The following is a 183,850-nucleotide window of genomic DNA, read 5'->3' as shown; positions in this document are numbered from 1 at the left end:
GCGGCGCTGGGCTCGGACGAGGACGAGCTCGACGAGGACGACGTGTCGGTCGACGAACCGGAGTCCATCGAGCAGGCGGCGAGGGAGAAGATCAGGGCGCCGGAGGCGGCGATGCCGAAGGCGGCTTTCGTGATGCGCTTGCGGGTGAAGGCGTTCATGGTGGAGCTCCTTGTCAGTTGGTCCCGGTGGGGATGTACTGGGTTCGCCACCGGGGGCGAGAAGGTTTGGATCTCGGTCACTTCGTTACCCGCCCGTGACCGAGGGGTACCGGCCCAAATCCTCGTTACCTCAGGCGCTCGGCTCTTATTGTTTCCGAATAGCGATCGCAGAGCGGACAGTGACAATGGGCCTGCGCGGACGAACTAGTGAACAACCGCGGTTTCGCGGAGGCTCCACCGCTCGTGGTGTCATCGAGCCTGGTTAGGCCGAGTCGTTCACGCGCTTCCAAGCCAGTTCCAGGGCCCCAACGACGATGTTGGGGATGACCACTCTCACCGTCTTGCCCGAGACCATGGCGGTGATGACGGTCTCGTTGCCGGCTGTCACACGGGAGATGACCTTGAAGTCGCTAGGAACCACCCGCTTCATCTTCAGGGGTTCACGCATACTCGCTGGCGCGGAGCCCCACAGCAGGAAACCGTGGTGGACCTCGGCCCCGTAAGAGATGCCGTGCATCGTCCACGTCGAGCTGAAAGTCACGCTCAACTGTAAGGCGGCTCTAAGCGCCACGCTGCGCGGTAGACGGTCTTCAGGCGGGCCTCTTTGGGAGAGGCACAGGGTAGGTAGGACTATCACCGCCGGCAACCCCTCTGCGCTTGTCGGGTGGGCATTGTCTTACCCGGGGCAGCATCGGGGCATGGAACGGATCACGATGCATGTGGACGGAGTCCCGCACGATCTGGCTCAGGGGCAGGACATCAGCCAGGTCAAGGAAGCCGTGGTGCAAGCGGCCCAAGATGGTGCGGGCATGGTGAGTGTCACTCTGGTCGGGAACCGGGTGCTGGACGTGCTGGTCACACCGGGCATCCCGATCGCGTTCGAGTCAGAGGCCGTTCCAGAGGATGTTCGCGACGACGATGACCTCGGTGTCCCCTTTGACTACCCAAGCTTCGACGACTTCACAAGCGAGCTTTGAGGTGCCCACTCAGTTCAGCGATCCACTCGAACTGATCGAGGCTGCCGTCAGGGCTTGCCTCGAGGGGCTCGAGGAGGACCCGGAACGGCGCGATACGTATGTGCAAGACCTTCGCGATCGGCTCCGCCAGGTCCACTCCGAGAGACTGCTCTAGTGCCCGATAGCCGATCGCCATCTGCGCCAGCGTTCGGGGCCGGTGGCTGAAAGTTTCGCCAGCTTGAGCAGGACGTGGCAAAGGAATTTGCGGGGACCATGACTGAACGCGGCCGTCGAGCTCTCGAGGTAGGGGGCGTTCGTTGCCTCAATCCGTGGGCCTGCTTTGCTGGCGTGCTCGGAGCAGGGCCGTGTGGAGGTCGTCCGCCAGGAGGTCTTGATGATTGTTGAGCAGTGTGATCGGGTCCTCCTGCTCGACGCTTAGGACGACCCATCGGCTACCACGGACGCGTTTTCGGTGATCGTTCGGCTCGATGCTGACTGTGCCCAGTCGGTCCAGAGACCATTCGGCAGGGCTAGCGCCTCGAATTCGGGCCAAGGCTCGGGGTATGTATCGCAGGCGTGTCGACGAGAGGGCGAACACCCCTGCGTAGCCCCCGCCGCCGGTCGGCAGGATTCGCTGGGCAGAGGTGCCCCACACGAGAGTTTCTCCAGGCTCAGTGACAACTAGCCGCCATGCGCCGACTGCCCGAAGGTCTCCAGCGATTTGCGCGGCACCCAGGACGGCGAACACCACAAACAGCGCGAGAAAAGCCCACGAGAGACCATCCCCGTTAGTGCGAAACACGAGCTGAGCACAAATGATGGCGCCCAGGATGGCGAAAAGGGGCAACTGTCCGAGGACCGATCTTCGCAGAGCGCGCTCAGATGCCGTGACCGGTGGATCTAGGGCTGTCGCCATACCCTTATTTTGCCGCCATCCGACTGGAAATGGCTGCCCGATAGACGATCGTCATCCGTACCAACCGTTGTGCCAAGCGGCTTCGGAGAGGCGTGCGTGCTCAGCAGGATCGGTCAAGCGCCACCCGTAGGGAGCTGACTGCACGTAGCTGGCGCCGTTGCTCTCTATGCGTGCGCGCCCGTCCATGAGCCCGCTGGTGAAGACTTCCTCGTCGATCCAGATGAGGAGCTGCTGGAGCCAATCCTCGGCTTGTTCGGGGGGAGCGTAGAGCCAGTATTGGGGTTCGCCGCTGGAGGGGAGGGCGATGAGGAGTCGCGCGGAGTGGCCGTCGCGCTGGGTGAGTTCGACATCGACGTGTCCGGGCGAGGTGCGGATGTCTCGCATCTCGTAGTCGAGGTACGACAGGTCCATCCCGGCAGACCGACTCTTGTGCTCGACTCTTCTCCTCGCGGTCACGATCTCTGCATAGGTCAGCATGCGCTCAGCATGTCATCTCGCTTCAACGATCCGACGCGCTGGTTGATGTGGCGCGGTAGGGGAGGCAAGAACGCCGAAACCGGTGCCCGTTAGCCGTTCGGTGACCGGTCAGCGGTCGTGATCTGGACGCAGTTCGTCCATCACGGTTTTCGCGTTGTCGGCTGCGAACCTTATTTCCGTCACACGGTGGCGCGGCGAACGGGGCGAGGCGCTCAGGCGCAGCGAGACCGGTGCGCTGAGGGTGATCGCGATGTTGCATCCGGCGAGAGTCGCTATGCGTCCGGTCGACCCCTCGACTGCCGGGGTCGTCGTCGTCCCGTCGTGATGCACGCGGACCGCGGCAATGTCCTCGCGGGGCACCACCGCGACGACATGGTGGCCGTTTCGGATGACGAGTGCAGTTTCAGTCAGGTAGTGAGGGTGCTGCCACCTGACCGCGACGAATCCGAGCAACAAGAGGTCGCCGTAGAGACTCAGCATCGTCAGGGCCGTGGCCAGTGCCGGATGCGGGAGAACGAGGTGGAGTACCGCGATCTCGACTCCGCTCGCGACGATGAAGGCCGCAGGAAGAGCTGCCGTTCCGTTCTTGGCAGGCACAGGTACGGCGCCGGCAGGAACCGCTGGGGGTCGTCGTCGCACGAGCCACACCAGGGCTCGTAGGGCCGCTATCTCGTGCCTGATGGCGCGTGCAACGGGCGCAGGCGGCAGCGTTCGTGCTATTTGCTGCCAGCCAGCCCGGACGGGTTCTCCCCGACGTCTGAGGATGAGCCCGGTGACGAGCAACGTCATCCACAGGAGATCGAGCTCAAGAAGGAGCAGCACGAGACTGGCCTCGCCGTGCCCTGTCGACCGCGTCGCGATGACAGACGCCGCCGTGGCTGCCATCAGGACGAGTCCGCACCTGGCGGCTCGACACCCCGTGACAGCTGCCCCTTGCATGTCATCAGACTAGGAAGCACTGCCCTGTGGCGCATCCCCAGCGCGAGCGAGATCTAACGCAAGGTGCCCGAAAGGGGATCCATCAGCGGGCGAGGCCTTGCTGCAGACTCCTAGGCTTACAGGATGACTGTTCGTGTTCGCCCGGTCGTCGCCCGCGACGAGTCGCAGTGGTCCGTGCTCTACGCCGGCTATCGCTCGTTCTACAAGTTGCCTGAGGACGGCGACGGCGTCGCCGGCACCTGGCAGTGGGTAATCACGGGCGCCCACGGGCTCGTAGGGCTCGTCGCGACCGACGCAGACGACAGGTTGCTCGGTCTCGCCAACCTCAGGCGCTTCGCCCGCCCCTCGACCGCCACTCTCGGGCTCTACCTCGACGATCTCTTCACCTCGCCAGCATCGAGAGGAACAGGCGTTGCAACAGCACTCTTGGAGGAGGCTGCAGCTGTCGCCTCCAGAGAGGGAGCGAGTGTCGTCCGGTGGATCACAGCGACCGACAACGCACCAGCCCACCGCGTATACGACGGCGTCGCAACGGCAACGCCCTGGGTGACCTACGACATGAAGCCAACGCTGCAGCCGGGCGTCCAGTAGCCCGAGTAATTGCGACCCCGCCGCGTCCCGTTAGCCGATCGGCCGCCGGTCACATCCATCAGTCTGTTGGACGACGGGCATGTCGCGGGCATCCTGGTGCGCGAACCGGCGCGCTATGGTCCAGGCATGACGCGTCGTGCTGGTCTGACTTCCCGCCTCGTTCTGGTGGCCGGCCTGGCCGCGTTGGTTGTGGGCGTCGTCGTCCTTGCCATCGCGGCGGCGCAGCCGGTGTCCTTCGGGTGGTTCGCCTATGCGCCCCTGTCGGCTACGACGTTCACAGCCGAGGGTGTGCACATGTTCTCGACCGCAAGCCTTGTGGGCGCGGCCATCGTCGTCATCAGCTTGCTCGTGCTGGCAGCATGGCTCGGCTACCGACAGGGTGTGCGCCGCAAGCCTTGACAAGGCGTCCCGTTAGGGGATACTCCAGCGGACTGAGAGGCGACCGGAACTCGTCGCGCGGTGTCCTCCGTGCAGGCCTATAGGCTCCGACCGTGCAACCAGAGACGGTGCTTCTCCATGACGCGACGAGACCGAGCTGGACGGGGTCGGGGCCGCGGCCGATCCGGGCGCGTGTCTGGCCGAGCCGGCGAGAGGGGCCGGCTGCGACGGTTTTGTTGTCCCATGGCACCGGCGGCGCCGGGGAGGACCTCGATTGGCTGGCCGCGCCTTTGAACGAAGCAGGATTCCTCGTCGCTTCCGTCGACCATCACGGCAACAGCTACAACGACGAGTACCTCGTCGAGGGCTTCACCCTGGTTTCTGAGCGGCCGACGGACGTCAGCTACCTCCTGGACCACGTGCAGGACCAGTACGACGTCGACGAGCGCCGGATCGGCAGCGCCGGCTTCTCCCTCGGGGGCTACACGGTCGCCGCTCTGCTCGGTGCTCAGATCGACACTCGGATCATGAGCGCCCTCTTCGCCGGACACGTCCCTGCCCCGCACGTGCCCGAGTTCCCGGGCCTCATGGAGGCGCTCCGCGCGAAGTACTCGACCGAGCAACTCGAGCTGCTGGCCCAGTCCGCTGCGCGTCCCGTCCGTGATCCACGCGTGCGCGCCGGGGCCCTCTTCGCACCCGGCATCGCAGAGGTCCTCACGCCTGCGTCTCTGCGGATGATCGCGGCGCCCGTGCTCGTGCGCTGGGGCGACGTCGACGACATCACGCCCCCTGCGGAGAACGCACGCCTGTACGCCGATCTCATGCCTCGAGCGGAGGCGGCCAGCATCGGCGCGACCGCAGGCCACTACGTCTTCCTCGGTGACCGAGAGGATCCTTCCCACGTCCGGGAGGCTGCCGCCTCGGACGCAGTCGACTTCTTCACCCATCACCTCTGAGCAAGACCGAAGAGAAGGCAGGGCGATGAGCGACACATCGACCCGCTTCACCGTGCCGGGACCGGCCGAACGAGGTAAGGGCGCCCGGTAGGCGAGCGCCGACCGGACCCGTCTGAGACCGAGGACTGCAGCTGGGGGGGGAGGTGATGATCGGGACGGGGTTCCGAGGTGCTCGGTCGTGAAGATGTCGGGTGTCTGTCGGGTCCGTGTCGTGGACCTCGGGGCTGGTCGTTCTTAGTGTGAGGTGCATGAACGAGACACGCATCGTCGATCTCAGGACCCAGACGGGTTGGACCCAGGAACGCCTCGCGGACGAGAGCGGCGTGACCGTCCGCACCGTCCAGAGGCTCGAGGCGGGCAACGAGGGGAGCCTGGACACGCTGTCGCGGGTGGCGAAGGCGTTCGGTGTCCCGGTTCGTGATCTCTTCGTCACGGTCGCCGAGGACGACTACGGCCGCTCGGTGACGGCGCTCGACGAACGGACGACTCGCCAGCAGGAACGCCGAGGCCGCGTGGAGGAGGGCTTCCCAGCCCTGTACTACGGGGTGGGTGTGCTCTTCACGATCGCCGTGGTCGTCGCCGTCGCCACCGACGTCGTGCCGAACGTCGTGATCTTCTCCATTCCCGCCTACTGGGTCGCCGGGTGGTTGCTGTCGAAGTTCGTGTTCCTCGTCGTCCTCAGTCCGCGTCTGGACCGCGCCTATCCTCTTTCCCGTGCCGCCAGGGACGAGGCGACGAGCAGGTAGGCACATCGTTTCGCCGGGACATGGGTGTCCTGTCGACCTGCGAAGCTCGGGTCATGTCGTGGCCCCGGGCTGAAGCCCTCCGAACGGATCGTCTCTCTCTGGAGCCGCTCGCCGTGGAGCACGCGAGCGAGATGGTGGTCGCTCTGGCGCCACAGGATCTGTACCGGTTCACGGGTGGGGAGCCTCCGACGCTCGAGGAACTCGAAGCGCGTTACCGCCGTCAGTCGACGGGTCAGTCCGAAGATGGACGTGCCGGGTGGCTCAACTGGATCATCCGATCTGCTGGCGGTGGGCCGGCCGTCGGATTCGTCCAGGCGACGCTCACCCGCGAGGGCGCTGACCTCGTCGCTGATCTCGCGTGGCTGGTCACGGCCTCGGAACAGGGCCGCGGTCTCGCTGTGGAGGCGGCGACAGCTGTCGTGACATGGCTGACCTCGATGGGTGTCGGACGTCTTCAGGCCTACGTCCACCCCGACCACGCGGCGTCAGCCCGGGTGGCCGAACGGCTCGGGCTCGTCCCCACGTCGACAGTCGTCGACGACGAGACCCTCTGGGAAGCCGTCATCGCTCCCGTGGCACAGCGGCACGAGGGCGTCCGTCAGCCGATCGTCTAGCGGGGCCTCTCGGGAGGATCAGGAGCCGGTCGCTGAATGCTTCGACGGTACGTGCGGTAGGTCGGTCGGGGATCAGCCTCGTGGTGGAGTCGGGGCTCGTCCGACCATCGCGATCGGTCGCCGGACGGCAGTGCCGTGCGTTCTCGGGCCACCCGGTGCGACGTCCCAGCCCCGCGGCGCATCATGAGGCCATGCCCGCCTTCCGCCGCCCCTCCCGTCCGTCCCACCCCGTCCGCGTCGAGCCCGGCCCCGGGCAGGAGTCCGTCTGGGACTACCCCCGCCCGCCGCGCGTCGAACCCCGCACCGAGCGCGTCGTCGTCCGTCTCGGCGGTGTCGTGGTGGCCGACACGACGGCCGCGATCCGCGTGCTCGAGACGAGCCACCCGCCCGTCTACTACCTGCCCCGCTCGGACTTCGCCGCAGGAGCCCTGTCGCGCGCCGAGGGGCGCAGCCTCTGCGAGTTCAAGGGCCAGGCCGGCTACCTCGACGTGACCGGTGGGGGAGTCGTCGCGCGCCGCGCCGGCTGGACCTACGCCGCGCCCTGGCCCGGCTACGAGTCCCTCGTCGACCACGTCGCGATCTACCCGGGCGCCATGGACTCGTGCGAGATCGACGGCGAGGTGGTCCAGGCGCAGGAGGGCGACTTCTACGGCGGCTGGATCACCGAGAACCTGGTCGGTCCGTTCAAGGGCGCACCCGGCACGATGGGCTGGTAGGGACGAGGGCCCCGACAGGAGGAGACTGGACGGATGTCCAGACGCCCCCGCCCCCGCCCCACGTCCCTCGCCCGCACCCTCGGCCGCATCGCCCTCGGTGGCGCCCTGGTCTTCGCCGGCACGAGCCACCTCACGTTCGCCCGTGAGCCGTTCCAGGCCCAGGTGCCCGAATGGTTGCCGCTCGACGACGACTTCGTCGTGCTCGCCTCGGGCGTCGTCGAGATCGGCATCGGCGCGGCCCTCGTCGTCGCCCCCAAGCACCGCGTGACGGTCGGCTGGGTCGCCGCGGCGTTCTTCACCGCGATCTTCCCCGGCAACATCTCGCAGCTCGTCACGCACACCGACGCATTCGGCCTCGACACCGACGGCAAGCGCGCCTTCCGCTTGATCTTCCAGCCGCTGCTCGTCCTGCTCTCGCTCTGGTCGACGGGTGCCTGGCGCGACCGTCGCAGCATCGGCCGTCGCGCGAAGTAGACGCGACCGCTCCCCGACCCGAGGAGGTGCGGCTCAGCTCGACAGCGCCGCCACGACCACCTCGGCGTCGGGGAACCACCGCGTGTAGTGGTCGGGGTCGGCGTTGACCTGCACGGCGTGCGCCGCCTGGGTCGGCGTCAGGTCCTTCCAGCCCGGGATCGCCACGAGCTTCGTGAAGAAGCTCGTCGCCGCCGTGTAGGGGTCCATGCGCTGCTCGTAGGTGCCCCACTGGCCGTTGTCCCGCTGCTGGAAGAGCCCTCGGCTGTCGGGCCCGACGGCGTCGCCGTAGTCGATGTTCCGCAGGCTCGACTCACCCATCGCGGTCATGACGCCGATCGCCTGCGTGTGTTCGCCGATGCCCTGAGCCCGGGCCGCCAGCATGATGTAGGCGGCGTTCACGAGACGGTCCTGGCAGTAGCCGGCGACCGGCCCGGCCGGCACCTCGATGTCACCGACCATCACCGGGTCGACCTCGGGGCACGCGGGTACGGGCGTCGACGTGATCGCCGTGACCTCCTCGTCGCGAGGTGCCGTGAGGGCCGAGACGACCATGGCGATCGCGACGACGAAGGCGACGAGCCCGACTCCGAACACGACGGAGACGGTGATCAGCACGCGGCGCACGGCGGGCCTCCTGAGGGTCGGGTGGCGTGGCGATCAGCGGGCGGCGACCGGCACGGAAGTCGTCGTCGAGGATAGGCGATCAGCTCGACAGTTCGTCCCACGTCGGCTGGGCGATCGATGGGCCTCCCTCCGAATGCCCTGGCAATCCGCCACCGACATGCCGGTAACGTTGCCGCCCGTCGACCCGACCACTCGGGCCGCGGCAGCCGGGCACCGCCCCTCCGCAGCTCGATCGCCGAGGCGCCCGTCCGACCGACCGGCGCCCGAGATCCAGAGGAACGTCGTTCATGGGAACCCCACCCACCCCTGCCCGCGAGACCCGTCCCGACCGCCCGACCCTCGCCTCCGGACGGAGGCGCCCGCGGCGTCTGCGCGTCGACGACGTCACCGTCGTCGACCCGGCGATGATGAAGCGCGCCATCGGCGGCACCGTCGTCGGCAACACCATGGAGTGGTACGACGTCGGCGTCTACGGCTACCTCGCCGTCACGATGGGCCGGGTCTTCCTGCCCGAGGCCGACCCGTCGCTGCAGATCCTCTTCAGCCTCGGCGTCTTCGCCTCGACCTACGTCGCGCGTCCGCTCGGCGGGGTCGTCTTCGGCCGCCTCGGTGACCGGGTCGGACGTCAGAAGGTGCTCGCGACCACGCTCATCCTGATGGCGGGCGCGACCTTCCTGATCGGCGTGCTGCCCGACTTCGCCGCGATCGGCGCCCTCGCCCCGGTCGCCCTCGTCGTGCTCAAGCTGCTGCAGGGCTTCTCGACCGGCGGCGAGTACGCCGGGGCGACGACGTTCGTCAGCGAGTACGCACCCGACAAGCGACGAGGGTTCTTCGCGAGCATCCTCGACCTCGGCAGCTACCTGGGCTTCGCGCTCGGTGCCGCCGTCGTGTCGGTGCTGCAGCTGCTGACCACCGAGCAGCAGATGCTCGACTGGGCCTGGCGGCTGCCCTTCCTGCTGGCCGGCGTGCTCGGCGTGGTCGCGATCTACTTCCGCCTGAAGATCGAGGAGTCGCCCGCGTTCCAGGCGACGCAGGACGCTCAAGAGAACAAGGTCGGCGAGATCGCCGACGCGCAGGGCCGTCCGCGCAACACCCTGGCCCTCGTCCGTCAGCACTGGCGTCCGATCGTCATCGCGATCGGCCTCGTCGCCGCCTCCAACACCGTCGGCTACGCGCTGACCAGCTACATGCCGACCTACCTGACCGACTCGCTCGGCTACGACCCGCTGCACGGCACGCTGCTGACCATCCCGGTGCTCGTGCTGCTCGCCCTGCTGCTGCCCGTCGCCGGGCGCCTCAGCGACCGCATCGGTCGACGTCCCGTCATGTGGCTCGGTGCCGCATCGGTGCTGCTGCTCGCCCTGCCCGCGTTCCTCCTGATCGGCGTGGGCAGCATCGCGACGACCCTCGCCGGGCTGTCGCTGCTCGCCGTCAGCGTCGCGCTCTGGGTGTCCAGCCAGGCGTCGTCACTGCCCGCGCTCTTCCCGACGGCGAGCCGCTACGGCGCGATGGGCGTGTCGTACAACGTCGCGATCGCCGTGTTCGGCGGGACGACACCCCTGATCATCCAGGCGCTGCTGCAGGCGACCGGCAACGAGCTCGTGCCGGCGTTCTTCCTGATGGCGACCTCGCTGATCGGTGCCGTCGCGGTGTGGTTCATGAAGGAGTCGTCGCAGCGCCCGCTTCCCGGCTCGATGCCGAGCGTGGCCACCGAGGCCGAGGCGCACGAGCTGGTCGAGACGCAGGACGCCAACCCGAACATCGACCTCGGCGACCTGCCCTTCCTCGACGCCGAGCCCGCCGAGCCCGCCGAGCCCGCCGCGACGACCGCACCCGCCGCGCCGCCCTCACAGGGGACCGCGAGCTAGAGCAGTTCGGCCCGATCGGCGAGGTAGGCGGCGAGGTCGCGGACCTCGCCGGTCGCCGTGCCCCACCGCACGAGGGCGTGCCCGCCGCGGACGAGGAGGCGCTGCTCGCCGCCCTGCAACGCCGCGGTCGACAAGTCCACCGGCTCGTATGCGTAGTTGACGACCTCGCCCTCGGCGAAGTGTCCGCGCACGGCCGCCCGCCGTTCGGCCTTGCGCTGTTCGACCTGGGCGGACAGGTGCTGTGAACGGGTCGGCGTCACCGCTCGCGTGATGCGACCGGTCTCGAAGACCCGGCCGTCGGTGCCGAGCAGCAGCACGCCGAGTCGCCAGGCGCGCCCGGCGGGCTCGAGGGACTCGGCGGTCTTCACCACGACGATGCGCCGGGCGGGCTTGTAGCGGGCGAGGGCCTCGGTGCGCGCCTCGCGTGCGGCCAGGTCGGCCGCCGCCTGCTCGACGAGGGCTCGGAGCGACGCGGCCGCCTGATCGTCCGATGGGGTCTCGGGGGCCGGCACCGCGCCTCCTGGGGTCGGGTCGTCCACGTGGTGCTCGGGCGGTGGGATCAGGCGTCGTAGCCGTGGTCGAGGAAGTCCTCGATCACGTCGACGACGAACGCGTGGTCGTCGGCCTGCGGCAGGCCCGAGACGCCGGCCGAGCCGACGACGCCGACGCCCGCGACCCGAACGGGGAACAGCCCGCCGTGCGCGGCGTAGAGGTCGGTGTCGAGGCGCGACTTCTCGTCGAACGTGCCACCCTGCACCCGGAAGGACTCGCCCACCCGATAGGAACTCTGCCCGTACCGCTCGACGACACGTGCCTTGCGGTCGAGCCATTCGTCGTTGTCGAGGCTGCTGCCGGGCAGGGCCGCGTGGAAGGCGCGCTGCCGACCGTGCCGCACGGTGACGGCGACGGCCAGGTCACGGCGCCGGGCCTCGGCCAGGAGGTGGGCGCCCAGGTCGAGGGCGACGTCGAGGGTGAACCGCCGGAAGACGAGACGCTCTTCTTGCTCGATGAGGGTCTGCAGCAAGGTGTCGTCGGTCATCGGTGGCCTCCTGGGGGTGGTCGGGCGATCTGGTGGGTCGGCACGGGGGCGCAGCGGCGCGCCACCGCGGGACGACCCGAGCCTAGGCCCGACCCCCGTCAACGGGCTGGTGACGGAGCGTGAGCGGCGAGGGGTCAGGCCGAGGCCGCGACGCAGGGCGACCCCTGTCGCGCCAGCGACCCGCAGTAGACGCCGACGAGGTCGGCCGCCGAACGTGACCACGGGTGGTCGAGGGCGTGGGACCGGGAGGCGCGCGAGAGCCGGTCGCGCAGCCCCGCGTCCGCGAGCACCTGCGTCATCGCCCGGGCCCAGGCCTGCGGGTCGCGCTGCGACAGCACGATGCCCGTGACGCCGTCGACGACCGATTCGCGGAGGCCGCCCGACGCCGCGGCGATCACCGGGACCCCGCTGGCCGCCGCCTCGAGCGCGATGAGCCCGTAGGTCTCGGAGTGGGAGGGCACGAGCACGAGGGCGGCGTCCCGCAGCAGGGCCGCGAGGCCGGGGCGTGATCGCGGGCCCAGGAAGTGCACGGTGAGGTCGAGGTCGTCGCTCAGGGCGCTCAGCTCGGACTCGTACCCGGCGAACTCGGTCGAGGCACCTCCGGCGATGACGAGGTCGGGACGCACCTCGGCGGGGACGGCCGCCACCGCGCGCATGGCGAGGTCGGGGGCCTTGAGCGGTTCGAGTCGCCCCGCCACGACGACGTACGGGCGGCCCGGGGCGGTCCGGCCCGCTGCCGCCGGGTGGAAGAGTTCGCCGTCGACGCCCGGCAGGACGACGTGGACGCGGTCGGGCGAGCCGCCGAGACGGGAGGTGACGGTCTCGGCCTCGGCGTGGCTGATCGCGACGACGGCGTCGGACTCGCGGGCGAGCCGTTCTTCTCCGGCGATCCTGCCCGGGGACTCGGCGCGTTCGCCGTGCGAGAGGGGGGTCGAGTCGTGGGCGGCGATCGAGTGGAAGCTCTGCAGGTGGGGCACGCCGAGGGCGCGGGCCACGGGAAGCGCGGCCATGCCCGAGAACCAGTGGTGCGAGTGGACGACGTCCCACGGGCCGAGCTCGGCGAGCCGGTCACGGAACTCGTCGACGTAGAGCTCGTTGCGGCCCTTCGTGACCGGCTCGGCCGGGCCGGCGTCGAGGAATCGCAGCGTGACGCCCGGGGCGAGGGTGAGGCTCGCGGGCTCGTCGGACGAGGACCGGCGGGTCAGGATCTCGACCTCGTGACCCGCGGCGCCGAGCGCCTCGGCCTGGTTGCGGACGACGACGTTCATGCCGCCGACGTCACCGGACCCGGGCTCGGCACCGGGGGACGTGTGCAGCGACACGAGGGCGATGCGGAGCGTGGGGGAGGCGGTGGTCACGTCCCGAGGGTACCGGCCCACCGCCCCCGCGGTCTGCGCGGCGTGGGTCAGGCGACCCCGCCCGACCAGAAGGCGCGGACGTCGTCGAGGACGGCCTCGGCCTGCCGACGACCGGCCTCGGCGGCCGGGCGCCGGGTGTTCGTGGCGAGCACGTCGGTGCCGAACGCCTGCAGGGACTCGGCGTCGGCCTCGACGACCAGCACGTCCCGACCGGCGGTGCGTCGGGCGGCGACGACCTGCGGCAGGGTCGGGCCTAGCGGCGAGACGTCGAGCTCGGGGCCGCACGACAGCACCAGCACGCGGTCGTAGTCGTCGGCCAGGTCGGCGTTGGTGCCCGAGCGGACCCCGCCGTCCATGGTCGGGCGGCCGTCGACCTCGACGGTGGGCCAGACGACGGGCACCGAACAGCTCGCGGCCACGGCGCGGTAGAGGTCGACGCCCGAGCCGGCGTCCAGCGGGCGGAACGTGCCGTCGGTGGCGTCCACGGTGCAGACGGTCAGGGCGGCGTCGGGCCAGGCGGCGCCTCCGAAGCGGTCCCGCATCGTCGTGACGAGTTCGGGTTCGTCCGCGACCACGGGCGTCTCGCGCGCCAGGGCGCCGATGCGGGCCCGCGCCTCCTGCTGGTCGGTCGCCCCCGCGAGTGCCTGCCCGAGGGTCTGCTGGAACACCTCGGGGTCGATCGAGCCCGAGGGCAGCTCGGTCACGGCCTCGAACTGTTCTCGCAGGCCCTCGTCGACCCGGCCGAGTCGCACCATCGTCCCGACGACCGATCCGGCCGAGGTGCCGACGACGAGGTCGGCCTCGTCCACCGGCACGCCCGCCTCGAGCAACCTCGACAGCACGCCGAGTTCCCAGGCGATGCCGGTGATGCCGCCACCGCCCAGGACGAGGGCGGTGCGGGTGGGGGTCGTGGTCGTGCTCATGTCTCTCCTCGGTCGTGATGGCGGTCCCGGCAGGAGGCGCGGTGCGTCCCCCGGGGCCGCGCTCGACACTAGGCCGGTCACCTCGCCACGTCCTCGGGCGGGTGTCAGGCGGCGCGCAACTCGTCGGCGCGGCCGAGGTCCTGGACGTGCCATTGAGTCTGGGCGAGCGCCGAGCCGAGCCGGTAGCCGTGCAACGAGGCGATGCCGCCGCTCCACGACATCCGCTCGGCGACCTGCCACACCGTCGGCCGGTCGAGCGCGTCCAGGGCGGCGGCCGCGTCACGGCTGCGGTCGGCGCGGTGCTCGATCAGGGCCTCGGCCCGCGCGCGGAGGCCGACGAAGCGGTACTCGTGGCCGGGGCACACCTCGAGGGCGTCGGGGCCGGCGACGTCGAGCGCCACCATGCGGTCGAGCGAGGCGAGGTAGTCGGTCAACGGGTTCGCTCCCGTGCGCCCGCCGAGGCCGATGCCGGGGTTGATCCGCGGCAGCACGTGGTCGCCCGTGAAGACGAGCCTCTGCTCGGGTTCGACGAAGCAGAGGTGGCCCGCCGTGTGACCCGGGGTGTGCACCGCCCGTAGCAGCCGTCCCGCGACGGGCAGCACGTCGCCGTCGCCGAGCAGCAGGTCGGCGGTGAGCGCGGGCAGGCGGCGACCCGACCCCCACGACGCGACCAGCGCCTCCTGGTCGTCCCGGGGTGCGCCCCACCGGGCGATGTCGGCGTCGGCGGCCGCGGCGTCGGACGCGCGCTCGCCCAGCGCGCGCTGCTCGGCGGCGTGCAGGGCGATCCGGGCGCCGGAGGCCCGACGCAGGGCCTCCGCTCCGCCCAGGTGGTCGGCGTGCAGGTGGGTGACGGCGATCAGGTCGACGTCGGCGAGCGAGTGGTCGACGTCGGCGAGGGCGCTCTCGAGACGGTCGAGGTTGGCCTCGACTCCCCACCCGGGGTCGATGACCGTCAGCGCACCGTCGGAACCCTCGACGACGTAGCCCAACGAGTGGTCGTCGATGCCGTCGCCGAACTCGAACGCGACCGACCAGACGCCGTGCCTGACCTCCTCGACGGGCGGCAGCTCGCCACGGCGGACGGCCTCGGCCTGCACCGGGCTGAGCGGGACGGGTGGGGCAGGAGGCGCGGGTCGGCGGGCGGCGTCGGTCACCCCGCGAGCCTAGCCAGCGCCGCCCGCCCCGCCCCGCGTCCGCCGAGGCGGCGCCGGTCGACTGGTCGACTACTCGGCGGAGACCTCGATCAGCACCTTGCCGACGACGTCGCCCTCGACGGCCTCGTGTGCCGCCGCGGTCTCGGCGAGCGGGAAGGTGTGCAGCGGCAGGCCGGCGGCCTCGCCGACCGGCAGGACGCCGTCACGCAGGGCTGCCGTGACGTCCTCGACGGCCGCCTGCAGCGCCTCCTCGCCCACGGTGTAGAGCAGGACGAACTGGAACCGGGTGTTGGTGATCATGTTCGCGCGGATCGGGATGGTCGTCGTGTCGCCGCCGTTGTCGGCGTAGATGGCCACGGAGGCGCGGTGTGCGACGACGTCGGCCAACAGGTCGGCGTTCTGCGAGATGGCGACCTCGACGACGACGTCGACGCCGTCGGGGGCGATCTCGCGGATGCGGGTGGCGGCATCGTCCGTGCGGTAGTTGACGACGTGGTGGGCACCGGCGGCCGTGGCGAGGGCGGCCTTCTCGTCGCTGCTGATCGTCGTGACGACGGTGGCCCCGGCCCAGCGGGCGAGCTGGATGGCGGCGTGACCGACCGCACCCGCGCCTCCGGCGACGAGGACGACGGCGCCGTCGAGGCTGCCGGGGGTCAGGCGGCTCGGGCCGTCCTCCCACACCGTGAGCGCACGGTGGGCGGTCATGGCGGGGACGCCGAGGCTCGCACCGACGTCGAGGCCGACGCCGTCGGGCAACGGGACGACGCGTGAGGCGGGCAGCACGGTGAACTCCTGCGCGGTGCCGGTGGGGCGCTGGTGGGCCGAGAGGTAGGTCCAGACGCGGTCGCCGACCGACAGGCCGGTGACGCCCTCGCCGACGGCGTCGACGACGCCCGAGCCGTCCTGGTTCGGCGTGACCTCGGAGAACGGCAGCGACTCGCCGGGTCCGCCGCCTGCGCGGGACTTCCAGTCGGTGGGGTTGACGCCCGAGAACACGACGCGCACCCGCACCTCGCCGGCGGCGGGTTCGGGCAGGTCGCGGTCGACGAGCTGCAGCACGGTGGGGGCGGATCCGGTCTCGGAGTACACGATCGACTTCATGCCCGGAGCCAACCAGACCCGGCGCCGCCGTGTTCCCGCCCGGGACGCCACCGAGGGGACACGGCACCGCTGCACGTCACGGTGTCGTGCCCACTCGACGGCGTCGTGTGGTGCGCGGGCCGGCTCAGGCCCCGGCGCCGCGGAACAGGGCGAGCGCCAGCAGGTCGTCCTCGAACCCGCCGCCCTCGTGCCCGTTGTACGGCCAGACCGTGACGTCGGCCGCCCCGGCGTACGCGTGGAACGCGCCGAACACCGTCGACGGCGGGCAGGTCGGGTCCATCAGCGCCGTCGTGAACAGGGCGGGGGCCGTGGCGCGCCTCGCGAAGTTGACGCCGTCGAAGTACGCGAGCACGTCGTGCACCGAGGAGGCGCGGTGCCGGTGGACCGCCAGGTAGCGTCCGATCTCCTTGTAGGGGTCGGCGTCGGTGATGACGGTCGCGCGCCGGAAGTCGCAGAGGAACGGCACGTACGCCGCGACGGCGGCGAGGTCCGGGACGAGTCCCGCGACGGCGAGGGCGATGCCCCCGCCCTGGCTGCCGCCGACGACGGACACCCGGGAGGCGTCGACGACGTCGAGCTCGCGCGCGGCCTCGACGGCGCGGACGGCGTCGGCGAACACCCGCCGGTAGTAGTAGGTCTCGCGCGAGTCGATGCCCCGCGTCATGACGCCGGGGTGGGCCGGGCCCGAACCGTCCGGGTCGGGGGTGGCGCCCAGGCTCCATCCCGAGCCCTGGCCGCGGGTGTCCATCTGCAGGTGGGCGAACCCGGCCGACGACCAGAAGAGGTTCTCGACGGCGGCCCCGCGTCCGCCGCCGTAGCCGACGAACTGGACGACCGCCGGCAGCGGACCCGTCGCTGCGGCGGGCACACGGAGCCAGGCCCGGACGGGTTGACCCGCCCACCCGGCGAAGGTCACGTCGTACACGTCGACCGTCGTCAGCCCCGTGTCGACCCGGTCGACCCGCAGGTCGAGCGGGTGCGCCCGCGTCTCGGCGAGCGTGGTCGCCCAGAACTCGTCGAAGTCGTCGGGGTCGGTCTGGGTGCTGCGGTACTCCCGCAGGGCGGGTTCGGGCAGGTCGGTGAACATGCCCCCTTGTCTACCGCAGCCTGCGACGACAGCCGAGGAGGCGCGGTGCAGGAGGCGCGGCTCAGCTCACGCGGGAAAGGTTCGGCACCCAGCCGAACGCCGGGGCGACGTGGTCGGCCACCGTCTGCAGCAGACGGGCGTTGTAGGCGACCCCCAACTGGTTGGGGACCGTCAGCAGGATCGTGTCGGCGTTCCGGACCGCGACGTCGGCGGCCAACTGCTCGGCGATGACGTCGGGTTCGCCCACGTAGCTCTTGCCGAAGCGTGACTGCACGCCGTCGAGCAGACCGACCTGGTCCTGCGAGTCGGCCTGGGCGCGGACGCCGAAGTAGCGACGGTCCTCGTCGGTCGTGATCGGGATCACGCTGCGGCTGACGGACACCCTCGGCTCACGGGCGTGCCCGGCGGCGCGGTAGGCCTCCCGGTACAGCGCGATCTGCTCGGCCTGCAGCTCGTCGAACGGCACCCCGGTGTCCTCGGTCAGCAGGGTGCTGCTCATCAGGTTCATGCCTTGCTCACCGGTCCAGACGGCCGTCGAGCGGCTGCCCGACCCCCACCAGATGCGCTCGCCGAGGCCGGGGGAGTGCGGCTCGACCGAGAGGCCGTGCGACCAGCCGGTCATCTTCGGGTCGGACTCGGCGACGTCGGCGCCGTCGATCGCCGCACGGAACAGCTCGGTGTGTCGGCGGGCGAGGTCGGCGTCGCTCTCACCCTCGAGGGGGACGTGGCCGAACGCCTCCCAGCCGCGCAGGGCGGGCTCGGGTGAACCACGGCTGACGCCGAGCTGCAGTCGGCCGGCGCTGATCAGGTCGGCGGCCGCGGCCTGCTCGGCCATCGAGAGCGGGTTCTCGTAGCGCATGTCGATGACTCCGGTGCCGAGTTCGATGCGGCTCGTGCGTGCGGCCATCGCCGCGAGCAGCGGGAACGGGTTGGCGGCCTGGCGCACGTAGTGGTGCACGCGCACGGCGGCCACGTCGACGCCGATCTCCTCCGCGGCCTCGGCCAGCTCGATCGACTGGACCAGCGCCTCCCGGGCGGTCGGCGTCGCCGAGCCGCGCACGTCCTGGTAGTGGCCGAACGACAAGAACCCGATGCGCTTCTTCATGACCGGACGAACGTCCGGCGTCACCAGGCCATTCCGCCGGGGGCCCGTGCTCGGTAACGTGGGGCCGTGGAGAACCGCTTTCGCATCGACGGTGACGACCTCGGCATCGACCTGCGCGCCTCCTCGGTCACGCTCGGAGACGACGGCGTCGTGGACGCCCGCATCGTCGCGGGGCGGGTGCCCGAGGTGGCGGACTGGTCCGACGAACCGCCGTCGCTGGTGTTCCGTGACGTCCCGGTGAAGTTCGACGGCGCCACCTTCGGCGCCACGGTCGACGACGACCTGCTCGACGAGCACGAGATCGTCTTCCGGCTCGGCGAGAACCTCGACGTGCACGGTGTGCTCAGCCTCGGTGCCGGCGATCGGCTGCGTTTCGTGGGCACGACCCACGTCTCGGGCGAGCCGAAGGCGTGGCGCCTCGACGTCTCGATCGGCTTCGGCGGGTCGACGCGACGCACCGCGATCTGACGCGGGTCGTCGGCGACACGATGAGGCGCGGGTCGAGTCCCGGGGACGCCTCGGACGACGGGCGGGGTGCGGGGTGCGCGCCCGACCTGACGACGTGGTGAGGGTCGGGCGGGCGCGCACCCGCGCGGTCTCCTGATGCTTCGGGTTCACCAGGCGAACACGATGGTAGCGCCTGGATACCCGCCGGTATGCGACTTCTTCGGGGGCGGCGCGGGTGACTTCTGAGGATCACCCGCACCCGTTAGGGTCGCTGCATGGCCACCACCGCCGGGGCTCCGGTTCCCCGCATCCCTCGAGCCGAGGTCAAGCAGCGGCTGCTCGACGCGGCGGCCGAGCTGTTCTCGCGGCGCGGGGTGCACGCGACCACGCTGGACGACGTGGCCCGGGCCGCCGGGTTCAGCAAGGGCGCCGTCTATTCGAACTTCTCCTCGAAGGACGACCTGGTCCGCAGCCTCATGCGTCGCGAGACCGACGGTGCGCTCGGGGCCCTCGAGGGCATGTTCTTCCCGGGCACCTCGCTCGACCAGCTGCCCGAGAAGATCGGCACGGCGTTCGCGCCCTACGGCCCCGGCCAGGTCGAGGACTTCGCACTGATGAGCGAGTTCCGGGCCCACGCCCTCACACACCCCGAGGTGATGGCCGACTTCGTCCGCCAGCGCCGGGAGGTGCTCGACGCCCTGCACGGCCTCGTCGAGGAGGTCTTCCAGGGGCAGGCCGTCCACGTGACCGGGCTCGAGCCGCGCACCCTCGCTCGCGTCCTCATCTGCATCACGCTGGGCGTGGCCTTCGACTGGCCCGCCACGGGTGAGCAGGCGGCCGGCGAGCTCATGGGCGACGTCGTCGCGGCCCTCACCCGGGGCGTGACGGCCTGACGGTCTGACGGTCTGACGCCCGCCGAACACGGGCGAGTCCGTGCCGGACGGGCGCTCGTGCACGACCGGGACCGACGAACACGCCCGCCTCGGCGACCCGGCGCGCCGTCCGTGCCTAGCGCTGCTCGATCGTGACGACGGGCACGTGCCAGCGGGTGCGCACCTGCAGCGTCAGCTGCCCCCGACGGGCGAGCACCAGTGCCGTGACGGCGGCGGCGACGGCCGGCACGCCGCCCGAGACGATCATGCCGACGTGCGTGCCGAAGGTCTCGACGATCACGCCCATCAGCGGTCCGCCGATCGCCTGCCCGCCGAGCAGCACGAGGATGTACAGCGACATGACGCGTCCCCGGATCGCGATGTTGCTCGACATCTGCACCAGCTGGTTCGCGGCCGTCAGGAACAGCAGCGACGCGAGCCCGACCCCGACGAGCACGACGGCGAACGGCACGAGCGACGGCATCGACCCGGCCACGGCCTGCAGCACACCGGTGACGAGCACGCCGAGGACGATGGTCCGCAGCCGGATCGTGGCGCGCCGCGTCGACAGCAGGGCGCCGGTCAACGCCCCGACGGCGATCATCGAGTTGAAGAGGCCGTAGCCACCCGGCCCCACGTCGTACACGTCCGCCGCGAACGACGCCAGCAGCACGGGCATCGTGAGGCCGAACACGGCGTAGACGCCGACGAGCAGCACGGGCACGACGATCGTCGGCTTCGAGCGGGCGTAGGCGAGACCCTGCCGCAGCTGACCCCGCCCTCGGGCGGACGAGGTGACACGCGTCATCTGTGCCGTCCGCAGCATCGTCAGCATCACGACGACCACGAGGCAGGCGACGCCGTTGACGACGAACGCCCAGCCCGCGCCGACCGCCAGCAGCAGCACGCCGGCGATCGCGGGGCCGACCATGCCGCCGAGCTGGAACACGCTCGAGTTGACGCTGATCGCGTTGCGGAGGTGGGTGTGGCCGACGAGTTCGGTGACGATGACCTGGCGGGCCGGGTTGTCGACGACGGTCACCAGGCCCGTGGCGAAGGCGATGGCGAAGACGTGCCAGGCCTCGACCACGCCCGCGAGCGTCAGGGCCGCGAGTCCCAGGCTGAGCACGGCGAAGACGCTCTGGGTGGCGAGCATGAGGGCGCGCTTCGAGAAGCGGTCGACGATCACCCCGCCGAGCAGGCCGAAGAAGAGCATCGGGGCGAACTGCATCGCCACCGTGATGCCCACGGCCGTGGCGCTGCCGGTCAGCTCGAGCACGAGCCAGTCCTGGGCGATGCGCTGCATCCACCCGGCGGTCATCGCCACGACGTTGCCGGCCGTCCAGAGGCGGAAGTTGGGCACGCTGAGGGCGATGAAGGTGTGCCGCCACGGCGGGCGGGCGGTGCTGATCGGAAGAGGGGCGGTCGGGGGGAAGTCGGTGCGGGGCGGGGCGGACATCACGTTCCTGCGCTGGTGGTTCGGTTCACGGTCTGCATCAACGGTAGGGCCGGCCTGGTCATTCGGACCCCGGTGGGGGATGATCAATCGCATTGGCTTCGTGAATGACGAGGCCACGAGCCGACACGTCGAAGGAGGCGCGGTGTACGACCCCACGCTGCTCGCGACGTTCCTCGTCGTGGCCGAGACCCGCAGCTTCACCCGGGCCGCGCAACGTCTCGGCATCAGCCAGCCGACGGTCAGCCAGCAGGTCGGCCGGCTCGAGAAGGCCGCGGGCCGCACGCTCGTCGCCCGCGACACCCGGGACGTCCGCCTGACCGACAACGGCGACGCCATGGCCGGCTTCGCGCGGACCATCCTCGCCGCTCACGCCGCCGCCGAGAGCTACTTCAGCGGCTCGGCCATGCGGGGCCGCCTGCGCTTCGGCGCCGCCGACGACCTCGCCATCACCCAGCTGCCGCGCATCCTGCGCCACTTCCGCCAGCTCTACCCACAGATCAACCTCGAGCTCACCGTCAACCAGTCCGCCCCGCTGCGCCGCCGACTCGCCGCAGGCCACCTCGACCTGATCTTCGTGAAGCAGACCGCGGGCGAGTCCGACGAGGGCACGCGCGTCGCGGGCGACGCCATGGTCTGGATCGGCCAGGAGAAGCTCGTCGTCGAGCCCGGCCAGCCCGTGCCGCTCATCGCGTACCAGGCGCCCAGCCTCAGCAGGCAGATGGCCATCGACGCCCTCGAGCGCGCCGGCCGCACCTGGCGCATCACCTGCAACACCCGCGACGTCAACGGCGTCCTCGCCGCGGTCCGCGCCGGCATGGGCGTCGCGGTGTTCCCGTTCTCGTTCATCCCCACCGACCTCGTCAAGGTCAGCGACCGGTTCTCGCTGCCCACCCTCGGCGACGTCGACTACGTGCTCGTCGCCAACCCGGGTGCCGCCCGCGAGCCCGTCGACGCCCTCATGTCGGCCATCACCAGTCGAGGCGTCAGCCGCGCCGTCTGACCCGGGCCGGCCGCGTCGTCCGGCCGCTCCGGCGCGCCGCCCCCGCCCCACCCCGGGAGGCGCGCGCAAGATGGTCGCATGAGTCACCGCCCCACACGCCGCCAGAAGTCCGCCGCTCGTCGGGACGCCCGCGTCCTCGCCGCGATCCTGGGTGGTTCCGGCCTGCTGCACCTCGTCAAGCCCGCGGCCTACGACGCGGTCGTCCCGAGGAGCGTCCCCGGCCCGGCCCGGTTCTGGACGATCGGCTCGGGTCTCGCCGAGGTCGGCATCGCCGCCGCCCTCCTCGTGCCGAGGACGCGTCCGGCGGGCGGGCTCGCCGCCGCCGCCCTCTTCGTGGCCGTCTTCCCGGCGAACGTCTCGATGGCGCTGCGCGCCCTGACGAGCGAGCGGGCCACGACCGTGCGCCGGGCCGTCACCCTCGTCCGGCTGCCCTTGCAGGTGCCCCTGGTGACGCGGGCGCTCGGCGTGCACCGCGCCTCCTAGCCTCCCGAGCGCCTCGGCGGTCGAGGGGAGGTGGGCGGGGTTGCATGGCGCACCCCCGGCACGCCCTATCCTGTTCTCTTCCCCCTCGACATCCGATCTCACCGGAGACGCATCGCCATGGCCACGAACGCCCCCGTCACCACGCCGCCGAGACCCGGAGTCGGGGGCACCCTCGACCGGTTCTTCGAGATCACCCACCGCGGCTCGACCTGGGCCCGCGAGATCCGGGGCGGTGTCGTCACGTTCGTCACGATGGCCTACATCGTCATCCTGAACCCGTTGATCCTCGGCGGCTTCAGCGCCGACCAGGCGGCCAAGGACGTGGCCGGCAACTGGCTGCAGAACGGCCAGGTGGGCGCGGTCACCGCCCTCACCGCCGGCGTCATGACGATCCTCTTCGGAACCGTCGCGCGCCTCCCGTTCGCGTTCGCCGCCGGGCTCGGCATCAACTCGTTCCTGGCCGTCAACGTCGTGCAGGACGTCACCTGGCCCGAGGCCATGGGCCTCGTCGTCATCAACGGGCTCGTCATCACGATCCTCGCCGTGACCGGCCTGCGCAGCATGATCTTCACCGCCGTGCCGGCCGCGCTCAAGACCGCGATCACCGTTGGCATCGGTTTGTTCATCGCGTTCATCGGCCTGGTCGACTCGGGCTTCGTCCGCACCAGCGGCACGTCGTCGCCGCCAGTCCAACTCGGCGACGCCGGCTCGGTGGCGACGCTGCCGACGATCACCTTCGTCATCGGCCTGCTCGTCATCGGCGTGCTGATGGCCCGCAAGGTGCGCGGGGCGATCTTCATCGGCATCGTCGCCACCACCGTCATCGCCATCGCCCTGCAGGCGATCTTCCAGGTGCCGCCGTCGAACGGGCAGAACCTCGACGACTGGAACCTCAACGCCCCGGTGCTGCCCACCCAGATCGTGGCCCTGCCCGACCTGTCGCTCGTCGGCCAGTTCAGCTTCGGTGCCTTCGCCCGCATCGGCGTGCTGTCGGCGGTCATGCTGGTCTTCACCCTCGTCTTCACCAACTTCTTCGACGCCATGGGCACGATGACCGGCCTGGCCAAGGCCGGCGACGTCGCCGACGCGAACGGCACCTTCCCCCGCCTCCGCTCGGCCCTGATCGTCGAGGGCGTCGGCGCGGTCGCCGGTGGTGCGACGAGCTCGTCGTCGAACACCGTGTTCGTCGAGTCGGCCTCGGGCATCGGCGAGGGTGCGCGGACGGGCTTCGCCTCGGTCGTCACCGGCGCCCTGTTCCTGCTCGCCATGTTCTTCACCCCGTTGACCCAGGTCGTGCCGCTCGAGGTCGCCGCCTCGGCGCTCGTGATCGTCGGTGCGCTCATGGTGTCGCAGATCAGCCAGATCGACTGGACCGACTTCTCGGTCGCGCTGCCGGTGTTCCTGACGATCATCACCATGCCGCTGACGTACTCGATCGCGAACGGCATCGGCGTCGGCTTCGTCAGCTGGGTCGTCGTCCGCGCGTTCGCGGGCAAGGCCCGTTCGATCAGCCCGCTGCTGTGGATCGTGGCCGCGGGCTTCCTGGTCTACTTCGTGCGCGGTCCGATCGAGGTGCTGCTGGGCTGACCCGGTCGGCCCGCCTTCCCGAGACGTCACGACGTGCCGCTCGCCCTCGTGGGTGAGCGGCATGTCGTGTCTCGTCGACCTCGACGCCCGGCCCGGCTACCCTGAGCGCCAGGCGGCGACGGTGCCGCCGGCCCACGCCGAGGAGGCGCACCATGCCCCGCATCACCCCCACGCTCTGGTTCGGTCGTGACATCGAGACCGCAGCGGACTTCTACGTCACCCTGTTCCCGTCGTCGCGCGTCACCGACGTGTCGCGCTATCCCGACGACTTCCCCGACGCAGCCATGGCCGGTCAGGCCCTCGTCGTCGACCTCGAGCTCGACGGCCAGCCCTACCGCCTGCTGAACGGCGGCGACGCAGGGCCGAGGCCGACCGAGGCCACGTCGTTCTCGATCTCGGTCGAGACCCAGGACGAGCTCGACCACTACTGGGACGCCTTCGCGGCCGACGGCGGCCAGGAGGGGCGGTGCGGCTGGGTGACGGACCGCTGGGGCTTCTCCTGGCAGGTCGTCCCGTCGGTGATGGACCGATACCTCGGCGGGCCCGACCCCGAAGGCGCCGCCCGGGCCATGACGGCGATGATGGGCATGAACCGCCTGGTCATCGCCGAGCTGGCGGCGGCCTACGAGGGGTGAGCGACGCGCTCGCCCGCGCCGCGCCTCCTCGTCACCAGTCGTGGACGGTCCCGTCCGCCAGCCGGTTGTAGGGCAGGTAGGCCTGCGCGTACGGGTACGCCGCGGCGGCCCGCTCGTCCAGCTCGACCCCGATCCCGGGCTGCTCGCCCGGGTGCAGCATGCCGCCCTCGAAGGTGAAGCTCTGCTCGAAGACCTCGTCGGTCCTCGCACCGTGCTTCATGTACTCCTGGATGCCGAAGTTGTGGATGGCGAGCCCGAGGTGCATCGCGGCGGCCATCCCGACGGGCGAGATGTCGGTCGGCCCGTGCATGCCCGACTTGATCTGGTACTGGGAGGCGTAGTCGAGGACTTTCTTGAGGTGCGTGATTCCACCCGTGTGCGTGACGGCGCTGCGGACGTAGTCGATCAGCTGCTCGCGGATGATCTGCTGGTAGTCCCAGACGGTGTTGAAGATCTCGCCGATGGCCAGGGGAGTGGTCGTGTGCTGCCTCACGAGTCGCAGCGCCTCGGGGTTCTCGGCCGGGGTGACGTCCTCGAGCCAGAACAGGTCGTAGGGTTCGAGGCTCTTGCCCAGCCTCGCCGCCTGGATCGGCGTCATGCGGTGGTGGCCGTCGTGCAGCAGGGGGATCTCGGGGCCGAACTCGTTCCGCACCGCCTCGAACACGGTGGGCACGTGCCGCAGGTACGAACGGGTGTCCCAATCCTCTTCGTTCGGCAGGGCTCCGCGTTGGGCGGGTTCGTGGTCGTAGCGCACGCCGCTGTTGGCGTCGAACGTGGCGTTCGAGGCGATCCCGTAGATCGACTTCAGGCCCGGCACCCCGGTCTGGATGCGGATCGCCTGGTAGCCCTGCTCCTGGTGGTCGCGGACGCTGTCGAACAGTTCCTCGATGTCCTTCCCCGAGGCGTGGCCGTAGGTCAGCAGCCCGGTGCGCGAGGCGCCGCCGAGCAGCTGGTAGAGGGGCAGGCCGGCGACCTTGGCCTTGATGTCCCAGAGGGCGACGTCGACGGCGGCGACGGCGGCCATCGTGACCGGGCCACGCCGCCAGTAGGCGCTGCGGTACAGGAACTGCCAGGTGTCCTCGATGCGGGCCGGGTCCCGCCCGATCAACAGGGGCACGACGTGCTCGGTCAGGTAGGCGACGACGGCGAGTTCGCGCCCGTTCAGGGTGGCGTCGCCGAGGCCGGTGACGCCGTCGGAGGTCGTGATCTTCAGCGTCACGAAGTTGCGGTCGGGGCTGGTGACGATCACGTCGGCTCTGTCGATGATCATGCGGTGTCCTCTGGAGCTCGCGTCCAGGCGACGTCGATGTCACCCGGGCTGGTCCCTCCACTCTGGCGCATGCGTGGGTGGGAGGCGAGCCCGGGAGGCGCGGGTCAACGCATCTCGAGGGGCACCGCGGTCGTCGGCGCCGGGAACGCCCGCTCGAGCTGCACGAACGCCTGGTCGTCGAGGTCGACCGCCAGGGCCGCCGCGTTCTCGAGCGTGTGCTCGGCCGTGCCCGCCTTGACGGCGACCATGAGGTCGGGCACGAGGCGCAGCACCCAGGCGAGGGCGAGCTGCGCCGACGAGACGCCGAGATCGCTCGCCACCTGCTCGAGGACGGGGTGTCCGAGCAGCTCGCCGCCGTCGACGGGGGAGTACGAGGTGAGGGGCACGCCGTGCTCGCGCGCCCAGGGCAGCAGGTCGAACTCGGGTCCGCGACGGGCCAGGTTGTACAGGACCTGGTTCGTCTGGACGTTCTCGCCACCGGGTACCGAGAGCAACTCGTGCAGGTCGTCGACGTCGAAGTTGCTGACGCCCCAGCCGCCGATCGCGCCCTCGGCGACCAGCGCCTCCAGGGCCCCGACGGTCTCCGCGAGCGGGTGCCGCCCCCGCCAGTGCAGCAGGTAGAGGTCGAGGCGGTCGGTACCCAGGCGCCGGAGGCTGGCGTGACAGGCGTCGACGGTGCCCTGCCGCGAGGCGTTGCCCGGCAGGACCTTGCCGACCAGGAACACCTCGTCGCGTCGGCCCGCGATCGCCTCGCCGACCAGCGACTCGGACCGCCCGCCGCCGTACATCTCGGCCGTGTCGATCATGGTCAGGCCGGCGTCGAGGCCGGCCCGCAGCGCGGCGACCTCGTCGGCTCGGCGGCGTGGGTCGTCGCCGATGTTCCAGGTGCCCTGGCCGAGGGCCGGGACGACGCGCCCGTCGGGCAGGGAGACGGCGGGGTTGGTCGGCGTCGCGGGGGTGGTCATGCCGGGGGATGGTAGTCGTCGGCCGGCGAGGCCGGTCCGACGGTCGGTGTCACGGCCGCCTCCCCGGTCGGCCCGGCGGCCACCTCGCGGGCCAGCAGGGTGGCCGCGGCGACGGCCGCCGGCATGACGAGCACCGCCCCGAGCGGGACGAAGAACAGCAGGTAGGTCGCGGTGCCCAGCCCCAGGGTGCGTGCCCGGTTGACGGCGAGTCCACGGCGGCGCTCGGCGAGCGAGCGGCCCCGGGCGTCGAAGGCGTACCCGGTGAGCTCGACCGCCAGGAACCATCCGCCGACCAGCGCGCCCACGACCGGCACGACGGTCTGGCCGACGACCGGCACGAATCCGCCGACGAACAAGAGGACGCCCACCCCGGCCGTGGCCAGCAGCAGTCGGAGCGAGTCGCCGGCGCTCCGGGCGAGCCCGCGCCAGAAGCCCCGATCCACGTCGGCAGGTGCGTCGCCCTCGTGCTCCTCGACGCGGCGCCAGATGCGCTCGTAGAAGGGATCGCCGACGAGCAGCGTGACGGCGGTGAACGCGACGACCGCGAGCAGCACGGCCAGGGCGGCCACGGCCAGACCACCACCGAGACGAACGAGCGTGCGGGACCATTCGGGCCACTCGTCGGCGAACGGCGTCACGGCGCGGGCGATGTCGTCTGCCGCGAGACCGACGACGACGAGCCCGGCCACCAAGACCGCGCCCACGACGAGGGCGGGCACCGCGCCCAGCAGCATCAGCCGCGGGGACGTCGCCCACAGTCGCAGCCCCCGCCCGAGCAGCGCCACCCCGCCGAAGAACTCCCCGATCACGGCCACCGGACGAGCGTATCCGGTGCAGGAGGCGCGGGTGCGGTCGCGCGCGACGTCGCGTCCGTCGGTCCCCGTCTGGTCGCCTCCTCCCCAGTTCGACGAGAAACGGCTTCCTCCACAGGCCGGGCGTTCGCAGGTCCTCACCGCGGCTCGGCCAGCCAGCCTCGGACCATGACGACGATCGACACGTACCCACCCGTACTCGCCCCCGACCCCACCGACGAGCAGCTCGAGGACTTCGTCGACGAGTTCTGCCTCGAGCCGTGCGACGAACGCGCCCTGCTCTGGATCTACCTGGGGGACGACGGCCTGCCCGTCGCGCCACCCGTCGCCCTCGCCGGCTCGCCGGTCGAGCCCACCCGCGACGGGGTCGAGGTCCTGGCCCTGCGAATCGTCGAGGTGGCGGGCTGGGTCGATGCCACATCCGTCCTGCTCGTGTGGCAGAGCACCGACGAGTCGCTCTCGGCGGCGTGTGACGACCAGCGGTGGGCCGCGGCGATCCTGGCGGTGATCGAACCCGGCGACCTCACGGTCCATCCGCCGATGCGTCGCACCCCGTCCGACGTCCGTCCCCTCCTCCCGGTGGCTTGACGCATGCGCGTCCGCGGAGGTTCCCTGCCCTTCGACCCCGATCCCGACCTCCTCCGGCTTCCCGTCCTCGGGCCCGACGCCGATGATCGGGCGTAGCTCGACCACGCGATCGAGCTGTGCGCCGAGGGCTGCGATCGCGAGGTCGTCAACTTCGCCTTCCTCGACGCCGACGGTCGGCAGGTGGCCCCCGCCGGTCGTCTGCACGACGTGCCGCGACTGCCGCGGCGACGTGACGTCGACGAACTGGTCGACCTGTTCCGGCATCAAGGACTCCGGGCAAGAGCGCGCCAGGTGGTGTGCGTCTGGCAGACGGTGGACGACGACGAGCTCGATCGGGTCGCGGTCGACGCCTGGGCCTCCGGCCTCGCCCGGTCGCTCGGAGCCGGCCCCCTCCGGTTGCGGGCGTTCTGGCATCGCACGCCGTCGGGGTTCACCGTGCCCGGACGGTTCGGCGACCGGGCGGGCGGGGCAGACGGTGACTAGCGTCGACGGGGTGCCGCATCGACGCGGCACCACCGAGAAGGGTCGTCCATGAAGTTCAGGTACCTCGGCAACAGCGGGCTCAAGGTCAGCGAGCTCACCTACGGCAACTGGCTCACCCACGGGTCCCAGGTCGAGAACGACACGGCGACGCGCTGCGTCCGCGCGGCCCTCGACGTCGGCATCAGTTCGTTCGACACGGCCGACGTCTACGCCAACACGCAGGCCGAGACGGTCCTCGGCGAGGCGCTGAAGGGTGAGCGTCGCGAGTCGCTCGAGATCTTCACCAAGGTCTACGGTCCCACCGGGCCCAAGGGCCACAACGACACCGGGCTCAGCCGGAAGCACATCACCGAGTCGATCAACGGGTCGCTCACGCGCCTGCAGACCGACTACGTCGACCTCTACCAGGCACATCGGTACGACGTCGAGACGCCCCTCGACGAGACGATGGAGACCTTCGCCGACCTCGTCCGCCAGGGCAAGGTGCTCTACATCGGCGTCTCGGAGTGGAACGCCGAGCAGCTCCGCGAGGCGCACGCCCTGGCTCGCGAGCTGAAGATCCAACTGGTCTCGAACCAGCCCGAGTACTCGCTGCTCTGGCGGGTCATCGAGGACGAGGTCGTCCCGGCGTCGGCCGAGCTCGGCATCTCGCAGATCGTCTGGTCACCCGTCGCCCAGGGCGTCCTGACCGGGAAGTACACCGTCGGCGCCGAGCTGCCGGCGGGTAGCCGGGCGACCGACCAGAAGGGCGGCGCGGGCATGATCGAGCGCTGGCTGCGCGATGACGTCCTCGACGCCGTGGCCCAGCTGGAGCCGATCGCGGCCGACCTGGGCCTCACACAGGCCCAGCTCTCGTTGGCATGGGTGCTGTCGAACGAGAACGTCGCCTCGGCGATCATCGGGGCCTCGCGTCCCGAGCAGGTCGAGTCGAACGCCAAGGCCTCGGGAGTGACCCTTGAGGCCGACGTCCTGACGCGCATCGAGTCGATCTTCGACGGCCTCGCCGAGACGGACCCGCGCAAGACGCAGATGNGTCGTGTCGACGTCGAGCGTGACGGATCAGGCCGCCGGGACCTCGAAGGTCGCCGAGATCACGGCGCGGGCCAGCGTGTGGAAGTGCAGGTTGAAGCCGAGGTACGCCGGGCTGGCGGTCTCGTCGACCCCGATCTTCTCGACGTCGAGGGCGTGCACCGCGACGAAGTAGGTGTGCGGTCCGTGACCCTCGGGCGGAGCGGCGCCGACGTAGCGGGCGAGCCCGCCGTCGTTCTGCAGCTGGATCGCACCCTCGGGCAGACCCGAGCCCTGGTCGTCACCTGCACCGGAGGGCAGCGACGTCGTGTCGGCGGGAAGGTCGGCCACGGCCCAGTGCCAGAAGCCCGAACCCGTCGGAGCGTAGGGGTCGTAGATGGTGACCGCGAAGCTCTTGGTGCCCCCGGGGGCGCCGGACCAGCTCAGCTGGGGGCTGGCGTCGTCGCCGCCGGGGCCCATGATGCCGCTCACCTGGGCTCGCTGCAGCTCGCCTCCGTCGGTGAGGTCCGTACTCGAGAGCTCGAACTCGGGCACGATGCCGATGATGTCGTAGGGGCGGGTCAGGTTGGCGTCGGCCATGGCTGTCTCCTGTTCGTTCGGGATGGTCGTGACGGTGCGCCCGCCCCGAGGGGCGGGCGCACCGGTGTTCGGTCAGGCGGCGTCGAGCCGCTGGATCTCGTCGGCCGAGAGCTTGATCGACGTCGCCGTGGCCGAGTTCATGATCGTCTGCGGTCGGGTCGATCCCGGGATCGGGATGACGAGCTCGGACTTGGCGAGCTCCCAGGCGAGCGTCAAGACCTGAGGGGTGACCCGTCGGGCGTTGGCGATCTCGGCGAACACGGCGTGCTTCGCTCCGAGCTCACCCGCGTTCGTGATCCCGCCGAGGGGGCTCCACGGCAGGAAGGCAATGCCCATCTCGTCGCACAGCACGAGCTCGGCCTCGCTCGACCGGAACGCGGGCGAGTACTGGTTCTGGACGGAGACCAGGCGTTCGTCGAGGACCGCGTTGGCCTCGCGGATCTGGTCCGGGGTGGCGTTCGAGATGCCCGCCATGCGGATGACGCCCTCGTCGAGCAGCTCCGCCAGGGCGCCGATCGAGTCGGCGTAGGGCACCGCCGGGTCCGGGCGGTGGAACTGGTACAGCCCGATGGTCTCGACGCCGAGCCGCTTCGCGGAGGCCTTGGCCGCCTCCTTGAGGTAGGCCGGGTCGCCGTTCTGCGCCCAGGAGCCCGCCTCGGGACGAAGGTGCCCGCCCTTCGTCGCGACGAGCACCTGGTCGGTGTCGGCGTGGTAGCTCTTGAGCGCCTTGGCGATGAGCAGCTCGTTGTGCCCGACCTCGTCCTTGCCGGCCTGGTGGTAGGCGTCGGCCGTGTCGATCAGGGTGATGCCCTGCTCGAGCGCGGCGTGGATGGTGGCGATGCCCTGCTTTTCGTCGGGACGGCCCTCGATCGACAAGGGCATGCCGCCCAGGCCGATCGCGCTGACCGTCACGTCTCCGATGGTCCTGGTCTTCATGTCGTCCTCCGGTTCACCACGCGTAGTCCTCGGGCGACGTCTTGTGCCCGGGGAAGATCTCGTCCAGCCGCGCCAGCGCGGCCTCGTCCAGCGTCACGTCGACGGCGGCGACCGCCGACTCCAGTTGTGCCATGGTCCGCGGCCCCGTGATGGGTCCCGTGACGCCCGGCTGGTGCAGCAGCCATGCGAGGGCGACCTCGCCCGGGGCGTGGCCCAACTCCCGGGCGAACGACTCGTAGGCTTCGAGCTGGTCGCGGTGTTCTGCGACGTACTCGGCGCTTCGCCCCTCGAGGCGTCGCGAACCCTCCTCGGTCTTCTCGATCACGCCGCCGAGCAGGCCACCGTTGAGCGGCGACCACGGGATCATGCCGAGACCGTAGTGCCGGGCGGCCGGCAGGGTCTCGCGCTCGACGTCGCGGACGATGAGGTTGTAGATCGACTGCTCGCTCACGAGACCGGTGAAGTGCCGGGTCTTCGCGGCCTCCTGGGCCTGTGCGATGTGCCAGCCCGCGAAGTTGCTGCTCCCGACGTAGAGCACCTTGCCCTGTTGGACGGCGACCTCCATCGCCTGCCAGATCTCGTCCCACGGGGTCTCACGGTCCACGTGGTGGAACTGGTAGAGGTCGATGTGGTCCGTCTGGAGTCGCGTCAGGCTCGCGTCGAGTGCACGTCGGATGTTCAGCGCACTGAGCTTGCCGTCGTTGGGCCAGTCGCCCATGTCGCCGTACAGCTTGGTGGCGAGGACGGTCTTCTCCCGTCGCCCACCCCCGCGGGCGAACCACCGACCGATGATCTGTTCGGTGATGCCTTCGCCCTTCTCCCAGCCGTACACGTTCGCCGTGTCGAAGAAGTTGACGCCGAGTTCGTGCGCCCGGTCCATGATCGCGTGGGAGTCGTCCTCCGTGGTCTGCGGCCCGAAGTTCATCGTGCCGAGCACGGCCCGGGAGACGGACAACCCTGTGCGTCCGAGGTGTGTGTAATCCATGTTCCCTGGCTACCCCCTCGTGGGGCGTGGTGCTCACAGGAACGCCCCCTAACGTCACCGTCATGGACGAGCAGCCCGAGACCCCGCACGGCGAGCTCCCGGTCGAGCACCGCGGGGCCGGCCCGCACCGCGGCCGGCGTCGCCGTGCCCTGCGCGACGGTCACGCGAAGATGCGACTCCGGCTCGACGCGCATCCGCGCCTCCGGTTGCTCTACAAGATCGGCGTCGGGGTGCTCGGGGCCCTGATCGTCGTCGTGGGCCTCATCCTCGTCCCGCTGCCCGGGCCCGGTTGGCTCATCGTCTTCGTCGGCGTCGCCGTGCTCGGCACCGAGTTCCCGGCCGCCCATCGCATCACCCAGTGGGTGCGTCGCCTCGCGCGGCGTGCTCGTCTCCGGTGGCGCGCGTGGCGGGTCGCCCGGTCGGTGCGCCGATCGTCGTCCGTGGACCCCTCGGCCGCCCCGTCGCGGTGAGCCACGGGGTCGACCGCGTCCCCGACGGCCGTCATCGGACGTCCAGCGGACGTTCGGTAAAGTCGCCGTCGTGACGCCCAGTCCCGCCTCCGCCACGCCCTACGAGGTGCTCGGCGTGCCGTCGACGGCGTCGACCGACGACCTGCGCCGCGCCTACCGACGCTTGGCTCGCCAGACCCACCCCGATCTCGGGGGCACCGCGCAGGCCTTCCGCGACCTGCAGCACGCCTGGCAACAGGTGGGCACGCCCGAGGCCCGCTCCGCCTACGACCGCGGGTCGGGCTCACCGAGCACCGCTCCCTCGGGCAGCGCGCGGTCCGCGGGGTCGACTTCCCCCGGCTGGTCACCGCCGCCCCGTGAGCCGGCTCGGACCGATTCCCAGCCCAAGGCCCGGGTCCACGGTCACCCCGGCGGTGCGAACCGCGAGCGGTACCTCGGCCTGATGCGTGAGTGGGTCGGTCGGGGCGTGCCGCTCGACGATCCGTACGACGAGCGCCTCGTCCGGAGCGCGCCCCCCGAGATCCGTCACGTGCTGGCCGACGCGATGGCCGAAGAAGCCACCGTCGCCGCCGTGACCGAACTCGGCATCGGCTTCACCATCTGGAGCGACGTCGACGCGGGTGCCGAGGGCAAGCTCGATCACGTCGTGCTCGGACCGTCGGGCCTGTTCGCCGTCCAGTCCTCCGACTGGGGCAGCGAGGTGCAGGTGTCCCGGGGCGAGCTCGTCGGTCGGGGCGTCCCCGCCGACGAAGAGCCCGTCCGCGACCTCACCCGACAGGCCCGGGCCGTCCGGCGCGAGACCCGCGTGTCGTTCACGGCCCAGCTGATCGTGGTGCCCGACGACGACTTCGCCCCGGCCCTCGAGAAGGTGGGCCGACGTGCCGGGGGCACCTGGGTCGTGCGCCGGTCCCTGCTGCCGCAGGTCCTGCGGCACGGGCCCGAACTCGGCGACCGCACGAGCATCTCGGACGTCTTCGAGGTGCGGGCGCGGTTGCAGCAGGCCATCCGGTTCGTCTGACGGGGGCTGGTGCCCGGGGCCGTCAGGGTCCACGCTGGGCAGGACGCCGACGTCCGTCGGCCGTCCCGTGCCAGAGAGGGGCCACCCGTGTTCCGTCCGTGGTCCGGCTACTCCGGGTTCAGCGTCGACGACGTGCCGGCCGCCGAGTCCTTCTACCGGGACGTCCTCGGCCTCGAGACCGAGGTACTCGTCGACGGTCAGATGTTCCGCCTGCGTCTGCCGGGAGGCGCGGCGTGGGTCTTCGTCTACGGCAAGCCCGACCACGTCCCCGCGTCGTACACCGTCCTCAACCTCGTCGTCGACGACGTCGACGCCGCCCTCGACGAACTGGCCGAGCTCGGCCTCGAACCGCAGCACCTCGGCGGCCACTCCGACGAGCGTGGTGTGATGCGCGGGCGCAGCGTGGGGCGGGGCCCGGACATCGCCTGGTTCACGGACCCGGCCGGCAACGTCTTCTCCGTGCAGCAGCCCTGACCCGCTCGACCCGACACGGGACCCGAGGAGGCGCGGTGCCGGAACCGGGGAGGGCTGGCCCGACATCGGGTCGCGGGCCAGCCCCATGCATGCCTTCGGAGCTCCCGCCTCGTCGGTTTGGTCGCCCGCCACCGGGCCGACCGGTCGACGTGACGTCCTGTGCTCGACGCGGGCACCGCCTCCTCGTCCCTGTGGCAAGCTCGACCGTGTGAACACGCAGGAGCCCGCGGACGGCTGGGTCGAGGCCCCCGACGGACGTCGGTTCTGGGGCCGCGCCGGGGCCGCGGGTCTGCTCGTCGTCGACCCCGACGACCGGGTGCTGCTGCAGCACCGGGCCGACTGGAGCCACTTCGGCGGCACCTGGGGGCTTCCCGGCGGAGCCCGCCATCACGGCGAGAGCGCGGTCGACGGCGCCCTGCGCGAGAGCGGTGAAGAGGCCGCCGTGCCGCGCGACGCGTTGCGGTTGCTGTTCGCCGCCGAGCTCGACCTCGGCTTCTGGTCGTACACGACCGTCGTCGCCCGCGCCGTGCGTCCGTTCGACCCCGTGGTCTCGGACGCCGAGAGCATCGCCCTGGGTTGGGTGCCGGCCGACGAGGTGGCCGGTCTCCCGCTTCACCCCGGGTTCGCCGCCTCGTGGCCGAGGCTCCGAGCCGAGCTCGAGAGCGAGGTGCACGTCGTCGTGGACGTCGCGAACGTCCTCGGCTCCCGGCCCGACGGCTGGTGGCGCGACCGCGTCGGTGCCACGAACCGGTTCCTCGACGCCCTCTGCCGGGGCGCCCGCGACGGCGTGGCCGAGTCGCTCGTCTCGCCTGACGGCAGAGGGGACGACACGCCGGTCGTCGCGAGCGGGCCGGACCGGAGCGCCTCCCCGACGGACGTCGCGGCGTTCGCGAGCGAGTCCGCCGCCGAGCCTCCCGGGGCGCCCACCTGGCGATGGCCGGAGGCGATCGCCGTGGTCGAAGGCGATGCTCGGGCCGTCGGCGACACGTTCCCCGGCCTGACCGTCGTCCGTGCCGAGGCCGACGGTGATTCGGCGATCGTGGCCCGTGTGCGCTCCCTGCGCGACGTGTCCGGCCCGGCGCCCCGCGTCGTCGTCGTCACGGCCGACCGAGGCCTCACCGACCGGGTCGCCGCCGTCGGGGCGACCGTCGTGCGTCCGGGCGTCTTCCGCCGGGCCGTCGGCCTCGACTGACACCGACGGACGGGTCCGCCCCACCGACCGGTGGAACGGGCCCGTCCGTCCTGGCTCTCGGTTCAGGCGGCGGGGCCGTCGCCCAGCGTGACGGTCGCGGTGTGGGACGTGCCGGCCGTGTCGGTCCAGGTGACCGAGACCTGGTCACCCGAGTCGTGCGCCTGGATTGCGGCCGTGAGTGCGGACGAGTCCGCCACGGCCGTCCCGTCGATCGCGGTGATCACGTCGCCGGCGACGAGACCGGCCGAGGCTGCCGCGCTGCCCTGGACGGTGCCGGCGATCGTGACCCCGCCCGCGGTGCCGGTCGCCGTGCTCGAGATCTGGGCGCCCAGGAAGGCAGGCAGGCCGATCTGCACGGTGGAGCTGCCCGTTCCCGACTGGATCTGCTTGGCGATCGACAGAGCGTGGTCGATCGGGATGGCATACCCGGTGATGGTCGACGAGCCCTGTGAGGCCGCCGTCACGATGCCGACGACGTCGCCGTCGCCGTCGCGGAGCGGGCCGCCGGAGTCACCCGAGACCACGTCGGCGTCGACCTCGATGAGGCCCGACAGCGACTCGGTGCCCGAGCCGGACTCGCTCTGGACCGTGATCGACTGGTCCGTGCCGAGGACCGTGCCCTGGGCGGTGACCAGGTCGCCCGTGCCCTCGGCGTTGCCCGTCGAGTGGACGACGTCCCCCGTGGCGACGTCGCCGGACGCGTCGAAGCTCACCGGGGTGAGGCCGGTCGCGTCCTGCAGCTTCAGCACCGCCACGTCGTTCGTGGCGTCCGTCCCCACGACGTCGGCCGTGTACGTCTCGCCCGTCGACTCGACGGTGACCTGGATGCTGGTGGCGCCCTGGACGACGTGGTTGTTCGTCAGGATGAGTCCGCCCGAGGTCAGGATCATGCCCGTGCCCGCGGACTTGTACGAGGCGTCGTAGTTCAGGGTCGAGACGATGGTGACGACGCCGGCCTTCTCCTCGTCGGTCGCCGCCGTCGCGCTGGTCTGGGTCGAGGTGCCCTGCTGTGACGATCCGTCCTGCGGGGTCGAGCCGCCGAACGGGGACGTCGAGCCGCTCGACCCGCTGCCCGGCTGCGTGAGCTGTGGCAGCAGCTCGAGGGCCTGGCGCTCGCTCGCGGCCTGTGCCGCCGCGGTTCCGGCCGAGCGACCGGCGGCGTAGGCGCCGCCACCCGCCGCACCCGCGACGATGACGACGGCCGCCGCCGCACCGGTGAGGGCGAGCCACTTCTTCGAGCGACGGGGCTTGGGGGCGCCACCGAAGGCCGGGGGCACCGTGCCCCGTGCGCCGTCGCCACCGGCCGCCGTCGAGGAGCCCGACGTGGCGTCGTACGACTGGTGCGAGTCGTCCTGGGCCATCCAGGTCGGTGCCGCCGACACGTAGCGCGCGTCGGACGCGCCGGTGACGTGGGGGAGGGTGCGCGCCTCGGCGGGCTGCGCGGTGGCCTTCTCGGCGTTCTCCCCGGCCTGCTGCTCGGTCGACGCGGAGGGCGTCACGGGCGTGGCGTCGTTCGCGGTGCCGGTCGTGGTGTCGCCGTCTCGGTCGTTCATGGTGTGCCTCCTGTGGCGGTGGTGGTGACGATGGGTCCATGGAACGGTGCGACCCCAAGAGATGCCTATGACCAGACCCTGAGGCGGTGGGGAGTCCCATGAGGAGGCGCGGTGAACGATGTCGAGATCGTCTCACCGCCATCGGCACCGCCATCCGCGCGGGCGGTCGCCGAAATCGGTTCCCGACGAGGGTCGGAGTTCCGATACGCTGGGACGCCAAAGGAGGTCCACGATGGCAGAGCCCGCCAACCCGGCACCCGGCGAGCAGGACCGCGCTCCCGGCGCCCCTCGCGAGGTCGACACGACCCTCAGCTTCAACGAAGAGTTCCAGGCGCAACTGGCCGCCCTCGAGGGAGGCGTGTCCACCGACGAGCGTGACGCCGTCGCCGCCCTGCCTTCGGGTTCTGCGCTGCTCGTGGTCCGCCGCGGCCCCAACATCGGCGCACGATTCCTCCTCGACTCCGACGTCACCATCGCCGGGCGTCACCCCGAGGCCGGCATCTTCCTCGACGACGTGACGGTCAGCCGCAAGCACGCCGAGTTCCGCCGCGAGGGCATCAGCTTCAGCGTGCGCGATCTCGGGTCGCTGAACGGCACCTACTTCGACGGTGTCCGCATCGACGAGGCCCGGCTCTCCGACGGGGCCGAGGTCCAGGTCGGCAAGTTCCGCCTCACGTTCTACGCATCGCGGGTCGATCTCGCGAACCTGGCGATCAAGTAGTCGTGCCCCGCACCGCCGTCGCCCGGTCGTCGCAGACCGGGCCGTCCGACCTGTTGACGATCGGGCAGGTCCTCTCACGGCTCAAGCCCGAGTTCCCCGACCTGTCGAACAGCAAGCTGCGCTTCCTCGAAGAGCGCGAGTTGGTCACCCCGGTGCGCACCCCGTCCGGCTACCGCAAGTTCTCGCCGGCAGACGTCGAGCGGCTCCGTTTCATCCTCGGGCTCCAGCGCGACCACTACCTGCCGCTCAAGGTCATCCGTCAGCATCTCGCCGACCTCGACGCCGGTCGCCCGGCAGCGCTCCCGTCCGGGGCGGCGCCCGTCTCGATCCTGACGCACGGTCGTCGGCTCGGTCGCGACGAGTTGCTCCGCGAGACCGGGGCGTCGCCCGCCCTGCTCGACGAGGCCGTCTCGGCGTCGCTCCTGCCGCCTGCGGGTCGATACGGTGACGAATCGGTCTCGGTGCTGTCGGCCCTGGTCGAACTGGGCAGGTCGGGCATCGAACCTCGACACCTGCGGACGGTCCGTGCGTCGGTCGACCGCGAACTCGGCCTCATCGAGACGGCACTCGCGCCGTTGGCGCGCAAGCACGACGCGGCGTCCCGGGCCCGGGTCGCCGAGCTCTCCCGCGAGCTCGCGGCGCAGATCGACGTCGTCCGGTCGGGGCTCGTCCGATCGGCTCTGGGGCGTCTCGACGCCTAGACGTCCTCGCTCCGGGCGAATATCCTCGACACGCCGACCCGTCGGAGCGAATGTCGCCCAGGCAGCTCCCCGTTGTGGGTACCGTGAGTCCTGTACAACCATCAACCCGATGTTGAACGTTGAGCTCCGGAAGAAGAACGTGGAAGGCAACAGCATGAGTGAGTCAGGTTCCCCCGAGGAATCCCGCTACGAGCTGGGTCTGCTCTTCACCGACGGCCTGCCCGAACACGACGCCGACAGTGGCTACCGCGGCACCGTCGCGGCCAAGGCTGCCGGCATCAGCTACCGCCAGCTCGACTACTGGGCGCGCACCGAGCTGGTCGAGCCGACCATCCGCGGCGCCGCGGGCTCCGGCTCCCAACGCCTCTACGGTTTCCGCGACATCCTCGTCCTCAAGCTCGTCAAGCGCCTCCTCGACACGGGCATCTCGCTCCAGCAGATCCGGACGGCCGTCAACCAACTCCGCGAGGCCGGGGTGAACGACCTCGCCCAGACGACCCTGATGAGCGACGGAGCCAGTGTGTATCTGTGCACGTCGGACGACGAGGTCATCGACCTCGTCAGCCGCGGTCAGGGTGTGTTCGGCATCGCCGTCGGCAAGGTCCTCCGCGAGGTGGAGTCGAGTCTCGTCGAGATCGACAGCACGCCCGCCGCCGATCCCTCCGACGAGCTCGCCGCCCGACGCGGCACCCGCGCCAGCTGATCAGCCCTCGACCGCGAGACGCGGTCGGGGACGACGAAGGCCCCGCACGATGTCGTGCGGGGCCTTCGTCGTCACGTCAGGGACGGGTGCCGGTTCAGTGGGCAGCAGGCTCGGCGTAGTCGCCGATCTTGGCCGTCCGCATGATGCGCTCGAGCAGCTGGTCGAAGTTGCGGGCCATCTCTTGTGCGCTCTCGCCGGGCCAGGCGTGGAGAGGCTTGGCCGCACCCTGGGCCTGCTGCAGCGACGTGCGCTCGGGCAGCTGGGGCGACAGGACCAGGGGGCCGAACATGTCGCGCAGCTCCTTGATGCGGAACTGGTGCTCCAGGGACTGCACGCGGGCGCGGTTGACGATGATGCCGAGGGGCTGGAGGCGCGGTGAGAGGCCCCGTCGGATCTCCTCGATGGCGCGGAGGGCCCGGTCCGCGGCGGCCACGCTGAACAGACCCGGTTCGGTGACGACCGTCACGCGATCGGAGGCCGCCCAGGCGGTACGGGTGAGGGCGTTGAGGGACGGGGCGCAGTCGATCAGGACGAGGTCGTAGTCGGCCTCGACGTTGGCCAGGGCCTCTTCGAGCTTCCAGATGTCACGGATCGACGGGTGCGGACCGTCGAAGTTGATGGCCGAGGGGCTGCCGATCATGACGTCGACCTTGCCCTGACGGCCCTTCGTCCAGCCGCTGGGAGCGATCGCCGAACGGACCGTCTTCTCTTTCGGCGACGCGAGGACGTCCGCGACGTTGAGGTGACCCGAGACGGTGATGTCGAGGCCGGTCGAGACGTCGGACTGGGGATCGAGGTCGACGACGAGGGTCCTGAGACCCTTGGCGAAGGCGGCCGACGTGAGTCCGAGCGTCACCGTCGTCTTGCCGACGCCCCCTTTGAGAGAGCTGACGCTGAGTACATGCACGACACAGACGATACCTTCACTACTGTTGAATCACCCAACAGCCACGTCGATGCGGTGTGCGTCCGCTTCCGCGAAACGTCCGCGCCAGCCCGGCCGTCGACGTCGTGGTGTCGCGACGCGTCGTCCGCACCACATCCAGACCCACCCCAGGAGGCGCGCCGTGAGCGTGAGACCCATCCGCCTGTTCGGCGATCCCGTCCTTCGATCGACGTCCGACCCCGTGACCATCGGTGACCCGCGCCTCGCGTCCCTGGTCGAAGATCTCCTCGACACCGTTCGCGAGCCGGGGCGGGCCGGGGTCGCGGCCGCCCAGATCGGGGTGTCGCTCCGGGCCTTCAGCTACAACGTCGACGGGCAGGTCGGTTACGTCCTGAACCCCGTCGTCGTCGAGGTCTCGGGCGAGAAGACCCTGGTCGACGAAGGCTGTCTCTCGGTGCCCGGGTTCTGGTTCCCGACCCCGCGCCACGAGTACGCCCGGGTCGAGGGGGTCGACCTCGAGGGCCGCAAGATCGTGCTCGAGGGCACCGGGCTCATGGCCCAGGCCCTTCAACACGAGACGGACCATCTCGACGGCACGCTCTACGTGCTCACCCTCGAGCCCGAGACGAAGCGTGAGGCCATGCGCGAGATCCGTTCCGCCGACTGGTGGCGGGCCTGATCACCGTCCTCGTGAGGTGATGGTCCGCACCGACTCGGTGTCGGGGTGGGCCGTGTAGATGCCGGCGATGTGCTGGGCGAAGTCGTCCACCACGACGGCACGCTTGACGCTCATCTTCGGGGTGAGGTGACCTCCGGCCTCGGTGAACTCGACCGGCAGGATCTCGAACTTGCGGATCGACTCGGCCCTCGAGACCGCGGCGTTCGCGTCGTCGACGGCCCGTTGGACCTCGGCGCGGACCTTCGGGTGCCGGGCGGCCTCGGCGAGGGGCATGTCGGCCGCCTCGCCGGCGTTGTTCAACCACACGGGCAGCATCTCCGTGTCGAGGGTGATCAGGGCCGCGACGAACGGGCGCTGGTCGCCCACGACGACGACCTGCCCGACCAGGGGGTTCGCCCTGATCGGGTCCTCGAGAGCCGCGGGGGAGACGTTCTTGCCTCCGGCGGTCACGATGATCTCTTTCTTCCGGCCGGTGATGGTGAGATAGCCGTCGGCGTCGAGCGTGCCGAGGTCGCCGGTGCGGAACCACCCGTCCTCCAGGACGTCGGCCGTGGCCTCGTCGTCCTTCCAGTACCCCGCGAAGACGTTGACGCCCTTGACGAGCACTTCTCCGTCGTCCGCGATCCTGATGCCGACCCCGGGCAACGCCGGCCCGACCGTGCCGATCTTGAACTTCGAGACGAGGTTGACGGCTGCGGGAGCCGTCGTCTCGGTCAACCCGTAGCCCTCGAGGATGCGGATGTCGAGACTGCGGAAGAAGTGGCCGAGCCGCGTGCCGAGTGGGGCCGAGCCCGAGACCGCATGGCGGATGTTGCCGCCCATGGCCTTCTTGAGCTTGCCGTACACGAGCCGGTCGAACAGTGCGAAGCGGAGCTTCAGGCCCAGGGGCACGGCGCCTTCGTCGAGTGCCTTGCTGTGGGCGATGGCGACGGCGACGGCCTGCCGGAAGATGCCGCCTCTGCCCCCGGCCTCGGCTTTCTGCTCGGCCGAGTTGTAGACCTTCTCGAAGACGCGGGGGACCGCGAGCAGGAAGCTCGGCTTGAACGAGGCCAGCGACGGCAGCAACTGCTTCGTGTCGGCCTGGTGGCCGACCTTGACCCCGGCGTGGACCGACATCACCGCGATGAAGCGCGCGAAGACGTGCGCGGTCGTCACGAACAAGAGGGTGGACGAGCCGGGCGCCACGACGTCGCTCATGGCGACGGCGGCGTTGCGGCTCGTCTCGACGAAGTTGGCGTGGGTCAGCACGCATCCCTTGGGGCGGCCGGTGGTGCCCGAGGTGTAGATGATGGTGGCGACGTCGTCGGCGACGGCGGCGCTGCGACGGGCTTCGAGTTCGTCGTCGGACACGTCGACACCCGATGCGGCGAGCTTGTCGAGATCGCCCAGGTCGACCTGCCAGACGCGCGTCACGGACGGCAACTCGGGGTGCACCTCGTCGAACCGCGAGAAGTGGTCCGCGGTCTCGACGATGACGGCCACGGCCTCCGAGTCGCTGAGGTTCCAGTGGACCTGTGCGGGCGAGGACGTCTCGTAGACGGGGACGAGCAGGGCACCCGCGAACCAGGTCGCGAAATCGATGAGGGTCCACTCGTAGCGCGTGCGGCACATGAGGCCGATCTTGTCGCCTGGTCCGACGCCTGCTGCGATGAGTCCCTTCGCGAGCGCTCGCACCTGCTCGAGGAACCGGGCGGCCGTGACGTCGCGCCACCCGCCCGTTCCGTCCGGCACGGAGAACAGGGGCTCGTCGGGCGTGGCGGCGGCCCGGGCGAGCAACAGGTCGGTCGCGTTGGCGGACGGGTCGGCGGGTACGGCGGATGGGACGATGTGTTCGTTCACGGCAGCTCCTTCGGTACCGAACGATGGTTCCACAACCCTAACGCGACCTCGCCGGGGGACGGTGCTGAAGGTGAACGGGCGTCGAGGATAGACTCGATCCTCGTGCAGGCAATCGGAATCGACATCGGTGGGACGAAGATCGCGGGCGGCGTGGTCACCGAATTCGGCGAGATCGTCGACGAAGAGCGCGTCGCGACGCCCGCGGGCGACGCGGGGGCGATCGTCGAGGCGGTCGTCGACATGGTCACGTCGCTGCAGGCACGTCACCCCGACGTCACCGCCGCGGGAGTGGCCGCCCCCGGCTTCATCGACGCCGCGCAGTCGACCGTCTACTACACGCCCAACATCGCGTGGCGGAACGAACCCCTCCGGGCGCGGCTGTCCGAGCGACTCGACCTGCACATCACGATCGACAACGACGCGAACGCCGCCGGCTGGGCCGAGTTCCGGTTCGGGGCGGGCCGTCTCGCCAGCGACATGACGATGCTCACCATCGGCACGGGGGTGGGCGGTGCCATCGTGGCGCAGGACCGCCTCCTGCGCGGGGGCTTCGGCACGGGTGGCGAGCTCGGCCACATGCGCATCGTGCCCGACGGTCTTCCGTGCGGCTGCGGGGCCCGTGGGTGCATCGAACAGTACGGCTCGGGTCGCGCCCTGCTGCGGATCGCGGGTGAGGTCGCCGACGAGGGTGGCGCCGGCCGCGTCCTCGCCGATCTGCGCGCCGAGAGCGGCGAGCTCTCGGGCCACGACGTCAGCCTGTTGCTCCAGTCCGGCGACGCGGGCGCCGTCGAGGCCCTGCGTCGCCTCGGCACCTGGCTCGGTCAGGCGGCCGCGTCGCTGAGCGCGATCCTCGACCCGCAGGTCTTCGTCTTCGGCGGCGGCGTGGCGCAGTCCGGCGAGCTGCTGCTCGCACCTGTCCGGGCGGCGTACCTCGAGCACCTGCCGGCTCGCGGCTACCACCCCGAGCCCGAGTTCGTGATCGCCGAGCTGGTGAACGACGCGGGGGTCGTGGGCGCCGCCGACCTCGCACGCCTCCACGCCGGCGACCGCTAGACTCCCGACGCCCCGACGAGAGGAGCACCGATGCTCTACTGGTTCCTGAAGACGATGGTCGCGAGTCCGCTCGTCCTGTCGATCTTCCGACCGTGGGTCAGTGGTCGCGAGCACGTCCCCGCGTCGGGTGCCGTCATCTTCGCGAGCAACCACCTCTCGTTCGTCGACTCGATCTTCCTGCCACTCGTCCTCGACCGGCGCATCTCCTTCCTCGCCAAGAGCGACTACTTCACCGGCAAGGGCATCAAGGGCTGGGCCAGCCGGCTGTTCTTCACGGCCACGGGGCAGCTGTCCATCGACCGGTCCGGGGGCAAGGCGTCCGAGGCATCGTTGGCGACGGGCCTGTCCGTCCTGGGCCGCGGTGAGCAACTCGGCATCTACCCCGAGGGCACCCGGAGCCCCGACGGCAAGCTCTACCGCGGCCGGACAGGGGTGGCGCGGATGATCCTCGAGGGTCACGTGCCCGTGATCCCCGTCGCCATGATCGGAACCGAGAAGGTCATGAAGACCGGGACGAAGATCCCGCGCCTGCACCGTGTCGGCATCGTCTTCGGCGAGCCGCTCGACTTCAGCCGCTTCGAGGGCATGGAGGGCGACCGGTTCATCCTGCGGTCCATCACGGACGAGATCATGTACGAGCTCAACGCCCTCAGTGGGCAGCAGTACAGCGACGTCTACGCGACCAGCGTCAAGGAGAAGCGCTCGACCCTTTCACGGTAGGCTCGCCTGTCGAGGTCGTTCGGCCTCGAGACCGTCAAGTGGCAAGGAAGACCGTGGCCCAGCTCACCGAACCGTTCGTCGTCACCGATCCCGACGTGATCGACGGTCTCGACCATTGGCGCACGCTCCCCATCAAGCAGCAACCCACCTGGCACGACGGCGCGGCCGTCGAGGCCGCCTCGGCCGAGTTGTCCACCCTTCCTCCGCTCGTCTTCGCCGGCGAGGTCGACACCCTCCGCACGCGGCTGGCGTCGGCGGCCCGGGGTGAGGCGTTCCTGCTCCAGGGCGGCGACTGCGCCGAGACCTTCGCGGGTGCGACCGCCGACCAGATCCGTGACCGGGTCAAGACCATCCTGCAGATGGCGGTCGTCCTCACCTACGGCGCGTCCGTCCCCGTCATCAAGATGGGCCGCATGGCCGGCCAGTTCGCCAAGCCGCGCTCCAGTGACACCGAGACCCGTGACGGCGTCACGCTGCCGGCCTACCGCGGTGACATCGTGAACGGCTACGACTTCACCCCGGAATCCCGACGCGCGGATGCGGCTCGTCTGGTGAAGGGGTACCACACCTCGGCCTCGACGATCAACCTGATCCGGGCGTTCACCCAAGGCGGGTTCGCCGACCTCCGTCAGGTGCACAGCTGGAACAAGGGCTTCGCCACCAACCCGGCCAATGCCCAGTACGAACACCTCGCCCGAGAGATCGACAAGGCGATCCGTTTCATGGAGGCGGCCGGCGCGGATTTCGACGAGCTCAAGCGCGTCGAGTTCTACACCAGCCACGAGGGCCTGCTCATGGACTACGAGCGCCCCCTGACCCGCATCGACTCGCGCACGGGCACTCCGTACGTTCTCTCGTCCCACTTCGTGTGGATCGGCGAGCGGACCCGCGACCTCGACGGCGCCCACGTCGACTTCCTCTCTCGGGTGCGCAACCCCATCGGAGTGAAGCTCGGCCCGACGACGACGGCCGACGACATGCTGCGTCTCATCGACAAGCTCGACCCCGAGCGTGAACCCGGGCGTCTCACCTTCATCACCCGCATGGGCGCCGGTACGATCCGGGATGCCCTGCCTCCCCTCCTCGAGGCCATCAAGAAGGCGGATGCGACGCCCCTGTGGGTGAGCGACCCGATGCACGGCAACGGTCTCACGACGCCCACGGGCTACAAGACCCGGCGCTTCGAAGAGATCATGGACGAGGTCAAGGGGTTCTTCGAGGCACACCGTGCCGCAGGCACCCACCCGGGCGGAATCCACATCGAGCTGACCGGCGACGACGTCACCGAGTGCCTGGGTGGTTCCGAGCACATCGACGAGGCGACGCTCGCCACCCGCTACGAGTCCCTCTGCGACCCCCGACTCAACCACATGCAGTCGCTAGAACTGGCCTTCCTGGTGTCCGAGGAGCTCGCGGCCGACTGAGTCCCACCGTGACGGCGACGGCCCCGGGACCTTCGGTCCCGGGGCCGTCGCACTGTCGGTGCCCTCGGCCTCAGAGGTGGCCGGGACTCACTCCACCCGGTACGTGAGGGCGATAGTCGTACCCTTGGTCGCGGTCAGGCCGGCCTCGGGATCGGTCGCGGTGACCGGCAGACGGGCCTCCCAGTCGTAGAACGCACACGTGAAAGCCGTGCAGTTCGGGTAGCTCACCCGGAAGCCGAGACCCTGCAACTGCGACGTGGCCGCGTCGATGGTCTTGCCCCGGACGTCGGGGATCGTAATGGGCGGCGGGCCCTTCGACACGACGAGGTCTACCGTGTCGCCCTGGTGGAGCGCCCCCTCGGCCTGCTGCTCGTAGCGGATGACCTCGCCGGAGGCGACCGAGTCGCTGAACTCCGTTCCGCTCTCGACGCCCGTCAACTGGACCCCGGTCAGGGCATTCTGGGCATCCGCCACGGAGAGGCCGGCCACGTCCGGAACGGGTCCGAGCGAGACGGTGAGCGTCACCGGCTGCTGTTCGCCGTACTGGGCGGCCCCGGCGAGATCGACCGGGGTGCCGGCCTCGTCCACGCCGCTGATCGCGAGGACGGTACCCGCGGCCGACGCGTCGAACTGGCTCGCCGTCGGCTGCAGGGTGAAGTCCGAGAGTGCGTCCGTGGCAGCGTCCTCGGTCTCGCCGACGACCGTGGGCACCGGCAGCTGCCGGGGTCCTTGGGAGACCACGAGGGTGATCGTGGAACCCTTCTGCACCCGGGTCGTGGCGTCGGGATCCGTGCGTGTGACCTGGCCCGTGGGTACCACCGGGGAGAAGTCCGACTGGGTGTCGGGTGCGACCACGAACCCGGCCGACGTGAGTGCGGCCGATGCCGCGGCGGGGTCCTGTCCCGACACGTCGGGGACGGAGGTCTGCGCACCGGGCCCCGAACCGAACCACCAGCCCGCCCCTCCTGCGAGCAGGGCCACCACGACGACCAGGGCCATGAGCACCCGACCCCGTCGCCGACGTCGGTCGGCGACGGCGGCGAGCGTCGTGGCGGCGTCGTCGGGTTCGGCCTGGACCGGTCCGGTCCGGTGTCGTGCCTTGGGCAGGACCTGCGTCTCACCCGTGCCACCGGCCGGCAGCACGGAGGTCGCGCCGGCGGCCGGGAGCACCATCGTCCTGTTGGCGGGCGGTCCCGACGGATCGGCGAGCACCCGCTGCACGTCGAGCAGCTGGTCGAGCAGCGCCCGGGCGTCCCGCGGTCGCTGCTCGGGGTCGCGTGCGGTGGCCCAGAGGACGAGCTCGTCCAGCTCGACCGGGACGCGGGGGTTCGCCGAGCTGGGGGTGGGGACCGTGTCGTTCGCGTGCTGGTAAGCGATCTGCATGGGCTGGTCGCCCTTGTAGGGCTGTTCGCCCGTGAGCATCTCGTACATCATGATGCCCAGCGCGTAGATGTCGCTGCGGGTGTCGGCGATGCCCCGGGTCACGAGTTCGGGGGAGAGGTAGGCGATCGTCCCCAACAGCGCGGCGCCCGTGGCCGTGTTGGCCGTCGCGGCCCGCGCCAGGCCGAAGTCGCCGATCTTGATGCGTCCGTCGTCGGCGAGGAGGACGTTCTCGGGCTTGAGGTCGCGGTGGACGATGCCGGCGCGGTGGGCGGCGGCGAGGCCGGCGAGGACCGCTTCGAGGATGTCCATCGCCTGTTCGGCCGTCAGCACCTTGTGGTCCTGCAGGAGTTCTCGCAACGTGATGCCGGGCAGGTACTCCATGACGAGGTACGCCGAGTCGTCGTCCTGGCCTTGGTCGAAGACGTTGACGACGTTGGGGTGGGCCAAGCGGGCGGCCGAGCGCGCCTCCTGGATGAAGCGCTCCTTGAACGACGCGTCGTCGGCGAGGTGGCCGTGCATGATCTTGATGGCCACGCGACGTTCGAGACGCAGGTCGGTGGCCAGGTACACGGTGGCCATGCCGCCTCGGGCGATGCGTGAACGGACCTCGTACCGGCCCTCGATGAGACGGCCGATCATCGGGTCAGTCTGGTTCACGCTCACCCTCGTGATTTTACGGACCGAGGGCCGTGCCGGTGCCTCAACTCACCGCACGGCGGCAAACCGCCCGCCCACAGGTCGTCCGTGGGTCAGCGGAGGGTCGCGAGCCAGGTCGTGGCGGGAGCCTCCCACTTGGCGTAGGCGTCCGGGAACGCCGAGTACTGAACGGCCTGCGCCGCCTTCGTCAGGGACATCGACTGCCACCCCTTGACGTCGAGCAGGCCCCGCGTCTTGCCCGTGTTCGGGTTGCTCGCGCCGCCGAAGAAGAGCTTGGTCGCGTGCACGGGGTCGCGCAGCTGGGCGGGCGTTCCCCAACCCGTGCTCGGGCGCTGCTGGAACAGGCCGAGGGAGTCCCGGTCGCCGTGGTCGAGGTTGCGCAGGCTGCTCTCCTGTGCGGCCGCAGCCAGGGCGATGACGATCGCCCGATCTCCGACCCCGAGCTGGCGGCCCACCGAGATGATGGTCCGGGCGTTTCCGGCCTGCTCCGCCGTCAGCGTGGCACTGACTCCGAGCGGCGCGGCCGACGTCGACGCGACCACGGTCGTGGCTGTCGGAGCCGCGGCACCGGGCAGGGTGAGGGTCTTGCCGGCGTAGATGGTGCTGGTGAACGAGAGCCCGTTCGCGGCGAGGAGGGCCTTGACGCTCGTGCCCGACTTCGAGGCGATGGAGGCGATGGTGTCGCCCCGCTGGATGACGTAGCTGCCCACGGCCGGTCCTGCGGCAGGGGCCGGCGTCGTGGCGGTGGACGCGGACGAGCCCGTCGGGACGGTCAGAGTCTGGCCCGGGTAGATGATGCTCGACAGTCCCAGCCCGTTCGCCTGGATGAGTGCGCTCGTCGTGACCCCGTGGGCTCGCGCGATGGAGCTCAGCGTGTCCCCACGGACGATGACGTACCGGCCGCCGGTCGCCTTGACCGGCGCGGGCGCGGACGATGGTTTGGCCGCGGCACTCGTGGCGGCGCTCAGGCTCAGGGTCTGGCCCGGGAAGATGGTGGACTTCCAGCTGAGGCCGTTGAGGGCGAGCACCGACGCGGTGCTCAGGCCGAACGATCCGGCGATGCTCGCGACCGTGTCGCCGGACTTGACGGTGTAGGTGGCCGGGGCGGCGCCGAAGACGCGGGCCGAGCTCGCGGCGGTCTCGACGGTGCCCGCGGTCTTCTGCTCGGGCGCCGAGAGTCGAGGGGGCAACACGGGACGCGGAGACGCGTCGGGCTTCTTCGTCGGGCCCTGGTCGAGGGCGAACACAGGACCGGTGACGCCCATGCTCAGGGCCATCGAGCCCGCCAGGACGATGGGGACCGTGTTGAGCATCGACCGCGCCATGCGCGAGAGCGGCTTGCGCTCGTCGTCGCCACCGAGGGGGCCGAATGCACTGGTCGCTCGAACGATCGGGGTCGTCGCGGACTCGGAGTCGGGGCGGGCGGGAGTGACGTCGTTCATGGGCTGATCCTCGGTTCGGGGGCGGGGACACGGTCGCTGGGTGATCGGTGAGCCGCGGTGCCACGTCGTCCCAAGTTGGCACACGTGGATATCCAAGTCAATCAGTGGGGCGCATGTTGCCGATGTGATTCGCATTGGGGGAGGAGGACGAGGGGGCGCGGCGATGGCTCACGAACCCGTGGCAAGGTTGTCGCGTGACCGATCTCTCTCAACGCCCCTGGTTCGCCGACACCGAATGGCTCACCGTGCCCGACCTCGTCGATCGGCTCGGCCTCGGGGTGAGCCGCGTGCGTCGGCTCCTCGAGGAGCACGTCCTCGTCGGGACCCGCGTGGACGGCGTCACGAAGGTGCCCGCCGTCTTCCTCGACGGCTCCGAGCCGAGGCACGACCTCCGAGGCACCCTCACCGTCCTCTCGGACAACGGATTCGACGACGACGAGGCGATCGACTGGATGCTGTCCCACGACGAGGCGCTCGGCACGAGTCCCGTCGCAGCCCTCCAGGCCGGGCGCAAGGCCGAGGTCCGGCGCATCGCGCAGAGCCTGCTCTAGCCTCGACGCCGTACCGGCCCTGCAGACCGTCGGACGAGAGGCGTCGAGCCGTCGGCGGGTTCAGGAGGCGCGGCGTGTGACGGTCTCGGCGAGTCGCGTCAACTGGGTCCGTGCCGACGGCGCGAGGCCGGACCTCTCGAGTGCGTGGACGGCACGCTCGACCTGATCGGTGATCGTCTGCTCGACGGCGTCGACGGCCCCGCTGTCTCGGAGCGTCGCCTGCAACATGCTGATCTGGTCGTCGTCGAGTTCGGGGTCGCCGAGGAGTTCGTCGAGAAGGCGGACGGCACCCGGGGGCAGGGCCCGACGAGCGGTCGCCACGAGGACCGTGCGCTTGCCCTCTCTCAGGTCGTCGCCCGCGGGCTTGCCCGTGACCGACGGGTCGCCGAAGACACCGAGGAGATCGTCGCGCAGTTGGTAGGCGATGCCGAGGGGCAGTCCGAAGTGCCGCAGGGACTCGAGGGCGGACCGGTCGGCGCCGGCCATCGCCGCCCCCACGGTCAGCGGGGCCTCGACGCTGTACTTCGCAGACTTGTACACGATCACGCGCTGGGCACGCGGCAGGAGCTGCAGCTCGTCGACGGTCTGCCAGGCGTTCTCCTCGAGGATGTCGAGGTACTGGCCCACCGTGACCTCGGTCCGCATGCGGTTGAGCTCGAGGCGTGCCGAGCGGGCGGCCTCGCGGGACAGGAGGGAGTCGAGGGCCTCGCTCAGCAGCTCGTCGCTCCATGCCAGCAGCAGGTCACCCATGAGAAGGGCACCCGATCGGCCGAACGCCTCGGGAGACCCGAGCCACGCCCCCTCGCGGTGCAGGGCCTCGAAGCGCCGATGCGCCGCCGGCAGCCCTCGCCGCGTATCGGAGTTGTCCATGATGTCGTCGTGCACGAGCGCCGCCGCGTGGAAGAACTCGAGCCCGGCCGAGGCGGTCATGACCGCGTCGATCTCGCGTTCGTCGCGGGACTCCCCGAGCGGGTCGAAGCCCGTGTCGAGCCCGGCGATCGACTGCCAGCCCCAGTAGCAGAAGAGGGCCCGGAAACGCTTCCCGCCGCGGAGCAGATCGCTCGAGTAGAGGGAGAAGGAGTCGAGGTCGGGAGCGATGCCCGCCAGGGCCGGTCGCTGCCGCTCGAGGAACCGGTCGATGCGCTCTTGAACGACGTCCACTAACCGCGTACTCTCAGCCACGCTGCCTAGCCTAGCGATAGCTGTCGGGCATACACTCGCAGCTACTCATCGCGTCGATCCCGAGGCTCCCGCCTCGCGCTTGAGAGCCCGTGCTCGAAGGGAACACCAAGATGCCACTTTCCGAACAGGAGCAGCGGCTCCTCGAAGAGATGGAGCGGAGTCTCTACAACAACGACTCCGACTTCGTGGCGACGGTCGGCAACCGGGGTGGTCGACCGAACTACACGCTCGTCGTGGTCGGGGTCCTCGGTGCGCTCGTCGGCATCGCCGTCATCGTCGCAGGCGTCATCTTCCGTCAGCCCTTGATCGGTGTGGCGGGGTTCGTGGTCATGCTCGCCGGCGTGCTGTTCGCCATCGCGCCCCCCAAACGGAAGGGGTCCTCGACGGCCTCGATGCCGTCGGCTCCCCGTTCCTCCACCTCCCGCCCCGCGCACCCCGCCAAGGGGGGCCTGATGGATCGGCTCAACGACCGCTGGGACCGCCGCCAGGACGGCGACGAGCGCTCCTAGGCGCCACCAGCACCACGACCTCAGGGGTCGGCCTTCGGGCCGGCCCCTTTTTTCGTGCGCCCGTCCACCCCGCGGGAGGCGCGCGACACGCAGGGCGCGCCTCCTCGTCGCGGTTCTCCTCCACCGTCCTCCACCCGTGTGCCCCCCGAACTGGAGCGGATCGCAGGCCGGACACGCGGCAGAGGACCCGCCGTTTCATTGTCTGGTGGTGGGTTGTGGAGTAAAGTGGAGGTACGTGCCACAGACGGGGTGCGGGGCGAGGGGAGACGGGCGCATGTTCCTCGGCACCTATTCGCCCAAGCTCGACGAGAAAGGGCGCATCATCCTCCCCGCGAAATTTCGTGACGAACTGGCCCCGGGCCTCGTCATGACCCGTGGGCAAGAGCGGTGCGTCTACGTCTTCAGCCAGCGCGAGTTCGAAGACATGCACTCGCGCATCCGTCAGGCGCCGGTCACGAGCAAGCAGGCCCGCGACTACATGCGCCTCTTCCTCTCGGGCGCAAGCGACGAGATCCCCGACAAGCAGCACCGGGTCACCATCCCGGCGACGCTGCGCGAGTACGCCGGCCTCGGTCGAGACCTCACCGTGATCGGCGCGGGCAACCGTGCCGAGATCTGGGCGACCGACGCGTGGAACACCTACTACGAGGCCCAAGAGCCCGAGTTCGCCAACACCACCGAGGAGGTGATCCCCGGGCTCTTCTAGCCCGTGGGCCCCGACCCTCAGCCGTCTGCCCTGGCGCACCTTCCCCGGTGCCAGGTCCCGACGGATGGGGATCAGGGCCGACGAGCAGAGCCCGTGTCGTCATGGCCGATCAGATCCACACCCCCGTCCTCCTCGAACGCACCCTCGAGCTCCTCGCCCCGGCCGTCTCGCGTCCCGGCGCCGTCGTCGTCGACTGCACCCTCGGCATGGGGGGCCACAGCGAAGCGATGCTGCAGGCCTTCCCCGAGCTCACCGTCGTCGGGCTCGACCGCGACACCGAGGCCCTCGCCCTGGCGGGTGAGCGACTCGCGCCCTTCGGCGAGCGAGCCCGCCTCGTGCACACGACGTACGACGGCATCGCCGAGGCCCTCGACGACCTCGCCCTCGACACGGTCGACGGGGTGCTCTTCGACCTCGGTGTGTCGTCGCTGCAGCTCGACCGGGTCGAGCGCGGTTTCTCGTACTCGAAGGACGCGCCGCTCGACATGCGCATGGACCCCACCTCGCCCGTCACGGCGGAGCGCGTCCTCGCCGAGTACCCCGAGAGCGAACTGCGTCGCATCTTCTACCAGTACGGCGAGGAGAAGCTGGCTCCGCGCTACGCCCGGCGCATCGTCGAGCACCGGGCCGACTCGCCTCTCACCCGCAGCGGCGAGCTCGTCGACCTCCTCATCGCGGCGACTCCCATGGCGTTGCAACGCGCCGGTCACCCGGCCAAACGCGTGTTCCAGGCCTTGCGCATCGAGGTCAACGGTGAGCTGGCCTCGCTCGAGGCCGCCGTCCCGGTGGCCCTCGACCGTCTCGCCGTCCAGGGACGGATCGTCGTGCTCGCCTACCAGTCCCTCGAGGACCGCTTCGTCAAGCGCGAGCTGGCGGCCCGCACGACGTCCACGGCACCGCAGGGACTTCCGGTCGAACTGCCCGAGCACCGCCCCGACTTCCGCCTGCTCGTCCGGGGGGCCGAACTGGCCTCCGACGCCGAACGCGACCTGAACCCTCGAGCCAAGCCCGTGAGACTGCGCGCCGCCGAACGAATCCGGAGAACAGCATGAGCAGCAACCTGGCCATCGCGACCCCGTCGACCCGTCCGCAGCCGTCGTCCGCCCCGGCAGCGCGTCCGGTCGAGATCGTGACGAGTCGATCACAGCGACGGGCCCGACCGAAGATCGCCTACGCGCTCATCGCCACGGCGGCCCTGTTCGTCCTGTTGCTGGCCCAACTGGCCATCAGCATCGCCCTCAGCGACGGCGCCTACAAGATCTCCGACCTGCAGGCCGCCAAGACCGAGCTCGTCCGGGACCAGCAGAAGTACAGCGAGCAACGCGACGTCCTGTCCTCGCCGCAGAACCTCGCCGCCAACGCCGACGAACTCGGCATGGTCCGCAACTCGAACCCCGTCTACCTCGATCTCGCCACGGGTGCGGTCCACGGGTCACCCGCCCCCGCGGCGGGTGCCGACGAGGCGACCTCCGGCAACCTGATCCCGAACACGCTCCTCGAGGGCGTGCCGCTCACGACCAAGGCCCCCGCGACCTCCTCCGCGGACGACGCCCCTGCCGGCAGCGACCCCGGCGCCACGTCCATCGGTGCTCCGACGACGGCGGGTGCCGCGGCGGTTCCGACCGAGACAGGCGCGGCGGACGGGGGATCGGCCGACGAGTCGGTAGCGTCGGGCGCGAACGAGCTGGCGGCTCCTCAGACCCGCTAGCGACGTGCCGTCACCGGTACATCGATCGACGACAGCGGGTCGGGCAGGCGCCCGGCCGCGGTGAGGAACCTCTCGTGAAAGCAGCTCCCCGAAGCCGCCGTCTCCGCGTGACGCTGGCGATGGCGCTGATCATCGCGCTCGTCGGCGTGTTCGTGGTGCGCCTGGCGGACATCCAGCTCGTCCAGGCGGCCGAGTTGAACGAGCAGTCCCAGAACAAGCGCGAGATCGTGCAGACGACCTACGGCGATCGCGGCGACATCACCGACGTGGACGGCACCGTGCTCGCCGGCAGCGTCACCCGGTACAACATCACGGCCGCTCCGGCGTTCGCCACGACGGCGAAGGTGAAGGGCGACGACGGCAAGACCACCGAACTGACCGTCGACCAGGTGGTCGAGCGCATCGCGAAGATCACCGGGGGCGACGCGGTGACGATGACGAAGGCGCTGACCACCGACCCCGAGGCGAACTTCGCCTACCTGGTCAAGGGCGTCGACGTCGACGCCTTCCGCGAGGTCCGCGAGATGAACGTGTCGTGGGTGTACTTCCAGCGCCAGGCCGCGCGCACCTACCCCAACGGCGCGGTGGCGGGCAACCTGACGGGCTTCATCGGCACCGACGGGCCGCAGGCCGGACTCGAGCTGAGCCAGGACGCGTGCCTGGCCGGCACCGACGGCTCCGAGACCTACGAGCGCGGTGCCGACGGCGTCCAGTTGCCCGGCAGCACCGTCACGACCAAGAAAGCCGTCGCCGGCGGCACGCTCCGCCTCACCGTCGACAGCGACCTCCAGTACATGACCCAGCAGGCGCTGGGCGAGCAGGCCGAGGCCATCGGAGCCGAGTCGGCCACGGCCGTCGTCATGAAGGCGAGCGACGCCTCGCTGCTCGCAGTCGCCGACTACCCGGCCGTCGACCCCAACGACGTCAACGGGACCGCCGTCGACGACCTCGGCAGCAAGGCCTTCACCTACTCGTACGAGCCGGGGTCGACCTTCAAGGCGATGACCGCGGCCATGCTGCTCGACTCGGGCAAGGCCGATCCCGCGACGCGGGCGACGGTGCCGTACTCCCGCACGTTCCCGTGGGGTGGCGAGATCCACGACGCGACCTTCCACCCGACCGAGAACCTCACTCTGACCGGCATCCTGCGCGACTCGTCGAACGTCGGCATCTCGCTGCTCGGCCAGTCGCTGTCGGCCCAGCAACGTCACGACTACATGGTGAAGTTCGGTCTGAACGACCCGACCGGCGTGGCCTTCCTCGGCGAGCCCACGACGGGCATCCGGCCGGCCTCGCAGTGGGACCAGCAGACGAGCATCAACACGATGTTCGGACAGGGTGTCTCGACGACCGCCATCCACATCGCGAGCATCTACCAGACGCTGGCCAATCACGGCACCCGTCTGCCGGTCAACCTCGTCGCCGGGTGCACCGCCCCCGACGGCACCGTCACCGAGACCCCCTCGGCCGAGGGCACGAGCGTCGTCTCGCCGTGGGCCGCCGACACGACCGTCAACATGCTCGAGAAGGTCGTCAGCGACGGCGATCTCAAGGACGTCCTGACGATCCCCGGGTACCGCGTCGCCGCCAAGACCGGCACCGCCGAGGTCGCGCGCTCCGACGGAACCGGCTACGGTTCTGACCGCATCGTCTCGGTGGCGGGCATCGCTCCGGCCGAGAACCCGCAATACGTCGTCGTCGTGACCTTCACCAAGCCCAGTACCATCAAGACGTCGGCCGCTGCGGCGCCGACCTTCAACAAGATCATGTCCCAGGTCCTCGAGATGTATCGGGTCCCTCCGTCGACGGAGCCGGCACCCAGCCTGCCCGAGACCTGGTGAGAGAAGAGGATTCTTTGAGCGCCCGGATCCCCCCGGTCCTTCGACCGGAACATCCGTCGGCGAGGTCACTCGCCCAACTGGTCAGCGAGTTCGGACTCGAGCACGAGGGTTCCCTCGACGGCATCGAGATCACCGGCATCACGCTGAGCACGGCGGACCTCCACCCCGGCGACCTGTACGTGGGCGTGCCCGGCGCGCATCGGCACGGAGCCGAGTTCGCCGACCAGGCACGTGACGGTGGTGCCGTGGCCCTGCTGACCGACGCCGCGGGTGCCGAGCTGGCCCGGTCCAGCGGTCTGCCCGTCGTCCTCGTCGACTCACCCCGAGCTGCCCTCGGCGAGCTCTCGGCCTGGATCTACCGCACGGACAGCGACGACGCGCCCCTGCTCCTCGCGGTCACCGGCACCAACGGGAAGACCAGCACGTCGTACCTGCTCGAGGGCGTCCTGCGACAGCTGGGCCTCGTCACCGGTCTCAGCAGCACGGCCGAGCGCCACATCGGCGACCTGACCGTCGTCAGCCGCCTCACGACCCCCGAAGCCAGCGAGATGCACGCCCTGCTGGCCCGCATGCGCGAGAGCGAGGTGCGTGCGGTGGCCGTCGAGGTCAGTGCTCAGGCACTCAGTCGCAACCGCGTGGACGGTCTCGTCTTCGACGTCGCCGCCTTCACCAACCTCAGCCACGACCACCTCGACGACTACGCCGACATGGAAGAGTACTTCCAGGCCAAGTTGCCGCTCTTCCAGCCCGACCGTGCCCGTCGTGCCGTGGTCTCGCTCGACTCGCCCTACGGCCAGCGCGTCGTGGACAACGCCCGCATCCCCCTGACGACGATCACGATCCTCCCCGACGTCGAGGCCGACTGGACTGTCGAGATCCTCGACGAGCAGGCCGCCTACACCGAGTTCCGCCTGTCGGGTCCCGAGCAGCGCTCGCTCGTGACGCGCGTCCCGCTGATCGGGTGGCACATGGTCGCGAACGCGGCCCTGGCGATCGTCATGCTGGTCGAGGCGGGCTTCGAGCTCGAGGCCATCGGCCAGGCCCTCGACGCCGACGGCGGCATCGTGGCCTACCTTCCCGGGCGTACCGAGCGGGTGTCGGGCGACACCGGCCCGAGCGTCTACGTCGACTTCGGCCACAGCCCCGACGCGTTCCTGACCACGCTCGCCGCGGTCCGGACCTTCACCCCCGGCAAGGTCATCATGCTGTTCGGCGCGGACGGCGACCGCGACACGACGAAGCGCGGCGAGATGGCCCGGGTGGCCGCCGCCGGTTCCGACATCCTCGTCGTGACCGACCACCACCCCCGCTTCGAGGACCCGGCCTCGATCCGCAAGACCCTCGTCGACGCCGCCCGCGCGGCCTACCCCGAGCACGAGATCCACGAGGTCAGCCCGCCCGAGGCCGCCATCCGGGCGGCCGTGGCCCTGGCCGGCGCGGGGGACTCGATCCTCTGGGCCGGCCCCGGCCACCAGGACTACCGCGACATCCGTGGCGAGCGCACCCCGTACTCCGCTCGTGACGAGGCCCGTGCCGCCCTGCGCGAGGCCGGGTGGTCCGAGTGATCGCGCTCACGCCTCGCCAGATCGCCGACATCAGCGGCGGGCGCCTGGTCCACCCCGAGGAGGCGCGAGTCGCGACCCCGGTCGACGGCACGGTCGAGACCGACTCGCGTCTGGTCACCCCGGGATCGATCTTCTTCGCCCTCCGCGGTGAGGTCACCGACGGCCACCTCTTCGTCGAGGCCGCCACCGCGAACGGCGCGGCCCTCGTGGTCGCCGAGCGCGAGGTCGAGACCACCGCACCGCTCGTCATCGTGGAGGACGGAGTCGTCGCGCTGTCGCGCCTGGCGGCCGCCGTCGTCGAGCACGTCCGTCGCCTCGGCCGGTTGAAGGTGGTCGGCGTCACGGGTTCCAACGGCAAGACGAGCACCAAGAACATGCTGCGCGCCGTCCTGAGCGACGTCGCGCCCACCGTCGCCCCGCAGGGCTCGTTCAACAACCACGTCGGCGCCCCGATCTCGATGCTGCGCATCGACGAGGACACCGAGTACCTGGTGGTCGAGATGGGTGCGAGCGGACCGGGCGAGATCGCCCGGCTCGTCGACATCGCCCGTCCCGACACCGGGGTCGTGCTGAAGGTCGGGCTCGCCCACGCGGGTGGCTTCGGCGGAATCGAGGGCACCCGTGCGGCCAAGGCCGAGATGGTGACCGACCTGCCCGCCACGGGGACGGCCGTCCTCAACGCCGACGACGACCGCGTCGCCGGCATGGCGTCCGTGACCGCCGCCCGGGTCGTGACCTTCGGTCAGGGTGCCTCGGCCGACTACCGGGCGTCCGACATCGACGTCTCGGCTGCCGGCACGTCCTTCACCTTCGAGCACGGTGACACGAGTCGTCGGGTGTCGCTGCGCATCCTGGGCGAGCACCACGTGATGAACGCCTTGGCGGCCCTCAGCGTCGTCGGCGAATGGGGCGTCGACCTCGATCGGGCCGTGACGGTCCTCGAGGGCGTGACGCGGGCCGAGCGCTGGCGCATGGAGGTCCTGGACGCCCCCGGCGGCGTGACGGTCGTGAACGACGCCTACAATGCGAGTCCCGACTCGGTCGCCGCGGCGTTGAAGACCCTCGCCCAGATCACCGGCCCCGACCACCGCTCGGTGGCCGTGCTCGGCGAGATGGCCGAGCTCGGCGAGTACGCGCGTGACGAGCACGACCGCGTCGGCCGCCTCGTCGTCCGGCTCAACGTGGGCCAACTCGTGGTCGTCGGCCACGAGGCACGACACATCCACATGGCGGCGGGCCTCGAAGGCTCGTGGGACGGAGAAAGCGTGCTGGTCGACACGATCGACGAGGCGTACGACTTCTTGCGGGGCACCCTGCGAGCCGGGGACGTCGTCCTCGTGAAGTCGTCCAAATCGGCCGGCCTGCGCCTCCTCGGTGACCGCCTGGCCGGGGTGACCGCATGATCGCGCTGCTGATCGGCGGTGGGTTCTCCCTCGCCTTCACGCTGCTGATGACGCCGGCGTTCATCAAGCTCTTCCACCGTCTCGGGTGGGGCCAGTTCATCCGTGACGACGGCCCGCAGTCGCACCACACCAAGCGCGGCACGGCGACCATGGGCGGCATCGTCCTGATCATCGGCACCGTGCTCGGCTACTTCATCGGTCACCTGGTCGGCGGGGACGAGCTCACCCTCAGCGGCATGCTCGTGCTGTTCATGATGGTCGGCCTCGGCGTGGTCGGGTTCCTCGACGACTTCCTCAAGGTGCGCAACCAGCGCAGCCTCGGGCTCGGCGGCTGGGCGAAGATCGCCGGGCAGGTCGTCGTCGGGGCGGTGTTCGCCGTCCTGGCGCTCTCGTTCACGAACGATCGCGGGCTCGCCCCCGCGTCGACGATGATCTCGGGCCTGCGCGACATCCCCTGGCTCGACTTCATGTTCTTCGGCACCATCGTCGGGGGTGGGCTGTTCCTGATCTGGGTCGTCCTGATCACCGTCAGCACCTCCAACGGCGTGAACGTCGCGGACGGCCTGGACGGTCTCGCCACGGGCGCCTCCATCCTCGCGATCGCGTCGTACATCTTCATCGGCTTCTGGCAGAACAACCAGCTCTGCACGAGCGTGCGCCTCGACGAGGCCACGCGGGCGGCCTGCTACCAGGTGGCCGACCCGCTCGACCTGGCCGTGGTCGCCGCCTGCATCTGCGGCGGTCTCATCGGGTTCCTCTGGTGGAACACCTCGCCGGCACAGATCTTCCTGGGCGACACCGGGTCGCTGGGCCTCGGCGGGGCGCTGGCCGCCCTGGCGATCCTCAGCCGCACCGAGCTGCTGCTCGTCCTGATCGGTGGCCTCTTCATCGTGGTCACGGGGTCGGTCATCCTTCAGCGTGCGTACTTCAAGATCACGAAGGGCAAGCGCATCTTCCTGATGAGTCCGTTGCACCACCACTTCGAGTTGAAGGGCTGGGCCGAGGTGACCGTCGTCGTCCGCTTCTGGATCATCGCCGGGCTCTTCGTCGCCGCCGGCGTGGGCACCTTCTACCTCGAATGGATCCTCCGCACCTCATGAGCGACGGCCGCACCACCCCCCTCGCCGAGCGACTGGCCGGGCTCGACAGCTGGCACGCCGACTGGTCGGGCCTTCGCGTGGCCGTCCTCGGGCTGGGCACGACCGGCTTCTCGGTGGCCGACACCCTGGCCGAGCTGGGTGCCGACGTCCTCGTCGTGGCCCCCACCGTCGACCCGGGCAAGGCCGAACTGCTGCAGTTGATCGGGGCCCGTCTCGACGAGGTCGAGTCCCTGGAGGCACCCTCGTCCACGCTCACGGCCTTCGACGCGCAGCTCGTCGTCGCCAGCCCGGGGTTCGCTCCTCATCACCCTCTGATCAGGTGGGCCGTCGGGTCTGAGCTGGCCGTCTGGGGCGACGTCGAGCTCGCCTGGCGCGTCCGCGACAAGGTCGAGCGCGTGGCCGACTGGGTGCTCGTCACGGGGACCAACGGGAAGACCACGACGACGCAACTGGCGGCGGCGATGGCCGCCGCGGACGGCCGCCGCGTGGCGCCCTGCGGCAACATCGGCGTCCCCGTCCTCGACGCGGTGCGTGATCCCGACGGCTTCGACCTGTTCGTCGTCGAGCTCTCGAGCCATCAACTCCACTACCTGCCGACCGAGGGGCCCGGTGCCCTCCGGCCCCGCGCCTCCGTCTGTCTCAACCTCGAGGCGGACCACCTCGAATGGCACGGCGGCGTGGACGCCTACCGCGACGCCAAGGCCAAGGTGTACGAGAACACGACAGTGGCCTGTGTCTACAACAAGGCCGACGAGGCCACCCTCCGAATGGTCGAGGACGCCGACGTCGAAGAGGGCTGCCGGGCCGTCGGCTTCGGCCTCGACGCCCCGGGGCCCAGCGAGGTCGGCATCGTGACCGGCGACGGGGTCTCCGTCCTGGCCGACCGCGCCTTCCTCGACGCGCGCCACACGCGAGCGCTCGAACTGACCACCCGGGAGGCCCTCGAGGGCGTCGGCCTCGCCGCCGACCACCTCCTCGAGGACGTGCTCGCGGCCGCCGCGCTCGTGCGTGCGGTGGGTGTCGCCCCCGTCTCGATCCGCGACGCCCTCGCCGGCTTCGCCGTGGACCACCACCGCACCGAGGTCGTGGCCGAGTCCGGTGGCGTGACGTGGGTGGACGACTCGAAGGCGACCAACCCCCACGCCGCGCGCGCCTCCTTGACGGCCTTCCCGTCGGTCGTGTGGATCGTCGGCGGGCTCTTCAAGGGCGTCGACGTCGAGCCGCTCGTCCTCGAGTCGACGGGCGCCGTCCGGGCAGCCGTGTTCGTGGGCGTCGACCGTGAGCCCCTCCGGCAGGCCTTCTCCCGACACGCGCCCGGCATCCCGGTCTTCGAGGTCGACGCCACCGACACTGGGCAGGTGATGCCGACGGCCGTGCGCCTCGCCGCGAGCGTGGCCCGACCCGGAGACACCGTGCTCCTCGCCCCGGCGGCGGCGTCCATGGACCAGTTCACCGACTACACGGCCCGCGGGAGATCCTTCTCCCAGGCCGTACACGAACACTTGAGGGGTGACGTCGATGGCCAACCCGCCGTCCAGCCTCCCGCGCCGTCGGCCGACTGAGTCGAGTCGTACGCGCCGCGGGCCCGTCCAGTCGACCGAGGACGCGTCGAGTGGCCTGGGGTCCTCGAAGCGCACGGCCGGTGCGGTCGTCCGGGTCAAGAAGCTCTTCGCCGCCGAGACCGGTTCGTACTTCGTGATCCTCGGCACGACGTTGTTCATGGTCGTGCTCGGGCTCGTCATGGTTCTCTCGTCGTCGTCGGTCGAGCAGTACATCTCGTCGCGACACACGTCGTTCTTCGGGGCGTTCATCCGACAGAGCACGTACGCGGCCGTGGGCATCCCGCTCATGCTCATCGTGTCGCGGCTGCCCGTCTCGTTCCTGAAGCGTTGGGCGTGGCACGTCCTGGGCGCGACGATCGTCCTCCAACTCCTCGTCTTCTCGCCCCTCGGCTACGAGATCGGCGGCAACCGGAACTGGATCGACCTCGGTTCGTTCACGGCGCAGCCCTCCGAGGCCGTGAAGCTCGCGTTGGCCATCTGGCTCGGCATGATCCTCTCGGTCAAGCGCGACCTGCTCGACGACTGGAAGCACCTGGCGATCCCGCTCGTTCCCGTGGCCGGCGTGGCGATCGGTCTCGTCGTGCTCGGCGGCGACCTCGGGACGACCATGATCATGCTCCTGCTCGTCTTCGCCGCCGTCTGGTTCGCCGGGGTCCGGTTGCGCTACCTGCTCGCGCCGCTCGCGTTCCTCGCGGTCGTCGTGCCCCTGATCGCCCAGGGCTCGAGCTCCCGGAACTCCCGCATCGCCGCCTGGCTGTCGGGCTGCACCGACTCGAGCCAGTACCAAGCCGAGTGCTGGCAGACCCTGCACGGCACCTGGGCGTTGGCCTCGGGCGGACTCTTCGGCGTCGGCCTCGGCAACTCGAAGTCGAAGTGGTCCTGGCTGCCCGAGGCCGACAACGACTTCATCTTCGCCATCGTCGGCGAAGAGCTCGGCTTGATCGGTGCGATGGTCGTGTTGGCGCTGTTCATCGTCCTCGCCGTGGGCTTCGTCAAGATCATCCGTCGCACCAACGACCCTTTCGTGCGCGTGACGACCGGCGCCATCACGGCGTGGATCATCGGCCAGGCGCTCGTCAACATCGCGGTCGTGCTGGGGCTGCTGCCCGTCCTGGGCGTTCCCTTGCCGCTGATCTCGGCGGGTGGGTCGGCCTTGATCGTCACCCTCGTGGCCATCGGCGTGGTGCTCTCGTTCGCCCGGGTGCCCGAGGAGACCGACGTGCCGCAGGGGCTCCCGCGACAGCGGGTAGGATCTCTGCGGTGACGACGTATCTCCTCGCCGGCGGTGGCACCGCCGGGCACGTGAACCCCCTCCTCGCCGTGGCCGATCGGCTCCGACGGCGCGAGCCCGACGCGATCGTCCTCGTGCTCGGTACGGCCGAGGGGCTCGAGGCCCGGCTCGTCCCGCAACGCGGGTACGAGCTGTTGACCGTGCCCCGGCTCCCCTTCCCCCGGAAGCCCTCCGCGGCGGCCCTGCGCTTCCCGGGGCGACTCGCGGGTGCGATCGACGGCATCCGGTCCTTGCTCGCACAGCACGACGTCGACGTCGTCGTGGGTTTCGGCGGCTACGCAGCCGCCCCCGCCTACGTCGCCGCATGGCGGTCGAAGGTGCCCGTGGTCGTCCACGAAGCCAATGCGAAGCCCGGCATGGCGAACGTCCTCGGCTCGTTCCTCTCGTCCCACGTCGGCGTCGTCTTCCGCTCCACCCGCCTGCGGGGCGGACGGCAGGTCGGCATGCCGTTGCGCGACGAGATCGAGTCCCTGGACCGCCGGGCCCACCGGGACGAGGCGGTCGCGTCGTTCGACCTCGACCCGTCGCGGCCGACGTTGCTCGTCACGGGCGGCTCGACCGGTGCCCGGCGCCTCAACGAGACCATGTCGAAGGCAGCCGTCGGCGTGCTCGGCGCCGGATGGCAGATCCTGCACATCACGGGCGAGAAGACCGACCTCACCTCGACCGATCTCGAGGGCCACCACCTGGTCCGGTACTGCGACCGCATGGACCTCGCGCTCTCGGCGGCCGACTTCGTCGTCTCCCGGGCCGGCTCGGCCACGGTGAGCGAGCTCACCGCGCTCGGCCTGCCCTCGGTGCTCGTGCCCTACCCGGTGGGCAACGGAGAGCAGCGTCACAACGCCACCGACGTCGTCGGTGCCGGGGGAGCGCTGCTCGTCGCCGACGCCGATTTCACACCCGCATGGGTCGAGCGCACGCTCGTCCCGCTGCTGCTCGACCGGGCCGTCGTGGCCGACATGGCGGTCCGTGCCGCCTCGGTCGGGGTGCGCGACGGCACCGACCGCACGGTCGACCTCGTCCTCGACGCCGTGGGCCGCGCCTCCTCGTCCTCCCAGAACTCCGACCTCAGCGAGACATCATGATCAAGCCCGACCTCGACCAGCCGATCCCCGCCGAACTCGGCGCCGTCCACTTCGTCGGCATCGGCGGCTCGGGGATGAGCGGCATCGCCCGGGTCTTCCTCGCCGCCGGCCACCGTGTTACCGGGTCGGACGCCCGCGACAGCGCGGCCGTCGAGTCGCTCCGGGCGGCCGGCGCCGAGATCGCGATCGGCCACGACGCGGCCAACGTCGGCGACGCCGACACGCTCGTGGTGACCGGCGCCCTCTGGCAGGACAACCCCGAGTACCAGCTCGCGTTGGCGAAGGGCCTGCCCGTCCTGCACCGCTCGCAGGCACTCGCCTGGCTCGTCGGGCAGCAGCGCCTCGTCTCGGTGGCCGGTGCGCACGGGAAGACCACGTCGACCGGCATGATCGTCACCGCCCTGCTCGCCGCCGGGCACGACCCGAGTTTCGTGAACGGCGGGGTCATCCAGTCGCTGGGTGTCAGCGCTCGTGGTGGCGACGACGACCTGTTCGTCGTCGAAGCCGACGAGTCCGACGGGTCGTTCCTGCTCTACGACACCTCGGTCGCCCTGATCACCAACGTCGACGCCGACCACCTCGACCACTACGGCTCCCACGAGGCGTTCGACGACGCATTCGTCCGGTTCGCGTCGGCCGCGCGCGAGTTCGTCGTGGTCTCGAGCGACGACGCCGGTGCCGTCCGTGTCACCGGGCGTCTCGACCACCCACACGTCGTGACCTTCGGCGAGGCCGCCGATGCCGACGTGCGCCTGAGCGACATCGCCTCGACCGGTCCCGTCTCGTTCACCCTGCACGCCGAGGGCCGTTCGTGGCCCGTGCAGTTGCGAGTGCCCGGGCGACACAACGCCGTCAACGCCGCGGGTGCCTTCGCCGTCCTCGTGGGTCTGGGGGTCGACCCCGAGGGCGCCATCGCGGGCCTCGAGACCTTCGGGGGCACCGAGCGACGGTTCGAGCTCCACGGTGTCGTCCGGGGTGTCAGCGTCTACGACGACTACGCCCACCACCCCACCGAGGTCGCCGCCGCCCTGCAGGCCGCGCGCTCCGTGGTGGGCGACGGGCGCCTCATCGCCGTGCACCAACCCCATCTCTACAGCCGGACGCGCATGATGGCCGGCGAGTTCGCCGAGACCTACGAGCGCCTCGCGGACCACACGATCGTGCTCGACGTCTACGGTGCGCGCGAGGACCCCGAGCCCGGAGTCACCGGCGCGCTCGTGTCCGAACGCTTCACCGACCCCGACCGCGTCGACTTCGTGTCCGACTGGCAGGCCGCGGCCGACCGCACGGCCGAGGTCGCGCGCGACGGGGACTTCGTCATCACGCTCGGCTGCGGCGACGTCTACCGCATCGTGCCGCAGCTGCTCGGCTCCCTCGACGCGGCACACGAACCCGTCGTCGCCGTCGCGGAGGACTCCGCGGAGTGACTCGTCACAGCAGGACCGTGGCGTCGGGGGCCCTCCGATGAAGCGGCCCGACGGATTCGACGAGCCGGAACCCGCCGCGACCCCGCCGGCGGCTCCGACCCGACGCCGGCGCGGCCGGGACTCGGACGCCACGGGGCCCCTCCCCGTCGTGGGTGATCCGCGCCCTCCACGCGGGGTGACGGATGGCTCGACGGTACGGGGCGACGAGGGCACCGGCTCGACTCCGTCCACGCTGAGGGGCCGTCTCGAGACGGTCGCCGGAGCCTCCGCCGCCTGGCGTGACCGCCTCACGAAGCCTGCGTCGACGGACGAGACCGGCTCTCGGGCGTCGGGCACCCTCGGCGGCTCCGAGCCGCCCCGCATCGTGGCACCCGACGGCACGGCCGCCGAGGCCAAGGCACGAGCCGCCGCGGCTCGCAAGCAGGCACGTCGGGCGTCGAGCGACCGGAGGCGCGTCGAACGTGTCGAGGTCCGTCGCTTCACACGTCGCAGTCGACACCGTCGGGCGACCCTGGTGTCGCTCGGGGCCGTCGTGCTCCTCCTCGTCGCGTCCGTCGCGGTCGCCGTGTTCTCCCCGCTCCTGTCGTTGCAGACCATCCGCGTCGAAGGGACCGAACGCGTCGACGCCTCGGCCGTCCGGGCGGCACTGGACGGACAGCTCGGGACGCCCCTCGCGATGATCGACTTCGACGAGGTCACCCGCGAGCTCGCGGCCTTCCCCCTCATCGCCAGCTACGTGACCGAGACGGCTCCGCCGCACACGCTCGTCGTCCGCATCCAGGAGCGCCAGCCCGTCGCCACGGTCGCCGCGGGGGAGGGCTTCGAACTCGTCGATCCGGCCGGCGTCGTCGTGCAAGAACTCGACGCCCGGCAAGAGGGGGTGCCCCTCGTCGACGTCGGGGAAGCGGCCCTCGACGGCCCCGCGTACCGCTCGGTCGCCGAGGTGCTGTTGGCGCTGCCGGTCACGCTGCGGTCCACCGTCGACACCGTGACCGCATCGACGGCCGACGACGTGACCCTGCAGCTCACCTCCGGTGAACGGGTCGTGTGGGGCAGTGCCGACGAGTCGGCGAAGAAAGCACAGGTGCTCGCGGGTCTGATCGCTGACCAGGCCCGCCGCGACCCGGGCGCGAGCGTCGAGTACGACGTGTCCGCTCCCGACAACGGGATCATCAGGACGAGATGAGAGGGTGTGTTCGCGACACGCTGGACGCCCTGGCGACAGCGCCTGCAGCGCACCCATACCTTGTGACTGCAGAACTTGCATACCATGTACAACTTTAACCTTCAACTGCAGAGTTAAGGTTCAAGCGGAGGCCCGGACGTGACAACGAACCATAACTACCTAGCCGTGATCAAGGTCGTCGGTGTCGGCGGCGGTGGCGTCAACGCCGTCAACCGCATGATCGAACTCGGGCTCCGCGGGGTGGAGTTCATCGCCATCAACACCGACGCCCAGGCGCTGCTGTTGAGCGATGCCGACGTCAAGCTCGACGTCGGTCGCGAGCTCACCCGGGGCCTCGGCGCCGGTGCCGACCCCGAGGTCGGACGCCGTGCGGCCGAGGACCACGCCGAAGAGATCGAAGAGGCCCTCGCGGGGGCCGACATGGTCTTCGTCACGGCCGGCGAAGGCGGTGGCACCGGCACGGGCGGCGCCCCGGTCGTCGCCCGCATCGCCAAGTCGATCGGCGCCCTGACCATCGGCGTCGTCACGAAGCCCTTCGGCTTCGAGGGCAAGCGCCGTCAGGCTCAGGCCGAGGCCGGGGTCGCCGCCCTGAAGGACGAGGTCGACACCCTCATCGTCGTGCCCAACGACCGTCTGCTCGAGATCAGCGAACGCGGCATCAGCATGGTGGAGGCCTTCGGCACGGCCGACCAGGTGCTCCTCGCCGGTGTCCAGGGCATCACCGACCTGATCACCACGCCCGGTCTGATCAACCTCGACTTCGCCGACGTCAAGTCGGTCATGCAGGGCGCGGGTTCGGCCCTCATGGGCATCGGTTCGTCGCGGGGTGCCGACCGCGCCATCAAGGCGGCAGAGCTGGCCGTGGCGTCCCCGCTGCTCGAGGCGAGCATCGACGGTGCGCATGGCGTGCTGCTGTCCATCCAGGGCGGTTCGAACCTGGGCATCTTCGAGATCAACGACGCAGCCCGTCTGGTCCAAGAGGCCGTCCACGCCGAGGCCAACATCATCTTCGGTGCCGTGATCGACGACACCCTCGGTGACGAGGTGCGCGTGACGGTCATCGCGGCCGGCTTCGACGGTGGCGAGCCCTCGACCAAGGTGAAGGACCGCCGCTCGAGCTTCGTCGACTCCGACGGCCCCACGGCGACCTCGGTCGCCGGTGTCTCGGCCATCGCCGACAGCGGTGCGACGCACGAGCCCGCGGCGTGGAAGCGGCCCGAAGAGCCCGCGACCCAGGCTGTCGACCCGGCCTTCGACGACGGTGACGACGACCTGGACGTCCCGGACTTCCTCAAGTAACGACGAGTGACCGATCCGACGAGTGTCGACGGCGACCTGGGCGAGCGTCTCGCCCGGGTCGCCGCGGCCGTCGACGATGCCTGCGCCGCCGTGGGGCGGTCCCCGGGCGAGCTCACGACGATCGTCGTCACGAAGTTCCACCCACCCGGCCTCATCCGGGCGTTGTACGCCCTGGGGGTCCGCGACGTCGGCGAGAACCGACATCAAGAGGCCCAGGCGAAAGCCGCCGAGCTGGACGACCTCGAGGGTCTCCGATGGCACTTCGTCGGTCAGTTGCAGTCGAAGAAGGCGCGGCAGGCCCGGCGCTACGCACACGCCGTGCACTCGCTCGACCGTGACTCCGTGGTCGACGCCCTGTCCGACGACTCCGGTTCCGTCGTCGACGGGTTCGTCCAGGTCAACCTGACCGACGACCCCGGCCGCGGGGGAGTCGCCGAGCGTGACGTCGAGACGCTGGCCGAGAAGGTGCTCTCGACCCCGGGGCTGCGGCTGCGGGGCGTCATGGCCGTTGCCCCCTTGGACGAGGAGGCGCGGCCCGCCTTCGCGCGCCTCCGTGCGGTCTCCGAGCGGGTGCGGTCCCTCGAGGCCACGGCCGACGCGATCTCGGCCGGCATGTCGCCCGACTTCGCCGAGGCCGTCGCCGAGGGCGCGACACACCTACGGATCGGCACGGCAATCACGGGTTCTCGCCCCGATGCTCGTTAATGTCGGACACGACGAACCACTGACTCGGAGGAACACCATGGCCAACCCGCTGCGCAAGACGATGGTCTACCTGGGCCTCGCCGACGAAGAGCTCGAGTACGACGAGCAGCCCCACGAGCGAGCGCAGCCCCAGCAGTCGTCGCGACCGCAGGCGGCCGCACAGGCTCCGACCCCCGTCGCCCCGGTCCATTCGGCTCCCACTGCCGCCCCCGCGCCCGCCCGCGCCCCCGTGACGCCCCTGCGTCGCTCCTCGCCCCCCAAGAACACGGTGCCCCACGACATGAACGAGATCCTGACGGTCCACCCCCGCGAGTACAAGGACGCTCAGGCGATCGCCGAGAGCTTCCGCGACGGCATCCCCGTGATCATCAACCTGTCCCAGATGACCGAGGCGGACGCCCGTCGTCTGGTCGACTTCGCGAGCGGACTCTCGCAGGGGCTGTACGGCAAGATCGAGCGCGTGACCAACAAGGTATTCTTGTTGTCCCCCGCGCACATCGCGGTGAGCGGCGAGCAGGCTGAGGTAGAGTCCGACATCGAAGCGTCGTTCTTCGCCCAGTCGTGACGAGTCCGTCGTCGCGGCTCCTCCGCGTCGACGTGACGACCTGCCCGTCCGCGAGTCTCCTCGCGCCGACTCGTGTGAGCTGATGACCCCCCGATGATCACTTACCTGATCGCCACGATCGCCTACTACGTACTGCTGATCTTCTTCTTGCTCATGTGGGCACGCTTCGTGCTCGACCTGGCGCAGTCGTTCAGCCGTGGCTGGCGACCCAAGGGGCCCGTCCTCGTGTTGGCCGAGGTGGCGTACACCGTGACCGACCCACCCATCCGTCGCGTACGCAAGATCCTGCCGCCCGTACGACTCGGCTCGGTCGCACTCGACTTCGGCTGGAGCATCATCATGCTGGCCGTGATCATCCTGATGAGCGTCGCCTCCGGGCTCCGCACCTTCGGCTGACCACGCCGTCGGCGAGTGACAGGGTAGGCTCACTGAAGCGCCTGAACGGCACGACCCCGGCCCGACCGGGTCCCGTTCCTCTACGGTGTAGAAGAACGACACAGACCACGATCACACGATCCAACAGATGCACGAGGTGACGGCAATGGCTTTGACGCCGGAAGACGTAGTCAACAAGCGGTTCCAGCCGACGAAGTTCCGCGAGGGATACGACCAGGACGAGGTCGACGATTTCCTCGACGAGGTCGTCGCCGAGCTGCGACGTCTCAACCAGGAGAACGACGAGTTGCGTCAGCGCCTCTCGTCGGGCGAGTCCGCCCCCGCGACGCAGGCGGCCCCCGTGTCGGCCCCGGTGGCCAGCGCACCGGCTCCCGCGTCGGCGCCGGCGCCCGCCTCGGCTCCCGAGGTCGTCGAGCCCGAGCCGGTCGTCGAGCCCGAGCCCGTCGTCGCGGCCCCCGCCGCGGTGGCGTCCGCCCCCGCCTACTCCGCCCCGGCCGTGTCCGAGGCCGACGAGACCAGCAGCACCAACAGCTTGCTGCAGCTCGCTCGCCGTCTGCACGAAGAGCACGTCCGCGAGGGTGTCGAGAAGCGTGACGCTCTTATCGCCGAAGGCCACGCCACCGCCGCACGTCTCGTGTCAGAGGCCGAGGCTCGTCAGCGCGAGGTCGTCGCCGAGGCCGAGACGAAGTCGCGTGACATCGTCGGTGCCGCCGAGACCCAGCAGCGCGAGATCCTCGACCGACTGAACACCGAGCGCTCGAGCGTCGAGCGTCGCATCGACGACCTGCGGTCGTTCGAGCGTGACTACCGCTCGAAGCTCAAGAGCTACATCGAGGGTCAGCTGCACGAGCTCGACGGCGAAGGCACCGGCGAGGCCTCGCGCCCCACTCCCGCCAGCGCCCAGGGCTTCGGCTCGAACTAAGGTCTTGTCGAGCGACAAGCCCACCACGAAGGCCAGCGTCCGCGTTCTCGCGACGCTGGCCTTCGTCGCGGTCGTGGCCTACGGCCTCGACCAGGGCACCAAACTTCTGGTCACCCGCACCCTCGTCGAAGGCGGTTCCGTCGACGTCGTCGGCGAGTTCTTCCAACTGCACTTCGTCAAGAACCCCGGTGCCGCCTTCTCGTTCGCCAGCGGCTCGACGTGGATCTTCTCGATCGCCGCTGCCGGTGTCGCCGTCGCGATCCTGATCGTGGCCCGGCGCATCCGGTCCCTGGCCTGGTCGATCATGCTGGGCATGCTGCTCGGCGGCACCCTCGGCAACCTGACCGATCGCCTGCTCCGAGAGCCCTCCTTCGGGCAGGGGCACGTGATCGACTTCATCTACTTCCCGTCCCTGCTGCCGGCCATCTTCAACGTGGCGGACGTCTTCATCGTCTCGAGCATGGGGTTGCTCCTCCTGCTCACGGTGCTGGGCATCGGACTCGACGGGACGCGCACGCCGAGCTCGACGAAGGCTCGGCGTTCGGCCGAGGACGGGCACGACTCGGGTTCGTCGGTGGCCGATCCGGCGCCGGACGGCCGGCCGGCGGCTGCCGACGGTGAGCCGAGCGCTCCTGCCGACACCGCGCCTCCTGCCGACCGCCGGGGCACCTCGTGAGCGAGTCGCGTGCCCTCCCGGTGCCCGACGGGCTCGCCGGCGAACGTGTCGACGCGGCCCTGGCGAAGTTGCTCGGATTCAGCCGCACCTTCGCGGCCGAGGTCGCGGCCTCGGGCGGGGTGACGCTCGACGGTCGCACCGTCGGCAAGTCGGACCGGCTCGAGGCCGGTGCGTGGCTCGACGTCACGTGGTCACCGCGCGAGGCCCCCGCCGTGGTCGCCGTCGACGTACCGGGCATGGCGGTCGTGCACGACGACGACGAGATCGTGGTCGTCGACAAGCCCGTCGGCGTCGCTGCTCACCCATCGGTGGGGTGGACCGGCCCGACCGTGCTCGGCGGGCTCGCCGCCGCGGGCTTCACCGTGTCGACGTCGGGTGCCTCCGAACGTGCCGGCATCGTGCACCGCCTCGACGTCGGCACCAGTGGACTCATGGTCGTGGCCAAGACCGAGCGGGCCTACACGCTGCTCAAGCAGGCGTTCCGTGAGCGGACCGTCGAGAAGATCTACAACGCGGTGGTCCAGGGCCACCCCGACCCGTTGACCGGAACGGTCGACGCGCCCATCGGGCGCCACCCGTCGTCCGATTGGAAGTTCGCGGTGGTCGTCGACGGCAAACCGTCGGTCACGCACTACGAGACGGTCGAGGCGTTCCCGTCGGCCTCCTTGCTCGAGATCCACCTCGAGACGGGGCGGACCCACCAGATCCGCGTCCACATGGCGGCCCAGCGACACCCCTGCGTCGGTGACGCGACCTACGGCGCCGACCCCACTCTCTCGGCGACCCTCGGTCTCACACGTCAGTGGCTGCATGCGGTGCAGCTCGGTTTCCGACACCCCGGGACGGGTGAGCCGGTGGTCTACCGGTCGACCTACCCCGCCGACCTGCAGCACGCTCTCGATGTCCTCCGTCGGAGTTAGGCTGTTCCCCTAGTCGCCAGTTCCACCACCAGACGAGGAGCCCCGTGGCCTCGAGCAAAGACTCATTCGTCCATCTGCACGTGCACAGCGAGTACTCGATGCTCGACGGTGCGGCTCGGGTCAAACCGCTGGTCACCGAGGCGGCGGCGCAGGGGATGCCCGCGGTGGCGGTCACCGACCACGGCAACGTGTTCGGCGCGTACGACTTCTGGAAGACCGCGACCGAGGCGGGCGTCAAGCCCATCATCGGCACCGAGGCCTACATCACACCAGGGACGCACCGGGGTGACAAGACGCGCGTGCGGTGGGGTGACGGCGGACGCGACGACGTGTCGGGCTCCGGTGCGTACACGCACATGACGCTGCTGTCCGAGAACACCACGGGCATGCACAACCTGTTCCGCCTCTCGTCCCGGGCATCGCTCGAGGGCTACTACTTCAAGCCCCGCATGGACCGCGAGCTGCTGTCGCAGTACTCCGAGGGCCTCATCGCCACGACCGGCTGCCCGAGCGGCGAGGTGCAGACCCGCCTGCGGCTCGGCCAGTACGACGAGGCGCTCAAGGCGGCTTCCGACTTCCGTGACATCTTCGGCCGCGAGAACTACTTCGCCGAGATCATGGACCACGGGCTGGGCATCGAGCGGCAGATCATGGGTGACCTGCTGCGCCTGGCGAAAGACCTCGACCTTCCGCTGGTCGCGACGAACGACCTCCACTACACGCACGAGCACGACGCCACCAGCCACGCGGCGCTCCTCTGCGTCCAGTCCGGCTCGACGCTGAACGACCCGAACCGCTTCAAGTTCGACGCCGACGAGTTCTACCTGAAGTCGGCACAGCAGATGCGACACCTGTTCCGCGACCATCCTGAGGCGTGCGACAACACCCTGCTCATCGCCGAGCGGTGCGACGTGCAGTTCAACACCTCGGCCAACTACATGCCCCGGTACCCGGTGCCCGAAGGCGAGACCGAAGAGACCTGGTTCATCAAAGAGGTCGAGAAGGGACTCGTGTACCGCTACCCGGCGGGAATCCCCGACGAGGTGCGCAAGCAGGCCGAGTACGAGATCGGCGTCATCACCGGCATGGGTTTCCCCGGCTACTTCCTCGTGGTCGCAGACTTCATCAACTGGTCGAAGGAGAACGGCATCCGGGTCGGGCCGGGCCGTGGCTCCGGTGCGGGCTCGATGGCCGCCTACGCCATGCGGATCACCGACCTCGATCCGCTGCGCCACGGTCTCATCTTCGAGCGGTTCCTCAACCCCGACCGCGTCTCCATGCCCGACTTCGACGTCGACTTCGACGACCGTCGTCGCGGCGAGGTGATCCAGTACGTCACCGAGAAGTACGGCGACGAGCGTGTCGCGCAGATCGTCACGTACGGCACCATCAAGGCGAAGCAGGCCTTGAAAGACAGCTCTCGAGTGCTCGGGTTCCCCTTCGGCATGGGTGAGAAGCTCACCAAGGCCATGCCCCCGGCCGTGATGGGCAAGGACATCCCTCTCACGGGCATCTTCGACAAGCAGCACGAGCGCTACAAAGAGGCCGGCGACATCCGGACCGTCGTCGAGTCCGACCCCGAGGCCAAGACCGTCTTCGACACGGCGCTCGGCCTCGAGGGGCTGAAGCGCCAGTGGGGTGTGCACGCCGCCGGCGTCATCATGTCGAGCGATCCGCTCATCGACATCATCCCGATCATGAAGCGCGAGCAAGACGGTCAGATCGTCACGCAGTTCGACTACCCGGCCTGCGAGTCCCTGGGCCTCATCAAGATGGACTTCCTGGGGTTGCGAAACCTCACGATCATCAACGACGCCCTCGACAACATCAAGACGAACCGAGGCTTCGACCTCGTGCTCGAAGACCTCGAGCTCGACGACCGGGGCGCGTACGAACTGCTCGGGCGCGGCGACACCCTCGGGGTGTTCCAACTCGACGGCGGGCCCATGCGTGGGCTCCTCCGGCTGATGAAGCCCGACAACTTCGAAGACATCTCCGCCGTCATCGCGCTCTACCGACCGGGCCCCATGGGCGCCAACTCGCACACGAACTACGCCTTGCGGAAGAACGGCGCGCAAGACATCACCCCGATCCATCCCGAGCTGGAAGAGCCGCTCAAAGAGATCCTGTCGACCAGCTACGGCCTGATCATCTACCAAGAGCAGGTCATGGCCATCGCGCAGAAGGTGGCCGGCTTCTCGTTGGGCCAGGCCGACATCCTCCGACGCGCCATGGGCAAGAAGAAGAAGTCCGAGCTCGACAAGCAGTACGCCGGGTTCGAGAAGGGCATGTTCGACAACGGTTTCTCGCCCGATGCCGTGAAGATGCTCTGGGACATCCTGTTGCCCTTCTCCGACTACGCCTTCAACAAGGCGCACTCGGCGGCGTACGGCGTGGTGTCGTACTGGACGGCCTACCTTAAGGCCCACTACCCGGCCGAGTACATGGCCGCCCTGCTCACCAGCACCGGGGACTCCCGCGACAAGCTGGGCCTCTACCTCAACGAGTGCCGCCGCATGGGAATCAAGGTGCTGCCGCCCGACGTCAACGAATCGATCGGGTTCTTCGCGGCCGTCGGCGACGACATCCGCTTCGGCATGGGTGCCGTGCGCAACGTCGGCTTCAACGTGGTCGATCACGTGATCGCGGCGCGCAAGAAAGAGGGTGCGTTCACCTCGTTCCACGACTTCCTGCGCAAGGTGCCGCTCCCCGTGGCGAACAAGCGGACGGTCGAGTCGCTCGTCAAGGCAGGAGCATTCGACTCGCTGGGGTCCACGCGGCGTGCTCTCGTCGAGATCCACGAGTCCGCCGTCGAGGCCGCGGTCAGCGAGAAGCGGGCCGAGGCGAACGGACAGGTCGGCTTCGACTTCGACTCCTTGTGGGACGAGCCGCAGGACGTCCAGCACGTGCCCGAACGTCCCGAGTGGTCGAAGCGAGACAAACTGGCGTTCGAGCGCGACATGCTGGGCCTCTACGTCTCCGACCACCCGCTCGCGGGCCTCGAGCTACCCCTGGCGAAGCACGCGCAGACGACGGTCACCGACATCCTGGCGAGCGACCCCGCGACGATCGACGGCGAGACGGTGACGATCGCAGGGCTCATCACCAGCGTGCAGCACCGCGTGGCTCGTAACTCGGGCAACCCCTACGGCATCATCACCGTCGAGGACTTCGGGGGCGAGATCTCGGCCATGTTCCTCGGCAAGACCTACCAAGAGTTCGGTCCGTCGCTCGTCGGTGACTCCATCATCGTGCTCAAGGGCCGGGTGAGCGTCCGCGACGACGGCATGAACATGCACGCCGCGAGCATGTTCATGCCCGACCTGGGCGTCGGCGTGAACCACGGGCCGTTGCTCCTGCAGATGCCCGAACACCGGGCCACGCACGACACGGTCACCGAGCTGGCGGCGGTGCTCGGCCGTCACTCCGGCGGCACCGAGGTCCGCCTCCGACTCGTCAAGGGCGAGGCCGCCCGCGTGTTCGAGATCCCCATGCCGGTCGACGTCACGGCCGACCTGTTCGGCGAACTGAAGAGTCTGTTGGGTCCCGGCTGCCTCGTCTGAGGTGGCCGGCACCCGGCCCGGCTGAGTCGGGTCAGGTGTTCGGCACCCGCCTGTCGACGCGAGGTGAGCCCGGTGTCAGCCCTCGAGGTGCACGGGTCTCAGGTAGCGGCGGTCGTGGTACAGCAGGGCGTCGTCGTTGTCGCCCACGCCGCCCGTCCCGATGCGCACGACCACGACGGCGTTGCCGTGGACGGGTAGCCGCTCGATGATCGTCCCGGTCATCCACGCGGTGACGCCCGTCAGCAGCGGCACCCCGTTCGGCCCGTCGGTCCAGTGGTCACCGGCGAAGCGCTCGGCGGCGGGACCCGCCATGCGGTGGGCGAGGTCCCGGTTCCGTAGGCCGAGCAGGTGCACGATCACCTGGTCCGTCTCCGTGAGTGCAGGCCATGAACTCGCCGTCCTGGCCATGTTGAAGGTCGCGAGCGGCGGCACGGCGGCCAGGGACGCCAGCGACGTGGCCGTGAACCCGACCGGGGTGCCTTCGCCGTCACGCGCCGTCACGATCGCGACGCCGGCGGCGTGGCGTCGGAAGGCGTCCTTGAACGCCTCGAGGGAGCCGTCGGGCCGCGAAGTCGTCGCGTTGTCGTCCGTCATGCTCCCGACCCTACTGACTAGGCTGGACGGGCCATGATCCAGACCACAGATCTGCGCGGTCTCGCGCCGACCCACGCCCAGCTGCTCGACCTCGTCCCGCGGTCCCACGCCGACGTCGGGGCCGCGACGGACGCCGCCCGGCGTCTCGTCGACGACGTCCGCGAGCGGGGTGCCGCTGCCCTTCGTGATCAGGCGGCACGTTTCGACGGCGTCCGCCCCGACACCCTCCGCGTCGCGACGCAGACCATCGACGACGCCGTCGCGGCCCTCGACCCCCTGGTCAAGGAGGCGCTGGTCGAGTCGATCGCGCGCGTCACGCAGGCCAGCCGCGCCCAGGTCCCGTCGCCGACCACGACCCGACCCGCGCCGGGTGCGGTCATCGAGCAGCGGTGGCAGCCCGTCACACGCGCCGGGGTCTACGTCCCCGGCGGCAAGGCCGTGTATCCCTCCAGCGTCGTCATGAACGTCGTTCCCGCACAGGTGGCGGGGGTGTCGTCGATCGCCCTCGTGTCGCCCGCGCAGCGCGAACACGGCGGGGGAGTCCACCCCGTCATCCTGGGTGCCGCCGGCCTGCTGGGAGTCGACGAGGTGTACGCCATCGGTGGTGCCGGGGCGATCGGTGCGCTCGCCTACGGCGTGCCCGAGCTCGAGCTCGAGCCGGTCCAGGTCATCACGGGCCCCGGCAACAACTTCGTCGCCGCTGCGAAGCAGCTCGTGCGCGGTCGGGTCGGCATCGATTCGGTGGCCGGTGCGACCGAGATCCTCGTCATCGCCGACGATTCGGCGGACGCCACGTTGGTCGCCGTCGACCTCATCAGCCAGGCCGAGCACGACGAGGAGGCCTCGGCCGTCCTCGTGACGGACTCGGCCGCCTTCGGCGAGGCCGTCGTCGCCGAACTGACCCGGCTCGTGCCCCGCACGCTGAGCGCCGCGCGAGTCCGGACCGCCCTCTCCGGTCGCCAGTCGGCGGTGGTCCTGGTCGACGACCTCCGGCAGGCCGCCGCGTTCAGCAACGCCTACGGGCCGGAGCACCTCGAGGTGCAGACCCGCGACGACGACGCCGTCCTGGCCGACATCACCGACGCCGGCGCGATCTTCGTGGGGCCGGACACGCCCGTCAGCCTGGGTGACTACCTCGCCGGTTCGAACCACGTCCTGCCCACCAGCGGGCAATCGCGCTTCTCGTCCGGGCTCGGCGCGTTCACGTTCCTCCGACCCCAGCAGATCGTCCGATACGACGCCGAAGCCCTCGGTGTCGTGGCCGAGCGGCTCGTGGCGCTCTCGAACGCCGAGCTGCTGCCCGCCCACGGCGAGGCCGTCGCGGCCAGGCTGTCGCGCCCCTGAACCGGGCACGGTCCCCGCGGGCGGGCACCCGGGTGGCCCGGGCGTCCGACGTCGGCCCCGGCGTCCGATAATCTGGCCGCACCATGTTCTGCCCCTTCTGCCGCCACCCCGACTCCCGAGTCGTCGACTCCCGCACCAGTGACGACGGCACGTCGATCCGTCGTCGCAGGCAGTGCCCGAACTGCGGTCGTCGGTTCAGCACGACCGAGACCGCGAGCCTCAACGTGGTGAAGCGCAACGGCGTCCTCGAACCGTTCAGTCGCGACAAGATCATCTCGGGCGTTCGCAAGGCCTGCCAGGGACGCCCGGTGACCGACGGGGACCTCGCCGTCCTGGCGCAGAAGGTCGAGGAGGCCGTCCGGGCGAGCGGTGCGTCGCAGATCGAGGCCAACGACATCGGTCTGGCCATCCTGCCTCCGCTCCGCGACCTCGACGAGGTGGCTTACCTGCGTTTCGCCAGCGTCTACCAGGCCTTCGACTCGCTCGAGGACTTCGAGGCCTCGATCGGTCAACTGCGCGAAGAGCACGCGTCCCGTCCCCTCCCCACACGGTCGGTCGACGAGTGAGGACCCCGTACCGCGTCCTCTTCGACGTCGTCTTCGCCAAGATGGACCCCGAGGACGCCCACCATCTCGCCTTCCGGGTCATCAAGGCGATCCCCAAGGTGGGCCTGGCCGGCGTCGTCGGACGCCTGACGGCCCCGGCGCCGTCCCTCGCCGTCGAGGCGCTCGGACTCCACTTCGCCTCCCCCTTCGGCGTCGCGGCAGGCTTCGACAAGGACGCCAAGGGCATCGCCGGTCTCGGCGCCCTCGGGTTCGGGCACGTCGAGGTGGGCACGGTGACGGCTCGGCCACAGCCCGGCAACGACCGCCCTCGGCTCTTCCGGCTCGTCCCCGACCTCGCCGTCGTGAACCGCATGGGGTTCAACAACTCCGGCGCCCACGCGGCGGCCCTCGAACTCAGCCGGGCACGATCGGCTCCGTCACGGCCTGTCATCGGCGTGAACATCGGGAAGAGTCGCGTCGTGGACGTCGACGACGCGATCGACGACTACCTGGCCAGCACGCGCCTCCTGGCTCCTCTCGCCGATTACCTCGCGGTGAACGTCAGTTCACCCAACACACCGGGGCTCCGGGGGCTGCAAGAGCTCGACAGGCTCGCCCCGCTCCTCGAGGCCGTCCGCGACGCCGCGGGGCACACCCCCGTGCTGGTCAAGATCGCACCCGACCTCGACGACGAGGGGGTCCGCCGGATCGGTGCCCTCGTCACCGAGCTCCGCCTGGCGGGCGTGATCGCCACCAACACGACAGTGTCGCGAGAGGGCCTCGTCACCGACGGCTCCGTCGTCGAGGCCGCGGGAGCCGGTGGCGTCTCGGGTGCGCCGCTCGCCACGCGATCCCTCGAGGTCTTGAGGCTCGTCCGGGAGTCCGTCCCGAGCGAGACGTGCGTCATCTCCGTCGGGGGCGTCTCGAGCGCCGAGGACGTCGACGAACGACTGCGCGCCGGGGCCACGTTGGTGCAGGGCTACACGGCCTTCCTCTACCGCGGGCCGCTCTGGGCGCGCCAGGTCAACCGAGGGCTCGTCGCCCTGCGGCGACGTCGACCCTCGGCCTGACGAGATCTCACGCCGACGAGGCCGAGACCGCGAAACGGCGTCACCCACCAGGGGTGACGCCGTTCGTCGTCCGGGGTGACGCGCCTAGGCGGTGGGGTAGTCGCCGCGCTTGACCTGCGGTTTGGGCAGGCGCATGGGCTTGAGCTGCATCGCGCGCATGGCGGCGTACCAGCGGTTGCCCTTGCGGACGTTCTCGGCGCCGTACTTGGCGGCGAGCTTGCGGTTGACGCTGCGACCGACGATGAGGCAGTCGACGACGGCGAGGGCGAAGAACCCCCAGAGCACGAGCAGCGTGATCGACTGGATGGCGGCCGACTGCACGAGCGTCATCGCGATGACGACGACCATGATCGGGATCATGGCCTCGCCCACACTGAAGCGCGCGTCGACGTGGTCACGGATGAAGCGACGCTGCGGGCCCTTGTCGCGGTCGGGCAGGAATCGTTCCTCGCCGTTCGCGAGGCCGACGCGGGCACGGTCACGCTGCTCGGCGAGACGGGCCCGCTGTGCCTTCTGGGCTTCTTTGCCCGAGGCGACGAGGGGCCTCTGGTTGGCGGCCTCGCGCTCGCGTCGCGTGGGCGTCGGGCGACCCTTGCCGACCGCGGTCGACTCGGGCTCGGCGACGGTGGTCGTCTCGGTCGTCTTGCTGTCTGGCTTGGCCACGGGAGATCCTCAGGGTTGTCCGAGTTCCTAAGATTACCTGCATGAGCGACTCGCAGCATCCCGTCCGACCGACCGATCCCCGTACTGTCAGCGAACTCGCGGAGGCCGTGCACGCGGGTCTGCCCGCGACGATCGCCGACCTCGGCGCCCTCGTGCGCATCCCCTCCGTCTCGTGGGACGCCTTCGACCCCGAGCAGGTGCGACGCAGCGCCGACGCGGTCGCCGCCCTGGTCGAGGGCACGGGCCTCTTCGACCAGGTGACCGTGAGCAGGGCCCCCATCGGTGACACCGGAACCCTCGGCCAGCCCGCCGTGCTCGCCCGCCGAGCGGCTCGCGACGGCAAGCCGACCATCCTTCTGTACGCGCACCACGACGTGCAGCCGCAGGGCGACGACGCCGACTGGGACACCCCTCCGTTCGAGCCGACGGTCAAGGGCGACCGGCTGTACGGGCGTGGGGCCTCCGACGACAAGGCCGGCGTGATGACGCACGTGGCGGCCCTCCGCGCGGTGCACGAGGTGCTCGGGGGCGACCTCGGCGTCGGCGTCTCGTTGTTCATCGAGGGCGAGGAGGAGTTCGGTTCCCGCTCCTTCGCCGACTTCCTCGTGCAGCACGAGGACGAGCTGCGTGCGGACGTGATCGTCGTGGCGGACTCCGACAACTGGAGCACGACGGTGCCCGCCATCACCGTCGGCCTGCGCGGCAACGTGACCTTCCGCCTCACCGTCCGCACCCTGGCCCACGCGTCCCACTCCGGCATGCTCGGCGGGGCGGTCCCCGACGCCATGCTGGCGATGGTGAAGCTGCTCGCGACCCTGCACGACGACGACGGCAGCGTGGCCGTGGCCGGTCTGACGAGTCGCGAGGCCGACCACCCCGAGCAGAGCGAGCAGAAGCTGCGGGACGAGAGCGGGCTGCTCGAGGGCGTGACCCCCATCGGCCGAGGTCCGATCCTGAGTCGGGTGTGGTCGCAGCCGTCGATCACCGTGACCGGCATCGATGCACCGTCGGTCGCCAACGCCTCCAACACGCTGAGCCCCGAGGTGTCGGTCCGCATCAGCGCCCGCATCGCTCCCGGGCAGACCGCCGAGGACGCCTACGCCGCCCTGGAGGCGCACCTGCGAGCACACGCACCGTTCGGCGCCCACGTGCAGATCGACGACGTCGACCAGGGTGATCCGTTCCTGGTGGACACCACCGGCACGGCCATCGCCGACGCCACCGTCGCGATGACCGAGGGCTGGGGCGAGGCGCCGGTCCAGACGGGCATCGGCGGATCGATCCCGTTCATCGCCGACCTCGTCCGGACCTTCCCCGAGGCGCAGATCCTCGTGACCGGCGTCGAGGACCCCGACACCCGGGCGCACAGCCCGAACGAATCGCAACACCTCGGCGTGCTGCATCGGGCCGTCCTCAGCGAGGCGATCCTGCTGGCGCGCCTCGACGCGAGGGGCTGACCGGCACGACCCGCGCCTCCTCGGCACCGTTGTCGAGCGGGGGAGGCCCGGGTCCGGAACAAAACCGGCCCACGGCTGCTTACACTGGTCGACGACGAGTGCCCCGCACTCGACCCGGCCCGAAGGAGGCACCATGACCGACATCGCAACCGCTCCCGTCGACGCGAAGGCGCACGGCGTGACCATCACGTCCACCGCCGCGGACAAGGTGAAGAGCCTGCTGACGCAAGAAGGCCGGGACGACCTGCGCCTCCGCGTGGCGGTCCAGCCCGGCGGCTGCTCGGGGCTCATCTACCAGCTGTACTTCGACGAGCGCATGCTCGACGGCGACGCGACCGTCGACTTCGACGGCGTCGAGGTCATCGTCGACAAGATGAGCGTTCCCTACCTCGACGGTGCGGCCATCGACTTCGAGGACACCATCCAGAAGCAGGGGTTCACCATCGACAACCCCAACGCGCAGGGCAGCTGCGCCTGCGGCGACAGCTTCCACTGATCGTCGCGTGACGGCTCCCGGTCGTCGGTCGAGAGGGGATCATCCGCGAGGGTGGTCCCCTCCCGCATGTCCGGGGGGCGTTCTCGCTCGACGTCGAGAGGCTTCCGGCGCGTGCCGTGCGCTGGGGGGTCGAACCTGCGAGTAAGCTAGGCAGGTCCCCGTCAACACTGGGAACACCCCCCACTGTCGTGTCATCCGAGAGGTAACAGTGCGTTCTAACCGCCGTCTTCGTTGGGCTGCCGCCCCCATGGCAGTCGTCCTGGCTCTCGTGCTAGCGGGGTGCACCACCGACCAGCTGCAGGGGTGGCTGCCCACCACCGCGGGCACGACCAACCACGTGGACCGCGTCATCGGCCTCTGGGTCACTTCGTGGATCGTGCTGTTGATCGTCGGTGTAATCGTGTGGGGCCTGATCATCTGGGTCTGCGTGGCGTACCGCCGGCGCAAGGGCCAGACGGGCCTGCCCGTACAGCTCCGCTACAACATGCCGATCGAGATCTTCTACACGGTCGTGCCCCTGATCCTCGTGCTGGGCTTCTTCGCCTTCACCGCCCGCGACCAGGCCGCCATCGAGGCGCCCACCGCGAGCCCTGACGTGAAGATCGACGTCTACGCCAAGCGCTGGGCGTGGGACTTCAACTACATCGACCAGCAGAACGAAGACGAGAGCGTCTACTACCAGGGCATCCAGGCGCAAGAACTGGGTGACGGCACGATCGACGAGAGCCAGCTCCCCGAGCTCTACCTCCCCGTCGGCAAGACCGTGCAGATCGACCTCAAGTCGCGCGACGTGGCCCACTCTTTCTGGATCATCGACTTCCTCTACAAGAAGGACACGATCCCCGGCAAGACCAACTCGATGTACTTCACGCCCGAGAAAGAAGGCACGTTCAGCGGAAAATGCGCTGAGTTGTGCGGCGAGTACCACTCGCTGATGCTCTTCAACGTCAAGGTCGTTTCGCAGTCCGAGTACGACCAGTACCTGCAGACGCTCGACGCCGAGGGAAACACCGGCCTCTTGGGCGACCAGTACAACACCAACACCAACCAGCCGGGCACCGAGGCACCTGCCAACGCCGCCGGCACCGAAGACTCCGAGAAGTAAGGCACGGTTCGATGAGCTCAGCCACCGCCACCCGCCCCACCACCGGTGGGACCTCGTCCGGTCAGAACTTCGGTGCATCGAAGGTCGGCCGCAAGGGCAACGTCGTCGTCAACTGGATCACGTCGACCGACCACAAGACCATCGGGTACATGTACCTGATCACGTCGTTCCTCTTCTTCTGCCTCGGCGGCGTCATGGCGCTGATCATCCGCGCGCAGCTCTTCGCACCCGGCCTCGAGATCGTCGCCACCAAAGAGCAGTACAACCAGCTCTTCACGATGCACGGCACGATCATGCTGCTCATGTTCGCGACCCCGCTGTTCTCCGGCTTCGCGAACGTCCTGATGCCGCTCCAGATCGGGGCGCCGGACGTCGCGTTCCCCCGTCTGAACGGCTTCGCCTTCTGGCTGTACTCCTTCGGCTCGATCATCGCCGTCGCCGGCTTCCTCACCCCGCAGGGTGCTGCCTCGTTCGGCTGGTTCGCCTACGCACCTCTGAGCGACACGACGTTCTCACCCGGGCTGGGTGGAAACCTCTGGGTGTTCGGTCTGGGCCTCACCGGCTTCAGCACGATCCTCGGTTCGGTCAACTTCATCACCACGATCGTCTCGATGCGTGCCCCGGGCATGACCATGTGGCGCATGCCCATCTTCACCTGGAACACCCTGATCACCTCGATCCTCGTGATCATGGCCTTCCCTGTGTTGGCTGCTGCTCTCTTCGGACTCGGATTCGACCGCGTCTTCGACGCCCAGGTCTTCAACCCCGCCAACGGCGGTGCCATCCTCTGGCAGCACCTGTTCTGGTTCTTCGGCCACCCCGAGGTTTACATCATCGCCCTGCCGTTCTTCGGCATCGTGTCCGAGGTGTTCCCGGTCTTCAGCCGCAAGCCGATCTTCGGGTACAAGACGCTCGTCTACGCCACCATCTCGATCGCGGCCCTGTCCGTCACGGTGTGGGCCCACCACATGTACGTCACCGGCTCCGTCCTCCTGCCGTTCTTCTCCCTGATGACGATGCTCATCGCGGTGCCCACCGGTGTGAAGATCTTCAACTGGATCGGCACGATGTGGCGTGGCTCGGTGACCTTCGAGACGCCGATGCTCTGGGCGATCGGGTTCCTGATCACCTTCACCTTCGGTGGTCTCACCGGTGTCATCCTGGCGTCGCCGCCACTCGACTTCCACGTGTCCGACACGTACTTCGTCGTGGCGCACTTCCACTACGTGGTCTTCGGCACCGTGGTCTTCGCGATGTTCTCCGGCTTCTACTTCTGGTGGCCGAAGTGGACGGGCAAGATGCTCAACGAGCGTCTCGGGAAGATCCACTTCTGGATGCTGTTCGTCGGATTCCACACGACGTTCCTCGTGCAGCACTGGCTCGGCGTCATGGGCATGCCCCGCCGCTACGCCACGTACCAGCCCGAAGACCACTTCACGTGGATGAACCAGCTCTCGACCATCGGTGCCATGTTGCTCGGCGTCTCGATCCTGCCGTTCCTCTACAACGTGTACATCACGGCTCGTCGAGCGCCCAAGGTCGAGGTCAACGACCCGTGGGGTTACTCGCGCTCGCTCGAGTGGGCGACCTCCTGCCCCCCGCCGCGACACAACTTCACGTCCATCCCTCGCATCCGTTCCGAGTCGCCGGCATTCGACCTGAACCACCCCGAAGCCGGTTTGCCCGTCGGCATCGGGCCCGTGAAGGACGCACCTGACGCCCCCACGTACGACGCGTCCAGCGAGAAAGTGAAATAGCCCCAATGAAGACCAACGCGACGCTGTTCTGGATCCTCGCGATCTTCTTCTTCCTCATGTGCGCGGTCTACGTGCTGTGGAGCCTGCTCGACACCGGTCAGGTCGAATGGGCGGGCACGCTCGGCATCGGTCTCGCCGGCATGCTGGGGGCCTTCCTGGCGTTCTACATGGGTCGCTCGCACGCTACCCAGGGAGGCGAGCTCCCTGAAGACCGTCTGGACGCCAACATCGACGACGGTGACCCCGAGATGGGCTTCTTCAGCCCGTGGTCGTGGTGGCCCATCATCCTCGCTGCTGGTTGCAGCCTCATTTTCCTGGCGCTGGCCGCGGGCATGTGGATCATCTACATCGGTGCTGCTCTGACGGCCGTGGCTCTCGTCGGCTGGGTCTACGAGTACTACCGCGGTAACTTCGCACACTAGTTCGTCTGCTCGTCCGAGCGGGAAGGGCGTCGGTCTTCGGACCGGCGCCCTTCGTCGTCTGGCGCTTGTCCTCTGGCGCCCGGCGCCCGGTGCCCGGCGCTTGGCGCCTGGCGTAGGGCTTCTGGCGCGAGTCTCACCACACCAACATCCTCGAGGGACCCTCTCCGGCCGTCGTTCATGATCCTGGCCGTTTCACGACCTCGGCCCCACGACCGATGGTAGGTCCGCGAGAACGGTGGGTGGCGCGGGTCGTGACAACCTTGCTGGCGTCAGCAGGAGGCGCTTGTTGCCGGGTCCTTGTCTCCCGACGCCCTGGATAGCGGATCAAGGAGAGCCAGACCGCCCCGCGACGGAGAGCCAGACCGCAGCACGGAGATGTGACCACTTCGATGAAGCAAGGGTCACGTCTTCCGGCATGGGCTGCATGTGGAGCTCGTCGCGACAACGCGTCCGCGCGGCTACTCGGCACAGGAAGCTCGTGGCGCGACGAGGGCCCGGCCCGAGAGCCGTTGCGGCCCACGCGTGGCCGATTACGGCAGAGTCGGCAGAGTCGGTGGGAGCGCGCAGCGCACCGTCCACCGGCAGTGGGTCACGCCCGCAGAGCAGCTCTGATCATCTGCGCGCCGCGTGCGCCCAGGAAGTAGCTCTCACCTGGCGCGAGCACGAAGCGTCTCAGCGTGATGGGGGACCGGCCGAACCATGCTCTGCGAGGCGAGGACCGCAGTCCGCTGTCCGATGGGAGCAGGAGGAGGAGCGCCGAGGAGATCGGGTCCGGGACTGCAGGCGCACCCGGAGGACGGGCGGGCACGGGGCCGAGTCACCTCGTGTCGACGACAAGAACCGGTACGGGGACCGCGGCGGGGGAGGGGCCTGTCGCACTCCTCGACTGCGGATGCCAGGGCTCCAGCCATTTGTCGGGCGGCCACAGAGGAGAGGGCGGCAGGCCGTCGAGCGGGCGAGGACCTCCTGGTGGGCACAGAGGAGGACGGCAGGCCGTCGAGCGGGTCAGGTCCTCCTGGTGGGCACGGAGTAGGACGGCAGGCCGTCGAGCAGGCGAGGACCTGCCGGTGGGGATCTTGATGTGGCGACATGACGAGGCCCTAGCCTGTCGCGGTAGCCCAGCGCTCGAAGCGGGTGTCGTGGACGCTGCCACGATCTGCCGAAGCGGTAAAGCTCGTCACGACGGGGCAGACAGGATCATCGCTGACCGTGGGGCTGCCGCTTCGGAGTGCATGCCGGAGCAGGAGTAGCTGTGCCCGAGGGGCAGCTGGTAGCTCCCCTCGAGTGCGGCCAGCGGGGCATGTCGGCTCCCCGGGAGAAGCCGAAGGCCCGGCTGCACGGAGCGTGCAACCGGGCCCAGGGGGACTACCGAAGGTCAGTGGCCTTCGTCGTGGTGCGATGCCTCGATCTCGGAGCGCTTCACCGGGGCGATGCGGTCCTCGAAGAAGAACGACGACGCCGATGCACGGGCCCGCTGCAGAGCCGTGATCTTGCCGTTGGCGTTCGGTCGGACCATGAGGGGCTCGTACTCGTTGAAGTCGAGGAGACGCCAGCGCTCGTACTCGTCGAGCTGCTCGTGCACCTCGATGTACTCACCACCGGGCAGACGGACGATGCGTCCCGACTCGTAGCCGTGCAATGCGACCTCGCGGTCTTTCTTCTGGAGGGCGAGGCAGACACGCTTCGTGACCCAGAAGGCGATGAACGGGCCGATGATCAGAGCTGCCTGGCAGGCATGGATCACGTAGTTCAACGACAGGTGGAAGTGGGTCGCCATGATGTCGGAGCTCGCCGCCGCCCAGAGGCTGGCGTAGAACACGATGCCGGCTGCACCGATGGCGGTACGTGTCGGGGCGTTGCGGGGGCGGTCGAGAATGTGGTGCTCGCGCTTGTCGCCGGTCACCCAGGCCTCGAAGAACGGGTAGAGCAGGACCACGACGATGAAGAGACCGAGCACCGTGATCGGCACGAGGATGTTCATCGAGACCGTGTAGCCGAAGGCGACGAACTCCCACCCCGGGGGCACGAGGCGCAGGGCCCCGTCGGCGAAGCCGATGTACCAGTCGGGTTGGGTACCTGCCGACACGGGGGAGGGGTCGTAGGGCCCGTAGTTCCAGATGGGGTTGATCGTGAACAGCGAAGCGATCAGGACGATCACGCCGAAGACGATAAAGAAGAATCCACCGGCCTTGGCCGCGAACACGGGCATGACAGGCACGCCGACGACGTTCTGGTTCGTCTTGCCGGGGCCGGCGAACTGCGTGTGCTTGTTGATGATCAGCAACAGCAGGTGCACGCCCAGGAGGGCGATCAACAGCGCGGGCAACAGCATGATGTGCAGCGAGTAGAACCGGCCGACCATGTCGGTACCCGGGAACTCGCCACCGAACACGAGGTAGGAGATCCAGACGCCGATCACGGGGATGCCCTTGATCATGCCGTCGATGATGCGCGCGCCGTTGCCGGAGAGGAGGTCGTCAGGAAGCGAGTACCCGGTGAAGCCCTCGGCCATCGCGAGGATCCACAGCGTGAAGCCCACGACCCAGTTGATCTCACGGGGCTTGCGGAAGGCGCCGGTGAAGTAGACGCGCAGCATGTGCAGCATGATCGCCGCGACGAAGAGCAGTGCAGCCCAGTGGTGGATCTGGCGGAACAGAAGGCCACCACGGATGTCGAACGAGATGTCGAGCGTCGACGCCATGGCGGCCGACATGTTGAGGCCCTTGAGCGGAACGTACGAACCGTTGTAGTTGACCTCAGCCATCGAGGGCTGGAAGAAGAACGTCAGGAACGTGCCCGAGAGCAAGATGACGACGAACGAGTAGAGCGCGACCTCGCCCAACATGAACGACCAGTGGTCGGGGAAGATCTTGCGACCCACCTCTTTGACCAGGCCGGACATGCTCGTGCGCTCGTCGATGTAGTTCGCCGTGGCACCGAGGAACTTGTTGGTCTTCGTCGGTGCGAAGGCAGGAGCCTTGCCGATGTTCTCGGACGTGGCCGGTTCGGCACCGTGTGCCGGTGTGGTGGTGATCACTTTTCGCGCTCCCAGAAGCTCGGGCCCACAGGTTCGTGGAAGTCGCTCTGCGCGACGAGGTACCCGTCGGCGTCGACCGTGATGGGCAGCTGCGGCAGGGGGCGCTTGGCGGGCCCGAAGATGACTTCGCAGTTGTTCGTCACGTCGAACGTGGACTGGTGGCAGGGGCAGAGCAGGTGGTGTGTCTGCTGTTCGTAGAGGGCCACGGGGCACCCGACGTGCGTGCAGATCTTGGAGTAGGCGACGATTCCGTCGTACTGCCAGTCTTCGCGTCCTTCGGCCGGATTGAGGTCTTCCGGCTTGAGGCGCATGAGAAGGACGGCCGCCTTGGCTTTCTCTTCCAGCAGGTGTTCTGATTCGTTGAGGTTCTCGGGGATGACGTGGAACACGGAACCGAGGGTGACGTCCGACGCCTTGATGCGCGTGCCGGAGGGGTCGGCGGCGAGGTGCATGCCTTCTTCCCACAGTGTGTGGCGCAGGACGGCATTGGGGTCTTCGGCCGGGGCGAGGTCGCGGAACAGCACGACGGCAGGCAGGGGAGTCGCGACGAGTGCACCGATCAGGCTGTTGCGAATGAGCGAACGGCGACCGAAGCCGCTCTCGTGGTTGCCCAGCGCGAAGACCTCGACGGCTTTCTCACGCGTCGGCTCGGAGCCGCGCGTGTCGTGGCGCATCTCGGTGATCTCTCGAGCCGGCATGAGCGTCTTGGACCAGTGCACCGCACCGATTCCGACCGACAGCAGGCCGAGGGCGATGCCGAGCCCCAGGAACAAGTTGTTCAGTCGGACCGAGCCCGAATCGCCCGACGTGATCGGGAACGCGACGTAGGCGCCGATGGCGGCGATGCTTCCGACGATCGACAGGAAGAAGAACAGGCTGACCTGACGCTCGGCACGTTTCTCGACCTTGGGGTCGATGTCGGTGACGCGATCGCGGTGAGGCGGCTCGCCCGGGTTCTGGAACACGTCGGACGTCACGACCGCCGTGCCGGCCGAGACCTGTCGAGGCTCGCGCTTCTCGACAGCCGAGCCCGCCGTGGGGGCCTCGTCGTCGTGCTCTGCCATTGATTCTGCCTTTCGTGAAGTACGGAGAGAACGCGGGTCAGTTCGACCGGGCGGTCAACCAGATGGTGATCGCGACGATCGCACCGAGCCCGAAGATCCAGATGAAGAGACCTTCGGCGACGGGGCCGAGGCTCCCGAGCTCGAATCCACCCGGCGACGGGTTGTTCTCGACGTACTTGAGGTACGTGATGATGTCGGCCTTGTCTTGGGGCGACAGGTTGAGGTCGTTGAAGACCGGCATGTTCTGCGGGCCCGTCTGCATGGCCTCGTAGATGTGGTGGGCGGTCACGCCGTCCAGTGCAGGGGCGAACTTGCCCTGGGTGAGAGCACCGCCCGCGCCGGCCACGTTGTGGCACATGGCGCAGTTGATGCGGAACAGCTCGGCACCGTTGGTCGTGTCGCCGTCGGCCTGGAGCAACGACTCGTCGGGGATCGCGGGGCCGGGGGCGAGCGACGCGACGTAGGCGGCCATGGCGGCGACCTGCTCGTCCGAGAACTGCGTCGGCTTCTGCTCGGCCTGCGGGCCGTTGACAGCCATGGGCATGCGGCCCGTTCCGACCTGGAAGTCGACCGAGGCGGCGCCGACGCCGATGAGGCTCGGCCCGCTGTCGGTACCGGCCGCGCTCAGTCCATGGCAGGTGGCACAGTTCGAGGCGAAGAGCTTCTGACCCTCGTCGATGCTCTGTTGCGAGGTCGCGGTCGCACTGCTCTCGTCCGCCGAGGCGGTCGAGGAGAAGAGCGCGTAGGCACCGCCTGTGGTGAGCAGACCGACGAGCAGCAGGGAGGCGGTGGCGACGGGGCCGCGACGGCCGGCCTTCTTGTTGCGTCGGGAGGACGAGGTTCTCGTGAACATGCTGTGCAGACGATCCAATGCCTATTTGAGGAGGTAGATGACGATGAAGAGGCCGATCCAGACCACGTCGACGAAGTGCCAGTAGTACGACACGACGATGGCCGTGGTCGCCTCTTTGTGCCCGAAGTTCTTGACCGCGTAAGCGCGACCGATGGTGAGCAGGAAGGCGATCAGACCACCGATGACGTGGGCTCCGTGGAAGCCGGTCGTCATGTAGAAGGCCGAGCCGTACGCGCTCGAGCTGAGGGTGACGTGCTCGGAGATCAGGGTCGCGTACTCGAACACCTGGCCGCAGACGAACACTGCGCCCATGGCGTAGGTGAGGAAGAACCATTCGACCATGCCCCAACGGCTGACCTGGAACAGACGGCCCGTGCGGTGCGGCTGCATGCGCTCGGCGGCGAACACACCGAACTGGCAGGCCACCGACGACAGCACCAGGGTGATGGTGTTGGTCAGCGCGAACGGCACGTTGTGCAGCGCCGTCTGATCGGCCCAGAGGCCGGGAGACGTCGAGCGAAGCGTGAAGTAGATCGCGAAGAGGCCGGCGAAGAACATGACCTCGCTGCCGAGCCACACGATGGTGCCCACGGCAACCGTGCTGGGTCGGTTGACGACAGGGCCGCCAGAAGGTCTCGAGAGAGAGGTACTTGTCACGAGGTCCATTATGCCTGGTAAGTCGCCTTGGGTTTGCGCTCGAAACCCCGGGTCGGGAATTTCCCTTGACGCCGAGACATCGGAGTGCCTTATGCTCCGCCGGTAGCCTGGGGCCATGACTTCCGAGCTCACCTGGCCCTCGATCATCGACGCGCTCCTCACCGGGCGCGACCTCTCGATCAGCGAGGCCACGTGGTCCATGGAGCAGGTCATGACGGGCGACGTCACCCCCGCTCAGCTCGGAGCCTTCCTGGTCGCCCTTCGCGCCAAGGGTGAGACCGTGGACGAGATCGTCGGCTTCCGCGACGCCGTCCTCGCCCACGCCGTGCCCCTTCCGGTCGACAGCATGGCGGTCGACATCGTCGGGACGGGTGGTGACCGCTTCGGTACGGTGAACGTCTCGACCATGGCCTCTGTCGTGGTGGCGGCGACCGGAGTTCCGGTCATCAAGCACGGCAACCGTGCGGCGAGCTCGTCGTCCGGTTCCTCCGACGTGTTGTCGGCCCTCGGCATCGACCTCACGATCGGGGCCGACCGTGTCGCGGAGGTCCTCAAGGAAGCAGGGTTGACCTTCGCCTTCGCCGCTGCTTTCCATCCGGGCTTCGGCAATGCCGCCGCCGTACGCCGCGAGATCGGCGTCCCGACGGTCTTCAACTTCCTGGGGCCTCTCGTGAACCCCGCACGACCCGAGGCGAGCGCCGTCGGTGTCGCCTCGCTCGAGAAGGTGCCGCTCATCGTCGGGGTGTTCCAGACCCGGGGCGCGACGGCACTCGTGTTCCGCGGTGACGACGGCCTGGACGAGCTGACCACGACCGGTCACAGCCACATCTGGGAGGTCACCGGTGGGTCGGTGACCGAGCACGACCTCGATCCCCTCGAGTTGGGCATCCCGCGTGCGCGCATCTCCGACCTCGTCGGCGGGAACGCGGCGCACAATGCGGGCATCGCCCGTGAGGTGCTCGCGGGGGAGCGCGGTCCGGTCCGCGACATCGTGCTGCTCAACGCCGCCGCCGGACTGGTGTCGTACGGGCTGGCGGCCGACCCGGGCCAGCGCGAACGGCCGCTCCTCGCCCGTTTCCGGGAGCAGCTGGACGTCGCGGCCCGGGCCGTCGACTCGGGGGCGGCCATTGCGAAACTGGACCAGTGGGTGGCGGCGACCCGCGCCTCCTGAGACGCACCGCGCCTCCTCGCGTCGAGGGGGCGGACGACGAAGGGCCCGTCCTGTCGGACGGGCCCTTCGCGCGGGGGATCAGTTGACGTCGTCGTCGACCCAGTCGAAGGTCTTCGTGACGGCCTTCTTCCAGAGACGCAGCGTGCGGTCACGCTCGTCGGCGTCGATGTTCGGGGTCCAACGCTTGTCCTCCTGCCAGTTGGCACGGAGGTCGTCCAGGGTCTCCCAGAAGCCGACCGCGAGACCGGCGGCGTAGGCCGCTCCGAGCGCGGTGGTCTCGGCGACCACCGGACGGACGACCGGGACGTCGAGGATGTCGGCCTGGAACTGCATGAGCGCGTCGTTGGCGGTCATGCCGCCGTCGACCTTGAGCTCGGTCAGGTCGACGCCCGAGTCGGCGTTGACCGCGTCGAGCACCTCACGGGTCTGGAACGCGGTCGCCTCGAGGGCGGCACGGGCGATGTGGCCCTTGTTGACGTACCGGGTGAGACCCACGAGAGCACCTCGCGCGTCCGAACGCCAGTAGGGCGCGAACAGGCCCGAGAACGCGGGCACGAAGTAGACCCCGCCGTTGTCCTCGACGGTCTTGGCCAGCTCTTCGACCTCAGGAGCCGAGCCGATCATGCCCAGGTTGTCGCGCAGCCACTGGATCAACGAGCCCGTGACCGCGATGGACCCCTCGAGGGCGTAGTGCGGTGCCGCGTCGCCGAGCTTGTAGCCCAGCGTCGTGAGCAGCCCGTTCTTCGAGTGGACGATCTCTTCGCCCGTGTTGAAGATCAGGAAGTTGCCGGTGCCGTACGTGTTCTTCGACTCGCCCTGGTCGAAGGCGGCCTGGCCGAACGTGGCTGCCTGCTGGTCTCCGAGGATGCCGGCGATGGGCACCTCGCGCAGCAGGCTCGAGGCCTCGACCGTGCCGTAGACCTCGGACGAGCTCTTGATCTCGGGGAGCATCGACCTCGGCACGTCGAACGCCTCGAGGATGTCGTCGCGCCACTCGAGCGTCTCGAGGTCCATGAAGAGGGTGCGCGAGGCGTTCGTGACGTCGGTGACGTGGACGCCGCCGTCGGTGCCGCCGGTGAGGTTCCAGAGGACCCAGGTGTCGGTCGTGCCGAACAGCAGGTCGCCTGCCTCGGCCTTCTCGCGGGCGCCCTCGACGTTCTCGAGGATCCAGACGACCTTCGTGCCCGAGAAGTAGGTCGCGAGCGGCAGGCCGACGATCGGCTTGAAGCGTTCGACGCCACCGTCGGCGGCCAGGCGGTCGACGATGGGCTGCGTGCGGGTGTCCTGCCAGACGATGGCGTTGTAGACGGCCTTGCCGGTGGTCTTGTCCCAGACCACGGCGGTCTCGCGCTGGTTGGTGATGCCGACGGCCTTGATGTTGTGGCGCGTGATGTCGGCACGGGAGAGGGCCTGGCCGATGACCTCGCGGGTGTTCTCCCAGATCTCGGCGGGGTCGTGCTCGACCCAACCGGCGCGGGGGAAGATCTGCTCGTGCTCTTTCTGGCCGGTGGCCACGATCGAGCCCGAGTGGTCGAAGATGATGGCGCGGGTGCTGGTCGTTCCCTGGTCGATGGCCAGGACGTAGTCGGTGTCGCTCACGGGTGGAACTCCTTCGTCGTTGATGGATGCGGCTCGCACGGAGGCCCGGGTCGGTCCATTCGAGCGGACGGGCCCGAGCCTCTGCTGGGAGCGGGTGGATCGATCGGCGTCGGCCGGCCCGGGGGGAGCCGGCCTCGACCGATCAGTGTGTCGCCGGGTCAGGCGGCGAGGGGGAGGAGCGGGAAGGACAGCAGCGCCGCGAGGGAACCGCCGACGAGAGGGCCGACGACCGGCACCCAGGCGTAGGACCAGTCGCTGCCGCCCTTGCCCTTGATGGGCAGGAACGCGTGGGCGATGCGGGGTCCGAGGTCTCGGGCGGGGTTGATGGCGTAGCCGGTCGGGCCACCGAGCGATGCACCGATCCCGACCACGAGCAGCGCGACGGCCAGGCCGCCGAGCGGGCCGAGGTTGGCGGCGTTCGGGGAGGCGCCGTTGGTGATGGCGATGATCGTGAAGACCAGGACGAAGGTGCCGATGATCTCGGTGACGAGGTTCCAGCCGTAGTTGCGGATGGCGGGGCCGGTCGAGAACACGCCCAGCTTCGTGGCCGGGTCGGGCTCCTCGTCGAAGTGCTGCTTGTAGGCCAGCCAGACGACGACCGCGCCGATGATGGCACCGACCATCTGCGCCGCGACGTACACGAGGAACGCGGCGAACGTGATGTTGCCGAGGATCAGCTGCGCGATGCTGACGGCCGGGTTGAGGTGTGCCCCGGAGGAGTACGAGGCCAGGATGCCGACGAAGACCGCGAGGCCCCAGCCGAAGTTGACCATGAGCGTGCCGCCGTTGAAGCCCTTCGTCTTCGTCAGGGCGACGTTGGCGACGACACCGCCACCGAGGGTGAGCAGCAATGCGGTGCCCACCGTTTCTGAAAGAAAAATCAATCCCAGGTTCACGTCGACCTTCCTTGTCGTACGGCGGGGCGACAGTGCACCCGCGGTGAGCGTGTGTCAACACCTTAGTGCTGTGATCACATGCGACGAGAAGGAAAGATCAGGTGTTTGCACATATGTGCAGGAGGGGGTCCTGGGAGTAGGTTGAGCGGCAGCCTGGTGCACCCGAGCACCGTCTCCGGCGCCGAGAAAGGGACTTCGATGAAGAAGCTCATCAACGATCCGTCCGACGTCGTCGACGAGGCCGTGGCCGGCTTCGGCGCAGCGCACGCCGACCTGGTGGTCGTCTCGCACGATCCGACGTTCGTCCGCCGTTCGGCGACCCCCGTGCCGGGCAAGGTCGCGCTCGTCAGTGGCGGCGGCAGTGGTCACGAGCCCCTGCACGCGGGGTTCGTCGGCTACGGCATGCTGTCGGCCGCGGTGCCGGGACCGGTCTTCACGTCGCCCACGCCCGACCCGATCGTCGCCGCCACGCAGGCGGTGGACGCCGGAGCAGGCGTCCTCTACATCGTCAAGAACTACACGGGCGACGTGCTCAACTTCGAGACGGCGGCCGACATCGCCGAGGCCGAGGGCATCACGGTCCGGACCGTGCTCGTCGACGACGACGTCGCGGTCAAGGACTCGCTGTACACCGCCGGCCGCCGTGGCGTCGCCGGCACGGTCGTCGTCGAGAAGACCGCAGGGGCTGCCGCCGAGCGGGGCGACTCGCTCGACGCCGTCGCCGAGGTGGCCCGACGCACGAACGCGGCGACCCGGTCGATGGGCGTCGCGCTCACCGCGGGAACGGTGCCACATGCCGGTGAGCCGAGCTTCACGCTCGCCGACGACGAGGTCGAGATCGGCATCGGCATCCACGGTGAACCGGGCCGTGAGCGCATTCCCCTCGAGCCCGTCGACGCCATCGTCGATCGCCTGCTCGACGCCGTCACCGACGATCTGGGGCTCGCCTCCGGGGAGCGGGTGCTGCTCTTCGTGAACGGCATGGGAGGCACGCCCCTCGTCGAGCTGTACATCGCCTACCGTCGGGCGGCCGAGGCTCTCGAGGCGCGAGGCGTCGAGGTGTACCGCAGCCTGGTCGGCTCGTACGTCACGTCGCTCGAGATGCAGGGCATGTCGATCACGCTGACCCGTCTGGACGACGAGCTGACCGAGCTCTGGGACGCCCCGGTCGAGACCGTGGCGTTGCGCCGCGGCCGATAGTCGTCTGCCCGGCCCCGGCCCCTCCACCTCGGCCCCCGACCGCGGGCACGAAGCACCGCACCACTGCACCACCGCACCACGAGAGGAACGACCACCGCATGACACTCGACGCCACCTGGACCCGGGCCTGGATCGACCGGACGGCCGACGTCGTCGCCGCCGAGCACACGGCACTCAGCGAGCTCGACCGGCAGATCGGCGACGGCGACCACGGCGAGAACCTGTCGCGGGGCTTCACCGCCGTCCGGGCCAAACTCGCCGACCTCCCCACCGACGCGACGCCCGGGGCCGCGCTCAAGCTCGTCGCCACGACCCTCATCTCGACGGTGGGCGGCGCCTCGGGCCCCCTGCTCGGCACTGCCTACCTGAAGGGGGCTGCCGCGCTGGGCGACGCCACCGAGCTGGACGCGGAGGCGCTGGTCGCCTTCCTCACGGCGGCCCGCGACGGCGTCGTGCTGAGAGGCAAGGCGGAGGTCGGAGACAAGACCATGATCGACGCGTGGACCCCGGCAGTCGACGCGGCGGCCGCCGCCGCTGCGGACGGGGCGTCGCCCGAGGCCGTCCTCCGCGCCGCAGCAGACGCCGCGGCGACCGGCGCCGCATCGACCGAACCCCTCGTCGCCCGCAAGGGTCGAGCCAGCTATCTCGGCGAGCGTGCCGTGGGTCACCGCGATCCCGGTGCGCAGTCCTCGTCCCTCATCATCGCCGCAGCGGCCGACGCCGCCGACGGCTCGAACAAGGAGTCCTGAGCATGCCCACCATCGGAATCGTCGTCGTCTCACACAGCGCCAAGATCGCCGAGGGCGTGGTCGACCTGGCACGCCAGATGGCCCCCACGACCACGATCGTGGCGGCGGGAGGAACCGACGACGGCGCCATCGGCACCAGCTTCGACAAGATCTCCGCCGCCCTCGCCGAGGCGTCACGAGGCGGGGGTGCCGTGGTGCTCTGCGACCTCGGCTCCGCCATCCTCACGAGCGAGACGGCCGTCGACTTCCTCGACGACGCCGACAAGCAGCGCGTGGTCATCGCGGACGCCCCGTTGGTCGAGGGCACGGTGGCCGCGGCTGTCTCCGCCGAGACCGGGGGAGACCTCGAGGCCGTCGCCGCTGCGGCTCGGACGGCCACCGGCGTCGCCGACGCCCACGCCGACGAGCGCGACCTCCGGGGCGGCGACGCCGTCGAACGATCCGCCGTGCTCGTCAACGCCTCAGGGCTGCACGCCCGCCCGGCCGCCGACCTCGTCACGCACGCGTCGCGGTTCCAGGCAGACGTCACGGTCAACGGCGTCGACGCCAAGAGCCTGCTGCGCATCATGGGGTTGAACGTGGGAGTCGGATCGACGGTGGCCGTGATGGCGACCGGCCCGGACGCGGCAGCCGCCGTCGACGACCTCATCGCGCTCATCGAGGGCGGCTTCGGCGAGAAGGCGAGCTGATCGCCCGCCTGCACCGCGCCTCCTGACCTCGGGGTCGCCGGCTCCCGACGTCAGCGTGTCCGCGACCACTTCGTCAGCAGCATGTCGCCCGAGAGCAGCACGTGGTCGAGGGCGAGGCCACGCAGCGCCATGGCCTCACGGGCCGCGACGATGCGCGGGCCGGCTCCACCCTCGAGGTTCGGTGACACGGTGAGGCACAGTTCGTCGACGACGTCGGCGGCGACCAGGTCGCCGAGCAACGCCGGCCCGCCCTCGGTGTGGATCTGCGGCAGCCCCCGTTCGACCAGGGCCCGGACGAGGAGGCGCGGGTCGACCCGGTCGCGACCGCACGACACGACGTCGGCGACTCGGTCGAGTCGGGCCCGAGCAGCGCGAGGTGCCGCGTCGTGGGTGAGCACCAGCGGCCGGACGGGAGCGTCCGCGAACACGCCGCCCGTCGGATCGAGCCCGAGCCGGCCGGAGACGATGGCGAAGACGGGATGATCGGGCAGGCCGACCCTGCGCCGCCAGGCGACGGCCTCGTCGCCGAGCCGCATCGGGCCGTAGCCCTCGTCGCGGACCGTGCCCGCACCGACCACGACGACGTCGCAGAGCTGACGCAACAGGTCGAAGACGAGCAGGTCGGCGGGGCCGCCCAGGTCGCGGGTCCGTCCGGCGGCCGTCGCCGAGCCGTCGACGCTCGCGACGAAGTTGGCCCGCACGCGAGGCGTCGCCCGGTCTCGCGGCCGGTGGAGATCGAGGAGGTCGTCGATCGTCAGTGCGCCACCGCGGACCGGGGATGCGGGATGCAGCTGGGAGATGCCCACGGCGGTCACGACACGTCCTCGGCGAGGTTGTGGCGTTCGACGACGGGGTCGCGCCAGCCGAGGATCGCCTCGACCATGCGGACGGCATCGACGCTGGCCCGGACGTCGTGCATCCGGACGATGCGCGCGCCCTGCAGCACGCTCATCGTGGCCGCCGCGAGCGAGCCGGCCAGGCGGTAGGGTTTGTCGCGACCGAGGGACTCGCCGACGAAGTCCTTGTTGGACACCGCGGCGAGCGTCGGGTGGCCCAGGGCGGCCACCTCGGACAGGCGCCGGGTGAGCTCGAGCGAGTGCCGCGTCGTCTTGTTCAGGTCGTGCCCCGGGTCGACGACGAGTCGGTCGTCGGGCACGCCGTGGGCGCGGGCGACGTCGACCCGCCGAGCGAGGAACTCGACGACCTCGGCCACGACGTCGTCGTAGTGGGGCCGGGGATGCGGCCGTCGGGGGGCCGCCAGGCTGTGCGTGACGACCAGCGTGGCACCGCTGTCGGCGACGACGTCGGCCAACCGCGGGTCGTGCAGCCCCGTGGTGTCGTTGACGACGTGCGCCCCGGCGGCGATGACGCGTTCGGCGACCTCGGGGCGGAAGGTGTCGACGGAGATGACGACGTCCGACCGGACCGAGAGCGCTTCGACCACGGGCAGGACCCGATCGAGTTCGTCGGAGGCGGACAGCTCGGGCCCGGGGGCGAAGGGGACGCCCCCGATGTCGACCCAGTCGGCGCCCGCCGCCGCCGCGTCCACCGCGGCCTGCACGGCGAGGTCGAGGGCGAAGGTCGCGCCCTGGTCGAAGAAGGAGTCGGGCGTGCGGTTGACGATCGCCATGACCGCGACCTGGCGGGAGAAGTCGAAGGTCCGCGACCCGATGCGTCGCCGAGGGACGAGCAGCGGGGGCAGGGCGGGTGCGGGGGAGTCGGCGTCGTGGGGCTGCCCCGCGGCCTCACGCACGGGGCGCGCCGATCAGGGCGACCGCCTCGGCCCGCGCCGACGCCTGGGACAGCACGCCCCGACTCGCGAGCGTCACCGTCGTGCTGCCGGTCTGGCGGGGGCCGCGGGTCGTGACGCAGCCGTGCGAGGCGTCGAGCACCACGAGGACGCCGTCGGGGCGAGCGCCCGCCTGCAGGGCCTCGGCGATCTCCTCGCCGAGGCGCTCCTGGAGCTGGGGACGCGAGGCCACGGCGTCGACCACCCGGGGAAGCGCGCCCAACCCGACGATCGTCTCACCCGGCACGTAGGCCACGTGTGCGACACCGACGAAGGGCAGCAGGTGGTGCTCGCACACCGACCGGAACGAGATGTCGCGGACGATCACGACCTCGCCGAGTTGATGGGCTTCGGCCGAGACCGTGGCCTGGCGGACGAGGTCGGCCGCGTCGATCGTGAGTCCCGAGAAGAACTCGACGTAGGCGTCGGCCACGCGTCGAGGGGTGGACTCGAGGCCCGGGCGGTCGACGTCCTCACCGATCGCGGCGAGCAGTTCGAGCACGGCGGCCTCGATGCGGGGCCGGTCGACGGGCGGGGGAGTCATCAGGCCATCTTCTCAGGCGACGGGGTCGACCGCGGCGTCGTTCCCGTCCGCCCCCGGCGTCGTCGATTCGCGGGGGAGCGCCTCGTGGTGCCGCCGTCCGTGGCTGCGCCGCGCCTCCTTCATCTCGGCCTCGAAGAGATGCCTCTTGCCGCCCGCGAGAGAATCACGTATGTTCTGCTCATGGTCGCGGAACGCGGCGTAGTAGCCGTCGTCGTAGTCCTCCACGATCTGGTAGGTCCATCGGCCCTCGACGACGTTGCGACCGACGAGGTCTCGATCGAGCAGGTCGGCGACCTCGACGTGTCCGGCGCGTCGGAGCGACTCGACGGCGTCGCCGAGGGCCAGGTCGGCCTTGCCGGTCAGTCGGTGGAAGCCGTAGAGGAATCCTCGTGCCTGCTCGACGATCTCGAGCGCGGCCGAGAGCTCGCCGAGCGCGGCGACGGTGTCGTCGTCGAGCCCGTCAGGTCGACGGTGCGCGTCGTCGGGCGGTGTGTGGGTCGCGTCGGTCGTCATGCGACCAGGCAACTCCGTGGAGGCGCGGCATGCGTCAGCGGGGAGCGCTTCCCACGCCCGATTCCCAATTACTTGACATAATGTGCATTATCAGTCACATGCCGACAAGGCCGGAAGGGGTTCGCGGGCGGCGTGAGCTTCCTGCTCCTCAGGCCTCGGCCGAGCTGTCCAGCACCGTGCGCAGCAAGTCGACGAGGTCGGCGGGCTCGACCGGTTCGACGATCGCCGTCAGGTCGTCGAGGCTGAACCAGCGCGACTCGAGGATGTCGGTGCGCTCGTCGTCCGTCCAGTCGTCGTCGACGACCTCGAAGTGCGGCAGGCGGACGACGAAGAACTCCGCGTGACCGTGCGTGTGGTCGGCGTCGTCCCAGGACACCTCGAAGTCGTCCACGCGCACGACGTCGCCGACCGCGGTGACCACCTGGCCGGTCTCTTCGTGCAGTTCGCGGACGGCCGCCTCGACGTGCGTCTCGCCCGGGTCGACACCGCCACCCGGGGTGATCCAACGCGCTGTCCGACTGGTGTCGGGCGCCACCGTCTTCATGAGGAGCACACGGTCGTCCCCGTCGAGGACGAGGAGGCGCGAGGTCGGTCGGACGATGCGCTCGGTCACGAGGTGCCCCGTCTCAGACGATCGGCGCGAAGTCGCTGGTGTCGCCCACCAGTCGGGTGTGGTCGGCCGGGACGGGGTCGACGGCGGCCGATGCGACCTCGGCGGCGAACTCGGCGACGTTGTACAGCTTGCCCGCGCTCTCTTTCCGCGACGAGATGGCCCCGGGATTCGACCGTTCGAGCAGGGTCGCCGTGATCGTGCCCTCGATCATGTCGCCCGAGACCACGACGAACTCGACGCCCGCGGTCTCGAGCTGCGGCAGCATCTCGCGCAGGGCGTCTTCGCCGGCACGCTTGCTCAGGGCGACGGGAAGGTACTCGGGCATCGTCTCGGTCGTGCGGATGAAGTGGGCCTGGTGACTCGTGACGAAGACGACGCGCGAGCCCGGGGCGAGCAGCGGCAGGGCCGCGGTCAGCAGCGCCACCTGGGCGTCGCGGTTCAACTTGAGCGCGTAGTCCTCGGCCATGCCCGTCTCCATGCCGCCCGAGGCGTTCATGACGAGGACGTCGAGGCCGCCCCAGGCCTCGCGCACGGTCTCGAACATCGTCGCCAGGCTGGCCTCGTCGGTCAGGTCGGCCCCGATGGCGATCGCCTCGCCGCCGGCCTCCTCGATCTTCGAGACGAGCTGCAGCGCGCGCTTCTCCTTGTTGCGGTAGTTCACGACGACCTTGGCACCGGCCTCGGCGAAGTACCGCACGGTGTCGGCGCCGATCCCCCGGGACGACCCGGTGACCAGGACTCGGGCTCCGGCGAGGGACTCTGCGGCGAGGGGGTTGGACAAGGCGTGCTCCAGACTGTGCGGGGTTCGATCGGCCCGTGGACCGGACTCGACCCTACCAATCCCCCTCGTCACCGACGGTGGTGGGTGGTAGTTTCCATAACAGGGGAACGAGAGAAGGTCGACGTGGACGTCCTGAACGATTACGCATGGGTCGCGTGGATCGCGCTCATCCTGGTGTTCGTCATCGTCGAGGTGACGACGCTCGAATTCACCTTCCTCATGCTCGCCATCGGCAGCGTCGGTGGTCTGCTCGCGGGCCTCTTCGGCGCCCCGTGGTGGTTGCAGGCGATCGTCGCGGCCGTCCTCGCGGTCTTGTTGCTGTTCACGGTGCGGCCACCGTTGCTGCGGGCGCTCCGCCGCGGGGGCGATCCGACCCCCAGCAACGTCGAGGCGCTGCTCGGGCTGCGCGGCACGGTCGTCGTGCCGATCGGCTCCGACGCCGGCCAGGTCAAGCTGTCGAACGGCGAGACCTGGACGGCCCGCGTGCTGTCCTCCCCCGCGACGTCGGCGGGCGCCGACCTCGCACTCGACACCGGGGCCCCGGTCGTCGTGACCGCCATCGAGGGGTCGACGGCGTTCGTCGCCCCCGCAGAGAGGTCCTGAAGCCATGGACACCATCAGTGCCGGCACCGTCGTCACCATCGTGGTCGTCGCGATCGTCGTCGTGCTCGTCCTCGTCATCCTGTTCCGCTCGGTCCGCATCATCCCGCAGGCGAGTGCCGGCGTGGTCGAGAGACTGGGTCGGTACCACAAGACCCTCTCCCCCGGGCTCAACCTGCTCGTACCGTTCATCGACCGGGTGCGGCCGCTGATCGACATGCGCGAGCAGGTCGTCTCGTTCCCGCCGCAGCCCGTCATCACCGAGGACAACCTGGTCGTCTCGATCGACACGGTCGTGTACTTCCAAGTGACCGACGCCCGCGCGGCGACCTACGAGATCGCCAACTACCTCGGGGCCGTCGAACAGCTCACGACGACCACGCTGCGCAACGTGGTCGGAGGGTTGAACCTCGAGCAGGCCCTCACCAGCCGCGACAACATCAACGGCCAACTGCGCATCGTGCTCGACGAAGCCACCGGCAAGTGGGGCATCAGGGTCGGCCGCGTCGAGCTCAAGGCCATCGACCCGCCCCTGTCGATCCAGGACTCCATGGAGCAGCAGATGCGTGCCGAGCGCAGTCGCCGTGCGGCCATCCTCACCGCCGAGGGCACCAAGCAGTCGCAGATCCTCGAGGCCGAGGGGTCGCGACAGTCGTCGATCCTCAAGGCCGAGGGTGATGCGAAGGCCCAGGTGCTGAGGGCCCAGGGTGAGGCCGAGGCCATCGCGACGGTCTTCAACGCCATCCACGCCGGCGACCCCGACCCGAAGCTGCTCGCGTACCAGTATCTCCAGACCCTCCCGAAGATCGCGGACGGCTCGGCCAACACCATGTGGATCATCCCCAGCGAGCTGACCGAGGCCCTCAAGGGCATCGGGCAGGGCTTCTTCGCCCCTCGCGACCCGAACGCCCCCGGGTGGACCCCGACCGAGGCTCCCAAGGTGTCCGAGATGGACGTCACGCCCGACCTGGCCTCGACCGTCGATCTCGAGGCCGAACCCGACCTGGGCTTCCCGACGGTGACCACGCCCGGTGGCTCCGCATCCGGTGCGGGTACCGGGTCCGGGTCCGGACGCGCGGGTGCTGCCGGTGCCGCCGGTCCGGTCCCCGAGACGGGCGCCCCGGGCACCGGCCCGACCGCTCCCCCGGCGACCTCGTAGTGCCGTCCGCTCCCCCGATCTCGGCCGGCTGGTTCGCGCCGGCCGGGCCCCGGGTGCTGGCGCACCGGGGCCTCGCCGTCGATGCTCCCGAGAACACCATGTCGGCGTTCGCCCTGGCCGTGTCGGCTGGTGCGACGTACGTCGAGACGGACGTGCACGCCACGCGCGACGGCATCGCGGTCATCAGCCACGATCCCGACCTGAGGCGGGTCGCGGGACGCGAGCAGCGCCTCCTCGACCTCGACCTCGCGGACGTCAAGGCGATCCGGCTCGACGGTGAGCACGAGATCCCCACCCTCGACGAGGCGCTCGACGCCTTCCCCGAGACCCGGTTCAACGTCGACCTCAAGTCCGACGAGGCCGTGGCGCCGGCCGTCAGGGCGATCGCCCGGGTCCGGGCGACGGATCGCGTCCTGGTGACCTCGTTCGACCACCGCAGGCGTCTCCGGGCGGTCCGGGCCCTGCCGGGAGTCGCGACGTCGGCCTCGTCCCGGGGCATCGTCACGGCGATGGCGGCAGGTCTCGTGCCGCTCCCCGGGCTCAGGCGGACGCTGATGCGGCGCGCCCTCGTCGGGTGCCGGGCGGTTCAGGTGCCCGAGCGCAAGGGTCCGATCCGCATCGTCACCGCCGCACGCGTCGCCGAGTGGGCGGGTCTGGGTGTCGAGACGCATGTCTGGACCGTCAACGAACCCGACGACATGGCTCGACTGCTCACCCTGGGCGTCCACGGCATCGTCACCGACCGTGCCGACCTGGCACTCGACGAGGTGCGTCGGCACGCTCCGTGACCGCCGTCGGAGACTGCCGGGCACTGTGAAGGGACTGTGAAATCGCACGGCTCGGAACGGCGGAGGTCCAGAACGGGTTACAACGGGTGATTGCAACGCGAGAGGAGACCACACAATGGCAGATCGCAGTTTGCGCGGAATGAGGCTCGGCAGCCAGAGCCTGCAGAGCGAAGAGGGCGTGGAGTTCTCGCCCCGTAAGAAGGCCGTTTACCAGACGACCGACGGCCAGACGTTCGACATGGTGTTCGCTGCGGACGCCGAGATCCCGGACATCTGGCAGTCCCCCAAGAGTGGTCAAGAGGGTCGTCTGTTGTCGGCCGACGGCAAGCCGGTCGAGATCGACGCCGGTGACGTCAAGGTTCCCCGCAGTCACTGGGACATGTTGCTCGAGCGCCGCAGCCGTGACGAGCTCGAGGAGCTCCTCCAAGAACGACTCGACTTCCTGCGGGCCCGCAAGGGTCAGCACAAGATCGGCGCCTGACGGCCCGGACGGCACCACGAAGACGAGAAGGCCCGACCACCGCATGGTGGTCGGGCCTTCTTTCGTTCCTGGCGTCGCGAGACGTCAGTCGACGACGCGCCACCGCGGCAGGATCGGATCGGGTGCCTCGTCGAGCCGGCGGCGACGAGCCGACCGGCGGGTACCGATGAACAGACGGGACAGCAGCAGCATCGCGAGACCGAAGAACGACACGAGCAGTTCGATCGCCCGACTCGCCGCCACGGCGGGCGTCGTCCCGGTGCCGAGGTCGACCACCGCCACCATGGTGCCGGGCTCGTAGTCGGGGATGCTCGCGGTCGTCCTGCCCGAGGCGTCGATGGCTCGCGTCGAGGCGACGGTCGAGACGTTGACGAGGGGCCGGGCCGTCTCGATGGCGCGCAGGCGGGCGATGGCGAGTTGCTGCTCGTTCTCGTCCGTCTGGCCGGGACGGGTGCCGAAGTCGGCGTTGTTCGTCTGGCCGATGATGACCTGCGCCCCCTCGTCCATCATGTTCGTGATGAGCTGGTCGTCGACGATGTCGAAGCAGATCGAGATGCCCGCCCGGAAGTCACCCAGGTCGAAGACCTCGTCACGCGTGCCCGGGGTGTAGTCCCGGCCGATCAGGTCGATGAGATCGGGGGCGAAGGGCCGCCAGAAATCACGGTCGGGCACGTACTCGCCGAACGGGACCGGGTGCTTCTTGTCGTACTGGTCTCGCACGCCTCCGTCGGACCAGAGGAGGGACGAGTTGTAGACGGTCTCACCGTCGTCGCTCTCGGTGATGACTCCTGACACGAGGGGCGCGTCGTAGCCACGGGAGATCGCGTCGAAGACGTACCGGCCGGTGGCGTCGCGGGTGGGATCGCGGTCGCTGCCGCCCTCGGGCCAGACGATCATGTCGAGGGAGCGCTGGTCTTCGGGCAACTGCGCGAGTTGGGCCTGCAGGTCGCTCATCGCGAGCACCTGGGCGTTGGTGAGGTCGCCGTACTGCCGGTCGGCGAAGTAGCCGGCGTCGCCGTCACCCTGGACGGCGGCGATGGTGGCCGTGCCGGAGGAGTGCGTCGGCCAGGCGGGCACGGCGAGGGCGGCGACCACGACCGTCGCACCCGCGAGCACACGGGTCGAACCCCGGACGGTCGTCTGGAGGGCGAGCTGGATCAGTGCGGCGACGATCGCCACCATGAGGAACGACAACCCCGAGATGCCCAGCCAGGCCACGAGGCCGGCGAACGGGCTCTCGGATTGGCTGAGTGCCACCCGGCCCCACGCGAAGCCGCCGTAGGGCCAGGTGCCGGCGACGAACTCACGGAGCGTCCAGAGCCCCCCGACGACGACCGGCAGGAGGACCGTGCGGCCCAGGGTGCCGGGCCAGACGCGCGGGACCCAGCGGTACGCCAGGGTGATCAGCATCGCCCCGGCGGCGAAGAAGAGCGCCTCGAGCGTCGACAGGGCGGCCCAGGGCACGACGCCGAGGAAGAGCGTCGCCCACGAGATGTGGATCAGGTAGAAGGACAGGCCCGCCACGAGGCCGACCAGGAACGAACCGCCGAGCGACCGGCCTCGGAGGGCCAACAACACGAACCCGATGCCGACGAAGGTCAGCGGCCAGACGTCACCGTCGGGGAAGCCGCCGTCGAGGACGGCGCCGGCACCGAGTGCGACGATGAGGGCCAGCCAGAGGGGCAGTCGGACGTCGATCGCTCGGGAAGACACCCCGTGATTCTAGGTGGAGGCGTCTGAGAGGCCGGTCGTCGTCGGTCGTCCCTGGCCTCTGCAGACAGAGGGGCTCAGGGGCCGACCGCGGTGTAGGCCACGATGCCGCGACGGACGGCGTCGAGAGCCTGTCGCGCCGTCGGACCGACCGGCAGGTCGCCCACGACCGACAGCTGGTCGAGCAGGTCGATCGTCTGTTTCGTCCAGCGCACGAAGTCGCCGGCGGCGAGGTCGGCGTCGTCGAGCACCGAGTCGAGTGCGGCACCTCGCGCCCAGCGGTGCATCGCCAGGGCGAGCCCGGGAGCCGGGGGCTGGCTGCCGGGAAGACGGTGTTCGTGCTCGAGGTCGTCGAGTTCGGCCCAGAGCAACTGGGTGGCGTCGAGGGCCGCACGGAACTCGCCCCGGGGCAGGAATCGCTCCGAGAGCTGGCCCTCGTCCCGCCGGGGCTCGTACACGAGCGTCGCGGCCATGGCGGCCATCGACGGCACGTCGAGCATGTTCCACAGGCCGAGGCGCAGGCTCTCGGCCACGAGGAGGTCGCGATCACCGTAGATGCGGCGCAACGTGCGACCGGTCGGGGCGACGGTGACCTCGGCGTCCCGGGCGACGCGAGCCGCGCCTCCGGCGTTCGTGCCCGTCGGGACGAGATAGCCGCGGTCGAGCAGCACGTCGGTGACGCGGTCGAAGACCTTGGCGACGGCACCGGTCCGACTGCGGATCTGCGCCGACAGCTGGTCGGTCTGCTTCTTGAGCTTGAACCAGCGCTCCGACCAGCGGGCGTGCTGCTCTCGCTCGGGGCAGGCGTGGCAGGGATGCTGCCGGACCTGCCGCCGGAGTTCGACGATGCGTCGCTGACGTTTGTCGCGTTCGGCCCGCGACTGCGACTCGGCACGAGCAGCCCCCTGCTTCTCGAGATCGCCCACCTCGCGACGCAACATCGTGTACTCGCCGAAGTCGCCCAGATGGCAGGCCATCGATGCGGCGTAGCCGTCGAGCGACTGCTGCTGCGACCGCACCTTGCGTGCCAGGTCGACGACCGAACGGTCGGCCTGGAACTGGGCGAACGAGGTCTCGAGCACCTCGCGGGTGCGGGATCGACCGAACTGCTCGATGAGGTTCACGGCCATGTTGTACGTGGGCCGGAAGCTGCTGTTCATCGGGTAGGTGCGCCGCGAAGCCAGCGAGGCGACGGCCTGCGGATCGAGGCCCTGCTGCCACTGGATCAGCGAGTGGCCCTCGACGTCGATGCCGCGACGACCGGCGCGACCGGTCAGCTGGGTGTACTCCCCGGGGGTGATGGGCACCCGGGCCTCGCCGTTGAACTTCTCGAGCTTCTCGAGCACGACGGTACGGGCCGGCATGTTGATGCCCAGCGCGAGCGTCTCGGTCGCGAACACGACCTTGACGAGCTTCTTCTGGAACAGCTCTTCGACGACCTCTTTGAACGCGGGCAACAGGCCGGCGTGGTGGGCTGCCACGCCCCGCTCGAGCCCGTCGAGCCAGCGCCAGTAGCCGAGCACCGCGAGGTCTTCGTCGCGCAGGGTACGGCAGCGGGCCTCGACGATCTCGCGGATCTCTCGACGCTGGTCGGCGGTCGTCAGGCGGATGCCCGACCTCAGCACCTGGGACACGGCCTGGTCGCAGCCCACCCGACTGAAGACGAAGAAGATGGCGGGCAGCAGGTTCTGGTCGTCGAGCATCTCGACGATCTTCCAGCGGTCGAGGCGTCCGGGGCCGCCCTGCGTGGGCGGGACGACGTGACCCCGGGGGCCCGTCCGTCCGGCGGAATGGGAGTCACGCCGTCCGCCGCTGCGACCGCCACGCCGCCCGAGCGAGGTGGCCCGGAGGAGTTCGGGGTTCACCCGGTTCGTCGCCGCCTGCCCCGAGGAGTCGAAGAGGTCGAGGAACTTGCCCCCGACGAGGACGTGCTGGTCGAGCGGCACGGGACGGTCCTCGGAGACGATGACCTCGGTGCTGCCGCGGACCGTCTGCAACCAGTCACCGAACTCTTCGGCGTTGGACACCGTCGCGCTGAGCGAGATGAGCCGGACGTCGAGGGGCAGGTGGATGATGACCTCTTCCCACACGGCACCTCGGAACCGGTCGGCGAGGAAGTGGACCTCGTCGAGGACGACGTAGCGCAGGTCGGTCAACATCTCGGAACCGGCGTAGATCATGTTGCGGAGGACCTCGGTCGTCATCACGACGATGCGCGCACGGGAGTTCACGTTCGTGTCGCCGGTCAGCAGACCGACCTCGGACGCGCCGTACTCGGCCACCAGCTCTTGAAACTTCTGGTTGCTCAGAGCCTTCATCGGGGCGGTGTAGAAGACCTTGGCCCGAGGGTCCTGCATGGCGAGATGGATGGCGTACTCGGCCACCAAGGTCTTGCCCGCGCCCGTGGGTGCGGCGACGAGGACGCTGTCGCCTTCTTCGAGGGCGGCGCAGGCGGCGATCTGGAACGGGTCGAGGGTGAAGCCCAAGCGGGACCGGAATGCCTGGAGCTTGGGGGTCTTCACGCGTGTCTTCGCCGCGGCGAAGCGCTCGGCCGGGCTGAGGTCGGGGCTCACCGGGTCAACCCGCTGCCAGCTCGGCGTCGAGGGCCGCGGCGCGCTTCGCGACCCGACGATCGTGCAACCAGGCCACCCCTGCTGCGAGGAAGAACAGGATGACCATCGGGATGGCCAGCAGGAACATCGAGAAGATGTCGGCGGACGGCGTCGCGATGGCGGTGAACAGGACGATGACGAGGATGGCGACGCGCCACCCCTTGACGATCGCGGCGGCCGAGACGACTCCGACGAAGTTCAACAGCACGAGGAACACCGGCATGACGAAGGCGATGCCCACGGCGAGGACCAGCTTGAGGACGAAGTCGTAGTAGACCTTCGACTCGATGATGGTGGCGTCCTGGGTGTCGACGAAGCCCGTCATGACCTCGACGATGTGGGGAAGGACGTACCAACCCGCCAAGCAGCCGCCCAGGAAGAGAGGGATGGCGGTACCGATGAAGCCGACCGCGTAGAGCTTCTCTTTGCGCACAAGAGCCGGGACGATGAAGGCCCACACCTGGTAGAGCCACACGGGGCTCGAGATGACGACGCCGACGGTGACCGCGATCTGCAGCTTGAGGTCGAACGCGCCGGTGATGTTCGAGTAGTTGAGGGTGGTCTCACCCGTGCGCGCTGCGGCGATGGCCTCGACCGGTGACCTCAGGGCGTCGAGGACGAACGGCGCGAGGAACCAACCGGCGACAGCGGCCAGGATGAGGGCCAGGGCGGAGATGAAGAGGCGTTTGCGCAACTCGAGCAGGTGCTGGCCGAGCGACATCTTGCCGTCGCGGCCGCGGCTGCGGCCGGTGCCCCTCCCCTGGGTGCTGTCGCCACGAGTCGTCGTCGTGGCCACGCGTCAGGACTTCGGCGGGACGTCGCGATTCGGCGACGGGTAGCCGTCGTCGGCTCGACGAGCGGTCGACCCGTCGCTGTACCGGGCGGATGCGTCGTCGGAGCGACGGACGGGACGGTCGTCGAAGTCGTCGTCGACTGCCGACTCTTTCTTGTCGCTGTTGACCTCGTTCTTGAAGATGCGCATCGACTGCGCGATGCTCTTCGCGAGGGCGGGGAGCTTCGGCGCACCGAAGAGGAGCAGGACGATCGCCAGGATGATGATCAGGTGCCAGCCTGAGAGTGCGTTTCCGAACATGATGGGGTCTCCTTGCGGGGCAGGGTGACGATCAGTCTATCGTGCGGTGTCACCCGCGACGGGCGCGGCGCAGACGATCCACAGCGCGGGTGGGGCGGAGAGCTTAGGAGGCGCGGGGTGGCTCGGCGTCGTACCGCTCGATCGCCCGACGGGCCCAGTCGGCCACCGCCGAGCGCGCCGACTCGGGCGCGACGACCTCCGGGCGACCCGGCAGTCCGGCCACGAGTCGACAGAGCGTGCCGAGACGGTTGACGCGCAGTCGGAGTCGGACGCGGTCGTCCTCGAGGGGCTCGGGTTCGTCGGGGCCGTAGTCGGCGAGGAGCGGTGCCGCGGCCGCGTCGAGGTCGAGCACCACGACGAGGTCGTCCGGAGACCCCTCGAAGAGCGTCTCGGGCAGGGCGACGTCGTCGGCCCGATGAGCGATGGGAGTCGAGGTCAGTGCCGGTGCGGCGATCCGGTCGAGTCGGAACGTGCGGGGGGCTTCGCGCAGATGGTCCCAGGCCCGGAGGTACCAATCGGCGTCGACCGACTCGACCCGCAGCGGGTCGACCCGGCGGCGTTCGGCGACCCCACGGGTACCGCGGTAGTCGAACTCGAGCTGGACGCCGGTTTCGACCGCCCGTCCGACAAGCCCCAGCACCTCGTTCGTCTCGGACTGGTCGACCGCGACCTGGCTCGGTTCGCTGGAGGCCCCTCGGGAGAGCTTGCTCATCAGGGTGGCGATGGCCGCGCGATCGGCGTTCTCGGGCAGCGAGGACAGGTACTGCAGCCCGGCGATGAGAGCGGCGGCCTCGCGAGCGGAGAACCGTGGCGAGTCGTCGATGGCGACGAGGTTGGTCAGCACGATGACGTCGTTCTGTTCGAAATCGTCCCAGGCGATGTCGAAGAGGTCGCCGTGCTGGTACTGGGTGGTCTCGCCGGGGATGCCCGAGACGGCGATCAGTTCGACCGCACGGCGGATCTCGGCCACGCTCACGCCGAAGTGCGCGGCGGCCTCGGCGACGCTGACGCGTTCGTGGTCCATGAGCCAGGGGACGAGCGAGAGCAGGAAGGCCAGCTTGTCCGCGGCGTGGAGAGAACCTCGGGATTCAGCCACGAACGCCTCCGTCGACGGCGTCCGTGTGGGTGTCGAGCACGCTCGCGAGGCGGTGCCGCACGAGGGTGCGCAGGCTCTCGGGCTCGACGACCGTCACCTCGGGTCCGAAGGAGGCGAGCTCGTCGGCGAGGAGGTGTTCGTCCGTCCAATGGACCGTGAGGGTGACGGGATCGAGACGCGTGGTGCCGCGACGTTTGCCGAGCCGGGTCTCGGCGTCGGACGTCGGCTCGACCCGGAGGGTCGCGGTGCGGTCGCGCCAGACCTGCTCGAGGTCTGCCAGCGCGCGGTCGGCGGTGGCGTCGTCGGGGCGTGCGAACGGGGTGGACGTCAGCTGGACGGGACCGACCACCCTCGACAGCAGGAACGTCTTGAGCGTTCCCGTGCCCACCTCGACCGCGGACACCAGCCACCGACCGTGGTGCTGGACCAAGGCAGCCGGAGCGACCTCACGCCGTCGGGCGGCCTCGTCTCCGGGCTTGAGGTAGTCGAACCGGACGACGACGCCGCGGTCGAGCGCAGTGCGCAACGGCTCGAACGCGGCGTCGCGGGAACGGAGTCGAGGGGCGTACTCGAGCTCGGGGACACTCGCCGCGCCACCGAGTGAACGGAGCTTGAGGAGGGCCCGACGGGACTCGTGCGAGAGCGACCCCTCGCGCCAGACCATCGCCGCCAGGGTGAGGAGGGCGGTCTCTTCCGAGGAGAACGAGATGTCCTCGGGCAGCTCGTACGCCCCGCGCGGGATGCGGTAGCGCAAGGCCTGGTTGTTGCCCGCCGACGCAGGATCGTCGATCGTCTCGAGGGGGACGCCGAGTTCGCGGATGTCGTCCTTGTCTCGTTCGAACTGCCGCTCGAGCGCGGCGTTGTCGCCGGAGCGCGAGTACTTCTGGCGGTACCCCTGGACGGTCGACAGGACCTCGGTCTTGCTCAACCCGGAATCCGTCGCGAGCAGGGCCAGCACGAGGCTGAACAGGCGCTCTTCGACGGGGACGCGGGGGGTGCGGGCAGCGGGCACGGCGACCGGCTCAGCAGGGCCGCGTCATCGGATCGCCCCGAGAACGTCGAAGACGTAGACGTAGGCGGAGCCGCCGCTCTCGGCGGACGCGGGAAGCACGATCATGACCTGCGAACCGACCTGCTGCCCCACCAGGGCCGAGCGGATGTCGTCCGGGATCTGCTCGTCGCCGAGGTCGACCGGCGTGGCCGAGCCGCCGTTCGTCCAGGTCGAACCCGCGACGGTGGCCGGCTGGCTCCAGGTGACGGCCGTGAACTGCACCACGGCCGTGTCGTCGGCGGTCAACGTCGTGCCGTGGCCCTTACGGACGAGGTGCACGACCTCGTCGGTCGGAGCGTCGCCCGCCGGGATCGTGATGCCGGGTGCTCCGTCGGGGGCGGTGACGACGGCGGGCAGACCGTTCGCGCCGAGCTGGAGGGCACCGTCGGCCTTGGCGAGGAATGCGCGTTTGACGTCGACCACCGCGACGTAGGCCGCGTCGGGGTCGTCGTTCGGGGTCGTCGCGGCACCGTTGATCGATGCGGAGAGGTCGCTCGCCTTGACGGCGACGGCGACGCGCGAGCCCACCGTCGAGCACTCGAGCGCGTCGACCAGCGGGGCGAGCGTCTGGCCGCCGACGGTCAAGGGGACGTTCGTGGAGCCGTCGTAACCGCTGTCCTCGAGCTCTTGCCCCGTGGAGCCGTCGAAGAGGGTGTAGTCGATGACGACCGGGGTGCCGTCGACGAGTCGCTGGCCGTCGCCCTGGATGAGCGTCGACACCTCGGTCTTCTTGGTCACGATGGGGGTCGGCACGTCGACGTCGGGCTTCGTGCCGAAGTCACCGGTCGCCGTGACGACCGAGGCGGCGTCGCCCGTGGCAGGGCAGCCGGTCGAGCCGGGGCCGGCCGTGGTCGAGCAGGCCGTCATCGAGGCGAGCAGGCCGACCGTCACGACGAGGGCGGGGATGGTGCGCACGGGGACTCATTTCGTGGAGGTGACCGGGGGTCGAGTGGGGCTTCCGGTCGGGTCGTTCGGATGCGGGGACAGCTTAGCGGGGGCGATCAGGGCCCTCGATGACGCTCAGGCCGGCGCGGAACCGGTCGAGGGGCCGTCGGTGGCGCCGCCGTCGACGGCTTTGGTCGCCGCGATGGCGGCCTCGGCTGCCGACCGCGCCTGGCGGGCGGTCTTGCGCAGCTTCTTGTCGCTCGCCGACCGGTCGCCGAGGGCCCCGGGGGTCCAGGCGTCGACGTCGGCGTCGCTGTAGTCGGACTTCGAGGGGCGCCGCTTGAGCTGCGGAAGCACCGCGCCGGGGGCGAGGCGGCGTGCGGTGAGGAGGAATCCGGTGTGCCCGATCATGCGATGGTCGGGGCGAACGGCGAGGCCTTCGACGTGCCAGCCGCGGACGAGGGTCTCGGACGCGTCGGGTTCGGTGAAGGACCCCGAGGCGCGCAGGGCCTCGGCGGTCCGCGAGAGCTGGGTGGCCGTGGCGACGTAGCAGATCACCAGGCCGCCCGGCTTGAGCGCGTCGGCCGTGACGTCGACGTTCTCCCACGGAGCGAGCATGTCGAGGACGACCCGGTCGACCGTCCCGTCGGGCATCGCCGCCGGGAGTTCGTCGGCCAGGTCGCCGACCGTGACCGACCAGTTCTCGGGCTCGGCGCCGAAGAAGCTCGCGACGTTGCCCTCGGCCACGTCGGCGAACTCCTGACGGCGCTCGAAGGACGCCAGGCGTCCCTCGGGGCCGACGGCACGCAGCAACCAGAGTGACAGCGCGCCCGAACCCACGCCCGCCTCGACGACGGTCGCGCCGGGGAAGATGTCGGCGAACGCCACGATCTGTGCGGCGTCCTTCGGGTAGACGATGGCGGCGCCCCGGGGCATGGACATCACGAAATCGCTCAACAAGGGACGGAGCGCGAGGTACTCGTCGCCGGTCGTGCTCGGGACGACCGACCCGTCGGGCAGACCGACGACGTCGTCGTGCGCGATCATGCCGCGGTGCGTGTGGAACACGGCACCGTGCGTCAGCACGATGGTGTTCATCTTGCCCTTGGGGCCCGTGAGCTGGACCTTGTCGCCTTCGACGAAAGGGCCGGACTGGCGGCGGAACGCGGTCATGCGGGGGTGCTGCTTTCGATCGGGTCGCACCCCGAGGGGTGCAGGAGGCGCGGCGTACGCACCGGGGTCAGGAGTCGGAGATCGCCTGGTCGCGGACGGCGCGCCCGGCACGGTGCAGCTCACGGAGGTCGCCGACCGTCGTCCCGACGAGCGTGTCGCGTCGGATGTAGGGGCCGTCGTCGGCGAGCGGCGCGTGGTGCTCGACGCCGATCGCGACGGTGCCGGCGGCCACGGCCGAGGCGAGGCCGGGCGTGCTGTCCTCGATGGCGATGCAGTCGGCGGGGTCGACGCCCAGCAGTGCGGCGCCCCGGAGGTAGGCCTCGGGGTGCGGCTTGGCGTGCTCGACGTCGTCGCCGGCGACGATCGCGTCGAAAGCTTCGAACTCGATGGCGTCGACCATGAACTGGGCCATGCGCCGGATCGACATCGTGACCAGGGCGGTCGGGACTCCCTCACGGCGGAGCTCGGCGAGGAGCTCTTTCGCGCCGGGACGCCAGGGGATCTCGACCGCGGCACGCTCGAGGACCGCGGTGGTCAGGCGGTCGATGATCTCGTCCTCGGACAGGTCGACGCCGTGGGACTGCAGGACGCGGGCGGACTGCCACAGGCCGCTGCCGATCATGGCGTCGCCGTCCTCGCGGCTCCAGGTGCCGCCGAAGGACTCGACCAGTTCGACCTGGCAGAGGAACCAGTACGGCTCGGTGTCGACGAGGGTTCCGTCCATGTCCCACAGGACGGCGGCAGGCAGGGTTTCGGTCACGGCGGACGAGTCTACCGGGCGTGACCGGCGTGGCCTCCCGGCCCGCGCCTCCTGGTGGCGGTCACGGTCTATCGTGGAGGGTCAAGCGCCGGACGCCCTTCCGGCACGGTGAGGACTCAGGTTGACGAACACGTCGGATTTCGCTGCGGGACGCCTGCTGGTGGTGGCCTTCGAGGGCTGGAACGACGCCGGCGAGGCCGCCAGCGGCGTCGCGCGCAGCCTGGTCGAGACGCTCTCGCTCGAACCGGTGGCCGAGCTCGACGGCGAGCGGTACATCGACTACCAGTTCAACCGTCCGCAGGTGGGGCTCGACGACGACGGGGTGCGCACCCTCGTGTGGCCCCGCATCCAGCTGCACGCGGCCGCCGACGCCGTGACGGTCCTCCCCCGCGACCCGGCGTCGCCGGCCACCGAGGTGCTCGTGCTGCTCGGCGCCGAACCGTCGCGCAGCTGGCGGGGCTTCGCCGCCGAGATCGTCGACCTGATCGACGTGCACGACGTCACGGGCGTGGTGTTCCTCGGGGCCATGCTCGCCGACGTCCCCCACACGCGCCCCATCTCGGTCTTCGTCAGCAGCGAGAACGAGGCCGTCCGCGACGAGTACTCCCTCGAACGCAGCACCTACGAGGGACCGGTGGGCATCCTGTCGGTCCTCGCCGACGCCGTCGAGGCCGCCGGCGTGCCGACCCTGTCGATCTGGGCCTCGGTGCCGCACTACGTCCACAACGCCCCGTCGCCCAAGGCGACGCTCGCCCTCATCGAGAAGCTCGACGAGCTCTCGGGCGTGGCGATCCCCCGAGGCGAGCTCGACGCGGAGTCGACGGCCTGGGAGTCCGGCATCGACGCCCTCGCGGCCGACGACGAGGACATGGCCGGCTACATCGAACAGCTCGAGCAGGCCCGCGACACGGTGGACAGCCCCGAGGCCAGCGGGGAGGCCATCGCGCAGGAGTTCGAACGGTACCTCCGGCGGCGCGACGGCAAGGGCGGGGACGGCCGACCGGACGACCCGAGGTATCCCCCGGTCCCCTGAGCCACCCTGCCGTGGCCCCGTCGGACGGGCCCGGCGTCCTGGCTCGACGACCCGGCTCAGGTGGTGGGTCCGCCCGGGACGGCCACGCCGTTCTCGTAGGCGAACACCACGGCCGCCGTCCGGTCACGGAGGCCGAGCTTGCCGAGCACGTTCGAGACGTGCGTCTTGACCGTCGCCTCGCCGAGGAACAACCGTCGGGCGATCTCGGCGTTCGAGGCCCCGGATGCCAGCCGGTCGAGGACCTCGCGTTCGCGTTCGGTGAGCGTCGCCAGGGCCGGACTGGGGACGACGACCCGCGCCGTCGCCGGGTCGCCCACGGCGCGTTCGACGACGGCACGGGTGAGCTGGGGCGAGAGCAGGGCGTCCCCGCGGTGCACGACGGCGATCGCCTCGATGAGGTCCTCGGGCGTGGCCGTCTTGAGCAGGAAGCCGCTCGCCCCCGCCTGGAGGGCCCGGAAGACGTAGTCGTCCCGGCCGAAGGTCGTCAGGACGAGGACCGCCGGGCCGCCCTCGGGAGATTGCGCGAGGATGCGGCGCGTGGCCTCGAGCCCGTCGAGGACGGGCATCTCGATGTCCATCACGACGACGTCGGGGCGGAGTCGCCGGACGAGGTCGACGGCCTCGAGCCCGTCGCAGGCCTCACCCACGACGCGGACGTCGGGCGCGGTGTCGAGGATGATGCGGAAACCCGTGCGGACGAGGTCCTGGTCGTCGACGAGCAGGACGGTGACGGGATCGGTCGTGTCGGTCATGGTCTCTCGGAGGGGTCGGTGGCGACGTGGTCGCGGGGGCGGGCGTCGGCGCAGGCGCCCACGGGCAGGACGGCGTGCACCCGGTAGCCCCCGCGCGGTCGGGGGCCGAGGTGCAACTCGCCCCCGTGGAGGTCGACCCGTTCGCGCATGCCCCGCTGGCCCAGTCCGGCGCCGGACGTGGCCGTGCCCTGCGGCGGGGTCGCCCCGGGGTAGGGCGTGGGGCCGGGACGGCCGTCGTCGACGACCTCGACCTCGACGGTGCGGTCGCCGTAGCGCAGGTGCACCTCGGCGAGCGAGGCGTTGCCGTGCTTGAGGGTGTTGGTGAGCGCCTCTTGGGTGATGCGGTAGAGGGTGACGCCGATGCTCTCGGGGACGTCGTGGGCGTCACCGTGCACCGAGAACCGGACCTCGAGACCGAGGGCGCGCGTGTCGGCCATGAGTTCGGGCAGGGCACCGAGGCCCGAGGGGGCGGACCCGGTCTCGCCGTCGCGCGACCGCAGCACGGACAACAGGCGGTCGAGCTCGTCGATGGTCGTGCGCGCCGTGCCCTCGACGGCCGAGAGGGCGCCTCGTGCGATCTCGGGCCGGTCGAGGGTCCGTCGGGCCGCGCCGGCCTGGATGCCGATGACCGCGACGTGGTGGGCGACCACGTCGTGCAACTCGCGGGCGAGGCGCGTGCGCTCCTCGTTGATGGCCCGGTCGGCGACGAGCTCGTGCGCCGCCCGCAGTTCGACCCCCGTGCGTTCGAGGGCGTGCAGCCTGGTGGCCGACACCCGGGCCGCTCGACCGAAGGCGATGGCCGTCACGAGGACGATGCCGTTCGAGACGAGCGTGTAGGCGATCGTGGCGAGGGTCACGGGGTCGGCGGCCTCGGCGTCGGACACGTAGACCGAGCGCAGCCACACCCCGAGCCAGACGAACATGACCGCGGTCACGACGACGCTGACGACGAGCGCGCGGGCGCGCCGGGCGGCCCAGGCGTTCGCGGTGAAGATGGCCACGAACTCGACGATCGACGGCGTCAGCGTGTCGGGATAGCCCCTCAGCTGGGCGGCCAGGAACACGCCCGACACGACGACGAGGACGGCCACGGGCCGTTGCCGGCGGAAGGCGAGCGGCGCACAGAGGCCCACGAGCCACAGCACGCTCTCGACGATCGACGGCGAGCCCGCCCCGTCGGCGTCCGCGACGATGACGGCACTGAGCCAGAGCGTGGCGAGGCCGAGAACGGCGGTGAGAGCGGCGATCCAGAGGTCGACGCGCGTGTCGCGTCGGGTGAGTGGGCGGCGGGCGTCGCTCGACGTCGCGGCCGGAGCCGGAGCGTTGATCGACGTTTCCACGCCGACCATCGTAGGGCAGACGCTCGTGCTGAATGAGGAACACTCATGCATATGCATGGAGAACGGGGCGGACGACCCGTTTCTCGTGGGCCGTCCTGGGGCCTGTCGGCGTCTGCGTCCTCCTGGCGGGCTCAGGCGCGCAGGTCGATGCCCAACAACGCCTGGACGGCGTCGACGTCGACCTCGGACGGGGCGGTTCCCCGAGACACCACGGCGTCGACGGCGTCGAGGGCCGACGGCGTGTCGAGGTCGTCCGCGAGGGAGGAGCGCAGGCCGACGACCAAGGGGGTGGGAGCCGTGACCGCCACCGCGCCTCCGTCGCTCGTGGCCGCCCAGGCGACCCAGCGGCCGAGGCGCTGCTCGGCGGCGGCGAGCTCGGCGTCGAACCACTCCCAGTCGGAGCGGTAGTGGTGCGCCAGGAGGGCGAGTCGGACCGCGCGCGGGTCGTGGCCCGCAGCGACGAGTTCGCTGACCTTGACGAGGTTGCCGAGCGACTTGCTCATCTTCTCGCCCTGGTAGCCGACCATCCCGGTGTGCGTGTGGTGGACGGCGTAGGGGCGGCCGGTGAGGGCCGTGCCGTGCGCCGTGCTCATCTCGTGGTGCGGGAACACCAGGTCGCTGCCGCCCCCGTTGACGGTGATCGGGACGTCGAGGTGCTGCTGGGCGATCACCGTGCACTCGATGTGCCAGCCCGGACGGCCGGCCCCCAGCGTGGTCGGCCAGGACGGCTCGTCGTCTCGGGCCGCTCGCCAGAGCAGCGGATCGAGCGGGTCGCGCTTTCCGGGGCGGTCGGGGTCGCCACCGCGTTCGGCGAAGAACCGAGCCATCGTGTCGGCGTCGTAGCGGCTCTCGAGGCCCAGGTGCCAGTCGGTGTCGCGTTCGGCGGCCCGGACGTCGAAGTACAGGTCGTCGCCGGCGCTCGAGGCGTCGGTCGGCACGGGGTACGCGAGACCCCGGTCGAGGAGGCGCGCCACGGCGTCGGCGACGTCGGTCACCACCTCGGTCACGGCGACGTAGTGCGTCGGCGGCACGATGGCCAGGTGCTGCATGTCGCTGCGGAACAGGTCGGTCTGGCCGTCGGCGAGTTCGCGCCAGTCGACGCCGGTAGCCGTCGCCCGCTCGAGCAGCGGGTCGTCGACGTCGGTCGTGTTCTGGGCGTAGACCACCTCGACCCCGGCGTCGCGCCAGACGCGCAGCAGGGTGTCGAACGCCAGGTAGGTCGACGCGTGGCCCAGGTGGGTGGCGTCGTAGGGCGTGATGCCGCACACGTACAGGCCGGCCGACGAACCGTCGACCTCGGTCGGGTGCACCGTGCCGGTCGACGTGTCGTGGAGTGCCGGGAGGTCGCCGAGACCGGGGAGGCGCGGGACGACGGGTTCTGCCCAGGACCTCATGCGACCACCACGCCCGTGCCGAGCAGGACGAGCAGGACGACGCCGAGCACGATGCGGTAGGCCACGAACGGGGCGAAGCTGCGGCGCGAGATGTAGTTCATGAAGAACGCGATGACGACGAAGCCGACGACGAAGGCGACGACCGTGGCGGCCAGGGTCTCGCCCAGCGAGTAGGGTCCGGGGTCGCTGAAGCTCTGCACGAGTTCGTAGAGACCGCTGCCGAAGACGGCCGGCACCGCCAGCAGGAACGAGAACCTCGCGGCGGCCGGCCGCGTGTAGCCGAGAGCGAGCGCCGTGGTCGTGGTGGCACCCGACCGCGAGACGCCGGGGAAGAGCGCCAGCACCTGGGCGACGCCGACGGCGATGCCGTGGCCGTAACGCATGTCCTCGAAGCGCTCGGTCTTCTTGCCGAGTCGGTCGGCCAGGCCGAGCAGCACGCCGAACACGATCAGGACGATCGCCACGATCCAGAGCGACCGGAACACCGTGCGGATGTACTCCTGCGCGACGTATCCGACGAGCACGATCGGGACGGTGCCGATGATCACGAGCCAGCCCATGCGGACGTCGGGGTCGGTGCGCGGGATCTTGCCGGTCATGCCGGCGAACCAGCGCGAGACGATGCGGGTGATGTCACGCCAGAAGTAGATGACGACCGCCAGTTCGGTGCCGAGCTGCGTGATGGCGGTGAAGGTGGCGCCCGGGTCGAACTCGGCCGCCGCTCCGGGATCGCTGAAGAACAGGCCGACGAGCCGCAGGTGGGCGCTCGACGAGACGGGGAGGAACTCCGTGAGGCCCTGGACGAGGCCGAGCAGGAGTGCCTGGAGGAGATGCTCCACGCGGGTGACCCTTCTGGTGCGGGGGTTGCTAGTACGTCGACAACAAGTCCCGCAGGACGCGACTGCCAAAGGATAGTGCGTCGAGCGGCACCCGTTCGTCGACGCCGTGGAACATGGCCGGGAAGTCCATGCCCTCGTCGAGCCGGAGCGGGGCGAAGCCGTAGCCGGCGATGCCGAGGAGGCTGAGGGCCTTGTTGTCGGTGCCGCCCGAGAGCAGGTACGGCAGGACGGGTGCCCCCGGGTCGTGGCGGTCGAGTGTGGCGGTGATCGCGTCGACCAGTGGGCCCGAGAAAGGCGTCTCGAGCCCGATGTCGGTGTGCATCGTCTCGATCTCGACGTCGTCGCCGATCAGCGCCTGTACCTCGGCGAGCACGGCCTGTTCCTGCCCCGGCATGCATCGGATGTCGACCAGGGCCTCGGCCGTGTCGGGCACGACGTTGTGCTTGTAGCCCGCCGTCAGCATCGTGGGGTTGGTCGTCGTCCGCAGCGACCCGCGGATGAAGCCCTTGGCCGTGCCGGTGCGCAGGACCAGTTCGTCGGGGGCGACCTCGTGCACGTCGACGTCGAGGATGCGGGCCACCTCGCCCAGGAGAGCGGTCGTCGTGTCGGTCAGCACGATCGGCCACTGCTGGCGGCCGAGGACGGCCACGGCCTCGGCCAGGCGCGTCACGGCGTTCGCCTCGATCATCTGGGAGCCGTGGCCAGCGGTGCCCCGTGCCCGGAGCTTGACCCAGATCAGGGCCTTCTCGCCCGTTTGCAGCAGGTACGAGCGGCGTCCGTCGATGAACGTCGAGTAACCGCCGACCTCGCTGATCGCCTCGGTGGCGCCGTCGAACAACCCGGGGTGCTCCTTGACGAGGAAGTGCGAGCCGAGGACTCCCCCGGCCTCCTCGTCGGCGAGGAACCCCAGCACCAGGTCGCGGGCCGGTCGTTCCCCCGCCCGCAGGATGTCGCCGACGGCCGTCAACATCATGGCGTCCATGTTCTTCATGTCGACGGCCCCGCGCCCCCAGAGCATGCCGTCCTGCACGACCCCGCCGAACGGATCGACCGACCAGTTCGCCGGGTCTGCCGGCACGACGTCGAGGTGGCCGTGCACCACCAGGCCGGGCTTCGCCGGCTCTGCTCCCTCGACCCGGGCGATCACGCTGACCCGGCCGGGTTCGGACTCGAACAGCCGCGGCTCGAGGCCGAGGTCGCGGAGGGCCGCCTCGACGTACTCGGCCGCGTCGGCTTCTCCGTTCGACCGCCCGCCGCCGTAGTTCGACGTGTCGAACCGGATGAGGTCGCGGGCGATGCGGGCCGTCTCGTCGAGCTCGGGCTCGGTCGGGCCGGTGCTCGTGGGGGTCGTCGTCATGCGTCCCACGCTACCTGCCGCGCCCCTCACGCCGACGGACGTGGCGGTGGTCACGAGGGCCCTCCGAGCCGTGCTAATCTTTCGTGTCGGCTTCGGTCGGCACCATCCAGTCCGGGTGGCGGAAATGGCAGACGCGCTAGCTTGAGGTGCTAGTGCCCGTATAGGGCGTGGGGGTTCAAGTCCCCCCTCGGACACTCGAAACATCCTCTTCCGAGAGGCGTTTCACCAGATCTGTGTTGAGACAGAGGCTTGTTCGCAAGCGACGGAAGGCCCGCACACCCCGGTGTGCGGGCCTTCCTTGGTTCTCCGGCCTTCGTCGGTCGTCAGACCGCGCTGCCGGGGTTGCCGCTGGCGACGATCGAGCCGTTGATGCCCTGCGGGAAGAACCCGCCCTTGTCGATCTGGTTCGGCGTCAGGTACACGACGTTGAGCACGCGCTCGGCGGTCCGTCCGTAGACGATGGCGTTGGCGTCGGTCGGCACGAGGTTCTGGACGCCACCGAGGGTCAGGCCCTGGTCGTCGTCCGTCGACCCGTCGAGGGAGTCGCGGGCGTCCGAGATCTTCGTCGCGGGCACCTGCAGTCCCTTGGCGTTCAGCGTGGTGCGGATGATGCCCGCGTGGTAGGCCTCGACCGCGAGGATGCCGGCGGCCGCGCCGAGGTAGGTCTTGTTGTAGATCAGGGGTGCGGCCCCCTTGTAGGCGGTCACGCCGACGTCCTCGAAGATGAACGCCCCGAGCAGGAAGTTCTCCTCCGAGGCGAACGGGTCGAAGGTCTGGCCCGGCGTGATGACACCTGCCGCGAGGGCCGCCGCCGTGAAGCTGCTCTGCAGGTCGATCGCCGGTCGCGACACCTTCGCGCCGCCGAGCGCCGACCGCAAGAAGGAGACGTGCGCCTTCTCGTCCGCCGCGATCTCCTGCGCGATGCGCTTGACGATCGTGGTCTTGAACGGCACGGGTGCGCCGCCGACGACGCCGCCCTGGGGGTCGATGCCCGTGATCTGGTCGGCGGGCAGCCCCGAGCCGGTGACGGCCCGGAGGTAGAACTCCGCCTCGAGGTACTCGAGGTTGAGTGCGAAGTTCAGGATCGTCGCATCACTGATCACCTCGTCGGAGGGCGAGACGGCGGCCGCGGACTGGGCGGGCAGCGTCGCGGCGACCGCGGCGAGCCCCGTGCCGAGGCTCGTGACGCCGGCGGCGGCGAGCAGCCGTCGTCGATCGATCGGGGACTCGGCGCTCCGGGAGATGGCACTGCTGATGAAGCGTGTGTCGAACATCGTCGTTCCTTCGGGTGTGTTCGTGCAGCGAGGTGTGCCGTCGGTGCGCGCTCCCAGATGACGGCACCGGCGACGTCGGGGTCGGGTGACCCGTTCGGGGGACAAGCTAGCCCCCTCGCATCCCGTCCGGTAGCCCCCGCCTCCCCTGGTCGTCCCCGGCGCCCGTAGGGTCGGGTCATGTCGCTCTCGATGGCCGCCACGCGGGCCCTGCTGCGCTTCCGCCCCCGCTCGACCGAGTCCGAGGACTCGCTCGTCCGCTCGGTCGCCCGTCAGGGCTCCGCCGCGCCGGTCACGCGAGCGGTGCACCGCGTCGCGACCGTCGAGGAGGCGCGGGTCGGTGATGCCCGCGTCGTCACGCTCCGTCCGCGTCGAGCCCCGAGCGGCGTCCACGTGGTCTACCTGCACGGCGGTGCCTACGTGCACCCCGTCCTGGCCACGCACTGGAACCTGCTCGCGGGTCTCGTCCGCGCCTCCGGGGCCGTCGTCACCGTGCCCCTCTACGGGCTCGCCCCGGCCCACGACGTGGACGACGCGCTGCCTCTGCTGGACGCCGTCCTCGAGGACGTGCGCCGCGCCTCCCCGTCCCGGGTCGTCGTGGCCGGCGACTCGGCGGGCGGGGCGCTCGCCCTCGTCGCGGCGATGCGGGAACGCGACGCCGGCCGGCCCGTCCCCGACGCCGTCGTGCTCTTCTCGCCGTGGGTGGACGCCCTGCTCGACTCCCCCGCGATCGACGAGGTCGCGCCGCTCGACCCGATGCTCGCCCGCGACGGTCTCGTCGCCGCGGGGCGGTGGTGGGCCGGGGACCGCGATCCGGCCGACCCCCTCGTCAGCCCGGTGCGGGGCGACCTCTCGGGTCTCCCACCCGTGTTCGCCTATGCCGGCGACCGCGACCTGCTCACGCCCGACGTGAAGCGGCTGGCCGTCGGTGTGACCGCGGCGGGTGGACGCGTCGAGCTGCGGCTCTACCGCGGTGCCTTCCACGACTTCGTCGGCGCGCCCTGGACCCCGGAGGCGCGGCGGGCGCTCCGACACACCGCCTCGGTGATCCGCGGGGACGCGTCGACCGCGGGTCGGGCCGCACCGCCCCGCGCGTAGGGTCGCAGTCGGCGCGGCCACCGGTGCCCCGCCCCACGACGAGAGGGACCACACATGGAGTACGCACGACTGGGCACGAGCGGCTTGACCGTCTCGGCGGTGACCCTCGGCTGCATGAGCTACGGCGTGCCCGACCGCGGCACGCACGAGTGGAGCCTGCCCGAGGACGAGAGCCGCCCGTTCATCGCCCGGGCGCTCGAGCTCGGCATCACGACCTTCGACACGGCCGACGTCTACTCGGACGGCACCAGCGAGGAGATCGTCGGCCGGGCCCTGCGCGACTTCGCCACCCGCGAGGAGGTCGTCCTGGCGACCAAGGTGCACGGCCGCATGCGTCCCGGGCCCAACGGCGCCGGGCTCGGCCGGGGCCACGTGATGAGTGCGATCGACGACAGCCTGCGCCGGCTCGGAACCGACTACGTCGACCTGTACCAGATCCACCGCTTCGACCCGGAGGTGCCCGTGGAGGAGACGATGGAGGCGCTGCACGACGTCGTCAAGGCCGGCAAGGCCCGCTACATCGGGGCCTCGAGCATGTGGGCCTGGCAGTTCGCCACGATGCAGCACGCGGCCGACCTCGGCGGCTGGACGCGTTTCGTCTCGATGCAGGACCAGTACAGCCTGATCCAGCGCGAGGAAGAACGTGAGATGCACCCCTATTGCCTCGACCAGGGCGTCGGTGTGCTGCCGTGGTCTCCCCTGGCCCGCGGGAAGCTGACCCGCGACTGGGACGCCACCACGGTCCGGACCGAGACCGACCGCTTCGGTCAGACGCTCTACAAGCAGCGCGAGGACGGCGACCGGGCCGTCGCGCAGGCCGTCGCCGACGTCGCGGAGGCGCGGGGCGTCTCGCGCGCACAGGTCGCGCTGGCCTGGGTGCGGCAGCAGGACGCGGTCACCTCGCCGATCGTCGGGGCCACGAAGATGCAGCACCTCGACGACGCCGTGGCCTCGGTCGACCTGTGGCTCACGGACGACGAGCTGGACGCGCTCGAGTCGCCCTACGTGACCCGCGAGAACGAGGGGTTCTGACGCCGTCGCTCCGCTCGGTCGGCCGTGGCCGCGTCGGTCTAGGGTGAGCCGCACGGGCGGCGACGACGCCGACCGACCTCGACGAAGGGCAGCACCCATGGGCAGCGACGCCAACCACCACGAGCACGACCGGCCGAGCACCGGCGGACCCACCTCGGGCGAGGACGGCTCGTACGTCGACGACGACCTCGACGGCGGCGCCCGCACGCGTGGGCCGCACGACGGCGAGGCCGACGGCACCTACACCGAAGAAGCCGGCACGAGCGAGGGCGACGGGTCGTACGTCGACGCGCAGGTCCCGGACGAGCCGGCCGCCGACGGCGGACCCCACGACGGCGAACCGGACGGGTCGTTCACGCAGAGCGACCTCGACGGCGGCCGCTGACCGCACCGTCCGACGCGTGGCCGTGCCCGGCCCGGCTCTCAGGGGTGCCGGGCCGTTCGGCGTGTGGCGTTCCGGCAGGCGGCCCCGGGGGTACGGTCGTCTGAGGGAGGAACACATACATGACCAAGCGAATCGTAATTCTCGGCGGCGGTTCCGCCGGGCTCACCACTGCACTCGAACTGCAGAAGCGACACCCACCCCAGGCGGCGAGCATCACCCTCGTCGACCAGGCCCCGTACTTCACCTACCAGCCGTTCTTGCCCGAGGTCGCCGGTGGCCACATCGCGGCGCGCGACGTCACCGTGCCGCTGCGCAAGACGCTGAAGCGCACGAAGGTCGTCGAGGCGTCCGTCACCGGGCTCGACAGCGAGGCCAAGAAGGTCACCGTCACCAGCGCGGACGGCGAGTCGACCGACATCGCCTACGACCAGCTGGTCGTCGCCCTCGGCGCCGTCACCCGCACCTTCCCGACCCCGGGGCTCGCCGAGAACGGCGTCGGCTTCAAGAGCGTCGAAGAGGCGCAGTACGTCCGTGACCGCATCCTCGGCAACATCGCCGAGGCGGCCAGCGTCAAGGACCCGGCCGTCCGACGCAAGCTCCTGACCGTCGTCTTCGTCGGCGGCGGCTACACCGGCGTCGAGGCCCTCGCCGAGTTGTCCGACGCCGCGAACTCGGCCGTCGACACGTTCCCGAACCTGTCCCGCGACGAACTGCGCTTCGTGCTCGTCGAGGCCCTCGACCGCGTCGCTCCCGAGGTCGGCCCCGAGCTCTCGAAGTGGACACTCGGCCAGTTGCGCGGTCGCGGCATCGACATCCGCCTCAAGACGACGATGCCCTCGTGCGTCGACGGCGACGTCGTGCTGAGCGACGGCGAGACCATCCCCGCGGGCACGATCGTCTGGACGGCCGGCGTCAAGCCGAACCCCGTGCTGGGCGACATGGGCCTGCCCCTCGGCCCGAAGGGACACGTCAACGTCAGCGCGACGCTGCAGGTGCAGACCGAGGACGGCCAGAAGCTGGACGGCGTCTGGGCTCTCGGCGACGGGGCGCAGGTCCCCGACCTCCTCTCCGAGAAGCAGCCCGCCTACTACCCGCCGAACGCGCAGAACGCCGTGCGTCAGGCGGTCACCGTGGCCGACAACGTCATCGCCACCCTCTCGGGCGAGCCCGTCAAGGAGTACCGCCACGAGTCGCTCGGCACCGTGGCGAGCTACGGCATCGGCAAGGGTGCGGCCAGCATGTTCGGCCTGCAGCTCAAGAACGTGCCGGCCTGGATGGCCCACCGCGGCTACCACCTGTACGCGATGCCGACGCTCAACCGCAAGTTCCGCATCCTGTCCGGCTGGGTGACGAACTTCGTCGGTGGGCGCGACACGACTCCGCTGGTCGGCCTCGGCGACCCGCGTGCGGGCTTCCTCAAGGTCACGCCCAAGGTCGACGCGAAGAAGTAGACGCGAGCGACCGACAGAAGGAGGCGCGTCCCGGGTGACCGGGGCGCGCCTCCCTCGTCGTCGGTGCGGTCGAGCGGCCCGGCGCCCGGCTCAGGCGGTGGTGAGTCGCCGCACGGCCTCGCGTACGATCTCGCGCTGGAGGGCGGGGTCGAGGACGACACCCGGGTGCGCCTCGCCGAGACCGGGCAGGTTCTGCCAGGCGCAGGCGAGCGACATGACGAGGGCGAAGATGTCGTCGCTGCTCCAGGACACCGTCACGGCGGGGTCGCCGCGAAGACGGTCGAGCTGTGACAGGGCGGCGTCCTGGACCGAGCGCAGGGTGGGCACCGAGGCCTCCCAGTCGTGCTCGCCCTCGAGCCGGGCCCAGGCGAGGAGCCGGTTGTGGTCGGGGTGGGCCTGCATGTGGTCGAAGACGGCCAGGGCGAACTCCTCGACGCTCGCGGCGGGGCGGGACGCGGCGTCCCCCATGGTCTCGAACGTGCCGTTCAGGACGGTCGTGAAGAGCGATCGTTTGTCACCGAAGTTCGCGTAGAGACGCTCTTTGCTGCAGCCTGCCTCGGCGGCGATGCGGTCGACGCGCGCCCCGGCCAACCCGTGTCGCGAGAACTCCGCCGTCGCGGCCTCGAGGATGGCTCGACGGGTCTCAGCGGCATCGGTTCGCATCGGATCACCGTAGCCGACTTACGAACCAACCAACTAGTAGGTAGGGTGGTCCGTCGTCCCCCAGAGAAACAGGTACCGCAGTGACCACCGTCGCCCCCGCCCCCACCGAGACGCGTTCGTCGCGCCGCTGGTGGGTGCTCGTCATCGTCGCCCTCGCGCAACTCGTCGTCGTCCTCGACGGCACCATCGTCAACATCGCCCTGCCCGACGCCCAGGCCGACCTCGGCCTCAGCGACGAGAACCGCCAGTGGGTCGTGACGGCCTACGCGCTCGCCTTCGGCGCGCTGCTGCTGCTCGGTGGTCGGATCGCCGACTTCTGGGGGCGCAAGCGCACCTTCATCGTCGGGATGGTCGGATTCGGCGCCGCCTCGGCGTTCGGGGGACTCGTGCAGACCGGCGGCGAGCTGATCCTCGCCCGTGGCCTGCAGGGCGTCTTCGCCGCCCTGCTCGCCCCCGCGGCCCTCGCCGTGCTCACCACCACCTTCGCGTCGGGACGTGACCGGAACACCGCCTTCGCGGTCTTCGGTGCCATCTCGGGCGCCGGCGCGGCCGTCGGGCTCGTGCTCGGCGGCGTGCTGACCGAGTTCGTCAGCTGGCGCTGGTGCCTGCTCGTCAACGTGCCCATCGTGCTCGTCGCCATCGTCGCCGCCGCCTTCGTCGTGAGCGAGAGCCGGGCCGAGGGTCGCAACCGCCTCGACGTCGTCGGGACGATCGTCGTCGCCGCCGGCCTCGCCAGCCTCGTCTACGGCTTCACCCGGGCCGAGGACGGCTGGGGGTCGGCCGTCGTCATCGGCTTCATCGCCCTGGGGGCCGGCCTGCTCGCCCTGTTCGTCGTCGTCGAGCGACGGAGTGACCATCCGCTGCTGCCGATGCGCGTGCTCGCCGACCGCGTGCGGGGCGGGGCCTTCCTGGTGCAGCTGATCGTCGGCAGCGTCATGATCGGCGCCCTGCTGTACCTGACCTTCCACCTGCAGATCGTCCTCGGCTTCGGTCCGCTCGAGGCGGGGCTCGCCAGCCTGCCGATGACGCTGGTCATCATGGTCTGCGCTCCCCTGCTCACGAAGCTGCTGCCGGTCGTCGGCCCTCGCCCGATGATGATCGTCGGGCCGCTCGTCGCCGGGGCGGGGTTGCTCTGGCTCGCCACGCAGATCACGGCCGACGGCTCGTACGCCGTCCAGGTGCTGCCGGCCCTGCTCGTCATGGGCGTCGGCCTCGCCGGCGTCTTCGTGCCCATGCAGAACCTGGCGCTCAGCCGGGTCGCGCCGCACGACGCCGGTGCCGCCAGCGCGACCTCGAACGCCATGATGCAGATCGGCGGATCGATCGGTCTCGCCGTGTTCACGAACCTCTACGCCGGTGCCGTCGCGTCCTCGACGTCGACGGTGGGCGGGCCGCTCGGTGCTCTGGTCGACGGCTATTCGGTGGCGTTCCTGGCCGCCGCGATCGCCATGCTGCTCGCGGCGCCGATCTCGTTCTTCCTCATCCGCGGCCGCAAGGAGGACCTGCTGCCCACCGAGGCGCCCGTGCACCTCGGCTGATCAGGCCGGGGTGGGCGTGCCGGCGGCGGTCCGGGGCAGGCGGATCGCCGCCCCGGCCGCCACGGCCAGCAGGACGGCCGCGACTCCGAACGCCGCGGGGTACGAGACCGTGTCGACGAGCAGGCCTGCGACGAGCGGTCCGGCGATCGCCCCGACGTCGGAGCACATCGAGAAGATCGCGACCGGACGACCGCCCCGGGCGCCCGCGGCGTCGCCGACGAGCGCTGCCGGCGCGGTGCCCATGAACGCTGTCGCCACGCCGTAGACGCAGAGCAGGGCGCCGAGGGTCCAGACGTCCGACGCGAGCGACACCGCGAACAGGGTCACGGCGGCCACCGCGAACGCACCGATCACGGCCGGTCGACGGCCGACGGTGTCGACGAAGCGCGCGGCCGGTGCCAGCGCGAGGGTCTGGGCCACCGCCGACGCGGCGAAGAGCAGGCCCGTCCACGCCGTCGGACCGCGCAGGACCTCGACCACGAGGACGGGGACGAGGGCGCTGCGCACCCCCAGCGACGACCAGCCCTGCGCGAAGTTGGCCACGCACGCGGTCCGGAACCGCACGTCGCGCAGCACGACCCCGAGGGGCACCGGAGGCGCGGTGACGATCGTCGAGGAGTGCTGCGGTGCCCGGCGCAAGAGCACGACGCCGACCAGGCCGGCCACGGCGAGCGTGCCCGCGTAGAAGAAGAACGGCGCCGTCAACGAGACGGTGGCGAGCAGTCCGCCGAGGGCCGGCCCGGCCATCCCGCCGACGAGGAACCCGCCCTGGTAGAAGCCGACGGCCCGGGCCCGGAGCGACGGATCGGTGGCGCCGAGCAGCAACGTCATCGCCGCGATGCTGAACATGGCCGAGCCGATGCCGCCCGCGCCCCGGAGCAGGAGGAGTTGCGGGTAGGTCTGGGCGAGCCCGGCGAGCCCGCTCGACAGTGCCACGATGCCGATGCCCACCGAGAGCACGACCCGCTCGCCCATCAGGTCGATGAGTCGCCCCACGAACGGACTCGCCACGAGGCGCATGAGGGCGAAGGCCGAGAGGACGGCGCCCACCAGGGCGTGGTCGACGCCGAAGCTGCGGGCGTAGACCGGCAGGACGGGGACGACCACGCCGAAGCCGACCATGACGAAGAAGGCGATCACGCCGAGGACGTAGACGTCGCGGGTGAGACGGGGGCGGTCGACGTCGGCGACGCGGGGGCGGAACGGGAGCACCGACACAGGCTACGGGGCGTGGAGTGTGACGTCGTGTGTCAGCACGGACGACAGCACGAGCCCGGGTCGTGAGGATGGCCTCATGACTCGACGAATCCGGTTCAACGCCTTCGACATGAACTGCGTGGGGCACCAGTCCCCCGGTCTCTGGCGGCACCCCGACGACCGCTCGGCCGACTACACGAAGCTGAGCTACTGGACCTCCCTCGCGCGCCTCCTCGAGGAGGGCGTCTTCGACGGGCTCTTCATCGCCGACGTGCTGGGCACCTACGACGTCTACGGCGGCAACCACGACGCGGCCCTGCGCCACGGCACCCAGACCCCGGTCGGCGACCCGGTGCTGCTCGTCTCGGCCATGGCCGCCGCGACCGAGCACCTCGGCTTCGGCATCACGGCCGGCACGGCCTACGAGCACCCCTACCCGTTCGCCCGGCGCATGTCGACGCTCGACCACCTGACGGAGGGGCGGGTCGGCTGGAACGTCGTCACCGGCTACCTGCCGAGCGCCGCCCGCAACATGGGGGCCGACGACCAGCTCGACCACGACACCCGCTACGACCAGGCGGACGAGTACCTCGAGGTCCTGTACAAGCTGTGGGAGGGGTCGTGGGAGGACGACGCCGTCGTGCGCGATCGCGAGTCGGGCGTCTTCACGGACCCGACGAAGGTCCACGAGATCGGCCACGACGGCACGTACTACAAGGTGCCCGGCATCCACATCGCCGAGCCCAGCCCTCAACGCACGCCCGTGATCTACCAGGCGGGTGCCTCGCCGCGGGGCATCCGCTTCGCCGCCGGCAACGCCGAGTCGATCTTCGTGGCCGCCCCGACCAAGGAACGCCTGGCCGCGACGGTCGGCAAGATCCGGGACGCTCTCGAGGCCGCGGGCCGCGACCGCTACTCGGCGCGCATCTACACGTTGCTGACCATCATCACCGACGCCACCCCCGAGGCGGCCCGGGCCAAGCACGACGAGTACCGGCGCTACGCCTCCCACGAAGGGGCCCTGACGCTGATGTCGGGCTGGATGGGCGTCGACCTGTCGACCTACTCGCTCGACGACCCCGTGGGTGACGTCGAGAGCAACGCCATCCAGTCGGCACTCGCGAACTTCCAGGCGCAGGAGGGCGACGCGGGGAAGGAGTGGACGATCCGCGACATCGCCGAGGCGGCGGGGATCGGCGGCCTCGGACCCCGCATCGTCGGGTCCGGCGAGGAGATCGCCGACCAGTTGCAGGAGTGGGTCGACGAGACCGACGTCGACGGGTTCAACCTCGCCTACGCGATCACTCCCGGCACGTTCGAGGACGTCGTCGAGCACGTCATCCCCGTGCTCCAGGCCCGGGGCGTCTATCCCACCGGGTACGAGCCGGGCACGCTGCGGCAGAAGCTGTTCGGGCGCGGAGACCGGCTGCCGGACGAGCACCACGGGGCGCGGTACAAGGTCTCGACCGGAACCCGCGTCGACTGACGGAGGCCCTGCGGGGCGAGGATCTGAGGATCGTTACAACGGCGTGTCGGCGAAAGTCAACACGCCGTTCCCATCAGGGCTTTCGTCCGTCGGATTTCATAACGGCAGGCGACTCTCGGGCTCCCGGAAGGGTGGTCGGCGACATGACGCGGCGTGGGGGCCGTGGTTAGTGTGGACGTCGGTCGCCTCTCGGGGAAGCGACGATTCGGACTGATGGTCGTTGCTCAGAGGAGATGGTCTGCTTGGCGTGGGATTTCGTGGTGGACCGGTGGAGCCAGATCTGGTTCGCCTCCTGGCAGCACTTCTCCCTCGTGGTGCAGTGCCTCGTCCTTGCCGTGCTCATCTCGGTCGGGCTCGCCGCCCTCGTGCACCGCAGCCCCAAGCTCTACGCCCTGGCGAACGGCGTCTCCGCGGTCGGGCTGACCCTCCCGTCCTTCGCGCTCGTCGGCCTGCTGATCCCCTTCGCGGGCTTCGGCGTCGCGCCGTCGGTCATCGTCGTGACGTTCTTCGCCGCCCTGCCGATCTTGCGGAACGCCGTCGTCGGGCTCCACGAGGTCGACGGCTCCATCATCGAGTCGGCGCGGGGCATCGGCATGGGCAGGTTCCGCACCCTCGCGACCGTCCAGATGCCCCTCGCGTGGCCCATCATCCTCACGGGCATCCGCGTGAGCGCCCAGATGGTCATGGGCATCGCCGCGGTGGCGGCGTACGCGCTGGGGCCCGGCCTCGGCGGCTTCATCTTCTCGGGCCTGTCCCGACTCGGCGGGGCGAACGCGCTCGCCTCCGTGGTCACGGGCGTGGTGGGCGTCGTCCTGCTCGCCCTCGTCCTCGACCTCCTCCTCGTCGGCCTCGGCCGCCTTACCGTCTCGAGAGGCATCCGTGTCCAGAACTGACCCCACCCGCGCCTCCTCGTCCCCCTCGGACGAGGTCTCGGGCCGCAGCATCACCCTCGACCAGGTCACCAAGCGGTACCCCGGCCAGGCGAAGCCGGCGGTCGACGGCATCACCCTCGAGATCCCCGCGGGCAAGATCGTCATGCTCGTCGGGCCCTCCGGCTGTGGCAAGACCACGACCCTGAAGATGATCAACCGGCTGATCGAGCCCTCCGAGGGCCGCATTGTCCTGGGCGACGACGACGTCACCTCCATCGACGGCGACGAACTGCGCCGGCGCATCGGCTACGTGATCCAGGCCGGCGGGCTGTTCCCGCACATGAGCGTCGCGGCGAACATCGCGATCGTGCCGAAGATGCTCGGCTGGTCGAAGGAGCGCATCTCGGCCCGCGTCGACGAGCTGCTCGAACTCGTGTCGCTCGATCCGGCCACGTACCGCGACCGCTACCCGCGCGAGCTCTCGGGTGGTCAGCAGCAGCGGGTCGGCGTCGCGCGGGCACTGGCGGCCGATCCGCCCGTGCTGCTGATGGACGAGCCCTTCGGTGCCGTCGACCCCATCACCCGCCAACGCCTGCAGGACGAGCTGATCAACATCCAGCACGAGCTGCAGAAGACCATCGTCATCGTCACCCACGACTTCGACGAGGCCGTGAAGCTCGGCGACTGGATCGTCATCTTCTCCGAGGGCGCGCACATCGTGCAGTACGACACCCCGGAGCGCATCCTCGCCGAGCCCGCGAACGAGTTCGTCGAGAACTTCATCGGGTCGGGGGCCGGCCTCAAGCAGCTGACGTTGACGCGCGTGCGCGACGTCGACCTCGCCGAGGCCGTCGTCGCCCGCTCGGGCGAGTCCGCCGCCGACGTCCTCGTCCGGGTCGAGGCGGCCGGCCACGGCCACGCGGTCGTCGTCGACGACCGGGAACGACCCGTCTCGTGGCCCTCACGCCGCCAGCTCGGCCGGCTCGGCGTGCTGGGGTCGACACCCGACGCCGACCTGCCCGTCATCGGCAGCGGCGCCACCCTCAACGACGCACTGGACACCATGCTGGTCTCGAGTGCGGGCGCCGCGCTGGTCACGGGCCGACGCGACGCATTCATCGGCGTCATCACGGTCGAGGTCGTGATGGAGGCCATCACCCGGGCGCGCGCATCGGCGGCGGAGGCCCAACACGACGCGCCGGTGGGGACGAACACGGGCTCCTTCGACATCGTGCCGGGGGCCCCCGCGGACGACGAGGACGCGGCGTGACCGCCTCGGCCGCTCCGGCCTCGGTCGACGGGCGCTCGTCCGGTCGGCGTGGGCCCCGCCCGGCGTGGCTCGGACTGCTCGTGCAACCCGTGGCCGTGCTCGCCGTGTTCGCGGCGTTCGTCGTCTGGCTGACCACGGCCGACCTCACGACGGCCGAACGCACCACGCTCAACCCCTCCGACCTGTTGGCCTACACGGGCGAGCACCTCGCCCTCACGTTCGTGTCGGCCGCGATCGTGCTCGTGCTGGCCATCCCGCTCGGGGTGCTGCTGACCCGGCGCCCGTTCGTCCGCATCAGCGGACCCGTGCTCGTCGTCGCGAACTTCGGGCAGGCCGCTCCGGCCATCGGTCTGATCGTGCTGCTCGCGTTCTGGCTCGGCTTCACCTTCTGGGCGGCCGTCGTCGCGCTCGTGCTGTACGCGGTGCTGCCGGTGCTGCGCAACACCATGATCGGGCTGCAGAGCGTCGACGCCCGCCTCGTCGAGGCCGGTCGAGGCATGGGCATGAGCGCGTCCTCGGTCCTGCTCAAGGTCGAGCTGCCGCTGGCCGTCCCCGTGATGCTCTCGGGCATCCGCACGGCCCTCGTGCTGCTCGTCGGGTCGGCGGCCCTCGCCACGTTCATCGGCGCCGGCGGCCTGGGCCTGCTGATCACCACCGGGGTCAACCTCTTCCTGCCCCGGGTGCTCGTTTCCGGGGCCCTGCTCATCGCCCTGCTCGCCCTCATGATCGACTGGCTGGGTCGTGTCGTCGAGTACGTCGCCCGTCCGAAGGGACTCCGCGCATGACCACCTCCCACCTCCCCCGCCGGCTGCGCCGCGCCTCCTCGTGCCTCGCCGTCGTCGCCGCGGCGACGGTCGCGCTGACCGGGTGCGGTCTGCAACCGGCGACGGCCTTCGTGCCCGCGGTGGCGCCCGGCTCGATCCGCGCCATCGAGGGGCTGCCCGACGACGCGGCCATCACCGTGACGGCGAAGAACTTCACCGAGCAACTGATCCTCGGCAAGATCGCGGTGCTGGCCGCCCAGGCCGCGGGCTTCGAGGTGACCGACATGACGAACGTGCCGGGGTCGGTGGCGGTGCGACAGCTGATGCTCGACGGCACGGCCGACATGACCTACGAGTACACCGGCACCGCCTGGCTGACCTACCTCGCCGAGGCGGAGGGCATCCCCGACCAGCAGGAGCAGTACGAGGCCGTTCGCGATGCGGACGCCGACAACGGACTGACCTGGCTCGAGCCCGCGCCCCTTAACAACACCTACGCCATGGCCGTCCGGGCCGAGGCCGTGCCCGAGTTGGGCGACATCACGTCGCTCTCACAGATCGCCGACCTGCCCGTCGACCAGCGCACCTTCTGCGTCGAGGCAGAGTTCAACTCTCGGGCCGACGGCTTCGCCCCCATGCTCGCGGCCTACGGGCTCGAACTCGGGGCCGCGGACGGCGTGCCGACGAGCAACGTCAGCATCCTCGACACGGGCACGGTCTACACCGCGACGGACCGGGGCAGCTGCAACTTCGGCGAGGTCTTTACGACCGACGGTCGGATCGACTCGCTCGACCTCGACGTGCTCGAGGACGACCGCGGGTTCTTCCCCGCCTACAACGCCGCCCCGGTGCTGTCGACGGCCACGCTCGAGGAGTACCCGCAGCTGGCCGAGGTGTACGACGAGATCTCACCCGCCCTCACCGACACCGAGATGCGCCGCCTCAACCTGGCGGTCGACGTCGAGGGCCAGGAGCCGGCCGACGTGGCCTTCGACTGGATGGTCGAGCAAGGATTCGTCACCCGTCCGTGACACGCGGGCGAGGGTGATTGTGACGGGTGATGCGCCCCTCGACCGGTCGGTCGGGGGGCGCTGTCCGTCTGTACCCCACCGGTGTCCTCCGAGAGGGGGACGAGGTCGGATGAACGACACGTGTCGTGATGGTGAACGCCGTCCTCGTTCGCGTGTCGAGCATCCGTTGGTAGGTGTGATCAGGCCTCTGATCAGGTATTTTGCAGAGGGTGACCGGATGCTCGCGTCCTGCCTTCGGAGGGACACGCCGCACCGGCCCGTTTCACGGCTCCTTGTCACCCCCGCACGGGTGACACGATGGGGGTCGGGAGTCACCCGTTCGGGTGTCGGCAACAGGGGGGACACGACCGCCCCCGAACGGGGGGTCTCGATGGGCTCCTGCGTCGGGTGCCCCCCGAACTAGAGTCACAGCATCCTCCTGGTCGACCCGAAATCACCAGGAACCCGAGAAACCCGACCCTCTCCCCGGGAGCTCGTGCTCCCACATCACCGCACCGACCCGAATCGTGCGCCGAGCAGACCCGCTGCCCGGCGCGCCCGTCGCCGCCCCGGCCGCCGTCGCGCACCCTCGTGACGTCCGTGCCGCGGCGCGACGCCTGGGCGGTCGATCGAACCCGAATCTCGATCGACCGCCCGCCACCGCCCCGTCGTCACCACCGACGTGGGCGTGCCGTCGCCTACCCGAACCCGAGACCCGATGTCCAGCACGCAGAGCGAACTCCGCTCAGTCCTGGTCGGACCGTCGTCACCCCGACGGATCGACCCCCCGTTCGACCTGCCCGAGTCGGAGGCTCCCCTCGCCTCCCCCGCCGCGACACACGACGCCGAGTCCGGCGCGGCCTGGGCTCGCCGCTACCGGCGCCGCCTCCGCCTCGTCGACACCGTCGTCCTGACCCTGAGCATCGTCGGTGCCGTCGCGGTGGACGCCGCGAGGGCCATCGCCGCCGGTCGGGGCTCGGACGCGACCACCCTCGTCGAGTCGGTCGGCTCGCCCGTGCTGCCCGTCGTCGTGGGACTGGTCTGGACCCTGTGCCTGACGCTGCACCGCACCCGCGACCTCGCAGTCGTCGGCAGCGGCGTCGTCGAGTACAAGCGCCTCCTCACGGCCAGCGTCTGGGCGTTCGCCGTCGTGGCGATCGGGTTCGCGTCGGTCGGTCACATCGGTGGCGAGGGCTACTTCCTCGTGGCGCTGCCCGTCGGCGGGGCCGGCCTGGTCGTCGGCCGGTGGACGATGCGGCGTTGGCTCGAGCGTCAGCGTGCGAAAGGTCACTACCTCTCGAGGGCGGTCGTCGTGGGGTCTCGCGACGACATCGCGGACGTCGTCCGTCGCATCGACAAGACGAGCGGTGCCGTGTACGACGTCGTCGGGGCCGCCGTCCCGGACGCCGACCCGCGGGGCATCGTCGTCGGAGGTCGCGTCGTCCCCGTGGTGGCCGACCTCGACGGGGTCCCCCGTGCGGTCTGGCGTCTGGGCGCCGAGAGCGTGATCGTCGCCGGCGAACCCGGTCGTGGCCGCGAGTACCTCCGCGACCTCGGATGGTCGCTGGAGGGACGCGCGACGGAGCTCGTCATCGCCTCGCGACTGACGAACGTCGCCGGGCCGCGCATCCACTACCGTCCGGTCGAGGGTCTTCCCCTGATGCACGTCGAGCTGCCGCAGTTCGACGGCCCGCGGCACGCCCTCAAACGTCTGTCCGACCTGGTGCTGGCGTCCGCCGCCCTCGTCGTCCTCGCGCCGGTGTTCGCGGTGGTCGCCCTCGCGGTGCGGCTCGACGGCCCCGGCCCGGTGTTGTTCCGCCAGCGCAGGGTCGGCCGGGACGGGCGCACCTTCGAGATGCTGAAGTTCCGTTCGATGGTCGTCGACGCCGAGAGCCGTCTCGCCGACCTGACGCAGGCCGACGAGGGCGCCGGCCTCCTCTTCAAGATGAAGTCCGACCCCCGGGTCACCCGCGTCGGCGGTGTCCTCCGCCGCTGGTCGCTCGACGAGCTGCCCCAGCTGTGGAACATCGTCCGGGGCGAGATGAGCGTCGTCGGGCCCCGGCCGCCCCTCCCCCGCGAGGTCGAGGGGTACGAGGACCACGTCCACCGACGTCTCTACATCAAGCCCGGTCTCACCGGCATGTGGCAGGTGAACGGGCGCAGCGACCTCAGCTGGGAGGAGAGCGTCCGTCTCGACCTCTACTACGTCGAGAACTGGTCGCTGACGGTCGACTTCGTCATCATGTGGCGCACCGTCCGCGTGCTCTTCGAGCACCGGGGAGCGTATTGAGCCCGTCCAGCAGCATCCGAGACCACCACGGGCCGTTCACGGGCCCGGACCACGCTCACGACGACAGGGGAGACAGCATGTCCGTCGACATCAGGCACTACAGGGACCGCGAGTCCGCACCGGCGGCGACCGCCGCACCGACGGTGACCGCCGCACCGGCCACTCGGGAGGACGCCCGCGCGGGCGTCGACCTGCCCGAACTCCCCCGCCGCCGGAGGGGATCGCGTCGCAGCCGGGTGCTGCTCGTGCACTCGTCCGACGAGATGTACGGCTCGGACCGGATCGTCCTCGAGGTGGTCGGCGAGCTCGCCGCCCGCGACGACCTCGACGTCACGGTCTGGCTGCCCTCCGACGTCGCTGTCGGGCCCCTGGGTCCGAGGCTGCGCGAACTCGGCGCACGCGTCGAGCGGACGCCCCTGCCGATCCTGCGCCGGACCCGGCTCGGGCCGCTCGGACTCGTCCGCCTGGCCCGTGACGCGGCCCGTACGGCGCTCCGCTTGTCCGGACGCCACTTCGACCTCGTCTACTGCGCGACGAGCGCGTGTCTCGTCGTCGCTCCCGTCGCCCGGGCCATGGGCGTCCGCCGCGTCGTGGGACACCTGCAAGAGCCCTGGAGCGCCGGTGACCGTCGTGGCCTCCGTCCTCTGGCCCGCGCCTGCACCTCGCTGGTCGCCGTGTCGCGCTCGGTGCTCGACTCGTCCGGCCTCTCGGACGACTCGCGTGCGGTCGTGGTCCACAACGGCGTCTCGGACCGGTCGATCGCCGCGAGCGACCGCACCGAGGGCCGCGAGCCCCAGTACGTGGTGGCGAGCCGATGGAACGGCCACAAGGGCCACGCGACGCTGCTCACCGCCTGGAACGCGGCGGGCTGCCCCGGTCAGCTCGTCGTCCTGGGCGGCCCCCCGGCCGTCGGCTCCTCGGTCGACGTGCCGGGTCTCGTCGCCGCCATCGTCTCGCGGCCCGAGACGGTCGTCGTCGTGGGAGAGGTCGACGACGCGTCGCCCTACCTGCGCGACGCCGACGCGGTCATCCTGCCGACCGACACCCTCGAGGGGTTCGGACTCGTGACCCTCGAGGCGTTCAGTCAGGGGCGTCCCGTCATCGCCAGCCGCTCCGGTGGTCCGGAGGAGGTCGTCGACGAGGGCCGCACGGGCTGGCTCTTCGACCGTCGCGACGTCGACGGCCTGACGGCGATCCTCGCGTCGATGGACGTCTCCACCCTGGCCGTCGCCGGGCGCCACGCCCGCGAGGCCTACCTGCAGCGGTTCACGCCGGAACGCATGCGCCGCCGCATCGGTGCCGTCGTCACGCGCGAACTGCACACGGCCGACGTCGACTCGCTGGCGGTGGCCTCGTGAGCGACACCACCACGACCTCTGCGTCGACCACGGCCCGACCCGCCGTGCCCCGTGCCGTGCGGCCCGCCCTCGCCGCCCTGGCGTCGGCCCAGAAGCCGTCGACGGGTGCGCCCGCCTACTCGCGCTTCGTCAACCGCCGCCTCGGTCGCTGGGCCGCCGCGGTGGCCTACACGCTGGGTGCGACGCCGAACCAGGTCACCGCTCTGAGCGCGGCGTGCACCTTCGCGGGCATCGCCGTCCTCGCCCTCGCGCCGTCCGGCATCGGCACGGCCGTGGCCGTCGTCCTGCTCCTCGTCGTGGGATACGCGCTCGACTCGGCCGACGGGCAGGTCGCCCGACTCCGTGGTGGCGGCAGCCCCGCGGGCGAGTGGCTCGACCACGTCATCGACGCGACCAAGATCGCGGTGCTGCACCTGGCCGTCTTCGCGTCGTGGTTGCGTGAACCGGACGGTCGCGAGGCCCTGCTGGCCGCACCGCTCGTGTACCAGGTCGTGGCGACGGTCGCGTTCTTCGCCATCGTCCTGACCGATCAGCTCCGCCGGGCGGAGGCGGCCCGGACCGGCGTCGCCGCGCCCGTGGGACGTCGTACAGGGCTGCTCTACTCCCTGGCGGTCGTCCCGACGGACTACGGCCTGATGTGCCTCGCATTCGTCCTGTTGGCCTGGCCGCCCGCGTTCACCGTGGTCTACCTCGCCCTCCTCGTCGCCAACGCCGGCTACCTCGTCCTCGCCTTGCCGAAGTGGTTCCGCGAACTGAAGTCCGTGACGCCCCCGTCGATCGGGTCGAGGCCGTGAGCCGCGAGGGCGCACCTGCCCGACGTGCCCTCGTCGGTGGTCTCGGTCGGGCCCTGTCACGCCATGCCGCGCTCGTCGGCGTGGCGGCCCTCCTGGGGGTGGCCGCCGGCGTCGGCGCGTCGCAAGCAGCTCCGGCAGGTTGGCGCGCCGAGGCGACCCTCCTCGTCCGCGTCGAGTCCCCGGGATCGGGCCTCGCGGCCCGAGGGCAGTTCCCTCAGCAGCGCGTGGCGTCCTACGCCGAGCTGGGTACGAGCCCCGAGGTCCTCGGGCCGGTCGCCGCCGACCTCGGCGTGCCCGTCGACGAACTCGCCGAACGGGTCTCGGTGGTCAACCCGGGCGGCACCGCCGTCCTCCGCGTGCAGACGACGGCCGGGACGCCCGACGAGGCGGCCTCGCTGGCCGATGACGTCGCGGAGAGCCTCACGGCGGTCGTGGACCGCGTGGAGTCCCAGGGCGATCCGGACGGTCGGACCGTCGCGCTCGACCTCACCTCCCCCGCGGCCGTGCCGACGACGCCTGACGAACCGGGCCTCGCGCTGACGATGCTCTCGGGACTCCTGGCCGGTCTGGCCGTGGGCCTCGCGGGCGCGCTCGTCCTCTCCCGTGCCCGGCCGACGGTCGACTCGGTCGACGACGTCCGCCGGATCACGGGGCTCCCGGTCGTGGGACAGCTCCCGGGGGCCCTCCGACACGTCGACGACCCGGTCACCGGGGTCTCGTCCGCCCGGACCCGCACGGCCCTCCGCGAGATCGTCCAGAACACGCGGGCACTGCGCGGCGGCGCACTGCCCGCCACGCTCCTGCTGGCACGGACCGATTCGGTCCGCGAGGCGGTCGGCGTCGACGGCGGTCTCGCGCGCGCCGTCGTCGAGCTCGGCGCCACCTGCGCCCTGGTCCAGTCCGACTTCGACACCCGCACCCTGTCCCGCCCCTCGACGGTGCCCGTCGGCGCCGTGCCCGAGGAGGTCGAGGCCGACCGGCACGGATACGACCGCGTGCCGGTGCCCGACGGGGTCGTGGCGTCGTCCCGTCATCTGGTCCGCTCCGGGACCCACGCGTTCTTCGCCGCCCTCCGGGAGGACTACGACGTGTCCGTCGTGCAGGCTTCGAGCGACTCCCACCCGCTCGCGTTGCGCAGCGTGACCGACGAGGTCGACGGCGTGCTGCTCGTCGTCCGGTCCGGCGTCACGACCGCCGAGTCCCTCCGGAGCCTGAGCGCCGAACTTCTCAGCCTGGACGTCCAGCCCGTGGGCGTCGTGCTGACCGGTGTGCCCCCGTGGCGCCGGGTCCTGGTGCGTGCCACCTGGCTCGACGACGACATCCGCCAGCCGGTCGCGGAACCCGCCCCTTCCTTCAGCATCGCCGACCTCGTCGACCACGCCGGCGGGACCCGTCCGCTCCAGGACCTCCCCCGCCTCCGACGCCGGCCCGGTGCCCTGTCGTGACCACACCCGAGCAGCACCCCTCCGAGAGGACCACACCCGTGGACGTCATCCCCACCCCCGCCACCGGCCTCGCCCTCGACCCCGTCGAGGTCGGGAGAGGACGAGGAGGCGCGGGCCGGGTCGGCTACGCGGCCGGCGCCTTCGACCTGTTCCACATCGGCCACCTGAACCTGCTGCGGCACGCGTCCGCGCAGTGCGACCACCTCATCGCCGGGGTCGTGTCCGACGAGATGCTGCAGGTGACGAAGGGGATCTCGCCGGTCGTCCCCCTCGCCGAACGACTCGAGATCGTCCGTCACATCGACGTCGTGGACGGCGTCCACGCCGAGACGGTGCCCGACAAGATGGACGTCTGGCGCGAGCTGCGTTTCGACGTCTTCTTCAAGGGCGACGACTGGCGGGGCACCGAGAAGGGCCTCCGGCTCGAGCGCGAGTTCGGGGAGGTGGGGGTCGAGGTCGTCTACTTCCCGTACACGATGAGCACGTCCAGCACGGTCCTCCGTCGCGCGCTCCGGGCCCTCTCGGGTGCACCGGGCCACGGCGCCGAACCGGTCACCGTCGGCGACTCCGTCCGGCTCCAGGGCTGACCGGTCCTCCCCAGCCCGGCATCGCCCGTCGACGACGGTGGCGACTGGGGAGAACCCACCGAGCGTCGTGGCGGCCCGAGATGCTCGATCCATGACACTCACCTCGGTCCTCGACACCACCCCCGCCCGACCGCCCGACGACGGGATCGGGGCCCGCGACGAGTGCGACCCGGCACGGGCCGTCGATCCGCACGCGCCCGTCCGCGACGTCGCCGACCTCGTCCGGCACGTCGAGGCCATCGTCCCCGTGGCGGTGCGTCGGCAGCTCTGGACGTTGTTCTTCGACGACGACGACGTCCCCCTGCCCCTCATGGTGCCGCTCGAGGGCATCCCCGAGGTGCCCGACACCTCCGCCCTGGACCACTACGGTGACGCCCTGGCGGCCGTCGCCACGGAGTTCGGCGCCGGGACCGTGGCGTTCGTCCTCGAGAGGGTCGGGGCCGCGTCGTGCGGTCCTTCGGATCGTCGGTGGGCTGAAGGGCTCCGGGCGCTCGGTCGAGCACGACCGTTCGAGGTCCGACCGGTCCTGCTGTGCGGCGACGACGGCGTGTCCGTGCTCGACGCGGGCCGCGGAACGGGCGGACGCACAGCACGGGGTGGTGTCCCTCAGGCGTCCTCGAGCCCCGTCCGCCTGGTCGACATCGTCCGCCTGCCCTGACCCTGCTCGCGGTCGACGAGGCGCCACCAGGCGGTCTCGGCGAGTTCCGGGGACGTGTAGACGCCCAGTCGGGCCGGCTCGGCGTCGGTCGGACTCCACCGGCTGAGCCGGTACCCGCCGCCGAAACGCTCGACGACAGCCTCGGGGGCCGCCTCGGGATCGGCGCGCACGGTCCACCGATCGGGGACGTTCTCGTCGAGCATCGGTCGATCGTACCCGGGTCAGGCGCGCTGGCCGAGGCGACCGCGCAGCACGTCGATGCGCTTCTGGATCTGCTCGGTGCTGGCCTGGGCGACCGACGGCCCCCCGCTGATGCGCCTGAGGTCGGCGTGGATCAGCCCGTGCGGCTCGTTCGAATGACGTGACCAGATCGACACCAGCCTGCTGAGCTCTTGCCGCTGCTCTTTGATCGTCTGGTAGAGCGGCCGGGCCTCGTCGACCGGAACGGTCGTCGGCAACCCGGTCTTCGGAGCCCGTCGTGCCTGAGTCGCCTGGCGCTGCCGCAGCAGGTCGCGCACCTGATCGGGCTCGAGCAGACCGGGGATGCCGATGAAGTCGAGTTCTTCGAGACTGCCGATCTCGCCTCCGGTGCCGAACTCGCCTCCGTCGTAGAGCACCCGGTCGAACGACGCCTGCGAGTCGAGGGCCTCGAACGGTTGCTGCTCGAGAAGGCTCGACGCCTTCTCGTCGCGGTTGGCCGCAGCCATCATGTCTTCCTCGGGCGCGAACAACCCGTCGTCGGCGTCGGTGGGCCGGTCGAGCGCGTGGTCGCGTTGCAGCTCGAGCTGGTTGGCCAGGGCCATCAGGCTGGGCACGCTCGGCAGGAAGATCGATGCGGTCTCACCCCGTCGCCGGGCCCGGACGAACCGACCGACGACCTGGGCGAAGAAGAGCGGCGTCGAGGCCGAGGTGGCGTACACGCCGACGGCGAGCCGCGGGACGTCGACGCCTTCGGACACCATGCGGACGGCGACCATCCAGCGGCTGTCACCGTCGGAGAAGGCCTGGATGCGGTCGGAGGCGGCCTTCTCGTCGCTCAGGACGACGGTCGGGCGCTCGCCCGTGAGCTTCTGCAACACCGCCGCGTACTGCCGAGCCGCGGTGTGGTCGGTGGCGATGACCAGACCGCCGGCGTCGGGAACGCCCCGGCGCACCTCGGTGAGACGCTTGTCGGCCGCCGAGAGGACGGCCGGGATCCAGTCGCCCTGGGGTGAGAGCGCAGTGCGCCAGGCCTGAGCCGTGATGTCCTTCGTCACGGCTTCGCCGAGGGATGCGCTCATCTCGTCGCCCATCCGGGTGCGCCAGCGCATCTGCCCGGCGTACGCCATGAAGAGGACGGGACGTACGACACCGTCGGCGAGGGCGCGACCGTAGCCGTAGGAGTAATCCGCCCTCGAGGTGCGGATGCCGTGCTCGTCGGGCGCGTACTGCACGAACGGGATCGGTGCCGTGTCGGACCGGAACGGGGTGCCCGTCAAGGAGAGGCGGCGGGTCGCGCCCGTGTAGGCCTCGCGGATGCCGTCGCCCCAACTGAGCGCGTCGCCGCCGTGGTGCACCTCGTCGAGGATCACGAGGGTGCGACCGGCCGTCGTGATGGCCTTGTGCACCTCGGGCTTCATGCCGACCTGGGCGTAGGTGACGGCGATGCCGTGGTAGTGCCGCCCGAACGTGCCGTCGGCGTTCTTGAACATCGGATCGAGGCGGAGGTTGACCCGGTCGGCGGCGTCGGCCCACTGGCGCTTCAGGTGCTCGGTGGGAGCGACGACCACGACACGGTCGACCTCGCCGCGGGACAGGAGCTCGGTCGCGAGGCGGAGGGCGAACGTCGTCTTGCCGGCGCCCGGCGTGGCCGCCGCGAGGAAGTCCCTCGGCATCGTCGAGAAGTACAGCTCGAGGGCGTCGGCCTGCCACGCGCGCAACTTGCTGGCGGTGCCCCAAGCGGCCCGCTCGGGGAACGCGGGCGAGAGATGTTCGGCGGCCGAGTTGCCTGCCGAGACGCCGACGTCGAGCGGGTCGGACGACGGGCCGTCGAGGTGCTGCTCACCCCCGGCGGGGTCGGATGCGTTGGCGGTGCTCACTCGAACCGAGTTTACCCTCGACCGGCGTCGTCGACGGACGCGGCACCGGCATCTCGACCGGAGGTGCCGGGTCGACGTCGCGAGGCGCCGAGCAGCGAGGCGGGCGTCAGCATGGCCGACCCGAACTTGGCCCGGAGGGCGTCCATGGTCGACTCCGCCTCGCGCCAGTCGGCGTCGTCGTCCCACAGGCCGAGCGAATCACCGCCCGTCCCCTCGCTGAGCTGTTCGACGCGCACGCCGACGAGCCGGATGCGTTCGTGCTGCTTCCCCGTGGCTTCGTAGAGGGAGACGACCTCGTCGTAGATGCGGCGACCGAGGTCGGTCGGGTCGGCGAGCGTCCGAGACCGCGTGATCGTCACGAAGTCGGTGGTCCGCAGCTTGAGCACGACCGTGCGGCCGCTCACGCCCGCGGCCCGCAGGCGGGTGCCGACCTTGTCGCTCAAGCGGAGGAGTTCGCGTCGGACGACGACCGGGTCGACGACGTCGGTGCCGAAGGTGTTCTCGTTGCCGACGCTCTTCTCGGCCGTCTCGGTGTGCACGCTGCGGGGATCGCGGCCCCACGCCAGGTCGTGCAGCTTCGCGCCAGCCGCCGGCCCGACCGCGTGGACGAGCATGTCGAGGGGGGCCGCGGCGACGTCGCCGACCGTTCGCAGGCCACGGTCGAGCAGCACCTGCTCGGTCTTGCCCCCTACCCCCCAGAGAGCGCTGATCGGCCGCGGGTGGAGGAAGGCCAGGGTGTGACGGTGCGGCACGAGCAGGAGCCCGTCGGGCTTGGCGACGCTCGAGGCGAGCTTGGCGACGAACTTGGTCGACGCGGCACCGATGCTGCAGTGCAGGCCGGTCTCGGCGTGCACCCGACGACGAAGTGCCGTGGCGATCTCGAACGGGGAGCCCATGAGGCGGATCGACCCGCTGACGTCGAGGAACGCCTCGTCGATGCCGAGGCGCTCGACCAGTGGCGTGACGTCGTCGAACATCGACATGACGCGCGAGGACCAGTGCTGGTACTTCTCGAAGTGCGGTTCGAGCACGACCGCCTGAGGGCAGCGACGCAACGCGATCGCCATGGGCATCGCCGAGTTGACCCCGTACTTGCGTGCCTCGTAGGTGGCGGCCGTGACGACCGAACGGTCGGAGCGGTGCCCGATGACCACGGGTCGCCCCCGCAACTCGGGGTGGTCGAGCAGTTCGACGGAGGCGAAGAAGGCGTCCATGTCGACGTGGAAGATCGGTGCGGTCGCATCGTCCGTCGGCACCGTGGTGACGAGTCGCCCGCTGCCGTCTTGTTTGCTCACCGGAGCATCCTCACACGAGCCACCGACATCGGCGTCGCCCGGGACGCGGTCCCCCGGGCCGCCCGGGTGACGGGTCCCGCCTCGACCGGGCGTGCGAGCCCGTCAGGCCCCCGGTCCGAGCAGCGCCGCCGCGATCGTGGCGTGCGCCGAGTCGGTGCTCGACGGGTGGAAACGTCCGGCGAGGACGTCGCGCTGCAGGCGCCCGAGCTCGGATGACGACCGGTACGACGAACCCCCGGCGACGGTGACCGCCTGCTCGACCACCGCGCGGGCCGTCTCGGTGGCGCGCGTCTTGAGCCCGACCACGAGCCTCGGCCAGTCGGCACCGTGGTCGACGAGCGCGTCGACATCCCGCGCGACCTGGTCCACCTGGGGTTCGAGCCCGTCGACCGCCAGCCCCGCGTCGGCGACGCGCCACCGCAGGACCGGGTCGAGCGCCCTGGCCGCTCCCCCGGCGCGTCTCGAGGTCGTCCCGAGGGCCGACTCGACGGCGAGCTCGAGGGCCCGGCGGGCGAGTCCCCGGTAGACGGCGGCGACGGTCGTCTCGAACACGGCGAAGACGGCGAAGACGAACGGGTCGGCGCTCGGGCCGACGGGCAGTCGACGAACGATGCGCGAGGCGGGGACCTCGACTCCGGCGAGCCGGGTCGTGTGGCTCTGCGTCGCGCGCATGCCGACGGTGTCCCAGTCCTCGAGCGAGGCGTGGCCCGGCTGGTCGCGGTGCACGAACCCGTGGACGAGGGCCGGCGAGTCCGGGTCGGAGTCGTCCCGTCCGAAGACGCCGAGGCGCGTCCAGACCGGCGAGAGCGAGGTGGAGACCTTCGTGCCGGTGAACCGGTAGCCGCCGTCGCCCGTGGGGTCGGCCGAGGTCACCGAGTCGAACAGGACGAGGTCGTTGCCGGGCTCGCTGACGCCGAAGGCGAAGACCTCGTCGTGGGCGGCGTCCTCGAGCACGAGGTCGAGCGAGTCGTCGCCCCGGGCGTGCAGCACGGCCGCGCACCCGGTCCAGACCAGGTGCATGTTGACCGCCAGCGCCGTCGCCGGGGCCGCGGTCGCGAGGCGCGACTGCAGGGACGCGACCCGCTCGAGTCCGAGACCCGCGCCTCCTCGGTCGGTCGGGACGAAGGCCCGCAGGTAGCCGCGCTCACGCAGCTCGGCGAGGTCGTCGTGGGGGAACGTGTTCTCGCGGTCGTGGCCCGCGGCCCGCCCCCGGAAGCGTTCGAGCAGCCCGTCGGGCAGCAGCTCGTCGGGCGACCAGGAGGCGCGGGTCGGGTCGGACGCGGGGGCGGGCTTCGGTGCGGGCACGCGTCGAGAGTAGTTTGGTCGCATGAGTCAGCAACACCCGTGGTCCCGTTACGTCGCCCTCGGCGACTCGTTCACCGAGGGGATAGGCGACCCCGAGGAGCGCTCCCCCGGGGGCCACCGGGGCTGGGCCGACCGCGTCGCCGAGGTGTTGGGCGCCTCGACCGAGGACTTCGCCTACGCGAACCTCGCCGTCCGGGGCCGCCTGTTGAAGCAGATCATCGACGAGCAGTCCGAGGCCGCGCTCGCCCTGAGGCCCGACCTCATCTCGGTCTCGGCCGGGGGCAACGACATCATCCGCCCCGGCACCGACCCCGACGAGGTCGCCGCGGGCTTCGAAGGGCTGGTCGCACGACTGCGGTCCGACGGTGCCACGGTCGTGGTCTTCACCGGGCCCGACATCGGCCTCACCCCGGTCCTCGGTCGCCTGCGCGGCAAGGTCGCGATCTACAACGAGCACGTCCACGCCATCGCGCTGCGGCACGACGCCGTGGTCGCCGACATGTGGGCGCTGCGTCAGCTCGTCGACCCACGCATGTGGGCACCGGACCGGCTGCACTTCAGCCCCCTCGGCCACCACACGATCGCACGGATGGTCCTGCAGGCCCTCGCGGTCGAGAACGACCTCGCCCCCTATGCACCCGAGCCGCTCGAGCGCCGACCGTGGCGCAGCGCCCGGGCCGACGACATGGGCTGGGCGCGCGAGTACCTCGTGCCCTGGGTCGTGCGTCGCATCCGACACCAGTCGTCGGGCGACTTCGTCCAGGCCAAGCGTCCGGACGCCGTCATGATGGTCCATCGCGACGACGTCTGACCGGTCGGCGTCCGGTCGGTCGCCGCTCGACGGTTCGCCGTGCGACGGGTCGCCGTGCGAACGGTCGTCTCAGAGCACCTCGTCGGGGTGCGTCAGTCGCCACCACGCCCCGGGCTCGCCGATGGTCGTGTCGAGCTCGAGGGGCACGACGTGCCGTTCTCCGTCGACGGTGAACGTGACGTCACCCACGCGGGTGCCGGCCGGGGCCGCCCCCACGTCGTCGGTCTCGACCGAGGCCTCGACGGCCTCGTCGCCCCAGACGAGCACGCTGGCGTCCTCCGCGGCCACCGCACGGGCGGCGTCGCCCCAGGGCAGGTCGTAATCGGCGAAGGCGTCACCGCGGGTGGTCAGCGTGACGGTCCGGAAGCGGTCGGCGACGCTGGAGAGCAGGGCCTGCACGTCGCGGTCCAGCTGGTCGTGGTCGACGCCGCCGAGCATGGCGCCCACGACCGTGACCTGCTGACCGCCGATCGTGTAGTCCGCCGCGAACAGCAGGCAGGCGCCCGCCTCGTCGAGGGTGCCCGTCTTGATGCCGACGACGCCGTCCAGCCCGAGCAGCTCGTTGCTGTTGCTGATCTCGCCGATGCCGGGCACGGTCGTCGTCGCCGTGCCGACCGTGCGGGCGACGTCGGGGTCGGCCAGGGCCAGCCGCCCGAGTTCGATCAGGTCGGTCGAGGTGCTCGTGTTCTGCGGCGACAGCCCGGTCGGCTCGACGAGCGTCGTCGAGGTGAGGTCGTGGTCGGCGAGCCAGGCCCGCGCGGCGTCGACGAAGGCCTGGTCGCTGCCGAACGCCCACCGGGCCAGCACCTCGGCGTAGTTGTTGGCGGACTCGATGAGCATGACCTCGAGCACCTGGCGTTCGGTGAGGGCCTGCCCGGCGGCCATCGGTGCCACCTTGCCGTTCTGCGCCCGGTACGCGTCGACCAGGGCCGCCTCTGCCGGGCCGAAGGTCAACGTCGGACCGTCGCCGCCGTCGAGCGGTCTCTCGTCGAGGACGACGAGGGCCGTGACCACCTTGCTGATGCTCGCGATCGGGCGGGGCCGTTCGTCGCCGCTCGTCGTGAGGCTGTCGTCCCAGCCGATCGCCTCGACCGCCGTCGCACCGTACGAGGGGAAGGTGAGATCGGGGCTCGCCTCGGCCGGCGCGGTGTAGGCGGCGACGTCCGCCGCGGCGGGTGCCAGCGGGCTGAGCAGGGCGAGGGGGACGTACCCGCCGACGGCGACGATCAGGGCGAGCAGCGCGATCACGCCCACGCGCCTCCGGACGACGCCCGGACGACGACGCCCGTCGACGCCGGTCACGCGACCGCCTCGGACCCGCCCGCCGGCACGCGGAGGGCCCAGAGGGCCACGGCCGAGGCGGCGGCCACGTTGAGGCTGTCGACGCCGTGCAGCATCGGGATGGTGACGACGGTGTCGGCGGCCTGCAGGGCGGCACGGCTGAGTCCGTCACCCTCGGTGCCGAGCAGAAGGGCGACGCGGCCAGGAGGCGCGGCCGCGTAGGAGTCGAGGGTCACCGCGTCGTCGCTCAGCGCCAGGGCGGCCACCTCGAACCCCGCCTCACGGAGCAACTCGGCACCGGCCGGCCACTCGGGGAGGCGCGTCCACGGGACCTGCAGGACGGTGCCCATGCTGACGCGGACGCTGCGGCGGTAGAGCGGGTCGGCGCAGCGCGGGGTGATGAGCACGGCGTCCGCCCCCAGGCCCGCGACGGCGCGGAAGATCGCGCCCACGTTCGTGTGGTCGACGATGTCCTCGAGCACGACGACGCGCCGCGCGCCGTCGAGCACCGACTCGACCGTGGGCAGCTCGGGACGGTGCATGGCGGCGAGGGCGCCACGGTGCAGGTGGTAGCCGGTGAGGGTCTCGAGCAGGGCCGCGTCGCCGACGAAGATCTCGCCCTCGTGGTCGGCCACGAGGGGCTCGATGTCGGGCAGCCAGCGGTCCGTCATCAGCACCGACCGGGGCACGTGGCCCGCTCGCAGCGCCCGTTCGATGACCTTGGTCGACTCGGCGATGTAGAGCCCGCCCTCGGGCTCGGACACGCGCCGCAGGGCGACGTCGGTGAGCCGGTTGTAGTCGGCGAGTGCCTCGTGGTCGAGGTCGGTGATGCGGGTGACGTGCACGGTGCTCCACGGGGGACGGCCCCGGCGGACGGGCGACCGCTGGAATCGAATCGGAGGGGGACGCGTTTAGGCTAGCGTCACCGCACCCGAAGGAGCCCCACCCGTGTCGAACGCCCCCGCGGCCCCCACCGACGAGCAGGCCCTCGAGGCCGCGGTCGAGGCCCTCCGCGGGCGCCGCGTGGCCGTGCTCACCGGGGCGGGGGTCAGCACCGACTCGGGCATCCCGGACTACCGGGGCGAGGGTGCTCCGCCACGCAACCCCATGACCTTCCAGCAGTTCCTCTCGAGCGAGAGCTACCGCAAGCGCTACTGGGCCGGCAGCCACCTCGGCTGGAAGTCCTTCCGTGCCGCCGGGCCCAACGAGGGGCATCGCGCGCTGGCCCGGCTCGAGGCCGCCGGCGTCACGAACGGCGTCATCACCCAGAACGTCGACAACCTGCACGTCCGCGCCGGGTCGCGCCGGGTCGTCGACCTGCACGGCACCGTCGACCGCGTCGTCTGCCTCACCTGCGGGCAGGCGTTCGCCCGCGACATGGTGGCGGCCCGCCTCGCCGCCGAGAACCCCTGGATCGACGAGCCCGACCAGGTGCGGCTCGCGCCGGACGGCGACGTCGAGGTGCACGACATCGACGCGTTCGTCGTGCCGACCTGCACGGTGTGCGGCGGCCTGCTCAAACCCGACGTCGTGTTCTTCGGCGAGTTCGTGCCCACCGAGCGGTTCGCCGAGGCGCGCTCGATGGTCGTCGGCGCCGAAGCGCTGCTCGTCGCCGGCTCGTCGCTCGTCGTCAACAGCGGCATCCGCCTGCTCGACCAGGCGACGCGCCGCAAGCTGCCCGTGGTCGTCCTGAACCGGGGCGTCACCAAGGGCGACTCTCGGGCCACGGTTAAGCTGGACGCCGGCACGTCGGAGACCCTGACGGCCCTGGCCGAGCACCTGGGCGCGTAGCCTCCCGGGCCGTGCCCACCGGAGGAACGATGACGCTCTTGTACCTGGTCCGCCACGGCGAGACCGACTGGAACCGCGCCCGACGCATCCAGGGCTCCACCGACATCCCCCTGAACGACCTCGGTCGCTCGCAGGCCCGAGAGGCGGGCGACCTGCTCGCGCGCCGCCGGTTCGACGCCGTCGTCGCCAGCCCTCTCTCGCGGGCGGCCGAGACCGGGTCGATCATCGCCGAGCGCCTGGGCCTGGCCGCGCCCGAGCTCGCCCCCGAGGTCGCCGAGCGCCGCTACGGCGACGCCGAGGGCCTGACCGGCGAGCAGGTCGAGGCACGGTTCCCCACGGGCACCCCGGTGCCCGGCCGCGAGAGTCGCGGGGCCCTCGTCGCGCGGGTGCTGCCCGCCCTCGCCGCGATCGCCGCCCGGTACGGCGACGGCGCGTCCGTGGTCGTCGCGACGCACGGCGCGGTCATCCGGGCGGTGGTGAACCACGTCTCCCCCGACACCGACGCGCACCTCGGCGTGCCCATCCGCAACGGGTCCATCCACTCGTTCGAGTTCGCGGGCGACGCCCTGACGCTGCGCGAGTTCGACGACCCGATCGAGGTCGAGTCCGAACGCCCGGGCACCTACTCCTTCGAGTACCAGAACCCCCTCGAGCGCGACGCGGCCGATCCGGCCTGAGCGCCCGTCCGGTCGGTGACCGGGGCGTCAGCGTCCCGAGCGTCGACGTCGGTGGCTGCCCGCCGCGGCGACGTCGGCCAGCAGGCGCAGCAGCACGTCGGCCGAGTCACGCCAACTGAACCGGGCGGCCTGCTCGACCGACGCGGCCGAGCGCGCCTCCCACTCGCCCTCGAGCCGACGGACGGCGGCGGCGATCGACGCAGGCGACGACGGGTCGAAGTAGAGCGCCGCGTCGCCACCGATCTCACGGAAGATCGGGATGTCGCTGACCACGGCCGGCGTGCCGAGCGCCATGCCCTCGACGAGCGGGATGCCGAATCCCTCGGCGCGCGAGGCCGTCACGACGGCGGTCGCACCGAGCAGCGTCTCGCGGTACTCGTCGTCGCTCGCCCCGTCGTGGAAGACCAGCGCCCCGGCGGGCGCCAGGGCCGCCAAGGAGGCGCGCTCGGCCTCGGACACCCGGCTCATCAGGTGCAGTCGGTACCCGTCGAGCAACGGCAGTGCCCTGGCCAGCGCGGTCACGTTCTTGTACGGCATGAACGACCCCATGTAGACGAGGTCGCGCCGCGCGGGTGCGGTGCGGCGCTCGACCGCGTCGACCGGGTCGGCCGCGTTGTACACCACCGTCACGGGACGCCGGGTCAGCCGGTGGCGACGCATCTCGTCACGGGTCGTACGGCTCACCGTGACGACCGAGTCGGCTCGGTCCAGCAACACCCTCTGCGGCCACCAGGCCAGGTGGTACAGCCGCCACAGCAGCTTGATCGGCAGGGCGAACTCGGGTGGTGGCGTGCGGTTCGTGTAGTAGATCAGGTCGTGCAGGGTCAGCACGAGCGGGTACCGGCGGCCGGCCGAGCCCATGGTCTGCATGGGCGACCAGACGACGTCGGGACGCAGCCGGTTCACCTGCCGGGCCACGAGGGGCTCGAGGACGCTCGTGGGCGCGCTGACGAGCAGGTGCGGCTGGTCGGGCAGCTTGTCGAGCTGACGCGGGTCGCTGACGAGCATCGTCACCTCGTGGCGCTCGGCCAGGGCCGACACGACGCCGGCGCTGAACCGGCTGATGCCGTCGTGGCGTCCGACACGGACGTACCGGCAGTCGACGACGATCCTCATCGGACGAACGCCCCGATCGCGGCGGCGGCCTGGCGCGGCTTCTCGTAGTGGATCAGGTGGCCGACCCCCTCGATCACGTCGAGCGTCGCGTCGCGGAAGAGACCCTGCAGCCGGTGCTGTGCCGGCAGGGCGGTGATGTCGTCGCGGTCGGCGGCGATCAGCAGGGTGGGTACCGCGACGCGGGCCGCGTACGTGCTCACGTCGCTCGAGACGGAGGCGCGGAACGCGTCGAGCACCACGCGACGGTCCGAGAAGCGCGAGAAGAAGCTGTCGTGCTGGTCGTGGATCCACCGGCGCAGGGCCCGGTCGTGCGTCTTGACCATCGCGAGGCTGGTGATCCGCGTGACGGCGGCGTTCTGCAGCACCTGCTGACCGGCGCGTTCGGGCAGGGCCGCGCCGGCCCAGTAGTAGAAGACGGCCAGCCGCGTCACGACGCCGCGCGGGCCCTGCAGGGCGGGAGCGGCGATCGGGTTGACCAGGATCAGCCGGGAGGCGCGGAGCCCGTCGGCCACCGCGGCCGAGGTGACGATCGAGCCGAACGAGTGCCCCAGCACCACGACGTCGTCACCGAGCGAGAGGGTCGCCACGAACTCGGTCAGCCAGCCCGCGTACGCCGCGACGCTGTGCTCGCCGTCCAGCGGGGTCGACTCGCCGAAGCCCGGCAGGTCGGGCATGACCACCCGCACGTGGTCGAGGTGCGCCACGACCGGTTCGAGACCGTGGTGGTCGCCCCGGAAGCCGTGCACCGCGACGACGGTGACCCGCGCCTCCTGCCCTTCGGGCGGTTCGTACGTCCAGTACCGCGTGAGGCTGCCGGCGACCTCGACGGCGTCGTCGCGCACCGGTCGGGCGTCGAGGAGGGCACGGTACGGCGACTTCACGCGCGGGGGTCGGACGATCACGCGCCCGAGTCTACGAGCGACGCGCTGGGCGGAGTGCGCGCCCCGGGTCGCGCGCCCGTAGGGTGGGCGGGTGAGCTTCACTGCCCCGATCCAGCAGCCCGGACTGACCCTCGACCCCAACTGGCACCGCCGGGCGGTGTTCTACGAGGTGATGGTGCGGTCGTTCGTCGACAGCAACGGCGACGGAGCGGGTGACCTGCAAGGTCTGCTCACCCGTCTGGACTACCTGCAGTGGCTCGGCGTCGACGCCCTCTGGCTGCCGCCGTTCTTCCAGTCGCCCCTGCGCGACGGCGGCTACGACATCCAGGACTACAAGGCGATCCTGCCCGAGTTCGGCACGCTCGACGAGTTCCGCGACCTCGTGACCAAGTCGCACGAGCGCAACATGCGCATCGTCATCGACATGGTGCTGAACCACACGAGCGACCAGCACGAGTGGTTCCAGCAGAGCCGCGAAGACCCCGAGGGTCCCTACGGCGACTTCTACGTCTGGCGCGACACCGACGAGGAGTACTCGAACATCCGCGTCATCTTCGTCGACACCGAAGAGTCCAACTGGACGTTCGACCCGGTACGCCGTCAGTTCTTCTTCCACCGCTTCTTCTCGCACCAGCCCGACCTCAACTTCGAGAACCCCGCCGTCCAGGAGGCGGTCTTCGACGTCGTCCGTCACTGGCTGTCGATGGGCGTCGACGGCCTCCGGCTCGACGCGATCCCCTACCTGTTCGAGACCGAAGAGGGAAACGGCGAGGGCGAGCCGGCCACCCACGACCTGATCAAGCGCCTGCGCGCGATGGTCGACGAAGAGTTCCCCGGACGCGTGCTCATCGCCGAGGCCAACCAGTGGCCGGCCGAGACGGCGGCGTTCTTCGGCACCGAGGACGAGCCGGAGTGCCACATGGCCTTCGACTTCCCGGTCATGCCGCGCATCTTCTACTCGCTCCGCGCCCAGAGCGCCGACGAGCTCAAGCGCATCCTCTCCGAGACCACCGAGGTGCCGCCGGGGGCCGCCTGGGCGGTGTTCCTCCGCAACCACGACGAGCTCACCCTCGAGATGGTCAGCGAGGAGTACCGGCAGGCGATGTACGGCTGGTACGCCTACGACCCGCGCATGCGGTCCAACATCGGCATCCGCCGCCGTCTCGCCCCGCTGCTCGACAACTCGCGTGCCGAACTCGAACTCGTGCACGCTCTGCTGTTCTCGTTGCCCGGCAGCCCGTTCCTGTACTACGGCGACGAGATCGGCATGGGCGACAACATCTGGCTGCCGGACCGCGACTCGTCCCGTACGCCCATGCAGTGGACGCCCGACCGCAACGCCGGTTTCTCGACCGCCGACCCGGGCAAGCTCTTCCTGCCCGTCGTCCAGTCGCTCGTCTACAACTACAACCTGGTGAACGTCGAGAGCCAGCTGGCGCAGTCACGGTCGCTCCTGCACTGGGTGCGCAACGTCATCCACGTGCGCAAGGCCCACCCGACCTTCGGCCTCGGCACCCTCGAGGTGCTCGAGACCAACCAGGAGTCCGTCCTGTCGTTCGTCCGTTCGTACGAAGGGGCGGGGACGCAGTTCGGCGACTCGGCCGAGGACATCCTCTGCGTCTTCTCGTTCGGTCACAACCCGACCTCGGTCGACATCGTGGCCCCGCAGTTCGCCGGACGCACGTTGTTCGACCTGTTCGGCGGAGCGCAGTTCCCCTCGTTCGACGACGAGGGGAAGGTCACGCTGACCCTCGGGACGCAGGCGTTCTTCTGGTTGCACGTCGGCGACGTGCCTGCTGCGGCGGCATCCGCTGTCGGTGGCGCCTCCTAAACTCGCAGGGTGACTGACACCGAGACGACCGGCACCGCTCCCGACCTCGCGGCCGTGGGCGAGCCGCCGGCCGCCTGGTGGCAGGCGCTCGGCGTCTTCGACCTCGAGACCACCGGCATCGACGTCGAGACGGCCCGCATCGTGACCGCCCACGTCGGCTTGATCGACGCCACCGGGGCCACCGTCGCGCACGGCGAGTGGTTGGCCGACCCGGGCGTCGAGATCCCCGAGCAGGCCAGTGCCGTGCACGGCATCTCCACCGAGCAGGCCCGCGCCGAGGGGCGTCCGGCCGACGAGGTCGTGGCCGAGATCGTCGCGGCCATCCGGGCCGTCTTCGCCCGCGGCGTACCGTTGGTCGTCTACAACGCGCCGTACGACCTCACCCTGCTGGACCGCGAGGCTCGCCGCCACGGCGTCGAGCCGTTGGGCGAGGTCGGCGAGATCGGCTGCGTCGTCGACCCCCTCGTCATCGACAAGGCCGTCGACACCTATCGCAAGGGCAAGCGCACCCTCGAGGCCGCCGCCGCGGTCTACGGTGTGTCGCTCGACGACGCGCACGACGCCGGGGCCGACGCGATCGCCGCGGGTCGCGTTGCCCAGGCCATGGCCAAGCGGTACCCCGACCGGCTCGACGTGCCCGTCACCGAGCTGCACGACCTCCAGGTCGGCTGGTGCTCGACGCAGGCCGAGAGCTTCCAGCAGTACATGCGCCGTGCGAAAGACCCCACCTTCACCGCTCACGGTGACTGGCCGCACCGCCCGCTCCCGTTCGCCTGAACGGGGTCGTGCCGCACGCCTCCTCGGGGCACCCGGCCTCTCGTGCTCTCCACATGACTCGACGTCGCGTCCCCACCCGAGGCGTGTCCGCCCGGGCCGTGTCCACCCGGGGCGTGTCCGATCGGGTACGCGAAAGAGGCGGCCCACCGAAGTGGACCGCCTCTGACGGGGTTGCGGGCCGAAGCCTACTTGCCGAAGTTCTTGTAGCGCGAGTTGAACTTCTCGACGCGACCGGCCGAGTCGAGGATGCGCTGCTTGCCCGTGTAGAACGGGTGCGACTCGGACGAGATCTCGACGTCGATGACCGGGTAGGTCTCACCGTCGAGCTCGATGGTCTTGTCGCTCGTCGTGGTGGAGCGCGTGAGGAACGTGGCGCCCGACGCGAGGTCCCGGAAGACGATCTGCTTGTACTCGGGGTGGATGTCGGTCTTCATGATTGTCCTAGGTCTAGCGAACGAGTGATGATGGTGAGTTCAGGAGGCACGCGCAGCGACGCTGCGGACCAGCTGTCAACGATACCAGACCGACGGCCTGGATCGTAGGAGGCGCGGGTCAGCCGGCCGCGCGGGCCGAGTACCGGCCCCCGTCGGACTCGACCCGCAGCTCGACGCCGAAGGTCGCGCCGAGGGTCTCGGCGGTGATGACCTCGTCGAGCGGACCGGCGGCCACGACGGAGCCGTGGTCGAGCAGCAGGGCGTGCGTGAATCCCCTGGGGATCTCTTCGACGTGGTGGGTCACCATGACGATGGCCGGAGCACCCTCGGACGAGGCGTAGCCCGACAGCATCTGCAGCAGCTCTTCACGGGCGCCGAGGTCGAGGCTGGCGGCCGGCTCGTCGAGCAACAGCAGCTCGGGGTCGGTCATGACCGAGCGCGCGATCTGGACCCGCTTCTGCTCGCCGTCGCTCAGTTCGCCGAAGGTACGGTCCGCGAGGTGGTCGAGCTTCCACTCGTCGAGCACGCGGTGCGCCCGACGGACGTCGACGCCCTCGTACTCTTCGTTCCAGCGCCCGGTGACCGAGTAGGCGGCCGTCAGGACGACGTCGACGACCTTTTCCTTCGCCGGGATGCGCCGGGCGATGGCCGTCGAGGCGAAGCCGATGCGCGGCCTCAGGTCGAACAGGTCGACGGAGCCGAGATCGGAGCCGAGGATGCTGGCCTCGCCCGAGGACGGGTGGCTCTGCGCGGCGGCGACCTGCAGCAGGCTCGTCTTGCCGGCACCGTTCGGGCCGAGCACGACCCAGCGCTCGTCGGAGTCGACCGTCCAGGTCAGTTTGTCGACGACGGCGGTGCCGCCTCGGACGATCGAGACATCGGTGAGCTGCAGGACGGTAGGCATGGTCCTCAGCCTAGTTGAGCAGTCCCTCGTAGATCCCCAGCGTCTGCTCGGCGATCCGCGACCACGAGAACTCTTCTTCGGCCCTCATGCGGCCGGCCCGTCCCATGAGGCGGGCGAGTGCCGGGTCGGAGACGACCTCGGTGAGGGTGGCCGCCAGGTCGGCCACGAAGCGGTCGGGGTCGACCGGGGTGCCGGTGCCGTCCTGCACCTGGTCGAGGGGCACGATCCGGCCCGTCAGACCGTCCGCGACGACCTCTGGGATGCCGCCCGTGTCGGACCCGACGACGGGAACGCCGCAGGCCATCGCCTCGAGGTTGACGATGCCGAGGGGTTCGTACACCGACGGGCAGACGAAGGTGGTGGCGGCGCTCAGCACCGCACTGAGCTGGTGACGGGGCAGCACGGTGTCGATCCAGACGACCCCGGTGCGTTCCTCTTGGAGCTCGCGGACCAGGCCCGTGACCTCGGCCATGATCTCGGGTGTGTCGGGCGCCCCGGCGCAGAGCACGAGCTGCACGTCGGCGGGCAGCAGCTTGGCCGCGCGCAACAGGTACGGGAGGCCCTTCTGGCGGGTGATTCGACCGACGAAGACGACCGACGGGCGATCGGGGTCGATGCCCAGGCCCCGGACCAGCTCGGCGTCGTCGACGCGCTGCCACCCCTCGAGGTCGATGCCGTTGTGGACGACCTGGACCTTGGACTCGTCGATCGACGGGTAGGAGCGCAGGATGTCGCGTCTCATGCCGTCGCTGACGGCGATGACGCGGTCGGCGGTCTCGTAGGCCTGGCGCTCGATCCAGCTCGAGACGCGGTAGCCGCCTCCGAGTTGTTCGGCCTTCCAGGGCCGGAGCGGTTCGAGGCTGTGGGCCGTCAGGACGTGAGGGACGCCGTGCAGCATCTGGGCCAGCTGGCCGGCCGCGTTCGCGTACCAGGTGTGGCTGTGGACGACGTCGGCTCCGGCGACGTCCTGGGCCATGGTGACGTCCACTCCCAGGGTGCGCAGGGTGGCGTTCGCCTGGTCGAGCTGGGGGAGGTTGGGGTACCCGGTCGTGTCGGGTTCGGAGTCGACCTCACCGAACGCCCGCACCTGCACCTCGACGCCCTGACGCAGGGCCCTGACGAGTTCGACGACGTGGACGCCCGCGCCCCCGTAGACGTTGGGCGGGTATTCCTTGGTGATGACATCGACTCGCACGTGGTTCACCGTAGTCGTGCGACCGCGAATCGTGCCATTCTGGCCCCATGGCATCAAAGAAGATCTTCGGCATCGTCCTGGCTGGTGGCGAGGGCAAACGCCTGATGCCGCTGACCGCCGACCGCGCGAAACCCGCTGTCCCGTTCGGTGGCAACTACCGCCTCGTCGACTTCGCCCTGTCGAACCTGATCAACTCGGGTCTTCGGCAGATCGTCGTCCTGACGCAGTACAAGTCGCACAGCCTCGACCGCCACGTGTCGCAGACCTGGAGCATCGAGGGCCTGCTCGGCGCCTACGTCGCCTCGGTCCCGGCCCAGCAGCGGCTCGGCAAGCGCTGGTTCGCCGGCAGTGCCGACGCCATCCTGCAGAGCCTCAACCTGCTGCGTGACGAGAAGCCCGACATCGTCGTCGTGGTCGGCGCCGACCACGTCTACCGCATGGACTTCTCCCAGATGATCGAGGCGCACATCGCCTCGGGCGCCGGGGTCACCGTGGCCGCCATCCGTCAGCCCATCTCCCTCGCCGACCAGTTCGGCGTCATCGAGGTCGACTCCGACGACCCGACCCGCATCGGCCGGTTCCTCGAGAAGCCGACGGACGCCACGGGTCTGCCGGACTCCCCCGACGAGATCCTCGCGTCCATGGGCAACTACGTCTTCGACGCGGACGTCCTGATCGACGCCGTGCTGCGCGACGGCGAGAAGCCCGACTCGAACCACGACATGGGCGGCGACATCGTCCCCGACTTCGTGTCCCGTGGCGACGCGGCCGTCTACGACCTGAACCGCAACGAGGTGCCCGGGGCGACCGAGCGCGACCGCTACTACTGGCGCGACGTCGGCACCATCGACTCGTTCTACGACGCGCACCGCGACCTGATCTCGGCCCTGCCGATCTTCAACCTCTACAACACCGACTGGCCGATCTTCAGCCAGCAGCTCAACTCTCCCCCGGCGAAGTTCGTCCGTGACGGCCACGGCAACCTCGGAACGACGATCGACTCGATCGTGTCGCTGGGCTCGTTGCTCTCGGGGGCGCACGTGGAGCGCAGCGTCCTGGGCCCCTGGTGCACCCTCGACAGCGGCTCGCGGGTCGTCGACTCGGTGGTCTTCGAGCGGGCGCACGTCGGCCCGAACGCCGTCGTCAACCGGGCGATCCTCGACAAGGACGTCGTCATCGCGGCCGGGGCCTCCGTCGGCGTCGATCCCGAGGCCGACCGGGCCCGTGGCTTCACCGTCACGCCGTCCGGCATCACGGTGGTCGGCAAGGGCGTCCGCGTCGACCAGTAGTCGTCCGAGGTCACACGAGAGGCGCGGTGCGCCGACGGCCCTAGGCTGTCGGCGTGCCGCGTTTCCTCATCGTCCTCGACGTCGACTCCACCCTGATCGAGGACGAGGTGATCGAGCTGCTGGCCGACGCCGCGGGTTCGCGAGAGCGCGTCGAGGACGTCACCTCTCGGGCGATGGCGGGTGAACTCGACTTCGCTGCCAGCCTGGCCGAGCGCGTCGCGACGCTCGAGGGCTTGCCCGAGTCCGTCTTCGCCGAGGTGCGTTCGCGCATCACGCCGACGCGCGGCGTCCGTGAACTCCTCGACGGCGTCCACGCCGCGGGCGGCCTCGTCGGCGTCGTGTCGGGCGGATTCCACGAGACCCTCGACCCGCTGGCCGACGACCTGGGCCTGGACTTCCGCCGCGCCAACCGCCTCGAGGTGCGGGACGGCCGGCTGACCGGACGGGTTTCCGGCCCCGTGATCGACGCCCACGCCAAGGCCGTCGCCCTGCGGGCGTGGGCCGAGGAGGCGCGGGTCGGCCTCGCGCACACCGTCGCCGTCGGCGACGGGGCCAACGATCTCGAGATGATGGCCGTCGCGGGACTCTCGGTCGCGTTCAACGCCAAGCCGCGGGTCCGTGAGCGAGCCGACGTGGTCGTCGGGACGAACGACCTCTCTCAGCTGCTGCCCCTGCTCGGACTGCGCGGCTGACCCGAGGCACGAGGCGGGCGTCCCGAGAGGGACGACCCGCGCCTCCTGTGTCGTCGGACTCAGTGGCCCATGCCGAGGCCGCCGTCGACCGGGATCACGGCCCCCGAGATGTAGGCGGCCTCGTCGCCCGCGAGCCACGTGATCGTCTTCGCGACCTCCGCCGTGGTGCCGTACCGGCCGGCGGGAATGCTCTTCTTGTACTCGGCCTGCTGCGCCTCGGGCAGGACGGCGGTCATGTCGGTCTCGACGAAGCCCGGGGCCACCACGTTGGCGGTGATGCCGCGGGCCCCGAGCTCGCGGGTCAGCGAGCGGGCGAAGCCCACCAGGCCCGCCTTCGAGGCGGCGTAGTTGGCCTGGCCCGGGCCGCCGTAGAGACCGACGACGCTCGACACGAGGACGATGCGGCCGAAGCGGGCCTTCAACATGCCCTTGGACGCCCGCTTGACGACGCGGAAGGCGCCGCCGAGGTTGGTGTCGACGACCGAGGTGAAGTCGTCCTCGGTCATGCGCATGAGCAGACCGTCCTTCGTGATGCCGGCGTTGGCGACGACGACCTCGACCGGCCCGAGCTCGGCCTCGACCGTGGTGAAGGCCGCGTCGATCGAGTCGGCGTCGGTGACGTCGGCGACGACGGTGAGCGTCCCCTCGGGGCCCCGCCCGCTGCGGGCCGTGACGGCGACGCGGTGACCCTGGGCGACGAACTCTTCGGCGATGGCGAAGCCGATGCCTCGGTTGCCGCCGGTGACGAGGACGGTGCGGGGCGTGGTCATGGGTGGTCCCTTCGTGGGCGATCTCGACGGCCACCGCTCGGTGCGGCGGACTCACGGCGAACCTGTGATCGGCAGGCCGCCGACCAGCCTACTGTCGGACCCGGGTCTTAGGATCGAGGCGCTCCCCCGGACGTCTCGTGCCCGAGTCCCGTCCGGCACCCGTCCGTGGTGCGTCCGCCCTCTTCCCGACATCGAGGTGTGCCCCGTGAAGGCCTCGAACACGATCACGTCCCTCCCGCCCTCCCCCACCGACGACCGGCACTCCCGCATGGTCAAGTACCTGGTGGCGATGGGCATCAGGTTGGTCTGCATCGCCCTCTGCTTCGTCTTCCCCCTCGGCTGGTGGACCCTGTTGCCCGTCATCGGTGCCGTCGTCATCCCCTACATCGCCGTCGTCTTCGCGAACGTGGGCCACGAGGCGGGCGACGCCGTCGAGAGCCCGGGCGGCATCGAGCTCTACCGCGAGCCGCAGGCGCCGTTCCGGCCGACCGTGGTCGACGGCGACGCGGGTCCTGCCGGCCCCGCCGCCTCGTCCGACGACGCGCCCGGCGAGGCGGATCACGATCGGCGGAGCGCCTGATGCTCGGCCTCGATCCCGTCGGCGTGCAGTGCTCTCGCGCCTCCTGTCGAGCCGAGGCACGGCATAATGTCCACTGGCGCAACCCCAAGATCCACGGCATCGACCGGGTCAAGGTGTGGTCGGCGTGCGACGAGCACGTCGACTTCCTGCGTGAGTTCCTCGAGGCACGTGACTTCCCGGTCGTCGTGACGGGGGTGTCGGAGGTCGTCGAACAGGTCGGAACGGAGGCGCGGTGACGAACATCCGCTTCGCCCTCTCGCGCAGATGGCTGGGCTACCTCGCCGTCGCCGTCGTCTTCGCGATCATCTGCGTGTTCCTCGCCCACTGGCAGTGGTCGCGGCACGATGAGAAGCTCGCGGTCGTGCACCAGCTCGAGCAGACCTACGACGCCGACCCGATCCCCCTGCAGCAGGCCTTGCCCGAACTGTCGTCCTACGACGCCGCTCAAGAGTGGCAGCCGGTCGAGATGACCGGGCGCTACCTCACCGACGACGAGTTGCTCGTGCGCAACCGCCCGCTCAACGGGCAGCCCGGCTTCGAGGTGCTCGTCCCGTTCCGCACCACCCAGGGCGAGATCTTCGTCGTCGACCGCGGTTGGGTGCCCACCGGCAACGCCCAGGACTCCCCCGACGTCGTGCCCGCGCCTCCTTCGGGCGACGTCACCGTGATCGCACGCCTGAAGCCGGGCGAGCCGGCGCTGGGCGACCGGACGGGCGTTCCCGGGACGAACCAGATCGCGACCATCCAACTCAGCGAGGTCGAATCGCGAGTCGGGCAGCCCGTCTACTCGAGCGCCTACGGTCTGGTCGTCAGCGAGAGCCCTGCGCCGGCGACGGCACCCGTGCCGTCGTCGAAGCCCGAGGTCGACACCGGCCTCAATCTGTCGTACTTCGTCCAGTGGCTGATGTTCGCGGTCGGAGCCTTCGGCTTCCTGTTCTACGTCTTCCGACAGGAGTACCGCAACCAGAACGCCGACGACGACGAACTCGTCGAGCGCGAGGCCGAACGGCAGCGCCGTCGCGACGCCCGGCCCCGCCACGACAACGACGTCGAGGACGAGATCCTCGACGGCGCGCGCCGCTGACCGGACCACCGGCCGGGCGCTGGTGCCCCAGGGCCTGGCCCGTTCTCGGTCGTGCTAGGTCGAGCAGGGCAGGTTGATCAGGCCAGGTTGATCAGGTCGGAGTAGTCCGGGGTCCAGTGGTCCTCGGTGCCCTCGGGCATGATCAGCACGCGCTCGGGGTTCAACGCCTCGACGGCACCCTCGTCGTGGCTCACCAGGACGACGGCCCCTTCGTAGTTGCTCAGGGCGTCGAGGATCTCGAGGCGACTCGCGGGGTCGAGGTTGTTGGTGGGCTCGTCGAGCAGCAGGACGTTCGCGCCCGAGACGACGATCATCGCCAGAGCCAGCCGTGTCTTCTCGCCGCCGGACAGCACACCGGCCGGCTTGGCGGAGTCGTCGCCCGTGAAGAGGAACGAGCCCAACACCCGTCGAGCCTCCATCTCGGTGATGTTCGGCGAGGACGACACCATGTTCTCGAGCACGCTGCGCTTGACGTCGATGGTCTCGTGCTCCTGGGCGTAGTAGCCGACCCGCAGCCCATGGCCCGGCTCGAGCTGCCCCGTGTCGGGAGCGTCGACCCCTGCGAGGATGCGCAGGAGGGTCGTCTTGCCGGCACCGTTCAGGCCCAGGATGACGACTTTCGAGCCACGGTCGATGGCGAGGTCGACGGCGGTGAAGATCTCGAGCGAACCGTAGCTCTTCGACAGGTTCGAGGCCATGAGGGGCGTCTTGCCGCACGCCACCGGCGTCGGGAATCGCAGCTTGGCCACGCGGTCGACCGCGCGGACCTCGTCGAGACCGGAGAGGAGCTTCTCGGCTCGTGCCACCATCTGGTGAGCCGCAGCGGCCTTCGACGCCTTGGCGCCGAACCGGGCCGCCTGCTTCTGCAGGGCCGAGGCCTGCTTCTCGGCGTTCGAGCGCTCTTTCTTGCGGCGCTCCTCGTCGGCAGCACGCTGCCGCTGGTAGTTGCGCCACCCCATGTTGTAGACGTCGATGGCTTGGCGGTTGGCGTCGAGGTAGAAGACGCGGTTGACGACCTCCTCGACGAGTTCGATGTCGTGGCTGATCACGATGACGCCGCCCTGGTAGGTCTTCAGGTACTCGCGGAGCCAGACGACGGAGTCGGCGTCGAGGTGGTTCGTGGGCTCGTCGAGGATCATCGTATCGGCGGCCGAGAACAGGATGCGGGCCAGCTCGATGCGCCGGCGCTGACCACCCGACAACGTCGACAGGGGCTGGTCGAGGATGCGGTCCGGCAGGCTCAGGTTGCTCGCGATGGAGGCCGCCTCGGCCTCGGCTGCGTACCCGCCGAGGGCGTTGAACTGGTCGTCGAGATCGCCGTAGCGTTTCATGGCGCGGGCGGCGACGTCGGGATCCGGGTCACCCATGGCGAGGGTGGCTTCCTGGATGCCGAGCAGCAACTGGCCGAGACCCCGGGCGTCGAGGATGCGGGTCCGGGCGAGGTCTTCGGGGTTGCCACTGCGGGGGTCCTGCGGGAGGTAGCCGATCTCACCGGAGCGCTCGATCTTGCCGCCCGTCGGGAGGGTCTCGCCGGCCAGCGTCTTGGTCATGGTCGTCTTGCCGGCGCCGTTGCGGCCGACGAGGCCGATCTTGTCGCCCCGGTCGACCCGGAACGAGACGTCAGCCATGAGGAGGCGCGCGCCGACGCGGATCTCGAGATCGTGCACGGAGAGCACAGCAGATGTCCAATCGATTGGTGAGGAGTCCACAACGGGGCCCGGAAGGGGGCCGCCCATAGGATGGGGACGTCGTGTGGAGAGGGTCGCAGCACTGCGCTGCCGACCAGCCGCTCGGCCGATCAACCTACCCATTCTAGGAGTCCCCATGACGAACACTGCCGCATCGACCTCACGGCCGGTCCTCGCCGACCGTCTGGTGGCCCGGGGCGCCGCCACCGACGTGGCCCTCGTCCTCGGTGGAGTCGCCGTCGTCTCGGCCCTCGCGCAGGTGCAGGTGCCGCTCTGGCCGGTGCCCGTCACCGGACAGACGCTCGGTGTGATGCTCGTCGGCGCCTCCCTCGGCGCCCGTCGCGGGGCGCTCTCCTTGGCCACCTACCTGGTGCTGGGTGTCGCGGGCTTGCCGATCTTCGCCGAGTTCTCGGGCGGACCCCTCAGCGTCCTCAAGCCGAGCTTCGGGTTCGTCATCGGGTTCGTCGTCGCAGCGGCCGTCATCGGCTGGCTCTCCGAGCGGGACTGGGACAAGAAGTGGTGGCGCTCGGTGGCGGCCTTCTTCCTGGCGAGCCTGATCCCCTTCGCCGTCGGCCTCCCCTACCTGGCCGTCGTGCTCGGGTCGTTGGGTCTGCCGAACGACCTGCCGAGCGTCCTCGCGGCCGGCCTGTACCCGTTCATCGTCGGCGGCATCGCCAAGTGGCTGATCGCGGCGGCGGCCCTGCCCCTCGCCTGGCGTGCGCTGAAGCGCATCGGTGACTAGCGCCTCCCGTTCCCCGGCGTGATCGTCGAGGACACGCGACGAAGCCCCGCCCCTCTCGGAGGGGCGGGGCTTCGTCTTCGTTCCGACGGGCGGGATTCAGATGGAGAACCCGATGGCGCGCATCATGTCGCGACCGTCGTCCGTGATGCGATCGGGACCCCACGGCGGCATCCACACCCAGTTGATGCGGAAGGCGTCGACGACACCGTCGAGGGCACTGGCCGTGTCGCCCTCGATGACGTCCGTCAACGGGCAGCCGGCGCTCGTCAGGGTCATGCTGATGATGAGCGCGTTCTCGTGCTCTTCGTCCATCGCGAGGTCGTAGATGAGCCCCAGATCGACGATGTTGACGCCCAGCTCGGGGTCGACGACCTCTTTCAGTGCCTCGATGGTCTGGTCGAACTTCTCGGGGCTGAGTGCGACGGCCACGGTCAGACCGCCGGGGTCGCGGCGGCCTCGGCGGCGGCTGCCGTGACGTACCGGTCGTAGCCCTCGTTCTCGAGGCGGTCGGCCAGCTCGGGCCCACCCTCGTCGGCGACGTGACCGTCGACGAACACGTGGACGAAGTCGGGCTTGATGTAGCGCAGGATGCGCGTGTAGTGCGTGATGAGCAGCAAGCCGAGCCCGGTGTTGGTCTTGGCACGGTTGACGCCCTCGGACACGATCTTCAGCGCGTCGACGTCGAGACCGGAGTCGGTCTCGTCGAGGACGGCGAACTTCGGCTTGAGGAGCTCGAGCTGCATGATCTCGTGTCGTTTCTTCTCGCCACCCGAGAAGCCTTCGTTGACGTTGCGCTCGGCGAAGGCCGAGTCCATCTTGAGGGCGTTCATCGACTCACGGAGGTCCTTGATCCAGCCGCGGATGGCCGGAGCCTCGCCGTCGAGAGCCGTCTTGGCCGTGCGGAGGAAGTTCGAGACCGTGACGCCGGGGATCTCGACGGGGTACTGCATGGCGAGGAAGAGCCCCGCCTTGGCGCGCTCGTCGACGCTCATCTCGAGCACCTCACGACCGTCGAGGAGTATGGAGCCCCCGTCGACGTTGTAGCGGGGGTGGCCGGCGATCGTGTAGGCGAGGGTGGACTTGCCCGAGCCGTTGGGGCCCATGACGGCGTGGATCTCGCCCTCGTTGATGGTGAGGTCGACGCCCTTGAGGATGGGCTTGGGGCCGGCGTCGGTGTCGATGCTGACCTTGAGGTCGCGGATCTCGAGAGTGGACATGCGTTCTGTTCCTTTACTGTGCGGCGCCGGTGGAGGTCGAGGTGGTGTCGACGTACACCTCGCCGTCGATGACGGAGACCGAGAAGACCGGTACGGGTTCGTAGGCGGGCAGCGTGAGCGGCTTGCCGGTGGTGAGCTCGAACTTGGAGCCGTGGGCCCAGCACTCGAGGGTGTCGTCCTCGACGAAGCCCTCGGAGAGGGAGATGTCGCCGTGGGTGCAGGTGTCGCCGATCGCGTGGATCGTGCCGGCACTGTCTTTCACGACGGCGATCGCGACGCCGTCGACGACGACGCGGTGCGCCTGGGAGGGGCTGACGTCGTCGACGCCGCAGACCTTCGTGGCCATCAGGCGACCGTCTCGGTCGACGTCGCCTCGCCCGCGGCCAGTTCGACCTCGATGGCGTCCACGAGCCGGGCCTGCAGGTCGGCGTCACCGATCTTCTGGATGACCTCGACGAGGAAGCCGAGCACCACCAGGCGACGGGCCTCGTGCTCGGAGATGCCGCGCGACTGCAGGTAGAACAGGTGCTCGTCGTCGAAGCGACCGGTCGCGCTGGCGTGACCCGCGCCCTCGATGTCGCCGGTCTCGATCTCGAGGTTCGGGATCGAGTCGGCGCGCGTGCCCTCGCTCAGCACCAGGTTGCGGTTCTGCTCGTAGCTGTCGGTTCCGGGAGCCGTCCGACCGATGAGCACGTCACCGATCCACACCGTCCGGGCACCGGCACCCTGGAGGGCACCCTTGTAGTTGACGCGGCTCCGTGTCTTGGGAGCGTCGTGGTTGACGTAGACCTGCTGCTCGAGGTGCTGGCCGGCATCGGCGAAGTAGACGCCGTAGAGCTCGGCGTCGGCGCCCTGCTCGGCCAGGTGGGCCGAGGGGTTGACCCGGACGACCGAGCCGCCGAGGCTGACGACGAAGTGCTTGAGCTGGGCGTCCCGACCGATGCGGGCGTGGTGGCTCGCGAGGTGGACGGCGTCGTCGTCCCACTCCTGCAGGGTGACGACGGTGAGGTGCGCCCCCTCGTCGACGACGATCTCGACGTTCTCGACCAACTGCGCCGACCCGGTGTTGCGGAGGACGACCATGGCCTGGCTGTTCGCCTTGGCGTGGATCAGGGTGTGGCCGGCCCGCGGCTCACGATCGAGACCCGAGCGTCCGATGGTGATCGCCGACGGCTCGTCACCCTCGAGCGTGACGGCCAGCACCTTCTCGGCACTCGCCCACGCGTTCGCCGCGGCCTTGTCCTCGGGCGTTCCGGCCGTGCCGACCCGAAAGTCGCTGCGGTCGATCCACTCGACGGTGGCGCCGGGCGTCTCTCGAGCCAGGTACGCATAGGGCGAGCCGTCGAGGTCGCCGTCGATCAACGGACGGAGGCGCGACACCGGGCTGAGCTTCCAGTCCACCTCGCGACCGGTCACGTCGGGGAACGCCGCGGGGTCGACCGAGGTGAACCGCTCGGAACGCGTCTGCACGGGCACGAGGCCCCAGCCGCCGTCGCTGTGGGCACCGGCGCCGTGCTGAACGCCCGGCTCGGTGGTGGACTCTGGTGTGGTGGTGGGTGCTGCGGCGGACATCTAGCCGACTGATCCTTCCATGCTCATCTCGATGAGCTTGTTGAGTTCGAGCGCGTACTCCATCGGGAGCTCGCGGGCGATGGGCTCGATGAAGCCACGGACGATCATGGCCATCGCTTCGTCTTCGGCCATGCCCCTCGACATGAGGTAGAAGAGCTGCTCTTCGCTCACTCGCGACACCGTGGCCTCGTGACCGAGCTGAACGTCGTCGACGCGGATGTCGATGGCGGGATAGGTGTCCGACCGGGAGATCGTGTCCACGAGCAGGGCGTCGCAGCGCACCGTGTTGGCCGCGTGGTGGGCGGCCTCGTCGACCCGGACCTCGCCACGGTAACCGGCGCGACCGCCGCCTCGGGCGATCGACTTCGACACGATCGACGACGTGGTGTAGGGCGCCATGTGGATCATCTTCGCGCCGGCGTCCTGGTGCTGACCGGGGCCCGCGAAGGCGACGGAGAGCGTCTCGCCCTTGGCGTGCTCGCCGACCAGGTAGATCGACGGGTACTTCATCGTCACCTTGGAGCCGATGTTGCCGTCGATCCACTCCATCGTCGCGCCCTCGTGGGCGATCGCGCGCTTGGTGACCAGGTTGTACACGTTGTTCGACCAGTTCTGGATCGTGGTGTAACGCACACGGGCGTTCTTCTTCACGATGATCTCGACCACGGCCGAGTGCAGGGAGTCGGACTTGTAGATCGGGGCGGTGCAGCCCTCGATGTAGTGGACGTAGCTGCCTTCGTCGGCGATGATCAGCGTCCGCTCGAACTGGCCCATGTTCTCGGTGTTGATGCGGAAGTACGCCTGAAGCGGGATCTCGACGTGGACGCCCTTGGGGACGTACACGAACGAACCACCGGACCACACGGCCGTGTTCAACGCGGCGAACTTGTTGTCGCCGGCGGGGATGACGGTGCCGAAGTACTCCTGGAAGAGCTCGGGGTGCTCGCGGAGCGCCGTGTCGGTGTCCATGAAGATGACACCCTGCTGCTCGAGGTCCTCGCGGATCTGGTGGTAGACCACCTCGGACTCGTACTGGGCGGCGACGCCCGCCACGAGGCGGTTGCGCTCGGCCTCGGGGATGCCGAGCTTCTCGTAGGTGTTCTTGATGTCGTCCGGAAGCTCGTCCCAGGTGGTCGCCTGCTTCTCGGTCGAACGCACGAAGTACTTGATGTTGTCGAAGTCGATGCCCGACAGGTCGGCGCCCCACGTCGGCATGGGCTTGCGCTCGAACAGCGTCAGCCCCTTGAGACGGTTCTTGAGCATCCACTCGGGTTCGCTCTTCAGGTTCGAGATGTCGGTGACGACCTCGGGTGACACCCCCCGGCGCGCCGAGGCGCCCGCGGAGTCGGAGTCGGACCAGCCGAACTCGTACTGCCCCAGGCTCGCGAGCTCGGGTCGATCGATCAACACGTCTGACATGACTACCTCTTTCTCTGCCGGACCGAACACGGGTCGGCCGAACGGCATTCCCCGGGTGGTGGAGCAGCCCGGTTGCTCGCCCTGCGAGTCGAACACACCGGCTGTCGTCGCCTCGCCGGACGACGCTCGACGTGATCGAGTCGTCAGGTGGCGTTGCTTAGACTGGTGCTGAAGGCCGTGCACCGCTTCTGCGGATCTCACGGTCTTCGGATGTCTCCGTCGACACCCTGCCGGGTCGTGTTCCTGAACCCGTTGATTCTACAGGGCCGACCGCCGAAAGTGACGAAAGGCAGCAAGTCGTGAGCAACGCACAGGTGGGCGCCACCGGAGTCCTGACCCGAGCCTGGTCGTGGCTCCCCACGACCGTCGACCGTCGGGTCCGATTCATCGCCTGGGCGTCGTTCGTCTGTCAGGTGCTGCTGATCGGCACAGGTGGCGCGGTGCGACTCACGGGATCGGGACTCGGTTGCCCCACCTGGCCCCGCTGCACCGCCGACTCGTTCGTCAGCACGCCCGAGATGGGCGTCCACGGCGTCATCGAGTTCGGCAACCGACTGCTCACCTTCGTGCTCACCCTCGTGGTCATCCTCGCGTTCCTCCTCGTGCTCCGCATGCGCACGGTCCGGCGCGATTTCTTCTGGCTGACCCTCGTCCAGGGCCTGAGCATCCCCTTCCAGGCCGTGCTCGGGGGGATCACCGTCCTGACCGGGCTCAACCCCTACATCGTCGGGGCCCACTTCGTCGTCTCGATCGTCCTCGTCGCACTGACCACGACGTTGCTCTGGCGGGTGTACCGCGGCCCCCGGGGGCGCCACGCCGCGACGCCGCGAGGCTACGGACGGCTCGTCCACGTGACGGCGGCGGTCGTCGGCGTCACGGTGATCGTCGGTGTCCTCACGACCGGCTCCGGCCCGCACGCCGGTGACGCGGCCACTCCCCGCAACGGTCTCGACCCGGCGATCATGGACCACGTCCACAGCTGGCCGGCATACGCCACCCTCGCCCTGACCCTGGCCGTCGTCGCTTGGACGCTGCGGGCAGGCCTCCCCCGCCGTTTCCCCCTCGCCCTGCTCGGCGTGGAGCTGGTCCAGATCGCGGTCGGCATCACCCAGGCGCGCTCGGGGTTGCCGCCCCTGCTCGTCGGCAGCCACATGGTGCTGGCCGCACTGCTCGTGGCCGCGACGACCGCCGTCGTGCTGTCCCTGCGCAACGACCAGGCCCCGGACGAGGTCGAACCGATCGTCGAGGCGGCTGCCGTCCGCGCCTGATCGACGCGACCGGGTGCCCTAGTCGCGACGCATGACGGTGTCGACGTCGTCCTGGTCGACGACGACGAACCCCGTGCGCTCGTAGAGCGACACGGCACGACTTCCGGTGAGCACGTCGAGGGTGATCGACCCCGTGGTGACCGAGCCGATCGCCTCGGTGAGCAGGGCTGTCCCGATGCCCTGGCCTCGCGCCTCCTCGGCCAGGTAGAAGTGGCGTAGCCAGGTCGTGTCGCCGTCCGGATGCAGGGCGATGCAGCCGAGGAGGCGCTGGTCGCCTTCGACGACCCGCGTCTCGTCGGCCATGAACTCGCGCACGAAGCGCGCACGGTGACGCGGCGGGTTCCAGATGCCGAGACGCTCGAACTCGGGCCTCAGGACGACGAGCTTCAGGTCGGTCAGCGGCTCGACGTCGTCCGGGCGCGCCGGACGCACCGTCCAGTCGAAGGGGCTCACGAGGCTAGAACGGGAGCAGGGGGTCGACGCCGACGGCGACGAACAGCAGCGTGAGGTACGTGATCGAGCTGTGGAAGACGCGCATCGGCCGGACCTCGGCGACGTGCTGGATGGCTCGGCTGTACAGCCGGTGCGACTCCCAGACGAACCAGGCGCCGCTGGCGAGGGCCACGACCGTGTAGAGCACGCCCATGCCGGCGACGGGGACGAGGATCAACGAGCAGACCACGGTGGCCCAGGCATAGAGGATGACCTGCAAGCCGACGATGGACCGGCCGCGCACCACGGCGAGCATCGGGACGTCGGCCGCGGCGTAGTCGTCGCGGTACTTCATCGACAGCGGCCAGTAGTGCGGCGGCGTCCAGAGGAAGATGACCATGAAGAGGATGACGGCCGACCACGACAGGTCGTTCGTGACGGCGGCCCAGCCGATGAGCACCGGCATGCACCCGGCGATGCCGCCCCACACGATGTTCTGCGGCGTGCGACGCTTCAGCCAGAGGGTGTACACGACGACGTAGAAGAGGATGGCTCCGAGCGACAGCGCCGCCGAGAGGAGGTTGACCGTCAGGGCGAGCCAGACGATCGACGCGACGCCGACGACGTACGAGAAGATCAACGCCTCGCGGTCGCTGACCTCACCGGTCACGAGCGGTCGGCCCTGCGTCCGCTTCATGATGCGGTCGATGTCACGATCGATGTAGCAGTTGAAGGCCGAGGCCGAGCCGGCGCTCAGCGCCCCACCGATCAGCGTCGCGGCGACGAGCCACAGGTTGGGGATGCCCCCCTGGGCCAGGAACATCGTCGGCGCCGTGGTGACGAGCAGGAGCTCCATCACGCGGGGCTTCGTGAGGGCGACGTACGCCCGAGCCTTGCGACGGAAGCCCCGGGGTGACGTGTCGGGGCGGATGTCAACGGCTGCGGTCATGAGTCCTCTAACGAGACGAACGGTTTGCCCAAGGAGTCTAGGCGATGAACGTCGACGCTGACGGCGAACCCTCGGCCGATGCGGACGGGAGAAGGGGGTTCGTCCCTATACTTGCAGGTGCTTGCCAGTCGTACGCCCTCTCGGTCCCGAATCACCGGACGAACCGTCCCGATCTCCGCCCCGGCGTGTGTGCGACCCAGCCGACGACGTCTCGGCAGGCGCACGTCAGCGCGGGAGCGAATCGACCCCGCGCAGTTCGCATCAAGAAGGGTCAACTTCCAGTGGCAGATCTGCAATGGGAATCCATTGACAACAAAGCAGTAGACACGGTCCGCGTCCTCGCGGCCGACGCGGTCGAGAAGGTCGGCAACGGTCACCCCGGCACCGCGATGAGCCTGGCGCCCGCCGCCTACCTGCTCTTCCAGAAGGTCATGCGTCGTGACCCGAGCGACAGCACCTGGATCGGTCGCGACCGGTTCATCCTGTCCGTCGGCCACAGCTCGCTGACGCAGTACATCCAGTTCTACCTGGGCGGCTACGGTCTCGAGCTCGACGACCTCGAGGCCCTGCGCACCTGGGGCTCGAAGACCCCGGGCCACCCCGAGTACGGCCACACGGACGGCATCGAGATCACCACCGGTCCGCTGGGCCAGGGCTTCGCCAGCTCGGTGGGCTTCGCCTACGCCGCCCGCTTCGAGCGCGGCCTGTTCGACCCCGACGCCGCACCCGGCACGAGCCCGTTCGACCACTTCGTGTACGTCATCGCCGGTGACGGCGACATGCAAGAGGGCGTCACGAGCGAGGCCGCGTCGCTGGCCGGGCACCAGAAGCTCGGCAACCTCGTCGCCATCTACGACTCGAACCAGATCTCGATCGAGGACGACACGAACATCGCCTTCACCGAGGACGTCCACAAGCGCTTCGAGTCCTACGACTGGGACGTCCAGGTCGTCGACTGGAAGAAGACCGGCGAGTACGTCGAGGACGTCGCCGAACTGCACGACGCCATCGAGAAGGCCAAGGCCGTCACCGACAAGCCCTCGCTGATCATCCTCAAGACGATCATCGGCTGGCCCTCGCCCAAGAAGCAGAACTCCGGCAAGATCCACGGTTCGGCCCTCGGTGCCGACGAGGTCGCCGGCCTCAAGTCGGTCCTCGGGTTCGACCCCGAGAAGTCCTTCGACGTCGACCCCGCCGTCCTCGAGCACACCCGCAAGGCCGTCGAGCGCGGACAGGCCCAGCACGCCGAGTGGGACGAGAAGCTCGCCGCGTGGGCGTCGGCCAACCCCGACAAGAAGGTCATGCTCGACCGCATCCTCGCGAACGAGCTCCCCGAGGGCGTCGAAGAAGCGCTCCCCGTCTTCGAGGCCGGCAAGGACGTCTCCACCCGCGCCGCCTCGGGCAAGGTCATCAACGCCCTCGCCGGTGTGGTCCCCGAGCTCTGGGGCGGCTCGGCCGACCTGGCCGAGTCGAACCTGACGACGATCACGGGTTCGAAGTCGTTCGTCCCCACCGAGTGGTCGACCGACGAGTGGAGCGGCGACCCCTACGGTCGTGTGCTGCACTTCGGCATCCGCGAGCACGCGATGGGCGCCATCCTCAACGGCATCACGCTGCACGGCAACACGCGCCCGTTCGGCGGCACGTTCCTGATCTTCAGCGACTACATGCGCCCCGCGGTCCGCCTCGCGGCCCTGATGAAGTCTCCGGCGATCTACGTCTGGACCCACGACTCCGTCGCCCTGGGCGAGGACGGTCCGACGCACCAGCCGATCGAACAGCTCGCGTCGCTGCGGGCGATCCCCGACCTCGACGTCGTGCGTCCCGCCGACGCCAACGAGACGGCCTGGGCCTGGGCGACGATCCTCGAGCGCCACCACGGCCCCGCCGGCATCGCGCTCAGCCGTCAGAACCTGCCCGTCTTCGAACGCGGCACCGGTGACGCCGAGGGCGACACCTTCGCGTCGGCGAAGAACGTGGCCAAGGGTGCCTACGTCCTGGCCGAGGCGCCGGGCGGAACGCCCGACGTGATCTTCGTCGCCACGGGTTCCGAGGTGCAGATCGCCGTCGAGGCCCGTGAGGTCCTGCGCGGCGAGGGCATCAACGCCCGAGTCGTCTCGGCTCCGAGCATCGAGTGGTTCGACGAGCAGAGCGACGAGTACAAGGAGGCGGTCCTCCCGGCCGCCGTCAAGGCTCGCGTCTCGATCGAGGCCGGTGTGGCCATGCCGTGGCGCGGCATCGTCGGCGACGCCGGTCGCAGCGTGTCGATCGAGCACTTCGGTGCCTCGGCCGACTACAAGACGCTGTTCAAGCAGTTCGGCATGACGACCGAAGCCGCCGTCGCCGCCGCCAAGGACTCGATCGCCGCTCTCTGAGCGTCGACGAAGGAAGAAGAAGAACATGACTGATTCGAACACCGCACAGCTCTCCGCCGCCGGCGTGAGCATCTGGCTCGACGACCTGTCGCGCGAGCGCATCAACGCGGGAGGCCTGCAGAAGCTGATCGCCGAGCGCAACGTCGTCGGCGTCACCACCAACCCCACGATCTTCGCCTCGGCTCTCGCCAAGGGTGAGGCCTACGACGACCAGGTCGCCCTGCTCGCGAAGACCGGCGTCAGCGTCACGGACGCCGTCTTCGAGATCACCACCGACGACGTCACCCGTGCCTGCGACATCTTCCGCGAGCTCTACGACACGACGGACGGCTTCGACGGCCGCGTGTCGATCGAGGTCGAGCCCGGTCTCGCGCACGACGCGCAGGGCACCATCGACCAGGCGGTCAAGCTGGCCGCCAAGGTCGGTCGCCCCAACGCCCTCATCAAGATCCCGGCGACCGTCGAGGGTCTCGAGGCCATCACGGCGGTCATCGCCCAGGGCATCAGCGTCAACGTGACCTTGATCTTCAGCCTCGAGCGCTACCGCGCCGTCATCAACGCGTACCTCACGGGTCTCGAGCAGGCCAAGGCCGCGGGCATCGACATCTCCGAGATCCACTCGGTCGCCTCGTTCTTCGTGTCGCGCGTCGACACCGAGATCGACAAGCGCCTCGACGCGGTCGGGACCGACGAGGCCAAGGCCCTCAAGGGCAAGGCCGGCGTGGCCAACGCTCAGCTCGCCTACGAGGTGTACCAGCAGGCCTTCGACACCGAGCGGGCCAAGGGCCTCCTCGCTGCCGGCGCCAACAAGCAGCGCCCCCTCTGGGCCTCGACCGGAGTCAAGGACCCCGCCGTGCTCGACACCACCTACGTGGTCGAGCTCGTCGCCCAGGACGTCGTCAACACGATGCCCGAGAAGACCCTCGAGGCGACCTTCGACCACGGTGAGATCCGTGGCGACACGATCAGCGCCTCCTACGCCTCGGCCAACGAGACCATGGACGCGATCGCCGCGCAGGGCGTGTCCTACGACGACGTGACCGAGACCCTCGAGAAGGAGGGCGTCGAGAAGTTCATCGTGTCGTGGAACGAACTGCTCGACACGGTCACCGCGGCCCTCGAGGCAGCCAAGCCCGCCGGGGAGTCCAAGTGACCATCACCATCGCTGCCAGCGGAGACGCGGCGCAGGCGGTCGAGGCGGTCGTCCCGACGCTCGTGAGCGACCTCGTCGCCTCGGGCATCACTGCGCAGAACCCCACCCTGTGGGGCCCTGACGCCGAGGACGAGTCCGCCAAACGACTCGGTTGGACCGAGGCCGTCGTCGTCTCGACCCCGCTGCTCGACGAGATCGACTCGTTGCGCGACGAGCTCGCCGCCAAGGGCGTCGACCACGTCGTGCTCGCGGGCATGGGCGGCTCGTCGCTCGCGCCCGAGGTGATCACCCGCACCTACGGCGTCGAGCTCACCGTGCTCGACGCGACGGAGCCCGGTCAGGTCCTCACGGCCCTCGCCGACCGTCTCGAGCGCACCGTGCTCGTCGTGTCGTCGAAGTCGGGTTCGACCGTCGAGACGGCCAGCCAGCGCAAGACGTTCGAGAAGGCGTTCACCGACGCCGGCATCGACCCCGTCGAGCGCATCGTCGTGGTCACCGATCCCGGATCGCCCCTGGACGGGCAGGCCCGTGAGGCCGGTTACCGCGTCTTCAACGCCGACCCCAACATCGGCGGGCGCTACTCGGCCCTGTCGGCGTTCGGCCTCGTGCCGTCCGGCCTGGCCGGTGCCGACATCCGCGAGCTGCTCGCCGAGGCCGACGCCGTGACGGTCGAGCTGGCCCAGGACCGCGCCGACAACCCGGGCCTCGTGCTGGGTGCCGTCCTGGCGGGCACCTCACCCCTGCGCGACAAGATCGCGATCGTCGCCGACGGCACCCACATCGTGGGGTTCCCGGACTGGGCCGAGCAGCTCATCGCCGAGTCGACCGGCAAACAGGGTCGCGGCCTGCTCCCCGTCGTCATCGGCACCTCGGCCCCCGAGATCACGGCGGGCCTCCACGACGTGCAGGTCGTGCGTCTCGTGGCGAACGCCGACGAGACCCGTGAGGTCGCGCCCGGCGAGGTCGAGATCTCGGGTTCGCTCGGCGGTCAGATCATGGTCTGGGAGTACGCCGTCGCGGTGGCCGGGCGTCTGCTCGACATCAACCCGTTCGACCAGCCCGACGTCGAGTCGGCGAAGGTCGCGACGCGGGCGTTGCTCGACGACCGACCCGAGCCCACTCCCCCGGCCTTCACGGCCGAGGGCGTCGAGGTCCGCGAGGTCGGAGACATCGAACTGGGCGACTCTCTCGAGTCGGCCGTCGCCGCGCTTCTCTCGCACCTGAGCGATGACGGCTACGTCTCGATCCAGGCATACGTGGATCGCGTGGCGAACCCGCAGCTCGAGGAGATCCGTGATCTGCTCGCGGCACGCACACAGCGTCCCGTCACCTTCGGGTGGGGGCCGCGCTTCCTGCACTCGACGGGTCAGTACCACAAGGGCGGCCCGGCCAACGGCGTCTTCCTGCAGATCACGCAGGTGCCCGCGACCGACCTCGAGATCCCCGAGAGCCCGTTCACGTTCGGGCAGCTCGTGCAGGCACAGGCCGCCGGTGACGCCAAGGTCCTGGCCGAGCACGGTCGTCCCGTGCTCACGCTGACGGTGACCGACGTGGCCGCCGCGCTGCCGGTCATCACCGCCGCACTCCGCTGAGCCGAAAGGGCCGGCGTCCTCACGGACGCCGGCCCTTTCGTCTTGCCCCCGGGTGGTCTCCGCGGGTCTCACCCGTCCTCGTCCCGATCGCCCCTCGAACCACAGAACGGAACCCCATGTCACCGGTGCCGATCACGCCGGAGTCCAACCCGTTGCGGTTGCCCTCCGACCGACGTCTCAACCGCATCGCGGGCCCCAGCGGTCTCATCATCTTCGGTGTGACGGGTGATCTCTCCCGCAAGAAGCTCATGCCCGCCGTCTACGACCTCGCCAACCGGGGCTTGTTGCCGCCCGGTTTCGCGCTGGTCGGGTTCGCCCGTCAAGAGTTCGAGGGCCAGGACTTCGAGCAGGTCGTCTATCAGTCCGTCAAGGACCACGCGCGCACGCCGTTCGACGAAGACGTCTGGCGTCAGCTCAAAGAGGGGTTCCGTTTCGTCCAGGGTGTCTTCGACGACGCCGATGCGTTCGCGCGACTGAAGGACACCATCGAAGAGCTCGACCGCGAACGCGGCACGATGGGCAACCACGCGTTCTACCTCTCGATCCCGCCCAAGGCCTTCCCCATGGTCACCGAGCAGCTCCGCAACTCCGGGCTCGCCGAGGAGAAGGACGGCGCGTGGCGACGCGTCGTCATCGAGAAGCCCTTCGGCTCCGACCTCAAGACGGCCCGCGAACTCAACGCCGTCGTCGAGACGGTCTTCGAGCCCGACAGTGTGTTCCGCATCGACCACTACCTCGGCAAAGAGACGGTGCAGAACCTGCTCACGCTCCGGTTCGCCAACCAGATGTACGAACCCCTCTGGAACTCGAACTACGTCGACCACGTCCAGATCACCATGGCCGAGGACATCGGCGTCGGTGGTCGCGCCGGCTATTACGACGGCATCGGGGCCGCCCGCGACGTCATCCAGAACCACCTCCTCCAACTCCTCGCCCTGACGGCGATGGAAGAGCCGGTCACGTTCGCCGCCCGCGACCTCCGGGCCGAGAAGGAGAAGATCCTCTCGGCCGTCCGTCTGCCCGCCGACCTCGCGACGGGCACGGCTCGGGGTCAGTACGCCGGGGGGTGGCAAGGTGGGGAGAAGGTCCTCGGATTCCTGGACGAAGAGGGCATGAACCCCGAGAGCACGACCGAGACCTTCGCCGCCATCAAGCTCGAGATCGCGACCCGGCGGTGGGCGGGCGTGCCCTTCTACCTCCGGGCCGGAAAGCGGCTCGGGCGTCGCGTGACCGAGATCGCCGTCGTCTTCAAGCAGGTGCCCGAGAACATCTTCGGAACCCAGACGTCACTCGGGCAGAACGCCCTCGTGATCCGCGTCCAGCCCGATGAGGGAGTGACCCTCCGATTCGGGTCCAAGGTGCCCGGCATCGGTACGCAGGTCCGCGACGTCACCATGGACTTCGGCTACGGACACGCCTTCACCGAGGCGAGCCCCGAGGCCTACGAGCGCCTCATCCTCGACGTGCTCCTGGGTGACCCACCCCTCTTCCCTCGGCACGAGGAGGTCGAGCTCTCCTGGAAGATCCTCGACCCGATCGAAGAGTTCTGGGCCACCCAGGGCCAGCCCGAGCAGTACCGACCCGGCACGTGGGGCCCCGCCTCCGCCGATGAACTCATGGCCCGTGACGGCCGTACCTGGAGGCGTCCGTGATCGTCGACCTGCCCGACAGCACCATCAGCCGCGTCCAGAAGACGCTGGTCAAGATCAGGGAAGAAGGAGGCGCGGTCGCGTTGGGCCGCGTCCTCACCTTGATCATCTCCACTCGTCTCGGCGACGAGGAAGAAGCCATCGAGGCCGCGAACGACGCGTCACGCGAGCACCCCATGAGGGTCATCGTCGTGTCCACGTCGACCGACCTCGACGACGTCGACGGGCGACTCGACGCCCAGATCCGCGTGGGCGGTGACGCGGGCGCCAGCGAGGTCATCTTGCTGCGGGCCTACGGTGAGACCGCGAGCGACGAGGAGGGATTGGTGACGGGGCTCCTGCTCCCCGACGCTCCCGTCGTGGCGTGGTGGCCCAAGACCGCGCCTCCCGTCGTCTCGGAGTCTCCCCTGGGGCGCATCGCGCAACGGCGCATCACCGACGCCGCGAGCCAGTCCGACCCGCGCCAGTCGATCATCGACCTCGCCCGCAGCTACGCTCCCGGTGACACCGACTTCGCCTGGACCCGCCTCACCCTGTGGCGGGCACAGCTCGCCGCGGTGCTCGACCAGCCGCCCTACGAGTCGGTCACCGAGGTCGGCGTCTCCGGGGCGCCCGACTCCCCCTCGACGCTCCTCCTGGCCGCCTGGCTGCGTCTGCAGCTCCAGGTTCCGGTCGACGGCGACTTGACGACCCGGGCGACCGGCTCGAGCGGCATCCACGGAGTGCGACTCGTTCGCGCGTCCGGATCGATCGTCCTCGAACGCTCCCTGGACGACGTCGCGACGCTGACCCAACCGGGTCAGCCCACGCACGACCTGGCGCTGCCACGCCGCTCGCTGCGCGACTGCCTGGCCGAGGAACTCCGTAGACTCGACCCCGACGACCTGTTCGGGAACGTCGTGAGACACGGGGTCGGCCAACTGAGCGAACCCGTCCAGAGCAACTAGAGCAGATAGAGAACCGTGACGAACGAACGCCGGGTGCTGGTCCACCCCGACAAAGAATCACTGGGTGCCTCCGTGGCCGCCCGGTTCATCACCAAGATCATCGACGTGCTCGAAGAGCAGAACTATGCGTCGGTCGTCGTCAGCGGAGGCTCGGTGAGCACGCTCGTGCTGGCGGCCATCAACGCGTCGCCGGCACGTGACAGCGTCGACTGGTCGAAGGTCTCGATCTGGTGGGCCGACGAGCGTTGGGTCCCCGCAGGTGACGCGGATCGGAACGACACCCAGGCAGGCATCGACTTGCTCGACCACATCGGGTTGCTGCCCGAGAACGTCCACCGCTTCGGTGCGGTGGGCGACTTCGACGACGTCGAGGCGGCAGCCGCCGCCTACCGCGACGAGTTGTTGCAGCACGCACAGGCTGACGACGCGGCCCCCCGCTTCGACATCACGCTCCTCGGCGTCGGTCCCGACGGCCATGTCGCTTCGTTGTTCCCCGACAAGGCACAGATCCGCCAGCTCGAGCCGACCGTGCTCACGATCGACGACTCCCCCAAGCCCCCGCCGGTACGCCTCACGTTGAGCCTGCCGGTCATCAACAATTCGCAGCGCGTCTGGATGATCCTCGCCGGAGCCGAGAAGGCTTCGTCGCTGGGGCTCGCCCTGGCGGGTGCCGGCGCGGACCAGGTGCCGGTGGCAGGGGTCAAGGGACGCAAGCGGACGGTCTTCTTCGTGGATCGGGACGCGGCGGCCGAGGTGCCCGAGAACTTGATCGCCTCGACCTACTGAGTCACCACCGCGGGTGCAACTGCCCCGGACCGTATGGCGAAGGGCCCCGCAGCTCACGGCTGCGGGGCCCTTCGTCATGTTCGGTGTCGGGACACCAGGAGGCGTGCTCGGCTGGGTCAGGCCTTGCCGCGTCGAACGCGCAGCTGCTGCAGTGCCTCTTCGAGCAGCTGCTCGGCTTCTTCTTCGGTCCGTCGCTCTTTCACGTACGCGAGGTGCGTCTTGTACGGTTCGAGCTTCGCGACCGTCGGCGGGTTGGCCTTGTCGCGCCCTGCGGGCAGTCCGCTCGAGGGCGAGTCGACGGTTTCGGGGATCTCTTCGTCGGGCACGTTGGCCGCGAAGTGACGGACGACTTCGTTGCCGAGGGCATCCCAGTACGAGATGGTGATCCGCTCGGCGTGGAAGCCACGATCTTGCTCACCCATGGGACCCGCGCCGACGCGCGAGCCACGGATTGCGCTACCGCCTGAGGCCATCAGCTGACCGCCGCGAACTTGGTGATGAGACCCAGGACCACGATGCAGGTGATCCAGACGAGACCCAAGAAGACCGTGATGCGGTTGAGGTTGCGCTCGGCGACACCCGACGCCCCGAGGTTGCTCGTGACGCCACCGCCGAACATGTCGGAGAGACCGCCACCACGGCCGCGGTGGAGCAGGATGAGGAGGGTCAACAGGAGGCTCGTGATGCCGAGCAACACCTGCAGGATGACCTGGAGAATTTCCACGTAGGACCTTTCGATGCGGTGAGACCGCTGAACAGTATAACCGCGACAGGCCGTCGCCCCGGCAGGTCGAGTCGGAGGGGCGCCGATGACCGACGCGCCCGGCGGCTCAGACGCCGACGTGTGCCTGGAAGCGGACGATGCTGGCGAACTCGGACACGTCGAGGCTCGCCCCACCGACGAGGGCTCCGTCGACGTTGGGCTCACGCATGAAGGATGCGATGTTGGTGGATTTGACCGATCCGCCGTAGAGGACGCGGGTGACTGCGGCGGACTCCGAACCCATGACGTCGACCAGGGCTGCCCGCAGCGCGGCGCAGACCTGTTCGGCCTGCTCGGCCGTGGCGGCCTGCCCGGACCCGATGGCCCAGACGGGCTCGTAGGCCACGACGATCTCCGCGGAGGCGGGCACCTGGGCGAGCGCCGCACGGAGTTGGGCCACCGGAACGGCACTGGGACCGTGCTGCTCGAGGTCGTCGGCCGTCTCACCGACGCAGATAACGGGTACGAGGCCGGACCGGTGAGCCGCGGCGACCTTCGTCGCCACGACCTCGTCGTCCTCGGCATGGAGCGTCCGGCGCTCCGAGTGCCCGACCAGGACGAAGCGTACGTCGAGCTTGGCGAGGAACTGCCCCGAGACCTCGCCCGTGTAGGCACCGGAATCGTGGGCGGAGAGGTCCTGGGCCCCGAGAGCCAGCTCGAGCTTGTCGGCGTCGAGCAGGGTCTGCACGCTGCGGAGATCGGTGAACGGCGGGAACACCGCGGTCTCGACCGAGTCGAAGTCGTGTTTGGCGTCCTTGAGGGACCAGGCGAGCTTTTGGACGAACGCGATCGCCTGCAGGTGATCGAGGTTCATCTTCCAGTTGCCGGCGATGAGGGGGGTGCGTGTGGTCACCATCCGAGGACCTCCAGTCCGGGGAGTCGTTTGCCCTCGAGGAACTCGAGGCTGGCTCCACCACCGGTGGAGATGTGGCCGAACTGGTCGTCCGTGAAGCCCAGGGCACGAACCGCCGCGGCGGAGTCGCCACCGCCGACGACACCGAGACCTGAGACATGCGTGAGAGCCTCGGCAACCGCCTTGGTGCCGTGTGCGAACGCCGGGAACTCGAAGACTCCCATGGGTCCGTTCCAGAAGACCGTGGACGACGTCTGGACGGTCTCGGCGAAGCGGGCCGCCGTCTCGGGACCGATGTCCAACCCGAGGGCATCCGCGCCGAGAGGAGAGGACTCGATGCCGTCCGAGGCGACCACGGTGTGGTCGGCATCGGCGCTGAACGACGAGGCGACCACCACGTCGACGGGGAGGACGAGGTTGACGCCCCGACGCGCGGCTTCGTCGACGTAGCCACGGACCCGGTCCAGCTGGTCCTTCTCGAGCAGGCTCTTGCCGACGGGGAGCCCCTGGGCGGCGAGGAACGTGAAGAGCATGCCGCCGCCGATGAGCAGGTTGTCGACCCGCGGGAGCAGGTGCTCGATGACGCCGAGCTTGTCGGACACCTTCGAGCCGCCGAGGACCACGGTGTAGGGCCGCGTGGGGTTCTCGGTCAGCTTGTCGAGGACCTCGAGCTCGCGGGAGATCAGCGTGCCCGCGGCGCTCGGGAGGAGAGAGGGGAGCTCGTACACGCTCGCCTGCTTGCGGTGTACGACGCCGAAGCCGTCGGAGACGAACACGTCGCCGAGTTCGGCCAGGCGACGAGCGAACTCCTGACGCTCCGACTCGTCCTTCGACGTCTCGGCAGCGTTGTAGCGGAGGTTCTCGAGCACCATGATCTGACCGTCGGTCAGACCTGCGACCGCTGCGCTGGTCTCGTCACCGACGGTGCTCGATGCGAAGCCGACGCTCTTGCCGAGGAGTTCGCTGAGTCGCTGAGCGACCGGTCGCAGGCTGTATTCGGCCTTGGCCTCACCGTCGGGGCGACCGAGGTGCGAGATGACGACCACCCTCGCCCCTTGGTTGATCAGCAGGTCCAGGGTCTCGAGGGAGGCACGGATGCGTCCGTCGTCGGTGATCTCACCGTCCTTCAGCGGGACGTTGAGGTCGCATCGGACGATGACGCGCTTGCCCGACAAGGGACCGAGGGAATCGAGGGTTCGCAGGCTCATGGGTTCGTTTCGGGGTTGGAGGACGATGCCCCGGCCCGTGAGGGCCGGGGCATCGAGGTCGGACTAGAGGCGGTCGGCCACGTACTTCGTCAGGTCGACGAGGCGGTTCGAGTAGCCCCACTCGTTGTCGTACCACGAGGTGATCTTGACGAGGTTGCC

Annotated in this window: 182 protein-coding genes, 1 tRNA gene and 1 pseudogene (1 of these 184 running past the window's edge); 103 read left to right on the top strand and 81 right to left on the bottom strand. The window is 70.1% G+C overall.

Annotated elements, in window-relative coordinates; genetic code table 11:
• Window positions 1-420 precede the first annotated feature (420 nt).
• Window positions 421-699 (bottom strand): hypothetical protein, encoded by a 279-nt coding sequence (locus tag IFT88_RS11200; protein ID WP_192120560.1) that lies wholly within the window; start codon window positions 697-699, stop codon window positions 421-423.
• A gap of 157 nt (window positions 700-856) precedes the next feature.
• On the opposite strand from IFT88_RS11200, the gene IFT88_RS11195 reads away from it, so the two are divergent.
• Complete coding sequence (locus IFT88_RS11195; RefSeq protein ID WP_192120558.1) at window positions 857-1,135, top strand: hypothetical protein; 279 nt, start codon at window positions 857-859, stop codon at window positions 1,133-1,135.
• Window positions 1,136-2,081: 946 nt separating this feature from the next.
• Here IFT88_RS11195 and IFT88_RS11190 read toward each other — a convergent pair.
• Both IFT88_RS11190 and IFT88_RS11185 read right to left on the bottom strand, forming a co-directional pair.
• Window positions 2,082-2,507: a hypothetical protein gene (locus IFT88_RS11190; protein WP_192120556.1), complete on the bottom strand. Its 426-nt coding sequence runs from the start codon at window positions 2,505-2,507 to the stop codon at window positions 2,082-2,084.
• Between the two features lie 108 nt (window positions 2,508-2,615).
• Window positions 2,616-3,104, bottom strand: a complete 489-nt coding sequence (locus IFT88_RS11185) for a hypothetical protein (RefSeq protein ID WP_192120554.1) — start codon at window positions 3,102-3,104, stop codon at window positions 2,616-2,618.
• 465 nt (window positions 3,105-3,569) lie between these two features.
• On the opposite strand from IFT88_RS11185, the gene IFT88_RS11180 reads away from it, so the two are divergent.
• The 7 genes from IFT88_RS11180 (at window position 3,570) to IFT88_RS11150 (ending at window position 7,921) form a co-directional block, all read left to right on the top strand.
• The gene (locus tag IFT88_RS11180; protein WP_192120552.1) at window positions 3,570-4,037 is read left to right on the top strand and encodes a GNAT family N-acetyltransferase; all 468 of its coding nucleotides are present in this window, start codon (window positions 3,570-3,572) and stop codon (window positions 4,035-4,037) included.
• Between the two features lie 126 nt (window positions 4,038-4,163).
• Window positions 4,164-4,436 (top strand): hypothetical protein, encoded by a 273-nt coding sequence (locus IFT88_RS11175; RefSeq protein ID WP_192120550.1) that lies wholly within the window; start codon window positions 4,164-4,166, stop codon window positions 4,434-4,436.
• 92 nt (window positions 4,437-4,528) lie between these two features.
• Window positions 4,529-5,371, top strand: a complete 843-nt coding sequence (locus tag IFT88_RS11170; protein ID WP_342212142.1) for an alpha/beta hydrolase family protein — start codon at window positions 4,529-4,531, stop codon at window positions 5,369-5,371.
• Between the two features lie 248 nt (window positions 5,372-5,619).
• Window positions 5,620-6,117: a helix-turn-helix transcriptional regulator gene (locus IFT88_RS11165; protein ID WP_192120546.1), complete on the top strand. Its 498-nt coding sequence runs from the start codon at window positions 5,620-5,622 to the stop codon at window positions 6,115-6,117.
• 53 nt (window positions 6,118-6,170) lie between these two features.
• Window positions 6,171-6,731: a GNAT family N-acetyltransferase gene (locus tag IFT88_RS11160; RefSeq protein ID WP_192120544.1), complete on the top strand. Its 561-nt coding sequence runs from the start codon at window positions 6,171-6,173 to the stop codon at window positions 6,729-6,731.
• 191 nt (window positions 6,732-6,922) lie between these two features.
• Entirely contained in the window at window positions 6,923-7,447 is a 525-nt protein-coding gene (locus IFT88_RS11155; protein WP_192120543.1) for a DUF427 domain-containing protein, read from the top strand.
• A 33-nt stretch (window positions 7,448-7,480) separates the two neighbouring features.
• Window positions 7,481-7,921 carry a DoxX family protein gene (locus IFT88_RS11150; protein ID WP_043594883.1) on the top strand — a complete coding sequence of 147 codons (441 nt, stop codon included), beginning with the start codon at window positions 7,481-7,483 and terminating at the stop codon, window positions 7,919-7,921.
• Between the two features lie 33 nt (window positions 7,922-7,954).
• Here IFT88_RS11150 and IFT88_RS11145 read toward each other — a convergent pair whose 3' ends face one another.
• Window positions 7,955-8,545: a hypothetical protein gene (locus tag IFT88_RS11145; RefSeq protein WP_192120540.1), complete on the bottom strand. Its 591-nt coding sequence runs from the start codon at window positions 8,543-8,545 to the stop codon at window positions 7,955-7,957.
• A gap of 287 nt (window positions 8,546-8,832) precedes the next feature.
• Here IFT88_RS11145 and IFT88_RS11140 point away from each other — a divergent pair, with 287 nt between their 5' ends.
• The gene (locus IFT88_RS11140; RefSeq protein WP_192120539.1) at window positions 8,833-10,413 is read left to right on the top strand and encodes an MFS transporter; all 1,581 of its coding nucleotides are present in this window, start codon (window positions 8,833-8,835) and stop codon (window positions 10,411-10,413) included.
• On the opposite strand, the gene IFT88_RS11135 is transcribed toward IFT88_RS11140, so the two are convergent.
• From IFT88_RS11135 to IFT88_RS11100, 8 genes are all read right to left on the bottom strand, one after another.
• Entirely contained in the window at window positions 10,410-10,952 is a 543-nt protein-coding gene (locus IFT88_RS11135; RefSeq protein ID WP_192120537.1) for a hypothetical protein, read from the bottom strand. The genes IFT88_RS11140 and IFT88_RS11135 overlap by 4 nt on opposite strands.
• A 20-nt stretch (window positions 10,953-10,972) precedes the next feature.
• Complete coding sequence (locus IFT88_RS11130) at window positions 10,973-11,452, bottom strand: heme-degrading domain-containing protein (RefSeq protein WP_043594885.1); 480 nt, start codon at window positions 11,450-11,452, stop codon at window positions 10,973-10,975.
• 134 nt (window positions 11,453-11,586) lie between these two features.
• Window positions 11,587-12,810 carry a glycosyltransferase gene (locus IFT88_RS11125; RefSeq protein WP_192120535.1) on the bottom strand — a complete coding sequence of 408 codons (1,224 nt, stop codon included), beginning with the start codon at window positions 12,808-12,810 and terminating at the stop codon, window positions 11,587-11,589.
• Window positions 12,811-12,857: 47 nt separating this feature from the next.
• Window positions 12,858-13,733 carry a patatin-like phospholipase family protein gene (locus IFT88_RS11120; protein WP_192120533.1) on the bottom strand — a complete coding sequence of 292 codons (876 nt, stop codon included), beginning with the start codon at window positions 13,731-13,733 and terminating at the stop codon, window positions 12,858-12,860.
• A gap of 104 nt (window positions 13,734-13,837) precedes the next feature.
• Window positions 13,838-14,887 (bottom strand): MBL fold metallo-hydrolase, encoded by a 1,050-nt coding sequence (locus IFT88_RS11115; RefSeq protein WP_192120531.1) that lies wholly within the window; start codon window positions 14,885-14,887, stop codon window positions 13,838-13,840.
• A 69-nt stretch (window positions 14,888-14,956) separates the two neighbouring features.
• Window positions 14,957-15,988, bottom strand: coding sequence for an NADPH:quinone reductase (locus IFT88_RS11110; protein ID WP_192120530.1), 1,032 nt, complete (start codon window positions 15,986-15,988; stop codon window positions 14,957-14,959).
• Window positions 15,989-16,112: 124 nt separating this feature from the next.
• The gene (locus IFT88_RS11105) at window positions 16,113-17,075 is read right to left on the bottom strand and encodes an acetylxylan esterase (protein WP_192120529.1); all 963 of its coding nucleotides are present in this window, start codon (window positions 17,073-17,075) and stop codon (window positions 16,113-16,115) included.
• A 61-nt stretch (window positions 17,076-17,136) separates the two neighbouring features.
• A complete protein-coding gene (locus IFT88_RS11100; RefSeq protein WP_192120528.1) occupies window positions 17,137-18,180 on the bottom strand; it encodes an LLM class flavin-dependent oxidoreductase in 1,044 nt (347 codons plus the stop codon).
• Between the two features lie 66 nt (window positions 18,181-18,246).
• Between IFT88_RS11100 and IFT88_RS11095 the strand changes: the two genes are divergently transcribed.
• On the top strand, window positions 18,247-18,648 hold the full coding sequence (locus IFT88_RS11095; protein WP_056226636.1) for a hypothetical protein: 402 nt from the start codon (window positions 18,247-18,249) through the stop codon (window positions 18,646-18,648).
• Between the two features lie 254 nt (window positions 18,649-18,902).
• A complete protein-coding gene (locus tag IFT88_RS11090; protein WP_192120527.1) occupies window positions 18,903-19,520 on the top strand; it encodes a TetR/AcrR family transcriptional regulator in 618 nt (205 codons plus the stop codon).
• 115 nt (window positions 19,521-19,635) lie between these two features.
• Here the strand turns inward: IFT88_RS11090 and IFT88_RS11085 are convergent, their stop codons facing one another.
• Window positions 19,636-20,958 carry an MFS transporter gene (locus IFT88_RS11085; RefSeq protein WP_056226635.1) on the bottom strand — a complete coding sequence of 441 codons (1,323 nt, stop codon included), beginning with the start codon at window positions 20,956-20,958 and terminating at the stop codon, window positions 19,636-19,638.
• Window positions 20,959-21,100: 142 nt separating this feature from the next.
• Here IFT88_RS11085 and IFT88_RS11080 point away from each other — a divergent pair, with 142 nt between their 5' ends.
• The 4 genes from IFT88_RS11080 (at window position 21,101) to IFT88_RS11065 (ending at window position 24,663) form a co-directional block, all read left to right on the top strand.
• Complete coding sequence (locus IFT88_RS11080) at window positions 21,101-21,958, top strand: LysR substrate-binding domain-containing protein (protein WP_192120628.1); 858 nt, start codon at window positions 21,101-21,103, stop codon at window positions 21,956-21,958.
• Between the two features lie 78 nt (window positions 21,959-22,036).
• The gene (locus tag IFT88_RS11075) at window positions 22,037-22,441 is read left to right on the top strand and encodes a DoxX family protein (protein WP_056226633.1); all 405 of its coding nucleotides are present in this window, start codon (window positions 22,037-22,039) and stop codon (window positions 22,439-22,441) included.
• A gap of 117 nt (window positions 22,442-22,558) precedes the next feature.
• Complete coding sequence (locus IFT88_RS11070; RefSeq protein WP_192120526.1) at window positions 22,559-24,028, top strand: NCS2 family permease; 1,470 nt, start codon at window positions 22,559-22,561, stop codon at window positions 24,026-24,028.
• Between the two features lie 152 nt (window positions 24,029-24,180).
• Window positions 24,181-24,663 (top strand): VOC family protein, encoded by a 483-nt coding sequence (locus tag IFT88_RS11065; RefSeq protein ID WP_192120525.1) that lies wholly within the window; start codon window positions 24,181-24,183, stop codon window positions 24,661-24,663.
• Window positions 24,664-24,694: 31 nt separating this feature from the next.
• On the opposite strand, the gene manD is transcribed toward IFT88_RS11065, so the two are convergent.
• The 3 genes from manD to IFT88_RS16810 all read right to left on the bottom strand — a co-directional run bounded on the left by manD (window position 24,695) and on the right by IFT88_RS16810 (window position 27,713).
• Window positions 24,695-25,933, bottom strand: a complete 1,239-nt coding sequence (manD, locus tag IFT88_RS11060; protein ID WP_137848312.1) for a D-mannonate dehydratase ManD — start codon at window positions 25,931-25,933, stop codon at window positions 24,695-24,697.
• 104 nt (window positions 25,934-26,037) lie between these two features.
• Window positions 26,038-26,898, bottom strand: coding sequence for an aldo/keto reductase (locus tag IFT88_RS11055; RefSeq protein WP_192120524.1), 861 nt, complete (start codon window positions 26,896-26,898; stop codon window positions 26,038-26,040).
• Window positions 26,895-27,713 carry an EI24 domain-containing protein gene (locus IFT88_RS16810; RefSeq protein ID WP_199859144.1) on the bottom strand — a complete coding sequence of 273 codons (819 nt, stop codon included), beginning with the start codon at window positions 27,711-27,713 and terminating at the stop codon, window positions 26,895-26,897. The genes IFT88_RS11055 and IFT88_RS16810 overlap by 4 nt, the downstream gene beginning before the upstream one ends.
• 165 nt (window positions 27,714-27,878) lie before the next feature.
• Here IFT88_RS16810 and IFT88_RS16805 point away from each other — a divergent pair, with 165 nt between their 5' ends.
• From IFT88_RS16805 to IFT88_RS11040, 3 genes and pseudogenes are all read left to right on the top strand, one after another.
• The gene (locus IFT88_RS16805; protein WP_043594899.1) at window positions 27,879-28,298 is read left to right on the top strand and encodes a hypothetical protein; all 420 of its coding nucleotides are present in this window, start codon (window positions 27,879-27,881) and stop codon (window positions 28,296-28,298) included.
• 180 nt (window positions 28,299-28,478) lie between these two features.
• On the top strand, window positions 28,479-28,781 hold the full coding sequence (locus IFT88_RS11045; RefSeq protein ID WP_192120630.1) for a hypothetical protein: 303 nt from the start codon (window positions 28,479-28,481) through the stop codon (window positions 28,779-28,781).
• Between the two features lie 48 nt (window positions 28,782-28,829).
• Window positions 28,830-29,813 (top strand): annotated as a pseudogene (locus tag IFT88_RS11040) (aldo/keto reductase family protein); the annotation flags it as partial.
• A 27-nt stretch (window positions 29,814-29,840) separates the two neighbouring features.
• Here IFT88_RS11040 and IFT88_RS11035 read toward each other — a convergent pair.
• From IFT88_RS11035 to IFT88_RS11025, 3 genes are all read right to left on the bottom strand, one after another.
• Window positions 29,841-30,389, bottom strand: a complete 549-nt coding sequence (locus IFT88_RS11035; protein ID WP_192120522.1) for a YbhB/YbcL family Raf kinase inhibitor-like protein — start codon at window positions 30,387-30,389, stop codon at window positions 29,841-29,843.
• A gap of 72 nt (window positions 30,390-30,461) precedes the next feature.
• A complete protein-coding gene (locus tag IFT88_RS11030; RefSeq protein WP_043594903.1) occupies window positions 30,462-31,325 on the bottom strand; it encodes an aldo/keto reductase in 864 nt (287 codons plus the stop codon).
• 13 nt (window positions 31,326-31,338) lie between these two features.
• On the bottom strand, window positions 31,339-32,310 hold the full coding sequence (locus IFT88_RS11025; protein WP_043594904.1) for an aldo/keto reductase: 972 nt from the start codon (window positions 32,308-32,310) through the stop codon (window positions 31,339-31,341).
• 62 nt (window positions 32,311-32,372) lie between these two features.
• Here IFT88_RS11025 and IFT88_RS11020 point away from each other — a divergent pair, with 62 nt between their 5' ends.
• The 4 genes from IFT88_RS11020 to IFT88_RS11005 all read left to right on the top strand — a co-directional run bounded on the left by IFT88_RS11020 (window position 32,373) and on the right by IFT88_RS11005 (window position 35,464).
• Window positions 32,373-32,780 (top strand): TIGR02611 family protein, encoded by a 408-nt coding sequence (locus IFT88_RS11020; protein ID WP_052505238.1) that lies wholly within the window; start codon window positions 32,373-32,375, stop codon window positions 32,778-32,780.
• Window positions 32,781-32,850: 70 nt separating this feature from the next.
• Window positions 32,851-33,798, top strand: a complete 948-nt coding sequence (locus IFT88_RS11015; protein ID WP_192120520.1) for a DnaJ domain-containing protein — start codon at window positions 32,851-32,853, stop codon at window positions 33,796-33,798.
• 87 nt (window positions 33,799-33,885) lie between these two features.
• Window positions 33,886-34,272: a VOC family protein gene (locus IFT88_RS11010; RefSeq protein ID WP_192120518.1), complete on the top strand. Its 387-nt coding sequence runs from the start codon at window positions 33,886-33,888 to the stop codon at window positions 34,270-34,272.
• Window positions 34,273-34,480: 208 nt separating this feature from the next.
• Window positions 34,481-35,464, top strand: coding sequence for an NUDIX hydrolase (locus IFT88_RS11005; protein WP_342212141.1), 984 nt, complete (start codon window positions 34,481-34,483; stop codon window positions 35,462-35,464).
• Window positions 35,465-35,526: 62 nt separating this feature from the next.
• Here the strand turns inward: IFT88_RS11005 and IFT88_RS11000 are convergent, their stop codons facing one another.
• Window positions 35,527-37,017 carry a S1C family serine protease gene (locus tag IFT88_RS11000; RefSeq protein WP_192120514.1) on the bottom strand — a complete coding sequence of 497 codons (1,491 nt, stop codon included), beginning with the start codon at window positions 37,015-37,017 and terminating at the stop codon, window positions 35,527-35,529.
• A 232-nt stretch (window positions 37,018-37,249) separates the two neighbouring features.
• Here IFT88_RS11000 and IFT88_RS10995 point away from each other — a divergent pair, with 232 nt between their 5' ends.
• The 3 genes from IFT88_RS10995 to IFT88_RS10985 all read left to right on the top strand — a co-directional run bounded on the left by IFT88_RS10995 (window position 37,250) and on the right by IFT88_RS10985 (window position 39,142).
• Window positions 37,250-37,738: an FHA domain-containing protein gene (locus IFT88_RS10995; RefSeq protein ID WP_043594907.1), complete on the top strand. Its 489-nt coding sequence runs from the start codon at window positions 37,250-37,252 to the stop codon at window positions 37,736-37,738.
• A gap of 2 nt (window positions 37,739-37,740) precedes the next feature.
• Window positions 37,741-38,439, top strand: a complete 699-nt coding sequence (gene ftsR, locus IFT88_RS10990; RefSeq protein WP_043594908.1) for a transcriptional regulator FtsR — start codon at window positions 37,741-37,743, stop codon at window positions 38,437-38,439.
• Window positions 38,440-38,593: 154 nt separating this feature from the next.
• Window positions 38,594-39,142, top strand: a complete 549-nt coding sequence (locus IFT88_RS10985; RefSeq protein ID WP_043595057.1) for a MerR family transcriptional regulator — start codon at window positions 38,594-38,596, stop codon at window positions 39,140-39,142.
• A gap of 94 nt (window positions 39,143-39,236) precedes the next feature.
• Here the strand turns inward: IFT88_RS10985 and IFT88_RS10980 are convergent, their stop codons facing one another.
• A complete protein-coding gene (locus IFT88_RS10980; RefSeq protein ID WP_192120512.1) occupies window positions 39,237-40,049 on the bottom strand; it encodes an AAA family ATPase in 813 nt (270 codons plus the stop codon).
• A gap of 160 nt (window positions 40,050-40,209) precedes the next feature.
• Here IFT88_RS10980 and def point away from each other — a divergent pair, with 160 nt between their 5' ends.
• Complete coding sequence (gene def / locus IFT88_RS10975; protein WP_137847454.1) at window positions 40,210-40,707, top strand: peptide deformylase; 498 nt, start codon at window positions 40,210-40,212, stop codon at window positions 40,705-40,707.
• Here the strand turns inward: def and IFT88_RS10970 are convergent, their stop codons facing one another.
• Window positions 40,708-42,546, bottom strand: a complete 1,839-nt coding sequence (locus IFT88_RS10970) for an AMP-binding protein (RefSeq protein WP_192120511.1) — start codon at window positions 42,544-42,546, stop codon at window positions 40,708-40,710.
• 102 nt (window positions 42,547-42,648) lie between these two features.
• Here IFT88_RS10970 and IFT88_RS10965 point away from each other — a divergent pair, with 102 nt between their 5' ends.
• From IFT88_RS10965 to IFT88_RS10955, 3 genes are all read left to right on the top strand, one after another.
• The gene (locus IFT88_RS10965) at window positions 42,649-43,599 is read left to right on the top strand and encodes an ROK family glucokinase (RefSeq protein ID WP_043594912.1); all 951 of its coding nucleotides are present in this window, start codon (window positions 42,649-42,651) and stop codon (window positions 43,597-43,599) included.
• A gap of 30 nt (window positions 43,600-43,629) precedes the next feature.
• Complete coding sequence (locus IFT88_RS10960; protein ID WP_043594913.1) at window positions 43,630-44,319, top strand: lysophospholipid acyltransferase family protein; 690 nt, start codon at window positions 43,630-43,632, stop codon at window positions 44,317-44,319.
• Window positions 44,320-44,414: 95 nt separating this feature from the next.
• Window positions 44,415-45,743 carry a class II 3-deoxy-7-phosphoheptulonate synthase gene (locus tag IFT88_RS10955; RefSeq protein WP_043595058.1) on the top strand — a complete coding sequence of 443 codons (1,329 nt, stop codon included), beginning with the start codon at window positions 44,415-44,417 and terminating at the stop codon, window positions 45,741-45,743.
• An 87-nt stretch (window positions 45,744-45,830) separates the two neighbouring features.
• Here IFT88_RS10955 and pknB read toward each other — a convergent pair whose 3' ends face one another.
• Together pknB and IFT88_RS10945 are read right to left on the bottom strand one after the other, a co-directional pair.
• Window positions 45,831-47,789, bottom strand: coding sequence for a Stk1 family PASTA domain-containing Ser/Thr kinase (gene pknB, locus IFT88_RS10950; protein WP_192120509.1), 1,959 nt, complete (start codon window positions 47,787-47,789; stop codon window positions 45,831-45,833).
• Window positions 47,790-47,875: 86 nt separating this feature from the next.
• Window positions 47,876-49,225, bottom strand: a complete 1,350-nt coding sequence (locus tag IFT88_RS10945; RefSeq protein WP_249408956.1) for a muramidase family protein — start codon at window positions 49,223-49,225, stop codon at window positions 47,876-47,878.
• 194 nt (window positions 49,226-49,419) lie between these two features.
• Here IFT88_RS10945 and IFT88_RS10940 point away from each other — a divergent pair, with 194 nt between their 5' ends.
• Complete coding sequence (locus IFT88_RS10940; protein WP_043594915.1) at window positions 49,420-49,776, top strand: Rv2175c family DNA-binding protein; 357 nt, start codon at window positions 49,420-49,422, stop codon at window positions 49,774-49,776.
• Window positions 49,777-49,836: 60 nt separating this feature from the next.
• Here IFT88_RS10940 and IFT88_RS10935 read toward each other — a convergent pair whose 3' ends face one another.
• Entirely contained in the window at window positions 49,837-50,958 is a 1,122-nt protein-coding gene (locus tag IFT88_RS10935; protein ID WP_192120507.1) for a polyprenyl synthetase family protein, read from the bottom strand.
• Window positions 50,959-51,068: 110 nt separating this feature from the next.
• Here IFT88_RS10935 and IFT88_RS10930 point away from each other — a divergent pair, with 110 nt between their 5' ends.
• The 21 genes from IFT88_RS10930 to dnaE all read left to right on the top strand — a co-directional run bounded on the left by IFT88_RS10930 (window position 51,069) and on the right by dnaE (window position 75,387).
• Complete coding sequence (locus IFT88_RS10930) at window positions 51,069-51,467, top strand: DUF3040 domain-containing protein (RefSeq protein ID WP_043595060.1); 399 nt, start codon at window positions 51,069-51,071, stop codon at window positions 51,465-51,467.
• A gap of 274 nt (window positions 51,468-51,741) precedes the next feature.
• Window positions 51,742-52,173: a division/cell wall cluster transcriptional repressor MraZ gene (mraZ, locus tag IFT88_RS10925; protein ID WP_192120505.1), complete on the top strand. Its 432-nt coding sequence runs from the start codon at window positions 51,742-51,744 to the stop codon at window positions 52,171-52,173.
• Window positions 52,174-52,274: 101 nt separating this feature from the next.
• Complete coding sequence (gene rsmH / locus IFT88_RS10920) at window positions 52,275-53,225, top strand: 16S rRNA (cytosine(1402)-N(4))-methyltransferase RsmH (RefSeq protein WP_043594918.1); 951 nt, start codon at window positions 52,275-52,277, stop codon at window positions 53,223-53,225.
• Complete coding sequence (locus IFT88_RS10915; RefSeq protein WP_043594919.1) at window positions 53,222-53,881, top strand: hypothetical protein; 660 nt, start codon at window positions 53,222-53,224, stop codon at window positions 53,879-53,881. The genes rsmH and IFT88_RS10915 overlap by 4 nt, the downstream gene beginning before the upstream one ends.
• 74 nt (window positions 53,882-53,955) lie before the next feature.
• Entirely contained in the window at window positions 53,956-55,722 is a 1,767-nt protein-coding gene (locus tag IFT88_RS10910; RefSeq protein WP_231567075.1) for a peptidoglycan D,D-transpeptidase FtsI family protein, read from the top strand.
• 14 nt (window positions 55,723-55,736) lie between these two features.
• A complete protein-coding gene (locus IFT88_RS10905; protein ID WP_137847457.1) occupies window positions 55,737-57,287 on the top strand; it encodes a Mur ligase family protein in 1,551 nt (516 codons plus the stop codon).
• Window positions 57,284-58,690 (top strand): UDP-N-acetylmuramoyl-tripeptide--D-alanyl-D-alanine ligase, encoded by a 1,407-nt coding sequence (locus tag IFT88_RS10900; RefSeq protein WP_192120503.1) that lies wholly within the window; start codon window positions 57,284-57,286, stop codon window positions 58,688-58,690. The genes IFT88_RS10905 and IFT88_RS10900 overlap by 4 nt, the downstream gene beginning before the upstream one ends.
• The gene (gene mraY, locus IFT88_RS10895) at window positions 58,687-59,790 is read left to right on the top strand and encodes a phospho-N-acetylmuramoyl-pentapeptide-transferase (protein ID WP_043594922.1); all 1,104 of its coding nucleotides are present in this window, start codon (window positions 58,687-58,689) and stop codon (window positions 59,788-59,790) included. The genes IFT88_RS10900 and mraY overlap by 4 nt, the downstream gene beginning before the upstream one ends.
• Window positions 59,787-61,352 (top strand): UDP-N-acetylmuramoyl-L-alanine--D-glutamate ligase, encoded by a 1,566-nt coding sequence (gene murD, locus IFT88_RS10890; protein WP_192120501.1) that lies wholly within the window; start codon window positions 59,787-59,789, stop codon window positions 61,350-61,352. Before mraY ends, murD begins: the two co-directional genes overlap by 4 nt.
• Window positions 61,309-62,616: a putative lipid II flippase FtsW gene (ftsW, locus tag IFT88_RS10885; RefSeq protein WP_056226592.1), complete on the top strand. Its 1,308-nt coding sequence runs from the start codon at window positions 61,309-61,311 to the stop codon at window positions 62,614-62,616. The genes murD and ftsW overlap by 44 nt, the downstream gene beginning before the upstream one ends.
• Window positions 62,613-63,728 (top strand): glycosyltransferase, encoded by a 1,116-nt coding sequence (locus IFT88_RS10880; protein ID WP_192120499.1) that lies wholly within the window; start codon window positions 62,613-62,615, stop codon window positions 63,726-63,728. The genes ftsW and IFT88_RS10880 overlap by 4 nt, the downstream gene beginning before the upstream one ends.
• Complete coding sequence (murC, locus tag IFT88_RS10875) at window positions 63,725-65,155, top strand: UDP-N-acetylmuramate--L-alanine ligase (RefSeq protein ID WP_192120497.1); 1,431 nt, start codon at window positions 63,725-63,727, stop codon at window positions 65,153-65,155. Before IFT88_RS10880 ends, murC begins: the two co-directional genes overlap by 4 nt.
• A 175-nt stretch (window positions 65,156-65,330) precedes the next feature.
• Window positions 65,331-66,341, top strand: a complete 1,011-nt coding sequence (locus IFT88_RS10870) for an FtsQ-type POTRA domain-containing protein (protein WP_342212139.1) — start codon at window positions 65,331-65,333, stop codon at window positions 66,339-66,341.
• 138 nt (window positions 66,342-66,479) lie between these two features.
• Complete coding sequence (gene ftsZ / locus IFT88_RS10865) at window positions 66,480-67,640, top strand: cell division protein FtsZ (RefSeq protein ID WP_043594926.1); 1,161 nt, start codon at window positions 66,480-66,482, stop codon at window positions 67,638-67,640.
• Window positions 67,641-67,646: 6 nt separating this feature from the next.
• Complete coding sequence (locus IFT88_RS10860; protein ID WP_192120495.1) at window positions 67,647-68,345, top strand: YggS family pyridoxal phosphate-dependent enzyme; 699 nt, start codon at window positions 67,647-67,649, stop codon at window positions 68,343-68,345.
• Window positions 68,346-68,382: 37 nt separating this feature from the next.
• Window positions 68,383-68,910, top strand: a complete 528-nt coding sequence (locus tag IFT88_RS10855) for a cell division protein SepF (RefSeq protein WP_192120493.1) — start codon at window positions 68,383-68,385, stop codon at window positions 68,908-68,910.
• 93 nt (window positions 68,911-69,003) lie between these two features.
• Window positions 69,004-69,306: a YggT family protein gene (locus IFT88_RS10850; protein WP_043594929.1), complete on the top strand. Its 303-nt coding sequence runs from the start codon at window positions 69,004-69,006 to the stop codon at window positions 69,304-69,306.
• 145 nt (window positions 69,307-69,451) lie between these two features.
• A complete protein-coding gene (locus IFT88_RS10845; RefSeq protein WP_056226928.1) occupies window positions 69,452-70,228 on the top strand; it encodes a DivIVA domain-containing protein in 777 nt (258 codons plus the stop codon).
• Between the two features lie 4 nt (window positions 70,229-70,232).
• Window positions 70,233-70,904: a signal peptidase II gene (lspA, locus tag IFT88_RS10840; protein WP_052505240.1), complete on the top strand. Its 672-nt coding sequence runs from the start codon at window positions 70,233-70,235 to the stop codon at window positions 70,902-70,904.
• Window positions 70,901-71,824: an RluA family pseudouridine synthase gene (locus IFT88_RS10835; RefSeq protein ID WP_043594930.1), complete on the top strand. Its 924-nt coding sequence runs from the start codon at window positions 70,901-70,903 to the stop codon at window positions 71,822-71,824. The genes lspA and IFT88_RS10835 overlap by 4 nt, the downstream gene beginning before the upstream one ends.
• Before the next feature lie 98 nt (window positions 71,825-71,922).
• Window positions 71,923-75,387 carry a DNA polymerase III subunit alpha gene (dnaE, locus tag IFT88_RS10830; protein WP_056226925.1) on the top strand — a complete coding sequence of 1,155 codons (3,465 nt, stop codon included), beginning with the start codon at window positions 71,923-71,925 and terminating at the stop codon, window positions 75,385-75,387.
• Between the two features lie 75 nt (window positions 75,388-75,462).
• On the opposite strand, the gene IFT88_RS10825 is transcribed toward dnaE, so the two are convergent.
• Window positions 75,463-75,981, bottom strand: coding sequence for a flavin reductase family protein (locus tag IFT88_RS10825; protein ID WP_192120491.1), 519 nt, complete (start codon window positions 75,979-75,981; stop codon window positions 75,463-75,465).
• 33 nt (window positions 75,982-76,014) lie between these two features.
• On the opposite strand from IFT88_RS10825, the gene hisD reads away from it, so the two are divergent.
• The 3 genes from hisD to IFT88_RS10810 all read left to right on the top strand — a co-directional run bounded on the left by hisD (window position 76,015) and on the right by IFT88_RS10810 (window position 78,940).
• Window positions 76,015-77,325, top strand: a complete 1,311-nt coding sequence (gene hisD, locus IFT88_RS10820; protein WP_192120489.1) for a histidinol dehydrogenase — start codon at window positions 76,015-76,017, stop codon at window positions 77,323-77,325.
• A gap of 83 nt (window positions 77,326-77,408) precedes the next feature.
• Window positions 77,409-77,891, top strand: coding sequence for a transcriptional regulator NrdR (gene nrdR / locus IFT88_RS10815; protein ID WP_056226580.1), 483 nt, complete (start codon window positions 77,409-77,411; stop codon window positions 77,889-77,891).
• A complete protein-coding gene (locus IFT88_RS10810; RefSeq protein ID WP_342212138.1) occupies window positions 77,888-78,940 on the top strand; it encodes a quinone-dependent dihydroorotate dehydrogenase in 1,053 nt (350 codons plus the stop codon). Before nrdR ends, IFT88_RS10810 begins: the two co-directional genes overlap by 4 nt.
• An 84-nt stretch (window positions 78,941-79,024) precedes the next feature.
• Here the strand turns inward: IFT88_RS10810 and IFT88_RS10805 are convergent, their stop codons facing one another.
• Window positions 79,025-79,603, bottom strand: coding sequence for a DUF3043 domain-containing protein (locus IFT88_RS10805; protein ID WP_043594934.1), 579 nt, complete (start codon window positions 79,601-79,603; stop codon window positions 79,025-79,027).
• Window positions 79,604-79,644: 41 nt separating this feature from the next.
• On the opposite strand from IFT88_RS10805, the gene IFT88_RS10800 reads away from it, so the two are divergent.
• The 5 genes from IFT88_RS10800 to IFT88_RS10780 all read left to right on the top strand — a co-directional run bounded on the left by IFT88_RS10800 (window position 79,645) and on the right by IFT88_RS10780 (window position 84,840).
• Window positions 79,645-81,060 carry a dipeptidase gene (locus IFT88_RS10800; RefSeq protein ID WP_192120487.1) on the top strand — a complete coding sequence of 472 codons (1,416 nt, stop codon included), beginning with the start codon at window positions 79,645-79,647 and terminating at the stop codon, window positions 81,058-81,060.
• Between the two features lie 133 nt (window positions 81,061-81,193).
• The gene (gene erpA / locus IFT88_RS10795) at window positions 81,194-81,556 is read left to right on the top strand and encodes an iron-sulfur cluster insertion protein ErpA (protein ID WP_043594936.1); all 363 of its coding nucleotides are present in this window, start codon (window positions 81,194-81,196) and stop codon (window positions 81,554-81,556) included.
• 208 nt (window positions 81,557-81,764) lie between these two features.
• Window positions 81,765-82,661, top strand: coding sequence for an aa3-type cytochrome oxidase subunit II (gene ctaC, locus IFT88_RS10790; protein ID WP_043594937.1), 897 nt, complete (start codon window positions 81,765-81,767; stop codon window positions 82,659-82,661).
• 11 nt (window positions 82,662-82,672) lie between these two features.
• The gene (gene ctaD / locus IFT88_RS10785) at window positions 82,673-84,418 is read left to right on the top strand and encodes an aa3-type cytochrome oxidase subunit I (RefSeq protein ID WP_082059957.1); all 1,746 of its coding nucleotides are present in this window, start codon (window positions 82,673-82,675) and stop codon (window positions 84,416-84,418) included.
• Window positions 84,419-84,423: 5 nt separating this feature from the next.
• Window positions 84,424-84,840: a cytochrome c oxidase subunit 4 gene (locus tag IFT88_RS10780; RefSeq protein WP_043594938.1), complete on the top strand. Its 417-nt coding sequence runs from the start codon at window positions 84,424-84,426 to the stop codon at window positions 84,838-84,840.
• A 1,375-nt stretch (window positions 84,841-86,215) separates the two neighbouring features.
• Here IFT88_RS10780 and qcrB read toward each other — a convergent pair.
• The 4 genes from qcrB to ctaE are packed head-to-tail and all read right to left on the bottom strand — an operon-like array spanning window position 86,216 to window position 90,460.
• Entirely contained in the window at window positions 86,216-87,826 is a 1,611-nt protein-coding gene (qcrB, locus tag IFT88_RS10775) for a cytochrome bc1 complex cytochrome b subunit (protein ID WP_342212143.1), read from the bottom strand.
• Window positions 87,827-87,873: 47 nt separating this feature from the next.
• Complete coding sequence (gene qcrA, locus IFT88_RS10770; RefSeq protein WP_043594939.1) at window positions 87,874-88,941, bottom strand: cytochrome bc1 complex Rieske iron-sulfur subunit; 1,068 nt, start codon at window positions 88,939-88,941, stop codon at window positions 87,874-87,876.
• A 37-nt stretch (window positions 88,942-88,978) separates the two neighbouring features.
• Window positions 88,979-89,794 (bottom strand): cytochrome bc1 complex diheme cytochrome c subunit, encoded by an 816-nt coding sequence (qcrC, locus tag IFT88_RS10765; RefSeq protein ID WP_043594940.1) that lies wholly within the window; start codon window positions 89,792-89,794, stop codon window positions 88,979-88,981.
• Window positions 89,795-89,815: 21 nt separating this feature from the next.
• Window positions 89,816-90,460: an aa3-type cytochrome oxidase subunit III gene (gene ctaE / locus IFT88_RS10760; RefSeq protein ID WP_082059958.1), complete on the bottom strand. Its 645-nt coding sequence runs from the start codon at window positions 90,458-90,460 to the stop codon at window positions 89,816-89,818.
• Window positions 90,461-90,566: 106 nt separating this feature from the next.
• On the opposite strand from ctaE, the gene trpD reads away from it, so the two are divergent.
• Window positions 90,567-91,622, top strand: coding sequence for an anthranilate phosphoribosyltransferase (trpD, locus tag IFT88_RS10755; protein WP_043594941.1), 1,056 nt, complete (start codon window positions 90,567-90,569; stop codon window positions 91,620-91,622).
• A 78-nt stretch (window positions 91,623-91,700) separates the two neighbouring features.
• Here the strand turns inward: trpD and glpK are convergent, their stop codons facing one another.
• Both glpK and IFT88_RS10745 read right to left on the bottom strand, forming a co-directional pair.
• Window positions 91,701-93,221, bottom strand: a complete 1,521-nt coding sequence (gene glpK, locus IFT88_RS10750) for a glycerol kinase GlpK (protein WP_043594942.1) — start codon at window positions 93,219-93,221, stop codon at window positions 91,701-91,703.
• Between the two features lie 158 nt (window positions 93,222-93,379).
• A complete protein-coding gene (locus IFT88_RS10745) occupies window positions 93,380-94,117 on the bottom strand; it encodes an MIP/aquaporin family protein (protein ID WP_082059959.1) in 738 nt (245 codons plus the stop codon).
• A gap of 198 nt (window positions 94,118-94,315) precedes the next feature.
• Here IFT88_RS10745 and dhaK point away from each other — a divergent pair, with 198 nt between their 5' ends.
• The 3 genes from dhaK (at window position 94,316) to dhaM (ending at window position 96,755) form a co-directional block, all read left to right on the top strand.
• Window positions 94,316-95,317, top strand: a complete 1,002-nt coding sequence (dhaK, locus tag IFT88_RS10740) for a dihydroxyacetone kinase subunit DhaK (RefSeq protein WP_043594943.1) — start codon at window positions 94,316-94,318, stop codon at window positions 95,315-95,317.
• Between the two features lie 98 nt (window positions 95,318-95,415).
• A complete protein-coding gene (gene dhaL, locus IFT88_RS10735; protein ID WP_043594944.1) occupies window positions 95,416-96,066 on the top strand; it encodes a dihydroxyacetone kinase subunit DhaL in 651 nt (216 codons plus the stop codon).
• A gap of 2 nt (window positions 96,067-96,068) precedes the next feature.
• The gene (gene dhaM, locus IFT88_RS10730) at window positions 96,069-96,755 is read left to right on the top strand and encodes a dihydroxyacetone kinase phosphoryl donor subunit DhaM (RefSeq protein WP_043594945.1); all 687 of its coding nucleotides are present in this window, start codon (window positions 96,069-96,071) and stop codon (window positions 96,753-96,755) included.
• Window positions 96,756-96,805: 50 nt separating this feature from the next.
• Here the strand turns inward: dhaM and IFT88_RS10725 are convergent, their stop codons facing one another.
• From IFT88_RS10725 to IFT88_RS10700, 6 genes are all read right to left on the bottom strand, one after another.
• A complete protein-coding gene (locus IFT88_RS10725; RefSeq protein WP_199859141.1) occupies window positions 96,806-97,570 on the bottom strand; it encodes a dihydrofolate reductase family protein in 765 nt (254 codons plus the stop codon).
• A complete protein-coding gene (gene folP, locus IFT88_RS10720; RefSeq protein WP_342212137.1) occupies window positions 97,567-98,508 on the bottom strand; it encodes a dihydropteroate synthase in 942 nt (313 codons plus the stop codon). Before folP ends, IFT88_RS10725 begins: the two co-directional genes overlap by 4 nt.
• The gene (gene folE / locus IFT88_RS10715; RefSeq protein ID WP_043594947.1) at window positions 98,501-99,088 is read right to left on the bottom strand and encodes a GTP cyclohydrolase I FolE; all 588 of its coding nucleotides are present in this window, start codon (window positions 99,086-99,088) and stop codon (window positions 98,501-98,503) included. Before folE ends, folP begins: the two co-directional genes overlap by 8 nt.
• A 12-nt stretch (window positions 99,089-99,100) precedes the next feature.
• Complete coding sequence (locus IFT88_RS10710; RefSeq protein WP_137846832.1) at window positions 99,101-99,601, bottom strand: hypothetical protein; 501 nt, start codon at window positions 99,599-99,601, stop codon at window positions 99,101-99,103.
• A gap of 148 nt (window positions 99,602-99,749) precedes the next feature.
• Window positions 99,750-100,214 carry an NUDIX hydrolase gene (locus tag IFT88_RS10705; protein ID WP_342212136.1) on the bottom strand — a complete coding sequence of 155 codons (465 nt, stop codon included), beginning with the start codon at window positions 100,212-100,214 and terminating at the stop codon, window positions 99,750-99,752.
• A gap of 13 nt (window positions 100,215-100,227) precedes the next feature.
• The gene (locus tag IFT88_RS10700; protein ID WP_043594950.1) at window positions 100,228-100,995 is read right to left on the bottom strand and encodes an SDR family oxidoreductase; all 768 of its coding nucleotides are present in this window, start codon (window positions 100,993-100,995) and stop codon (window positions 100,228-100,230) included.
• Between the two features lie 123 nt (window positions 100,996-101,118).
• Here IFT88_RS10700 and IFT88_RS10695 point away from each other — a divergent pair, with 123 nt between their 5' ends.
• From IFT88_RS10695 to IFT88_RS10680, 4 genes are all read left to right on the top strand, one after another.
• Complete coding sequence (locus IFT88_RS10695) at window positions 101,119-101,598, top strand: NfeD family protein (protein WP_043594951.1); 480 nt, start codon at window positions 101,119-101,121, stop codon at window positions 101,596-101,598.
• Window positions 101,599-101,602: 4 nt separating this feature from the next.
• Window positions 101,603-102,754 carry an SPFH domain-containing protein gene (locus IFT88_RS10690; RefSeq protein ID WP_192120485.1) on the top strand — a complete coding sequence of 384 codons (1,152 nt, stop codon included), beginning with the start codon at window positions 101,603-101,605 and terminating at the stop codon, window positions 102,752-102,754.
• Window positions 102,754-103,542 carry a glycerophosphodiester phosphodiesterase family protein gene (locus IFT88_RS10685; RefSeq protein WP_342212135.1) on the top strand — a complete coding sequence of 263 codons (789 nt, stop codon included), beginning with the start codon at window positions 102,754-102,756 and terminating at the stop codon, window positions 103,540-103,542. The genes IFT88_RS10690 and IFT88_RS10685 overlap by 1 nt, the downstream gene beginning before the upstream one ends.
• 115 nt (window positions 103,543-103,657) lie before the next feature.
• Complete coding sequence (locus IFT88_RS10680; RefSeq protein ID WP_043594952.1) at window positions 103,658-104,023, top strand: RNA polymerase-binding protein RbpA; 366 nt, start codon at window positions 103,658-103,660, stop codon at window positions 104,021-104,023.
• A gap of 84 nt (window positions 104,024-104,107) precedes the next feature.
• Here the strand turns inward: IFT88_RS10680 and lnt are convergent, their stop codons facing one another.
• The 9 genes from lnt to IFT88_RS10635 all read right to left on the bottom strand — a co-directional run bounded on the left by lnt (window position 104,108) and on the right by IFT88_RS10635 (window position 114,403).
• Complete coding sequence (gene lnt / locus IFT88_RS10675) at window positions 104,108-105,736, bottom strand: apolipoprotein N-acyltransferase (RefSeq protein ID WP_082452306.1); 1,629 nt, start codon at window positions 105,734-105,736, stop codon at window positions 104,108-104,110.
• Between the two features lie 74 nt (window positions 105,737-105,810).
• A complete protein-coding gene (locus IFT88_RS10670; protein ID WP_192120482.1) occupies window positions 105,811-108,306 on the bottom strand; it encodes a DEAD/DEAH box helicase in 2,496 nt (831 codons plus the stop codon).
• A 4-nt stretch (window positions 108,307-108,310) separates the two neighbouring features.
• A complete protein-coding gene (gene tatC / locus IFT88_RS10665; RefSeq protein WP_192120609.1) occupies window positions 108,311-109,066 on the bottom strand; it encodes a twin-arginine translocase subunit TatC in 756 nt (251 codons plus the stop codon).
• A 78-nt stretch (window positions 109,067-109,144) separates the two neighbouring features.
• On the bottom strand, window positions 109,145-109,438 hold the full coding sequence (tatA, locus tag IFT88_RS10660; protein WP_043594954.1) for a twin-arginine translocase TatA/TatE family subunit: 294 nt from the start codon (window positions 109,436-109,438) through the stop codon (window positions 109,145-109,147).
• Between the two features lie 103 nt (window positions 109,439-109,541).
• Window positions 109,542-110,534, bottom strand: a complete 993-nt coding sequence (locus IFT88_RS10655) for a WYL domain-containing protein (RefSeq protein ID WP_137846834.1) — start codon at window positions 110,532-110,534, stop codon at window positions 109,542-109,544.
• The gene (locus IFT88_RS10650; protein WP_056226562.1) at window positions 110,527-111,546 is read right to left on the bottom strand and encodes a helix-turn-helix transcriptional regulator; all 1,020 of its coding nucleotides are present in this window, start codon (window positions 111,544-111,546) and stop codon (window positions 110,527-110,529) included. The genes IFT88_RS10655 and IFT88_RS10650 overlap by 8 nt, the downstream gene beginning before the upstream one ends.
• A gap of 24 nt (window positions 111,547-111,570) precedes the next feature.
• Window positions 111,571-112,500, bottom strand: coding sequence for a hypothetical protein (locus tag IFT88_RS10645; protein ID WP_043594957.1), 930 nt, complete (start codon window positions 112,498-112,500; stop codon window positions 111,571-111,573).
• A gap of 105 nt (window positions 112,501-112,605) precedes the next feature.
• Window positions 112,606-113,643: a tRNA (adenine-N1)-methyltransferase gene (locus tag IFT88_RS10640; protein ID WP_192120481.1), complete on the bottom strand. Its 1,038-nt coding sequence runs from the start codon at window positions 113,641-113,643 to the stop codon at window positions 112,606-112,608.
• Window positions 113,644-113,710: 67 nt separating this feature from the next.
• Window positions 113,711-114,403 (bottom strand): HAD family hydrolase, encoded by a 693-nt coding sequence (locus IFT88_RS10635; RefSeq protein ID WP_231567078.1) that lies wholly within the window; start codon window positions 114,401-114,403, stop codon window positions 113,711-113,713.
• Between the two features lie 121 nt (window positions 114,404-114,524).
• On the opposite strand from IFT88_RS10635, the gene IFT88_RS10630 reads away from it, so the two are divergent.
• Window positions 114,525-115,436 (top strand): proteasome assembly chaperone family protein, encoded by a 912-nt coding sequence (locus IFT88_RS10630; RefSeq protein WP_043594960.1) that lies wholly within the window; start codon window positions 114,525-114,527, stop codon window positions 115,434-115,436.
• A gap of 56 nt (window positions 115,437-115,492) precedes the next feature.
• Here IFT88_RS10630 and IFT88_RS10625 read toward each other — a convergent pair whose 3' ends face one another.
• The 5 genes from IFT88_RS10625 to IFT88_RS10605 all read right to left on the bottom strand — a co-directional run bounded on the left by IFT88_RS10625 (window position 115,493) and on the right by IFT88_RS10605 (window position 121,118).
• Window positions 115,493-116,188 carry a response regulator gene (locus IFT88_RS10625; RefSeq protein WP_043594961.1) on the bottom strand — a complete coding sequence of 232 codons (696 nt, stop codon included), beginning with the start codon at window positions 116,186-116,188 and terminating at the stop codon, window positions 115,493-115,495.
• Window positions 116,185-117,528 (bottom strand): sensor histidine kinase, encoded by a 1,344-nt coding sequence (locus tag IFT88_RS10620; RefSeq protein WP_156155543.1) that lies wholly within the window; start codon window positions 117,526-117,528, stop codon window positions 116,185-116,187. Before IFT88_RS10620 ends, IFT88_RS10625 begins: the two co-directional genes overlap by 4 nt.
• A gap of 131 nt (window positions 117,529-117,659) precedes the next feature.
• Window positions 117,660-118,922: a cysteine--1-D-myo-inosityl 2-amino-2-deoxy-alpha-D-glucopyranoside ligase gene (gene mshC / locus IFT88_RS10615; RefSeq protein ID WP_192120479.1), complete on the bottom strand. Its 1,263-nt coding sequence runs from the start codon at window positions 118,920-118,922 to the stop codon at window positions 117,660-117,662.
• A complete protein-coding gene (locus IFT88_RS10610) occupies window positions 118,919-119,761 on the bottom strand; it encodes an undecaprenyl-diphosphate phosphatase (RefSeq protein ID WP_043594963.1) in 843 nt (280 codons plus the stop codon). Before IFT88_RS10610 ends, mshC begins: the two co-directional genes overlap by 4 nt.
• Window positions 119,762-119,789: 28 nt before the next feature.
• Complete coding sequence (locus IFT88_RS10605) at window positions 119,790-121,118, bottom strand: M20/M25/M40 family metallo-hydrolase (protein WP_192120477.1); 1,329 nt, start codon at window positions 121,116-121,118, stop codon at window positions 119,790-119,792.
• 109 nt (window positions 121,119-121,227) lie between these two features.
• Here IFT88_RS10605 and IFT88_RS10600 point away from each other — a divergent pair.
• Window positions 121,228-121,312 (top strand) — tRNA-Leu (locus tag IFT88_RS10600).
• A 129-nt stretch (window positions 121,313-121,441) separates the two neighbouring features.
• Here the strand turns inward: IFT88_RS10600 and IFT88_RS10595 are convergent.
• Window positions 121,442-122,392: a ferritin-like domain-containing protein gene (locus tag IFT88_RS10595; RefSeq protein WP_192120475.1), complete on the bottom strand. Its 951-nt coding sequence runs from the start codon at window positions 122,390-122,392 to the stop codon at window positions 121,442-121,444.
• A gap of 177 nt (window positions 122,393-122,569) precedes the next feature.
• Here IFT88_RS10595 and IFT88_RS10590 point away from each other — a divergent pair, with 177 nt between their 5' ends.
• From IFT88_RS10590 to IFT88_RS10575, 4 genes are all read left to right on the top strand, one after another.
• Window positions 122,570-123,487 carry an alpha/beta hydrolase fold domain-containing protein gene (locus IFT88_RS10590; RefSeq protein WP_192120473.1) on the top strand — a complete coding sequence of 306 codons (918 nt, stop codon included), beginning with the start codon at window positions 122,570-122,572 and terminating at the stop codon, window positions 123,485-123,487.
• A 54-nt stretch (window positions 123,488-123,541) separates the two neighbouring features.
• A complete protein-coding gene (locus IFT88_RS10585; protein ID WP_137846841.1) occupies window positions 123,542-124,519 on the top strand; it encodes an aldo/keto reductase in 978 nt (325 codons plus the stop codon).
• A gap of 97 nt (window positions 124,520-124,616) precedes the next feature.
• Window positions 124,617-124,904, top strand: coding sequence for a hypothetical protein (locus IFT88_RS10580; protein ID WP_043594967.1), 288 nt, complete (start codon window positions 124,617-124,619; stop codon window positions 124,902-124,904).
• 119 nt (window positions 124,905-125,023) lie between these two features.
• Window positions 125,024-126,355 (top strand): NAD(P)/FAD-dependent oxidoreductase, encoded by a 1,332-nt coding sequence (locus IFT88_RS10575; protein ID WP_043594968.1) that lies wholly within the window; start codon window positions 125,024-125,026, stop codon window positions 126,353-126,355.
• A gap of 90 nt (window positions 126,356-126,445) precedes the next feature.
• On the opposite strand, the gene IFT88_RS10570 is transcribed toward IFT88_RS10575, so the two are convergent.
• Window positions 126,446-127,018, bottom strand: coding sequence for a TetR/AcrR family transcriptional regulator (locus IFT88_RS10570; RefSeq protein WP_056226542.1), 573 nt, complete (start codon window positions 127,016-127,018; stop codon window positions 126,446-126,448).
• Window positions 127,019-127,098: 80 nt separating this feature from the next.
• Here IFT88_RS10570 and IFT88_RS10565 point away from each other — a divergent pair, with 80 nt between their 5' ends.
• Window positions 127,099-128,556 carry an MFS transporter gene (locus IFT88_RS10565; RefSeq protein WP_056226540.1) on the top strand — a complete coding sequence of 486 codons (1,458 nt, stop codon included), beginning with the start codon at window positions 127,099-127,101 and terminating at the stop codon, window positions 128,554-128,556.
• On the opposite strand, the gene IFT88_RS17655 is transcribed toward IFT88_RS10565, so the two are convergent.
• Window positions 128,557-129,768 carry an MFS transporter gene (locus IFT88_RS17655; protein WP_231567079.1) on the bottom strand — a complete coding sequence of 404 codons (1,212 nt, stop codon included), beginning with the start codon at window positions 129,766-129,768 and terminating at the stop codon, window positions 128,557-128,559.
• Window positions 129,769-129,850: 82 nt separating this feature from the next.
• Between IFT88_RS17655 and IFT88_RS10555 the strand changes: the two genes are divergently transcribed.
• From IFT88_RS10555 to IFT88_RS10505, 11 genes are all read left to right on the top strand, one after another.
• Window positions 129,851-131,239 carry an LLM class flavin-dependent oxidoreductase gene (locus IFT88_RS10555; protein ID WP_192120472.1) on the top strand — a complete coding sequence of 463 codons (1,389 nt, stop codon included), beginning with the start codon at window positions 129,851-129,853 and terminating at the stop codon, window positions 131,237-131,239.
• 242 nt (window positions 131,240-131,481) lie between these two features.
• Window positions 131,482-132,132 carry an ABC transporter permease gene (locus tag IFT88_RS10550; protein ID WP_231567080.1) on the top strand — a complete coding sequence of 217 codons (651 nt, stop codon included), beginning with the start codon at window positions 131,482-131,484 and terminating at the stop codon, window positions 132,130-132,132.
• Window positions 132,119-133,381 carry an ATP-binding cassette domain-containing protein gene (locus IFT88_RS10545; RefSeq protein WP_137846842.1) on the top strand — a complete coding sequence of 421 codons (1,263 nt, stop codon included), beginning with the start codon at window positions 132,119-132,121 and terminating at the stop codon, window positions 133,379-133,381. The genes IFT88_RS10550 and IFT88_RS10545 overlap by 14 nt, the downstream gene beginning before the upstream one ends.
• Before the next feature lie 74 nt (window positions 133,382-133,455).
• Complete coding sequence (locus IFT88_RS10540) at window positions 133,456-134,166, top strand: ABC transporter permease (RefSeq protein ID WP_054146196.1); 711 nt, start codon at window positions 133,456-133,458, stop codon at window positions 134,164-134,166.
• Window positions 134,163-135,176 carry a glycine betaine ABC transporter substrate-binding protein gene (locus IFT88_RS10535; protein ID WP_192120470.1) on the top strand — a complete coding sequence of 338 codons (1,014 nt, stop codon included), beginning with the start codon at window positions 134,163-134,165 and terminating at the stop codon, window positions 135,174-135,176. Before IFT88_RS10540 ends, IFT88_RS10535 begins: the two co-directional genes overlap by 4 nt.
• A 697-nt stretch (window positions 135,177-135,873) precedes the next feature.
• Window positions 135,874-137,445: a sugar transferase gene (locus tag IFT88_RS10530; RefSeq protein ID WP_082452304.1), complete on the top strand. Its 1,572-nt coding sequence runs from the start codon at window positions 135,874-135,876 to the stop codon at window positions 137,443-137,445.
• A 77-nt stretch (window positions 137,446-137,522) separates the two neighbouring features.
• On the top strand, window positions 137,523-138,803 hold the full coding sequence (locus tag IFT88_RS10525; protein ID WP_137846846.1) for a glycosyltransferase family 4 protein: 1,281 nt from the start codon (window positions 137,523-137,525) through the stop codon (window positions 138,801-138,803).
• Entirely contained in the window at window positions 138,800-139,597 is a 798-nt protein-coding gene (locus IFT88_RS10520; protein WP_082059964.1) for a CDP-alcohol phosphatidyltransferase family protein, read from the top strand. Before IFT88_RS10525 ends, IFT88_RS10520 begins: the two co-directional genes overlap by 4 nt.
• A complete protein-coding gene (locus IFT88_RS10515; RefSeq protein WP_192120468.1) occupies window positions 139,594-141,042 on the top strand; it encodes a hypothetical protein in 1,449 nt (482 codons plus the stop codon). The genes IFT88_RS10520 and IFT88_RS10515 overlap by 4 nt, the downstream gene beginning before the upstream one ends.
• Before the next feature lie 38 nt (window positions 141,043-141,080).
• Window positions 141,081-141,629, top strand: a complete 549-nt coding sequence (locus tag IFT88_RS10510) for an adenylyltransferase/cytidyltransferase family protein (RefSeq protein ID WP_369700699.1) — start codon at window positions 141,081-141,083, stop codon at window positions 141,627-141,629.
• A 91-nt stretch (window positions 141,630-141,720) separates the two neighbouring features.
• Window positions 141,721-142,287 (top strand): hypothetical protein, encoded by a 567-nt coding sequence (locus IFT88_RS10505; RefSeq protein ID WP_137846848.1) that lies wholly within the window; start codon window positions 141,721-141,723, stop codon window positions 142,285-142,287.
• Here the strand turns inward: IFT88_RS10505 and IFT88_RS10500 are convergent.
• The 4 genes from IFT88_RS10500 to IFT88_RS10485 form a co-directional block, all read right to left on the bottom strand.
• Window positions 142,236-142,490 carry a hypothetical protein gene (locus IFT88_RS10500; protein ID WP_043594977.1) on the bottom strand — a complete coding sequence of 85 codons (255 nt, stop codon included), beginning with the start codon at window positions 142,488-142,490 and terminating at the stop codon, window positions 142,236-142,238. The genes IFT88_RS10505 and IFT88_RS10500 overlap by 52 nt on opposite strands.
• Before the next feature lie 18 nt (window positions 142,491-142,508).
• A complete protein-coding gene (locus tag IFT88_RS10495; RefSeq protein WP_192120466.1) occupies window positions 142,509-144,365 on the bottom strand; it encodes a DEAD/DEAH box helicase family protein in 1,857 nt (618 codons plus the stop codon).
• 11 nt (window positions 144,366-144,376) lie between these two features.
• On the bottom strand, window positions 144,377-145,660 hold the full coding sequence (gene dinB / locus IFT88_RS10490; protein WP_043594978.1) for a DNA polymerase IV: 1,284 nt from the start codon (window positions 145,658-145,660) through the stop codon (window positions 144,377-144,379).
• Window positions 145,661-145,762: 102 nt separating this feature from the next.
• Window positions 145,763-146,965 carry an acyl-CoA dehydrogenase family protein gene (locus IFT88_RS10485; RefSeq protein ID WP_342212134.1) on the bottom strand — a complete coding sequence of 401 codons (1,203 nt, stop codon included), beginning with the start codon at window positions 146,963-146,965 and terminating at the stop codon, window positions 145,763-145,765.
• Between the two features lie 22 nt (window positions 146,966-146,987).
• On the opposite strand from IFT88_RS10485, the gene IFT88_RS10480 reads away from it, so the two are divergent.
• On the top strand, window positions 146,988-147,776 hold the full coding sequence (locus IFT88_RS10480; RefSeq protein WP_043594980.1) for an SGNH/GDSL hydrolase family protein: 789 nt from the start codon (window positions 146,988-146,990) through the stop codon (window positions 147,774-147,776).
• 69 nt (window positions 147,777-147,845) lie between these two features.
• Here IFT88_RS10480 and IFT88_RS10475 read toward each other — a convergent pair whose 3' ends face one another.
• Both IFT88_RS10475 and IFT88_RS10470 read right to left on the bottom strand, forming a co-directional pair.
• A complete protein-coding gene (locus tag IFT88_RS10475) occupies window positions 147,846-149,078 on the bottom strand; it encodes a D-alanyl-D-alanine carboxypeptidase (RefSeq protein ID WP_192120463.1) in 1,233 nt (410 codons plus the stop codon).
• A complete protein-coding gene (locus tag IFT88_RS10470; RefSeq protein WP_056226525.1) occupies window positions 149,075-149,902 on the bottom strand; it encodes a TrmH family RNA methyltransferase in 828 nt (275 codons plus the stop codon). Before IFT88_RS10470 ends, IFT88_RS10475 begins: the two co-directional genes overlap by 4 nt.
• 103 nt (window positions 149,903-150,005) lie before the next feature.
• Between IFT88_RS10470 and IFT88_RS10465 the strand changes: the two genes are divergently transcribed.
• Window positions 150,006-150,848 carry an NAD-dependent protein deacetylase gene (locus tag IFT88_RS10465; RefSeq protein WP_043594983.1) on the top strand — a complete coding sequence of 281 codons (843 nt, stop codon included), beginning with the start codon at window positions 150,006-150,008 and terminating at the stop codon, window positions 150,846-150,848.
• 11 nt (window positions 150,849-150,859) lie between these two features.
• Window positions 150,860-151,525 carry a histidine phosphatase family protein gene (locus IFT88_RS10460; RefSeq protein WP_231567081.1) on the top strand — a complete coding sequence of 222 codons (666 nt, stop codon included), beginning with the start codon at window positions 150,860-150,862 and terminating at the stop codon, window positions 151,523-151,525.
• A 27-nt stretch (window positions 151,526-151,552) separates the two neighbouring features.
• Here IFT88_RS10460 and IFT88_RS10455 read toward each other — a convergent pair whose 3' ends face one another.
• Together IFT88_RS10455 and IFT88_RS10450 are read right to left on the bottom strand one after the other, a co-directional pair.
• Window positions 151,553-152,641, bottom strand: coding sequence for a glycosyltransferase family 4 protein (locus IFT88_RS10455; protein WP_192120461.1), 1,089 nt, complete (start codon window positions 152,639-152,641; stop codon window positions 151,553-151,555).
• Window positions 152,638-153,543, bottom strand: coding sequence for an alpha/beta fold hydrolase (locus IFT88_RS10450; RefSeq protein ID WP_342212133.1), 906 nt, complete (start codon window positions 153,541-153,543; stop codon window positions 152,638-152,640). The genes IFT88_RS10455 and IFT88_RS10450 overlap by 4 nt, the downstream gene beginning before the upstream one ends.
• Before the next feature lie 70 nt (window positions 153,544-153,613).
• On the opposite strand from IFT88_RS10450, the gene treS reads away from it, so the two are divergent.
• Entirely contained in the window at window positions 153,614-155,353 is a 1,740-nt protein-coding gene (gene treS, locus IFT88_RS10445; RefSeq protein ID WP_056226520.1) for a maltose alpha-D-glucosyltransferase, read from the top strand.
• A 54-nt stretch (window positions 155,354-155,407) separates the two neighbouring features.
• On the top strand, window positions 155,408-156,130 hold the full coding sequence (locus tag IFT88_RS10440; RefSeq protein WP_192120605.1) for an exonuclease domain-containing protein: 723 nt from the start codon (window positions 155,408-155,410) through the stop codon (window positions 156,128-156,130).
• Between the two features lie 185 nt (window positions 156,131-156,315).
• Here the strand turns inward: IFT88_RS10440 and IFT88_RS10435 are convergent, their stop codons facing one another.
• The 3 genes from IFT88_RS10435 to glgA form a co-directional block, all read right to left on the bottom strand.
• A complete protein-coding gene (locus IFT88_RS10435; RefSeq protein WP_043594989.1) occupies window positions 156,316-156,564 on the bottom strand; it encodes a type B 50S ribosomal protein L31 in 249 nt (82 codons plus the stop codon).
• Window positions 156,565-156,682: 118 nt separating this feature from the next.
• The gene (locus tag IFT88_RS10430) at window positions 156,683-157,468 is read right to left on the bottom strand and encodes an ABC transporter ATP-binding protein (protein ID WP_056226517.1); all 786 of its coding nucleotides are present in this window, start codon (window positions 157,466-157,468) and stop codon (window positions 156,683-156,685) included.
• A gap of 10 nt (window positions 157,469-157,478) precedes the next feature.
• Window positions 157,479-158,663, bottom strand: a complete 1,185-nt coding sequence (gene glgA / locus IFT88_RS10425) for a glycogen synthase (protein ID WP_192120459.1) — start codon at window positions 158,661-158,663, stop codon at window positions 157,479-157,481.
• A gap of 47 nt (window positions 158,664-158,710) precedes the next feature.
• Here glgA and IFT88_RS10420 point away from each other — a divergent pair, with 47 nt between their 5' ends.
• Both IFT88_RS10420 and serB read left to right on the top strand, forming a co-directional pair.
• The gene (locus IFT88_RS10420; RefSeq protein ID WP_043594991.1) at window positions 158,711-159,952 is read left to right on the top strand and encodes a glucose-1-phosphate adenylyltransferase; all 1,242 of its coding nucleotides are present in this window, start codon (window positions 158,711-158,713) and stop codon (window positions 159,950-159,952) included.
• A gap of 53 nt (window positions 159,953-160,005) precedes the next feature.
• Entirely contained in the window at window positions 160,006-160,644 is a 639-nt protein-coding gene (gene serB, locus IFT88_RS10415; RefSeq protein WP_056226515.1) for a phosphoserine phosphatase SerB, read from the top strand.
• Window positions 160,645-160,703: 59 nt separating this feature from the next.
• On the opposite strand, the gene fabG is transcribed toward serB, so the two are convergent.
• On the bottom strand, window positions 160,704-161,414 hold the full coding sequence (fabG, locus tag IFT88_RS10410) for a 3-oxoacyl-ACP reductase FabG (protein ID WP_192120457.1): 711 nt from the start codon (window positions 161,412-161,414) through the stop codon (window positions 160,704-160,706).
• Between the two features lie 205 nt (window positions 161,415-161,619).
• On the opposite strand from fabG, the gene IFT88_RS17650 reads away from it, so the two are divergent.
• The 3 genes from IFT88_RS17650 to IFT88_RS10395 are packed head-to-tail and all read left to right on the top strand — an operon-like array spanning window position 161,620 to window position 163,078.
• A complete protein-coding gene (locus tag IFT88_RS17650) occupies window positions 161,620-161,994 on the top strand; it encodes a DUF3099 domain-containing protein (RefSeq protein WP_052505244.1) in 375 nt (124 codons plus the stop codon).
• Window positions 161,994-162,230 (top strand): hypothetical protein, encoded by a 237-nt coding sequence (locus IFT88_RS10400; protein WP_043594994.1) that lies wholly within the window; start codon window positions 161,994-161,996, stop codon window positions 162,228-162,230. Before IFT88_RS17650 ends, IFT88_RS10400 begins: the two co-directional genes overlap by 1 nt.
• A complete protein-coding gene (locus IFT88_RS10395; protein ID WP_192120455.1) occupies window positions 162,227-163,078 on the top strand; it encodes an SURF1 family cytochrome oxidase biogenesis protein in 852 nt (283 codons plus the stop codon). Before IFT88_RS10400 ends, IFT88_RS10395 begins: the two co-directional genes overlap by 4 nt.
• Before the next feature lie 77 nt (window positions 163,079-163,155).
• Here IFT88_RS10395 and IFT88_RS10390 read toward each other — a convergent pair whose 3' ends face one another.
• Window positions 163,156-164,754 (bottom strand): ABC-F family ATP-binding cassette domain-containing protein, encoded by a 1,599-nt coding sequence (locus tag IFT88_RS10390; protein ID WP_043594996.1) that lies wholly within the window; start codon window positions 164,752-164,754, stop codon window positions 163,156-163,158.
• 148 nt (window positions 164,755-164,902) lie between these two features.
• On the opposite strand from IFT88_RS10390, the gene IFT88_RS10385 reads away from it, so the two are divergent.
• A complete protein-coding gene (locus IFT88_RS10385; RefSeq protein WP_192120453.1) occupies window positions 164,903-165,508 on the top strand; it encodes a biotin transporter BioY in 606 nt (201 codons plus the stop codon).
• Window positions 165,509-165,604: 96 nt separating this feature from the next.
• On the opposite strand, the gene IFT88_RS10380 is transcribed toward IFT88_RS10385, so the two are convergent.
• From IFT88_RS10380 to sufB, 5 genes are read right to left on the bottom strand one after another with little or no spacing between them, the layout of a single operon-like run.
• Window positions 165,605-165,937, bottom strand: coding sequence for an iron-sulfur cluster assembly protein (locus IFT88_RS10380; protein WP_192120451.1), 333 nt, complete (start codon window positions 165,935-165,937; stop codon window positions 165,605-165,607).
• Between the two features lie 2 nt (window positions 165,938-165,939).
• On the bottom strand, window positions 165,940-166,725 hold the full coding sequence (gene sufC / locus IFT88_RS10375; RefSeq protein WP_056226500.1) for a Fe-S cluster assembly ATPase SufC: 786 nt from the start codon (window positions 166,723-166,725) through the stop codon (window positions 165,940-165,942).
• 13 nt (window positions 166,726-166,738) lie between these two features.
• Complete coding sequence (locus tag IFT88_RS10370; RefSeq protein WP_082059966.1) at window positions 166,739-167,071, bottom strand: non-heme iron oxygenase ferredoxin subunit; 333 nt, start codon at window positions 167,069-167,071, stop codon at window positions 166,739-166,741.
• Window positions 167,071-168,297 (bottom strand): Fe-S cluster assembly protein SufD, encoded by a 1,227-nt coding sequence (sufD, locus tag IFT88_RS10365; protein ID WP_056226497.1) that lies wholly within the window; start codon window positions 168,295-168,297, stop codon window positions 167,071-167,073. Before sufD ends, IFT88_RS10370 begins: the two co-directional genes overlap by 1 nt.
• Complete coding sequence (gene sufB / locus IFT88_RS10360) at window positions 168,298-169,716, bottom strand: Fe-S cluster assembly protein SufB (protein WP_043595088.1); 1,419 nt, start codon at window positions 169,714-169,716, stop codon at window positions 168,298-168,300. It lies immediately after the preceding gene.
• Window positions 169,717-170,015: 299 nt separating this feature from the next.
• Here sufB and IFT88_RS10355 point away from each other — a divergent pair, with 299 nt between their 5' ends.
• The gene (locus IFT88_RS10355) at window positions 170,016-170,984 is read left to right on the top strand and encodes a COX15/CtaA family protein (protein WP_043595002.1); all 969 of its coding nucleotides are present in this window, start codon (window positions 170,016-170,018) and stop codon (window positions 170,982-170,984) included.
• A gap of 18 nt (window positions 170,985-171,002) precedes the next feature.
• Here the strand turns inward: IFT88_RS10355 and IFT88_RS10350 are convergent, their stop codons facing one another.
• Both IFT88_RS10350 and IFT88_RS10345 read right to left on the bottom strand, forming a co-directional pair.
• Window positions 171,003-171,437, bottom strand: coding sequence for a GNAT family N-acetyltransferase (locus IFT88_RS10350; RefSeq protein WP_192120449.1), 435 nt, complete (start codon window positions 171,435-171,437; stop codon window positions 171,003-171,005).
• A 4-nt stretch (window positions 171,438-171,441) separates the two neighbouring features.
• Window positions 171,442-172,365 (bottom strand): heme o synthase, encoded by a 924-nt coding sequence (locus tag IFT88_RS10345; RefSeq protein ID WP_043595004.1) that lies wholly within the window; start codon window positions 172,363-172,365, stop codon window positions 171,442-171,444.
• Window positions 172,366-172,646: 281 nt separating this feature from the next.
• Between IFT88_RS10345 and tkt the strand changes: the two genes are divergently transcribed.
• The 6 genes from tkt (at window position 172,647) to pgl (ending at window position 180,867) form a co-directional block, all read left to right on the top strand.
• On the top strand, window positions 172,647-174,740 hold the full coding sequence (tkt, locus tag IFT88_RS10340) for a transketolase (RefSeq protein WP_043595005.1): 2,094 nt from the start codon (window positions 172,647-172,649) through the stop codon (window positions 174,738-174,740).
• Window positions 174,741-174,765: 25 nt separating this feature from the next.
• Window positions 174,766-175,893, top strand: coding sequence for a transaldolase (gene tal / locus IFT88_RS10335; protein ID WP_056226487.1), 1,128 nt, complete (start codon window positions 174,766-174,768; stop codon window positions 175,891-175,893).
• Window positions 175,890-177,485: a glucose-6-phosphate isomerase gene (locus IFT88_RS10330; protein WP_192120447.1), complete on the top strand. Its 1,596-nt coding sequence runs from the start codon at window positions 175,890-175,892 to the stop codon at window positions 177,483-177,485. Before tal ends, IFT88_RS10330 begins: the two co-directional genes overlap by 4 nt.
• Before the next feature lie 116 nt (window positions 177,486-177,601).
• The gene (gene zwf / locus IFT88_RS10325) at window positions 177,602-179,137 is read left to right on the top strand and encodes a glucose-6-phosphate dehydrogenase (RefSeq protein WP_192120445.1); all 1,536 of its coding nucleotides are present in this window, start codon (window positions 177,602-177,604) and stop codon (window positions 179,135-179,137) included.
• Window positions 179,134-180,081: a glucose-6-phosphate dehydrogenase assembly protein OpcA gene (locus IFT88_RS10320; RefSeq protein ID WP_043595009.1), complete on the top strand. Its 948-nt coding sequence runs from the start codon at window positions 179,134-179,136 to the stop codon at window positions 180,079-180,081. The genes zwf and IFT88_RS10320 overlap by 4 nt, the downstream gene beginning before the upstream one ends.
• Window positions 180,082-180,096: 15 nt before the next feature.
• Window positions 180,097-180,867: a 6-phosphogluconolactonase gene (pgl, locus tag IFT88_RS10315; protein WP_043595010.1), complete on the top strand. Its 771-nt coding sequence runs from the start codon at window positions 180,097-180,099 to the stop codon at window positions 180,865-180,867.
• A 116-nt stretch (window positions 180,868-180,983) separates the two neighbouring features.
• On the opposite strand, the gene IFT88_RS10310 is transcribed toward pgl, so the two are convergent.
• The 5 genes from IFT88_RS10310 to gap all read right to left on the bottom strand — a co-directional run.
• Window positions 180,984-181,340 (bottom strand): RNA polymerase-binding protein RbpA, encoded by a 357-nt coding sequence (locus IFT88_RS10310; protein ID WP_043595011.1) that lies wholly within the window; start codon window positions 181,338-181,340, stop codon window positions 180,984-180,986.
• Window positions 181,340-181,591 carry a preprotein translocase subunit SecG gene (gene secG / locus IFT88_RS10305; RefSeq protein ID WP_043595012.1) on the bottom strand — a complete coding sequence of 84 codons (252 nt, stop codon included), beginning with the start codon at window positions 181,589-181,591 and terminating at the stop codon, window positions 181,340-181,342. Before secG ends, IFT88_RS10310 begins: the two co-directional genes overlap by 1 nt.
• 106 nt (window positions 181,592-181,697) lie before the next feature.
• Window positions 181,698-182,486: a triose-phosphate isomerase gene (gene tpiA, locus IFT88_RS10300; RefSeq protein ID WP_192120443.1), complete on the bottom strand. Its 789-nt coding sequence runs from the start codon at window positions 182,484-182,486 to the stop codon at window positions 181,698-181,700.
• On the bottom strand, window positions 182,480-183,691 hold the full coding sequence (locus IFT88_RS10295) for a phosphoglycerate kinase (protein WP_056226472.1): 1,212 nt from the start codon (window positions 183,689-183,691) through the stop codon (window positions 182,480-182,482). Before IFT88_RS10295 ends, tpiA begins: the two co-directional genes overlap by 7 nt.
• Window positions 183,692-183,754: 63 nt before the next feature.
• Window positions 183,755-183,850: the 3' end of a type I glyceraldehyde-3-phosphate dehydrogenase gene (gap, locus tag IFT88_RS10290; protein ID WP_043595015.1), read on the bottom strand. It continues 909 nt past the right edge of the window; only the last 96 of its 1,005 coding nucleotides appear in the window; the start codon falls outside the window, past its right edge — the gene reads right to left on this strand; its stop codon occupies window positions 183,755-183,757.

Origin of the sequence: Frigoribacterium sp. CFBP 8751, from assembly GCF_014841545.1 — a bacterium.
In the GTDB taxonomy this organism is placed as follows: Bacteria; Actinomycetota; Actinomycetes; order Actinomycetales; family Microbacteriaceae; genus Frigoribacterium.
This window is presented reverse-complemented; position numbering and strand designations above follow the sequence as displayed.

Coding starts and splice junctions, on each gene's coding strand:
- IFT88_RS16805 (WP_043594899.1), top strand. CDS start 27,879: ATGACGACGATCGACACGTACCCACCCGTACTCGCCCCCGACCCCACC.
- IFT88_RS10400 (WP_043594994.1), top strand. CDS start 161,994: ATGCTCGGCCTCGATCCCGTCGGCGTGCAGTGCTCTCGCGCCTCCTGT.
- hisD (WP_192120489.1), top strand. CDS start 76,015: ATGATCCAGACCACAGATCTGCGCGGTCTCGCGCCGACCCACGCCCAG.
- manD (WP_137848312.1), bottom strand. CDS start 25,933: ATGATCATCGACAGAGCCGACGTGATCGTCACCAGCCCCGACCGCAAC.
- IFT88_RS10605 (WP_192120477.1), bottom strand. CDS start 121,118: ATGACGACGACCCCCACGAGCACCGGCCCGACCGAGCCCGAGCTCGAC.
- dhaL (WP_043594944.1), top strand. CDS start 95,416: ATGACACTCGACGCCACCTGGACCCGGGCCTGGATCGACCGGACGGCC.
- IFT88_RS10580 (WP_043594967.1), top strand. CDS start 124,617: ATGGGCAGCGACGCCAACCACCACGAGCACGACCGGCCGAGCACCGGC.
- IFT88_RS11120 (WP_192120533.1), bottom strand. CDS start 13,733: ATGAGCACGACCACGACCCCCACCCGCACCGCCCTCGTCCTGGGCGGT.
- murC (WP_192120497.1), top strand. CDS start 63,725: ATGATCAAGCCCGACCTCGACCAGCCGATCCCCGCCGAACTCGGCGCC.
- tal (WP_056226487.1), top strand. CDS start 174,766: ATGACTGATTCGAACACCGCACAGCTCTCCGCCGCCGGCGTGAGCATC.
- IFT88_RS10420 (WP_043594991.1), top strand. CDS start 158,711: ATGGCATCAAAGAAGATCTTCGGCATCGTCCTGGCTGGTGGCGAGGGC.
- IFT88_RS10310 (WP_043595011.1), bottom strand. CDS start 181,340: ATGGCCTCAGGCGGTAGCGCAATCCGTGGCTCGCGCGTCGGCGCGGGT.
- tatA (WP_043594954.1), bottom strand. CDS start 109,438: ATGTTCGGAAACGCACTCTCAGGCTGGCACCTGATCATCATCCTGGCG.
- tatC (WP_192120609.1), bottom strand. CDS start 109,066: ATGTCGCTCGGCCAGCACCTGCTCGAGTTGCGCAAACGCCTCTTCATC.
- fabG (WP_192120457.1), bottom strand. CDS start 161,414: ATGACCACGCCCCGCACCGTCCTCGTCACCGGCGGCAACCGAGGCATC.
- IFT88_RS11165 (WP_192120546.1), top strand. CDS start 5,620: ATGAACGAGACACGCATCGTCGATCTCAGGACCCAGACGGGTTGGACC.
- IFT88_RS11085 (WP_056226635.1), bottom strand. CDS start 20,958: ATGTCCGCCCCGCCCCGCACCGACTTCCCCCCGACCGCCCCTCTTCCG.
- IFT88_RS10985 (WP_043595057.1), top strand. CDS start 38,594: ATGAGTGAGTCAGGTTCCCCCGAGGAATCCCGCTACGAGCTGGGTCTG.
- IFT88_RS10825 (WP_192120491.1), bottom strand. CDS start 75,981: ATGACGGACGACAACGCGACGACTTCGCGGCCCGACGGCTCCCTCGAG.
- IFT88_RS10845 (WP_056226928.1), top strand. CDS start 69,452: ATGGCTTTGACGCCGGAAGACGTAGTCAACAAGCGGTTCCAGCCGACG.
- IFT88_RS10370 (WP_082059966.1), bottom strand. CDS start 167,071: ATGGCCACGAAGGTCTGCGGCGTCGACGACGTCAGCCCCTCCCAGGCG.
- IFT88_RS11100 (WP_192120528.1), bottom strand. CDS start 18,180: ATGAAGAAGCGCATCGGGTTCTTGTCGTTCGGCCACTACCAGGACGTG.
- IFT88_RS10555 (WP_192120472.1), top strand. CDS start 129,851: ATGACTCGACGAATCCGGTTCAACGCCTTCGACATGAACTGCGTGGGG.
- IFT88_RS10575 (WP_043594968.1), top strand. CDS start 125,024: ATGACCAAGCGAATCGTAATTCTCGGCGGCGGTTCCGCCGGGCTCACC.
- IFT88_RS10500 (WP_043594977.1), bottom strand. CDS start 142,490: ATGCTCGACGAGAACGTCCCCGATCGGTGGACCGTGCGCGCCGATCCC.
- tpiA (WP_192120443.1), bottom strand. CDS start 182,486: ATGGTGACCACACGCACCCCCCTCATCGCCGGCAACTGGAAGATGAAC.
- IFT88_RS11000 (WP_192120514.1), bottom strand. CDS start 37,017: ATGAACGACCGAGACGGCGACACCACGACCGGCACCGCGAACGACGCC.
- IFT88_RS10710 (WP_137846832.1), bottom strand. CDS start 99,601: ATGACGACCGACGCGACCCACACACCGCCCGACGACGCGCACCGTCGA.
- IFT88_RS10855 (WP_192120493.1), top strand. CDS start 68,383: ATGGCCAACCCGCTGCGCAAGACGATGGTCTACCTGGGCCTCGCCGAC.
- mraZ (WP_192120505.1), top strand. CDS start 51,742: ATGTTCCTCGGCACCTATTCGCCCAAGCTCGACGAGAAAGGGCGCATC.
- IFT88_RS10590 (WP_192120473.1), top strand. CDS start 122,570: ATGTCGCTCTCGATGGCCGCCACGCGGGCCCTGCTGCGCTTCCGCCCC.
- IFT88_RS11140 (WP_192120539.1), top strand. CDS start 8,833: ATGGGAACCCCACCCACCCCTGCCCGCGAGACCCGTCCCGACCGCCCG.
- zwf (WP_192120445.1), top strand. CDS start 177,602: ATGTCACCGGTGCCGATCACGCCGGAGTCCAACCCGTTGCGGTTGCCC.
- IFT88_RS10535 (WP_192120470.1), top strand. CDS start 134,163: ATGACCACCTCCCACCTCCCCCGCCGGCTGCGCCGCGCCTCCTCGTGC.
- IFT88_RS11175 (WP_192120550.1), top strand. CDS start 4,164: ATGACGCGTCGTGCTGGTCTGACTTCCCGCCTCGTTCTGGTGGCCGGC.
- ctaE (WP_082059958.1), bottom strand. CDS start 90,460: ATGGACCTCGTGACAAGTACCTCTCTCTCGAGACCTTCTGGCGGCCCT.
- IFT88_RS11090 (WP_192120527.1), top strand. CDS start 18,903: ATGGCCACCACCGCCGGGGCTCCGGTTCCCCGCATCCCTCGAGCCGAG.
- mraY (WP_043594922.1), top strand. CDS start 58,687: ATGATCGCGCTGCTGATCGGCGGTGGGTTCTCCCTCGCCTTCACGCTG.
- IFT88_RS11190 (WP_192120556.1), bottom strand. CDS start 2,507: ATGCTGACCTATGCAGAGATCGTGACCGCGAGGAGAAGAGTCGAGCAC.
- dhaK (WP_043594943.1), top strand. CDS start 94,316: ATGAAGAAGCTCATCAACGATCCGTCCGACGTCGTCGACGAGGCCGTG.
- IFT88_RS11030 (WP_043594903.1), bottom strand. CDS start 31,325: ATGAAGACCAGGACCATCGGAGACGTGACGGTCAGCGCGATCGGCCTG.
- IFT88_RS11150 (WP_043594883.1), top strand. CDS start 7,481: ATGTCCAGACGCCCCCGCCCCCGCCCCACGTCCCTCGCCCGCACCCTC.
- folE (WP_043594947.1), bottom strand. CDS start 99,088: ATGACTCCCCCGCCCGTCGACCGGCCCCGCATCGAGGCCGCCGTGCTC.
- IFT88_RS10915 (WP_043594919.1), top strand. CDS start 53,222: ATGAGCAGCAACCTGGCCATCGCGACCCCGTCGACCCGTCCGCAGCCG.
- rsmH (WP_043594918.1), top strand. CDS start 52,275: ATGGCCGATCAGATCCACACCCCCGTCCTCCTCGAACGCACCCTCGAG.
- nrdR (WP_056226580.1), top strand. CDS start 77,409: ATGTTCTGCCCCTTCTGCCGCCACCCCGACTCCCGAGTCGTCGACTCC.
- IFT88_RS11020 (WP_052505238.1), top strand. CDS start 32,373: ATGGACGAGCAGCCCGAGACCCCGCACGGCGAGCTCCCGGTCGAGCAC.
- trpD (WP_043594941.1), top strand. CDS start 90,567: ATGACTTCCGAGCTCACCTGGCCCTCGATCATCGACGCGCTCCTCACC.
- sufC (WP_056226500.1), bottom strand. CDS start 166,725: ATGTCCACTCTCGAGATCCGCGACCTCAAGGTCAGCATCGACACCGAC.
- IFT88_RS10570 (WP_056226542.1), bottom strand. CDS start 127,018: ATGCGAACCGATGCCGCTGAGACCCGTCGAGCCATCCTCGAGGCCGCG.
- erpA (WP_043594936.1), top strand. CDS start 81,194: ATGACCGACATCGCAACCGCTCCCGTCGACGCGAAGGCGCACGGCGTG.
- IFT88_RS10385 (WP_192120453.1), top strand. CDS start 164,903: ATGACGAACACTGCCGCATCGACCTCACGGCCGGTCCTCGCCGACCGT.
- IFT88_RS11025 (WP_043594904.1), bottom strand. CDS start 32,310: ATGGATTACACACACCTCGGACGCACAGGGTTGTCCGTCTCCCGGGCC.
- sufD (WP_056226497.1), bottom strand. CDS start 168,297: ATGTCCGCCGCAGCACCCACCACCACACCAGAGTCCACCACCGAGCCG.
- IFT88_RS10595 (WP_192120475.1), bottom strand. CDS start 122,392: ATGTTCGACACACGCTTCATCAGCAGTGCCATCTCCCGGAGCGCCGAG.
- IFT88_RS10530 (WP_082452304.1), top strand. CDS start 135,874: ATGTCCAGCACGCAGAGCGAACTCCGCTCAGTCCTGGTCGGACCGTCG.
- IFT88_RS10505 (WP_137846848.1), top strand. CDS start 141,721: ATGACACTCACCTCGGTCCTCGACACCACCCCCGCCCGACCGCCCGAC.
- IFT88_RS10295 (WP_056226472.1), bottom strand. CDS start 183,691: ATGAGCCTGCGAACCCTCGATTCCCTCGGTCCCTTGTCGGGCAAGCGC.
- IFT88_RS10780 (WP_043594938.1), top strand. CDS start 84,424: ATGAAGACCAACGCGACGCTGTTCTGGATCCTCGCGATCTTCTTCTTC.
- mshC (WP_192120479.1), bottom strand. CDS start 118,922: ATGAGGTCCTGGGCAGAACCCGTCGTCCCGCGCCTCCCCGGTCTCGGC.
- IFT88_RS10585 (WP_137846841.1), top strand. CDS start 123,542: ATGGAGTACGCACGACTGGGCACGAGCGGCTTGACCGTCTCGGCGGTG.
- IFT88_RS10480 (WP_043594980.1), top strand. CDS start 146,988: ATGAGTCAGCAACACCCGTGGTCCCGTTACGTCGCCCTCGGCGACTCG.
- IFT88_RS10800 (WP_192120487.1), top strand. CDS start 79,645: ATGAGCGACTCGCAGCATCCCGTCCGACCGACCGATCCCCGTACTGTC.
- sufB (WP_043595088.1), bottom strand. CDS start 169,716: ATGTCAGACGTGTTGATCGATCGACCCGAGCTCGCGAGCCTGGGGCAG.
- dnaE (WP_056226925.1), top strand. CDS start 71,923: ATGCTCGACGGTGCGGCTCGGGTCAAACCGCTGGTCACCGAGGCGGCG.
- IFT88_RS10995 (WP_043594907.1), top strand. CDS start 37,250: ATGGCAGAGCCCGCCAACCCGGCACCCGGCGAGCAGGACCGCGCTCCC.
- IFT88_RS11075 (WP_056226633.1), top strand. CDS start 22,037: ATGAGTCACCGCCCCACACGCCGCCAGAAGTCCGCCGCTCGTCGGGAC.
- IFT88_RS10455 (WP_192120461.1), bottom strand. CDS start 152,641: ATGAGGATCGTCGTCGACTGCCGGTACGTCCGTGTCGGACGCCACGAC.
- IFT88_RS10640 (WP_192120481.1), bottom strand. CDS start 113,643: ATGACCGCGTTCCGCCGCCAGTCCGGCCCTTTCGTCGAAGGCGACAAG.
- IFT88_RS10525 (WP_137846846.1), top strand. CDS start 137,523: ATGTCCGTCGACATCAGGCACTACAGGGACCGCGAGTCCGCACCGGCG.
- IFT88_RS10345 (WP_043595004.1), bottom strand. CDS start 172,365: ATGACCGCAGCCGTTGACATCCGCCCCGACACGTCACCCCGGGGCTTC.
- dhaM (WP_043594945.1), top strand. CDS start 96,069: ATGCCCACCATCGGAATCGTCGTCGTCTCACACAGCGCCAAGATCGCC.
- IFT88_RS11130 (WP_043594885.1), bottom strand. CDS start 11,452: ATGACCGACGACACCTTGCTGCAGACCCTCATCGAGCAAGAAGAGCGT.
- IFT88_RS11070 (WP_192120526.1), top strand. CDS start 22,559: ATGGCCACGAACGCCCCCGTCACCACGCCGCCGAGACCCGGAGTCGGG.
- IFT88_RS11160 (WP_192120544.1), top strand. CDS start 6,171: ATGTCGTGGCCCCGGGCTGAAGCCCTCCGAACGGATCGTCTCTCTCTG.
- IFT88_RS10625 (WP_043594961.1), bottom strand. CDS start 116,188: ATGACCGACACGACCGATCCCGTCACCGTCCTGCTCGTCGACGACCAG.
- IFT88_RS11035 (WP_192120522.1), bottom strand. CDS start 30,389: ATGGCCGACGCCAACCTGACCCGCCCCTACGACATCATCGGCATCGTG.
- IFT88_RS10690 (WP_192120485.1), top strand. CDS start 101,603: ATGGACACCATCAGTGCCGGCACCGTCGTCACCATCGTGGTCGTCGCG.
- qcrA (WP_043594939.1), bottom strand. CDS start 88,941: ATGGCAGAGCACGACGACGAGGCCCCCACGGCGGGCTCGGCTGTCGAG.
- qcrC (WP_043594940.1), bottom strand. CDS start 89,794: ATGTTCACGAGAACCTCGTCCTCCCGACGCAACAAGAAGGCCGGCCGT.
- IFT88_RS11155 (WP_192120543.1), top strand. CDS start 6,923: ATGCCCGCCTTCCGCCGCCCCTCCCGTCCGTCCCACCCCGTCCGCGTC.
- IFT88_RS11065 (WP_192120525.1), top strand. CDS start 24,181: ATGCCCCGCATCACCCCCACGCTCTGGTTCGGTCGTGACATCGAGACC.
- IFT88_RS11180 (WP_192120552.1), top strand. CDS start 3,570: ATGACTGTTCGTGTTCGCCCGGTCGTCGCCCGCGACGAGTCGCAGTGG.
- IFT88_RS11195 (WP_192120558.1), top strand. CDS start 857: ATGGAACGGATCACGATGCATGTGGACGGAGTCCCGCACGATCTGGCT.
- IFT88_RS10960 (WP_043594913.1), top strand. CDS start 43,630: ATGCTCTACTGGTTCCTGAAGACGATGGTCGCGAGTCCGCTCGTCCTG.
- murD (WP_192120501.1), top strand. CDS start 59,787: ATGAGCGACGGCCGCACCACCCCCCTCGCCGAGCGACTGGCCGGGCTC.
- ctaD (WP_082059957.1), top strand. CDS start 82,673: ATGAGCTCAGCCACCGCCACCCGCCCCACCACCGGTGGGACCTCGTCC.
- IFT88_RS10850 (WP_043594929.1), top strand. CDS start 69,004: ATGATCACTTACCTGATCGCCACGATCGCCTACTACGTACTGCTGATC.
- IFT88_RS10430 (WP_056226517.1), bottom strand. CDS start 157,468: ATGCCTACCGTCCTGCAGCTCACCGATGTCTCGATCGTCCGAGGCGGC.
- IFT88_RS11055 (WP_192120524.1), bottom strand. CDS start 26,898: ATGACCACCCCCGCGACGCCGACCAACCCCGCCGTCTCCCTGCCCGAC.
- IFT88_RS10930 (WP_043595060.1), top strand. CDS start 51,069: ATGCCACTTTCCGAACAGGAGCAGCGGCTCCTCGAAGAGATGGAGCGG.
- IFT88_RS11110 (WP_192120530.1), bottom strand. CDS start 15,988: ATGAAGTCGATCGTGTACTCCGAGACCGGATCCGCCCCCACCGTGCTG.
- IFT88_RS10435 (WP_043594989.1), bottom strand. CDS start 156,564: ATGAAGACCGACATCCACCCCGAGTACAAGCAGATCGTCTTCCGGGAC.
- IFT88_RS11105 (WP_192120529.1), bottom strand. CDS start 17,075: ATGTTCACCGACCTGCCCGAACCCGCCCTGCGGGAGTACCGCAGCACC.
- IFT88_RS10680 (WP_043594952.1), top strand. CDS start 103,658: ATGGCAGATCGCAGTTTGCGCGGAATGAGGCTCGGCAGCCAGAGCCTG.
- ftsW (WP_056226592.1), top strand. CDS start 61,309: ATGGCCAACCCGCCGTCCAGCCTCCCGCGCCGTCGGCCGACTGAGTCG.
- IFT88_RS10945 (WP_249408956.1), bottom strand. CDS start 49,225: ATGAACGACGTCACTCCCGCCCGCCCCGACTCCGAGTCCGCGACGACC.